This is a genomic window from Streptomyces sp. NPDC016562, from assembly GCF_043076955.1.
In the GTDB taxonomy this organism is placed as follows: Bacteria; Actinomycetota; Actinomycetes; order Streptomycetales; family Streptomycetaceae; genus Streptomyces.
Map to the genome: position 1 here is coordinate 723,525 of NZ_JBIBRZ010000002.1, position 228,000 is coordinate 951,524.

Genomic DNA, 228,000 nt, shown 5'->3' on the forward strand with positions numbered 1-228,000 from the left:
CGGCCAACGCCGTCCGCACGGCCCTGTCCTTCACCGCGGAGGCCGTCCGGGAGATCGGCCAGTCGCTGCGGGCGCGGATGCGCGGGGACCGGCCGCGGGTGGCGCGCGGCGGGCTGTACCCGCTGATCCGGGCCTTCGCGACCGTCGTCGAACGGGACGTGGTCGTGGCGGCGGTGATCGGCGACATGCTCGCCGGGCGCGCCGCCGTCTACGCCGACCTCGTCGCCTACGACGAGGTCGCACACCACTCGGGCCCGCGCGGCCGGGACACCGACCAGGTGCTGGAGCGCCTCGACCGGAGCCTCGCGCTGATCGCCCGGGTCGCCGAGCACGCGCCGCGCGCGTACCGCATCGTGCTGCTCTCCGACCACGGACAGAGCCCGGGGGAGACCTTCCTCGGCCGGTACGGGCTCACCCTGAAGGACCTGGTCCGGGCGGGCTGCGGCCTGCCGGTCTCCCGCCGGGCCGGGCGCACCCACAGCGGCGCCGAGGCCCGCGCCGCCGTCCTCGCGGCGCTGCACCGGCCGGTGGAGGAGGACGAGGAGGCCCACCCGGGGCCGGGCTCCGACCCCGTGGTGCTCGCCTCCGGCAACCTCGGGCTGATCTCCTTCCCGGACCTACCGGGCCGGGCCTCGCGCGCGTGGATCGAGCGGGCGCACCCGGCCCTGCTGGCGACCCTGGCGAACCACCCGGGCGTGGGCTTCCTGCTGGTGGACGGGGTCGTGATGGGCCCGGGCGGGAGGGTGGCGCGGCTGGACGTCCCGGGGGAGGCCGAGGAGTTGCTGGCGCCCTTCGGCCCCGGCGCGGCCGAGGCCGTCCGCCGCACCGACGGCTTCCCGCACGTGGCCGACGTCATGGTGAACTCGGCCTACGACCCGGCCACGGGCGCGGTGCACGCCTTCGAGGAGCAGATCGGCTCGCACGGCGGTCTGGGCGGGGAGCAGGGCCGGGCGTTCCTGATGTGGCCCGCGGAGCTGTCGGAACCGGAGGGCGAACTGGCCGGCGCGGAGGCGGTGCACCGGGTGCTGCGCCGCTGGCTGCGCGAGGCGAACGGGCCGCAGGTGCCGGTGGGGCGGCGGCCGGAACCGGAACCGGAACCGGAACCGGAACCGGAGCCGAAGCCGGAGCGGGCCGCGGGGCGGGCCGCAGTGCGGGCCTGGCAGTCGGGCGCCGGGCCGGTGAAGGTCGGACCGGTGCAGGATCCCCGGTCCGAGGTGGCCGGAGGCGCAATAGTTCCTGCCGCGGAGGCGCCCGCGCCGGACGAAATCCGCTGATTTGGTAGCGCTCGCACGGTGGCCGACCATATGTCGACCTGCCCAGCATGTGAGACGACCCGAGGCGCCCCCCCCCGATGACCAGCACCGTAGCCCCGCCCATCGAGACTTCCAGGCCGGCGGAGCCCCGGCCGCAGGGCGCCCGCTTCGGGCTGCCCGTCGCGACCTGCCTGGTCATGGGCAACATCGTCGGCGGCGGGATCTTCCTCCTCCCTGCCTCGGTGGCCCCCTTCGGCACCATCAGCCTCGTCGCCTTCGCGGTGCTCACCGTCGGCGCGATCGCCCTCGCCCTCGTCTTCGGCCGCCTCGCCCACCGGCACCCGCAGACCGGCGGCCCGTACGTCTACGCCCGCGCCGCCTTCGGCGACTTCGCCGGCTTCCTCGCGGCCTGGAGCTACTGGATCACCACCTGGGTCTCCAACGCGGCGCTCGCCGTCGCCGCCGTCGGCTACCTCTCGGTGTTCTTCCCGGCCATCGGCCGGCACACGTGGTCCACGTGCCTGGCCGCCCTGGCCGTGCAGTGGCTCCCGGCGCTCGCCAACCTGGCCGGGACCCGGTACGTGGGGGCCGTCCAACTGGTCTCCACCGTCCTGAAGTTCGCCCCGCTGCTGCTGGTCGCCGTCGGCGGGATCTTCTTCTTCGACCCGGCCAACCTCGGCCCCTTCCAGGCCACCGGCCAGAGCGGGGCCGGAGCCGTCTCCGCCTCCGCCGCGATCCTGCTCTTCAGCTACCTGGGCGTCGAGTCCGCCGCCGTCAGCGCGGGCGAGGTCCGCGACCCGGCCCGCAACGTCGGCCGGGCCACGATCCTGGGCACCGCGGGCGCCGCCACCGTCTACCTGCTCGGCACCCTCGCCGTCTTCGGCCTGGTCCCGCACGAGAAGCTGGTCTCCTCGCAGGCCCCCTTCTCCGATGCCGTCAACGCCATGTTCTCCACGGGGGGAGGGACCGGCGGCTCCTGGGGCGGCACGCTCGTCGCCTGCGCCGCCGTGATCTCGATGGTCGGCGCGCTCAACGGCTGGACCCTGCTCAGCGCCCAGACCCCGTACGCCGCGGCCCGGGACGGGCTCTTCCCGAAGGTCTTCGCGACGAAGCGGCGCGGTGTCCCGGTGGCCGGGGTGATCGTCACGGTGGTCCTGGCTTCGGCGCTGACCGTGTACAACTCGGCCTTTCCCGGTGAGGGCGGCGGCTCGCAGGGGCTCTTCGAGATCCTGGTCCTGGTCACCACCTTCACGGCGACCGTCCCCTACCTGCTCTCCACCGCCGCGCAGATCTACTTCCTCGCCTCGGGCCGCTCCGAGCGGGTCGACCGCGGCCGCCTGGTGCGCGACACCCTCCTCGCCTCCCTGGCCTTCGCCTTCTCGATGTGGCTGGTCGCCGGCTCCGGCTACGCGGCCGTCTACCAGGGCGTCCTCTTCCTCTTCGCGGGCGTCCTCGGATATGCCGTGATGGCCGGGAAGAAGCACCGCGCGGCCGCTCCGCCCGCGGCGTAGCGTGGAACGAGAGACCAGCCAGGGGGGCTCTAAGGGGTCGCCATGTCCGCGATCAGAAATTCCATCGACATCGACCGCAGGCCCGAGGACGTCTACTCCTACATCACGGACCCCACGCACCTGCCGGAGTGGCAGGACAGCGCCGTCTCCGCGGTTCCCATGGGCGACCTCCCCCTCCACATCGGCTCGCGGGTCATCGTCACCCGGCAGATCGGCAAGCGCAGGATTCCCTCGACCCTGGAGGTCACGGAGCTCGACCCGCCTCGGAGCTGGCACTTCCACGGCGTCGACGGTCCGGTCCGGCCCGACGTACGGGGCACCATCGAACCCCTCGACGGCGGCGCCCGCTCCCGCGTCACCCTGTCCGTCGACTTCGAGGGTCACGGCATGGGCCGGGCCCTGGTCCCCCTCGCCGTCAAGCCCATGGTCCGCAAGGAGATGCCCCGCAGCGAGGAGAAGCTGAAGCACCTCCTGGAGACCTGACCACGCTGTCGGCGTGTGCCCGCCCGCCGGAAAACCTGATGCCCCGGGTCGTGCGGTGCGCCCACACTGGGCGGCACCACACGACCCGATCATGAGGAACACACCACCCGTGCAGGCAGCCGTCACCGTCACCCCCGCCCAGATCCCCGAACTGCTCCTCGGCCTCGCCACCGTGCGGCCCGTGTTCCTCTGGGGGGCTCCCGGCATCGGCAAGTCCTCGCTCGTGCGGAAGTTCGCCGACTCCCTCGGCCTGGAGTGCGTCAGCCTCCTCGGCACCCAGCTGGCGCCCGAGGACCTGATCGGAGTCCCGCAGATCCGTGACGGCAAGTCCGTCTTCTGCCCGCCGCAGGCCATCGCCCGCGACGAGCCGTACTGCCTCTTCCTCGACGAGCTCAACGCGGCGAGCCCGGACGTCCAGAAGGCCTTCTACTCGCTGATCCTCGACCGCCGCATCGGCTCCTACGAGCTGCCCGCGGGCTCCATCGTCATCGGCGCGGGCAACCGTGCCACGGACAACGCGCTGGCCCGGCCCATCGCCTCGGCCCTGGTGAACCGCCTCACCCACGTGCACCTGACGGCCTCCGCGCAGGACTGGCTGGTCTGGGCCGGCGAACACGGCATCCACCCGTGGATCACCGACTACCTCACCGACCGCCCCGACCACCTCTGGTCGCAGCCGCCCAAAACGGAGGAGCCGTTCTCGACGCCGCGCTCCTGGCACATGCTCTCCGACGCCCTCCACTCCTTCGGCGCCGGAACCGGAACGGGAACCAGCAGCGGAGCCGGCAGCGGACTGGACGAGGAGACCCTCAAGGTCATCGCACACGGCACCCTGACCCCCGCGCACGCCGTTTCCTTCTGCGGCTACGCCAAGATCGTCCGGCACTCCTTCGGCATCGAGGCGATCATGAAGGGCGACGCGAACTGGCCGCGCCGCCCGCAGGACCGGGACCTGCTGTACTACCTGGCCGACGCCTTCCGGGGACGGCTGATCAAGGAACTGCCCGCCGACCGGGCCCACGTCTCCCCGGGGCTGCGCGAGACCGCGTACCGGGCCAAGGCCCTCCTCGTCCAGCTCGCCGAGATCTCCGTCGAGGTCGCCCAGACCGTCATCGCCGACGACGCCGACGGTCTGCCGGTCCTGCCCGCCTGGTTCCTGATCGAGGCCGCCCGCGACATGCCCCGCCTCGTCGAGGCCCGCCGATGAGCCGGACCTCACGGACCAAGGCCGCCAAGGCCGCCAAGGCCGCCAAGCCCGACCCGGCCGCCCAGGCCTTCGCCGAGGGCCTCGCCCTGGTCAAACGGAATCCGGCACTCGGCGCCGTGGACGCGAAGATCTGCCGCGAGACCGGATGCGCGGCCACACCCGCGGGAGGCCTGGTCGCCGTCACGTCCAACGGCACCCTCCACGTCCACCCCACCCGGCGGGCCGACCCCCGCACCTGGGCCTGGGCACTCGCCCACGCCCTGCTGCACCTCGGCTTCGGACACGTCCCGGCGGCCGAGAAGGAGGACCGCCCCCAGCCCGACCGGTTCGACCTCGCCGCCCGCTGCGCCGTCGTCAACCGCTTCCTGCTGACCTTCCCCGTCGGCCGGGCCCCGGACCACCTCCCGGCCGAGTACCCCGGCGGGGACGAGGACCTGCTCGCCGCCCGCTGGCGCCGCGACGGCATCCCGCCCGCCTACGAGCGCTGCGGCACCGCCGGGGACCACCCCGACCAGGTCCTGGTCGGCTGGCGGACGCCGACGAGCGCGGTCCCCGACTGGGAGACCGCCTTCGCGCACGCCCTCACCCGGGCCGTCTCCGCCACCATGGCCGTGGCCGGCGGCCACGAGGGCCGCACCCCGCGCCCGTGGGACCGTGCGCTCAACTGGTTCGTCTCCTCCTACCCGTTGCTCGGCGGACTCGCCGCCGGACTGGAGATCGTCGCCGACGCCGAGCTGGCCCGCGCCCAGAACATCTCCATCGCCGCCGTCAGCGCCACCGCGGGAGAGATCTACATCAACCCGCTGCGGACCTTCGACGACGAGGAATGGCGGTTCGTCCTGGCGCACGAGATGCTGCACGCCGCCCTGCGCCACGGCGAGCGCCGCGGCGCCCGGGACCCGTACCTGCACAACGTCGCCGCCGACTACGTCGTCAACGGCTGGCTCGTGGAGATGCGGGTCGGCAGCATGCCGGAGGGCCTGCTGTACGACGCTTCGCTCCAGGGCCTCTCGGTCGAGGAGGTCTACGACCGGATCGCCACCGACCTGCGCCGCATGCGCCGGCTCGCCACCCTGCGCGGCAAGGGCGCCGGGGACATCCTGGGCGAGCCGCTCGCGCACGGCGCGCAGCGCCCGTACACGGACCTCGACGAGTTCTACCGGCGCGGCCTGGTCCAGGGCTTCGACCTGCACGAGGCGGGGGAGCGCGGCCTGCTGCCCGCCGGGCTCGTCCAGGAGATCCGGGCCCTGGCCCACCCACCCGTGCCGTGGGACGCGGCGCTCGCCCGCTGGTTCGACGCGTACGTGCCGCGGCCGGTGGCCGTACGGTCCTACGCGCGCCCGGCCCGCCGCCAGGCCTCCACCCCGGACATCCCGCGCGCGGGCCGGTACTTCCCGCCCGAGGAGGTGGCCCGCTGCACCTTCGGCGTGGTCCTCGACACCTCGGGATCGATGAACGCCGCCCTGCTCGGCAAGGCGCTGGGCGCGATCGCCTCGTACGCGCAGGCCCGCGACGTACCGGCGGCGCGCGTCGTCTTCTGCGACGCGGCGCCGTACGACGCGGGCTACCTGCCGCCGACGGAGATCGCGGGCCGCGTCCGGGTCCGCGGCCGGGGCGGAACCGTCCTGCAACCGGGCATCGACCTGCTGCACCGCGCGGAGGACTTCCCGCCGGGTGCGCCGGTCCTGGTGATCACGGACGGTGGCTGCGACAGCCTGCGCATCCGGCGCGAACACGCCTACCTGCTCCCACAGGGCGCCTCCCTGCCGTTCACCCCCCGCGGCCCGGTCTTCCGGCTGGTGTGACCCACCTCATGACCGCTGCCTGGGCCCGACGCAGCACGCCCCCGGCCCGCGCGAGCGCAGGTCAGGGGCGTGCTGGAAGGGGTCGGCTCAGTCGAGGTAGTCGCGCAGCACCTGCGAACGCGACGGGTGGCGGAGCTTCGACATGGTCTTCGACTCGATCTGGCGGATGCGCTCACGGGTGACCCCGTACACGCGGCCGATCTCGTCGAGCGTCTTCGGCTGGCCGTCGTTGAGGCCGTACCGCATCGAGACCACGCCCGCCTCGCGCTCCGAGAGCGTGCCCAGGATGGACTGCAGCTGCTCCTGGAGGAAGGTGAAGGAGACCGCGTCGGCCGGCACGACCGCCTCGGAGTCCTCGATGAGGTCACCGAACTCGCTGTCGCCCTCCTCACCCAGGGGGGTGTGCAGGGAGATCGGCTCGCGGCCGTACTTCTGGACCTCGATGACCTTCTCCGGGGTCATGTCCAGTTCCTTGCCCAGCTCCTCCGGGGTGGGCTCGCGGCCCAGGTCCTGGAGCATCTGGCGCTGCACGCGGGCGAGCTTGTTGATGATCTCGACCATGTGCACGGGGATGCGGATGGTGCGCGACTGGTCGGCCATGGCGCGCGTGATCGCCTGGCGGATCCACCACGTCGCGTACGTGGAGAACTTGAAGCCCTTGGTGTAGTCGAACTTCTCCACGGCGCGGATCAGACCGACGTTGCCCTCCTGGATCAGGTCCAGGAAGAGCATGCCGCGGCCGGTGTAGCGCTTGGCGAGGGAGACCACGAGGCGGAGGTTGGCCTCCAGCAGGTGGTTCTTCGCGCGGCGGCCGTCCTCGACCAGGATCTCCAGCTCGCGCTTGAAGGCGGGCTTGTGGTCCTCCTCCTCTTCGAGCTTGTACTCGGAGAACAGGCCCGCCTCGATGCGCTTGGCGAGCTCGACCTCCTGCTCGGCGTTGAGGAGCGGCACCTTGCCGATGAGCTTGAGGTAGTCCTTGACGGGGTCGGCGGTGGCGCCGGCCACCATGACCGTCTGCGCCGGGGCGTCGTCCTCGTCGTCGTCGGACAGGACGAAGCCCTGGGTGCCGCCGGGCTTGGGGGTCTCCTCCTCGGCCTCGTCGACGAGGTCCTCGGCTGCCCAGTCCTCACCCTCGACGGCCGGGGTCTCGCCCTCGTCGGCGTCCTTGGCGCTGGTCTTCTTCGCCGCGGCGGTCTTCTTCACCGCGGTCTTCTTGGCCGCGGCCTTCTTGACCGTGCGCTTCTTCGGCTCGGCGGCGGCCTCCGCGGCAGCCTCGTCCCCGACGGCGGCGGCCGGCGCAGCGGATATCGCCGTGGCCGTGGCCGTGGCGGCCGAGGTCTTGCGCGCGCCGATGGGGCGCGGCGCGGCGGGAGCCTTCTTGGCCACGGTGCGGGCCGGGGCGGCGGCAGCCTTGCGGGGCTTCTTGGCGGCAGCCTTGGTGGCGGGGGCCGCGCTGACGTGAAGGGCGACACCCTCCTCGTCCAGGACCTGGTTCAGGCTGCGCAGGACCCGCTTCCACTGGTCCACCGGGATGCGGCCGGCCTCGAAGGCCTGGCGCACGTCGTCACCGTTGATGTGACCCTGCTCGCGGCCGCGCTCGACGAGCGCGACGAGGGCCTCCGATTCGGCGATCTCCGGAGGGAACGTACGGGACGGGCTGAGCGACACAAGGAGCCTCTCGTTGCGAACAGATAAGGGGTGGGCGGGACATCATCGCGCGAACTTGGGAAACAGACCCGAGGGGGGTCTGTATTCCGGGCCGCGCGAGGACGCCTGTCGGTTCATCGCATGCCCGAGTCGATTCGTTACGCGCTGAATTGAGTGACCTGCGCCACGCTGTGGCCGCGCAACCCGATCCGGCCCGGATCCGTCCGCCCTCCCCGTCACCCCTTTTTTGCGGGCTTCGATGAGGAAGCGGGCGGTGTGCGCGACGAACGGGCCTTCGCGTTCGATCCGTTCGTGGAGCTCCCGCAACCGGTCCCGGTACTGCCCGACCGTGAAGCCGGGCACCATCCAGATCACCTTCCGGAGAAAGTAGATCACGGCTCCGATGTCGTGGAACTCCGTCCGCAGTCGCTCGGAGCGCAGATCGACGACTTCGAGGCCCGCAGCGGTCGCGGCGGCGACCGCGTCGTCGGGGTGCCGGCCGCGCCGGACCTCCTCCGGCTGCGGGCCGAGGAAGTACTCGACGAGCTCGAAGACGCTCGCCGGCCCGACCTGCTGCGAGAGGTAGGTGCCGCCCGGCGTCAGCACCCGGGCGATCTCCTCCCACCAGATGGTCACCGGATGCCGGCTGGCGACCAGCTCGAAGGCCTCGTCGCCGAAGGGCAGCGGCGGCTCGTCGGAGTCCGCGACCACCACCGCGCCCAGCGGGTGCAGCAGCCGGGTCGCCCGGTCGACGTTGGGCGGCCAGGACTCGGTGGCCACCATCAGCCGCGGCAGGGGACCGGATCCGGCGAGGACCTCGCCGCCCCCCGTCTGGATGTCCAGCGCGGACCGGACCCGGGCCAGGCGCTCCGCCAGCAGCCGCTGGTAGCCCCACGACGGGCGCTGCTCGGTTGCCCGGCCGTCGAGCCAGGAGAAGTCCCAGCCGTCCACGGAGACGGACTCGGCCTCGGCGACAAGATGGTCGAAAGTGCGCGTCATGGATCGATCGTCCCAGGTCGGGCGCCGGGCAACCACCGGATTGGTCGACTACAGTGGTCGGCGGGCCGTGACTGGCGTTCGGGTGGATCACCACCGGGGAGCGGCCCGGCGTACTCCGGTACGCCGACTGCCGCGCGCCTGGGCGAACCGCGATCCGCAGCGACGTTCAGGAGACCCCGTGACGACTGCCCAGTCTGCCTCTGCCCCTGCCACCGCCACCGCCTCTGCCCGGCTGATGGACGGCACCGCCCTCGCCCGCCGCATCTCGGAGCAGACCGCCGCCTACGCGGCGAAGATCACCGAGCGCACCGGCACCGCACCCTGCCTGGCGACCGTGCTCGTCGGCGAGGACCCGGCCTCCGTGACCTACGTGCGCATGAAGCAGAATCGCTGCTCCAAGGCCGGGATCACCTCGCGCCACGTCGAGCTGCCGGCCGAGACCACCACGCAGGAGCTCGTGGCCACGCTGACCGCGCTGTCCGAGGACCCCGAGATCAGCGGCATCCTGCTCCAGCACCCCGTCCCGCACCACATCGACGAGCGCGCCGCCTTCGAGGCCATCGCGCCGGGCAAGGACGTCGACGGGGTCACCATGCACTCCTTCGCCGCCATGGGCTTCGGGCTGCCGGGCTTCGTCTCCTGCACCCCCGGCGGCATCATGCGCCTCCTGGCCGCCTACGACGTGGACCTGACCGGCAAGCACGCCGTCGTCGTCGGCCGCAGCGCGATCCTGGGCAAGCCGGCCGGGATGCTGCTGCTGGAGCAGAACGCCACCGTCACCTACTGCCACTCCCGCACCGTCGACCTGCCGTCGATCGTGCGCCAGGCGGACGTACTGGTGGCCGCCGTCGGCAAGGCCGAGTTCATCCGGGGCGAGGACATCAAGCCGGGCGCGGTGGTCCTGGACGCGGGCTACAACGAGGGCAACGTCGGCGACGTCCACTTCGAGTCGGCCGCCGCCCGCGCCTCCCTGATCACCCCGGTACCGGGCGGCGTCGGCCCGATGACCATCGCCGTCCTGCTGGAGCAGACCGTCCAGGCCGCCGCCGCGCAGGCCGGACTGGAGCTGGCCGACCTCGTCTGAGCGGCCGAAGCCGAGGACGCCCCGGAGCGAACGGTCCGGGGCGTTTCTCATGCCCGCCTCTCATAGCCGCCCTGCATGGCCTACGTCACAGGGCCCGGCCCACCGGGCTGGCCGGGCCCACCCCGTCGCCCTCCTGGTCCAGCCCGGCGATCCGGCGTTCGGCGGCGGTCAGCGGCGCCGCCTTGAGCGCGCCCCGGTCCGACGCGCGCAGCACGTGCCAGATCACCGACGGGCGCAGCCAGTGGGTGGGCGAGGCACTCATGGTGAGCACCTTGAAGAGGGCGGCGGTGAGCGCCTCCTCGGTGGTGGCGCCTGTCATCAGGCGGTTGACGTACGCGTTGAGCAGTCCCGCCCCGGCCCGCGGCTTCATGCCGGTGGCCCCGGGGTAGAGGATGTCCTGCGAGGTGGCGAGGTCCCAGGCGATGGACACCTGCGGGGCGATCGCGCGCTGCGCCTCCCGGCCGATCGCGGGGTGGGCCAGGCCCTTGGACCGCAGCAGGAGGCGCACGGCCAGCAGACCCTTGGCCGCGACGGTCATGCCCTGCCCGTACAGCGGGTTGAAGGTCGCGACCGAGTCGCCGACGGCGAAGAACCCGTCGGGCAGGTCGGCCTTCTCGAAGTAGACCCGCCGGTTGGCGGTGCCCTGGGTGACGGCGACGTCGGTGAGGGGCTTCTTGCCCTCCAGCAGCTCGCCGACGATCGGGTCGCGGACGCCCTTGGCGAACGGGATGAACAGGTCCGGGTCGCCCGTCGGCTGACCGCCGCGGGTGCCGGACAGGGTGGCCTGCCACTGGCCGTTCTCGATCGGCACGATGGTGGCCGTCTGCCCGGGCACGGGCACGCGCGGGTCGGACTGCACGTTGATGATGGGGAAGCCCGACGCGTGGGCGCCGGCCGGCGCCTCGAAGATGCGGGTGGCGTAGACGAGCCCGGAGTCGACCTGGGCCTGCCGGATGCCGGTCACCCCGAGCTCCTGGAGCCAGCCCCGGGCGCGGGAGCCGCGCCCGCTCGCGTCGACCACGAGGTCGGCGGTCACGAGTCTGTCCCGTTCCTCCGGGGTGTCGACGCGGACGCCGATGACCCGTGCCGCGTTGCCCTCCAGGCCCCGTACCCGGCTCCGCTGGAGGGTGGAGACGCCCTCCAGGGCCGTCACCCGGGCGCGGACCACCGAGTCGAGGAGGTCGCGGCTGCACGAGATGTTGAACTGCTTCTCCCCGCAGCGCGGGATCCAGCCCTGGGCGGTCTTGGTGACCAGGTCGGTGGGCAGACTGCGGCGGATGGCTCCGGCGGCCGTCCAGTCCTCGGTGATGCCCGGCAGTATCTGCTCGATGGCCCGTGCCCCGCCCGACCACAGCAGGTGCGTGTGCCGGGCCTGCGGAAGTCCACGCCGCGGCGCCGGGCCCTCGGGCAGCGGGTCCGCGTCGATGATCGTGACCGTCGTGTGCTCGGCGAGGACGGCGGCCGCCAGGAGGCCGGCCAGGCTGCCGCCGATGACGACGGCGTGGCGGGGCGGTGAAGACTGGGTCATCGTGTGGTGCTCTCTGTCAGGGCCGTGCGAAGGCATCGGCGGAGGAAGTGCGTCGGCGGGGTGGCGGGGGTCATGTGCGGTGACCCGACGCCTCCTGCCGAGCGAGGACTTGATGCGCTCGATCGCCTCGGAAACGGTTCTTCCCGGCGTGGAGCCGGATGCGGCCCGCGGGTGTGGTCCTCATGGGGCGTTCCCCTCGTCGGTCCCCGCCGGACGGCCCAGCTGGCCCTCCCGCGCGAGCAGGTCGTCCAGGTGGGCGGCGAGTGACTTCCAGCCCCGCGCGGAGAGTCGGCCGGCCCGCGTGACGATGCTCCGCACGTCGTGCGAACGCATCACGGCCAGCATCGGGTTCTCCTGCTCCCGCTCCGCCGACTCCAGTTCGCGGGCGATCCCGGTCAGGGCGGTGGCCAGCGCCTCGGTGTCGTCGGCCAGCAGGAAGCCGCTTTCGACGCCGTAGAAGCGCTGGATCCCGGCCGCGGCGGCGAGGTTCGGCAGGCCCTCGCCCTGGGCGAGGCGGGTCAGCGACTGCCCCGACGCGTCGAAGGACTTGGCGATGGCGGCCAGGGAGTGGGGCTGCCCGTCCTCCCGCGGGCGGGTGCGGCGCAGGTGCGCGAACCGCTGGCGCACCTGTTCCCTCAGCGGGAGGCGGGGCGGGGCGCCGTCGAGGGTGAGCCGGATGGCCTGCGGGGGGATGCCGGTGAGGTACGAGAGGTGCTCCAGGTCCTCCGTCCCGTGAGCGCCGCCCTCCGCGCCGAGAGCGCCCTGCGCGCTGTCCGAGGCGAGGACGAGGGCCCGTTCCACCGCGCTGCGGTGGTCGGCGAGGAGGAAACCGGCGTAGACGCCGAAGAACCGCTGGACGCCCGCCGCGTGGCCCAGCCTGGGCAGTCCGGCGCCCGCGTTGAGGGGGCCGAGGGAGGCGCCCGGTGCGTCGAAGTCGGAGGCGATGGCGGCGAGCGGCCACTCCCGGCCGTGCGCGTCGCGGCGGGTGGCGCGCAGCCGCAGGAAGCGTTCGTGCACGCGCCGCTCCAGCGGCAGTTCGGCCGCGGTGCCCGCCACCACCGCGGGGATGCGCAGGGGATCGACGCCGCACAGATGGCTCAGCCGCTCCGGCGCCAGTACCTCGGCCGGGTCCTGGCCGCGCCGCTCGGACAGCTCCTCCACGCGCCGCCAGATCGCGGCGAGGTCGGGTCGGGCGGCGGCTCGCACCGGCGGATTCTCCCGATTCTCCATGAGTCGACAAGACGTTCGAGTGGGCTGGGCTGCGTGAAGCGTAACCGCCCGCCCCCTGCCGAACCAGCGGTAACCCAACGTTTCCTGCCGTTCACCTCAAAGAACGTTGGCATGACCTCGGAGGTAATCGACCCCACCGCGGCCGCCCGGCAAGGTGGGGTCATCGGGTTCCGGAGCCGCGCACTCGGCTCCGGACCCCGTCTCCCACCAGCGCATTCGACCCTCGACGGAGGCTGATCCGCCATGTCCGCAACCCTGCTCGGCACCCTCGCCCGCACCACCGCGCCGCAGACCATGCTGCGCAGGTTCCTCGCCCTCGACTCCGTGGTCACCACCGGGAACGGACTCGCCTACGTCGCCTTCTCCGCCCCACTGGGGCGGCTGCTCGGGGTCGGCCAGGGCGTCCTGCTGGAACTGGGCCTGTTCCTGACCCTGTTCGGGGCGGGGGTCGGCTGGCTCGCCTCGCGCCGCCGGCCGCCCGTCCTCCCCGTGAAGTGCGTCATCGAGGCCAACTACGCCTGGGCCGCGCTCAGCCTGGTGTCCCTGCTGGTCTGGTTCAGCCCCACCACCGCCGGCCTGCTGTGGATCCCGATGCAGGCCGTCACCGTGGCCTCGTTCGCCCTGCTCCAGCAGCTCGCCCTGCGCTCAGTCGCGCAGTGAGCGCAGGTACTTCGCCGTCGCCGGGTCGGCCGGGAGGAAGGTCTCGATGGCCAGCTCGGCGACGGTCACGTCCATGGGCGTGTTGAAGGTCGCGATCGACGACACGAAGGACAGCAGACGGCCGTCGTGCTCGATGAGGAGCGGCAGCGCGATGTACGCGACGGGCTCGTCCGGTGCGCGGTCGCCCGGCCGTTCGGCGACCGGGTAGGCGCAGACCTCCTCGTACAGCGCGCGCAGCGGCTCGGAGCGGGCCAGCGCGATCTGCCGCTCCATCTGCGCCAGCAGGTGGCCCCGCCACTCCCTGAGGTTGTGGATCCTGGGAGCGAGGCCCTCGGGGTGCAGCGTGAGTCGCATGGCGTTCAGCGGCGGCGCCAGCAGGTGCTCCGGCACCCCCTCCAGCAGCATCGTGATGCCGGTGTTGGCGGCGACGACGTCGTACGTGGCGTCCACGACCAGCGCCGGGTAGGGCTCGTAGCCGGTCAGCAGCCGCTGGATGCCCTCGCGCAGCGTCCCCATCGACGGGTCGTCCAGCGCCGTCTGCGCGTAGCGGGGCGCGTAACCCGCCGAAAGCAGCAGGGCGTTGCGTTCGCGGACCGGTACGTCGAGACGGTCGGCGAGCCGCAGCACCATCTCCTCGCTCGGCCGGGAGCGCCCGGTCTCGATGAAGCTGATGTGCCGGGACGAGGAGTCGGCGCGGCCCGCCAGCTCCAGCTGGCTGATACCGCGCCGCTCCCGCCACGTACGGAGCAGGGAGCCGACCGTGGGCGTCGTGGTGGTCATGCTCCCGACGGTAGCCGAGCGTCCGCACCGGGTCAGCCCAGGTCGAAGACGTTCCGCAGGCCGAGGCGGTAGCGCCAGGCGTCGTGCCGTCTGGCGGACTCCACCTCCGGCGCCCGGTACATCGGCCGGACCGTGCACCGCGCGGCCGCGGAGGCGTCGCGGTCCAGCAGGCAGTTGACCGCGGCCCGCGCCGACGCGTTCGCGCCCTCCATCGTCGCCAGGTCGATGTCGACCGCCACGTAGTCCCCGCTGAGGTAGAAGTTCGGGATGCGGGTGCCCGCGGTGGGCCGGTTGTGCAGGGTGCCGACGGGGTGGATCAGCAACTCGTCCTGGTTGGTGGGATGCGGGGTGCCCAGACCGTCCACGCCCGGGTCCAGGAACCACGAATGCAGCTTGGAGTCGCTCAGCAGGGTCTTCCCGGTGTCGTTCAGGGAGGCCTTCAGCTGCGCCCACACCTCGCGCGCCACCTCCTCGCGCGTGCACTGCTTGGCGGTCTTCCCGTAGAGGATGCCGGGCTTGTCCCACTCCGAGATGTCCACCGACAGGCAGTCGACGGCCGTGCCGTCCCCGTAGTCGGCGGGGAAGTTCCGGGCCGGCCAGTGCTCGGCCTGCTGGATCGCCGTCAACGACCAGGGGGAGTCGATGCAGTTGAGGTGTCCGTGCACCAGCGGCGCCCGTTCGGTCAGATAGAACTGGATGCCCGTCATCCAGTCGGTCTGCAGCTTGTCGCAGCGCCCCAGCATCGGATCGGCGGCCCGCAGCGCCGTGCTCCAGGTCCGGCGGGCGTGCTCCACGGGCAGCGCGCTGACGTAGTGATCGGCGACGACGGTCTGCCGGGCCCCGTCCGGACCCTCGACGGCCACCCCGCTCACGCGCCCGCTCCCGTACTGCACCTCCCGTACGGTCCACCCGATCCTGAACTCCACTCCGAGCGACCGCAGATGGGCCTCCCACGGGTCGATCCACGCCTCGTTCGTCGGCAGGTTGAGGATCCGGTCCGGCGGGCCGTCCGCCCCGCGGCCCAGCAGGTTGAAGACGAAGGCCTCGCCGAGGGTGCCGACCGTACGGGTGGAGGCCTCCTCGGCCTTGGTCGCCACGATGTTGCGGGTGACACCGACGGCCAGGATGCGCTGGTACTCGTGCGACATCTGCTCCGCGCGCACGAAGTCCCACCAGGGGGTCCGCTCCCAGACCTCGTTCCGCCGCTCGTCGCAGCTCGTGAGGAAGACGAGCACGCGGTCCACGAAGTACGCCGTCTCGTGCGGCGGGAGCCGCAGCAGCGACTGCAGGATGCCGGTCAGGGCCCGCCGCAGCTCGTCGGGCGTGAGCTCGGCCGGCGCGTGCTCGGGCCAGGGGATGGGCCCGCGCAGGTCCTCGCGGCCGGCCGCCCGGGCGAACATCATCTCGCGCGGCGCGACGAGGTTGTCCCACACCCCGCGGGGGTTGCCGGGGAAGGGGATGCGCCGCATCGTGTCCGGCAGGTTGTGGTAGATGCCGGGGATGAAGCGGAAGCCGTGCTCGGCGGGGAGCGGCCTGCGGCCGCCGCGGGCGCTGCCCGGCACGTCCATGCTGCGCGCCTTGCCGCCGAGCGCCCGGCGCTCGTACACGGTGACGGCGTAGCCGCGCTCGGCGAGTTCGTGCGCCGCGGTCAGCCCGGCCACGCCGCCGCCGAGGACGGCGACGCGGCGGCCGTTCGGCGCCGGCGCCGTCGTGGTGGCGGCCGCCGCCGGGGTGCTCGCCACCACCGGTAACGCGCCGGCGGCAGCGGCCGCCGCGCCCGCGCCCGCGATGAACGTACGCCTGGAACTGCCTGTGCCGGTCATGCGCAAGCCCCCTCGTTACCGCTGGTAACAGTCACGTCCGGCGCAGGAGCATAAGGGGGGCGCGGTGGACGCGGAAGGACCCAGAAGTACCCGGGCGCACTATGGCGCGAAAGGGCCGTCCGGGTGTGCACTGTGGGAACCTTGACACCACGTCACGGGGAAAAGGAGCCGGTGCATGCCGAGTGAGCCGCTGTCACAGAAGGAGATCGAGGACCGGTTGCGGGAGCTTCCCGGCTGGGCCTTCGAAGACGACCGGATCGTGCGCACCTACCGGCTGGGCACGCACTTCGCCGCCAGCGCCCTGGTCGCCCACATCGCCACCGTCCAGGAGGAGTTGAACCACCACTCCGACCTGACGCTCGGCTACAACACGGTCCGCCTCTCCGTGAACAGCCACGACGCGGGCGGTGTGGTGACGGAGGACGACTTCGCCCTCGCCGAACGCGTCGAAGCCCTCGCCCCGGCGCACCACGCGCGCTGACGTCAGCGCGCGCGGTGCGCCGGGGCCGCCGGGGTTACGCCGGCTCCAGGCGCCACCACTGGGACGGGGAGTCGGTGTCCTCGCCCTGCCGGACGCGGCCCTCACCGTCCGCCTCCAGCGGCAGGCCGCTGATGCACGCGATCAGGGACACCACCCCGGGATCGTCGAGGTGTTCCTCGACGACCCACTCCTGCGCGCCGAACGCGTTGGCCCGCCACACCTGCACGCGGGCGCCGCTCTCCGTCGAGGCGTTCGCCACGTCGAGGCGCCGCTCGTTGTCCTCGCTCAGCACGTGGAAGACCCCGCCGCCGCTGTGCACCGGCGCGATGCGCCACCGGCGGGCGGCCTCCGGCGCGGGCGGGCCGTCGGGGCCGACCCGCACCCGGGACGCCCCCTCCAGCTGGAGCACCAGCCCGCTGTCCACGTTGCGGATCCTGTACAGACCCTCGGGAAGGTTCACCGGGCTCCCTCAGGCGTCGAAGTGGGCCGGGTCCGGCCCGATCCGGCGGCCCGCCGCGCCCGCGCCCAGAGCGTCCAGCGCGGCGACGTCGGCGGCGTCCAGCTCGAAGCCGAAGACGTCCAGGTTCTCCCGGATGCGCGCCGGGGTCACGGACTTCGGGATCACGATGTTCCCGAGCTGAAGGTGCCAGCGCAGCACCACCTGGGCGGCGCTGCGCCCGTGCTTGGCGGCGATCTCGGCCACGGCCGGCAGGGTGAGGAGCTCCTTGCCCTGGCCGAGGGGGGACCAGGCCTCGGTGGCGATCCCGCGCGCGGCGTGCTCGGCGCGCAGCTCGGCCTGTGGGTGCAGCGGGTGCAGCTCGACCTGGTTGACGGCCGGCACCAGGGAGCTCTCGGCGGCGATCCGGTCCAGGTCCTCGGTGCGGAAGTTCGACACGCCGACCGCCTTGGCGCGGCCGCTCGCCGCGATCTCCTCGAAGGTCTTCCAGATGGTGACGAAATCGTTGCGCATCGGGCGCGGCCAGTGGATCAGGTACAGGTCGACGTGGTCGAGCCCCAGCTTGGCCAGCGAGTCGTCGAAGGCGCGCAGCACCTGGTCGCGGCCCCAGCGCTGCTTCGGGCTGTTCCACAGCTTGGTGGTGACGAACAGGTCCTCGCGGGGCAGCCCGGAAGCGGCGACGGCCTTGCCGGTGCCGGTCTCGTTGCCGTAGATGGCGGCGGTGTCGATGCTGCGGTAGCCGGCCTCCAGCGCGGTCCCGACGGCACGCTCCGCCTCCGCGTCCGGAATCTGCCAGACGCCGTAGCCCAGCTGGGGCATGAGCGTGCCGTTGTTGAGCTTGATGGTGGGGACCTGGTTCACGTCTGGTCGTTCCCTCGCGTCGGTGCGTCGGCGGTACTGCGTCGTACGAGGGGCGACAACCGGGCCCTCCTACGACGTATTCCCGTCCCTACGCCGTACCGAGATACGCCTCCCGCACCAGCGGATCGGCCCGCACCTCGGCCGCCGTGCCCTCGGCCAGCACCGTCCCGAGGTCCAGTACGACCACCCTCGCGCACAGGTCCATCACGAAGGCCACATTGTGCTCGACCAGCAGCACCGCACAGCCCTCCTGCGCGGCCAGCCGCCGCACGACCGCCGCGAGCTGCTCCCGCTCCGGCGCCGACATCCCGGACGCGGGTTCGTCCAGCAGCAGGACCCGCGGCGGATCGGCCACCGCGCGCGCCAGCTCGACCATCCGGGCCCGGCCGACGGGCAGCCCGCCGGCGTACGAGGTCCCGAGCGCGGCGATCCCGCAGTCGGCCAGCACCGCCGCGCCCCGGGCCCGGCGCACCCGCTCCCGGGCCCGGCGGGCGGGGAGGGCGAGGAGGTCGGCGGCCAGCCCGCCACCGCCGCCCCGCCACTCCTGCGCCACCAGCACGTTGTCGGCCACGCTGAGCTGGCCGAACAGCTGCTGGCGCTGAAAGGTCCGGCGCATCCCGTGCCGGGCCCGCCACACGGGGGAGCGCCGGGTGATGTCCGCGCCGTCCAGCAGCACCCGCCCCTGGTCGGGCCGCCGGATGCCCGACAGGACGTCGAACAGAGTGGTCTTCCCGGCCCCGTTCGGCCCGATCAGCCCGCACACCTCACCCGCCCGGATCCCGAGGTCCACCCCGGTCAGCGCCCTGACCCCGCCGAAGCGCACGCCGATGCCGCGCGCCCGGAGCACGTACGCCTCGCTCATGAGCCCATCCCCGTCCCCATGCCCAGGTAGGCCTCGGTGAGCCGGTCCGCCTCCACCTCGGCGCGGGGGCCGCACCAGGAGACCTGGCCCTGGGAGAGGTACGCTACGGTGTCGGCGACCCCGAGGATCCCGGCGGCCTTCTCCTCCACCAGCAGCAGCGCGGTCCCCGCGTCGCGGAGCTCGGTGAGCAGCGCGTACACCTCCTCCACGACGCGCGGGGCGAGCCCGAGCGAGGGCTCGTCGGCGATCAGCACCTCGGGCGGCCGCTGCAACAGCGGGGCCAGGGCCAGCATCTGCTGCTCCCCGCCGGACAGCGCCCCGGCGGCCACCGCGCGCCGCTCCGCGAGCCGGGGAAACCGGGCGTACACGGCGGCCCGGGCGTCGGCGTCCTTGAGGTACAGGGCCAGGTTCTCCTCGATCGTGAGCGCGGGGAAGATCCCGCGCCCCTCGGGGGCGAGCAGCACCCCGGCCCGCGCCCGCCGCACGGCCCCCTCCCGCGTCAGGTCCCGCCCGTCGACGTACACCGACCCGCCCACGACGGGCAGCAGCCCGGCGGCGACCCGGCAGGCGGTGCTCTTCCCGGCGCCGTTGGGGCCGAGCACGGCGAGGATCTCCCCGCGCCGCACGACCAGATCGACCCCGTGCAGCACGAGCCCGCCGTCGTACCCGGCGCTGACGCCGCGCAGGGTCAGGGCCGGCGCCGCAGGGCTTTCAGCCGTACCCCCGGGAGCCGCCGCCTCAAGCCCCGCCCGCGATGGCTGCGCAGGATCCGCGGCCGAGCCCCGGGACGCGGCAGTGCGCCGCTTCGCCCACCGCACCGGCAGGGCCGCGCAGTACCCGTCCGGATCGTTGGCCAAGGCCAGCCCTGCCAGGCCGAAGAGGATCACCGGCAGGTGCGCGGACGAGGTCACGTAGTCGGCCAGCAGCCGCGGCGCCACCGCGAACACCAGCCCCGCCACCACCGCGTACTGCGGCCGCCGCACCCCCGCGGCCACCACCACCGCCAGCCACACCAGACCCGTCATCGCCGTGAAGTCCGTCGCGGTGATCCGGGTGTTGTACGACGCGTACATCACGCCCCCGAAGCCGGCCAGCCCGGCCGACAGGGTGAACAGCAGCAGCTTCGTCCGCAGCACCGACACCCCCGAGGCCACCGCCGCCGCGGGCGCCGACCGTACGGCCAGCATCGCCCGCCCCGACGGGGAGCCGCGCAGCGCGCTGAGCCCGGCGGCCACCAGGGCGACCAGCACCACCAGGGCCACCCCCAGCGCCCGGTCGTCGGACAGGTCCACCGGCCCGAACACCGGCCGCGGGACAGGCCATCCGGAATCGCCGTTGCGCAGCCACCTCAGCTGGAACAGCACCTGGTCGGCGAGGAACGCCAGCGCGAGCGTGGCCAGCGCCAGCGACCTGCCGCCCAGCCTCAGCGCGGGCAGTGCCACCAGCGCTCCGAGCAGGGCCGCCACGCACGTGCCCACCGCCAGCGCCGCCACGAACGGCCAGCCCCGGCTCATGAGCAGCCCGGCCACCAGAGCGGCCCCGGTCACGAAGGTGCCCTGCGCCAGCGACACCATCGCCCCGAGCCCGGTCACCACGGTGAAGGACATGAACACGAGCGCGATGGCCAGCCCCTGGGCCAGCAGCCCGCTCCAGAACGGCGTGGTCACCGTGTAGAACGCCACGCACAACAGCCCGGCGCCCGCTGCCCACACCCCCCACCGCCGCCCCCAGGACGCGCCCGCCAGATGGTCCACCGGCGGTGGGTCCACGGCCGAGACTCCCGCCGCGCGCGCCGTGCGGGTGAGGACCAGCAGTCCGCCGAACAGGATCAGGAATGGCACCGCCGTGCGGAAGCCGGTGATCCGCTCGGCGAAGGAGGCGTACCCGGCCACCAGGTTCTGCAGCACCCCGAGCCCCAGTCCGCCCGCGAAGGCGAGCGGTACGGACGCGAACCGCCCGATGACCGCCGCCGTCGCCGAGACGAAGAGGAACAGCGTGAAGTCGTGCGCCGACAGCCCCAGCAGGGGAGTCGCCAGCACACCCGCCAGCCCGGCCAGCGCCGACGCGATCATCCACGCCACCGACGACAGCCGGTCGGCGCTGATCCCGCGCAGTTCGGTCAGCGAGCGGTTGTCGACGGCGGCCCGCAGCAGCAGCCCCAGGCGGGTGCGCCGCATCAGCACCCACAGGGCCACCGCCACGAGCGCGGTCACCACCCAGGTGATCAGCTGGTCGGAGTCGACGCCGACGCCGTCCGCCAGCTGCCAGGACCTCGCGGGGCTGGGCCCCGCCCCTGGCAGCCCGAACTGGTTCTCGGCCGGCTTCACGGGCGCGCCCGCGTCGGCCAGGAGCTCCACCGCCCACAGTCCGCCGGCCGGCAGCGCCACCAGCAGCCCGATGGTCGCCACGATCTGCGCCGTCTCACCCACGCGCGCCAGACGCCGGAACATCAGCCGGTCCAGCCCCCAGCCGAGCCCGGGGGCCAGGACGCACACCACCAGCAGCGCCGCCGGGACGGCCGGCCAGCCCAGCCCCGAGTGCACCTCGTAGAAGGTGAGCGCGCACAGGTAGGCGGTGGCCCCGTGCGCGAAGTTGAACAGTCCGGACGCCGCATACGACAGCACCAGCCCGGTGGCGAGCAGTGCGTACAGGGCGCCGGAGACCAGACCGCTCAGCACGAATACGAGCAGATCTCCCATGCCGCGGCCCTACGTGAAGGGGATGGGTTCGTAGCACTTGAACGGGACGGAGACCTCGTACGCGCCGCCCTTCAGCTGTACGAGCGCCCCGCAGCCGAAGCTCTCCTTCTGCCCCTTGGGCTCCGCCCGGTCACCGACGAGCGTTCCGGTGTCGGAGAAGCCCTGCGCGGCGGCCTGGAAGGACGCGACGCTCAGGTCCCTGCCCGCCTTCCGCGCGATGGACACGAACAGGTCGGCCGACATGTACCCGGTGAGCATGTGCATGCTCAAGGGGACGTCCTGACCGCCCGCGGCCGCCTTGATGTCGGCCTTGAACTGCGCCATTTGCGGGTCCGCCGACTCGAAGGGCTGGAACTGCAGCAGCACGTGCACCCCGTCGAGCGCCTGCCGGGTGGCGTCCTTGGCGAGCAGCCCCGGGTCGTAGTCGGTCGGGTCGGAGAGCAGGCCCTTGTAGCCGCTGCGCTTGAGCGCGGTGAAGAGCCCGATGTTGTTGGGGGTCTGCATGACGGAGACGACGGCGTCCGGGGCCTTGCCCCCGTTGCTGGAGAGGATCTCCTTCACGTACGCGGACCAGTCGTTCGGCACGGCGGTGGCGGGCACGGAGGCCTTGGCGTAGGAGACCGCGAACCCGGCGCTGGCGAAGCCCTGTTGGAAGGTGCGGATGCCGAACTTTCCGGCGTCGCTGTCGTTGGCGATGATCGCGACGGACTTGCCGCGGGCGCCGCCGAGGAGCCGGCCGATGCCCTCGGGCCACGTCTGGTTGAGGGTGCCGCCGGGGCTGGGCACCAGGCAGCCGTTGAAGCCGTACATGTGGGCCGGCCCGCAGAAGGAGGGCAGGGTGCCCCAGCCGAAGGTGGGGACCTTCTCCTGCTCCAGGAAGTCGGCGCCGGAGAAGGTCACCGAGCTCATGGGGGCGACGGCGAAGACCTTGTCCTGCTGGACGAGCTTGCGCGCGGCCGCGAGGTTCTTCGCCGGGTCCTGGCCGTCGTCCTCCGCGCCGAGGTAGTCGATCTTGCGGCCGTGGACGCCACCCTCGGCGTTGGCGCGCAGGTAGCGCGCCTTGGCGCCGAGATCGGTGTCCTTCTTGCTGTAGCCGCTGGCGCTGGTCATCGACACGATGCCGCCGACCTTGATGGAGTCGGCGCTCACCCCGCGGGAGTTCCCGGACGCACCGCCGGCCCCGCCCCGGGCGGCGCCCTTGGTGTCGCCGTTCGTGTCACCGTTCGTGGAGGCGGAGTTGCAGGCGGAGACGAGCGCGAGGGCGGCCGCGGCGGCGGCCAGGGTGCGGATCGGACGCAACATGGCTGAGATCCCCTCCGGTCTGAATCCCCGCATTCTGTGCGTGACCTGACGGATCGTCAATAACAATGACGAGGTGAAGTGACGCCCCGTCAGATTCTCTTCGCCGCTCAGGACCGCGACTCGTAGAGGGCCGCCACCTCCGCCGCGTACGCCTTCTCGATCGCCCGGCGCTTGAGCTTCAGCGAGGGGGTCAGCAGCCCGCGCTCCTCCGAGAACTGGTCGGCCAGCACCCTGAAGGTGCGGATCGCCTCCGCCTGCGACACCAGGGTGTTGGCGGCCACCACCGCCCGGCGCACCTCGGCCGTCAGCTCGGGGTCGCTCACCAGGTCCGCCGCCGGCAGCTGCGGCCGGCCGCGCATCGACAGCCAGTGCGCTATCCCCTCCATGTCCAGGGTCAGCAGGGCCGCGATGTACGGCCGGTCGTTGCCCACCAGCACGCACTGCGACACCAGCGGATGCGAACGGACCCGCTCCTCCAGCGCGGCCGGCGCCACGCTCTTGCCGTTGGAGGTCACCAGGATGTCCTTCTTCCGCCCGGTGATGGTGAGGTAGCCGTCCTCGTCCAGCCGCCCCAGGTCCCCGGTCGCCAGCCAGCCGCCGTGCAGCACCGCCTCCGTGGCGCCCGGGTCGCCCAGGTACCCGGAGAAGATGTGGCCGCCCGACAGCCAGACCTCTCCGTCGTCCGCGATGTGCACCGTGCTGCCCGGGATCGGCCGGCCCACCGTCCCGTACTTCGTCGCCCCCGGCGGGTTCGCGGTCGCCGCCGCACACGACTCCGTCAGGCCGTAGCCCTCGAACACGGTGATCCCGGCGCCGTCGAAGAACAGCCCGAGGCGGCGCGACATCGCGGACCCGCCCGACATGGCGTGCCGCACGCGGCCGCCCATCGCCTCGCGGACCTTCCCGTAGACGAGCTTCTCGAAGAACTGGTGCTCCATCCGCAGGGCCGCCGAAGGCCCCGGCCCGAGCCCGAAGGCCTTCTGCTCGCGCGCCTCCGCGTACCGCACGGCCGTCTCCACCGCCCGGTCGAAGGGACCCGTGCGCCCCTCGGCCTCCGCCTTGCGGCGCGCGCTCGCGAAGACCTTCTCGAAGACGTACGGGACCCCCAGCACGAACGTCGGCCGGAACGCGGCCAGGTCCGGCAGCAACTCGGCCGCCGCCAGGACGGGCTGGTGCCCCAGCTTGACCCGTGCGCGGACGGCCGCCACCTCCACCATCCGCCCGAAGACGTGCGCCAGCGGCAGGAAGAGCAGGGTGGACGGCTGCTCACCCTGCCGCGTCCGGAACACGGACTCCCAGTGGGTCACGAGCGTGTCGGCCTCGTACATGAAGTTGCCGTGGGTGAGCACGCACCCCTTGGGGCGGCCGGTGGTGCCGGAGGTGTAGATGACGGTGGCGACCGCGTCGGGCGTCACGGCCCGGCGGTGGCGGTGCACGACGTCCTCGGCGACCCCGCGCCCGTCGGTGACGAGCGCGTCCACCGCGCCGGCGTCGAGCTGCCACAGCAGCCGCAGCGCGGGGAGGCGGTCGATGACCGAGCCCACCGTCATGGCCTGGTCCTCGTTCTCCACGAGGCAGGCCGTGCAGCCGGTGTCGTACAGGATCCAGTGCACCTGCTCGGCCGCGGACGTCGGATAGACGGGGACGGGCTGCGCGCCGATCGCCCACAGAGCGAAGTCGAAGAGGGTCCACTCGTACCGGGTACGGGACATGACGGCGACCCGGTCCCCGAAGCGCACCCCTTGGGCGAGCAGGCCCTTGGCGAGCGCGAGCACCTCGGCGGCCAGTTCCCCCGACGTCACGTCCTGCCAGACCCCGTCCGTCTTCCGGCCGAGCACCACCCGGTCCGGCTCCTGCCGGGCGTGCTGGAAGACGATGTCGGCCAGCCCGCCGACCGGCGCCGCCGTGACCACGGGTGGGACGCTGAACTCGTACGGCATCCCGCTCCTCTCCGTGCTGGGGCCGTGACGCTACCCCACGGGCCCCCGAGCCCGGCACCCTTGAGGAAACCTCCACAAGATCCCCTCGGCCCCCAAGGCCTGCACGGCCCGCCCGCTGGGCAGGGGGCGACGCGCGGCCCGTAGGCGGGCGCGGGTTCGGGTACGTCGGCTCGGCCGGTACGTCGGGCTCAGGCGCGGCGGCTCAGGCGGTCGCCGCCGGCGAGGACGGCGGCTGCCAGGGCCTCGGACGCCGGCGTCGGCCGACGGCCCTGGAGCAGGGCGAACTCCACCGGCCCCAGCTCGGGCAGCCCGCCCACGCGGACCAGGCCGGGCGGGATCAGCCCCCGGGTGTGCGCCATGACGCCCAGCCCGGCCCGGGCCGCCGCGATCAGGCCGCTCAGACTGCCGCTCGTACAGGCGATCCGCCACGCCCGGCCGTCCCGCTCCAGCACCTCCAGCGCCCGGGCCCGGGTGATCCCCGGCGGCGGGAAGACGATCAGCGGCACCGGGCGCTCGGGATCCACCCGCAGCCCCTCCGCGCCGATCCACACCATCCGGTCCCGCCACACCAGGCGCCCCCGTTCGTCCCCGGGCCCGCGCCGCTTCGCGAGCACCAGGTCGAGGCGGCCCGCGTCCAGCCGCTCGTGCAGCGTCCCGGAGAGCTCCACCGACAGCTCCAGGTCCACCTCGGGATGCTCGTGCCGGAAGCCTTCCAGGATCTCCGGCAGGCGCGTCAGCACGAAGTCCTCCGAGGCGCCGAACCGCAGCCGTCCCCGCAGCCGGGTCCTGGTGAAGAAGGCCGCCGCCCGCTCGTGCGCCTCCAGGATCGTCCGCGCGAAGCCGAGCAGCGCCTCGCCGTCCTCGGTCAGGTCCACGCTGTGCGTGTCCCGCACGAACAGCGGCCGCCCGGTCGCCTCCTCCAGCCGCCGCACGTGCTGGCTGACCGTGGACTGCCGCACCCCGAGCCGCCCCGCCGCCTGCGTGAAGCTCAGCGTCTGGGCCACCGTGAGGAACGTACGCAGCTGGACCGGGTCGTACACACCACCAGGCTAGCCCCGCCCATCGCGAACCGCGATGACAGTGAGCACGGCATACGGGTTTCCCGATGACCGCCAAACGGCGAGGATAAAAGGAGCCCAACGGCCACGCAGGCCCGCAGGGCCGGCAAGCCCGCGGACCCGCAAGCCCGTTGGCTACGGACCTCCAAGCCGGCAGCCCGCGGACCCGCAGCCCGGCAAGCCCGCTGGCGCGTGAGCCCACGGACCTACGAGCCCGCAGTCCACAGCCCCGTAGACCGGCTAGCCCGCTGGCCCGCGAGCCCACGGACCTACAAGCCGGCGAGCCCGCAAGCCCCGAGCGGGCGCCAACCCCACCCCCCACCAAGTGAGCACCGCACATGCGCCGCCCCCGCCCCCGCCTCCCCGCCCGGCTGCCCCTGGACCCGTACGTCCTGGCCCTGCTCGGGACCGTCGGCCTGGCCGCTCTGCTGCCCGCCCGTGGCTCCGCCGCGGCCCTCGTCGGCGGCGCCTCCACCGCGGCCGTGGCGCTGCTCTTCTTCCTCTACGGCGCCCGGCTCTCCACCCGCGAGGCCCTCGACGGTCTGCGCCACTGGCGGCTCCACCTCACCGTGCTCGCCTGCACCTTCCTCCTCTTCCCGCTCCTCGGCCTCGCCGCCCGCGGCCTCGTCCCCGACCTCCTCACCCCCTCCCTCTACCAGGGCCTCCTCTTCCTCTGCCTGGTCCCCTCGACCGTCCAGTCCTCCATCGCCTTCACCTCGATTGCCCGCGGCAACGTCCCGGCCGCCATCTGCGCCGGTTCCTTCTCCAGCCTGGCCGGCATCGTGATCACCCCCCTCCTCGCCGCCGCCCTGCTCGGCAACGGCTCCGGCGGCTTCTCCCCGGACTCGCTCCTCAAGATCGCCGTGTAGCTCCTGCTGCCGTTCCTCCTCGGACAGGCCCTGCGCCGCTGGATCGGCGGCTTCCTCCTCCGCCACCGCCAGGCACTCGGCCGCGTCGACCGCGGCTCGATCCTGCTCGTCGTCTACACCGCCTTCAGCGCGGGCATGGCCGCCGGCATCTGGCACCAGGTGAGCGTCCCGCGCCTGGCCGCCCTGCTGCTGGTGGAGGCCGTACTCCTCGCCGTCATGCTCCTCGCCACCTGGTACGGCGCCCAGCGCCTCGGCTTCGGGCGCGCGGACCGCATCGCCATCCAGTTCGCGGGGTCGAAGAAGAGCCTGGCCGCCGGACTCCCCATGGCGAGCGTGCTGTTCGGGGCGCAGGCCGGCCTCGCCGTCCTCCCGCTGATGCTCTTCCACCAGATGCAGCTGATGGTCTGCGCCGTCATCGCCCGCCGCCGCGCCCGCGACCCGGAGCCCGAACGCGCCGCCGGACGTGTGGCGGAGGTCTCGCCGCCGCCCCAACAGCCCATGCGCCAGGCCCGATAACGTGCGGTGGTGACCTGGATACGCCCCCTCGCCGCCCACGCCGAACGTCCCTGCACCCTGGTGGTCTGCCGCGGTTGCTGCTGCGGCGACCCCCGCAAGAACCCCGGCTCCGACCACGCCGGACAGCTCGCCCGGCTGCGCGAGGCCGCCGCCGCGTCCGGCGGCCGCCTGGCCGTGCGTACGAGCGACTGCCTCGGCCCGTGCGCCCAGGCCAACGTCATCGTGGTCCAGCCCACCACCGAAGCCCGCCGCCGCGGTGCCCGCGCGGCCTGGTTCGGCTGGGCCCTGGACGACACCGCCACCGACGAGATCATCGCCTGGGCCGAGTCCGGGGGCCCGGGCGCCACCCCGGTGCCGCCCACCCTGGACCTCCACCGCATCGACCCCCCGGCGCCGACGCCCAAGCCGGCCGGGAACACCTCGCGCCGCGGCCGCCGCGGGCGCTGACGCGACGCGGGGGCGCTACGCCGTGACGACCCGCTCCTCGCCCGCGTAGACGTTCATGTCCGGCCCCCTCAGGAAGCCGACCAGCGTCATGCCCGACTCCAGCGCCAGGTCCACGGCCAGCGAGGACGGCGCGGAGACGGCCGCCAGCACCGGGATGCCCGCCATCACGGCCTTCTGTACGAGCTCGAAGGAGGCCCGGCCCGACACCAGCAGGACCGTACCCGTCAGGGGGAGCCGGCCGGCCTGGAACGCCCGGCCGATGATCTTGTCCACCGCGTTGTGCCGGCCCACGTCCTCCCGCAGGTCGAGCAATTCGCCCGCGGCCGTGAACAGGCCCGCCGCGTGCAGCCCGCCCGTACGGTCGAAGACCTTCTGCGCCGCGCGCAGCCGGTCCGGGAGCGCGCTGAGGACCTCCACGGGGACCCGGACCGGATCGGCGGCGATCCCCGGGAAGCGGGTCGCCGTACGGACCGCGTCCAGGCTGGCCTTGCCGCACAGGCCGCAGGAGGAGGTGGTGTAGACGTTCCGTTCCAGCGTGATGTCCGGGACCGGCACTCCGGCGGCCAGCTGCACGTTGACCACGTTGTAGGTGTTCGAGCCGTCCTCGGTGGCGCCCTCGCAGTAGGTCACGGCCTGCACGTCGCCGGCCGAGCCCAGCACGCCCTCGCTCACCAGGAACCCCACCGCCAGCGCGAAATCGTCGCCCGGCGTGCGCATCGTGATGGCCAGCGGCTTGCCGTTCAGCCGGATCTCCAGCGGCTCCTCGGCCACCAGCGTGTCCGGGCGCACGCCCACCCCGCCGCTGCGGATCCGCACGACGCGACGGCGCTCGGTGACCCGTCCCATGGTGATCAGCCCATCCTTCATCTCGTCCGTCCCGCCCACATCCGACCTGCTCATTGTCCCGGTTGCCGCTCCGGCGGGGCTCCCGGCAGCCGGTCCCTCGGAAATCTCCAAATTCCGGACCCCGAATCCTGTCGGGTCACGCGCACACGTACCCACCGGTAGCAGGCAAAGCTGGGTGATCCTGACTTCCGTACGAGGGGGGACCCCGCCCATGACCGGTTCACGCGTGGTGGCGCTAGGGCACTACCAGCCCGCGAAAGTGCTCACCAACGAGGACCTCTCGGCCATGGTGGACACCACCGACGAGTGGATCCGGTCCCGCGTCGGCATCCGCACCCGCCACATCGCCGGCCCGGACGAGCCGGTGGACGAGCTGGCCTTCCAGGCGGCCGGCAAGGCACTGGCCGGCGCCGGCCTGACCCCGGACGACATCGACCTCGTCATCGTCGCCACGTCCACCGCGATCGACCGTTCGCCCAACATGGCCGCGCGCGTCGCCGCGAAGCTCGGCATGGGCAGCGGCCCCGCGGTCATGGACCTCAACGTCGTCTGCTCGGGCTTCACCCACGCCCTGGCCACCGCCGACCACGCGATCCGGGCCGGCTCCGCCACCCGCGCCCTGGTCATCGGCGCCGACAAGATGACCGAGATCACCGACTGGAGCGACCGCACCACCTGCGTGCTCACCGGCGACGGGGCCGGCGCGGCCGTCGTCGAGGCCAGCACGGAGCCGGGCATCGGCCCGGTGCTCTGGGGCTCGGTCCCTGAGATGGGCAACGCGGTCCGCATCGAGGGCTCGCCCCCGGTCTTCGCGCAGGAGGGCCAGTCCGTCTACCGCTGGACCACCAGCCAGCTCCCGCCGCTCGCCCGCAAGGTGTGCGAGAAGGCCGGGATCACCCCGGAGGACCTGGCGGCGGTCGTCCTCCACCAGGCCAACCTGCGGATCATCGAACCGCTGGCCGCCAAGATCGGCGCCGTCAACGCCGTCGTCGCCCGCGACGTCGTCGACTCGGGCAACACCTCGGCCGCCAGCATCCCGATGGCCCTGTCCAAGCTGATCGAGCGCGGCGAGATCCCCTCCGGCGCCCCGGTCCTCCTCTTCGGCTTCGGCGGCAACCTCTCCTACGCGGGCCAGGTCATCCGCTGCCCCTGAGCCCGCCGTCCGCCGTTCCCCCCCCCGCCACTCCGGCGGGGGCCGGCGGCCCGGGCCCCGTCCACCGACCACCCGGCGAGACATCCCGTCTCGCCAGGTCGCCCGGCACATGCGTGCAGGTCAGCCCGGCGTGGCGCCCGACCGCCGCCCGGATATGTGGTCGGACCCCCGCCGATCCTTTGCTATTGTTGTCCATGTCGCCGCGGGAAACCGGGGCCGACCACCTGGTCCGGGTGGCGGAATGGCAGACGCGCTAGCTTGAGGTGCTAGTGCCCTTTATCGGGCGTGGGGGTTCAAGTCCCCCCTCGGACACCAGCAGGAACCCCACCCCGGTGGGGTTCTTTTGCGTTTCCGGTCCGGGCAGTTGACGTCCGGACGGGGTCGGTGACCCGAGGCCCCGGGCCCCTGATGGGGGCCGGGGCCGGTTCGTCAGGTTTCCAGGACCACCAGGCCCGTCGGGGTGGTCAGGCTGCCCGGGGTGACCGACGTGAAGGTCTGGGGGAGGGACAGGCGGGGGTGGCCGGTGGCGGGGGCCGCTTCGAAGAGGTAGGCCGCTGCGGCTCTGGTGTCGCTGACCAGGTGGGGGCCGCCCGCCGCGGGGGTGGCGCCGGTGAGGGGCGTGCGGAAGAGGCGGCGCAGGTGGCGCAGGGTCTCCGGGGTCACCGGGGCCCGCATCGGCCGGGGCTGCGCGGCCGGCAGGGAGGGTTCGGCCGTGGTGGGGTCCGCCGGGGAGCCCGCGGCCGGCGCGTCCGGCGGGATCGCGCCGGACAGCAGCAGGGCGAGGAGCACCGGGACGGCCTTGCGGCGCAAGGTCTCCGTGGCCGCGCGCAGGCGGTGGGCGTGGTGCGCGGGCAGGGAGAGCGCGAGACTGCCGACGGCGCCGCCGGTGGCGATCGGCACCGCCGAGCAGACCACGCCGGGGGAGTATTCGAGCAGGTCGAAGACGGGTGCGCCCGGGGCCACCGCGTCCAGGGCGGTGAACAGCGCCCGGCTGTCGGTGATGGTCTGCGGGGTGAGCCGGGCGGGCCGGTGCCGGGCCACGTGGTCGGCGCGGCGGTCGTGGTCGAGCTGGGTCAGCAGGCACTTGCCGACCGCGCTGGCGTGGGCGGCGGCCCGGAAGTCGACCCACTCCCGTACCGGCGGGGTCGCGGGGCCGTCGGCCATCTGCGTGATCCGGACCTCGCCGTCGGCGTAGCGGCTCAGGTACACCGCCGCGCCCGCGCTGTCCCGGGCCAGCGCCAGGGTGCGCTGGAGCTGGCCCACCAGACCGTGGCCGCCCGGAGCGGCGAGCCGGTCCAGCGCGGGACCGCTCGCGTACACCCCGACGCCCGGGCGGTACGCGTACTCCTCCTCGCACAGCATCGACAGCAGCGGCCGCAGCTCCCCGTCGGCGAGGCCCGACTCCCGTGCGAGCTGGGTGGCCCGCACGCCCAGCGGGTGCCGCTCCAGGACCCGTACGACGGTCAGCGCGCGGCGGGCCTCCGCCAGGGCCTCGCCCGTCCCGTGCCGTACGACGCCCCCGCGCGCCGTCGCCGACGGCGCGGGGTGGCGCAGCGGCCCTGCGGCGACCGGGCAGCCGGACCCGGCGACCGGCGTCGGGACTGGGACTGAGCCCGAGCCGGCGGTCGGGCCGGCCGAGCTCGCGCCCGCGCCCCAGGCCGTGACGGGCGGCGGCAGGAACGCGGCCAGCACCGCCGAGAGCCCGGCCCGCGGCAGCGGTACCGGGCCCAGATCGGGGTCGTCCTGTTGGTCGACGTAGCGCAGCACGGCCGCCTGCGCGCACAGCCGGACCTCCCGCAGGTCCCGCCGCCCGCCCGGTCGGAAACCGCGGCGGCCGAGCTCGCGCGCCCAGTGCCGGGCGTCGTGGTGCTCGCCGCGCCGGGAGTGGTCGAGGAAGAGGCAGTAGGCGGCCGGCGCGGTGTGCGGGCTCCCGGAACCGGCGGCGAACTGCCACCAGAACCGGGCGCCTTCGCGCAGCCCGGCCAGGTACAGCAGGCAGCCGAAGACGACGGCTCCGCCCAGGTCGGTGTGCCCGCCCGCGAGGAACGCGTCGAGGTGCCCGGCGGCCTTCGGCGCGCACACGGAAGCCAGGCAGGTGGCCTTGAGGTCGCGCCGGGCCCGTTCGGCGTCGAGCGGGCAGTCCCGGGTGGGGTCGCTCCAGCCGTAGACCGACCGACGGCGGGCACGGTGGCCGGCGGCGGGGGCGTGCGGTGTGGCGCGCAGCAGGCGGGCCTCGGCCGCGCCGAGGTCGTAGTGCCGGTAGCGGTCGCGGACGCCGGCCCGGGCGAGGAACTCGGCCAGGGAACGGGGCGTCGCCTCGCCGTCCCGCTGCGGCCGGCGGTCGTGCCGGCTCATGACTCCGCCGATTCCGCCGAGTCGGCTGCCGCTGCCTCGGCTGCTTCAGCGGCTGTACGGGTGTCGGCTCCAGCCCCTTCGCCCCCTTCGCCGCCTCCACCCGCTTCGTCCGCTTCCGCCGACGTGTCCAGCAGACGGGCCAGCCGCCGGTGAGCCTGGCCGAGGTAGGAGCGGACCGTGGGCTCGTCGACGCCCATCACGGCGGCGGCCTCGCCGGGCGTGCACTGGAGTCCGTACCGCAGGAGCACGGCGTCCCGCTGCCGTTCGGCGAGCCGGGAGACGGCGGAGTAGAAGCGGATGGTGTCGGTCAGCACCTCGTACCGGTCGGCGTGCGCGTCCTTGAGGGCGGCCTCGAAGGCGCTGATGTCCATCGGCTCGGGCTGCTGCTCCCAGGGATGGCGCCGGTCCTGCCGCTCGGCCAGGCAGCGCTTGAGTATGGTCCACGCGTAGGCGTCCAGCCGGTCCATGGGCAGCATCCGCAGCCACTCGCCCATGATCGAGTCGAAGGTGGCGTCCACCGCTTCCTCCGCGGCGGGGTCGGAACCCAGCTGCAGGTACGCGAAGCGCATGTACGTGGGCCGCCGGTTGGCGTGGAAGGCCCAGTACGACAGGCGCGCCGCCGGATCCCACTGGCTCATGGGAGTCGGCCGGCGGCGCCGGCTCGGCAGTCCCACGGCCCCACCGGACTCCTCCGGTCCGCCATCGCTCACCGTTCCACCTCATCCCCTGTGCGCTGGAACAGGAAAGCAGCGCGGGCGCACTCGGGGGGCGCAGAGAGGAAACCTGGAGACAATCAGTCGGTGGTGATCGACTCGTGATCGATGTCGATCACCCGAGGACTCAGCCGGTACGTATGCATATGCCTGGTGCGGGTGCCCTCCGGCCGTCGTTCTGGAGCGCGGCCGTCCGGCTGTAGCATGGGCCCGATCGCGAGGGCCGTGACGGAGAGGTCACTGCCCTCGCTTTTGCGTTATCCACCCATGAACAAATGCGGCGCGTGGCCTTTCGGCGGTTCGATACGATGAACCGCATTCACAATCCGTCACGTCACGTCGCACCGCACAGAGGAAATGGAGCATCCGAGGATGGCTCGACACCTGATCACCAGCGCGCTTCCCTACATCAACGGGATCAAGCACCTGGGCAACATGGTCGGGTCGATGCTTCCGGCGGATGTGTACTCCCGGTACCTCCGCCAGCGCGGCCACGACGTCCTCTACATCTGCGCCACCGACGAGCACGGCACCCCCGCCGAGCTCGCCGCGAAGGAGGCCGGCCTGTCCGTCTCCGAGTTCTGCGCGCAGGCCCATGACGCCCAGAAGGCGGTCTACGACGGCTTCGAGCTGTCCTTCGACTACTTCGGTCGCAGCTCTTCCCAGCAGAACCGCGAGATCACCCAGCACTTCGCGCGCCAGCTCCAGAAGAACGGCTTCATCGAGGAGCGCGCGATCCGGCAGGTCTACTCGCCGGTCGACGAGCGCTTCCTGCCGGACCGCTACGTCGAGGGCACCTGCCCGCACTGCGGTTACGACAAGGCCCGCGGCGACCAGTGCGAGAACTGCACCCGCGTCCTGGACCCCACGGACCTGATCGAGCCCCGCTCGGCCATCTCCGGCTCCACCGACCTGGAGGTCCGCGAGACCAAGCACCTCTTCCTGCTGCAGTCCAAGCTCCAGCACGAGGTCGAGGCCTGGGTCAGCGAACACGAGGAGGAGTGGCCGCAGCTGGCGTCCTCCATCGCCCGCAAGTGGCTGACCGAGGGCCTGCACGACCGCGCCATCACCCGCGACCTCGACTGGGGCGTCCCGGTGCCGGCCGACACCTGGCCGGAGCTGGCCGCCGACGGCAAGGTCTTCTACGTCTGGTTCGACGCGCCGATCGAGTACATCGGGGCGACGAAGGAATGGTCCGACCTGGACCCGGAGAGCCGCGACTACAAGTCCTGGTGGTACGAGGCCGAGGACGTCCGCTACACGCAGTTCATGGCCAAGGACAACGTCCCGTTCCACACGGTGATGTTCCCCGCCACCGAACTGGCCACGCGCGAGCCGTGGAAGAAGGTCGACTACGTCAAGGCCTTCAACTGGCTGACGTACTACGGCGGCAAGTTCTCCACTTCGCAGAAGCGCGGCGTCTTCACCGACCAGGCGCTGGAGATCCTCCCGGCCGACTTCTGGCGCTACTTCCTCATCGCCAACGCGCCCGAGTCCGACGACTCGTCCTTCACGTGGGAGCACTTCGCGTCCACGGTCAACAAGGACCTCGGCGGCACCCTCGGCAACTTCGTCAACCGCGTGCTCACCTTCTCCCGCAAGAAGTTCGGCGACGAGGTCCCGGCGGGCAGCCCGGCGGGCGAGCCGGAGGCGAAGCTCGGAGAGCAGATCGCCGAGCTGCTGGCCGAGTACGAGGGCCACATGGAGACGCTCCAGTACCGCAAGGCCGCGGCCGCGCTGCGCGCCCTGTGGTCGGCGGGCAATGCCTACCTGGACGAGAAGGCCCCCTGGCTGGAGGTCAAGACCGACCTGGAGGCCGCCGCGCTCACGCTGCGCACCGCGATGAACCTCATCCACCTCTACTCGGTGGTCTCCGAGCCCTTCATCCCGGCCTCGGCGCGCGCCATGCGCTCCTCCTTCGCGCTGGCCGACGACACCGCGACCTGGATCTCCCCGGAGCAGGCCAAGGCCCTGGACGCCGTCCCGGCCGGAACCCCGTTCACGGTGCCGCCGGTGCTCTTCGCCCGGGTCACCGAGGAGGACCTGGAGTCCTACCGCGAGCGCTTCGGCGGTTCCCCGGAGGCCTGAGCCTTCGAGTGACGACGCGGTGAGGGGCGCGACCGATCGAGGTCGCGCCCCTTTCGCGTACCCGTGGACGGTTCGGGTTCGCGTGCCGCGGTCAGCCTTCGGTCCGTACGAAGGTCCGCACCGCTGTGTCGAAGTAGCCGCGGGCCTCCTCGGCGCGGCCCACCGGTGCGGACACCCACACGTCGTACAGCCGTCCGCCCTCCTCCCAGCACAGGTCCCGGGTCTGCCGGGGGCCTTCGGCCGCCGAGAAGCCGTCCCAGGTGAACCGCCAGAGGGCCGCCTGCCGGCCGTCGCGGGTGACGGGCACGACCTCGGCGTCGCGGTAACCGGGGTTGGTCGCAGGCCCGTTGGCGTGGGCGCGCTGGTGGACGGCGAGCGGGCCGCCGGACTCGGGGGCCGACACCTTGATGCCGATGCGGAAGGTCTCACCGGGCGACATGTAGAAGATCCGGGGACCGTCGAGCGTGCGCGTGAAACCGGTGGGGACGGCGAGCGAGAAGCCCGCCGGGTCGTTCACGATGCGGTAGCCGGCGGGCGCGGGCTTGTCGTCCGGGGAGGCGGCGGCCGCCGGCGTGACCGACGGGGACGCCGGCCCCGCCTTCTCCCGGGGCGCCGTGGCCGCCGGGGTGGGGGAGGAGCCGCTCCCGCCTGGGCCCCCGCCCCCGACCCCGGTCGCGGACGCCTTCGCCCCGCGCGCGTCGTCGTTCATGAGCAGCGTGGCGGCCGACAGACCGGCCCCGGCGAGCGCGGCCACCAGCAGGCCGGCGATCAGCGCGGCCCGCCGCCCGCGCTTCCCGGCCGCCGGCGCGGACGCGGGCGTGACGGTGGGCGCGGATGCGGGCGGGAGCGGCGCCGTGGGTGCGGGAGCGGCGGTCGCAGCCGCCTGCTGCTCGGTGGCCGGTTTCGTCAGGCTGCGCTGCGTCGGCGTGTAGGACGGCACGCCGTCCGCGTCGTCCAGGCAGGCCCGCAGCAGGGTCTCCGCCTGCGCCGCACCCAGCCGCTTGGCCGGATCGCGCTCCAGCAGGCCCCGCACCACGGGCAGCAGAGGACCGCACGCGGCGGGCGGCCGGACCTCGTCGAAGACCACCGCGTGCAGGATCCCGCCGAGGGAGTCCCGCCGGAAGGGCGACACCCCACTGACGGCCGCGCACAGCAGGGCGCCCAGCGACCACAGGTCGGACTCCGGACCCACCGGCGCCTCGGGGGACATCCGTTCGGGCGCGGTGTACTCGGGGGACCCGACGAACGCCCCGGTCGACGTCAGCGTGGTCGCCCCCGCCACCTGCGCGATGCCGAAGTCCGTGAGGACGGCCCGGCCTCCAGGGGACTCCAGCAGGACGTTCGCCGGCTTGAGGTCCCGGTGCAGCACCCCCGCCGCGTGCGCCGTGCGCAGGGCGCCGAGCAGCGCGATCCCGATCCGCGCGCCCTCGGCGGGGGTCATGGGCCCGGTGCGCGAGAGCCGGTCGGCGAGGGAGCCGCCCTCCACCAACTCCATGACGATGTAAGGGCGTTGGTGATCCTCGACGATGTCGTGCACCACGATGATGTGAGGGTGCTTGAGCTGCGCGGCCGCCCGTGCCTCCCGGAGCGTGCGCTCACGTTGGAGCCGGGCCTCGTCCCCGGACAGCGTCGGGTCGAGCGCCACTTCCTTGACGGCGACGCTGCGGCCGAGCAGCTGGTCGGTGGCCCGCCACACGATGCCCATGCCGCCGCGGCCGAGCCTGGCGTCCAGCCGATAGCGCCCGGCGATCAGACGGGCGTTCTCCCCCTCGGTCCCCATGGCGACATCATGCCGCATCTCCTCCCGCCCACCGCGTGTCGAAGACCCGCCTTGATCGTTTCTTCAGCGGTAGCCCTTACAACTGCTCCGGAGATGCGGGAGGACGCGCGGTGACCGCTTGGCAGTACTTCGCCGGTGCGGGTCTGGTGGCGGCGCTCTGCCCGCTGCACGGGCACGTGGCGGTGGCGGGCGACGGCCACGGCAACGGCCACGGGGCGCGCCTCGACCTGTGCGTACCCGGCGAGCAGCCGCAGCGGCCCGCCGTACGGCCCTCCGGGCGACCCTCGGTCCGGGCGGCCGTGCCCGGCGACGACCGGCCGACCGTGCACCACCCGGGGCGGTCCCCCGAACCGCCCGCCGCCCCGCCGCACCCCGGCCGGCCCGGGCCGTCGCAGCCCCCCGCGGAGCCGTCGGCGAAGGCCCGGGCCGGGCGGGCGGAGCCGCCGCCGGCCGCGCCGGGTCCCGGGGGCGAGGACGCTCCGGCCGCGGCCGAAGCGCCCGCTCCGCCCCCGCCCAGGGCCACCGCCGCACACGTGAGCGCCTTTCACGTGCGTCCGTACCGCTCCGTCGCCCTGCAGCGGCGCGGCCCGGACGGGATGTCCACCGTGATGCTCATGGTCGTCGTCACCACCCCGGCCGTACTGGCCGCAGCCGCCCTGCGCCCCCGTTCCAGCAGCCGCGGCCGCGGCCGCGGCTGACCGCAGCCCGCGCGTGCGCCCGTACGGCCCGCACGGGCAGGGGCGTACGCGGGCCCCGCACCGACCCATCCACCGATCCACCGAGTCACACCGGGAGAATCCACGTGTCCGAATGGCTGGTCCTGGCCATCGCCATGGCGCTCGTCTGCGCCGTCGTCCTCGCCATCACCACGATCCGGCACCGCCGGGCCGCCGATGACGAGGACACCAGCGAAACCCCCGACGTCATCGAGTACATGACGATGATGGTGGGCGTGGTCTACGCGATCGTGCTGGGTCTGGCCATCGCGGGCGTCTGGGAGGCGCGCGGCGCCGCCGAGGACAGCGTGCGCCGCGAGGCCCAGGCGCTGTACGAGGTCACCCAGCGCGCCGACGTCTACCCGGCCCCGGTCCGCGACCGGATCCGCGGCGAGGTGGACGCGTACGTGTCCCACACGGTCGCGGTGGACTGGCCGCGGCTGACCTCCGGGGAGACCCCCACGGCCGAGGGCGCCAAGCTGCTCGGCAAGCTGCGCACCGACGTCACCCACCAGAGCCCGGCCACCGAGCTCCAGGCGCAGGCCTACCAGCCGTTGCTGGACCACATCGCCGCCGCCGACGACGCCCGCCACTCGCGGACGCAGAGCTCCGAGTCCACGCTGCCGGCCGTGGTGTGGCTGGGGCTGGTCGTCGGCGGGGTGGTCACCGTCGGGCTGATCTTCACCCTGCAGATCCGCCGCTCCGGAAGGGAGCTGCTGCTGGCGGGGCTGTTCAGTGCGCTGATCGTGTTCCTGCTCTTCATGGTGTGGAGCTTCGACGCGCCGTACGGCAGGGCCGGGATCGACTCGGCGGGCCCGTTCCAGGACCTGTTCCCGGCGACGGCCATGGCCGCGGCGGGCTGAGCCCGGCCGGGCCGGGTCCAGCCCCGGCCTGGCCCGGCCCCGCGCCCCGGCGGGATGCGCCTTCGCGGCACGGTCCGGTCCGCTAGACGGTCCTACGTGACGCAGGTGTAACTGATCGTCCACTGGGAGCGTCGTCGGTGCCGACCGGGCCGCGGGGAAGTATCCGGTCCAGCCACTTCGGCAGCCACCAGTTGCTCCGGCCGAGGAGTGTCATGGTCGCCGGTACCAGCACCATGCGTACGACCGTGGCGTCGATGAAGATCGCGGTGGCCAGGCCGAGCCCGAACATTTTGGTGGAGGGGTCCTCGGCGACGGCGAAGGACAGGAAGACCGCCACCATGATGAGGGCGGCAGAGGTGATGATCCTGGCGGTGCGCGAGACGCCCTCGACGATCGCCGTGCCGTTGTCGCCGGTGCGCAGGTACTCCTCGCGGACGCGGGAGAGGAGGAACACCTCGTAGTCCATGGACAGGCCGAACAGGATGGCGAAGAGGAACATCGGGATGAACGACACGATCGGAACCGTCGCTTCCAGCCCGATGAGTGCGCCTCCCCAGCCCCACTGGAAGACCGCGACCATGATGCCGTAGGCCGCGCCGATGCTCAGCAGGTTCAGCAGTACCGCCTTGAGCGGTACGAGGACCGAGCGGAAGACCAGCATGAGCAGCAGGAACGACATCGCCAGCACGGCGGCGACCAGCACCGGCAGGCGCTGGCTGGTGCGTCGGCCCACGTCGGACAGGCTCGCGGCGGCGCCACCGACGTGGGCCCTGGCCGGGCCGGGCCCGATCGCCGTGGGCAGCACGTCGGCGCGCAGCCGGGCGATGGTGTCGGCCGTGGCCTTGTCCTGAGGGCTGGTCGTCGGGAACACGACGAGGGTCGCGATGCCGGTGGCCCGGTCGACGTGCGGCGGCGCGACGGACGCGATGCCCGGATCCGCCGCGACCGATGCGACGAGTCGCTCCAGCACGCCCGGATCACCGGTGGGGTCGGCGGCGATGACGAGGGGACCGTTGGTGCCCGGGCCGAACCCCTCGGCGACGAGGTCGTAGGCGCGGCGCTCGGTACGGCTCTGGGGCAGTGAGCCGTCGTCGGGCAGGCCGACGCGCAGGCCGAGCAGGGGCAGCGCCGCCGTCAGCAGCAGCCCCGCCGCGCCGATCGCGTACGGCACCGGGTGCCGGCTGACGTGCCCGATCCAGCGACGCCACCCGGCGGCGTGGGCGGCCCCTGCCTCCGCTTCCCGCCGCCGGGTGCGTCGGCCCGGCTTCCCGGTCCGCAGAGCCCGGCCGATCCGGCCGGGCCGGGCCAGGCGCGGGCCCGCCGCGCCGAGGAAGGCCGGCAGCAGCGTCACCGACGCGAGCACCATCGTCAGGACGACGATCGAGACGGCGACCCCGCCCACCGTCATGAACGGCACGTTCGCGACCGCCAGGCCGAGGATCGACACGACGACGGTGCCGCCGGCGAAGACCACCGGCCGCCCCGCCGTTGCCACCGCTCGTCCGGCCGCCTCCTGCGGACCGAGCCCGCGCGCCAGGTACTCCCGGTGCCTGGCGAGCACGAACAGCGCGTAGTCGATGCCCACTCCGAGCCCGACCATGCTGCCCAGGACGGGGGCGAAGGCCGGGACGTCCGTCACCCCCGCCAGTACCGTCATCGTGGCGACTCCGATGGTCAGCCCGAAGACCGCCATGCCGATCGGCAGCGCGGCGGCGACGAGCGAACCGAACGCCAGGAACAGGATCGCGGCCGCGGCGAGGAGGCCGATCAGCTCGCTCACGCCGCCGTCGGGGTCGGAGAAGGCGTAGAAGAGGTTCCCGCCCATCTCGATGCGCAGCGGCAGCTCCGCGCGCAACCGGTCGCCGAGATCGACGAGGGCGTCGAGGTCTTCGGCCGACAGCCGGCTCTGGTCGGGGTACTGCACCCGGACGACCGCGATCCGCCCGTCGGCCGAAACGAGGCCGCCGCGCACCGCGGTGTCCCCGCCCGTGTCGAGCGCCCCCGCCGGGTCGCTCGTGCCGAGCACGTGCGGCAGCCGCTTCACCTCGGCCCGCAGCCGCGTGAGAGCCGTGCGCGCGCCGTCGTCGTCGAAGAACGTCGCACCGTCGTCGAGGGGGGTGACGACCAGTTGGGCGGTCATCCCCTCCTGGCCGGTGCCGGCCCGCTCGATCAGTTCCGCGGCCCGCTGGGAGTCCAGTCCCGGAGCGGTCATCGAGTCCGCGGTACGCCCGCCGAAGGCGACGGCGGCGAGAACGGCGAGCGTGGCGGCGACCAGCCATGACGCGATCACCCGCCAGGGATGGCGCGCGGCGCCTGCGCCCAGGCGCAACAGGGCCTTTGAGAGCATCGGGTCCTCCAACCACCTCGTCGGCCGTCCTTGTACGGCCCCCGATGCCGAGGCTCGTCGCCACGGCGCTCCGCGGCATCGGCCCGCGGGCCGCGGATCCGTCGGCCCGGGGGTGGAGTGACGACCCGTCCTTTCGGCCGATGCGCGGCACGGCGCGGTGCCTAGGCTGAGAACCGTGCTACGAGACGACCTGCGAGCCCTGTGGACCGAACCCCGGCCGCCCGACGCGCCCGCCCGGGTGTGGCGGGACTGGGTGCTCCTCGCTGCGGGCCTGGCCGGGGTGGCGCTGGAGGCCACCCTGCGCGAGAACGTCGTGTGGCGGCCGGTGGCGGTGGTGTTCGCCGTATGGCTCTGCCTGCTGCTCCTGTGGCGCCGGACCCGCCCGCTGGCGACGGTGACGCTGGCGTTCGGCTCGGTGGGTCTGCTCCCGGTGGCCTCGCTCGTCACCGCACCGCGCGAGCCCGTCGGCCTGTACACCGGCGCGGTCGTGCTCGTGCTGGTGTACGCGCTGCTCCGGTGGGGTTCGGGACGCGAGATCGTGCTGGGCGGCGCGGTGATCCTCGCGGTCGGCGCGCTGTGTGTCGTCACCGACGAGACCCCGGTCGTCGAAAAGGCCGTGGGCTACGTCTTCCTGCTGCTGCCCGGTGTGGTCGGGGCCGCCGTGCGGTTCCGGGTGACCGCTCACGAGCGGCAGTTGGAGCAGGTGCGCTCCCGCGAGCGCGAGCAGCTCGCCCGGGAACTGCACGACACGGTGGCCCACCACGTGTCGGCCATGGTGATCATCGCCCAGGCGGGCCGGGTGCTCGCGGGCAGCGACCCGTCCGCCGCCGTCGAGGCGCTGGAGGGGGTCGAGGAGGAAGGGGCGCGCACGCTGGAGGAGATGCGCGCCATGGTCGCCGCGCTGCGCGACCGCGGGGTCGGCGCCGAGCTGGCGCCCCCTGCCGGAGTCGCGGATCTGGAGCGCCTGGTGCGCACGCCGGGTGGTCGCCTCAGGGTCGACCTGGGGCTCGACGGCGAACTGGCCGCGCTGCCCCCGGCTGTCGACGCGGCCGTCTACCGGATCGTGCAGGAGTCGGTGACCAACGCCCTGCGCCATGCGGTCGACGCGACCGAGCTCGTCGTCCGGGTCGCCGCGGAACGGCACACGGTACGGGTGAGCGTGCGCGACGACGGCCGGCGCACCGGCCGGGGTCGCGACGGATACGGACTTACCGGATTGCGCGAGCGCGCGACCCTGCTCGGCGGCACACTACGAGCCGGCCCGGGAAACGACCGGGGCTGGTACGTCGAAGCCGAACTGCCGAGAGCGAGGAGCCGGAGCGGTGTCCATTCGCGTCCTCGTCGCTGACGACCAGACGATCATCCGCACCGGGTTGCGGATCATGCTGAACGCCCAGCCCGGCATCGAGGTGGTCGGCGAGGCCGCCGACGGGCGGGAAGCGGTGCGACTGGCCCGCGAACTACGGCCAGACGTCTGCCTGTTCGACATCCGCATGCCCGTACTCGACGGGCTCGAGGCCACCCGGCTGGTCGCCGGCCCGGGCGTCGCCGACCCGCTGGCCGTGGTCGTCATCACCACGTTCGACCTCGACGAGTACGTCTACGGCTCACTGCGTGCAGGCGCCCGCGGATTCCTCCTCAAGGACACGGGACCGGACCTCCTGGCCCAGGCCGTACGGTCGGCGTCCGACGGTGAGGCGCTCATCGCGCCCAGCGTCACCGTCCGTCTGCTCCAGGCGTTCGCGGGCCTGCCCGCCGGCCGGCCCGTGGCCCAGCCGGTCTCGCCCGTCACCGCCCGCGAGGAGCAGGTGCTCCTCGCCGTCGCGCGCGGACTGACCAACACCGAGATCGCCGACGCCCTGCACATCAGCCTCAGCACGGTGAAGACGCATTTGGCCAGCCTGATGGCCAAACTCGGCGCCCGCAACCGGGTGGAGATCGCGATGTGGGCCTACGAAACGCGCCGTATCCTCCCCGGAACCTGACCTAGACGGCCACCCGCTGCCGGACGGCCTGCACCACCGGCGAATGCCGCAGGGCGTGGGAGATCCGCAGGAGATCGCGCGGTCCGTCGGCGGTGTCGAGCAGGGTCTCCACCTCGTCCCCGATGGTCTTGCCCTCGGGGTCGGCGGAGCGGGCCCGTACGGCGGCCGCGACCATGGCGGCGTCCGCGACCGCCCGCGCGGTCTCCGGGTCGGCCCCCTCGGCGACGGCGCTCTCGTAGGCGCCGTCGCGCAGGGCCTTGTCGAAGTACGGGCCCAGGTGCAGGAAGCCGTCGTGGATGTCCGACTCCCGCTGGATCACCCGCAGCTCTCCCGCCGTCCACCAGGCCATCTGTACGGAGGGCGTGCCGCTGGGCGCGGAGATCTGCACCTCCTGCCACAGGGTGCCGAGCCGGCGGTACGTCGCCCAGGTCTGCCAGTGGTCCGAGAGCCGCTGGCAGACGAGCGGGACCACGAAGCCCATCGCGCTGACCAGCGCGCCCACGGCGGCCAGCGGCGGGGCGACGTACGTGCTCAGGTCGTCGAGGTTGTGGCCGAACCAGCGGGCGGTGACCGCGGACATCTTCGTCGCGTCGTAGGCGAGGTTGAAGATGTACCCGGCGACGATGATCATCAGGCCGATCCGCAGCCAGCCGCGGACCTGCATGGACCAGCGCCAGCACAGGACGACCATCACCACGGCGGCCACGTGGTGCGCCAGCAGGTAGAGGGCGATCATCGCGCTGATGTACGGCGTGTTCGCGTAGTAGGTGTCGAAGTCGCGCAGCCGCTCGACCGGCGTCTCACCGAGCGCGAACAGCACGACCAGCGCCACGATCACCGCGAAGTAGCCGATGATCCAGCGCTGCGAGATGCGAAGGGTCCGCTCGGGCGGCCCGCCGCGCCAGTTGACCATGAGGACCAGGCAGGAGGCGCTGAAGGCCGTGAGCAGGCAGTACACCAGCGGGGCGGAGAAGTTGACGACCCCCGTCCAGCGGTTGACCGCCGCGATGGTCGGGGGAGCGGCGAAGGTGAACACCGCTCCCGCCAGGGTCAGCAGGGTCACGACCGATCGCAGGAGCGGGTCGCGCCAGTTGTGCCGGAGCGCCGGCAGCTTGAAGGCGAGCGAGATCGCCATCGCGGCCGCCGGAATGTAGTAGTCCTCGCCGTTCAACGGTCGTTCCTGTGCCCCCGGTAGCCCAGCGAGGCCTCGATGCGGCCTGCCAGTTGGTCGCGCTGGGCCGGAGGGCGATGGTTCGCCGATCCGGCCAGCCAGGTCCGGCACCGGCTGCCCAGCAGTAAGCCGAAGGTCTCTGCCTCGGTCTCCTCCTGGACGTCGGCGCGCGTGCGCGCGGCGACGCGGCGGACCGCCTCACCGATGTCGGCCTCGTCGGACAGCAGCCGCGCGGCGACGGCGGCGCCGTCGACGTGGTGGCTGCAGTGACCGGCCTTCATGTGCCACAGCTCGTGGCCCAGGATCACCAGTTGGTGGTCCGGCGCGGTGCGTTCCTCGATGACCACGAGATCGCGGTCCGCCATGTCGAGCCACAGCCCGCTCGCCGTACGCGGAGGGAACGAGGCCATCCGGAAATCCACCCGGCGGCCGCGGTGCCTGCTCATGCCCTCGCAGAGGGCAGCGTAGAGGTCCATGGGTTCCGCGGGTGCGGTCAGCCGGATGCCGGCCACCAACTCCCCGCACAACCGCCGCTGCTCTCTGCCTATGCTCACCGTTCTCCCCGTCGGCGCGGATCCGGATCAGGACTCAAGGATCAGACCCAGACTTTCGACTGGGTCAGGATTCATTCGGTTTGACGCTTTCGAGGAGCATGTCCAGCCATTCGGTCACCTTGTCACGGTGCTTGTCGCTGGGCAGTTGGGCGGCGCGCCAGGCGATGCCCCGTACGCCGTGGTTCTGGAGGAGTCTTGCCAGCGGATCGCCCGCCGATGCGGCCGAAGCCGGTACGGTTTCCCGCGCGCGGCCCGCGAAGTCCTGGAGCAGCTGTTGCTCGGTCCGCTGGAGCGCGTCGGTGAGGGCGTCGGCGTCATGGGCCGTCAGGAACCCGGCGTGTACCCCGAAGAAGCGCTGGATCGCGTCGCAGTGCTCCATCGTAGGGCGGCGGTCGCCGTTGATCAGGGCCCCGGCCTGCTGCCGGGACATTCCCGCTCCGTCGGCGATCTCCTGCTGGGTGTAGCGGCGGCCGTTGGGTTTGACGCGGGTGCGCCGCAGCAGGTCGAGCCGTTGGAGGAACCGGGTCTGCAGATCGGGCTCGCCGGCCGGCCTGCCCTCCAGCAGGGTCCTGACCACATCCGTGGGCACGCCCGAGGCCTCCGAGAGCCGCCGCAGGTCGAAGACCTGGTTCGGGTCGCGGCCCATCTTGCCCGCGAGTTCGGCGACACGCGTGATGGTGGCTGCCAGGGGTGCGTTGGCTACCGCGACGGGAGCCGGGAAGCCGTCTGTCACCAGTGGTTCTCCTAGATCGCGCGAAGTCGTTACGGCACATGGTCGGCTTCTGGAATCTAGCCGCTCTCGCCCGGAAGGGCTAGAACGTGCCACAGCTGTGGCGGGAATGAGCTGTCAAGAGGCTGGAATTGCCACAATAGTTGACACTCGAATGAAGTCGGTAGCAGGATCGCCACACGGAAATGAAGATCCAGACCGGAGGAGGGGGAGCTCTCGGTGCTACATCTCGCAGCGGTGGGCCCGTCCGATGGCCTCGCCCGAGCCGGTGAGGAGCGCCTGGCGGGCGAGGAGTCCGCACGCGGCGCCGTACGGTCGGAGCGACGCAAGGAGATTTTGCGCCAGCGCCGCGAGGAGCTGGGCCTGAGCCAGGAGGACCTTGCGGCACGCCTGCGCATCAGCGTGCGTGCGTACGGTAACTGGGAACGGGGCCTGGTCAAGGAGTGGACGGACCGCAAGCTGCTCGCCCTGGCCGAGGCCCTGGAGATGAGCGAGCGGCAGTGCTTCTGGCTCTTCCGCGTCATGGTCGACCGTGACCCGCCGCCCACGTGGCGGGCCGCGGAGGAGGCCCGGCTTCCCGAAGACCCCGCGCAGCGCGACTACTTGTGCGACTACGCGGCCTTCATGGAGGCCGTGCCCTACCCCAGCTTCCTGGTGGACCACCGCTGGGACGTCGCGCTCACCAACTCGTCCTTCGACCAGCTCTTCCAGTCGGTGCGGCCGCACCCGACGGCCTTGCCGGACGACAACTTCCTGCGCTTCGTGCTGTTCCACCCGGACGCCGCGGGCGTGCTGGAGGACCACGAACCGGGCTGGTGCGTACCGCTGCTGGCACAGTTCGCCACCGCGCTGGCCGCGGCCCCGGAGGACGAGGGGCTGCGCAGCATCCGCCAGGAGGTGGCCCGCGATCCGTTCATGGAGGCGGCCTACCGGTACGGGGTGCCGCACTGGCTGAGCATGCGCGGGACCGACGCCGCCGAGCAGGACGGCGCGGTGCGGGCCGTGCGCCACCCGGACCCGCAGTGGGGGCTGGTGCGCTGCCGGATGGTGGCCGAAAGCAGCCGGATGCTGGACGAGATGGGGCTGACCCGGATCACCCTGATCCTCTCCGCGCCGCTGGGCGGGCCGACCGGTCCCGTACCGGGTCGCGGCGGAACCGTGCACCAGCAGGGCGCCCGGCTGCGCGCCGTGCCGTCGCTCGGGGAGTGACCGGCCGGGAGTGACCGGACGGGGGAGACTGGTGCCGGCAGGCGCGTGCCGCCGGCCCCGTGTCACCGATCGTGGCATCGATCGTGGCACCGGGACCCCCTGCGGCACACGGCCCGCCAACCGAAAGGGGCACTGCCCCCGGGAACGGCACTGGCGAAGGGCGGTAAGGACGTGCGGCTGACGATCCTCGGCGGAGGCGGCTTCCGGGTACCGCTCGTCTACGGGGCCCTGCTCGGCGACCGGGCCGAGGGCCGCGTGTCCCACGTGACGCTGTACGACGAGGACCCGGCGCGGCTCGGCGCCATGGCCCGGGTGCTCCGGGACCAGGCCGCGGCCGCCCCGGCGGCGCACGCCCCGGCCGTCACGGCCACCGGGGACCTCGACGAAGCCCTGCGCGGGGCCGATTTCGTCTTCTCCGCCATCCGCGTCGGCGGACTCGACGGGCGCGCCGCGGACGAGCGGATCGCCTTGGCCGAAGGGGTGCTGGGCCAGGAGACGGTGGGTGCGGGCGGGATCGCGTACGGCCTGCGGACCGTGCCGGTGGCCCGCGAGATCGCGCGCAGGATCGCCCGGACCGCGCCCGAGGCGTGGGTCATCAACTTCACCAACCCGGCGGGCCTGGTCACCGAGGCGATGGCGGAAGAGCTCGGCGCGCGGGTGATCGGCATCTGCGATTCCCCCGTGGGCCTCGGCCGCCGCATCGCCCGGCTGCTGGGGGCCCGGCCGCAGGAGGCCTGGATCGACTACGTCGGCCTCAACCACCTGGGCTGGGTGCGCGGGCTGCGCATCGGCGGCCGGGACGAGCTGCCCCGGCTGCTGGCCGACACCGAGGCGCTGGAGTCCTTCGAGGAGGGCAGGCTCTTCGGGGCCGAGTGGCTGCGCTCGCTCGGCGCGATCCCCAACGAGTACCTGCACTACTACTACTTCAACCGTGACACCGTACGGGCCTACCAGGAGGCCCGGCAGACGCGCGGGGCCTTCCTGCGCGACCAGCAGCGCGGCTTCTACGCCGACGCGGGCCGGACGGGGCAGCCGGCCGGGGCGGCGCTGGCCGCCTGGGAGCGGGCCCGGGCCGAGCGCGAGGCCACGTACATGGCCGAGAACCGCGAGGCGGCGGGCGTCGGGGAGCGCGACGCGAGCGACCTGGAGTCCGGGGGCTACGAGAAGGTCGCGCTCGCGCTGATGCGGGCCATCGCGCGCGACGAGCGGGCCACGCTGATCCTGAACGTCCCCAACGGCTCGACGCTGTCCGTCCTCGACGCCGAGGCGGTCATCGAGGTGCCCTGCCTGGTCGACGCCAACGGCGCCCATCCGGTGGGCGTCGAGCCGCTGCCGCTGCACGCGGTGGGGCTGGTGACGGCGGTCAAGGCGGTGGAGCGGGAGGTGCTGGCGGCGGCCGCGAGCGGAGCACGGGCCGACGCGGTGAAGGCCTTCGCGCTGCACCCGCTGGTGGATTCGGTGGGGGTGGCCCGGCGGCTGCTGGACGGGTACGCGGCGGCGCATCCGGGGCTGGCCTACCTGCGCTGATCCGGCGGGCGGGCGGACCGTTCGCCTCCCCGCGGCCCCCGACCCGTTCGCCTCCCCGCTGCCCCGACCCGTTCGGCTCAACGTGGCATGCGGCCCGGCGGGGGCGCTGTGAGAGTGCGGGGTGTGACCACTGCCACCGTCATACCCGCGGCGCCCCCCGTGCTGGACCGGCGGCGGCGCAATGTCGTCTTCGGCACGATCATGCTGGGTGTGCTGCTGGCCGCCCTCGACCAGACCATCGTCGGCACCGCCCTGCCCACGATCGTGGCGGATCTCGGCGGGGCCGCCCACATGTCGTGGGTGGTGACCTCGTACCTGCTGGCGGAAACCGTCGCGACGGTGCTGGTGGGCAAGTTCGGTGACCTCTTCGGGCGGAAGCTGATCTTCCAGATCTCCGCGGTCGTCTTCATCACCGGCTCGTTCCTGTGCGGTCTCGCGGGCAACATGACCCTGCTCATCCTGTGGCGCGGCGTGCAGGGGATCGGCGCGGGCGGCCTCATGGTCACCTCCATGGCCCTGATCGCCGATGTGGTCCCGCTGCGCGAACGCGGCAAGTACCAGGGCGCGATCGGTGCGGTCTTCGGCGTCGCGACGGTGATCGGGCCGCTCCTCGGCGGGCTCTTCACCGACCACCTGAGCTGGCGCTGGGCCTTCTACGTCAACGTCCCGATCGCCGTCCTGGTGGTGGTGGCGGCCGCCCGGACCATCCCGTCCGTACGCGCCGCCGGCCGCCCGGTGATCGACTACCTGGGCATCGCGCTGGTCGCGATCGGATCGAGCGCGCTGATCCTGGCCACGAGCTGGGGCGGGAACGAGTACGCCTGGGGCTCGGCGGTGATCGTCGGGCTCTTCGCCGGCGGCGCCGTCGCCCTGGCCCTGTTCTGCGTGGTGGAGACGCGGGCGGCGCAACCGATGCTGCCGATGAGGCTGTTCCGCAATCCCGTCTTCACCGTCTGCTCGGTGCTCAGCTTCGTCGTCGGTTTCGCCATGCTCGGCGCGATGACGTTCCTGCCGTCGTACTTGCAGTACGTGGACGGGGATTCGGCCACGGTCTCCGGCGTCCGGACGCTGCCGCTGGTCATCGGCCTGCTGATCGCGTCCGTCTTCAGCGGCAACGTCACCAGCAAGACGGGCCGGTACCGGATCTTCCCCCTGGTGGGCTGCGCCGTGATGGGCGTCGGGCTCTACCTGCTGTCCCTCATGGGTCCGGGCACCGGCGCCTGGCTGGAATCGCTCTACATGTTCGTCCTCGGCGCCGGTATCGGCCTGTGCATGCAGGTGCTGACCATCGCCGTGCAGAACACCGTCGACTACGCCGACCTCGGCACCGCCACCTCGGGCGTCACCTTCTTCCGTACGCTCGGCAGCTCGTTCGGGACCGCGGTCTTCGGCACGATCTACGCCAACAGCCTGCGGTCCGAGCTGGCCGACGGCGTGGCGCGGGCGGCCCGGGCGACCGGGGCCGATCCCGCGGAGCTGGGCCGGGCCGCGCAGAGTCCGCAGGGGGTGCACGGGCTCGACCCGGCGGCGGCCGGCCCGGTCGTCGACGCGTACGCGCAGGCGCTGCAGACGGTGTTCCTGTGGACCGTCCCGGTGGCGGTGGCCGGCTTCGTCGTGGCGCTCTTCCTCAAGGAGGTGCGTCTGCGCGACACCGCCCGGGCCGCGTCCACCGACATGGGGGACGGCTTCGCCTCACCGGCCACGACCTCGGGGGATTCGGCCAAGCTGCTGGAGCTGGCGGTCGGCAAGCTCGTACGGACCATGGGCCCCGAGACGGCGCGCAGCATCGTCGAGGCCTCGGACACCCGGCTGGACATCGCGGGCGCGTGGGCGGTGATGCAGGTGGAGCTGATGACCCGGACGGTCGGCTACGCCAGCCTCGGCCTGATCGGCGGGCGCCGCTCACTGCCGCCGGAAGTCCTGCTCCCGGTCTTCGACCGGATGGAGGACGAGGGCTTCATCAGCCGCGAGGGCAGCTTCCTGGCCCTCACCCCGGCCGGGCAGCGGGAGGCCGAGGTCATCTCGCGGGCGTGGGCCGACTGGCTCGGCGACCAGCTGGAGAAGGACCGGGGCCGGCCGCGCAGCGCCGAACTGCGGGTGGCGGCGGACGCGATCGCGAAGCGGCTGCTGGCCGAGGATCTGAGCGAGGGCAATTTCGCGCCGCGGGTGGCGTTGCGGCGGTAGGAGCGTGGCGCGGACGGAACCTCCGACGGCCGCCCCGCGTCTTCGTGCGGGGGGAGACGAGGCGACGCGCGGCCGGCCGTACGGACGACGGGGGAACGCTCAATGGGGATCACCCTGGCCGAGGAGATCATGCTGCTGTGCCTGGACGAGGAGTCCGGGGTGCCGCGGCAGCGCCAGGCGGCGGGCTGGGCCGCCGCGGGCGGGATACTGCTCGAACTCGTCATGGCGGAGCGGGTGTCGGTGTCGGGCCTATACCTGGAGCTCGGGGACACCACGCCGACGGGAGACCCCTTGCTCGACAGCCGGATCGTGCTGATAGGGGCATGGCTGCGGGGCCGTAGCAAGGGCCGGGTGACGGACTGGCTGACGAAGGACCACGCGAAGGTGGTCGACGCCGCGCTGGAGGGCCTGACCGCGCGGGGGCTGGTGGTGGCGCAGGCGCGCCAGAGCCTCGGGTTGTTCCCGCAGCGCCGCTACGCGCAGGCCGACGGAGCCGTCGAGCGCGCCCTGCGGCAGCGGCTGAGCGCCGCCGTCCTCGGCGACGCCGAGCCGGACGAGCGGACGGCGGGGCTCATCGCCCTGCTCCACTCGGCCGGGCTGCACCAGCTGGCCTTCCCCGGGCGGGCGCCCGGGTCGGTCGCGCCGAGGATGGCGGAGACGGCCGCCGGGCAGTGGGCCGCGGAAGGGGTCCGGGCCGCCATCCGCGACGTCCAGGCCGCGATGGCCACGGTGGCGGCGGCGACGGCCCTGACCCTCGCCCCGCCGGCGGACTAGCCGTCCGACCCGGCGCGGGCCGTCAGGTGGTCTGGTTCGCCGTCGGGTAGTCGTACGAGGGGACGGGCGGCAGCATCGTGAGCCCAGGGCGCCAGGAGCGCAGGACGGCCGCCGACGGCGGATACAGGGCCGAGGGGATCTCCGCCGGATCGAACCACTGCCAGCGGGCGATCTTGTGCGGCTCGGTGACCTTCGGGACACCGCGCGCCGTGGTGGTGACGGCGGCCGCCGTCAGCCGGGTCAGGCCCGACTCCGCTTCGATCTGGACGGACAGGACCCGGATCCCGTCGGCGTCCGCCCGCAGATCCGTTTCCTCGGCGAGCTCCCGCGCGGCGGCCTGCTCGAAGCCCTCCCCGGGGTCGACCTTGCCGCCGGGCAGCTCCCAGCGGCCGTCGTGCGCCTGTCCGAGCAGCACCTGGCCGTCGGGGCCGACGACGACCAGCCCGACGCCGACGACGGCATTGGGCTGCGGCACCGCCCGCTCGGGGCGCTCGGGGCCCGCGGGGCCCTGGTCGGTGGTGGTCATGCTCGTCCTTCCGGTGCGGTGGCGGGGCGGGCGCGGACGTGGATCCGTTCGCCCTGGGGGCCGAAGAGGCTGAGGAACTCCGCGGGCTGCGGACCCGCGTTGAAGAAGGCGTGCGGGGTGCGCGTGTCGAACTCGGCGGCCTCTCCGGCGCCGAGGACGAGATCGTGCTCGCCGAGCAGCAGCCGGACCCGCCCGGAGAGCACGTACAGCCACTCGTAGCCCTCGTGGACGTTGAGTTCGGGCTCGGGCGGCGGACCGTCGAGGGGCGGGAGGATCTGCTTGAAGGCGCGGAGGCCGCCGAGGTTGCGGGTCAGCGGTACGTAGGTGTGGCCGTGCCGCACGAAGGGGCGCGGCCGGATCCGGGGATCCCCGGTCTCGGGGGCGCCGACCAGCTCGTCGAGCGCCACCCGGTGCGCCTTGGCGAGCGGGAGCAGCAGCTCCAGGGTCGGCTTGCGCTGTCCCGACTCCAGGCGGGACAGCGTGGAGAGCGAGATGCCGGTGGTCTCGCTGAGCTGGGCCAGCGTGGTGCCGCGCTGCCGGCGCAGCGCACGCAGCCGCGGACCCACGGCGGTGAGCACGCCGGCCAGTTCCTCGTCCTGTTCCTCAGGGGCCATGGGTCCATTTGCCGCTTCGGCAAGAAGTTTTGTCAAATGGGAACGGCCGGAGCGACGCTCGCAGGCATGGACGAGGACGCGATGGATGACATGTTCGACGTGGTGATCGTGGGCGGCGGCGCCGCCGGGCTCGCCGGGGCCCTCACCCTGGCCCGGGCCCGGCGCTCCGTGCTGGTGATCGACTCCGGCAGCCCCCGCAACGCCCCCGCGGCGCACATGCACGGATACCTCGGCCAGGACGGGGAGAGCCCGGCCGCCCTGCTGGCCAGGGGACGCGCGGAGGTGGCCCGCTACGGCGGCGCGATCCGCCCCGGCACGGCGATCGCGGCGGACCGGCTGCCCGACGGCGGGTTCCTGGTCCGCTGCGGGGACGGCTCGACGGTGCGGGCCGGGGCGCTGCTGGTCGCCACCGGTCTGGTGGACGAGCTGCCGGCCGTACCGGGCCTGGCCGCGCGCTGGGGGCGGGACGTGCTGCACTGCCCGTACTGCCACGGCTGGGAGGTCCGAGACCAGCCGATCGCGGTGCTGGCCGACGGTCCGGTCGCCGTGCACCAGGCCCAGCTGTGGCGGCAGTGGAGCGAGCGGACCACCCTGCTGGCCCACACCTGGCGGCTGACCGACGGGGACCGTGAACTGCTGGCCGCCCTGGGCGTGCGGGTCGTCGAGGGGGAGGTGACCGGCCTCGCGGTCCAGGACGACCGGCTGACCGGGGTGACCCTGGCCGACGGGGCCGTGGAGGGGTGCCGGGCCCTGGTGGTGGCCCCGCGGTTCACCGCCCGCTCGGGCGTGCTGAGCAGCCTCGGCCTGCCGACGGCCGCCCTGGAGCGGGACGGCCACGTGATCGGCACCTGCATCGCGTCCGACCCGGCCACCGGGGCCACCGCGCTCCCGGGCGTATGGGTGGCCGGCAACGTGACCGCTCCGCTGGAGAAGGTCGCGGGGGCGGCCGCCCAGGGAGTGCGTGCGGCCGTCGCCGCCAACACGTACCTCATCGAGGCGGAAGCGCGCCGGGCGGTGGACGCGTACCGGGCGGGCGGGGCGTAGGGCGACCTCCGGACATTTGTGCGGGTTTCGGCCGGCCTCCGCCCGTGCAGGCTGTGGGCGGTGTGATCGTCGTACGGCTCGTCAGTCGTCAGCCGTCGGCTCATCGGCTCATCGGCCCAAGGGGACGCGCAATGGCACATGTGCTGGTCATCGGCGGCGGCGTCGGAGGGCTGGCCACCGCGCTGCTCGCGGCGCGTCACGGGCACACCGCCGAGCTGTTCGAGCGTGATCCGCGCGCGCCGGGCACGGCGCTCGACCGCGACTTCTTCGGCTGGCGGCGGCCGGCCGTACCGCAGGCCTCGCAGCCGCACGTGTTGCTGGGGGCGGCCCGCACCGTGCTGCGGGAGGAACTGCCGGACGTCCACGCGGAGATGCTCCGGCTCGGCGCGCGCGAGCGGCACGAGCTGGACTGGTTCGACGTACGGCCGCCCGCCCTCCCCGGCGACGAGGACCTCGTCATGCTCCAGGCCCGGCGCATCGTGCTGGAGAGCGCGCTGGCCACGGCCCTGCGGGCCGAGCCCGGGGCCGTCGTGCGGTACGGGGAGACGGTCACCGCACTGACCACGGCTCCGGCACCGGCGAGCGGACCGGAAGCGTCACCGGGGATCCAGGTGACGGGAGTGACCACCGGGACGGGGAGCTACAGGGCGGACCTCGTGGTGGACGCCGGCGGGCGGCGCGGGGGCCTGGAGCGCCGGCTGGCCGCGGCGGGCTGCCGGCCGCCCGTCGTGGAACGGCACCGCACGGGGCTCGCGTACTTCTGCCGCTGGTACCGGCTTCCCGAGGGCATGGAGGAGGGGCCGCGCCGGCCCTGGGCGGTGACCGGCGGGTCCTTCGCCGGGTGCGCCGTCTTCCCGGCCGACAACCGGCTGTTCGCGGTGACGCTGTTCGTGCACACCGCCGACACCACGCGCTCGGCGCTGCGCGACCCCGCCGTCTTCGAGCGCGCGGTGCGCGCCTTCCCGCCCGCCGCGGCATGGCTGGGCCTGGGGGCCGAGCCGCAGTCGCAGGTGCTGGCCACCGCGAGCCTCGACAACCGGTGGAGCGCGCTGGTCGACGAGCGGGGGCCGGTGGTGAGCGGGCTGGTGCCGGTCGGGGATTCGATCACGCACACCAATCCGACCCTCGGGCAGGGCGCCTCGCTCGCCCTGTGGGCCGCGCGCCGGGTGGCCCTTACGGCGCACCGGGAGCCCGCATCGGCGCGGTTCGCCCTCGACCACCACGCCTGGGCGGTGGACACCCTGAAGCCGTGGTTCGACTTCCAGGTGGTCGCCGATGCGGCCATCGGGGAGCGCTTCGCGACGCGGGCCGGGCGTACGGGGACGGCGCGCGAGGTGGCCGCCCTGTTCGACTGCGCGCTGGAGGACCCGGAGGTGATGCGGGCGCGGGCGAGGGTGCGGCACCTGGTGGAACCGCCGGGGCGGGCGTACGCGGATCCGCGGATCCGGGCCCGCGTGGCGCGCTGGCTGGCCGCCCGGCCGCACTACGTGCCGAACGCGGCGGGGCCGGGCCGGGCGGAATGGGAGGAACTGACCGCGCCCGCCGGTGCGCGGCCCGCTCAGCCGCCGTCGGCGCCGCTGTCGCCGTCCGCCGCGGTTCCCGAACCCGCGTCGGCGGGCGGCCCGAGGACCTCGGCCAGGTCGTAGGTGACGACCTCCTCCAGCTGGGCGTACGTACAGCTCTCCGGTAGTCGGTCGGGGCGCCAGCGGCGGAACTGGGCGGTGTGCCGGAAGCGGTCGCCCTCCATGTGGTCGTAGGCGACCTCGACGACCCGTTCGGGCCGCAGCGGCACCCAGGACAGGTCCTTCTTGCCGGTCCACCTGCTCTGCGCGCCCGGCAGCCGCGCGCTCTCGTGCGCGGACTCCTCGGCCCAGGCGCCCCAGGGGTGAGCGGTCGTGTCCTCCATCCGCAGCGGTTCGAGCTCCTCGACCAGCTCGGCGCGGCGCTTCATGGGGAAGGCGGCGCACACGCCCACGTGCTGGAGGGCTCCGTGGGCGTCATACAGGCCCAGGAGGAGCGATCCGACAATCGGACCGCTCTTGTGGAAACGGAAACCCGCGACGACGACGTCGGCGGTACGTTCGTGCTTGATCTTGAACATGAGGCGGGCATCGGGCCGGTAGCGCAGATCGAGCGGTTTGGCGATCACGCCGTCGAGCCCGGCGCCCTCGAACTGCTCGAACCACTCCTGCGCGACCGCAGGATCGGTGGTCGCGGGCGCGAGATGGACGGGGGGCCGAGCAGTGGAGAGGGACCGGGTCAGAGCGGTACGGCGGTCGGCGAGCGGGGTGTCGAGGAGCGACTCGTCGCCGAGCGCGAGCAGGTCGAAGGCGACGAAGCTGGCGGGCGTCGTCTCGGCGAGCAGTTTCACGCGGGAGGCGGCGGGATGGATGCGCTCGGTCAGCCGGTCGAAGTCCAGACGCCCGCGCTGAACGATCACGATCTCGCCGTCCACGACGCAGCGGGCGGGCAGATTCGCCTTCAGGGCCGTCACCAGCTCGGGAAAGTACCGGGTCAGCGGCTTTCCCGTGCGGCTGCCGATCTCGATCTCGTCGCCGTCGCGGTGCACGATGGCCCGGAAGCCGTCCCACTTGGCCTCGTACTGCATGCCGGGCGGGATCTTCGTCACGGATTTGGCGAGCATCGGCTTGACGGGCGGCATCACGGGCAGATCCATGCCTTCGATTCTGCGGTCGTACGTCCGGCCCCGCCCGGTGTGCGCGTACGACCGGGCCCGCCTACCGTGGCCCCCATGGGTGCTGCCGGTAATGCGATCGAGCTGGAGGCGGGCGGACGGACGGTACGGCTGTCCAGCCCGGACAAGGTGTACTTCCCCGAGCGTGGACTCACCAAGCGCCACGTCGCCGAGTACTACCTGGCGGTCGCGGACGGCATCACGCGCGCCCTGCGCAACCGGCCGACCACCTTGGAGCGCTATCCGGAGGGGGTCGAGGGCGAGTCCTTCTTCCAGAAGAGGGCGCCGAAGAACCTGCCGGACTGGATCCCGACCGCCCACATCGCCTTCCCGAGCGGTCGCTCGGCCGACGAGATCTGCCCCACCGAGCCGGCCGCCGTGCTGTGGGCCGCCAACCTCGGCTGCCTCACCTTCCACCCGTGGCCCGTGCGCCGCGAGGACACCGACCGGCCCGACGAGCTGCGCATCGACCTGGACCCGCAGCCGGGCACCGACTACCACCACGCGGTGGCCGCCGCCCACGAGCTGCGCGCCCTGCTGGAGGAGCTGGGCCTGCGCGGCTGGCCCAAGACCTCCGGTGGCCGCGGCCTGCACGTCTTCGTGCCGATCAGACCGCAGTGGACCTTCACCGAGGTCCGCCGCTGCGCCATCGCGATCGGCCGGGAGCTGGAGCGCCGGATGCCGGGCAAGGTCACGACGGCCTGGTGGAAGGAGGAGCGCGGGGAGCGGATCTTCGTCGACTACAACCAGACGGCGCGCGACCGCACGATCGCCTCCGCCTACTCCGTCCGCCCGCGCCCGCACGCCCCGGTGTCCGCGCCGCTGCGCTGGGACGAGGTGGACGACGCCGAGCCGCGCGACTTCGACATCGTGACCATGCCGGCCCGCTTCGCCGAACTGGGCGACCTGCACGCGGACATGGACGACCACGCCTTCACCCTGGACGCCGTACTGGAACTGGCGGCCCGCGACGAGCACGACCACGGCCTGGGGGACATGCCCTACCCGCCGGACTACCCGAAGATGCCGGGCGAACCCAAACGCGTCCAGCCCAGCCGGGCCAAGCACGAGGACTGAGCCGGCTCCGGAGGGCCACTGTCAGTGGGGGGTGGCATGCTCGAAGAGGACAGCAGAGCGACGCCGCAGGAGGCCGGAAGGAGCGCGGACCATGCTCACGACGGACTACGAGGACGGCTCCCCGAACTGGGTGGACCTCGCCACCCCCGACGTCGACGGCGCCGCCGCGTTCTATGAGGGACTGTTCGGCTGGGACTTCCAGCCGGGCGGCGAGGAGGTCGGCGGATACGGCATGTTCCACCTCGGCGGCAAGACGGTCGCGGGCGCCATGACCGTGCCGCCGGAGCAGGGCCCGTCCGCCTGGCAGGTGTACTTCCAGACCTCCGACGCGGACGCGACGGCCGAGGCCGTGACCGGGGCGGGCGGCACGGTGCTGTTCGAGCCGATGGACGTCATGGACTTCGGCCGGATGGCGGTCTTCGCCGACCCGGCGGGAGTGGGCTTCGGCGTGTGGCAGCCGCGGAGGAACACGGGCCTGGGCGCGGTGACGGACGTGGGCACCCTGTGCTGGACGGAGCTCTACACCGGCGACGTGGCCGCGGCGGGCGCGTTCTACCGCACGGTCCTCGGCTGGGAGATCGGCGAGATGCCGTTCGAGGGAGGGACGTACACGACGGTCAAGCCGGCCGGGACCTCGGACGAAGCCGCCTTCGGCGGTCTGGTCCCGATCTCGATGGATCCGGTGGAGGATGCCGAACGGCCCTACTGGACGCCGTATTTCGAGGTCGCCGACTGCGATGTGACGGCGGCGAAGGCGGAGGAGTCGGGCGGCAAGGTCCGTCTCACCCCGGTGTTCATGGAAGGAGTCGGCCGTTTCGCCAAGCTGGCGGACCCCTTCGGTGCGCGGTTCGCGGTCATCGCCAGCGCGCCGGCGCCCGGGTCGTGACGGGCTGTTGATCAGGCGTTGATCGGACGTCCATCGGCGCCGGTCAGTATCTGCGGCATGTCGATGAACACCACCACCGCAGCCACTGACACCGCCTGGTACGACCTCGCCCTGTGCGCCCAGACGGGCCCGGGCTTCTTCTTCCCGGAGCCGGGCTCGTCGCTGCGCGACGCGAAGCGGCTGTGCGGGGCGTGCGAGGGACGGGTGGCGTGCCTGGAGTACGCCCTGGCCAACGACGAGCGCTTCGGCGTCTGGGGCGGCCTCTCGGAGGCCGAACGCCTCGCCCTGCGCACGCGCCGCTGATCACCTGCGCGTCCGCGTCCCCAGCGGGACGCGAAACCCTGGCAGAGCATGGCTCTGCCAGGGCGATCGCGTCGTGAGGTCAGCCCTTGCGGGCCGCGATGCGCGCCGCGCGGGCGGCCAGGCGCTCGTCGAACTTGCGGGCCTCGCCGTCCAGGCCGTTCATGAAGAGGCCGAGCTCCTCCTGGGCCTTCTGGCCCTCGGGGCCCAGGCCGTCCATGTCCATGATCTTCAGGAAGCGGATCACGGGGCTCAGCACGTCGTCGTGGTGGATCCGCAGGTTGTAGACCCCGCCGATCGCCATCTGCGCGGCCATCCGCTCGAAGCCGGGCATGCCGTGTCCGGGCATCCGGAAGTTGACCACGACGTCCCGTACGGCCTGCATGGTCAGGTCGGGGGCCAGCTCGAAGGCCGCGCCGAGCAGGTTGCGGTAGAAGACCATGTGCAGGTTCTCGTCCTGCGCGATGCGCGCCAGCATCCGGTCGCACACCGGGTCGCCGGACTGGTGGCCGGTGTTGCGGTGCGAGATGCGGGTGGCGAGCTCCTGGAAGGCCACGTACGCCACCGAGTGCAGCATGGAGTGGCGGTTGTCGGACTCGAAGCCCTCCGACATGTGCTGCATGCGGAACGCTTCGAGCTTGTCCGGGTCCACGGCGCGCGAGGCCAGCAGGTAGTCGCGCATCACGATGCCGTGGCGGCCCTCCTCGGCGGTCCAGCGGTGCACCCACGTGCCCCAGGCGCCGTTACGGCCGAAGAGCGTGGCGATCTCGTGGTGGTAGCTGGGGAGGTTGTCCTCGGTCAGCAGGTTCACGACCAGCGCGATCTTGCCGATCTCCGTGACCTTGGACTGCTCCGGGTCCCAGGCCTCGCCGTCCTCGAAGAAGCCCGGGAAGTTCCGGCCGTCGCTCCACGGGACGTACTCGTGGGGCATCCAGTCCTTGGTGACCTTCAAATGGCGGTTGAGCTCCTGCTCGACCACCTCTTCCAGCGCGTACAGCAGCTTGGCGTCGGTCCACGCCTCCGAGCTGCCGAGGTGGGGAGAGGTGATCGTCACGGGTACTCCTGGGTGCAAAGCGATGTACTTACGGTTCCGTAGCCTACGGAGTCGTAGGTTAAGCGCGACATCAAGGCGAGGCCAAGCCCCGCCTAGGTGTATGTCCGGTTACATCCAGTTATCTCTGCAGTGCAGACGGGGAACGAGCGGGAAGCGGAAGGCGAAAATCACGCCCGGAGGTGGTCCGCCGCCCCCGCCCGCCTTGACGGCCGGGAGCGGCGTGCGCAGGGGCGGACCGGGCTTCCCGGAGCACGCCTTCCCCCGGCATGGGGAGCCAAGCGGAACCGCACCAGGGCCCGCTAAGCGTGCCCCAGCGCCTCCCGGACCTCCTCCGCCGTCGTCGGCCTCAGCTCCCCGTCCAGCAGCAGCCAGCGGGTGACACCGAGGGACTCCAGGAACGGCACGTCATGGCTCGCCACCATGAGCGCGCCCTCGTACGCGTCCAGCGCACCGGTCAGCTGCCGCACGCTCGCCAGGTCCAGATTGTTCGTCGGCTCGTCCAGCATGAGCAGCTGGGGCGCGGGCTCCGCCAGCAGCAGCGCCGCCAGTGCCGCCCTGAACCGCTCCCCGCCCGACAGGGTCCCGGCCGGCCGGTCCGCCCGGGCGCCGCGGAAGAGGAAGTGCGCGAGCCGCGCCCGGATCACGTTGTTCGTGGCCTGCGGGGCGAACCGCGCCACGTTCTCCACGACCGAGCGGCTCTCGTCCAGCACGTCGAGCCGCTGCGGCAGGAACCGCGTGCTCACATGCGCGAGCGCCTCCCCGGACACCGGCGCGAGCTGCCCGGCGATCGTGCGCAGCAAGGTCGTCTTCCCCGACCCGTTGCGGCCCACCAGGGCGATCCGCTCCGGGCCCCGCAGTTCCCACTCGCCGCGTACCGCGGCCCCGTGCGCGAGGCGCAGATCGCTCAGGGTCAGGACGCGCCGCCCCGGCGGGACGCGGGTGGAGGGCAGCTCGATCCGGATCTCGTCGTCGTCGCGCACCGCCTCCACGGCCTGGTCCAGCCGGTCCTTGGCCTGCGCCAGCTTCTCGGTGTGCATGATCCGGTGCTTGCCGGCCGACTCCTGCGCGGCGCGCTTGCGCGCACCCATCACGATCTTCGGCTCGCGCTTGTTGTCGTTCATCTTCTGGCCGTACCGCTTGCGTCGCGCCAACTTCACTCGCGCATCGGCCAGTTCGCGCTTCTGCCGCTGTACGTCGGCCTCGGCGACCCGGACCATCCGCTCCGCCGCGTCCTGCTCGGCGGCGAGCATCTCCTCGTAGTCCGTGAAGTTGCCGCCGTACCAGCGGACTTCGCCGTCGCGCAGATCGGCGATCTGATCGACCCGCTCCAGCAGCTCCCGGTCGTGGCTGACCAGGAGCATCACCCCGGACCAGGACTCGACCGCCGCGTAGAGGCGGCCCCGGGCGCGCAGGTCCAGGTTGTTGGTGGGTTCGTCCAGCAGCAGGACGTCGGGTCGTGCGAGCAGCAGGGCGGCCAGCCGCAGCAGGACGGACTCGCCGCCGGACAGCTCCCCGACGGTGCGGTCCAGGCCGATCCGGGCCAGCCCGAGCGCGTCGAGCGTGGCCAGGGCCCGCTCCTCCACGTCCCAGTCGTCGCCGACCGCGGCGAAGTTCGCCTCGGTGGCCTCGCCCGCCTCGATGGCGTGCAGTGCGGCGCGCGCGGTGTGGATGCCGAGGGCCTCGTCCACGCGCAGTGCGGTGTCGAGGGTGATGTTCTGCGGGAGGTAGCCCACCGAGCCGGCGACGGTCGACTGGCCCGCGGTCGGGGTCAGTTCACCGGCGATCAGCTTCAACAGGGTCGATTTCCCTGAGCCGTTGAGGCCGATCAAGCCGGTACGGCCGGGGCCGACGGCGAGGTGGAACCCGTCGAAGACGGGAGTGCCGTCGGGCCAGTCGAAGGACAGGGCGGAGCAGGTGATGAAAGCAGGGGCGTGACTCATGGAGGCCTCCAGGTTGCGTGAATGGTGCGTGCAACGCGGGGAGACAGCCGACGCTCAGAAGGTCACGGCGAAGGTGACGGGGACGGCGATCGGTGTCTCGACCTCAGAAGAGCAATGTCCTGCTCCGTTTCGACGGCAGTGGGGCGTCTACGAAGCTACGGCCGGCCGCGACCGCCCGCAAACGAATAAACCGGGCGGGCGGGCGGCGGGTCAGCAGGTGTCGCGCAGCAGTTCGGCCAGGCTGTGGTCCATGTCGAGGTAGAGGTGTTCCAGGCCGGGCGGGACCACACCCGCCGCCCGCTCCAGGAACCGGTGCAGCTCGGCCGTGAGCATCAGCACGATCGCGACGCCCTCCGCCGCGTGGAACTCGATCGTGGTCCGGTCGACGTCGTACGGGCGCACGCGCACGTCGCCCTGGCCCGACGGGCGGTCCAGTCCGGACTCCAGCAGCTCGCGCGAGAAGGTCCAGGAGACCTCGACGCCCTCCAGCGTCGCCGGCGCGGGGAAGGCCATCCGCACGGCGAAGGGATCCGCGCGGTCGTAGCAGAGGGTGACGGGAACGGTCTCGACCTTCGGGGCGGTGGCGACCAGACGGGCCTGCGCGGCCTGCTCGATGACAGTGATCAAGGCTCACTCCCTTGCGGCGGATCTGCTGCCGGACCCTGGCGTGGAGCCCGGCAACCCGATAGACGCCGGAATCGGCACATCCGTGCATGGGCCTGCACGTGAGCTGTGTCACCGACTGGCTGGAACCCACCTGTGTGATCGCACGGAGTGACCGCCTGCGCGGAGACGTCCGAAGGAAGCTGGATGAGCCCGGCAGGCGCCGGAGGGCCGCAGAAGGGCTGGTAACCGATCACTCCACAGGCGCAAGGCGCGGCCCGGAGGCCCTCTGGACGCCCCCTCCGGCGTGCGTTAGCTTCCCGCGCCATGAGACTTCTGCAAGTGGGAACGGGCATGGGCGCGGCCGCTCTGCTGGTGGGGCTGCTGGCCGCCCCCGCCCAGGCCGGTGCGTCCGGCACCGAAGAGGCACAGGGCGTGGCGCAGACGGCGCAGGACTTACGAGGCGCCGGCTGGTCCTTGAAGGAGACGGGGAAGACGGTCCGCTTCCGCGGCCTGGCGGCGGTCAGCCGCAGCACGGCCTGGGTGGCCGGCTCCAAGGGGACCGTCCTGCGTACGGTCGACGGCGGCCGCAGCTGGCAGGACGTCTCGCCGCCCGGCGCCGTCGCCGAGGGGCTGGAACTGCGCGACGTCGAGGCCTTCGACGAGCGGCGCGCGGTGGCCCTGTCCATCGGGGAGGGCGAGGCCTCCAGGGTGCTGCGCACCGAGGACGGCGGCGCCACCTGGACCGAGACCTTCCGCAACCCCGACCCGCGGGCCTTCTACGACTGCCTCACCTTCTTCGACGCGCGCCGCGGCCTGGCGATGAGCGACCCGGTGGACGGGAAGTTCCGCATCCTGTCCACGGACGACGGCGGGCGCACCTGGCGGGTCCTGCCCAGCGACGGCATGCCCGAGGCGCTGCCCGGCGAGGCGGGCTTCGCCGCGAGCGGCCAGTGCCTGGTCAGCGCGGGTCCGCGCGACGTCTGGCTCGCCACGGGCGGCGGGGCGACCGCGCGCGTTCTGCATTCCACGGACCGGGGCCTGACCTGGCGCGTCGCCGAGTCCACCGTCCCGGCGGGCGACCCGGCGCGAGGCGTCTTCGCCCTGGCCTTCCGCGACCGTACGCAGGGGCTCGCGGTCGGCGGTGACTACCGCACCGGCCAGGCCTCCCCGCAGGCCGCGGCCCACTCCGCGGACGGCGGCCGCACCTGGAGCCAGGCGTCGACCCCGCCGTCGGCCTACCGCTCGGGCGCGGCCTGGTACCCCTACGGCCGGGGCACGGCCCTCGCGGTGGGACCGACGGGCACGGACGTGACCACGGACGGCGGCCACAGCTGGCGCCCCCTGGACACGGGCTCCTTCGACACGGTCGACTGCGCGCCGGCCAGCGGCTGTTGGGCGGCCGGGGAGAAGGGCCGGGTGGCGCGGCTGGAGCCGAGGTGAGCGTGCGGGCGCGCCGCCCTCAGGCTCGCGCGGCCGGGTTCTCGCGGACCGTCGCCAGGTCCGCCGAGGTCTTCGTCGCCATGAACTCCGTGATGCGGTAGGTGCAGACGCCCGCGACGGTGAAGGGGTCCTCGGCCGCGATCCTCTCGATCTCCGGCCGGGAGACCCCGCCGGCCAGGATCACGCCGCCGTCGCGCGGGACCTTGCGCCCGGACGCGAGGAAGACCCCCGAGGCGTAGTAGCCGTCCAGCCAGGCGATGTGCGCGTCCAGCAGGTCTTCGACGTCTTCGATGGGCGCGATGTAGGTGAGCTCCATGACGAACATGATCGCCAGGCTACTCTCGCTCCATCATGACCAGTGTGAAGACCCCCGCCGACGAGGCCGAGGCCCGGGCGATACAAGACGAACTGCGTGATTCCGTCGTCCTCGACGAGGTCGGCCCACCGCCCGGCCGCAGCCTGATCGCCGGGGTCGACGTCGCCTACGACGACGAGCGCGACCTCGTCGCCGCCGCGGCCGTGGTCCTCGACGCCGCCACCCTGGAGGTCGTCGAGGAGGCCACCGCCGTCGGGCACGTCAGTTTCCCCTACGTGCCCGGGCTGCTCGCCTTCCGCGAGCTGCCGACGGTACTGGCCGCCCTCGACGCCCTGACCACCGAGCCCGCCCTCGTCGTCTGCGACGGCTACGGCCTCGCCCACCCGCGTGGCTTCGGCCTCGCCTGCCACCTCGGCGTGGTCACCGGGCTCCCGGCCATCGGCGTCGCGAAGAACCCGTTCACCTTCACCTATGAGGAACCGGGCCCCCGGCGGGGCGACGCCGCGGCGCTGCTCGCCGCGGACGGGACCGAGGTCGGGCGGGCGCTGCGGACGCAGGACGGGATCAAGCCGGTCTACGTCTCCGTCGGCCACCGCGTCTCGCTGGACAACGCCTGCGCGCACGCCCTGGCGTTGAGCCCCCGCTTCCGGATCCCCGAGAGCACCCGGCACGCCGACTCCCTGTGCCGGAAGGCGCTGAGGGAGGCGACCGGAGTCTGAACGGCGCCGTCCAGCCAGTGCGACGCCGTCCCGTCAGCGGGCGTGCGCCACCCGGAAGGTGATCCCCGCCTTCCGGAGCCGGTCCAGCAGGGCGTCACCCATCGCCACCGCCGTCGTCAGCTGCCCGGCACGGTCCGGCAGGGCGTCGTGGGCCAGGCACAGGGCCGACTCCGCGAGCATCTTCGCGGTCTCCCCGTAGCCCGGGTCGCCGCCCGACACCTCGGTGAGCACGCGCCGGCCGCCGCCCTCGCCGACGAACCGTACGGTGAACCAGCTGCGTGCGCGGCGCTCCGCGTCCGGTCCCTGCCCCGGCTCCCAGCGGCTCATGAGCCACCGCCGGGCCGGCGGCACCTGGGCCAGCGCCGCGGCCGCGCCCAGCGTCGCCGTACCGCCCACGGCGACGGGCAGGTGCCGGACGGAGGCGTAGTGCCGGTAGCGGAAGTCCGGTCCGTACCGCTCCAGCGCGGCCGCCGACCGGGTCACGATCCGCGGGTCGAGCGAGGGCAGCGGCAGCGCCCAGGTGCCGGTCTCCCGGCTGAACCGCGGTACCCCCAGCGGGCCCCGGGCACGTCGCCCCAGCAGCCGGGGCTCGTGCAGCCGGCGGGCGTGCGCGGCGGCCAGGGTCTGGGGGCCGCGGCCCAGCGCGGTCAGGGCGGAGGCCAGGGTCCCGCCGGAGAAGAGGGCGTTGGAGCGCATGAAACCGTCGACCCGCAGCGGGACGCCCTGCGGCAGGTGGCCGACCGTGAAGTACGCGCCGAGGTCCGCCGGGATCGAATCGAAGCCGCAGGCGTGGACGATCCGCGCCCCGGTCTCCCGGGCCCGCGCGTCGTGCTCGACGTACATCCGGTCCACGAACTCCGGCTCGCCGGTGAGGTCCACGTAGTCCGTGCCCGCAGCGGCGCAGGCGGCCACGAGCTGCGATCCGTACCAGATGTACGGTCCCACGGTGGTGGCCAGCACCCGCGTGGACGCGGCCAGGGCGCGCACGGCGCCGGCGTCTCCGGCGTCGGCCCGCAGCAGCGGGAGGTCCGCGCACGCGGGATCGATCGTGGCCAGCCGCTCGCGCAGCCGTTCCAGCTTGGCGAGGTCGCGGCCCGCGAGGGCCCAGCGGCAGCCGGCCGGTGCGTGGGCGGCGAGGTACTCGGCGGTCAGCGCCCCCACGAACCCGGTGGCGCCGAACAGTACGACGTCGTAGGCCCGGTCCTGTCCGCGCTGCCGGTCCCGCCCGTCTTCCCGGATCTGTGCGTCGTTCATGAGGGTCCCCCCGAAGGGTTGCAGGGTGTGCGGGTGGCTGTAGGGGGCCGAGGCTAGCGCCCGGCCCGTGAGGAGAGAACAGCGCCCCGGGAACGGCCTGTCGGCCGCGCCCGGGGCGCTGTCCTGACCACCGGCAGGTGGCGGACCACCTGGGGGTGGGTCAGCCCTGCTGGTAGAGCCCGAAGAGGTCGACGACGAGGTCGATGTCGTCCCAGCCCTGGTTCCAGAAGTCGATGATGCCGTTCTTCCCGGTGCTCGCCTGCACCAGGTTCGGGACGGTGTCGCCCTTCGTCCAGTTCAGGTTCGACGAGTTCGGCGGCGTCGGCCGGACGGCGACGCCGTTGTCGTAGTCGTCCATCGTGTTCGTGTCCGGGGCGACCGTGAGGAACCCGTTGCCGTTCGTGTTCGTGACCGTCGAGTTCATCACGAAGCCCGTGATGCTGGGCTCGCCGTAGGAGAGCGGCATGTAGATGTAGTTGCGGCCGTCCAGCGGGCCCGAGTCCCAGGTCGCGGTGTCACGGGTGTCGAGCAGGCGCTCCGGCGTGAGCGGCAGGAAGGCGCTCTTGCTGTCGGTGCTGTAGTAGCCCACGACGTCGACGACGACGTCGGTGGCCGACCAGGCGCCGTTGAAGACGCTGATCTTGCCGTCGGCGCTGACGGGGACGATCACCGAGTTGGCGACGGTCTGACCGGCCGTGAAGTTCAGGTTCGACGCGGTCGGGATCGCGCCGCCACCCGGGAACACCGACAGGTGGCCGGCCTGCTTCGGGTTGGTGACCGTCACGTTCAGCGCCACGGCCTTGATGCCCTGGGGCACGCCGCGCAGGCCGCTGATCTGGGTGGAGAAGGTGCCGCGCCCGGGCAGCTGGCCCTGGGCGGTGCCCAGACCCTCACGGGTGTCGACGAAGCGCGCCGGGGTGATCGGGGTGTAGCCGCTGGACGCGGTGTGGCTGAAGTAGCCCGTGACGTCCGCGATCAGGTCGACCGACTGCGAGCCGCGGTTGGCCAGCTCGACGTACCCGTTCTTGCCGACGGGCACGATGACCAGGTTCGGGACGGTCTGGCCGGCCTTGAAGTTCACGTTCGACGTGGACGGACGCTCGGTGCCCTCGGGGAAGGCCGTGATGTGCCCGCCGCTGGTCGTGTTGGTGACCGTGATGTTGAGGGCGACGGCGGTGACCCCGGCCGGGATCCCGCCGTTGCCGCCGACCTTCACGCGGGTCGAGCTGTACGGGGCGACCTTGCCCTGCACCGCGCCGGTGCCGTCCCGGGTGTCCAGGAGGCGGGTGGGGGTGTACGGGGTGAAGTCCGAGCCCGGCGTGACGACCGCGAGCTCGTTGACGGCCGAGGCGCTGTTCGCGGCGTCCGTCACGGTGACCTTGACCGTGTAGGCACCGACCTCGGCGTAGGTGTGCGCCGTGGTCAGGGTGGTGGAGCCGAAGGCGTCGACCACGTCGGTCTGGCCGTCGCCCCAGGCGATCGTGACCTTGAGAGCGGTGTCCGCGCTCGTCGTGGTCGTGTCCAGCTCGATGCCGTGGGCCGAGGTGCCGTAGCCCTCCAGGGCGACGGCGAGGTCCGGGTTGCCGGCGACGGACTGCACCGACGGGGCGGCGGAGGCGCCCGTCTTGGCGGTGGGCAGGGTCGTGCGGACCGAGCGCTCGGCCGGGCTGGTGAAGGTGTTGCCCTTGGACTTGGCGTCCTTGCCCAGGCCCAGGTCCAGGTCCGGGACGGTCGCACCGTGCCCGTCCGACTGGGCCGGCGCGGCCTGCGCCACACCCGGGATGAGACCCACGCCGGCCGCGAGGGCAGCCACGGAAATTACAAGTCGGCGACGGTTGCGCACCGGCCCCCCATTATCTGTTGAATGCTTGATCGGCATCGAAAGCGTGTTCAGGGTACAGAGTCCCGAAGCCCCCGATGACGGGGGTGGCACTACGGTCCGGGCGCGCTGTCGCAGACCCGGACACTCCGGCGCCGGCCGATCCCGCGCGACCCGCGCCCGGGGGCTTGTGCTGGGTGGAACACGTTCCTAGCATCACTGGTGTTACATCGGTTGTGTCACACAGTCGCACACGATGCACAGCAGAGACGCTGGGGGCTCGATGGCAGTGACAGGGAACGGCGCAGACGGCGACGCCGAGGGCGGCAGGAGCGGCAGCGGCGCCGGCGACGGCCTCGGGACGGCGGGCGCGAGCGCCGGCCGCAGCGGCCCGCTCGCCGGAGTCCGCGTGGTCGAACTGGCCGGCATCGGCCCGGGGCCGTTCGCCGCCATGCTCCTCGCCGACCTGGGCGCGGACGTCGTACGGGTCGACCGGCCCGGCGGCGGCGGGCTCGCGGTCGACCCCGCCTACGACGTCACCAACCGCAACAAGCGGTCCGTCCTGGTCGACCTCAAGTCCGCCGACGGCCCCGCCCGCGTCCTCGATCTGGCCGAGCGCGCCGACGTCCTCCTGGAGGGCTTCCGCCCCGGGGTCGCCGAGCGGCTCGGGGTCGGCCCCGCCGACTGCCACGCCCGCAACCCGCGCCTGGTCTACGGGCGGATGACCGGCTGGGGCCAGGAGGGGCCGCTCGCGCAGAGCGCCGGGCACGACATCGCGTACATCGCCGTCACCGGCGCCCTCGGCATGATCGGTGACCCGGACGGGCCCCCGGCCGTCCCCGCCAACCTCGTCGGGGACTACGCGGGCGGCTCGCTCTACCTGGTGATCGGGGTCCTCGCCGCGCTCCAGCACGCCCGCACCACCGGGACCGGCCAGGTCGTGGACGCGGCCATCGTCGACGGCACCGCGCACCTCACCGCCATGATCCACGGAATGATGGCGGCGGGCGGCTGGCAGGACCGCCGCGGGGCCAACCTCCTCGACGGCGGCTGCCCCTTCTACGGCACCTACGAGACCTCCGACGGCCAGTACATGGCCGTCGGCGCCCTGGAGCAGCAGTTCTACGACACCTTCGTGGAGCTCCTCGGCATCGGGGGCCAGGCCCCGGCCCGCAAGGACGTCGCCCGCTGGGGCGAGCTGCGCGACGCGGTCGCCGCACGCTTCAAGACCCGTACGCGGGCCCAGTGGACGGCGCTCTTCGAGGGCACCGACGCCTGCGTGGCGCCCGTACTGTCCCTGCGCGAGGCCCCCGATCACCCGCACCTGGCCGCCCGGGGGACCTTCACCGACTTCGGCGGGATCGTGCAGCCCGCCCCCGCCCCGCGGTTCTCGGCGACGCCGGTCGCCGTCGGCAGCGGCCCGGCCCGGCCGGGTGCGCACGTCCGGTCGGTGGCCGCGGACTGGGACGTACCGTCCCTCCTGAAGGAGGAGGGCTGATGGAACTGTCCATGATGCTCGACTACGCCGGGGATCCGCGCCGGGCGGCCGACGAGGCGGCGGCTCTGGAGGCGGCGGGGCTCGACGCCGTGTGGGTGGCCGAGGCGTGGGGCTTCGACGCCCCGACGATCATGGGCTACCTCGCCGCGCGCACCGAGCGGCTCAAGATCGGCTCCGCGATCCTCAACGTCTACTCACGCACCCCCGGCCTCATCGCCCAGACCGCCGCCGGGCTGGACGCGCTCTCGGGCGGCCGGGCGCTGCTCGGCCTCGGCGCCTCCGGCCCGCAGGTCGTCGAGGGCTGGCACGGCAAGCCGTACGACAAGCCGCTCGGCCGGACCCGCGAGACGGTCGAGCTGTGCCGCCGCATCTGGCGCCGCGAGACGATCGACCACCACGGCCTCACCGACATGCCGTTGCCGCCGGAGAAGGGCGGCCGGCACGGCAAGCCGCTGAAGATCCTCACCCGGCCCGTCCGCCCCCGGATCCCCGTCTACATCGCCGCGCTCGGTCCGGCCAACGTGCGCATGACCGCCGAGATCGCGGACGGCTGGCTCCCCACCCTCTTCATCCCCGAGAAGGCCGCCGCGGTGTGGGGCGACCCCCTCGCCGAGGGCGCGGCGAAGAGGCCGCCGGAGCTGGGCCCGCTCCAGACCGTCGCGGGCGGCCTGCTCGCCATCGGCGAGGACGCGGCCGCCGTACGGGATCTGGCGCGCCCGCAGATCGCGCTGTACGTCGGCGGCATGGGCGCGGTCGGCAAGAACTTCTACAACGACCTGGCCGTGGCCTACGGCTACGGGGAAGAGGCCCGCAGGATCCAGGAGCTCTACCTGGCGGGCCGCAAGCGGGACGCGGCGGCCGCCGTCCCGGACGAGTTCTGCGAGCTGATGACCCTGTGCGGGCCCGCGGGCTACGTGCGCGAGCGGATCGAGGCCTTCCGCGAGGCGGGCGTCACGATGCTCAACGTCACCCCCGTGGGCGAGGACCCCGCCCGCCTGATCGAAACCGTCAAGAACTGGCTGTAGGGGGCGTCGTGTGGACCACCGACGTCCCCGGACACCGCGCTCACCGATCCGGCCCGACCGGCAAGACACCCCCCTTGGGAGCCCCCGATGCAACGCCAGATCTTCGACGCCGACCACGAGGCGTTCCGCGAGACCGTACGCACCTTCCTCACCAAGGAGGTGCTGCCGCACTACGAGCAGTGGGAGAAGGACGGCATCGTCAGCCGTGAGGCCTGGCGGGCCGCGGGCCGGCAGGGGCTGCTGGGCCTGGCCGTCCCGGAGGAGTACGGCGGCGGCGGGAACCCGGACTTCCGCTACGCCGCCGTGATCGCCGAGGAGTTCACGCGCGCGGGCGCCCCCGGCCTGGCCATCGGCCTGCACAACGACATCATCGGGCCCTACCTGACCTCGCTGGCCACCGAGGAGCAGAAGCGCCGCTGGCTGCCCGGCTTCTGCTCGGGGGAGACCATCACCGCCATCGCGATGACCGAGCCCGGCGCGGGCTCGGACCTCCAGGGCATCCGGACGACCGCCGAGGACCGCGGCGACCACTGGGTGCTCAACGGCTCCAAGACCTTCATCTCCAACGGCATCCTCGCGGACCTGGTGATCGTCGTCGCCAGGACCACACCGGAGGGCGGGGCCCACGGCCTGTCGCTGCTGGTCGTCGAGCGCGGCGCGGAGGGCTTCGAGCGCGGCCGCAACCTCGACAAGATCGGCCAGAAGGCGCAGGACACCGCCGAGCTGTTCTTCCACGACGTACGCGTCCCGAAGGAGAACCTGCTCGGCGAACTGAACGGCGCCTTCGTCCACCTGATGACCAATCTCGCGCAGGAGCGGATGGGCATCGCGATGGCCGGCATCGCCGCCGCCGAGTACCTCCTGGAGATCACCATCCAGTACGTGAAGGAGCGCGAGGCCTTCGGGCGTCCGCTCTCCAAGCTCCAGCACATCCGCTTCGAGATCGCGGAGATGGCCACCGAGGTCGCCGTCACCCGGACCTTCCTCGACCGGTGCATCACCGACCACGCGAACGGCGCACTGGACCACGTACACGCCTCCATGGCCAAGTGGTGGGCCACCGAACTGCAAAAGCGCGTCGCCGACCGCTGCCTGCAACTGCACGGCGGATACGGATACATGACCGAATACCGGGTCGCCCGGGCCTTCACCGACGGCCGCATCCAGACCATCTACGGCGGCACGACCGAGATCATGAAGGAGATCATCGGCCGTTCCCTGCTCGGCTGATCCCCCCCCGCCGACCCCTCCCTTGACCCCTCCCCCTCGAACACCTCCGAAAGGCTTGACCAGTGAGCACCGAAGCTTACGTATACGACGCGATCCGCACCCCGCGCGGCCGAGGCAAGGCCAGTGGCGCCCTGCACGGCACCAAGCCGATCGACCTGGTCGTCGGACTCATCCACGCCCTGCGCGAGCGCAACCCCGGCCTGGACCCCGCCGCCATCGACGACATCGTGCTCGGCGTCGTCGGCCCGGTCGGCGACCAGGGCTCCGACATCGCCCGTATCGCGGCCATCGCCGCGGGGCTCCCGGACACGGTGGCCGGCGTACAGGAGAACCGCTTCTGCGCCTCCGGCCTGGAAGCCGTCAACCTCGCCGCCGCCAAGGTCCGTTCCGGCTGGGAGGACCTGGTCCTGGCGGGTGGCGTGGAGTCCATGTCCCGCGTCCCGATGGCCTCCGACGGCGGTGCCTGGTTCAACGACCCGATGACGAACTGGGACGTCAACTTCGTCCCGCAGGGCATCGGCGCCGACCTGATCGCCACCATCGGCGGATTCTCCCGGCGCGACGTGGACGAGTACGCCGCCCTCTCCCAGGAGCGCGCCGCCGCGGCCATCAAGGAGGGCCGCTTCGCCAAGTCGGTCGTCCCCGTGACCGACCGCAACGGCCTGGTCGTCCTGGACCACGACGAGTTCGTCCGCCCGGGCACCACCGCCGACACCCTCGCCAAGCTCAAGCCGTCCTTCGCGGACATCGGCGACCTCGGCGGCTTCGACGCCGTCGCGCTGCAGAAGTACCACTGGGTCGAGAAGATCGACCACGTCCACCACGCGGGCAACTCCTCCGGCATCGTCGACGGCGCCTCCCTCGTCGCCATCGGCTCCCGCGAGGCGGGCGAGCGGGCCGGACTGACCCCGCGCGCCCGCATCGTCTCGGCGGCCGTCTCCGGCTCCGAGCCGACCATCATGCTCACCGGCCCCGCCCCCGCCACCCGCAAGGCCCTCGCCAAGGCCGGGCTGACCATCGACGACATCGACCTCGTCGAGATCAACGAGGCCTTCGCCGGCGTCGTCCTGCGCTTCGTCGCGGACATGGGCCTGTCCCTGGACAAGGTCAACGTCAACGGCGGCGCCATCGCGCTCGGCCACCCGCTCGGCGCCACCGGCGCGATGATCCTCGGCACCGTGATCGACGAGCTGGAGCGCCAGGACAAGCGCTACGGGCTCGTCACCCTCTGCGTCGGCGGCGGCATGGGCGTCGCCACCGTCGTCGAGCGGCTCTGAACCGTCCTGTATCCCCGGCCACCGGCCCCCGACCCCTCCGACACGGAAGTAGCGAACATGAGCGAGTCCACCACGATCCGCTGGGAACAGGACGAGACCGGCGTCGTCACCCTGACCCTCGACGACCCGGGCCAGTCCGCCAACACGATGAACCAGGCCTTCAAGGACTCCATCGCCGCGGTCGCCGACCGCGCCGAGGCCGAGAAGGACTCCATCCGCGGCATCATCTACACCTCCGCGAAGAAGACCTTCTTCGCGGGCGGCGACCTCAAGGACATGATCCGGCTGCGCCCCGAGCACGCGCGGCTCGCCTTCGACACCGGCACCGAGATCAAGCGGTCCCTGCGCCGCATCGAGACCCTCGGCAAGCCCGTCGTCGCCGCCATCAACGGCGCTGCCCTGGGCGGCGGTTACGAGATCTGCCTGGCCTCCCACCACCGCGTCGCCCTCGACGCGCCCGGCTCCAAGATCGGCCTGCCCGAGGTCACCCTCGGCCTGCTCCCGGCCGGCGGCGGCGTCACGCGCACCGTGCGCCTGATGGGCATCGCCGACGCCCTGCTCAAGGTCCTGCTCCAGGGGACCCAGTACAGCCCCCAGCGCGCCCTGGACAACGGCCTGGTCCACGAACTGGCCGCGACCCCCGAGGAGATGCTCGCCAAGGCCCGCGCCTTCATCGACGCGAACCCGGAGTCTAAGCAGCCCTGGGACGTACCGGGCTACAAGATCCCGGGCGGTACGCCGTCCAACCCGCGGTTCGCCGCCAACCTCCCGGCCTTCCCGGCCAACCTGAAGAAGCAGCTGAACGGGGCCCCGTACCCCGCGCCGCGCAACATCCTGGCCTGCGCCGTCGAGGGCGCCCAGGTGGACTTCGAGACCGCTCTGACCATCGAGGCCCGCTACTTCACCGAGCTGGTCACCGGACAGACCGCCAAGAACATGATCCAGGCGTTCTTCTTCGACCTCCAGGCCGTCAACGCGGGCCGCAGCCGCCCCCAGGGCGTGGAGCCGCGCCCGGTCCGCAAGGTCGCCGTCCTCGGCGCCGGCATGATGGGCGCGGGCATCGCCTACTCCTGCGCCCGCGCGGGCATCGAGGTGGTGCTCAAGGACGTCACCGCCGAGGCCGCCGCCAAGGGCAAGGCGTACTCCGAGAAACTGCTCGACAAGGCCCTGACCCGCGGCCGCACCACCGAGGCCCAGCGCGCCGAGCTGCTCGCCCGGATCACCCCGACCGCCGAGGCGGCCGACCTGGCGGGCTGCGACGCCGTCATCGAGGCCGTCTTCGAGGACACCGCCCTCAAGCACAAGGTGTTCCAGGAGATCCAGGACGTCATCGAGCCGGACGCGCTGCTGTGCTCCAACACCTCCACGCTGCCCATCACGGGCCTGGCGGAAGGGGTTTCGCGGCCCGCCGACTTCATCGGCCTGCACTTCTTCTCGCCGGTGGACAAGATGCCGCTGGTGGAGATCATCAAGGGGGAGCAGACCGGCGACGAGGCCATCGCCCGCGCCTTCGACCTGGTCCGCCAGATCAACAAGACCCCGATCGTGGTCAACGACTCGCGCGGCTTCTTCACCTCGCGCGTCATCGGCCAGTTCATCAACGAGGGCGTGGCGATGGTCGGCGAGGGCATCGAGCCCGCGTCGATCGAGCAGGCCGCCGCCCAGGCCGGCTACCCGGCCAAGGTGCTCTCGCTGATGGACGAGCTCACCCTCACCCTGCCGCGCAAGATCCGCAACGAGACCCGCAAGGCCTTCGAGGCCGAGGGCCGGACGTGGGCCGAGCACCCCGCCGACACCGTCATCGACCGCATGGTCGACGAGTTCGGCCGCCCCGGCCGCAGCGGTGGGGCCGGCTTCTACGAGTACGACGAGGCGGGCAAGCGTTCCCGCATCTGGCCGGGCCTGCGCGAGCACTTCGCCAAGCCGGACGCCGAGATCCCCTTCGAGGACATGAAGGAGCGCATGCTCTTCTCCGAGGCCCTGGACACCGTCCGCTGCCTCGACGAGGGCGTGCTCACCTCCATCGCCGACGCCAACATCGGCTCCATCATGGGCATCGGCTTCCCGGCCTGGACCGGCGGCGTGATCCAGTACATCAACGGCTACGAGGGCGGCCCGTCCGGCTTCGTCGCCCGCGCCCGCGAGCTCGCCGAGAAGTACGGCGAGCGCTTCACCCCGCCCGCCTCCCTGGTGGCGAAGGCCGAGCGGGGCGAGACGTACACGGACTGACACCCGGTCCGCGACGTGGAACGCGGGGGCCGCCCCGGGGACTTCCCCGGGGCGGCCCCCGCCGCAGGCGCAGGCTCCGAGATGCGCCGCCGCCGGATGCGGCGCACGATGGACAAGGTCTGTGGCCCCCTCTGGGGGCGTGGCGCGGGGAGCGCCCGTTCACGGCCCCGGGGGATCACCCGTCCACGTGCGCAGAACGGGGCAACCATGAAGAAATCCCTGGTCGCCGCAGTCGCCACCTCCGCCCTGGCGGTCTTGCTGGCCGCTCCGGCGACGCCCGCGACCGCAGCTTCGCAGTACTGCAACGACACCACCCCGAACACCTCGATCCTGTTCTACAACAAGGACACGGGCGCGGCGGGGACCGCCACCTTGTCGGCGGGGAGCTACCACTACACCGGTGCGCTCACCCTGCCCACCCACTACACGCACGCCGCCGCCAGCCGCGACTCCCTGCTGCTCTACAACGCGGACACCGGGGCCGGCGAGACCGGCACGTTCACGGCGGGGCGCTACACCCGGGTCGAGAGCTTCAACGACTTCTCGACGAAGTGGAGCCTGGTCGAGGCGTCGGGCGACTCGGTGCTGTTCTACAACTCCGGCACCGGCCGCGGCGTCACCGGCACGCTGAAGAACGGCAGGTACCAGGAGGTGCGCCGGTACGACAACTTCAGCACGGGCTGGGCCTTCATCGCGGCCTCGTGCGACACGGCGGTCGCCACGACGGCCAGGAGGGGATCGGTCGAGTTCCCCGAGAGCAACCTCGGGTTCGGGACCCTCACGGGCGGCGTCTACACCAACGTGGGCAACCGCGACCGGGAGGTCTTCCTGGGCACGCTCGTCGCGACCAAGGACTCGGTGCTGGCGCTGTCGAGGAACGGTTCCGAACTGCGGTACCGGCTGGCCTCGGCGACGAACGGCAAGGTCGGCGAGTTCCGTGAGACCGGCACCTCGGGCGTGTGGGACGTCGTGGGCCGCACCGCGGACAGCCTGTTCTTCTACAAGAATGACGGGACCTCCTGGATCTCGAAGCTCAGCGGCGGCGACTACGCCAACGTGGGCCCGCTCAAGGACGTCTCCTCGGGCTGGTCGATCATCGAAGGCGGCGTCTGAGCCCGGCGGCGCCGGCTTGAGAGCCACCGCGCCAGCAACCACCGCACCGGCAACCACCGCACCGGCAACCACCGCACCCGCGGGCGGCGTTCACCCGGACTCCGAGGTGAACGCCGCCCGCAGTTCCTCCCTCAGTGACCGCTGGAAGGCCGTCACCAGCGCCTGCACCACCATCGGCTGCATGTGCGCCGACAGTGCCTTCATCGACTCCACCCGCTCCGGATCGCTCTCGTCGCGCGTGAACGGCCCCCACACCTCGTCCCGGAAGAGCGCCGTCAGCTCGTGCGCCGCCGACCTGGTGTGCTCCAGCAGCACGGTCCGCGCCGCGAGGATCGTCTCGTGCGCGATCGGTACGTCGAGCAGCGCGACCCCCAGCCGCAGCAGCCCCACGTCGACGCGGTAGCCGTCGCCCGAGGCCGTGAGCACGTTCATCGCCGCCAGCCGCCGCACGTCGGTGTCCGACAGGCTCCGGCCCGCCCGCTTGTCCAGGTCCTCGCGGGAGAACTCCTGCGCCGCGTCCGGGGCCCAGGAGGCCACCATCGCCCGGTGGATCGCCAGATCGTGCGCGCTCAGGTCGTCGGGCAGCGCGTCCAGATAGCGCTCGATCGCGGACAAGGTCATGCCCTGGTGCTGCAACTCCTCGATCAGGGCCAGCCGGGACAGGTGCTCCGGCCCGTAGTGGCCCACCCGACGCGGGCCGATCACGGGGGGAGGCAAAAGCCCGCGCGTGCTGTAGAACCGTACGGTGCGCACGGTGACGCCCGCCCTCGTCGCCAGCTCATCGACGGTGAGCATCGGCTCGGGTGCCTGGTCGGCCATCGTCTGCGCCTCGCTCTCTGCTCCACAGCTTGGGTTCAACAGTATTGCTGTCGCACCAACGATGTGAAACGGCCAGGAGCTGCCCATGACCACGAACCTGCGACTGCCCGGACGACCCGAGGAGATCACGCTCCCCGCCCTGCTGGCCCGCAACGCCGCCGAGCACGGGGACCTCCCCGCCCTCTCCTGGCGGGCCGGCCCCCATGCGGCCGAATGGACGACCCTGACCTGGAGCGAGGTCCGCCGCCAGGTCGCCGTCCTCGCCTCCGGTTACACCGCCCTCGGCGTCGAGCGCGGCGAGCACGTCCTGATGATGATGGGCAACCGGCCCGAACACTGGCTCAGCGACCTCGCCCTCGTCCACCTCGGCGCCGTCCCCGTCACCGTGTACGGGACCTCCGCGCCCGAGCAGATCGCCCACATAGCCCGCCACAGCCGGGCCAGGGTCGCCGTCATCGAGGGCGCCCGCGAACTCGCCCGGTGGGAACCGCTGCTGGCCGACGCCGACGTGTCCCTGGAGCGCCTCGTCGTGGCCGAGGCCGCCGACGCGGGCGCGCACCGCACGTACGGCTCCCTGTACGCGAGCGGCGCCCGCACCCACCGTGCCGACGCCTTCGAGAAGGCCTGGCAGGAGACGCGGCCGGAGGACCCGCTGACCGTCGTCTACACCTCCGGCACCACCGGCGACCCCAAGGGCGTCCGGCTCACCCACCGCAACCTGATGCTCCAGGCGGTCCGGCTCGACCGGCACGTGGACCTGCCCGAGCACGCCGAGCACATCTGCTACCTGCCCTTCGCGCACATCGCCGAGCGGGTCCTCGGCATCTACCTGCCGCTGCTGCGGGCCGCGCACGTGCGGCTGTGCGCCGACCCCACCGCCGTGTCCGGGGCGGTCCGCGAACTGCACCCCGTGCAGTTCTTCGGCGTGCCCCGGGTGTGGGAGAAGCTTGCCGCCACGGTACGCGCGGTCCTCGCGCAGCTCCCCGAGGCGCAGCGCGCGGCCATCGAGGCCGCCAACGACCTGGCCCGCGCCCGGGCCGGGCACCGCGAGCGCGGAGAGGAGGTGCCGGCCGCGCTCGAAGCCTCGTACGCGACGGCGAAGGAGCAGGCGCTCGACCCGCTGCTGAGGCTGGCGGGACTGGACCGCCTGGCCTGGACGGCCAGCGCCACCGCGCCGATGCCGATCGACGTGGTCCGTTTCTGGGCGGGCTGGGGCATCACCATCATGGACGCCTGGGGGCTCACCGAGACCGCCGGTGTGTGCACGGTCAACAGCCCCGACGCCTTCCGGCTCGGCTCGGTGGGGCGCCCCATCGAGGGAGTGGAGCTGAGGCTCGCCGAGGACGGGGAGATCCTCACCCGCGGGGAGACCGTCTTCGCGGGCTATCTGCGCCCCGACGGCTCGGTGGAGAACGCGTCCGACGCGCAGGGCTGGTTCCCGACGGGGGACATCGGCCGGCTCGACGAGGACGGGTTCCTCTGGCTGACCGACCGCAAGAAGGAACTGATCATCACCTCGAACGGCAAGAACGTCTCCCCGGCGCTGGTGGAGAACACCGTCAAGGAGCACCCCCTGATCGGCCAGGCCATGGTCCACGGCGACGGCCGTTCCTACCTCGTCGCCCTGCTGGTCCTGGACGCCGAGCTGGCCCCCGCCTGGGCCGCCGCCCGCGGCATCGAGGCCCCCACCCTCGCCGCGCTCGCCGAACACCCCACCGTCCGGGAGGAGCTGGCCCGCGCGGTCGAGGCGGCCAACGCCCGCCTCAACCGGACCGAGCAGATCAAGCGCTACCGCGTGCTGACCGAGGAATGGGGCCCCGAAACCGGCGAGCTCACCCCCTCACTGAAACTCCGCCGCCGCGTGATCCACGCCAAGTACGCCACCCTGCTCGACGCCCTCTACGACACCCCGTAACCCGCCTGCGCCCGGTGCGACCCGGCCCCCACGGCCGGGCCGCACGGCGCCGCCGGCTAGCGCCCGATCAGCGGGTAGTGGTCGGAGAGGTTGGTGTACGTGTAGGAGGTGCCCCAGCTGGAGACCGTCCACGGGGCCGACTGCTCCAGGACCACGTTGTTCTCCCAGCCCGCCGGGCGGGCGTTGCCCTTGCGGTACAGGACGTAGTCCAGATCCTCGCGCGGGTCGGTCGGGTAGCGGTACTTCGCGATCGAGTTCAGCGCGGTGTCGAAGGAGTACGTGTGACCCGTGCGGGTGTCGGAGTCCGCCAGGTCGGCGTTGGCGAGCATGGAGGCCAGCTCCGGTGTGCGCGAGTCGACGTTCAAGTCGCCCGCCACGATGACCTGTTCGCTCGCCGGGATGTTCTTCCCGTCCAGGAACGCGTCTATGGAGCGGAACTGGCGGGCGCGCATCTCCGCGGCCTCGCCCGCGGCGCAGCCCGAGTCGGTGGACTGGGCGTGCGTGCCGACCACGTGGACCTTGGTGCCGTTGACGTCCAGCACCACATACGCGAAGCCCTTGTTGGACCACCAGTCCGCGCCGCACGCGTCCTTGTAGACGACCTGCTCCTTGCGCACGATCGGCCACTTGCTGAGGATCGTGACGCCGCCGTCCTCCGGGGTGGTGGAGGAGTAGGCGCCGCCCGTGGCGTCCCAGCCGGTCTTACCGCGGCCGACGACCGGGGTCTGGTACGGGTACTGCGCGGCCGAGTTGGCCTTGAGCGCGTCCGAGGCGGCGTTGTCGAAGGCCTCCTGGAGCACGACCACGTCGTGGCCCTGGTAGAAGGAGGCCTTGGGGATCTGCGCCGCCCGGTGGTCCTGGCCCCAGTTCGGGTAGAGGTTCTTGCTCATCAGGAACACGTTGTACGACAGCACGCTGAGCCGCGGGGCGCTGGCGGCGGCCTCGGCGGAGGGGGCGGCACTGGCCGTGGGCGCCGTGGTGGCGACCAGCGCGCCGGCGGCGAGCGCCGCGAGGGCCGCGGCGGCGGCGCGGTGACGGCGGGGGGAGGCGTGGGTCATGGGGGTCTCCAGCATTCCTGCGGGGAAGATCGGCTCCGCCATCCAAGCAGCCACGGTTACCTCTGGGTAACACCCGTGCAGCGACTTTCTGTCCGGCTCGGGGCCATCCGGCGCTCGCATACTTGTCCTATGGAGAAAACGGCAGACCACGCATCCGGATCCCGCCGCCAGCGGCCTCGCACCGACCCCGAGCCGCCGCCGCCCGGTGGGGTCCTGTGGACCACCGCGGGGGACATCCGCTCCCTGCTGTCGCTGCCCGCCGCCTTCACCCTTCAGGTCGCCCACCCCGCCGTCGGGGCCGGCGTCGACCAGTACTCGGTCTTCCGCACCGACCCCTGGGGCCGCGGCGAGCGCTCCCTGCGCTCCGTGCAGCTGTGGGTGTACGGCGGGGAGGCCGCGGCCGAGGAGGGCCGCCGGGTCCGCCGCGTGCACAAGGAGATCCGGGGCACCGACACCCGCGGGCGGCGCTACCACTCCCTGGATCCGGCCTGCTACGCCTGGGTGCACGCCACCGGCTTCCCGATCGCGCTGTACTCGGGCCGCTACCTCTTCCGCCGCCTCACCCCCGCCCAGGAACGCCAGCTCTACCGCGAGTGGCTCCAGGTGGGCCGGATCCTCGGGCTCCACGACCGGGACATGCCCCAGACCATCGAGGAGTACTGGGTCTACTGGCGCCGGATGCTGGCCGAGGAGATCGAGCCCACCCGGGTCGCCCGCGAGCTGGTCGCCACCGACACGCCCCTGCCCCGGCCCGAGACCGGCTCCCTCCCCGTGCGGCTGCTGCTGCGGCTCACCTGGCCGCTGCTGCGCACGGCGTTCCTGCGCCTGCGGGCCTTCGTGACCGTCGGGTACATGCCGCCCGAGGCGCGCGCCGTGCTCGGGCTGGAGTGGAGCCCGGCCCAGGAGCGCAGGCTCCGGTGGTTCAGCACGGCCCTGCGGCTCCTCGTACCGCTGCTGCCGGAGCGGCTGCGCTATCTGCCCATCGCGCGGGCGGCGCGCGCCCGATGGCGCGCCGCCGCCCGCTGAAAGGGTGCCTCAGGCTCAGTGCCCGCCGTGCTCCCCGTGCTCGTGGATCGTGTTCGTCTCCGCGATCTTCTTCCAGGACTTCGGCTCGGTCCGCGTCGCCGGGGCCGCCTGCAGTGAGCGGGCCGCGGGGCTCGACGCCGCCGGGTTGAGCGCCGAGGCGTCCGGCTTGCCGGGGGTGTACAGCCAGGTCTGGAAGAGCGGGGCCAGGGGCCGGCCGGAGACCTTCTCCGCGTACGAGACGAAGTCCGCGACCTTGGCGTTGCCGTAGGCGCGCTCGGTCGGCCAGCCCTTGAGGATCTCGAAGAACTTCTCGTCGCCGATGTGGTTGCGCAGCGCCTGCAGGGCGATGCCGCCGCGGTCGTAGACGGCCCCGTGGAACTGGTTCTCCGGACCGGGGTCACCCGGCTTGACCTGCCAGAACGGGTCCTCGGCCGGGCGCGTGGAGTACGCCCAGTCGGCGAGCTCCTGCGCCGTGCCCTCGCCCTCCTTCTCCGACCACAGCCACTGGCTGTAGCGGGCGAAGCCCTCGTTGATCCAGATGTCCTTCCAGCCGTCGACGGACACGCTGTCGCCGTACCACTGGTGGGCCAGCTCGTGCACGACCACCGAGACGTTGGCGCCGTTCTGGAACTGCCGGGGCCCGTAGAACGGCCGCGTCTGGGTCTCCAGCGCGTAGCCGGCGCTCACGTTCGGCACGTAACCACCCAGGGCGTTGAAGGGGTACGGCCCGAAGACCCCCTCCAGCCACTGCGCGACCTCACCGGTCCGCTCCACGCTCGCGCGCGCCGCCCCCGCGTTGTCCCCGAGGTCCTTGCTGTACGCGTTGAGGATCGGCAGCCCGCTCGCCGTCTTGTCGGTGGTGATGTCGAACTTGCCGACGGCCAGCGTGGCCAGGTAGGTGGCCTGCGGCTTGTTGGAGCGCCAGTTGTACCGGGTCCAGCCGAGCCGCGAAGTCTGCGACTGGAGCACGCCGTTGCTGATGGCCTGGGTGCCGTCGGGAACGTTCACGGAGATGTCGAAGGTGGCCTTGTCCAGCGGGTGGTCGTTGCTGGGGAACCACCAGACCGCCGAGTCGGGCTCCTGCGCCGCCACCCCGCCGTCGGGCGTGCGCTGCCAGGCCGACCAGCCGTCCACCTTCAGCTCGGAGGGCTTCCCGGCGTACTTGACGACCACGGTCAGCGGGGTGTTGCGGGCGAGGGGCTTGGCCGGGGTGACCTCCAGCTCCTGCGTGCCGGACGTGGCGTACTTCGCCTTGACCCCGTTGACCCTGATCTCGCTGACCTGGAGGCCGAAGTCGAGGTTGAAGCGGGACAGGTCCTGCGTGGCGGTGGCGAGGAGGGTGGCGGTGCCTTCGAGCAGGTCGGTCTGCGGCTGGTACTTCAGGCGCAGGTCGTAGTGCGACACGTCGTATCCGCCGTTGCCGCTGGCCGGGTAGTAGGGATCGCCGATACCCGGGGCGCCCGGACCGGCACTCGCCGCCGACGCCGGGATCACCAGCAGCAGGGAGGCGGCGAGCACGCTCGGGGCGATGACTTTGCGGTGCACGAATGGCTCCAAGTGGTAGGGGAGACAGATCGGTTCGGGCCTTGTCGCTCGACCGTATTCACCCCTGGGGCCTCACGTCATGTCCATGGCCTTTGCTGTCACACGATCGCCATTCGGCCGTCACGCACGGAGGGGCGCCGATCCGGCGGCGCCGGGCGTGCGGGGTCGTGACCTGCAAGGACGGTGCGCGCCCAAGGGCGCCGGGAGGGGCGCTGGGGGCGAGAAATCCGGCCCGGCGGATGGCTGAATCGAGCGAGGTGCCGAGCCGCCGGTTTCGGCGGAGCCGGCCCGCGTCGAAGCCAGTCCCCGCCGCCGTGAGACCCGCACCACCCACCCCACCCCTACCCGCCATACCAAGCAGTCGGTAACCTGCGGCGCATGACGCTTCCCCCGCTCGCCGCACGGCACTGCTGGCACGCAGCGATCAACCCGCTGCACTCCACCGTCTACTTCTCGCCGGACACCGCCAAGGAGTTCGCCGCCCTCGGGATCACCGACCCCGTCGCGGTCAACCTCGCGCACCGGTCCGCCGCCATGGGCGCCGTCGGAGCGGGAGTGGTGACGGCCGCCTTCTACAACTACCGCCACGACCTCGTCGCCCGGCACCTGCCCGCCGTATGGGACACCGCCACCCCCGAGCAGGCGCTCGCCGCCCGCCTGCGGACCGCCGACAGCACCCTGCGCCGCCTCCTCGGCGACGAGACCATCGCCTCGCCCGAGCTCGCCGAGGCCGCCGACCTGGCGATGCGCGCCACCGAGGCCTGCACCCGGCACGCCCGCCCGCTCTACGCCGCCCACGCGGACCTCCCCGTACCCGAGGAGCCGCACCTGCGCCTCTGGCACGCCACCACCCTGCTGCGCGAGCACCGCGGGGACGGACACCTCGCCGCCCTGCTCCTCGCGGACCTGGACCCGCTGGAGGCCCTGGTCAGCCACACGGCCACCGGCAAGGGCATGACCCCGAAGTGGCTCAAGGCCATCCGCGGCTGGGAGCAGTCCGACCTGGACGCCGCCGCCGAGCGGCTGCGCGAGCGCGGGATCCTGGACGCGGACGGGGAGCTCACCGAGGAGGGCAAGGCCGTCCGCGGGCGCTTGGAGGCCGACACCGACCGGCTCGACGCGGCCCCGTACGAGCACCTCGGCGAGCAGGACCTGGCCCGGCTGCACGAACTGGGCGGCGGCCTCGTGATGAAGGCGTTCGCCGCCGGGGCCTTCCCGCAGGACCTCCTCGGCAAGCGCTGACACCGCCGCGCAGCGGGCCCTGACGGGCGGCGACGGACAGGTCTCCCGGCGTCCGTCACCGCCACCTGCCACAATTGGCAGCCTTCCAGTGCAAACGAAGGCAGGCGGGACCCGATCGTGACGATGTCCATCGAAGGCAGGATCGCCGAGGAGCTCGGCGTACGGGAGCGGCAGGTCAAGGCCGCCGTCGAGCTGCTCGACGGCGGCTCCACCGTGCCGTTCATCGCGCGCTACCGCAAGGAAGCGACCGAGATGCTCGACGACGCCCAGCTGCGCACCCTCGAGGAGCGGCTGCGGTATCTGCGCGAGCTGGAGGACCGGCGCGCGGCGATCCTGGACTCCGTACGGGAGCAGGGCAAGCTCGACGCCGAGCTGGAGGCGCGGATCAACGCGGCCGACACCAAGGCCCGGCTGGAGGACATCTACCTGCCCTTCAAGCCCAAGCGGCGCACCAAGGCGCAGATCGCCCGCGAAGCCGGCCTGGCGCCGCTCGCCGAGCGCCTGCTCGCCGACCCGTCGGTGGAACCGGCCGCCGCGGCGGCCGCGTTCGTCGACGCCGACCGGGGCGTCGCCGACCCGGCCGCCGCCCTGGAGGGCGCCCGCGCCATCCTCACCGAGACGTTCGCCGAGGACGCCGACCTGATCGGCGAACTGCGCGAGCGCATGTGGGGCCGCGGCCGGCTCGCCGCCAAGGTCCGCGAGGGCAAGGAGGAGGCGGGCGCCAAGTTCGCCGACTACTTCGACTTCACCGAGCCGTTCACCGCGCTGCCCTCCCACCGCGTCCTGGCGATGCTGCGCGGCGAGAAGGAGGACGTGCTCACGCTGGAGCTGGAGCCGGAGGAGCCGAGCGAGACCCCAGGGCCGTCCACGTACGAGGGCATGATCGCCCGCCGCTTCGGGGTGAACGACCGGGGCCGCCCGGGCGACAAGTGGCTGGCGGACACGGTCCGCTGGGCCTGGCGCACGAAGATCCAGGTGCACCTCGGCATCGACCTGCGGACCAGGCTGCGCGCCGCCGCCGAGGACGAGGCCGTACGGGTCTTCGCCTCGAACCTGCGCGATCTGCTGCTCGCGGCGCCCGCGGGCACCCGCGCGACGCTCGGCCTGGACCCGGGTTTCCGTACGGGTGTGAAGGTCGCCGTCGTCGACGCGACGGGCAAGGTCGTGGCCACGGACGTGATCTACCCGCACGTGCCCGCCAACAAGTGGGACGAGTCCCTCGCCAAGCTCGCCCGCCTCGCGAAGGAGCACGCCGTCGAGCTGGTCGCCATCGGCAACGGCACCGCCTCCCGCGAGACCGACAAGCTCGCCGGGGACCTCATCGCGCGCCACCCCGAGCTGAACCTCACCAAGGTGATGGTCTCCGAGGCGGGCGCGTCCGTGTACTCGGCCTCCGCCTTCGCCTCGCAGGAACTGCCCGGCATGGACGTGTCGTTGCGCGGCGCGGTCTCCATCGCCCGCCGTCTGCAGGACCCGCTCGCCGAGCTCGTCAAGATCGACCCGAAGTCGATCGGCGTCGGCCAGTACCAGCACGACCTGTCCGAGGCGAAGCTCTCCCGCTCGCTCGACGCGGTCGTCGAGGACTGTGTGAACGGCGTCGGGGTCGACGTCAACACCGCCTCCGCGCCGCTGCTCTCCCGGGTCTCGGGCATCAGCGGCACGCTCGCCGAGAACATCGTGTCCCACCGCGACGCCAACGGCCCCTTCCGCAGCCGCAAGGGGCTCAAGGACGTGGCCCGCCTCGGCCCGAAGGCGTACGAACAGTGCGCGGGCTTCCTGCGGATCCGCGGCGGGGACGACCCGCTGGACTCCTCGGCCGTGCACCCCGAGGCCTACCCGGTCGTACGGGCCATGGGCAAGACGGCGGGCGGCGAGGTCGCGTCCCTGATCGGCAACACCTCGGTCCTGCGCTCCCTGCGGCCGGAGCAGTTCGTCACCGAGGCCTTCGGCCTGCCCACGGTCACCGACATCCTGCGGGAGCTGGAGAAGCCGGGGCGCGACCCGCGCCCCGCCTTCAAGACGGCGACGTTCAAGGAGGGCGTGGAGAAGATCGGCGACCTGGCTCCCGGGATGATCCTGGAGGGCGTGGTCACCAACGTGGCGGCCTTCGGCGCCTTCATCGACATCGGCGTCCACCAGGACGGCCTGGCGCACGTCTCGGCGCTGTCGAAGAACTTCGTGAAGGACCCCCGGGACGTGGTCAAGCCGGGCGACATCGTCCGCGTGAAGGTCATGGACGTGGACATCCCGCGCAAGCGGATCTCGCTGACCCTGCGGCTGGAGGACGAGGCGGGGGCGGAGCGCGGCGCGGGGGCGCCCGGGCAGCGCGAGGACCGGCGGGGCGGCGGCGGCCGTCCGCCGCAGCAGCGCGGCCAGGGCCAGCGGGGCCAGGGCGGTCAGGGAAGCCAGGGTCAGGGCGAGCGCGGTCAGGGCCGGCGGCAGGGCGGCGGCGGCGCCTCCGCGCCCGCCCCGGCGAACAGCGCGATGGCGGACGCCCTGCGCCGGGCCGGCCTCACCAGCCCCGAGGGGCGCCGCAAGGGGTAACAGCGCAGGTCAATCCGGCCGGCGCGGTACAGCCGGCCGGCGTGTGAAGATCTTCGTACGCAATGGCCGAATAGGTTCCCCACCTGGGGACTTTCCTTGCCAACTCCCGTACAAGATCTGTAGGCATGGTGGAACGCCCGTTCGTCACCCGGCGGACGGGCTTCCGCGTTTCCACCCTCAGGACCGCATTCCCGGGGCCGCCTCGAAGGCACAGGACGTCATGCCCATGCCAGTACACGCCTACCAACGCTGTCCCGGAAAGGGTCCGAAGAGGGATCACATGCCTCAGCGGCAACTCAGCATTCGCAAACGGTGCGAGAACATTCTCGGCCATCTGGATCTGCCCCACCCCTTCTCCCTCGACGAGCTGTGCCACCGGATCGCCGAGCGGCGCGGCCGTCCCATCCGGCTCCACCCCCTCCCCAAGGAGGCCGCGGAGTCGGGGGTGTGCGGACTGTGGGTCGGCACGACCAGCGTCGACTACGTCTTCTACGAGGCGCAGACCACCCCGCTGCACCGGGAGCACATCGTGCTCCACGAGCTCGGCCACATCCTCTTCGGCCACCACGCGCTGGAGGGCGAGGAGACCGACGGGAACGCCCCCACCGTGCTCGGGCGCACCAACTACACCACCCGTCAGGAACAAGAGGCGGAGATGCTCGCCAGCATGATCCGCATCCGCACGGCGAACCCCGGCCCCCGCTCGGCCAGGCCGGCCCGCGGCGGCACCCTGGCACGCCTGGAGTCCGCCATGGGATACGAGCGGGGCAACGATGGCAGCTGACCTCACCGCCTTCGGCAACGCGCTCGCCGTCCCCAGCGTGGTGTGCCTGTGGATCGCGGTCCTGCTCCGCGCCCCCGGCGCCCTGCGCTCCCCGCAGCAGCGCGGACTGTGGCTGGCCGTGGCCACCGCGGCCGCCGCGATGACCCTGAACCTGCCCGACGTGGTCGCGTACGCGCTGCGCCGCGGCCCCGGCTACGCCCACGCCATCGGGCTCTCCCGCAACCTCATCGGCGTGCTGTCGGCGGGCGCCGTGCTCTACTTCGTGGCCGCCACCACCCGGGGCCGCAGGCTCCAACTCGCCGCCTGCGGCGCCACCGTGGCGTGGCTCGCCGCCCTCCTGACCCTGGACGCGGCCGCCCCCGCGCACGGCGGCCACACCATGCCGCCGGTCGGCGACCCGGTGCCCTCCCTGCCGTACTGGCTCGTGCTGATCTCGGCGCACGTGATCGCCAACATCGTGTGCGTGTCCCTGTGCTGGCGCTACAGCCGCCGCACCGAGAGCCGCGGACTGGCCGCCGGGCTGCGGCTGTTCGGCCTCGGCACCGCGCTCGCCGGGGTGTTCTGGCTGGCGTACCTGGGCAAGGCCCTGTTCGCCAGCACCTGGGCGATGCCCGCCCTGCCGCTGCTGATGAACCTGCACGGCCTGCTGCGCGCCGCCGCGATCCTCGTACCGACCCTGTTCACCCTGCGCCGCACCCTCGCCGACCTCGCCACCGCCTGGCGGCTGTGGCCGCTGTGGCGCGACCTGGTCCAGGCGGTCCCGCACGTCGCCCTCAACAAGCCGCGCGCCGGGCGGGTGGTGGAGCTGCTCTGGCCGCCGGTCCCGCGCAACCTGCTGGTGTACCGCAAGGTCATCGAGACGCGCGACGCGATCCTGATCCTGGGGGAGTACGTGGCCCCGGGCGCCCTGGAGCGCGCCCGCGGCGCCGCCGCCGCGCACGGGGTCCCCGAACAGCGGCGCACCGCGGCCGCGCTGGCCCGCGTACTGAAGGAGGCGCGGCAGGCGAAGCTCGACGGGCTGCCCGGGCAGCCGGGCGAGGCCGCCGCCCTGGAACTGCCCGCCGCGATCCACACCTCGCAGGAGGGCGGGGACCTGGCCGACGAGGCCCGGTTCCTCGTCGACGTCGCCCGGGCGTACGCCGTGCCGGGCACCACAAGGAAGTGAAGCCGTCTTGACGACCGTACTGATCACAGGGGCCAGCGCCGGACTGGGCGCGGCCTTCGCCCGGGGCTTCGCGGCCAAGGGCTGCGACCTGGTCCTCGTCGCCCGCGACAAGGACCGCCTCGACGCCGTCGCCGCAGGGCTGGCCCGGGAGTACGGCGCCGCCTGCGAGGTGCTGCCCGCCGACCTGCTGGACGCGCAGGCGTGCGCGGCGGTCGCCGAGCGGCTCGCCGACCGGACCCGGCCCGTGGACATCCTGGTCAACAACGCGGGCTTCGGACTGCCCGCGCCCTTCCCCTACAGCCCGGTCGAGGACGAGGAGCGGATGCTCGACCTGCTGGTCAAGGTCCCGCTCCGGCTCACCCACGCCCTGCTGCCGGGCCTGCGCGAACGCCGCCGGGGTGCGGTGCTCAACGTGTCCTCGGTGGCCGGGCTCCTGCCGACCGGCACGTACGGCGCCGCCAAGGCCTGGGTCACCGCCTTCAGCGAGTCGCTGCGGGTGGACATGGAGCCGTACGGGGTGCGCGTCCTGGCCGTGGTCCCCGGTTTCACCCGCACCGAGTTCCAGGAGCGCGCCGGCATGGACGTCAGCGCGCTGCGCGACGCGGTCTGGCTGGAACCGGAGGCCGTGGTCGCCCAGGCCCTGAAGGACCTCGCCCTGCGCCGCCCGGTCAGCATCACGGGCCGCCGCTACCGCGCGTACGCCCTCGCCGCCCGCCACCTGCCGCGCGGCTTCGTGGCCCGCAGGATGGCGCGCACGCGGCGCGCTCCGGCCGAGCGGCCCGAGGAGCGCTGAGAGCCGCTGCGGCAGGCGCTACGGCAGACCGATGCGCGGCCCGGTGACGGGTCCGCGCAGGGCCTGCTGGGCGGAGTGCGGCTCAGTGGCCGTGCCCGTGCCCGTGGCCGTAGCCGCCGTGGCCATGGCCGTGACGGTGGCCTCCCCAGCCGTTGTCGTCGTCGTCATCGTGGTCCCAGCCGCCGTGCCGCCAGCCGCTGTAGTGGCCGCGGTAGTCGTCGTCATCGTCGTCGTCGCATCCGCCGCCGTTGACGTAACTGACCGGCTGGGCCGGTACCGCCGCCGAGGCGGTGCCCGCCGTGCCGAGCGCGGCTCCGCCGGCCATCAGGAGACCGGCAGCGGAGGCCACGAAGAGGCGCTTCGCTCGCTGTGCATGCATGGGTATTCCCTTCCTTCCACCCGCTCGCACCTCTGCGAGGCACGAAGGGGGCGGAACCGCGGCCGCCGGAAAAGGTGGGCGGCGCGGATCGGATACAGGGCCGCGGGAAGTGCGGAGGCGCGTGTCCGGCCACGAGGGGCTCCGGCGCCACACGCCCGCCGGCGCGATGTTCCGGCCAGGACGGCGTGCTCCGCAGATGCGGCTCTCACCCATAAAGGCTAGTCGGGTACGAACCGTTCGGCACATCGAGATCCAGGACGGAGCCCGCACGGCGGCGCCGAACGACGCCCCGCCTAGAGCTCGACCACCTTGCCGCCCGAGACCTCCAGGCGGCGGGTCACGTGGACGGCGTCCAGCATGCGGCGGTCGTGCGTGACCAGCAGGAGGGTGCCCTCGTAAGCGTCGAGGGCCGCCTCCAGCTGCTCGATCGCCGGGAGGTCCAGGTGGTTGGTCGGCTCGTCCAGCACCAGGAGGTTCACCCCGCGGCCCTGGAGCAGGGCCAGGGCCGCGCGGGTGCGCTCGCCCGGGGACAGGGTGGCGGCCGGGCGCATCACGTGGGCCGCCTTCAGGCCGAACTTGGCCAGCAGGGTGCGCACTTCGGCCGGCTCCGTCTCCGGGACCGCCGCGCAGAAGGCCTCCAGCAACGGCTCGTCGCCGAGGAACAGGCCGCGGGCCTGGTCCACTTCACCGACCAGGACGCCGGAACCGAGGGTGGCGGAGCCGGAGTCGGGCGCCAGCCGGCCCAGCAGCACGGCGAGGAGGGTGGACTTGCCGGCGCCGTTGGTCCCCGTGATCGCGACCCGGTCCGCCCAGTCGATCTGGAGGCTGGCCGGGCCGAAGTCGAAGTCCCCGCGCCGCACGGCCGCCTCGCGCAGGGTGGCCACCACCGAGCCGGAGCGGGGGGCCGCCGCGATCTCCATGCGCAGCTCCCACTCCTTGCGGGGCTCCTCGACGACCTCCAGCCGCTCGATCGCCCGCTGCGTCTGGCGGGCCTTGGCGGCCTGCTTCTCGCTGGACTCGCCGCGCAGGTTCTTGCCGATCTTGTCGTTGTCGCTCGCCTTGCGGCGGGCGTTGCGCACGCCCTTGTCCATCCAGTTGCGCTGCATCTGCGCCCGGCCTTCGAGCGCGGAGCGCTTGCCCGCGTACTCCTCGAACTCCTCGCGCGCGTGGCTGCGGGCCCGCTCCCGCTCCTCCAGGTAGGACTCGTACCCGCCGCCGTAGAGGTTGATCTGCTGCTGCGCCAGGTCCAGTTCGAGGACCTTGGTGACGGTCCGCGCGAGGAATTCGCGGTCGTGGCTGATCACCACCGTGCCCGCGCGCAGCCCCTTGACGAAGCGCTCCAGCCGTTCCAGACCGTCCAGGTCCAGGTCGTTCGTGGGCTCGTCGAGCAGGAACACGTCGTAACGGGAGAGGAGCAGCGAGGCGAGGCCCGCGCGGGCCGCCTGGCCGCCGGAGAGCGCCGTCATGGGCAGGTCCAGGCCCACCGTGAGGCCGAGGTCGGCGGCGACCTCCTCGGCCCGCTCGTCGAGGTCGGCGCCGCCGAGGTCCAGCCACCGGTCCAGCGCGGTCGCGTACGCGTCGTCCGCGCCCGGCGTCCCGTCCACCAGGCCCTGCGTGGCCGCGTCGAGCTCCGCCTGGGCGGCGGCCACGCCCGTACGGCGGGCCAGGAACTCCCGCACCGACTCCTGCGGCCTGCGCTCCGGCTCCTGCGGGAGGTGGCCGACGGCCGCGGTGGGCGGGGAGAGCCGCAGCTCGCCCGTCTCGGGGGTGTCCAGCCCGGCGAGCAGCCGCAGCAGGGTGGACTTCCCGGCGCCGTTCACGCCGACGAGGCCGATGACGTCACCGGGGGCGACGACGAGGTCGAGATCGGCGAAGAGCGTGCGCTCACCGTGCGCGGCGGTGAGCTTCTTGGCGACGAGGGTTGCAGTCATGATGTGCCGATCCTATCGGCCGGGGCGGGGGCGCCTCGGCCTGGCAGGATAGGTGGGAAGCGCGTCATTGCGGCCGTCCCGGGCGACGGACCACCATGAGGCCATGTCGTCGTCGCCGCGCAACGTGCTGGTCGTCCTCTACGAGGGGGTGCAGAGCCTGGACGTGACCGGGCCCGTGGAGGTGTTCGCCGGGGCCGGGCGCTTTCCGGGGCGGGAGGGCTATGCGATCCGGACGGTGTCGCCGGGAGGCGGGCCCGTCCGCACGAGCAGCGGCCTCACGCTGGTGCCGGACGGGGACCTGGAGAGTGCCCGGCCGGGGGCGGGTACCACGCTGCTGGTGCCCGGGGGCCGGTACACGGCCGACTTCGAGCCGCGGCTCACCGACTGGCTCCGCGCCCACGGGGGTGGGGCGGAGCGGCTGGTGTCCGTGTGCACGGGCGGCCTGCTGCTGGCCGAGGCCGGCCTGCTGGAGGGGCGGCGCGCGACGACGCACTGGTACGTGTGCGAGCGGATGGCGCGGGACTACCCGGCCGTCACGGTGGAGCCGGACCCGATCTACGTACGGGACGGGCCCGTGGCCACCTCGGCCGGGGTGACGGCCGGGATCGACCTCGCGCTCGCGCTGGTGGAGGAGGACCACGGGCGGGACGTCGCGCTGGAGATCGCCCGGCACCTGGTGGTGTTCCTGCGCCGACCGGGCAACCAGGCGCAGTTCAGCGCGCAGCTGGCGGCCCAGACCGCTCAGCGGGAGCCGCTGAGGGAGGTGCAGCAGTGGATCACCGAGCACCCGGGCTCGGACCTGAGCGTCGAGGCCCTCGCGGCCCGCGCCCGGCTCTCGCCGCGGCACTTCGCCCGTGCGTTCCAGGCGGAGACGGGGGTGACGCCGGGGCGCTACGTGGAACGGGTCCGGGTGGAACACGCCCGCCGCCTGCTGGAGGAGAGCGGGGAGGGGATCGCGCAGATATCCCGCGCCTGCGGCTACGGCACGCCCGAGGCCCTGCGCCGAGCCTTCCTCAAAACCCTGGGCCAGCCCCCGACCGAATACCGCCGCCGCTTCGGCCCCCCATCCCACCCCGGCCCCACCCCGACGGGGGCATAGCCAAACCCCGCGGCCTCGCCCCACCCAGACCCAGGTGCGGGTCAGGCCTGTGATTCGTCTACCGCTCCGGAGGAGCCATGCAGATCGCCGTACTGCTCTACGACCGCTTCACCGCCCTCGATGCCATCGGGCCCTTCGACACCCTCGGCCGGCTGGACGGGGCCGAGGTCGTGTTCGTCTCCGAGCGGCCCGGGCCGGTGCGGACCGACAACGGGTCGCTGGCCCTCGTCGCCGACAAGGGGCTCGACGAGGTGACCCGGCCCGACATCGTCATCGTGCCCGGTGCGCCGCACCCCGAGGTGCAGATGGAGAACCCGGCCGTGACGCAGTGGCTGCGTGCGGTCGACGCCACGACCACCTGGACCACCTCCGTGTGCACCGGCTCGATGCTGCTGGCCGCCGCCGGCCTGCTCGACGGGCGGCGGGCCACCTGCCACTGGATGTTCCTCGACCGGCTCTCGGCGTACGGCGCCGCGCCCACCGGCGAGCGGGTGGTGTTCGACGGGAAGTACGTCACCGCCGCCGGGGTGTCCGCCGGCATCGACATGGGGCTCACCCTCCTCGGCAAGATCGCCGGTGACGAGTACGCCCAGGCCGTCCAGCTCATGACCGAGTACGACCCGCAGCCGCCCTACGACGCAGGTTCCCCGGCCAAGGCCCCGGCCGCGCTCGTGGCCCGCCTGCGGGCGACCGACCCCCTGCGGTAGCTCACGGAGTCCACGTGAAGGAGGGGGCCCGGCGCTCCAGGAACGCGGCGACACCCTCGGCGGTGTCGTCGCTTCCGGCCGCCTGGTCCTCCCAGTACGCGTCCCGGTCCGTCCGGCCGTCCGCGAACTCCTTGGCCGCCGCCTGCGTCAGCTGCGAGCGCGAGGCCAGCACCCGGGTGAACTCGACGACCCGCTTGTCCAGTTGGCCCGCCGGCAGCAGCTCGTTCAGGAACCCGGCGCGCAGCGCCTGATCGGCGTCGATCAACTCGGCGGAGAAGAGCAGGTACTTGGCCCACGCCGGGCCCACCAGCGCCGCCAGCCGCCGGGTGGAGGACGCCGGGTAGACGATGCCCAGCTTCGCCGGGGTCACCCCGAACGAGGCCCCCTCCTGAGCGAACCGCAGGTCACACGCCGCCGCCAGCTGGCTGCCGCCACCGACGCAGAATCCCCGGATCGCCGCCAGCGTGGGCTTGGGGAAGGCGGCCAGCGCCTCCTCCGCCGTCACGGCCAGCGCCCGCAGGTCCTCGCTCCCGGTCAGCGAGGAGATGTCCGCGCCCGCGCAGAAGGTCGCTCCGTCCCCGGTCAGCACGAGCACCCGTACGGCCGGGTCGTCCGCCAGCCCCGCCAGCAGCTCCGGCACCGCGCGCCACATCGGGGCGGTCATGGCATTGCGCTTGGCGGGGTGGGAGATGACGACGGTGGCGACCCCGTCGGCGACCGTGTGCAGAAGGGTTCCGTCGGAGGCTGCGTCCATGCCCCGGATGCTATCCCGGGCCCACAAACCTATGATCGGGGAAGTCCGGCCGGGGGTCCGAGGAGGTAGCACGTCCATGGGCACAGACCGTGCGGAGACGACCGAACCCCAACGGGAGAAGAGGAAGCTCAACCGCAGTTTCGGGCTGCTGGCCCTGCTCGGGGTGATCCTCGTGCTGGCCGGTCTGGTCGGCCTGGTGTACACCGGCGTGGCCACGCTCACCTCGATGTTCCTCTTCGGCTGGCTGCTGCTGGTCGGCGGGGTGGTGGGCCTGCTGCATGCCGTGCAGTCGCGCAAGAGCAGCTACTTCTGGCTCGCCGTCATCGTGGCCGCGATCAACCTCGCGGCGGGTTTCGTGGTCCTGCGCCGCCCCGAGGCGAGCGCGGAGGCGCTGACGATGTTCGCCGCCCTGCTCTTCCTCACGGGCGGCGTCTTCCGGCTGGCCGGAGCCCTGGTGGTGCGGGGCGCCAACTTCGGGCTCGCCCTCGTCCAGGGCGCCTTCGGCGTCCTGCTCGGCATCCTGATCCTCGCCGAGTGGCCCGGCAGCAGTCTGTACGTGATCGGAACCTTCTTCTCCCTCGCCCTGCTGTTCGACGGCCTCAGCCTGGTGGGCCTGGGCATGGGGGCCCGGCGCATCCTGGGGTTGGTCAGGGAAGACGAAGCGCCGGCGGGGGCGGACGTCGCGGACGGGACACGCGCGACGGCCGAGAAGCGTCCCGTAGAAGATCAGGAACAGTCGCACAACTGACTCTGTCATACGCCCGCGGTCAGAAAGCGTCCTTTTGGCGCTGACTTCTGGTCAGCGCTCCGGTCCGAACCGACCCGTTCACCACTCTGGACGCGTGGAGACGATCGAGCGTGAAGACGGGGGACGGAAGATGGATGTCAGCGGGAGCGTCCCGCCAGCCAGGGAGGGGGAGCCGCAGGCTCCGGCCGACCCCCTCGCGTACGAGGGAGTGTGGAGGTTCACCGCGCCCGCCGTAGAAGAATCCGTTCCTCAAGCCCGTCGCGCGGTGCGCGAGCTGCTCGGGCGCCAGGGGGTGCCGGCCCCTCAGGACCTCGTGTACTCGCTGCTCCTGATCGTCTCCGAACTGGTGACGAACTCGGTCCGGCACGCCGCCCTGCTCTCGCCGGAGGTGGCGGTCGAGGTGGCGATCGGCCGCGAGTGGGTGCGGGTGGCCGTCGAGGACAACCACCCGTACCGGCCCAAGGCGCTGGAGGCCGATTTCGGCCAGACCGGCGGCCGGGGCCTGCTCCTGGTACGGGAGATCACCCGCGAGGCAGGCGGCGTCTGCGACGTCGAGCACACCTCGACCGGCGGAAAGGTCATCTGGGCGGCCCTGCCGCTCGCCGCCCCGGCCGCACCGGCCCCGAGCTCACCGGCCCCCGTGGGCTGACCGGTCCGGGAGCGAGCCCGGACCGGGTCGGGGGAAGCTACCAGCCCGCTTCCTCGCCGGTCAGCTCACGGATCGCGGGCCGGGCCGCGTCCAGGACGGTCATGAACCAGGCGGAGAACGGTACTTCGGCGTGCCGCTTCGCCAATTCCTCGGCCGTGACGAAGGCGGTGTCCTCGACCTCCTCCGGATCGGGCCGTACCGCCGCCTGCGCGAGTCCCACGAACAGGTGATTGAACTCCTGCTCCACCAGACCCGACGCGGGGTCGGGGTGGTTGTAGCGCACCGTCCCCGCCTGCGCGAGGAGCGAGGGCGACAGGCCCAGCTCCTCGTGGGTCCGCCGGGCCGCCGCCGCGAACGGCGACTCCCCGGGGTAGGGGTGACCGCAACAGGTGTTCGACCAGACGCCGGGGGAGTGGTACTTCCCGAGGGCCCGCTGCTGGAGCAGCAGGCGGCCGCGCTCGTCGAAGAGGAACACCGAGAAGGCGCGGTGCAGCTGACCGGGCGCCTGGTGGGCGGAGAGCTTCTCCGCCGTGCCGATGGTGTTGCCGGACTCGTCGACCAGTTCGAGCATGATCGGTTCTTGAGTACCGGTGCCGTGGGACGCGGTGTTCGCGGCGGTGGCTGGTGTGGTCGGCATACCCATCCTTCGCTTCGGACTTCGGCCTTCAGTCTGCCGTACAAAGGAGGCTTGTCCCCACTTCGCGGATCCGCGCATGTCCGGCCCTCGTCCGTGCTAAGCCGTCTCCGGGCTCTCCGGGCTCTCCGGGCTCTCCGGGCTCTCCGGGCTCTCCGGGCTCTCCGGACGCAGGACGTAGCCGGTGTACCCGTACTCGTGCCCGTGGCGCACCCGTACGTCGATCTCCTCGCGGACGGCGGCCAGTGCCCGGGCCATCGCGGGGCCGTCGCTCGCGGAGCCGGTGCGCACCCGCTCCGCGAGCGGGCCGTAGTACTCGGCCCAGTCGGAGTCCGGCAGGTGGTGCACGCCCAGCACCCGGTACCCGGCGGTCCGGGCGGCGGCGAGGTTGTCGGCGGTGGAGCGCAGGGGGCACTGCGGGTCCCAGAAGGCGCGCGCGCCGGCGGAGGGCTCCCCGACCGTCCACTCGCACTCGGTCAGCACGAGCGTGCCGCCCGGGGCGAGCAGGCGCTTCCACCGGGCGAGCGCGGTGTCGAAGCCGAGGATGTAGGCGGACCCCTCCGCCCACACGAGGTCGAAGGAGCCGTCGGCGAAGGCGTCCGGGTCGCCCGTGCGGGCCTCGCGCGGGAGCTCGCCCATGTCCGCCCTGACGGCGTGGACGCGGTCGGCGAGCCCGCGGGCCGCCGCAGCCGTACGGAGCTCGTCGAGGAAGGGGTCGTGCAGGTCGACGGCGATCACCTCGGCGCCACCCCCGCCCCCGCCCGCGCCCGGCCCGCCCGCCTCGGCGGCGAGCAGCAGCGCGCTGCGGCCCGGACCGCAGCCCAGATCCAGCACGCGCGGCCGCTCGGGCAGCGCACCGCACAGGGACAGCAGGTGGCGGGTGCTCGCGTCGGAGCCGGGGGCCTGCCGGGGCAGGCCGTGGTGCAGGGTGAAGAAGGCCTGCATGAAGTCATCGGAAGCGGTGTCGGTCATCGACCCACCTCTTTCCGCTCGACGCCTTCACTCGACACCTTCAGGGGCGTGTCCACCGTAACAGCCAGGCCGTTTGTGGTATCGCGCCGTGATCATCGATGATGATCGCGCCCGGGCCCGGGCCGGGGACATTTCGGCCTGTCAGGGCGCAAACGGGTGGTGAACCCCTGCTTCCGTCCATCCGATAGCCTCTGCCGACGTGCCGCCCCCCTCGGGCGCCCGTTCGCCATCCGTTACAAGGAGTGAGTTCGTCTGCCGACCGTCATCCTCACCGGCCTGCCGGTCCCCGGATCACCGCTCGCGGACGAGCTGCGCTCCCTCGGCTTCGACGTCCGCCCCGCCACCGGCCGCGAGGACGCCGCGACCGCACTGGCCGGCGTACCCGCCGACCAGCGGGTGGCCGTCGTGGACAGCGGCTTCGTCGGACACGTGCACGCACTGCGGCTCGCGCTGACCGACCCGCGCTTCGACGCCTGCGCCGTCACCGGCGCCCTCGCCGTCCAGCCGGGCGCCCGCGCGGCCCTGGACCGGGCCGTGGCCACCGCGACCGACGGCGCCGGCCCGTACGCCGACCGGCTCGCCACCGCGGTCGAGGCCGCCGGGACCGCCGTCCAGCGCCCCGAGCTGGGCACGCTCGTCGCCGCCGTCCCCGCCACCACGGCGGAGCGGGACGCGGCGAGCGCCGCCGTCGCCGCCGTGGACGACGAGGCCGTGCGCCTGCGGACGGCCGTGAAGTCCCGCGACGGGTTCTTCACCACCTTCTTCATCAGCCCGTACTCGCGCTACATCGCCCGCTGGTGCGCCCGCCGCGGCCTGACCCCGAACCAGGTCACCACCGCCTCGCTGATCACCGCGCTGGTCGCGGCCGGCTGCGCCGCCACGGGGGAGCGCTGGGGCTACGTGGCGGCCGGGGTGCTGCTCCTCGTCTCCTTCGTCCTGGACTGCACCGACGGGCAGCTCGCCCGCTACTCGCTGCAGTACTCGACGATGGGCGCCTGGCTCGACGCGACCTTCGACCGCGCGAAGGAGTACTCCTTCTACGCGGGGCTCGCCCTCGGAGCCGCCCGCAACGGCGACGACGTCTGGGCCCTGGCCGTGGGCGCCATGGTCCTCATGACCTGTCGGCACGTGGTGGACTTCTCCTTCAACGAGGCCAACCACGACGCCACCGCGAACACGAGCCCCACGGCCGCCCTCTCCGACAAGCTCGACAGCGTCGGCTGGACCGTCTGGGTCCGCCGGATGATCATCCTGCCGATCGGCGAGCGCTGGGCCATGATCGCGGTGCTGACGGCCGCGACCACCCCGCGGATCGTCTTCTACGCCCTGCTCGTCGGCTGCGCCTTCGGGGCCCTCTACACCACCGCCGGGCGGGTCCTGCGCTCCCTGACCCGCAAGGCGAAGCGAACCGACCGGGCTGCCCAGGCCCTGGCGGACCTCACCGACTCCGGACCGCTGGCCGAGCTCCAGGCCCGGCTGCTGCGCGGCCGCGCCGGGACCTTCGGGTCCGTGTACGTCGCCGCCCTCGGCACGCTCCTGCTGGTGGGGGCCGCCCTGTACCTGCCGTTCGGCGACCGGCGGCTGATCGCCGTCGCGGTGATCTACGCCATGACCGCCGGCCTCGCCGTCGCCGCCCCCCTCAAGGGCGCCCTCGACTGGCTGATCCCCCCGCTGTTCCGCGCCGCCGAATACACCACCGTGCTCGTCCTCGCCGTCAAGGCGGACGTCCCCGGAGCCCTTCCGGCGGCATTCGGCCTGATCGCGGCGGTCGCCTACCATCACTACGACACGGTGTACCGCATCCGCGGTGGCACCGGCGCGCCCCCGCACTGGCTGGTGCGGACGATCGGCGGCCACGAAGGCCGGGTCCTGCTGACCACGGTCCTCGCCGCCGTCCTGGTGGGGCGCGAAACGGACTTCCCCGTCGCGCTCGCGGTCCTGGCCGTGTTCGTGGCACTCGTGGTGCTCGTGGAGAGCATCCGCTTCTGGGTCTCCTCCGGGGCACCCGCCGTACATGACGAAGGAGAACCAGCATGATCGGCCTTGTACTCGCTGCCGGTGCCGGACGCCGCCTGCGTCCCTACACCGACACCCTGCCCAAGGCCCTCGTGCCCGTCGGTCCCGAGGGTGACGAGGAGAGCCTCACGGTTCTCGACCTGACCCTTGGCAACTTCGCCGAGGTCGGCCTGACCGAGGTCGCCGTCGTCGTCGGCTACCGCAAGGAAGCCGTCTACGAGCGCCGCGAGGCCCTGGAGGCCAAGTACGGCGTCAAGATCACGCTGATCGACAACGACAAGGCCGAGGAGTGGAACAACGCCTACTCCCTGTGGTGCGCGCGTGAGGTCCTCAAGCAGGGTGTGATCCTCGCCAACGGCGACACCGTCCACCCGGTCTCCGTCGAGAAGACCCTGCTCGCCGCCCGCGGCAACGGCCAGAAGATCATCCTCGCCCTCGACACGGTCAAGAACCTGGCCGACGAGGAGATGAAGGTCGTCGTCGACGGCGACCGGGGCGTCCAGAAGATCACCAAGCTGATGGACCCGGCCGAGGCCACCGGAGAGTACATCGGTGTGACCCTCATCGAGCCCGAGGCCGCCGAGCAGCTGGCCGAGGCGCTGAAGACCACCTTCGAGCGCGACCCCGACCTCTACTACGAGGACGGCTACCAGCAGCTCGTCAACGACGGCTTCACGATCGACGTGGCCCCCATCGGCGACGTCAAGTGGGTCGAGATCGACAACCACGACGACCTCGCCAAGGGCCGGACGATCGCATGCCAGTACTGACGAGGCTCATCCCCTCGCCCGTCGTCGTCGACATCAGCCGCGGTGCGATGGACGACCTGGCCGGCCTCCTGGCCGACCAGCGGATCTCCGCCTCCGGCAAGCTGGCCATCGCGATCAGCGGCGGCTCCGGCGTGGCGCTGCGCGCCAAGCTGGAGCCCGTCCTGCCGCACGCCGACTGGTACGCGGTGGTCGACGGCACCATCGACTCCGCGGTCAAGCTGGCCGACGACATAAAGGGCCGCCGCTACGACGCCGTCGTGGGCCTGGGCGGCGGCAAGATCATCGACGTCGCGAAGTACGCCGCGGCGCGGGTCGGGCTGCCCATGGTGGCCGTCGCCACCAACCTCTCGCACGACGGCATCTGCTCGCCGGTGTCCATCCTGGACAACGACAACGGCCGCGGTTCCTACGGCGTCCCCACCCCGATCGCCATGGTCATCGACCTCGATGTGATCAAGGACGCCCCGGTGCGGTTCATCCGCGCCGGCATCGGCGACGTGATCTCCAACATCTCGGCGATCGCCGACTGGGAGCTCTCCCACAAGATCACGGCCGAGCCCGTCGACGGCCTGGCCGCCGCCATGGCCCGTACCGCCGGCGAGTCCGTACTGCGCCACCCCGGGGGCTGCGGCGACGACGAGTTCCTCACCGTGCTCTCCGAGGCCCTGGTCCTGTCCGGGATCGCCATGTCGATCAGCGGGGACAGCCGCCCGTCCTCCGGCGCCTGCCACGAGATCAGCCACGCCTTCGACCTCCTCTACCCGGGGCGCTCCGCGCTCCACGGCGAGCAGGTCGGCATCGGCGCCGCCTTCGCGATGCACCTGCGCGGGGCCGTCGGGCAGGCCGGGCTCTTCGCCGAGGTGCTGCGCCGCCACGGCCTGCCGGTGGCGCCCGAGGAGATCGGCTTCAGCGTCGACGAGTTCGTCGCGGCCGTCGAGTACGCCCCCCAGACCCGCCCGGGACGTTTCACGATCCTGGAGCACCTCAACCTGTCCGCAGCCGAGATCAGGGACGCTTACGCCGACTATGCCAAGACCATCCGTAGCTGAACTCCGGCCCGTCGTTCACCCGGCGGGCGTCAAGGACCGGGTCAGCGGCGAGCACTGGGGCGGGCGCCTCTACATGCGCGAGATCTCCCTGCGCATCACCCGCCTCCTGGTCACCACCAAGGTCACGCCCAACCAGCTGACCTACGTGATGACCCTCGCCGGTGTCCTCGCCGCCCCCGCCCTGCTGCTGCCGGGCGTCTGGGGCGCGGTCCTCGGCGTCGTCATGGTCCAGCTGTACCTGCTGCTCGACTGCGTCGACGGCGAAGTCGCCCGCTGGAAGAAGCAGTTCTCGCTCTCCGGCGTGTACCTGGACCGGGTCGGCGCCTACCTGTGCGACGCGGCGGTGCTGGTCGGCTTCGGCCTGCGCGCCGCCGACCTGTGGGGCACCGGCCGCATCGACTGGCTGTGGGCGTTCCTGGGCACCCTCGCGGCGCTCGGCGCGATCCTGATCAAGGCCGAGACCGACCTGGTCGGCGTCGCCCGCCACCAGGCCGGCAAGCCCGTGGTCAAGGACGCGGCGGCCGAGCCGCGCTCGTCGGGCATGGCGCTCGCCCGCCGGGCCGCCGCCGCGCTGAAGTTCCACCGGCTCGTCCTCGGCATCGAGGCGTCCCTGCTCATCCTGGTGCTGGCCGTCGCGGACCAGGTCCGCGGCGACCTGTTCTACTCCCGGGTCGGCGTCGCCGTCCTCGCCGGCATCGCGCTGCTGCAGAGCGTGCTGCACCTGGTGTCGATCCTGGCCTCCAGCAGGCTCAAGTGACGGCCCCCCTGCGGCTGGGCGCCGTCATCATCACCATGGGCAACCGGCCCGACGAGCTCAAGGCGCTCCTCGACTCGGTGGCCCGCCAGGAGGGCGACCCGGTGGAGGTCGTCGTCGTGGGCCAGGGCGTACGGGTCACCGGCCTGCCCGAGGGCGTCCGTACGATCGACCTCCCCGAGAACCTGGGCATCCCCGGCGGGCGCAACGTCGGCATCGAGGCCTTCGGTCCCGGCGGCCGTGACGTGGACGTGCTGCTCTTCCTCGACGACGACGGCCTGCTGGAGCGCACCGACACCGCCGAGCTGTGCCGGCGGGCCTTCGCCGAGGACCCGGAGCTCGGCATCATCAGCTTCCGCATCGCCGACCCCGAGACCGGCGTCACCCAGCGCCGCCACGTGCCGCGGCTGCGGGCCTCGGACCCGATGCGCTCCTCGCGCGTGACCACCTTCCTGGGCGGCGCCAACGCCGTCCGCACGACGGTGTTCGAGCAGGTGGGAGCCCTGCCGGCCGAGTTCTTCTACGCGCACGAGGAGACCGACCTGGCCTGGCGGGCGCTCGACGCCGGGTGGCTGATCGACTACCGGGCGGACATGGTGCTGCTGCACCCGACCACGGCCCCCTCCCGGCACGCCGTCTACCACCGTATGGTGGCTCGTAACCGGGTGTGGCTCGCCCGCCGCAACCTGCCCGCCCCGCTGGTCCCGGCCTACCTGGGCGTCTGGCTCCTGCTGACGCTCCTGCGCAGGCCCTCGGTCCCCGCGCTCAAGGCCTGGTTCGGCGGTTTCCGGGAAGGGTGGACCACTCCCTGCGGACCGCGCCGCCCCATGAGGTGGCGTACGGTCTGGCGGTTGACCCGGCTGGGCCGACCACCTGTCATCTGACGAGCCCGCGTCTGGGAACATGGCGCGATCACGGGCCTCGCGCCACCAGCCTGATGCCCACCTGGCCGCATCTTGAAGACGAAAGTTTCAACTTGTGAGTGACACAACCCACGACGGCGCCCTCGCCACGAGCAAGCCGCCGTCCGAAGACGCGGGGCTGAGCCCCGCGGAGCTCGCCAGGAAGTACGGCCTGTCCGTCAGCGGTGCCCGGCCCGGCCTGGCCGAGTACGTGCGCCAGCTCTGGGGCCGGCGCCACTTCGTCATGGCCTTCTCGCGGGCCAAGCTGGTCGCGCAGTACAGCCAGGCGAAGCTCGGCCAGGTCTGGCAGGTGGCGACCCCACTGCTGAACGCGGCCGTCTACTGGCTGATCTTCGGCCTGATCCTCGGCGCGGGCCGGGAGATGCCCTCGGGCGTCTACGTCCCGTTCCTGATGATGGGCATCTTCGTCTTCACCTTCACCCAGAGCTCGGTGATGGCGGGTGTCCGGGCGATCTCCGGGAACCTCGGGCTGGTCCGGGCGCTGCACTTCCCGCGGGCCGCCCTGCCGGTGTCCTTCTCGCTCCAGCAGCTCCAGCAGCTGCTGTACTCGATGATCGTCGTCTTCGTGATCGCCGTCAGCTTCGGCAACTACCCGCGGCTGTCGTGGCTGCTGGTCGTCCCGACGCTGGCGCTGCAGTTCGTCTTCAACACCGGCCTCGCCATGATCTTCGCGCGGATGGGCTCCAAGACCCCCGACCTGGCGCAGCTGATGCCGTTCGTGATGCGTACGTGGATGTACGCGTCCGGGGTGATGTTCCCGATCGGGATCTACCTCAAGGACCAGCCGCAGTGGATCAGCGACGTCCTGCTGTGGAACCCGGTGGCGATCTACATGGACCTCATCCGGTTCGCGCTGATCGACGACTACGGCAGCAGCAACCTGCCCCCCCACGTCTGGCTCTTCGCCGTGGGCTGGGCCGCCGTGATCGGCCTCGGCGGCTTCGTGTACTTCTGGAAGTCTGAGGAGCGTTACGGCCGTGGCTGACAACACCCAGGGGCGCGTCCCCACCGTGATCGCGGACGACGTCCACATCGTCTACCGGGTCAACACCGGCAGTTCCGGCAAGGGCGCGGCCACCGCCGCCCTCAGCAAGATCCTGCGCCGGGGCAAGGGCGAGTCCGCGGGCGTCCGCAGGGTCCACGCCGTGCGCGGGGTCTCCTTCACGGCGTACCGCGGCGAGGCGATCGGCCTCATCGGCTCCAACGGCTCCGGCAAGTCGACCCTGCTGCGCGCCATCGCGGGGCTGCTGCCCTGTGAGGCGGGCAAGGTCTACACCGACGGCCAGCCCTCGCTGCTCGGCGTCAACGCGGCGCTGATGAACGACCTGACCGGTGAGCGCAACATCGTCCTCGGCGGTCTCGCGATGGGCATGAGCCGCGAGCAGATCAAGGAGCGCTACCAGGACATCGTCGACTTCTCGGGCATCAACGAGAAGGGCGACTTCATCTCGCTGCCGATGCGCACCTACTCCTCCGGCATGGCGGCGCGCCTGCGCTTCTCCATCGCGGCGGCGAAGGACCACGACGTCCTGATGATCGACGAGGCCCTGGCCACGGGTGACCGCAGCTTCCAGGTGCGTTCGGAGAACCGCATCCGCGAACTGCGGGAGAAGGCCGGTACGGTCTTCCTCGTCAGCCACAACAACAAGTCCATCCGCGACACCTGTGACCGGGTGCTGTGGCTGGAAAAGGGCGAGCTCCTGATGGACGGGCCGACCGAGGAGGTCGTCTCGGCCTACGAGAAGGCCTCCAACGGCTGACCTCCGGGTCGCGCGGCGCCCTCGGGCGCCTCTTCCGCAGGCCCCTGCCGCTCCAGAGCGGCGGGGGCCTGAAGCGTGCGCGGTGGTGACGCGGCGACATTCGCTCGCGCACCGAATACCCCAGCGGCCCCGGCGGCGTTGTACAGCGTAAGCTGAAGCGGTCCTTAATCGCGCCAAGAGGGGACGATTCCCCGCAGGTGAACGGCCCTGGGACAGCTTATGAAAAACCAGGGCGGCGTGTCCGAAATGGGATGTATTGGGTCGGCAGTGTAGAACGGGAGATGTGACGGCAATGGCTACGGGAATTCTCCGGCCCCCAGGCACGACGGCCGTCCCCGCCCCGGGCGGCGGGCGGTGACCCCGGGGCGCGGCATCCCACCCCTGTCCGACACCGTCCCCGCGGCCGGCCCCGGTCCCGGGGGCGACTCCGTGCATGGCGCCGACCCCCACCGCGCGGCCGACTCCGTCCACGTGCGCGCCACCCTCGGCAAGGCCGCCGCCGAGAACTTCCCCGTCGCCCCCGCCTTCCTGCCCCGCGCCTGGCGCGACGGGCTCATGGCCGTCTACGGGTACGCCCGCCTCGTCGACGACATCGGCGACGGCGACCTCGCCCCCGGCGGACGCGACGCCGTGCTCCTCGGGCTGGACCCGGCCGCCGTCGACGACCGGCTCGCCCTGCTCGACGCCTTCGAGGCCGACCTGCACCGGGTGTTCGGCGGGACCGACGGTCCCCCGCGCCACCCGCTGCTGCTCGCCCTGCGGCCCGTGGTCCGCGCCCACGGCCTCACCCCGGAGCCGTTCCTCGGGCTCATCGAGGCCAACCGGCAGGACCAGCGGGTCGCCCGCTACGAGACCTACGGCGACCTGCTCGCCTACTGCGAGCTCTCCGCGAACCCGGTCGGCCGCCTGGTGCTCGCCCTCACCGGCACCAGCACCCCCGAACGGATCCGCCGCTCCGACGCCGTCTGCACCGCCCTGCAGATCGCCGAGCACCTCCAGGACGTCGCCGAGGACCTCGGCCGCGACCGGATCTACCTGCCCGCCGAGGACATGCGGCGCTTCCACGTGGCCGAGGCCGACCTGGCCGCCCCCTCCGCCGGCGCGTCCGTACGCTCCCTGATCGCGTTCGAGACCGAGCGCGCACGCGAGCTCCTGAACGAAGGCACCCCGCTCGTGGGCAGCGTGAGCGGCAGGCTCCGGCTGCTGCTCGCCGGCTTCGTGGGAGGGGGACGTGCGGCCCTGCGCGCCGTCACCGCCGCCGGTTTCGACGTACTGCCCGGCCCGCCCAAGCCCACCAAGAGCGGCCTGCTCCGCGAGGTGGCCGCCGTCCTGCGCACAGCGCCGAGAAAGGGGTGAGCCCGACCGTGGAGGGCCCCACACACGCGTCCGCACCCGTCCTTGCGGCGTACAGCTACTGCGAGGCCGTCACCGGTTCGCAGGCGCGCAACTTCGCGTACGGAATCCGGCTGCTGCCCACCGACAAGCGGCAGGCGATGTCCGCGCTGTACGCCTTCTCCCGGCGCGTCGACGACATCGGCGACGGCACGCTGCCCCCCGAGGCGAAGCTGGTCCGGCTGGAGGAGACCCGCGCCGTGCTCGGCCGGATCCGGGCCGGGGAGATCGACGAGGACGACACCGACCCGGTCGCCGTCGCACTCGCCCACGCCGCCCGCCGCTTCCCGATCCCGCTCGGCGGGCTCGACGAGCTCATCGACGGCGTCCTGATGGACGTCCGCGGCGAGACCTACGAGACCTGGGACGACCTCAAGACCTACTGCCGCTGCGTCGCCGGAGCCATCGGGCGGCTCTCGCTGGGCGTGTTCGGCACGGTCAACGCCGGGGGTCTGGGCGCGCCCGAGGCCGCACGCGCCGGGGAGTACGCCGACACCCTCGGCCTCGCCCTGCAACTGACCAACATCCTGCGGGACGTTCGCGAGGACGCGGCCAACGGCCGCACCTACCTGCCCGCCGAGGACCTCGCCAAGTTCGGCTGCTCGGAAGGCTTCCACGGCGACCGCGCCCCCGCCGGCGCCGACTTCGCCGGTCTCGTGCACCACGAAGTGCGCCGCGCCCGCGCCCTGTTCGCCGAGGGCTACCGGCTGCTGCCCCTGCTCGACCGGCGCAGCGGCGCCTGCGTGGCCGCCATGGCGGGCATCTACCGGCGCCTCCTCGACCGCATCGAGCGGGAGCCCGAGGCGGTGCTGCGCGGCCGCGTCTCGCTGCCGCCGCACGAGAAGGCGTACGTCGCCGTGCGCGGCCTCTCCGGCCTGGACGCGCGGACCATCTCCCGCCAGAGCACCCGGAGGCGAAGCTGATGCCCCCGACCCGCCGCGAGCACCGGGGCCGCACCCGGGCAACCACCGCGCGGGCGGCCGCGTCTCCCCCCGGGGGCCTCGCCGCACGCACCGCACGCGCCGGGGCCGGCCCGGACGGCGGCCGCATCACGGGGGAGGGCGCATGACCGGCAGCGACCAGCACGCCGTCGTCGTGGGCGGCGGCCTCGCCGGAGTCACCACCGCCCTCGAACTCGCCGACGCGGGGCTGCGCGTCACCCTGCTGGAGGGCCGCCCCCGGCTCGGCGGGCTCGCCTTCTCCTTCAAGCGCGGCGACCTCACCGTCGACAACGGCCAGCACGTCTACCTGCGGTGCTGCACCGCCTACCGGTGGTTCCTCGACCGCGTCGACGGCGCCGCCCTCGCCCCGCTCCAGGACCGGCTCGACGTACCCGTGCTCGACGTCGCCCACCCCGGCGGCCCGCGCCTGGGCCGGCTGCGGCGCAGCGCTCTGCCCGTGCCCCTGCACCTGGCCGGGTCGCTGGCCCGCTACCCGCACCTCTCCCTCGCCGAGCGCGCGAGCGTCGGCCGCGCCGCCCTCGCGCTGCGCCGCCTGGACCCCGCCGACCCGGCGCTGGACGGCGTGGACTTCGCGACCTGGCTCGGCCGCTACGGCCAGTCCGCCCGTACCATCGAGGCCCTGTGGGACCTCGTCGGCGTCGCCACCCTCAACGCCACCGCCGAGCAGTCCTCGCTGGGCCTGGCCGCCATGGTCTTCAAGACCGGGCTGCTCTCCGAGAACGGCGCCGCCGACATCGGCTGGGCCCGCGTCCCGCTGGGCGACCTGCACGACACCCTCGCCCGCAAGGCCCTCGACGCGGCCGGCGTGCGCACCGAACTGCGCACCCGCGTCACGTCCCTGACCCGCACCCCCGAAGGCGCCTGGCGGGTGGACACCGAGGACGAGAGCCTGGAGGCGGGCACCGTCGTCCTCGCCGTGCCGCAGCGCGAGGCGCACGGACTGCTGCCGGCCGGGGCGCTGGCCGACCCCGACAAGCTCCTCGACATCGGCACCGCGCCGATCCTCAACGTCCACGTCGTCTACGACCGCAAGGTGCTCAAGCAGCCCTTCTTCGCCGCCCTCGGCTCCCCGGTGCAATGGGTGTTCGACCGCACCGACTCCTCCGGACTGCCCGACGGCGGCCAGTACCTGGCGCTGTCCCAGTCCGTCGCCCAGGACGACATCGACGAGCCCGTCTCGGTCCTGCGCGCCAAGTACCTGCCCGAGCTGGAGCGGCTGCTGCCCGCGGCGCGCGGCGCCAAGGCACGGGACTTCTTCGTCACCCGGGAGCGGACGGCCACCTTCGCCCCCACCCCCGGCGTCGGCCGGCTGCGCCCCGGCGCGCGGACCGACACGCCGGGGCTCTACTTGGCCGGTGCGTGGACTGCCACCGGTTGGCCCGCGACCATGGAGAGCGCCGTCCGGAGCGGACTGAGCGCGGCGCACGCCGCACTCGCCGCGCTCGGCCGCCCCCGCGTCCACCCTCTGCAGGAGGCGGCATGACGACCATCAGCACGACCGCAGCACGTACAGGAACAAGAGGAGAGCCAGTGAACCCGGGGAATCCGGCTGTCGAGAACTCGGATGCCGGTGTGGGCACCGCCGGAGCGGGCGTGGAGAAGGCGGACACGATCGCCCTCCTGGAACGCGGCCGCACGCTGTCGACCCCCGCCCTGCGCGCCGCTGTCGACCGCCTCGCCTCGCCCATGGACACCGTCGCCGCCTACCACTTCGGCTGGATCGACGCCCAGGGCAACATCGCCGACGGCGACGGCGGCAAGGCCGTGCGCCCCGCCCTCGCGCTGCTCTCCGCCGAAGCCGCCGGCGCCGCCGCCGAGGTCGGCATCCCGGGCGCCGTCGCGGTCGAGCTCGTCCACAACTTCTCGCTGCTCCACGACGACCTGATGGACGGCGACGAGCAGCGCCGCCACCGCGACACGGTGTGGAAGGTGCACGGACCGGCCCTCGCGATCCTCGTCGGCGACGCCCTCTTCGCCCTCGCCAACGAGGTCCTGCTGGAGCTCGGCACCGTGGAGGCCGGACGCGCGACGCGCCGGCTGACCACGGCCAGCCGCAAGCTCATCGACGGACAGGCCCAGGACATCTCCTACGAGCACCGCGAGCGCGTCAGCGTCGAGGAGTGCCTGGAGATGGAGGGCAACAAGACGGGCGCGCTGCTCGCCTGCGCGGTCTCCATCGGCGCGGTGCTCGGCGGCGCGGACGACCGTACGGCCGACAAGCTGGAGGAGTACGGCTACCACCTCGGCCTCGCCTTCCAGGCCGTCGACGACCTGCTCGGCATCTGGGGCGACCCGGAGGCCACCGGCAAGCAGACCTGGAGCGACCTGCGCCAGCGCAAGAAGTCACTGCCGGTCGTCGCCGCGCTCGCGGCCGGCGGGGAGGCCTCCGAGCAGCTCGGAGAGCTCCTCGCGGCCGACGCCAAGAGCAGCGACTTCGAGAACTTCTCGGAGGAGGAGTTCGCCGCCCGGGCGGCGCTCATCGAGGCGGCCGGCGGCCGCCAGTGGACCGCCGACGAGGCACGGCGCCAGCACGCGATCGCGATCAGGGCCCTGGACGGCGTCGACATGCCGCAGCGCGTGCGCGACCAGCTCGTGGCCCTCGCCGACTTCGTCGTCGTGCGCAAGAGGTGACCGCCACCCGACAGCGGATATGACTCGCGAGTCGCCGGCCGGCGCCGCCGCCTGAGAGCGGCGCGCACCGGCCGACGGCAGACCCCAGCACAGCACAGGCCACTGTTCTAAGGGGAAGCCATGACAGCGACGACCGACGGCAGCGCGGATGGCGCTGGCGCTGGCAGCGAATCCACCCCGGGCGTTCCGCCGCCCGGTCCCTCACGCCGCGGTGCCCACCCGGGCCCGGCCCCGGCGGTGGGCTCCGGCCCCGGCTTCGCGGCCCGGCAGGCCCCGGTGGCCGAGTACGGCCTCGCGGCCCCGCCCGGCGGCGCGGCAGCGGCGCGGGCGGCCCGTCCGGCGGCCGACCTGACCGCGGAGCCGGGATCCCCGGCCTCGCCCGCCCCTGCCGGGACCGGCAGGGCCGAGCCCCCGGCGGGACGACTCCGGCACGACGGACGCCCCGGACCCGTCCGGGAGTCCGGCCCGCCCGACGAGCGCGGACCCGGCGCGGAGCGGGCCACCGCGGACCTGCCCGGAGCCCCGCGCGGCCACGGGCCGGACCGGGTCCAGGAGGCCGCCGCGCGCGCCACGCGGCACCTGCTGGAGCGCCAGGACCCCGAGGGCTGGTGGAAGGGCACCCTGGAGACCAACGTCACCATGGACGCCGAGGACCTGCTGCTGCGGCAGTTCCTCGGCATCCGGGACGAGGCCACCACCCGCGCCGCCGCCCTCTTCATCCGCGGCGAACAGCGCGAGGACGGCACCTGGGCCACCTTCCACGGCGGGCCGCCCGAACTGTCCGCCACCATCGAGGCGTACGTGGCGCTGCGCCTCGCGGGCGACCGCCCCGACGCCCCGCACATGTCCCGCGCCTCGGCCTGGATCCGCGCCCACGGCGGCATCGCCGCCGCCCGCGTCTTCACCCGGATCTGGCTGGCCCTCTTCGGCTGGTGGAGCTGGGACCACCTGCCCGAGATCCCGCCCGAGCTGGTGTTCCTGCCGCCCTGGGTGCCCCTGAACATCTACGACTTCGGCTGCTGGGCCCGCCAGACCATCGTCCCGCTCACCGTCGTGTCCGCCCTGCGCCCCGTCCGCCCCGCCCCCTTCGCCCTGGACGAGCTGCACGCCGACGCGCGCACGCCGTACCCGGCCCGGCGGCCGGCCCCGCTGACCACCTGGGACGGGGCCTTCCAGCGGATGGACAAGGCCCTCCACGTCTACCGGCGGTTCGCCCCGCGCCGGCTGCGCAAGGCGGCGATGGCCACCGCCGCCCGCTGGATCGTCGAACGCCAGGAGAACGACGGCTGCTGGGGCGGGATCCAGCCGCCCGCCGTGTACTCCATCATCGCCCTGCACCTGCTCGGCTACGACCTGCGGCACCCGGTGATGCGCGCCGGACTGGAGTCCCTGGACCGGTTCGCGGTGTGGCGCGAGGACGGCGCCCGGATGATCGAGGCCTGCCAGTCCCCGGTCTGGGACACCTGCCTGGCCGCCATCGCCCTGGCCGACGCGGGCCTGCGCCCCGACCACCCGGCGCTGGTCAAGGCCGCCGACTGGATGCTCGGCGAGGAGATCCAGCGCAGCGGGGACTGGGCGGTGCGCCGGCCCGGGCTCGCCCCCGGCGGGTGGGCGTTCGAGTTCCACAACGACACCTACCCCGACATCGACGACACGGCCGAGGTCGTCCTCGCCCTGCGCCGGATCAGGCACCCCGACCCGGTCCGCGTGGAGGCGGCCATCGCCCGCGGGGTGTCCTGGAACCTCGGCATGCAGTCGAAGAACGGGGCCTGGGGCGCCTTCGACGCCGACAACACCAGCCCCCTGCCGAACAAGCTGCCCTTCTGCGACTTCGGCGAGGTCATCGACCCGCCCTCCGCCGACGTCACCGCCCACGTGGTGGAGATGCTCGCCTTCGAGGGCCGGGCGGGCGACGCCCGCACCCGGCGCGGAATCGCCTGGCTGCTCGCCGAACAGGAGCCGTGCGGCGCCTGGTTCGGGCGCTGGGGCACCAACTACGTCTACGGCACCGGGTCGGTGGTACCGGCGCTCACCGCCGCCGGCCTGGCCCCCGGGCATCCCGCGATCCGGCGTGCCGTGCGCTGGCTGGAATCCGTACAGAACGAGGACGGCGGCTGGGGCGAGGACCAGCGCTCCTACAAGGACCCGTCCTGGGCGGGGAAGGGCGCCTCCACCGCCTCGCAGACCGCGTGGGCGCTGATGGCCCTGCTGTCAGCCGGGGAGCGGGAGGGAGCGGCCGTCGAGCGGGGCATCGCGTATCTGGTGGAAACGCAGCAGGAGGACGGTTCCTGGGACGAGCCGTACTTCACGGGCACCGGGTTCCCCTGGGACTTCTCCATCAACTACCACCTGTACCGGCAGGTGTTCCCGCTGACCGCGCTCGGCCGCTACCTGTACGGGGAACCGTTCACCGCCGCCGGGGGAGCGTGATGTCCGCCGCCAGGGGGGACCGGGCCCGGGCGGCGCCGGAACAGAACCCCGACCCGTTACTGGTCGCCTGCGCCCTGCGGATCGAGCGCCTCGCGCTGCGCGGCGCCGGACGGGGCGCCCCGCAGGCGTACGCCCTGCTGCGGACCGGGATGGGCCCGCGCGCGGCCGAGCGGGCCGTCGGCCGCGCGCTGGAGGCGCCGGGCATGGAACGGGCCGCCGTCCTCGCCACCGGATTCTGCGCCGGGCTGGTCCCCGGCATGCACCCCGGCGACCTGGTCGTCGCCGAGGAGGCCCGCGACCGGGAGGGGGCCGTCGGCTGCACCGGAACCGCCCTGCTCGCCGAGGCACTGGCCCGGGCCGCACCCGGCCGGACCGTGCACCGCGGCGCCCTGACCGGATCCGACCACGTCGTCCGCGGCCAGGAGCGCGCGCAGCTGCGCGCCACCGGAGCCATCGCGGTCGACATGGAGTCCGTGGCCACCCTGCGGACCGCGACGCGGGGCGGCAGCCGTCCGGTTGCGGCCGTCCGGGTGATCGTGGACGCTCCGGAGCACGAGCTCGTCCGTATCGGCACGGTGCGCGGGGGAATATCGGCCTTCCGTGTCCTGCGTGCCGTACTGCCCGCGTTTTATGACTGGCACCGTTCTTTGCTGCTCCCCAGGAGGTGAGCCAGATGGCCATGCCGCTGCGCCAGACCATCAGGGTCGGGACGTATCTTCTCGAACAAAAGCTCCGCAAGCGCGAGAAGTTCCCGCTGATCGTCGAGCTGGAACCGCTCTACGCGTGCAACCTGGCCTGTGAGGGGTGCGGGAAGATCCAGCACCCGGCCGGGGTGCTCAAGCAGCGCATGCCGGTCGCCCAGGCGGTCGGTGCCGTACTGGAGTCCGGTGCGCCCATGGTGTCCATCGCGGGCGGCGAGCCCCTGATGCACCCGCAGATCCACGAGATCGTCCGGCAGCTGGTGGCGAAGCGGAAGTACGTCTTCCTGTGCACCAACGCGATGCTGCTGCGCAAGAAGATCGAGAAGTTCACCCCTTCCCCCTATTTCGCCTTCGCCGTGCACATCGACGGCCTGCGCGAACGGCACGACGAGTCGGTCGCCAAGGAAGGCGTCTTCGACGAGGCGGTCGCGGCCATCAAGGAGGCGAAGCGGCGCGGATTCCGGGTGACCACGAACTCCACCTTCTTCAACACCGACACCCCGCAGACGATCATCGAGGTGCTCAACTACCTCAATGACGACCTCCAGGTGGACGAGATGATGATCTCGCCGGCCTACGCCTACGAAAAGGCACCCGACCAGGAACACTTCCTGGGCGTCGAACAGACCCGTGATCTTTTCAGGAAGGCCTTCGCGGGCGGCAATCGGCGCCGGTGGCGGCTCAACCACTCCCCGCTCTTCCTGGACTTCCTGGAAGGCAAGGCCGATTTCCCCTGCACGGCCTGGGCCATTCCGAATTACTCCCTCTTCGGCTGGCAGCGCCCCTGCTACCTGATGAGCGACGGCTACGTGCCGACGTACCGGGAACTGATCAACGACACCGACTGGAGCAAGTACGGCCGCGGAAAGGACCCGCGCTGCGCCAACTGCATGGCGCACTGCGGCTACGAGCCCACCGCCGTCCTCGCCACCATGGGCTCCCTCAAGGAATCCCTGCGGGCGGCCCGGGAGACGATCGGCGGCAACCGGGAAAAGAAGGCATGACAGCCGCGCCGGGAGGGGGCAAGGGCTTCGACCTGGCCGCGCTGCTCGCCGAGCGCGGCGCGGAACGGTACGAGCTGCACGCGCGGCACCTCAACCACCAACTGCCCCGGATGCTCCACACGATCGGCTTCGACAAGGTCTACGAGCGGGCCCAGGGCGCCCACTTCTGGGACGCAGAGGGCAACGACTACCTCGACATGCTCGCCGGCTTCGGCGTGATGGGCCTGGGCCGCCACCACCCGGTCGTCCGCCGGGCCCTGCACGACGTCCTGGACGCCCAGCTCGCCGACCTCACCCGCTTCGACTGCCAGCCGCTGCCCGGGCTGCTGGCCGAGAAGCTGCTCTCGTACAGCCCGCACCTGGACCGGGTCTTCTTCGGCAACAGCGGCACCGAGGCGGTGGAGACGGCCCTGAAGTTCGCCCGGTACGCCACCGGCCGGCCACGGATCCTCTACTGCGACCACGCCTTCCACGGGCTCACCACCGGCTCGCTCTCGGTCAACGGCGAGGGCGGGTTCCGGGACGGCTTCGCGCCGCTGCTCCCCGACACCGGGATCGCGCTGGGCGATCTGGCCGCCCTGGAACGGGAGCTGAAGCGGGGGGACGTGGCCGCCCTGATCGTCGAGCCCGTCCAGGGCAAGGGCGTCCTCGCGGCCCCGCCCGGATTCCTGCTCGCCGCGCAGGAGCTGCTGCACCGGCACAAGGCACTGCTGATCGCGGACGAGGTGCAGACCGGCCTCGGACGTACCGGCGACTTCTACGCCTACCAGCACGAGCCGGGCGTGGAGCCGGACCTGGTCTGCGTCGCCAAGGCGCTGTCGGGCGGCTACGTGCCCGTCGGTGCGACCCTGGGCAAGGACTGGATCTTCAAGAAGGTCTACTCGTCCATGGACCGGGTGCTCGTGCACTCCGCGAGCTTCGGCTCCAACGCGCAGGCGATGGCGGCCGGGCTGGCCGTGCTGTCGGTCATGGAGGACGAGGAGATCGTCGCCCACTCCAGGGCCATGGGCGACCTCCTGCGCGGGCGGCTGGCGGCGCTCGTGGACGAGTACGAGCTGCTGCACGAGGTGCGCGGACGCGGCCTGATGATCGGCATCGAATTCGGCCGGCCGTCCTCGCTGGGGCTCCGCAGCCGCTGGACGATGCTCCAAGCGGCACGCAAGGGGCTGTTCGCGCAGATGGTCGTCGTGCCGCTGCTCCAGAAGCACCGCATCCTCACCCAGGTCTCCGGGGACCAGTTGGAGGTGATCAAGCTGATTCCGCCCCTGATCGTGGACGAGCAGGACGTCGACCGGTTCGTCGGCGCCTTCCGTGAGGTGATGGACGAGGCGCACGGCGGGTCCGGGCTGATGTGGGACTTCGGCAGGACGCTCGTGAAGCAGGCGGTCGCCAACCGCTGACCGCCTGCTTGAGCGCAGATCATCAGATCAGTCGAGCAGCTGCTCGCGGAGGCGGTCCAGGGTCTCGGGCGTGAGCCCGAGGCCCTGCGACAGGTAGCGGTCCACACCGCCCCAGGCCTCGTCGATGGTCTCGAAGGCCGCGAGCAGGTACTCGGCGCGGGCGTCGAAGAGCGGGGCCAGCAGCTCCATCACCTCGGGGGAGCGGGACCCGGAGGACCCGTCGCCGCGCCGGACCCGGTAGCGGCGGTGCGGGGCGTTCGACTCCAGGTAGTCCGCGACGATCGCCTCGCGCTCGACGCGCAGTGCGAGCAGGGTGACGGCGATCGACAGGCCCGCCCGGTCCTTGCCGGCGGCGCAGTGCATGAGGGCCGGGACGCTGTCCTCGGCGAGGGCGTGCAGGACGCGGCTGTGCTCGGCGGTCCGGTGCTTGATCATCACGCGGTACGACTGGGTCATCCGCGCCGCGGCCTGCCCGTCGCCGAGGACCGCGCGGAGCTGGTCGAGGTCGCCGTCGCGGACCATCTTCCAGAACTCGCGGCCGTCGGCCGGATCCGAGAGCGGGATGTTGACGTTCCGCACCCCCGGCAGGTCCACGTCCGGGCCCTCCAGCGCGTGGTCGGCGTTGTTGCGGAAGTCGAAGACGGTGTGGAGTCCGAGCGAGCCGAGGAATTCTGTATCGGTTTCCGTGGCATGGGCGAGATGTCCACTTCGGAACAGTCGCCCCGCCTTGACCCTTCGCCCGTCGGAGGTCGGCAATCCGCCCACATCGCGGAAATTGCGCACTCCGGACAACTCCGGCTCCTGTATCTGCTGGGTCAAGGGAACTCCTCCGCTTCGTCGCGCCGACTGGATGCTCGCCGGCTGGGGTGCTCTGTCCGAATTACACTACTTGGCGATAACTTGCCATCAGCGGAGGCGAGATCGGCCGCGTCCCCGTGAGCCAGATCATACGGTGACCGTGAGTGCCTGATCGCTAAAGCCGAATGACCGCGTCGGAGCGGTTGTTGGCGGGGCGGAATGGACGGAGGGTGACCGGAATTCCGGCGGTCCCTCATCCCTGTTATTCCGTCAGGGAATTCATGGCTTGTTCCGCGTGGCCCTTTGGGATTACGTTCGCGACCGATCCGGGTGGATCGCCGAATCCTGCCGCCGCCCGGAAACCGCACCCGACTATTCACGCGCGGCAGGAGCGGGGGAACCAGGTAAGCCGCTGTCCCGGATCTTCGGACCCGGGACGGCTTGGGGTGAAGCCGTACATGGTCCGTTCATGTGCGGCCGGACATCTCCAGTCCGAACCCGACAGCTCACCTCGCAGGCACCGGAGAGGAAATGCGCCATGCCTGCAAAGGGTAAGCACCGCCGTCCCAAGTCCCTCTCGATATCGCGCGGTTTCGCCGTCGCCGGCACCGGTGGCGCGGCTCTCGCGCTGCCGCTGATGGGCGCCGCCGGTGCTCAGGCCGCCGGCGCTCCGGCCGCCGCCACGACGACCGCCGTCACCGCCGTGACCGCAGGGGCGCCCGTCGCGGCACCGCAGGTTCCGGTCTCGCCGCAGGCCGCGGCCGCCGCGCCGGGCGTGTACACGGTCGTCCCGGGCGACTGCCTCTCCGTGATCGCCGCCGAGCGCCACCTGCCGGGCGGCTGGGAGCAGCTCTACGCCGACAACCGTGAGGCGGTCGGCAGCGACCCGTCGCTGATCCACCCGGGCCTGAAGCTTCACCTCGGCGGTGCGGGCGACGCGGCCGCGGCCGCCCCCGCCCCGAAGGCCCCCGCGAAGCCCGCGTCGAAGCCGGCCACCAAGCCGGTGTCGAAGCCCGCTCCCGAGCGGGCCGCCAAGCCCGCCCCGGCGCAGCAGGAGACCGCCCCCGAGGCGCCGGCCGCGCAGCCGCAGTCCGCCTCCTCCTTCGTGGCGCCGGTGAGCGGCGGGATCTCCACCCAGTACAAGGTCGCGGGCAGCATGTGGTCCTCCGGCTACCACACCGGCGTGGACTTCATCGCGAGCTCCGGCACCACCGTCAAGGCGGTCGGCGCGGGCACCGTGGTCTCCGCGGGCTGGGCCGGCGCGTACGGCAACGAGGTCATCATCCGCCACGCCGACGGCAACTACTCCCAGTACGGCCACCTTTCCCAGCTCTCCGTCACGGCCGGCCAGAGCGTCACGGCGGGCCAGAGCATCGGCCTCTCGGGCTCCACCGGCAATTCGACCGGCCCCCACCTCCACTTCGAGATCCGTACGGGCCCCTCCTACGGCTCCGACATCGACCCCATCGCCTACCTCCGCTCGAAGGGCGCCAGCCTCTGACGGCAGCCGCCACCGCGGCACGGACGCACAGGAGGCCGGGACCCGAGGGGGGTCCCGGCCTCGTGTGTACCTATTCCTTAACCCCCGGGTGGTATAGATCACGGCCCGTCAACCCCTCATTACGTTGGCGTAGGTTGGTAGCGGGAGTGAAGGATGGACCCGTGGCAGCGACGACGACGAAACTCAAGACCATCGGCTCGTACGCGGCGATCGGGGACAGCTTCACCGAGGGCGTGGGGGACCCGGGACCCGGGGATTCATTTCTCGGCTGGGCGGACCGGCTCGCCGTGCTCCTGGCCGACCAGCGCGAAGAGCACGACTTCCGGTATGCGAATCTCGCGGTGCGCGGAAAGCTCCTCGACCAGATCGTGGCCGACCAGGTCCCGAGGGCCAAGGCCCTGGCGCCCGATCTGGTCACCTTCTGCGCGGGCGGCAACGACATCATCCGGCCCGGCAGCGACCCGGACGACGTGGCGGAGCGGTTCGAGGCGGCCGTGGCCGACCTCGCGGGGGCCGTCGGCCAGGTCATGATCACCACTGGCTTCGACACCCGCGGGGTGCCGGTGCTCAAGCACCTCCGCGGCAAGGTGGCGACGTACAGCGCCCACGTGCGGGCCATCGCCGACCGCTACGACTGCCCGGTCCTGGACCTCTGGTCGCTGAGGTCCGTACAGGACCGGCGGGCCTGGGACACCGACCGGCTGCACCTGTCGCCCGAGGGGCACACACGGGTCGCACTGCGGGCCGGGCAGGTGCTCGGGCTGGACGTGCCGACCGACCCGGACCAGCCGTGGCCGCCGCAGCGGCCGCGCGGCTCGGTGGACGTGACGCGGGACAACATCCAGTGGGCGCGGGACCACCTCGTGCCGTGGATCGGGCGACGGCTGCGCGGGGAGTCCTCCGGGGACCACGTGGCGGCGAAGCGTCCGGACCTGCTGCCGCTGTAAGCGACGACGGCCTGGCGAGGGGGCCGGGCCGGCAAGGGGGACGGGCGGGGAAGGGGGAGGGCGGGGGCCACAAGCGGAATCCTTCGGGGCCGGTGTGCGTTGGGATGGTCGTAGAGCGACGACCACCTCGACCCACCCCTCCCAGGAGGCGCTTTGACCGGCTCCCGTCCCCTGCGTCCGCGGCTGCGCGCCCTGCGGCCCGAAGCCTTCGGCGCGGACCCGTCCGGCGCCCGGCTCGAGCGGATCCGTCGTTCGCCGAACTTCGCCGACGGCGTCTTCCAGAACCCGCTCGGCGCCCGGAACAGACCCTCGGGGTCGATGACCGAGTTCGCCAAGAACTACTTCCACCGGGAGCAGCGGGCGCTGCGCGGACCCGCCGCGCCGATCCCCGTGTACCCGACGACCCTCGCGGAGCTGGCCAAGCCGCCCGCCGGCGGTCTGCGGCTGACCTGGATGGGGCACTCCAGCGTCCTCGCCGAGATCGACGGGCGCCGGGTGCTGTTCGACCCGGTGTGGGGAGAGCGGTGCTCCCCCTTCCCCTTCGCCGGACCCAAGCGGCTGCACCCGGTACCGGTCCCGCTGGCCTCGCTGGGGAAGGTCGACGTCGTCGTCATCTCGCACGACCACTACGACCACCTCGACCTGCCCACGATCAAGGACCTGGCCGGTACGGACACGGTCTTCGCCGTCCCGCTGGGAGTCGGCGCGCACCTGGAGCGCTGGGGCGTCCCGGCCGACCGGCTGCGCGAGCTGGACTGGAACGAGAGCACCGAGATCGCCGGGCTCACGCTCACGGCGACCCCCGCCCGGCACTTCTGCGGACGCGGCCTGCGCAACCAGCAGCACACCCTGTGGGCCTCCTGGGTCGTCGCGGGCGACGAGCACCGGATCTACCACAGCGGTGACACCGGCTACTTCCCCGGCTTCAAGGAGATCGGCGCCGAGCACGGGCCCTTCGACGCCACGATGATCCAGATCGGCGCGTACTCGGAGTACTGGCCCGACATCCACATGACCCCCGAGGAGGGCATGCGCGCCCACCTCGACCTCCAGGGCGGCGCCCCGCACGGCACGATGCTGCCGATCCACTGGGGCACCTTCAACCTGGCCCTGCACCCGTGGGAGGAACCGGGCGAGGGAACGCTGGCCGCTGCGCAGGGCGCGGGCGCGGCCGTCGCACTGCCGATCCCGGGCCAGCCGTTCGAGCCGGGCGCGGCCGACGCCCCGGCGAGCCCCTGGTGGCGCCCCTTCGCGGCGGCCGGCCTGCCGCTGCCCGCCGAGCCGCCCGCCCGCGCGGTCGTGGCGGACGCGGCGGATCCGGTGGTCCGCGAGGAGCCGGAGGCCGTGGGCTCCTAGTTTTCGGCGCGCGAGCCGGGGCCGGTCCCGTAGCCCTGCGGGCCGGTCCCGGCTTGCGCGGGGAGCGGACCGGCGCATTTCGGGCGGCTGTACGAGCGCTCCACCGGGAGCGGGAAGCACCCCCGCGAAGTTCCCCAACTGGCGGCATCGGGCGGGAGATCGGGGTCTAGCGTGGGTATCCGGTGATCAACACCGGGCCCCGGGAACGCTGGGGGCCGGGCCCCACGTACCGAGGACGCCGATGTCCGGACTCCGCGCCGCCCGCCACGCCCCGTCGAGACACGCAGTCACCGGTCCGGGCCGGCAGATACGGCCTCAGTTGGTGCGCGCGGCCGTACTGCCCACGCTCGCCGCCGCGCTCAGCGGCGCGGCCGCGGTGATCTTCACGCTCCAGCTCGGCGGCGGAGCCGGCGACCGCGACGCCCGGCTGTGGCCGGTGCTGACCGGCTGCGCCCTGCTCGTGGCCGGCGCGCTCGCGGCCGCCCTGCTCGGAGCCCAGCGCTCCGCCAAGGCCGTCCGGGACCGGTGCGAGGCGCTGCGCCGCTCCAGCGTGCGCGGCCGCCAGGAGCTGCGTACCGCCGCCGACCGGCTGGAACGCGGCGAGGCCGCGCCGCGTCCGGTGCGCGGCGGGCCGACCGGGCCCGCGGTGGGCGGCGATCCGGCCGGGGTGGACGAGTTCTGGCTGCTCTCCCAGGAGTTGCGCGGAGCCCGGGAGCAGGCCCACGAGACCCTCGTGCGGCTGGCCGGACCGCCCGCGCCGTCCGACAGCGAGCGCAAGGTCGAGGTCTTCGTCAACCTCGCGCGGCGGTTGCAGTCCCTCGTGCACCGCGAGATCTCGCTGCTGGACGAGTTGGAGGACACGGTCGAGGACCCGGACCTGCTCAAGGAGCTCTTCCACGTCGACCACCTCGCCACCCGCATCCGCCGCCACGCCGAGAACCTGGCCGTGCTGGGCGGCGCCGCCTCCCGCCGCCAGTGGACCCGGCCGATCGACCTGAGCGAGGTGCTCCGCTCCTCGGTCGCGGAGGTCGAGCAGTACACGCGCGTCAAGGTCGTCCCGCCGGCCGGGGGCAGCGTGCGCGGGCACGCGGTCGCCGACGTGGTGCACCTCCTCGCCGAACTGGTCGAGAACGCCACGGTGTTCTCCGCTCCCGACACCGATGTGGTGCTGCGCGCCGAGCGGGTCACCGCGGGCATCGCGGTCGAGGTGGAGGACCGGGGGCTGGGCATGCCGGCCGAGGAGCAGCACCGGATGAACGCCCTGCTCCGCGACCCCGACCAGGTCAGCGTCCGCCAACTGCTCGCGGACGGGCGGATCGGCCTGTACGTGGTGTCGGCGCTGGCCCGCCGGCACGGGATCGCCGTCGAGCTGAAGTCCAACATCTACGGCGGCGTGCTCGCGGTGCTGGTGCTGCCGCAGGAGCTGCTGGGCGCGCAGGCGCCGAGCGCGGCCGACGCGGCGGGAGGCTCGCGGGCCACGTCCTGGGGGACGGGGCAGGCCGCGGCGCCGCCGCTGGAGCCCGTACGAGTACCCGCGCCCGCGCCCGTACCGGATCCGGGCCGCCCTGCGGGAGCCCCGCCACGGGCCGGGGAGACCACTCCGGCCGGGGCCAGGGCCGGGGCCAGGGCCGGGGCCAGGGCCGGGGCCAGGGCCGGGGCTACGGCCCCCGGCACGGGCCCGGCTTCCGCCTCGGCTCGGGAGCAGGCTCCGGGCACGGCCTCGGTCTCGGCTTGGGCCCCGGACACGGGCCCGGCTTCGGCTTCGGCACGGGAGCAGGCTCCGGACAGGGCCTCGGTCTCGGCTTGGGCCCCGGAGACGGGGCCGGCTTCGGCCCCGGCCCTGCCTTCGGCCCCGGCGGCTCCCGAAATGGCCCCAGCCCCGGCTTCGGCTGCGTCCGCAGCGGGGGCCCGTTCCGCGGCCACGTCCTGGCCGGCGTCCGAGCAGCCGGAGCGGGCGGAGCAGCCGAGGCCCGGGGCCGTGGTGCCGACGGGGCTCGGCGTCGCGCCCGCCGGACGGGTGCCCGGTGGGGCGGCCTGGGCGGTGCCCGCGCCCCGGGCCGGGGAGTCGGCCCCGCCCACCGCCGGGCCCGCGGCGGCGGAACCGCACGTGCCCGCCGCTCGCACCGCGGGCGACCGGCCGACCTTGCCGCGGCGACAGGCCCAGCAGCACCTGGCGCCCCAGCTGCGCGAGGCCCCCGCCCCGCCGCGGGTGGCCGATCACGGCGAGCAGCCCGTACACGACCCCGGCCTCATGGCCGCCTTCCAGCGCGGCTTCGGCCTCGCCCAGTCGGAGGACCAGGCATGACCCCGACCCCTCACCCCAGCAAGGAGCACACCCCCATGGGCGGCGAAGTGGCGACGAAGACCGGCGGCCGGCTATCGGACCTCGACTGGCTGCTCAGCGGCCTGGTGCAGCGCGTGCCGTACACGCGCAGCGCCGTACTGCTCACCGCCGACGGGCTCGTGACCTGCGTCCACGGCCTCGACCCCGACAGCGCCGACCACCTGGCGGCCCTCGCGTCCGGCCTGTACTCGCTGGGCCGCAGCGCGGGCTCCCGCTTCGGGCAGGGCGCGGGGGTGAGGCAGGTCGTGGTCGAGCTCGACACCGCCCTCGTCTTCGTCTCCGCGGCCGGCGTCGGGACCTGCCTCGCCGTCCTCGCCGACCGCGAGGCCGACGCCGGGGTGCTCGGCTACGAGATGGCGATGCTGGTCAAGAGCGTGCGTCCGTACCTCGCGGCCCCGCCGCGGCGGCCCGTCGCCGACGGGGAGCAATGAGGGCCCGCGCGAGGGGGGCGTACGCGAAGGGGCGGGACACGCCGTGGCTCGACGCCTCGGCGGGGCGGGTGATGCGCCCGTACACCGCCAGCGGCGGGCGGACCCGGCCGGGCGTCGCGCTCGACCTGCTCTCGCTGGTGACCGCCACCGGGGTGCGGCCGCGAGCCCCGCTCGGGGCCGAGCACACCCTCGCCCTGCGGCTGTGCGCGGGCGCCGCGGCGGTCACCGTCGCCGAGGTGGCCGGGCAGTTGCGGCTGCCGGCTGCCGTGGTGAAGGTGCTGCTGGCCGATCTGATGGAACACGGGGCCGTCACGGCTCAGGCGCCCCGGTTCCCCGCCGTCGGTGGTGACGCGTATGCCGCCGCCGACCACGACCTGCTCCGGGCGGTGCTCGATGGCCTGCACAAACGACTGTGAAGCCCCCGCCCCCGTCTCCGTCCCCGCGACCCTGAAGATCCTGGTCGCGGGCGGGTTCGGGGCCGGCAAGACCACCTTCGTGGGGGCGGTGAGCGAGATCGAGCCGCTGAGCACGGAGGAGCTGCTCAGCGATCTCGGCGCGAGCGACGACCCGCTGCACGGCGTCGAGGCGAAGTCCACGACGACCGTCGCGCTGGACTTCGGCCGGCTGACCCTGGACGAGAGGCACGTGCTCTACCTCTTCGGTACGCCGGGCCAGCACCGCTTCTGGTTCCTGTGGGAGGAGCTGTGCGCGGGCGCGCTCGGGGCGGTGGTGATCGCCGACACCCGCCGGCTCGCCGACTGCTTCCCCGCCGTGGACTTCTTCGAGCGGCGGGGGATCGGGTTCATCGTGGCCGTCAACGAGTTCGACGACGGTCACCGGTACGAGCCCGAGGAGGTCCGCGAGGCGGTGGGGCTCGGGCCGCAGGTGCCGGTCGTACGGTGCGACGCGCGCCTGACCAGCTCCGGGACCGGGGCGCTCGCCGCCCTGGTCCGCCATCTGCTCTGCACCGTCAGTTCTTCGTCCAGTTAGTCGTCCAGTTGTTGGTCTTCGGAGTCGGGGGAACCGTCATGACGCATTACGAATCGACCGGACACCTGCTGCTCACGCCGGTGGACCGGGAGGCGCCGGCGCGCGCCGTCCGGTTGCGCGAGCTGGGCCTGGGGGAGCGTACGGACGCCGCCCTGGACGCCTTCGCACGGCGGGTCGCGGACACCTTCGCCGCGCCGTACGCGGGGGTCAACTTCGTCGGCGAGGAACGCCAGTTCTTCGCAGGGCTGCACCACGCGCCCGGAGCCCCGGCCAGCGGCTACCCGGCGCGGGTCCTGGCCCGCGACCACGGCTACTGCCCGCACGTGGTGGTGCGGGGGCGCGCGCTGGTCCTCCAGGACGTACGGGACTTCGCCCGCTTCGCGGGCAACGCGGTGGTGGACGGGAGCGGGGTCCGCTCGTACCTGGGCGCGCCGGTGACGGACCGGCGCGGGTTCGTCCTGGGCACGGTGTGCGCGGTGGACGTGGTGCCGCGGCGCTGGGGGACGGAGGGGCTGGCCACGGTGAAGGGACTGGCGGCCGAGCTGGGAGCGCTCGTGCGCGAGCGCGAGGACCGGCAGGAGACCTGAGACACCGCCGCGGAGCAGCAGCCCGGACCGAGAAGGTCACGGTTTGAGGAAGGGCTTCGAGGGTGGTCCGCTTTGTCGTATTTCCCGATCCGCGGCACGGGGGCGGTTCGGCTAGCCTCCCGAAGTGAAACTGAACCATCGCTTGTCGGCCCGGCGTGTCGTGCGAGGCGCGGCCGAGGGTGACACCCCTCCCACCGCGTCGCGGCTCGGCTGGCTGGACGGCCTCCGCGGCATCGCGGCGCTCTCCGTCGCCGTGTACCACCTGGCGCTGCCGTTCTACTGGGTGCCCCACGGCACCCGGGTGCCGTACTACCTCGACCCGGGCATCTTCGGCGTCCTGCTGTTCTTCCTGGTGAGCGGCTACATCATCCCCGCCTCGCTGGAGCGGCGCGGGGACATCCGGGCGTTCTGGGTGGGCCGGGCCTTCCGGATCTATCCGGTGGTCATCCTGACCGTGGTCGCCTCGCTGCTGATCCTGCCCCGCGCGCACACGGTGATCGCGGGCTGGGGCTTCGAGCACGCCCTGCTCTCGCTGGTGGGCAACGGGCTGATGATCCAGGACGTGATGGGCGTCACGAACGTGCTCGGGGTGATGTGGACCCTCACCTACGAGATGGTCTTCTACTACTTCGTCACGGCCCTCTTCGCGCTCGGCTGGCACCGCAAGAGCGCGCCCATCGCCGTCGGCTTCGCCGCCGTGGCCCTGCTGCTCGGCGGCTGGGCCTCTGTCGGCATGCTGTCCGTGAACCTGACGTCGACCCGGCACCTGGTCGTGGCCTGCGCCACCGTCGTACTGATGGCGCTGGCGTGCATCATGACCGGCAAGCCCGCCCTGACCAGGACCGGAGCACTGCTCCTCGGCGGCCTCGGGCTGCTCCTGATCACCATGAACGGCCGCGCCACGTTCTTCGAGACCATGATGATCTTCGCGACCATGTTCTCGGGCACCGTCCTCTACCGCCTGGAGCACGGCCAGATCGGCCGCGCCCAGGCCTTCCTGTCCTGCGGCTTCGTCGTCGCCTGCGGCTTCCTCGTCGGCTACATGTACAACCACGGTCAGGCCCTGTGGCGGACCTGGAGCGGGTCGTGGATGGCCTGGTCCTTCGCGTACGTGGCCGCGTGGGCGGTCTTCGTCGCCGGCATGCTGCTGCGCAAGCGCCGCTTCCCCCGCTGGCTGAGCTGGCTCGGGGCCATCAGCTACTCGCTGTACCTCCTGCACAACCCCGTCATCCACGCGATGAACTGGCTGCTGGAGGGCCGCGCTCCGATCGAGAGCTGGACGGGCCGAGCGGTGCAGTTCAGCGCCTTCATGGCCGTCCTGCTGGTGCTCAGCTACCTCAGCTACCGGCTGGTGGAGCTGCCCTTCCAGAACCTGGGCCGCCGCGTACTGAAGGCCGCGACGCGCCCGCGTCGGCGGGAGCCGGTGCGTCCGGTGGAGGCGGCGGATGCGCTCGCCGAGGCCGGCGTCGGGCCCGTAGCGGAAAAGGTGCGCGCGACCACCCCGTGAAATGCGGTATCGTTCTCATGCGCGTTCGGCCAGGGGAAACCCCAGGTCAGCGGGCATCGGGACGTGGCGCAGCTTGGTAGCGCACTTGACTGGGGGTCAAGGGGTCGCAGGTTCAAATCCTGTCGTCCCGACTGTGCGGAAACGCAGGTCGGAGGCCGTTCTCTCATCCGTGAGAGGACGGCCTTTCGTGCGTTCGGAGCCCGTGGTGGGTGCCCTGGTCGCGGGCGCTACACCTTTCGGAAGAGGACCTTGTGCCTGCCGACGAAGGACGGGTCGGCGCGCTTGAGTTCGGCGTTGACGCCCTCGCCCAGATCGAGCTCCGTAGCGGACGTGATCTTGGCCAGGACGGCGGGCTCGGCCAGGTATGCCGTGCCGTCCTTCGGGCTGCCGAGCTCACAGTCGGTGTTGATGACCGTGACGTGGAAGACCTCGCCCACGCGGTTCTTCAGCACCGCGGCCTCCGCCAGGTCCACCGAGTCCCGCTCGGCCACCTTGCCCTTGCCCCGCTCCATGTCGCAGGGCAGGCAGTACAGGGCCTCCAGGACCCAGGGCGGCGGGGCCTTCCCGGCGCACGCGGCCACGCACAGTTCACCGGTGTACCGGTCGACCAGGCGCCGGAGCGGAGCCGTGCAGTGCGCGTAAGGGGCCGCGATGGACGCGTGTTTCGGGTCGTCCGGGATCTGGTGGTCGCGGAAGACGACGTACTCGGCCCTGAGCAGCATCGCCGTGGCTTCGCTGAGGAAGGCCATGTGCTGGGGGATCGACGGATCGAGCGTGCGCACCAGCTGGGCGTACGTGACCTCGGGCTGCCAGTCGATGCCCAGGGACGCGGCGATGCCGTGCACGCGCCGGATCACCTTCTGATCGGACGTCTGCTTCTGCGTGCGCAGGATCCCGGTACCGCTGTCCAGCATGATCTGGGCAGCCGCCATCCCCGTCATGAGGGAGATCTGCTCGTTCCATCCCTCCACGGGCAGCGTGGTCACGTAACCGAGCTGGAACTTTCCGTCCACGAGGGTGACCTCCTGGTCCGGCAGGAGCATCGAGATCCCGCCGCGGTCGGCCTCGACGGCCTCCCGCAGCTCGCCGATCTCGCGCAGCAGCTTGACGGAGTCCTGGGCCGTTCCGGCGTAGATGTCGTGCTGCACGCCCTCGTAGGTGAGCTTCGCCTGGCTACAGACCTTGGCGCGGGCCACGGAGGAGGCGGTGACCTTGCCGTAGGCGTCGAGGTCGTGCTGCCACAGCAGGGCCGGGACGACCTGGCCCGGCAGCAGGCTCGCCGGTCCCTCGGAGATGACCGGCGGGTACAGGGGGACCTTGAGGTCGGGGAAGTACAGGGTCTCGATCCGGTCGTGGGCCTCGGCGTCCAGCGGCTTGCCGGCCTCGACGAAGGCGGCCACGTCGGCGATGGCGTAGTACACGCGGTAACCGCCGCCGGGCCGCCGCTCCAGGTGCATGGCCTGGTCGAGGTCCCTGGACGTCGCCGGGTCGATCGTGAACAGCGGCAGGTCGGTGCGGTCCTCGGCGGGCGGCCGGTCCGCGGTCAGGGCTTGGTCCGCCGCCGCGAGCACGCGCTTGGGGAAGGTGGCGGGAACCTTCAGTTCCGTACGGAGTTCCTTCAGCGCGGAGAGCAGGGCGGCCTGGGCCTCGTCGGACATGTGCATCTGGCGGCGTCGCATGCCCCGAGCGTAGGTCCGGGGCCACGGGCGGGCGCGGTGAGCATGTCCGGTCGGGGGAGGCCGTGTGCCCGGGGTGACGCCCGCGCGGGCTGCCTCCCGCTGCGCCGACGTCAGCGGGTCAGGAGTGGTGCCAGGAGGTCGCGGGCGAAGTCGGCGACGGGCCGGGGGCCGTGCCCGGTCAGCCGGCGCACGGAGTCGGTGGTGTCGGCGTTGACGCCTTCCCGGAGCTGCTGGAAGACGCCCACCACTCCCTCGGCGATCCATTGCGGAATGCCCGCCCCGACCATCCCGCCCAGGGCCGCCTCGTGGGGTACGGGGACGTACTCCACCGGCCGTCCGAGGGCGGTGGAGAGCTGGCGGGCGACCTCGGTGAAGGTGAGGGCCTCCGGTCCGGTGACCACGTGGGTCTCTCCGTCCCCGCCCTGCCCGCAGAGCACCGCGACCGCGCAGGCGGCCACGTCACGGGGGTCGATCATGGCCACCCGGGCGTCGTCCGCGGGCAGGAACATCCGCCCGGCCTGGCCGATCGTCGGCAGTGAACCGAGGAGGTTCGACATCAGGAAGCCGGACCGAAGCGTCACCGAAGGGATCCCCGCCGAGCGCAGGCGCTGCTCGATGCGGCCGTGCTGATCGGCGAACGTCTTCGCGGCGCCGGCCTCGGCTCCTACCGTGGACAGCAGGACGATCCGCCGGACACCGGCCGTGGCCGCGGCCTCGATCGTGTTCGCCGCGTTCTCGACCTGCCGCGGGTCGTTGGCGCAGCTCAGGCACACCTGGTCGGCGCCCGCGAAGGCGGCACGCAGCGAGTCCGGATCGGCGAAGTCCCCCTGCGCGAGGTCGGGGCCGGGGCCGAGTACGGCAGCGGCTCGTCCCGGGTCGCGGGTGAGCGCGCGGTGGGGGATTCCCCGCCGGTCCAGCTCGCCCACCACGTGCCGTCCGACGTTCCCGGTCGCGCCGGTCACCACTACGGTCGTCATGTCGTCATGTCGTCGCGTCCTCACGCCGATACCGGGACTTTTCGCCCACGGTGCGCGGCACGACCGGCGTGAGCCGGTCAGGACACGCTCGGGTTCCCCGTGAGGCGCCGGACGGGCTACCCGCCGGACCGGGAGCCCGACGGCAGGGAGGCCGGGGACGGGGACGGTTCGCGCATCGCTGATCGCGGGATTGTGTGCTGAGCTGGAAATGTCCTCGGGCAACGGCGCCGCTGGGAGGCCGCCATGCCACACGTTCATCTCGCCGCACCCGCGCCGACCCGGCCCGGAGTCCTTCTGCCCCGCAGGGACCTGGCGGTCGGCTGGGCGCTGATGGTGCTGATCGCCGTCCTCGCGTGGGTGCTCACGATCGGCCAGGCCCGTCACATGGGGATGGAGCCCGGGACCATGGGCCTGGCGCTGCCGCTCTTCCTGCTGCTGTGGGTGGTCATGATGGCGGCGATGATGCTGCCCTCGGTGGCGCCGGTCGCCCTCACCTGGGTGCGGGGGATCAGCCGCCGCGCGGCGGGCCCGGCCCGCGCCCTGCACGTCGTCGAGTTCGTCTGCGGGTACCTGCTGGCCTGGACCGGGTTCGGGCTGCTCGCCTACGGCGCCCTGGCGCTGACCGGGCACCTGGTGGAGGGCGATCCGGACGTCGGCCGCTGGATCGGGGCCGGGGCCTTCCTCCTCGCGGGGCTGCACCAGTTCGGACCGCTGAAGCGGGTCTGCCTGCGGCACTGCCGCAATCCGATGTTCCAGCTGCTGCGGTACTCGCGGTTCCGGCCGTGGGCGAAGGACCTGCGGGTCGGCGCGCACCACGGGATGTACTGCGTCGGCTGCTGCTGGGGGCTGATGATCGTCCTGATCCCGCTCGGCGTGATGAACGTGGCGGCCATGGCGGCCGTGGCCGTGGTCATCTTCCTGGAGAAGCTGTGGTGGCGGGGGCCCTGGCTCACCTGGGCCGTCGGCATCGCCTTCCTGGTCCTGGCGGCCCTCGCCCCCTTCCAGGACTGGCTGCTGCCGGGGCTGGAGAGCACTCACCCGATGGAGGAGATGGGCGAGATGGCGGGTCCGTTCTGATGAGATGCATGACGGGCCCGTCCGACGACATGGCGGGCCCGTGCGGAGCGGAGGCCTCGTCGGCGCGCCCCAGGGCGCATCAGCCGCGCCCTATCGGCGCGCCCTCCGCCTGCTCGCTGGAGAAGGTGTACTGGGACTCCTCCCCGTACACCGGCTCGAAGGACAGGCCGAAGGCACTCGACGTGCCGGTCGTACGTCCCAGGGTGAACTCGGGGGCGAATCCGAACATCGCGTTCTTCAGCGTCGTGGATCCGCCGTCGGGGCCGCGAAGGGGCTCGAACGCGAGCTCGGTCCTGCCGCCGACGCTGAGCCGGGGGGTCTCGCCGTCCGTCAGGGAGACGCTCGCCCGCTCTACCCCCAGGAACTCTCCGTAGAACTGCGACAGCTCGCCGAACGCACCGCCCTCGCGGCCGGACAGGATGCGCTCCAGCGCATCGACCTGCTCGTCGCTGGCGCCCTCGTCGACGACGATGCCGACCTTCCAGTTCCCGGCCGTCAGGTGGGAGGGGAAGTGGTTGTAGAAGGCGAACGTCACTCCGGACAGGTCGATGTCGTCCAGGCGCCCGTCCGCCACGTGGAAGGCGGCGCAGCCGAGGCATTCCTCGCGTCCTTGCGGATCGTGCGGCATGGCGTCGACGGCGCATCCGCAGACCATCGCGCATGAGCAACCAGCCAGGTAGTTGCCCGAGATGCTCCAAGTCATGACTGCTCCCGTTCGCTGGATGGGTTCCGCCGTCCGGTGGTGCGGACGGCGCCGGCGTCGGGAGCGGCGGGCGGGGAGCGTGCGGAGCGCGCGGACCACAGAGCGGGCAGGGGCACGGGCATGGGTGCGGGCACTGGCGGACCAGCGGCGGCGCGCGCCCCGCTGCCCGGGTCGGGGACCGCGTCCGGTGCGTCCGGCGCGATGGCAGCGTACATATCCGACTCGCTCCCGCGGACGCTTGCGGTCCGAGGAGGCGACCCTTCCCTTTCAAGGCTAGGCGCGCCCGCCAGGGCTGTACAGGGTCCCTCTCCACTCCCGGATGCCCGGCCCCCGGGCCCCCGGGTGCGGATCCTGTGAAGGTTGTTTGGCGGAGATTTGGAGAAGCTATGGCGGCCCTCCGCAGGATGGAACTCGTCCAACCCCACCCGTGAAGGAGGTGCAGAGAGATGAAGAAGATCCAGATCCGTAAGGCCGGCCCCGTCCGCCTCACGTCTTCCGCCTGTCAGGTCTACCCGAACCCCGCCTGATCGCGCATCGGGTGAGTTCGTCCATGGGCACCCCCGGCCTCGGCCGGGGGTGCCCACGGGACCCGGGCGCCGACACGAGACGGAGCACCCTCCATGGCGGACCAAGGCATCCGCGGTTTTGACGACACCCCCTTGGCGCTCCACCCGCTGGTCTACGTGGAGGACGGCGGCGAGGTCACCATCGGCCGACGGGACACCGACTCCTACGCGATCTTCCCCCCGGACGGCGCCGAGCTGGTGCGCCGCCTCCAGGAGGGCGCGACCCCCGCGCAGGCCGCCGACTGGTACGAGCAGGCCTACGGCGAGCGCGCCGACGTGGCGGACGTCGTCGAGGCCCTGCGCGAGCTCGGCTTCGTACGGGACGCGGACGACGAGCCGGCCGGACCACCGGAGCCGGTGCGCTGGCAGCGGCTCGGCCGGGCGGTGTTCTCTCCCGCCGCATGGGTCTGCTACGCCGCGATCACGGCCTGGGCCGTGGCGCTCGTGGTGCGGACCCCCGACCTCGTTCCGGTACCGGGCGACCTGTTGTTCAGCGACTACTACTCCCTGATCAACCTGGTCCTGCTGGTCGTCGCCGTGCCCCTCATCGCGATCCACGAGATCTTCCACGCGCTGGCCGGCCGCCGCCTCGGCATCCGCTCGCGCACGAGGATGTCGTACCGCTTCTACTTCCTGGTGGTGGAGACCTCCCTGGACGGGCTGGTCGCGGTGGAGCGCCGCAAGCGCTACCTGCCGATCATGGCCGGCATGGTCGCCGACGTGGTCCTGATCAGCCTGGTGATCATCCTCGCCTCCCTCACGGGAGGTCCCGGCGGATCGAGCACCCTCGTCGGCCGGGTGTGCCTGGCCGTGGCCTTCGCCGCCCTGATCCGGCTGCTGTGGCAGTTCTTCCTCTATCTGCGCACGGACGTCTACGTCCTGGTCAACACCGTGCTGGGCTGCGTCGACCTGCACACCACCTCCGTCCGTCTGCTGCGCAACCGGTTCAACAGGCTGCTGCGGCGTCCCGGCCGGCTGGTCGACGAGTCGCTGATGCACCCGGTCGACCTGCGGGTGGGGCGCTGGTACTCCTGGCTGATCCTGGTGGGCTACACCCTCAGCCTGAGCACCTTCCTGCTCGGCCTGGGCCCGGTGTTCCTGCAGATGATCAGGTCCTCGCTGGACCGGTTCGGCGACGGCCACGACGCGAGCCTGCTCCAGCTCCTGGACGCCGTCCTCTTCCTCGCGCTGACCTTCACGCAGGTCGGCCTCGCCCTCGGGCTCGCCGTCAGGGAGCGCGTCCGCGACCGGCGCTCCCGGCTCCATCACGTCATCGCCTGACGGGAAACCCCCGACGGCCTTCCTGTGAAAGGCAGGTCCATGAGCGGCCACTACTGGATCTCCGCGCCGCACCGCAGCGAGCGCGACCGGCTACGGGCCGGCCTCGAACTGCCTCCCCTGCTCGCGTCCGTGGACGCGCACCGCCGGCTGCGCGGCCCCTACACCGCCGCCGGCACGCTGCTGCGGCTCGTCGCCCCGGACGCGCTGCGCGCCGACCCGGCGCTCGCGCGGCGGCACTACATCGAACTGCAGCAGAGCACACCGGAGCTGGCCCCCCTTGTACCGCCGATCGTGCGACGGCTGGAGCAGCAGTCCGCGGTCGGGGAGGTCAGCCGCTATCCGGCTCGGCTGCACTCGCTGCGGGTCGCGCACGGCCTCGTGGACTTCCTGCTCTCCGCGCTGCCCGGCACCGACGGCGGCGGACCGCGGACCCTGGTCGTGGAGAACGTCCAGCACGCCGACGTCACCGACCAGGAGTTCCTCGCGGCCGCCCTGCGCCGCATACCCCCCGAGCTGCTCACGCTCGTCGTGTGCTCCGCGACGGGCGAACTGCTCGACCCGCCGGGCACGCCCTCCGTCTCCCTCCCCGCCGCCCTGGCCGCGCACGCGACCAGGCTCACCGGCCGGCCTGAGCCGGAATCGGCCGCCGACGCGGCGCAGCCGCACGCGCAGGATTCCGCCGGTCTCCTGCGGGCGGCCCGCGGCTTCGTGGACGGCGACGGAGTCGACGACGACCCGCGCACGGTCGCCGCGTACGAGGGGCTCACGCCCGCCGAGCGGGCCGCCCTGCACGACCGGCGGGCCGCGGAGCTGGCCGAGCGGGCCGAGGAGCGCGAACCGTCCTTGCGGCTGGGTGCACTGCCGTACCACCTGATGCGCGGCAGCGACCGCGACGGGGCCGGTGTGGAGGCGCTGCGCGAGGCCCTGCTGCGCTGCAAGTACCTGGGCTTCTACCACGCCGCGGTCGAACTGGGCGACGAGGGCCGCCGGTCGGTGGATCCGGCGCGGCGCCCCGAACTGTGGTGGATCTTCATCCGCGAGACGGGCGTGTGCCTGGCGGCGGCCGGCCGGCCCGACGAGTCGGCGGTCCTCCAGCAGGAGGCCCGGACGGCCTCGCTGGATCCGGCGCACCACATGAAACTGGCCTACGAGATCGGGATGCTGTACGCCCGGCACTACCCGGAGGAGCGCCGCGACCCCGTGCTGGCCCGCGCCTGGGTGAACACGGCCATCGCGATCGCGGACCTGCTGCCCGACCCCAAGGAGCGGAGCTTCTACTCCGTGTTCAACCGCAACGGGCTCGCCCTCGTGGAGGTGCGCGACGGCCGGCCCGAGGAGGCGCTGCGGCTGCTCGACGAGGGCATCGAACGGCTGGACCGCGAACTGGGCCTGGGCGAGCGGACCTGGCACCGGGTGGGGCTGCGCTACAACCGCGCCCAGGTCAACGCGATGAGCGGGCGGCTGGAGGACGCCCTGGAGGACTACGCCGAGATCATGGACGCGGACGACGACTTCGCCGACCACTTCTTCAACCGGGGCAACATCCTGCGCAAGCTGGGCCGCCTCGAAGAGGCCATCACCGACTACGAGCGGGCGCTCGGCCTGGAACCGCCGTTCCCCGAGGCGTACTACAACCGGGGCGACGCCCGGCTGGAACTCGGCGACGCCCAGGGCGCCCTGGCCGACTTCGACCGGACCCTGGAGCTCGAACCGGCGCACCTGGAGGCGCTGGTGAACCGCGGCGGCCTGCTGGCCGACCTCGGTGAGACCGAGGCCGCCCTGGCGGACGCCGCGGCCGGTCTGGCGCTCGCCCCCGACCACGCCCACCTCCTGTGCCTGCGCGGACGGCTGCTGGCCGAGGACGGTCGCGCCGAGGAGGCCGCGGCGGCCCTCGCGGCGGCGCTGCGCAGCGATCCGAAGTTGGCGGAAGCCTGGGCCGTCAAGGGCGAACTAGCCTATCTGAACGGGGACTTGAGCGCGGCTGCGGCTGATTTCGACCGGGCGGTGGAGCTGTCCGACCGGGCCGAGTTCCGCTTCAACCGCGCCATGGTGCACGAGGCGGCGGGCCGCTTCCGGCAGGCCGCCGCGGACTTCGACGCGGTGCTCGTGGCCACGGGGGACCCCGATGCGCTGAGCCACCGCGACTCCTGCCGGACCGCGGCCGACCGCGCCGGCGCCTAGGCGGTCCGATGGCCCTGCGGCAGCAGCAGACGGAGTCGGCCGGGCAGTTCACCGAGGCCATGGCCCGCTTGGTGTCGGGGGTTGCGGTGGTGTCCGCACGGCGCGCCGACGGGCGCCCGTGCGGACTGCTGGTGTCGTCGGTCTGCTCGTACAGCGTGGATCCGCCGTCCGTCCTGGTGGCGCTGGCGCGCAGCTCGCGGACCTACCGCAGCATGGACGCCCGGGCGGGCACGGCCTTCGGGGTGCACCTGCTGGGTGCCTCGGACGGCCCGCTCGCCCAGGTGTTCGCGGGCGGCGCGGCGGACAAGTTCGCCGACGTGCTGTGGGACTGGGACGCGGGGGTGCCCCGGCTGTCCGGGGTCCCGGTCTACCTCAGTTGCCGGGTCGCCGCGTCGTTCCCGCACGGGGATCACGTGATCATGGTGGGCGAGGTGTCGCACTGCGCCATCGCCGAGGGCGAGCCGATGGTGTACTTCCGCCGCGACCTCGGCTGGCGTCTTACCTAGACCCGGACGCGTGGACGGGCCCCGCCGGAGGCGTGGGGGCGCTGTCGGTGCGACATCGCTCGTGGCCCGCCTGGGCGGGGCGGGTTCCGGCGAACAGCGCCCGCTGCGCGGCCTGGAGGGCCGGGCCCGGCTCGATGCCGGTGTTCTCGACGACGGTACGGCGGGCCCGCGTGTACGCGTCCAGGGCCTCGGCCCGCCGGCCGGTGTCGGCCAGGGCCGTCATCAACTGCGCGTGGAACTCCTCGCGCAGCGGATGCCGGGCGCACAGCTCCTCCAGCTCACCGGTCACCTCGCGGGCCCGCCCCCCGCAGATGTCCGCGCCGATGCGGTCGTGGACGAGGGCGAGGCGCTCCTCCTCCAGCCGTACGCCGTAGTACGCGGGCAGGCAGGCCTGGTCCAGATCCCCCAGCGGCCTGCCCCGCCACAGCGCCAGCGCGGACCGGAAGACCTCACCCGCCGCGGCGCAGTCCCCGGCGGACAGCAGCCGGCGGCCGAACGCGGCCTCCAGCCGGAAGCAGTCCAGGTCCAGCTCACCGGGCCCCACGTGCAGCAGGTACCCCGATCCCGCGGTGCGCAGCACCGGATGACGGCGGGCGTCGCCCCCGTCGCGGCTGTGGCCCGGGTCGAGGATCCGGCGCAGCCCGGACACGTACATCTGCAGCGTCGCCACCGCGGATCTGGGCGGGTGCCCGTCCCACAGCTCCTCGACCAGCATGTCCACGGAGGACGGCCGGTTGGCGTGCAGCAGCAGAAGTGCGAGCAGGGCCCGGCGCTTGAGCGCCGTCGGTGTGCGCGGCAGGCCGCCCCGGCGTATCTCCACCGGGCCGAGGATCAGATACGTCGGGCCGTCGGCCGGCTCGCCGCCGCGGACGGCGCCGCCCGCCCAGGTTCTCGCTCGTTGTGCCAGCAATGCCCTGCCACCCCCCATAGGGGCGCCGCCCCGGCGCCCGGTCCGTCTCATGCCACGCGCATAGGTTCGGGCCTCCCCGGCGTCCTGTCATGGGGGCCGAATCAGCCATCGCCCGTCCTCGGGCCCGAGGACGGGCCCCGGCGCGGGCCCGGGGCTAACCTGAGGGGGAGCGCCGCTGGAGGTGCGATGCCGTGACGCAGGCCGACTGGCTCCTGGTACCGGGCGAACGCGGCAACCCCGCGACCCGCCTGGACGAACGACGCCCGGACGGACGGGCCTGGTCCGAGGGCAACCAGGTGTCGTATCTCGTCCACGGCGCCGCCTACTTCAAGGAGCTCCTGGCGGCCGTCCGCGCGATGCGCGCGGGCGACCTGCTCCTGTTCACCGACTGGCGCGGAGACCCCGACGAGCGGCTCGACGGCCCCGGCACGGAGATCGGCGCCGTCCTGTGCGCGGCGGCGGAGCGCGGCGTCCGCGTCAAGGGGCTGCTGTGGCGCTCCCACCTGGACCGCTTCAACTTCAGTCTGCGGGAGAACCTCCGCTTCGAGGAGGAGATCGCCGCGGCCGGCGGGGAGTGCCTCCTGGACATGCGGGTGCGGCCCGGCGGCTCCCACCACCAGAAACTGGTGGTGCTGCGTCATGACGGGCGGCCCGAACGGGACGTCGCCTACGTCGGCGGAATTGACCTCTGCCACAACCGCAACGACGACGCCGCGCACCGCGGCGACCGCCAGTCGCTGCCGCTGGCCCCCGGCTACGGGCCGAACCCGCCGTGGCACGACGTCCAGCTCGCCCTGCGCGGGCCCGTCGTCGGCGACATCGAGGCCGTCTTCCGCGAGCGGTGGGAGGACCCGGCGCCCCTGAGCCGCAGCCCGCTCACCCGGCTGCGGGAGCTGCTCGACCGCGAGGACGTCCACGCGGACGGCCTGCCCGCGCAGAGCGCCGATCCGGCGCCCCGCGGGACGCACACCGTGCAGGTGCTGCGGACGTATCCGAACCGTTTGCTGTCCGGCTACCCCTTCGCCCCCGACGGCGAGCGCAGCATCGCCCGCGGGTACCTCAAGGCGCTGCGGCGGGCCCGGGTGCTGATCTACCTGGAGGACCAGTACCTGTGGTCGCCGCGCGTGGTGGAGTGCTTCGCCCGGGCGCTGCGCACGCACGAGCGGCTGCGGCTGATCGGCGTCATCCCCTCGGTCCCGGAGCAGGACGGCCGGCTGACCCGGCCCATGAACCTGATCGGGCGCATCACGGCCCTGGACGCGCTGCGCCGGGCGGGCGGCGACCGGGTCGCGGTGTACGGCCTGGAGAACCGCGCCGGAACCCCCGTGTACGTGCACGCCAAGGTGTGCGTGATCGACGACGTGTGGGCCACGGTGGGGTCCGACAACATCAACCTCCGCTCGTGGACGCACGATTCGGAGCTGAGCTGCGTGGTGTACGACGAGAATCCGGACCCCCGGCGGCCGGCCGACCCGGGAGGTCTCGGCGACGGCGCGCGCGCCTTCGCCCGGCAGCTGCGCCTGGACCTCATGCGGGAGCACCTCGATGCCGATGCCGGAGCCGAGACCGGGGCTGCGGCGGGGGAGCCGGCGCAGGACGCGCTGTGCGATCCCGAGGCCGCCTTCGACGCCTTCGCGGAGGCCGCCGCCGCACTGGACGCCTGGTACGCGGGCGGCTGCCGCGGGCCGCGGCCGCCGGGCCGGCTGCGTCGCTACGAGCCACCGGACCTGCCGGTGACCCAGCGCCTGCTCGCGACCCCACTGCACCGGGTCCTGGTCGATCCGGACGGCCGCCCGCTGAGGCTGCGCCGCCGCAATGCGTTCTGAACCGGTACATATGAGCACCCCCCGTCTCGTGTGGCGGTACCGCCTCAGGGGTCGCAGGAGGGGCGGGTTAGCATATGAGCACCGCCTAGCTCGAAAGATAATCCTGTGACTGTCAATGAGGACTCGTTCACCAGCTGGAAGCACCGCGAGGAGATCGCGGAGTCGATGATCCCGATCATCGGGAAGCTGCACCGGGAGCAGGACGTCACCGTCCTCCTCCACAGCCGCTCCCTGGTGAACAAGTCGGTGGTCAGCATCCTCAAGACCCACCGATTCGCACGGCAGATCGACGGTGAGGAGCTCTCGGTCACCGAGACGCTGCCGTTCCTGCAGGCTCTCACCACCCTCGATCTCGGCCCGTCCCAGATCGACATCGGCATGCTCGCCGCGACGTACAAGAACGACGACCGCGGCCTGTCGGTGGCGGAGTTCACCGCCGGCGCCGTCGCCGGCGCCACCGGTGCCAACAAGGCCGAGCGCCGCGACGGCCGCGACGTCGTCCTCTACGGCTTCGGCCGCATCGGCCGCCTCGTCGCCCGCCTGCTCATCGAGAAGGCCGGCTCCGGCAACGGTCTGCGCCTGCGCGCCATCGTGGTCCGCCAGGGCGGCGACCAGGACATCGTCAAGCGCGCCTCGCTGCTGCGCCGCGACTCGATCCACGGCCAGTTCCAGGGCACCATCACCGTGGACGAGGCGACGAACACGATCGTCGCCAACGGCAACGCGATCAAGGTGATCTACGCGAACGACCCCTCCGAGGTCGACTACACCGCGTACGGCATCAAGGACGCCATCCTCATCGACAACACGGGCAAGTGGCGCGACCGCGAGGGCCTCTCCAAGCACCTGCGCCCCGGGATCGACAAGGTCGTCCTGACCGCCCCGGGCAAGGGCGACGTCCCGAACATCGTCCACGGCGTCAACCACGACACCATCAAGCCGGACGAGCAGATCCTCTCCTGCGCGTCCTGCACCACCAACGCGATCGTCCCGCCGCTGAAGGCGATGGACGACGAGTACGGTGTGCTGCGCGGTCACGTGGAGACCGTCCACTCGTTCACGAACGACCAGAACCTGCTGGACAACTACCACAAGGCCGACCGTCGCGGCCGCTCCGCGCCGCTCAACATGGTCATCACCGAGACCGGCGCCGCCTCCGCGGTCGCCAAGGCGCTGCCCGACCTCAAGGCGCCCATCACCGGCAGCTCGATCCGCGTCCCGGTGCCGGACGTCTCGATCGCGATCCTCAGCCTGCGGCTCGGCCGCGAGACCACCCGCGAAGAGGTCCTGGACTACCTCCGCAACGTGTCGCTGAACTCGCCGCTGAAGCGCCAGATCGACTTCACCACCGCCCCCGACGCCGTCTCGATGGACTTCGTCGGCTCGCGCCACGCGTCGATCGTCGACGCCGGAGCCACCAAGGTCGACGGCGACAACGCCATCCTCTACCTGTGGTACGACAACGAGTTCGGCTACTCCTGCCAGGTCATCCGTGTCGTCCAGCACGTGTCCGGCGTCGAGTACCCGACCTACCCGGTTCCGGCGGTCTGATCCCCGCGGACCGCATGACGGTGACGGCCGCCCCGCCCCCGAGCCACGCGCTCCGGGGCGGGGCGCCGTCGTTCCCGGCTCAGGCGCCGGCCCGTACCGGCCGCCGCAGCAGATAGCCCGCCGCGGTCAGGACCAGGACCGCCATACAGGCGATGAACACCAGCCCCGCGCCCTCCAGGCCGATCGGGTCCGCCAGCAGGCCCACGCCGATCACGGGCACCGAGATGCCCGCGTACGCCACCACGAAGAGCGTCGAGATCACCGCCGCGCGCCGGTCCGGGGGAGACGCCCCGGCCACCGCGGACAGGGCTCCGCGAAACGCCAGTCCCTGTCCGGCCCCGCCGACGAGCGCGCTCGCCACCACCAGCGGCAGCAGGTCCCACCGCAGCGCGCCCGCGAGCAGCGCCAGCCCGGCCAGCAGCCCGAAGCAGCCCAGCGGCAGCGAGCGGCCCACCCCGATCCGGCCGACCGCCAGCTGCCCCGCGGTGGAGGCGAAGAAGGCCAGCGCGACGACCAGCCCGCTCACGGCGCGGTTGTGCACGTCCAGGGACTGCGCGAGGAACGACGGGCTGACCGACGTGAACACCCCGAACAGGGCGAAGCCGACGAACGAGGCGATCGCGGCGGGCCCGAACACCGACCGCACCTGCGGCGGCAGACCGGGCCGCTGCGGACGCACGGTGCTCAGCGGCCGCCGCCGCTCCACGGTCTCGGGTAGCCCCAGCAGGATGGCCGTGGATCCGGCGACCAGGGCGAGGTGCACGAAGAAGGTCAGGTAGAGGGGCCAGGCGGCGTACTGCGCGAGGACCCCGGCCAGCAGCGGACCGCAGCCCAGCCCGCCCATGTTGGCGGCCGTCGCCACGAACGTGGCCCGGGAGGAACCGCCGGGCGGCGCCAGCTCCATCACGTACGCCGTGGCGGCGCCGGTCAGCAGCCCGGCGGACAGCCCCGACAGCAACCGCCCGGCGTACAGCCAGCCCAGCCCGGTGGCGCACAGGAAGCAGACGGCGCTCGCCGCGGCGAAGCCCAGGCCGGCCAGCACCACCGGGCGCCTGCCCACGGCGTCCGAGGCGTTGCCCGCGAGCAGCAGGACGCCGATCACCCCGAAGGCGTAGACCGCGTAGACGACGGTGACCACCAGCTCGGAGAACCCGAACTTCTCCTGGTAGAGGCCGTAGAGGGGGGTCGGGAGGGTGGTGCCGGCCATGCAGACGGCGAACACCGTCCCGCCGAGCAAGCACTGGCGCCACCTTCGGCGATCACCGTCCATGCCGCGACGTTAACCCCGGCCCGCGTGGAGTTCCACCGGGCCGCCGCCCGTCGCGCGGACGGTGAGGCAGGCGGTGATCTGGCGCCGCAGCGCGGGTTTGACCAGGGCCGGGAGCTCCTCCGGGGCGACGGTGCGCCATTGGAGGAGCTCGGTGCGGTCCAGCCGGATCCGGGCGAGCGTGGCGGCGTCGAGGACGCCGCCGTCGTACAGGAAGCGGATGCGGGCCGGCCGGCCCGGCTTGTGGGACCAGTTCACGGCGAGCAGGCGGCCCGGGGCGAGGTCCAGGCCCAGCTCCTCGTGGACCTCCCGCCGGGCGGCGGCGCGCGGGGTCTCGCCGAGGTCGCTGTCGATGCCACCGCCGGGCAGGTGCCAGCGGTCGGTCCTGCCGTACGCGGGCTGCACCAGCAGGATCCGGCCGTCGGCGGCGGTGAACACCACGCTCGCGGCCGTCACGGCCTTGGGGCGGTTGGCCCGGTGGCTGGCCGCGTCGAGGGCGCCCGCGTGTTCCAGCGCGGAGCGCCGGGCCGGGTCCAGGCCGGCGGGGGACCCGGGGTGGGGCACCCCGTCGACGAGGTGGGCGAAGGAGCCGGTGTGCAGGGCGGCCAGCGCGGCGCGCAGCCGGGGTGCGACCCGCGCGGGCAGGACCGCGCAGGCCTCGTCCGGCCGCAGCCAGCGCGCCTCGGTGATCTCGCCGTCGGGGAAGGAGATCGCGGCGGCCTCCTGCGGCGACAGCGGGCCGACGAGGTGGACGTGCACGACCAGGGAGCGGCCGAGCGGGCCGGGCGGCCGGGAGTCCACCGCGAGCAGCCGCCCGACCGGCAGCCGCAGGTCGAGCTCCTCCGCCAGCTCGCGGGCCAGGCCCTCCTCGGGGGTCTCGGTGGCTTCGACCGTGCCGCCCGCGGCCCGGCAGCTCCAGGTCCGCCTTGTACGAGGTGGTCAGTACGAGGACCCGTCCCCGGGTGTCCAGGACGATCCCGGTGGCGGCCACCAGCGGGGCCGGCTGAGCGGCGTAGTACGCGCGCACCTCGTCGGGGGAGGGGCGGTGGGGCACGGAGGTCTCCTGGGGTCGGGGCGCCGGCACGGGCACCGTGCCGGGCTGCCGACGCTACTGGCGCGCGCGGCCCCCGGACCTCAGGCGCGGGCCACGAGGAGCCGCGCGCGGCCCGGGACCTCAGGCGTGGGCCACGAGGAGCCCGCCCATGGTGACCATCGTCGCCGCGACGAGCCCGTCCAGGACCCGCCAGGCCGAGGGGCGGGCCAGCAGGCCGCTCAGCGCCCGGGCCCCGTAGCCCAGGGCGCCGAACCAGGCCAGGCTGGCCAGCCCGGCCCCGACGCCGAAGGCCCAGCGCAGGTCGCCGCGGTCGGCCGCGAGGGAGCCGACGAGCAGGACGGTGTCCAGGTAGACGTGCGGGTTGAGCCAGGTCATGGCCAGGCACGTCAGCACGGCCCGGCGGGCGGAGCCGGGGGCGGCGCCCTCGGTGGTGAGGGCGGCGGCCGGGTCGGGCCGCAGCACCCGGCGGGCCGCGAGGACGCCGTAGCCGATCAGGAAACCGCCCCCGGCCAGGGCCACCAGGGTCAGGGCGGCGGGCCACGCGGTGACGAAGGCGCCCACCCCCGCCACCCCCAGCGCGATCAGCACCGCGTCGGAGACCGCGCAGATCGCCACCACGGCGAGGACGGCGTGGCGACGCGCTCCCTGCCGCAGCACGAAGGCGTTCTGCGCGCCGATGGCGACGATGAGGGAGAGTCCGGTGCCGAAGCCGGCGAGGGCCGCCGCGATGATGCCGTGTGTCATGCCACCGACCGTAGGCAGCGATCAGCAGTTCAGTACAGCTAAAGGTTTTTACGTACCATTAGCCCTCGTGATGGACGAGCTTCCCCTGGACCAGGTACGGACCCTGCTGGCGGTGGTCGACGAGGGCACCTTCGACGCGGCCGCCGCGGCCCTGCACGTGACCCCCTCCGCCGTCAGCCAGCGGGTCAAGGCACTGGAGCAGCGCACCGGGCGGGTGCTGCTGATGCGGACGAAGCCGGTGCGGGCGACGGAGTCGGGGGAGGTCGTGGTCCGGTTCGCCCGACAGCTGGCCCGGCTGGAGCGGGACGCGCGGGCCGAGCTGGGGATGGCCGAGGGGACGGGGCCGGTCCGGCTGCCGATCGCCGTGAACGCGGACTCCCTGGCCACCTGGTTCCTGCCGGCGCTGACCCGGGTGCCGCAGGACCCGCCCGTCTGCATCGAGCTGCACCGCGAGGACGAGTCGCACACCACGGCGCTGCTGCGGGAGGGGCAGGTGATGGCGGCGGTGACCTCCTCGCCGGACCCGGTGGCGGGGTGCAGCGTACGGATGCTGGGGCTGGCCCGGTACCTGCCCACGGCGAGCCCTGCTTTCGCCGCCCGCTACCTGACGGGGGAGCTGGAGCGGGACCTGCGCGCGGCGCCGACGATCGTCTTCGACCGCAAGGACCACCTCCAGGACGCGTTCGTACGGTCGCTGGCGCGGGACGCGGCGGGCGGTGGGCAGGGCGCTGCGGTCGGGGCGGGGCCGGTGCGGCACTACGTACCGACCTCGGAGGGGTTCCGCGACGCGGTGGTCGCCGGGCTGGGGTGGGGAGTGGTGCCCGAGCAGCAGGCGGAGCCGCTGGTGCGCTCGGGGGAGCTGGTGCTGCTGGCGCCCCGGCGCCCGCTGGACGTACCCCTGTACTGGCAGCAGTGGAAGCTGGACTCGCCGGCCCTTTCGACGGTGGCGCGCGTGGTCGCGGCGGCGGCCGCGGAGGCACTGCGGGCCCCTGCGCCCGGTGGTCTCGCGGGGGTCGCCCCGCGATGAGGGGGACGCCCCGGGGCGCCCCCTAAGCTGCGGGTCATGGAGTCCTACACGATCGGCCAGGCGGCGCGGCTGCTCGGCGTCAGCGTCGACACCGCCCGCCGCTGGGCCGACGCCGAACGGTTCCCCACCCGCCGGGAAGGCGCGCGGCGGATGGTGGACGGGCCCGACCTCGCCGCGTTCTGCGTCGAGGTCGCGCAGGAGGGTGCCGAGGGCGAGGAGGCCCCGTACACCTCGGCGCGCAACGCCTTCCCCGGGATCGTCACCGGGGTCAAACTGGGCACGGTCGACGCGCAGGTGGACATCCAGGCGGGGCCGCACCGCATCGTGTCCCTGCTCACGCGGGAGGCGGTGGAGGAGCTCGGTCTGGTGGTGGGCGCGCGGGCCACGGCGCGGGTGAAGTCGACGAGCGTGTTCATCGACCGGGCGTGAGCCGGGGCTGAGCCGGGCCCGATCCGGCCCGCTCCGGTCATGAGCCGGTCGTGAGCCGGTTCGGGGGCGGCCCGGCGGCGATGGCAGACTGACCGGCGATCCACCGAAAGGGAATACGCCGTTGTCCATGTTCAGCAGCCTTCGCCGGGCCGTGCGCCGCGGCTACCGGCGCGCCGTCGACCTCAGCCACCCGGCCCGTTCCCCCCTCGGCAGCGCGGTGGTCAACTGTGTGGTCTACCGGGAGGGCGTACGGCAGGCCGACTGCGCGGAGGTCGAGGACGCGCTGCGGCGGGTCCGCAAGGCGGGCGACGGTTTCGTCTGGATCGGCCTCCACGAGCCGGACGCCTCCGAGCTCGCCGGGCTCGCCGCCCTGTTCGACCTGCACCCGCTCGCCGTCGAGGACGCCGTGCACGCGCACCAGCGTCCCAAGGTGGAGCGGTACGACGACACGCTGTTCTCCGTCTTCAAGACCGTGCGCTACGTGGAGCACGAGGAGCTGACCGCGACCAGCGAGGTGGTGGAGACCGGCGAGCTGATGGTCTTCACCGGCGAGGACTTCGTCCTCACCATCCGGCACGGCGGCCGCGGTACCCTCGGCCCCGTCCGCGAGGAGCTGGAAGCCGCCCCGGACCAACTGGCCAAGGGACCCGGGGCGGTTCTGCACGCCATCGCCGACCACGTGGTCGACGACTACACGGCCGTGACGGACGCCGTGCAGAACGACATCGACGCCGTCGAGACCGCGGTGTTCAGCGAGGCGGGCGGCCGCGGCGACGCCGGCCGGATCTACCAGCTCAAGCGTGAACTCCTGGAACTGCGCCGGGCGGTGGCCCCGCTGAGCCGCCCGCTGCAGCAGCTGGCCACACAGCCGATACCGGTCATCCCGCCGGAGATCCGCGCGTACTTCCGGGACGTGGCCGACCACCTGACGCGGGCCACCGACCAGATAGGCGCCTACGACAACCTCCTGGACTCCATCCTCCAGGCCCATCTCGCGCAGGTGACCGTCGCGCAGAACGAGGACATGCGCAAGATCACGGCCTGGGCGGCGATCGTCGCCGTACCGACCATGGTCTGCGGGGTCTACGGCATGAACTTCGACCACATGCCCGAACTGCACTGGACGTACGGCTATCCGCTCGTCCTCGGGATCATGGCGGTGGCCTGCTTCGTCATCCACCGCGGCTTCCGGCGCAACGGCTGGCTCTGACCCGGCGACCAACCACCTGACAGCCACCCACACTTGACGCCCCCATTCCGTGCGGGCGCGGGTCTTGAGCTGCCGTGAACTCTGGTAGTAAAGTTTCCTAACGACATCGGGACGCCTCAACTACCCCACGGAGGCCTTGTGTTCGCCCCCCACCGCACGATGCTGTCGATCGGCGGCGCCCTGCTCGGCAGCGCGCTCCTCGCCGTGCCCGTCACCGCCCACGCCACCGCCGCCGACCCCGGCTCCGCCCCCGCCGCGCAGACGGCGACGGCGACGGTGGCGGCGGCGGCCGTCGGGCTCGACGATCCGGCGAAGAAGGAGATCGCCATGAAGATCGTCTCCAGCGCGGAGAACTCCTCGCTGGACTGGAAGGCCCAGTACAAGTACATCGAGGACATAGACGACGGCCGCGGCTACACGGCCGGCATCATCGGCTTCTGTTCCGGCACCGGTGACATGCTCGACCTCGTCGAGTACTACACGCAGGTCAAGCCCGGCAACGTCCTCGCCAAGTACCTCCCGGCCCTGCGCAAGGTCGACGGCACCGACTCGCACGCCGGCCTCGACCCGAACTTCACCAGGGACTGGGCGAAGGCGGCCCAGGACGCGGAGTTCAGGAAGGCCCAGGACCACGAGCGCGACCGGGTCTACTTCAACCCGGCGGTCAAGCAGGGCAAGGCCGATGGGATCGGCGTGCTCGGCCAGTTCATGTACTACGACGCCATCGTCATGCACGGCGACGGCACCGACTCCACGAGCTTCCGCAACATCCGCAAGCGCGCCCTGTCCAAGGCCAAGCCCCCGTCCCAGGGCGGCAACGAGACCGCCTACCTCCACGCCTTCCTCGACGCCCGGGTCTGGGCGATGAAGCAGGAGGAGGCGCACAGCGACACCAGCCGCGTGGACACCGCCCAGCGGGTCTTCCTCAAGAAGGGCAACCTGAACCTCAACACGCCGCTCGACTGGAAGGTGTACGGGGACTCGTTCCACATCGGCTGACGGCCGATCGGCTCGCGACCGCGCGGCTGACGGCCGATCGGCTCACGACCGCGCGGCGGCCCGGGACGGGATCCTTTCCGTCCCGGGCCGACTGCTGGTGCGGCGCCCGCGCGTCGCGGTGCGGTAACGATATGAGCGGCCGTCGAACGCGACTCGGGCGGTCGTGCGTGCGAATGCGGCGTGGACGATACGGACTTCCGGGGACACTGCGCCGTTTCCGCGACCCCGGGTAAGGATCCCGTCACAGGTTCGCCACGGGTGGCCATTTCCCGGCCCCGCGAAGTGGCTTGACCCCGGCATAAGGGGGGCATAAGTTCTGCCCCGGCCCGTTCCAGAAGGCCGGACCCACGTACGTTCCCTGGGGGGACACATGCACTACTACACCGACGTTCTCAAGAAGTACGCCGACTTCTCCGGCCGCGCGCGCCGCCAGGAGTACTGGATGTTCTTCCTGTTCAACCTGGCCGCGCTGATCATCGTCGCGATCCTGGACAACGTGATCGGCACCTACCCGGTGCTCTACCTGATCTACGCCGTGGCCGTCTTCCTCCCGGGCCTGGCGGTCGGCGTCCGCCGCCTGCACGACACCGGCAAGTCCGGCTGGTGGATGCTCATCAGCTTCGTGCCCCTGATCGGTGGCATCTGGCTCATCGTCCTGATGGCGACCGAGGGTCACGCGCAGCCGAACCAGTACGGCCCGAACCCCAAGGCCCTCCAGGCCTGACGCGCCACGCGCACGCGCACGCCTGGGCGCCGCCACCGACGGGACACGTCGGCGGCGGCGCCCTCGCCGTTCCGGGGCCCGGGGCCCGCGTGACGCGCATCTCCCCGGCCTCGCGCCAGGGGGCTGTCCAGACCAGCCCGATCACGAGATATCTTGATGTCGAGCAATGTTGCAGACGAGAGACGCAGACTGTGGAGCGGAGCATCCGGTGACTGACTCGACCATCATCTACACGCACACTGACGAGGCCCCGGCCCTCGCGACGTATTCGTTCCTGCCTGTCATCCAGGCATACGCGTCGACGGCCGGTGTGAATGTCGAGACCCGTGACATCTCCCTGGCCGGTCGGATCATCGCCAGCTTCCCGGAGTACCTCCAGGAGAGCCAGCGGATCGCCGACGCGCTGGCCGAGCTCGGCCAGCTGGCGAAGACGCCGGAAGCCAACATCATCAAGCTGCCCAACGTCTCGGCCTCGATCCCGCAGCTCAAGGCCGCGGTCGCCGAGCTCCAGGGCCAGGGCTACGCCCTCCCGGACTACCCGGACGACCCGAAGTCCGACGAGGAGCGCGACATCCGCGCCCGCTACGACAAGATCAAGGGCAGCGCCGTCAACCCGGTCCTGCGCGAGGGCAACTCCGACCGCCGCGCCCCCGCCTCGGTCAAGAACTACGCGAAGACGCACCCCCACCGCATGGGCGCCTGGACCCCCGAGTCCAAGACGAACGTCGCCACCATGGGTGAGAACGACTTCCGCTCCACCGAGAAGTCCACCGTGATCGCCGAGGCCGGCACCCTGCGCATCGAGCACGTGGCCGCCGACGGCGCCACCACCGTGCTGCGCGAGTCCGTACCGGTCCTGGCCGGTGAGGTCGTGGACGCGTCCGTCATGCACGTCGACGCGCTGCGCACCTTCCTGAACGACCAGATCCAGCGTGCCAAGGCCGAGGACGTCCTGTTCTCCGTGCACCTCAAGGCCACGATGATGAAGGTCTCCGACCCGATCATCTTCGGCCACGTGGTCCGCGCCTTCCTCCCGAAGACCTTCGCCCGCTACGGCGAGACCCTCGCCGCCGCCGGCCTGTCGCCCAACGACGGCCTCGGCGGCATCCTGAACGGTCTGGGCGCGCTGCCCGAGGGCGACGCGATCAAGGCATCCATCGACGCCGAGATCGCCGAGGGCCCGGCCCTCGCGATGGTCGACTCCGACAAGGGCATCACCAACCTGCACGTGCCGTCCGACGTCATCGTCGACGCGTCCATGCCGGCCATGATCCGCACCTCCGGCCACATGTGGGGCCCCGACGGCAACGAGGCCGACACCCTCGCCGTCCTCCCGGACAGCAGCTACGCCGGTGTCTACCAGGTCGTCGTCGACGACTGCCGCGCGCACGGCGCCTTCGACCCGTCCACGATGGGCTCGGTGCCGAACGTCGGCCTCATGGCCCAGAAGGCCGAGGAGTACGGCAGCCACGACAAGACCTTCGAGATCGCCGCCGCGGGCACCGTCCGCATCGTCGACGCCGAGGGCAACACGGTCCTGGAGCAGGAGGTCGCCAAGGGCGACATCTTCCGCGCCTGCCAGACCAAGGACCTGCCGATCCAGGACTGGGTCAAGCTCGCCGTCACCCGCGCCCGCGCGACCGGCAACCCGGCCGTCTTCTGGCTGGACGAGGGCCGCGCGCACGACGCGCAGCTGATCGCCAAGGTCAAGACGTACCTGGCCGACCACGACACGGAGGGCCTGGACATCAAGATCCTCTCCCCGGTCGAGGCCACCGCCTTCTCCCTGGAGCGCATCCGCCGCGGCGAGGACACCATCTCGGTGACCGGCAACGTGCTGCGTGACTACCTGACCGACCTGTTCCCGATCCTGGAGCTCGGCACCAGCGCCAAGATGCTGTCGGTCGTCCCGCTGATGAACGGCGGCGGCCTCTTCGAGACGGGCGCCGGCGGCTCCGCCCCGAAGCACGTCCAGCAGCTGGTCAAGGAGAACTACCTGCGCTGGGACTCGCTCGGCGAGTTCTTCGCGCTCGCGGCCTCCTTCGAGCACCTCGCGACCACCACCGGCAACGCCCGCGCCCAGGTGCTGGCCGACACCCTGGACCGCGCGACCGGCACCTTCCTGAACGAGGACAAGTCGCCGAGCCGCAAGCTGGGCGGCATCGACAACCGCGGCAGCCACTTCTACCTCGCCCTGTACTGGGCGCAGGAGCTGTCCCGGCAGATCGACGACCCGAAGCTGGCCGCGGCCTTCGACCCGCTCGCCAAGACCCTCGCCGAGCAGGAGCAGACCATCGTCTCCGAGCTCATCGCGGTGCAGGGCTCCCCGGTCGACATCGGCGGCTACTACCAGCCCGACCCGGCCAAGGCCGCGGCGGTCATGCGCCCGTCCGCGACCTTCAACCAGGCGCTCGCGACCCTCGGCTGATCTCCGTAGCCGTACGCGCGCCCCGCTGACGTGCTCCGCCCCGGCCGGCTTCGTGCCCGCCGGGGCGGACCCGTATCCGGGGGCGCGTGGCGCGTCTCGTCCAGGGCGTGGACGGCGTAGGCGCAGGGGGCGTCGTATCAGAGCCGGTGGATCAGCTCCTGCTCGAACGCCAGGGGGGTCCGACCGGAGGCCAGGATCCGCAGGCCCGGGGCGACCGCCAGCAGTCTGCGCAGCCAGGCCAGGGCGTCCGGGCCGAGTTGCTCGGCGCCGTCGAGGACGAGCAGCATGTCCCGTTCGGCCAGCCAGGAGGCGGCGTTCGCCGTGCCGCAGGGTGTGCGGGGCGCGGACGGTAAGGAGTCCAGCTCGGCCGTCAGTTCGCGGACGCCGTAGCCGCCGTGCAGCGGGTGCATGGCGACGACGGCCACCCCGTCGTAGAAGTTGGACGCGAGCCGTCGTGCGATCTCCCGCACCAGCAGGCTCCGCGGCTCCCGGAGGCCCCCCGCCACGGTCAGGACCCGCCCGCGCCGGACGGCGGTGAGCAGGCAGGACATCTCGGCGGACGTCGCCGGCAGTGTCGCGGTGGACCCGTGTTCCCCCATCGGCACGATGCCCCCCATTGCATGCGTGACCACGTGCGGCAAGAGGGTTCATTCCGCCGCGTGTCGACGATTATGCGCCACCTGCGCCACGAGACCAGGGGAATGTCGCATTCCGGTGCGCCGGGCGCGGATTTTCACCACAGCGGCCGGACCGCACCCCAGGGTGTCACACCGGAGAACGGTTGTCCGCAGGCCGCACATGGGCTCTACTGCTGTGCAGCCCCCACTCGGGGCGCGGGCAGGGGAGGGGCCAGGATGAGAGCGGACCGCAGGGCGGGGCGAGGCGCGAGACGGGGGGAGCCGCGGCGCGAGCGGGCCGCCCGGCCCGCGTCGCACCGGCGACGGCCCCGCTTCCGCGGCCGCAGGCCACTGCTGGCCCTGCTGATCTCCGGCTTCCTCCTCGTCGGGGTCTGCGCCGCCACCGGAATCGCCTGGGACCCCCGCAACGGAGCGCCCGCGCAGGGCGCTTCGGCCCCCGGCGCCGACCTGCCCCCGTCCACCGGCCCCGACGCGGCGCCCGGCTCCACCGCTCCGGCCGCTCCCTCACCCCAGAACAGTGCTTCGCCCACCAAGGGCGCCGCCGCCAAGGGCAATCCCAGGGGCGCGGTGGACAGCGGGGCCGAACGCCCCGCCGGAGCCCTGCCCTTCGACATGCCCCCGTCGGCCGCCCTGCGTTCCGGCGCGGCGGGTAAGAAGCTGGTCTTCGCCCACTACTTCACCCCGTACCCGCTCTCCCTCGACAACGCGAGCGCGGACGCCGACTACTACACCCGCAACTACCTGAGCCCCGACGGCGAGAACGGCAAACACGGGCGATACGGCGGCCTGCTGCGCGACCGGCCGCTGCCGGTCGCACCGAAGAGCGGCGACTGGGAGTACGCCAACCTCCAGCAGGAGGTGCGCACGGCCCGCGCGGCGGGCATCGACGGCTTCACCCTCGACCTGCTGTCCCTCTCCGGGCGCAACTGGGACCGCTCGAACCTCCTGATGGCGGCGGCCCGTTCGGTGGACCCGGCATTCAAGATCATGCTGATGCCGGACATGACCTCGCTGAAGACCGACGACCCCGGGGTGCTCGCCGACGCGATCGCCACACTCGGCGGCGCCTCCGCCGCCCACCGGCTCCCCGACGGCCGGCTGGTCGTGTCCCCCTTCAAGGCCGAGGAGAAGAGCGCGGCCTGGTGGAGCGAGGTCATCGGCCTCCTCCAGTCCCGGCACGGCGTCCGCACCGCCTTCGTCCCGCTCTTCCTCGACTTCGGCGCCCACAGCGGCGCGTTCGCCCCGATCAGCTACGGGTTCTCCGAATGGGGCAGCCGCAGCTACGTCGGCCAGGAGAGCTCCACGCGCGACGTCCGGCGGGCCCACGCCATGGGGAAGGTCTGGATGCAGCCCGTGTCCGTCCAGGACGCCCGCCCCAACCAGGGCGTCTACGACGAGGCGGGCAACACCGCGACGCTGCGCGCCACCTGGACGCACGCCATCGAGGACGGCGCCGACTGGGTGCAGCTCACCACCTGGAACGACTACTCGGAGGGCAGCCAGTTCGCGCCCTCCCTGCACAACGGACACGCCTACCTGGACCTGACCTCGTACTACCTCACCAAGTTCAAGACGGGCAGCTGGCCGGAAATCGTCCGGGACACCCTCTACCTGTCCGCGCGCACGCAGTTCGCGGCCGCCGATCCGACGGGCGAGCAGTCCCTGCTGATGTCGCTGCGCAAGGGGAGCGCTCCGCCCCGCGACCGGGTGGAGGTGCTCAGCTTCCTCACCGGGCCCGGGGTCGTCCGTACGGCCGTCGGCTCCGCCAAGGGCAGCCACGAGGCCCCCGCCGGGCTCCACTCCGAGCTGCTGCCGCTGAAGCCGGGCACCAGTTCGGCGCACGTCGTACGGGACGGGCGGGCCGCGGCGAAGGTGGAGCTGGCCTACCGGGTGGACCACGAGGTGGAGGTCCAGGACCTCCAGTACTACGCGGCGACCAGTGGACGGGAGCCGTAGAGGGGTGTGACGGCCGGGAGTTGGGCGCTCTTCCGGCATCGCCGGAGCCGGGAGATGATCCGGGGGACAACCGCGCCGCACCCACGGAGAGTCCTGTGACCGAGCCGACCCCCACCCCGGGGCCCACCCGGGGTCTGCCCGCCGCGTCCCGCGCCGAGGCGCCCGCCGAATTCCCCGGCGGGCCCGCACTGTTCTGCCTGGACCCCGCCGTCGCCCACCTCAACCACGGCTCCTTCGGGGCGGTGCCCCTGCCCGTCCAGGAACGCCAGGCCGCACTCCGCGCCGAGGCCCACGCCGACCCGGACGCCTTCTTCGACGCCGTCCCGGACCGCCTGGCCGAGGCCCGCGCCCGGATCGCCGTCCACCTCGCCGCCGACCCCGACGGGATCGCCTTCATCTCCAACGCCACCGAGGGGGCCAACCTCGCCCTCGACGCCATGGCGTTCGCCGACGGCGACGAGATCCTGGTCACCGACCACGGCTACGGCACCGTCGTCGCGGCCGCCGCCCGCCGCGCCCCCGTCACCACCGTCGCCCTGGACCCCCACCTGCCCGACGAGGACGCCGTGCGCGAGCGCGTGCTGGCCGCGCTGACCCCCCGTACGAGGGTGGCCCTGCTCGACCACGTCAGTTCGCCCACTGCCCGGCTCATCGCCTCGCCCCGGCTCCTCGCCGAGCTCCGCGCCCGCGGGATCACCACCGTCGTCGACGGCGCCCACGCCCCCGGCATGCTCGCCGACCCGCTCGCCGGCGGCCCCGACTTCTGGTTCGGGAACCTCCACAAATGGGGCTACGCGCCCTCCGGCAGCGCGATCCTCGCCGTCGCCCCGCAGCACCGGGGCCGTATCAGGGCCCTCGTACCGTCCTGGGAGGACCAGGAGGGATTCCCGCGCTCCGTCGAGAACCGCGCCACCGCCGACTACACCGGCTGGCTCGCGGCCCCCGACGGACTGGACCTCCTCGCCCGCCTCGACGCGGGCAAGGTCAGGGCGCACAACAGCGCCCTCGCCGCCCACGGGGCCGCGCTGCTCGCCGAGATCCCCGGGCTCGTGCCCCTCCCGCACACCGACGGCCTCGCCATGCGCGCCCTGCGCCTGCCGCCCGGCGTCGCCGAGACCCCGCAGGACGCCCGCGCGCTGCGCGAGGAGATCGCGGCGCGGCTGCGCATCCGGGTGCTGGTCTGGCCCTGGCCGGGCGGCGGCGGCATCCGGGTCTGCGGGCAGATCTACAACAGGGCCGCGGAGTACGAACGCCTCGCCGCGGCCCTTCCCGACCACCTCGCCGGGTAGGACCGCGGCCCTTCCCGACCACCTCGCCGGGTAGGTCAGCCGCGCCTGAGCAGGTAGGTGTCCATGATCCAGCCCTTGCGGGCGCGAGCCTCGGTGCGCAGCTCCTCGATCCGCCCCGCGACCTCCGCCAGCTTCCCCGAGACCAGGATCTCGTCGGGGGTGCCCACGTAGGCCCCCCAGTAGATGAAGAGGTCCTGGTCAAGGTGGGCGGTGAAGGCGTGCCGCGCGTCCAGCATCACCACCACGTCGTCCACGTCCTGCGGCCAGCCCTCGGCGAGCCGGCGCCCGGTGGTGATCTGGACCGGGCGCCCGACCCGGTTCAGATTGGTCCGGTGCCGGGCGAGCAGCGCCGAGACGCTGCTGATGCCGGGCACGACCTCGTGCTCGAAGGCCACCCGGCCGCGCTCCAGGACCTCGTCGAGGATCGCGAGGGTGGAGTCGTAGAGCGAGGGGTCGCCCCACACCAGGAACGCCCCGGTCTCGCCCTCCGCGAGGTCCTCCGCGATGAACCGCTCGAAGAGCTCCGCCCGCGCGCTGCGCCAGCCGTCCACGGTGGGGGTGTAGTCGGCGGGGGTCCGGTCCCGGTCCGGGTCGCGGCCCTCCACCAGCCGGTGTCCCGGGCGGGCGTGCGCGTCGAGCATCGCCCGCCGCAGCCCGGTCAGATCCGCCTTCTCCTCGCCCTTCTCCAGAATGAGGAATGCGTCCGCCGCGCCGATCGCCTTGACCGCCTGGAGGGTCAGGTGGTCCGGGTCGCCCGCGCCTATGCCGATCACTGAGAACTTCTTCACCCCGCCATTCTGCTTCACCCCGCTATTCTGCCCGTCATGCGTGCCGCCCTGTTCGTCACCTGCGTCAACGACGCGCTCTACCCCCGGACCGGCATCGCCGTCGTACGCCTCCTGGAGCGGCTCGGCGTCGGCGTGGACTTCCCGGCGGGCCAGAGCTGCTGCGGCCAGCCGCAGTACAACACCGGCTACCGCCGCGAGAGCGAACCGCTGATGCGGCGCACGGCGGAGGCCTTCGCGGGCCACGCGTACGTCGTCACCCCCTCCGGGTCCTGCGCCGCCATGATCCGCGAGCACTACCCCCGCATCGGCCGCAAAGCGGCGCAGGAGGGGCGCGGCAGCGCACTGGCCGAGGCGGCCGACTCCCTCGCGCCGCGCGTGTACGAGCTGACCGAGTTCCTCGTCGACGTGCTCGGGGTGACCGACGTCGGCGCGTACTTCCCGCACACCGTCACCTACCACCCCTCCTGCCACGGCCTGCGGAGCCTGCGCCTGGGCGACAGGCCGCGGCGGCTGCTCGCCGCCGTCAAGGGCCTGGAGCTGGTCGAGCTGCCCGGCGCCGAGGAGTGCTGCGGCTTCGGCGGCACCTTCGCCGTCAAGAATCCGGACGTGTCCGCCGCGATGGGCACCGACAAGACCGACCGGGCCCGCGCCACCGGCGCCGAGGTGCTGTGCGGCGCCGACAACTCCTGCCTCGCCCACCTTGACGGACTGCTGCGCCGCGCGGGCGCCCCGATGCGGGCCGTGCACCTCGCGGAGATCCTGGCCGCCACCGAGGAGGAACCGCTGCCGTGACCGGTACGCATCTGGGCATGCCCGCCTTCCCCGCCTTCCCCTCGGCGGCGCGGGAGGCCGTACGGGACGAGGTGCTGCGCGCCAACCTGCGCCACGCCACGCACACCATCCGCGACAAGCGGGCCCGGGCCGTGGCCGAACTGGAGGACTGGGACCGCCTCCGGGCCGCCGGAAAGGCGATCAAGGACCACACGCTGCGCCACCTCGACCACTACCTCCTCCAGCTGGAGGAGGCGGTGACGGCCGCCGGCGGGACCGTGCACTGGGCCGTCGACGCGGACGAGGCCAACCGCATCGTCACCGACCTCGTCCGCGCCACCGGAGCGCGCGAAGTCGTCAAGGTCAAGTCCATGGCCACCCAGGAGATCGGGCTCAACGAAGCCCTGGAGGCCGCGGGCATCGCCGCGTACGAGACCGACCTCGCCGAGCTCATCGTCCAGCTCGGCCACGACCGGCCCTCGCACCTCCTGGTCCCGGCCATCCACCGCAACCGGGCCGAAATCCGCGACATCTTCCGCAGTGAGATGGGCCGTTGGGGCCGCCCCGCCCCCGAGCCGCTCGGCGACGACCCCCGCGAGCTCGCCGAGGCGGCCCGCCTCCACCTGCGCGAGAAGTTCCTGCGCGCCGAAGTCGCCGTGTCCGGAGCCAACTTCATGGTCGCAGAGACGGGCACGATGGTCGTCTTCGAGTCCGAGGGGAACGGCCGGATGTGCCTGACCCTGCCCGAGACCCTGATCTCCGTCGTGGGCATCGAGAAGGTGGTCCCGACCTTCCGTGACCTCGAAGTCTTCCTCCAGACGCTGCCGCGCTCCTCGACGGCCGAGCGGATGAACCCGTACACGACCATGTGGACCGGGCTGGGTCCATCGAAGGGGGCGGACGGCGACGGGCCCGGCGCCTTCCACCTCGTCCTCCTCGACAACGGCCGCACCGACACCCTCGCCGACGAGACCGGCCGCCAGGCCCTGCGCTGCATCCGCTGCTCCGCCTGCCTCAACGTCTGCCCGGTCTACGAACGCGCCGGCGGCCACGCCTACGGATCGGTCTACCCCGGCCCCATCGGCGCCATCCTCAGTCCCCAACTGCGCGGCACCGGCAGCGAGATCGACGCCTCCCTGCCCTACGCCTCCACCCTGTGCGGGGCCTGCTACGAGGTGTGCCCGGTCGCCATCGACATCCCCGAGGTGCTCGTCCATCTCCGCGAACGGGTGGCCCAGGGCGGCCCCGTGACCCGGGAGGGCGTCCGCGTGACCCTCCGCCCCGCGCACGGCCACACCGCCGAACGGGCCGCCATGCGCGCCACCCGGCTGCTCCTGGACCGGCCCGGGGCCGTGCGTGCGTCGGAACGCCTGCTGGCCCGGGCTCGCCGACTCGCGCCCCGCAGGCTCCCGGGCGCCGGGAGGGCCTGGACCGACACGCGCGAACTGCCGTCCGTCCCGGCGGAATCCTTCCGCGCGTGGTGGGCGCGGGAACGGGGGGCCGGCAGTGAGCGGAAGGGACGGCCGATGACCAGCAGCAGGGACGGCCAGTGAGCAGCAAGGACCGGATCCTGGGCCGTATCCGCCGGGCCGTCGGCGGCCCCTTGCCCTCGGACACCGGGATCCCCCGGGACTACCTCCGGGTCCACGGCGTCCGCACCCCGGCCGAGAGCGCCGACCTGCTCGCCGCCCACCTCGCGGAGTACCGGGCGAAGGTTCACCGCACCGACGAGGACGGCCTCCCCGCCCTGCTGGCGCGGCTCCTGGCCGCACACGGCTCCCGGACGGTCCTCGTACCGCCCGGCCTGCCCCCGCACTGGCTCGCGGCGGCCGGCCCCACCCGCGTCCACGACCGGGCCGGCTCCACCCCGGCCGATCTGGACCGGACCGACAGCGTGGTCACCGGCTGCGCCCTGGCCATCGCCGAGACGGGCACCGTCGTCCTCGACGGCGGCCCCGAGCAGGGGCGCCGGCGCATCACCCTGGTCCCCGACCACCACATCTGCGTGGTCCGCGTCCCGGAACAGCTCGTGGACTCCGTCCCGCAGGCACTCGAACGCCTCGATCCGACCCGCCCGCTGACCTGGATCTCCGGCCCGTCCGCCACCAGCGACATCGAACTCGACCGGGTGGAGGGCGTTCACGGCCCCCGGACCCTGGAAGTGATCCTCCTCGGCGCACAATAAGGGCATGCCATCCCACATCGCCCTCACCGCCCTCGTGGTCCGCGACTACGACGAGGCCATCGACTTCTACACCCGCGCCCTCGGCTTCGACCTCGCCGAGGACACCGCCCGCCCGGACGGCTCCCGGTGGGTCGTGGTCCGCCCGCCGGGAGCCACCGAATCCGCCCTCCTGCTGGCCCGAGCCAAGGACGAGGCCCAGCGCGCCCGGGTCGGCGACCAGACCGGCGGCCGCGTCGGCTTCTTCCTGTACACCGACGACTTCGCGCGCGACCACGCCCGGATGACCGCGCAGGGCGTCCACTTCCTGGAGGAGCCGCGCCACGAGGCGTACGGCTCCGTCGCGGTCTTCGAAGACCTGTACGGCAACCGCTGGGACCTGCTCCAGCCGGCGGCGTAGGCCGGGGCGGGCGCTCAGGGCCTAGCCCGGGCCGGGGGCTCAGCGTTGGGGCCGGGCGGGGGACTCAGGCGGGGGGCCCAGCCTTGGGACCGGGCGGGGGACTCAGGCAGGGCGCTTCGCCGGCGGCGTCGATCGGCTCCCCGGCCTCCACCCGGCCCGCCAGTTCCCGGGCCCACCCGACCAGCCCGGCCAGGTCGATCCCGTACGCACCACGGCCCTCCTGCGCCCCGCCCCGCCGCACCTCTTCGATCCCGGCGGCCCCGCGCAGCAGCAGCCGCGCCCCGCCGACCGCGTTGCCGCGCGCGGCGTGGGTCAACCCGACGGCCAGCTGCGCGAGGCCCCGCCACAGCGGCGCCTCGGCCTCGGGCCCGGACTTCCAGGCGTCCTCGAACACTTCGTGCGCGTGGAACGGCATCCCGGCGTCCAGCAACCGCTGCGCCTCCCGCACCGTCTCCCCGGGCGAGCGCACCACCCCCTCGGGCTGCCGCTCCACCCCCGGCGCCCCGTAGGGCAACGGCCGCCCCAGCCCATCCCTCGGCCGCGCGCTCCGCGCCCGCCCCTCGACATCCCGATCCCGTGCGTCCACGACACCATCCTCCACCCACGCCGATCACCCGTGCATGCGCACCCCTCGGCGTGGGGTAATGTTCTGCATGTGCCAGCGAGCACGGGGAAACCCGCAGGTCGAAGGCACAACGGGACGTGGCGCAGCTTGGTAGCGCACTTGACTGGGGGTCAAGGGGTCGCAGGTTCAAATCCTGTCGTCCCGACTCGAAAGAGTCGCAGATCAGGGGCCGTTTTGGAGCAATCCAAAACGGCCCCTTGGTCGTTTTCGGGGACCAGATGCAACTTCGACTACCTCCGCGGTCCCACCGGCATGGGAGTCGAGCACTACTTCAGCCGGGGCGTGTTCCATCTTCTCAAGCTTGTGAATTGAGTGAAATGGTCCGAAAGTTCAAGTATCGGCTCAGGAGCCCGCTTGGCGGACTGGCGGCGGACCTCTCGGCCCGGACCGTGCCACCGGGCGAAGCGTCGGCTCCTTCCGTGGGGATCTACCGAGGAGTCCGCCTCCTGCTTCCCGGGTCGGGCATGTACTGGGAGGACCTGGCCTGGCTCTCCTTCGTCGTCGCGCTTCGTGCCGAGGAGCTGTGCGCCAAATATCCGGAGGGCGTGTACCTCGAGATCATGTCTCTCGACTTCCCGTTGACCGACTACCGGCCGGAGGTTGCCGCCCTCGCCATGGACGGGTGGCTGCGAGAGGAGTTCGACCTCCCCGATGCCGGGATTGCCTGCGCGTACTCGGGCGGCGCGGACCCTTATGCCTTCTCGTGGGGTGGGGCGGAGCCGCCGCTGCGGAGGCCGCGGCTCTAGGCCGTGTTTTAGGAAGCGCGGGAGGCCAGCCATGTGGAGGTCGCCCGCGATCCGGTCGATGCTGGTCTCGTCGTTGACGACGTGCACACGACGGCTGGTGTCACGTCGGACAACCTCATAGCCGCCCTCGTGATGCGTGGCCGGCTTCGCCAGTTGCTGGATGTGGCGGACCTACTGGGTCTGTCCCTGGGGAATCGTCCCGGCCCGGGCTCGCCTCTTGGTCCACCGGGGAGGCGGCTTCTCGATCTCCGATGACGCAGGGTCGAGGTCTAGGGATACCGCGGGGCGGAGACGGTCCCTGATCAAGGGCCGGTTGGCGTGTTCCGGAAGTCGTTCGAGCGTTCTCTGGCCCTTGGCGGTCTACGGACAGGCTGCCCGAGACCTGATTAAGTCCACATTGGCGATGGCCTGACGACTGGAGGGCCCAGCCTGCTGGCCTACCGCCAGGGTGCCTGGGTGGGCTGAGCCTGTCGTTGTGCAGAGATGGCGTCTGCGCGGGACATGGCCAGGAGGTGGGGGAGCGTCACAGGTGAGGTGCGGCCAGCCCGCTTTGAGGGGTCGGTCCTGGGGTTCGGTCAGGCGTGTGCGACGCACGCCAAATTCGGGGCGGCGATGCCCGGCGGGCACCCGCGAGGCGCCTCGGCGCGACGGCTGGACGGGGACTAGGGCAGTGACCAGCGCGGGCGCATGCTTCGGCATCGGCTGCGTCGCGGCGGCAGTGGCACGCCAACTGTCCCTCGGCGTACGAGTACTGACCTACCGCCTGGAACGCGTCCGTACGCTCGCCGGCAGCGGCCCGTCCTGCGGGTGGCGGGCGGCGGCGGGCGGGGGCAGGGCTCAGGGGCGCCGCGCCTTCGGGGGCGGTGGGGAGGCGGGCCGGAGGCGGACGCAGCAGTGGCCGGGGCTGGGCTCCAGGTGCGCCTGGAGGCTGTTTTCGGTGAGTCCCTCCAGCACGCCGCGCAGCAGGTGGAGGTTCATTCCGCACACGGTCTGCGTGTGGTCGCGGGCGAGGGCGTGGAAGGGGCAGTTGCCCAGCACGAGGGCGTCTCCGTCGGGGCGGGGTTCGAAGCCGTTGCGTTCCAGCAGGTCGAAGACGCCCACCTGCCCCTCTCCGGCGAGCTGTCGGCCCAGCTCGTGTGCCTTTCGGTGCAGGACGGCCCGTACCGGTTCGCCGGTGGCCTCGGATTCCTCCAGGGCCTGGGCGAGGAGCCGGCCGGCGAGTTCGTAGTGCCGCTCCGGCAGGTTGACGGTGACCTGCTTGCCGGAGCGCTTGTACAGCTTGGCCGGCCGGCCGGCTCCCGGGCCGGTGCGTCCGCTGCGCCGCTCGTAGACGACGTCGAGCAGTGATTCCTCGGCCAGGCGGTCCAGGTGGAAGGCCGCGGTCGGCCGGCCGAGGCCCAGGGCTTCGGCCGCTTCGTCGCGGCTGACCGGTCCCGGCTGGCGGACGACGTGCTCGTACAGCCTCCTGCGGGTCGGCTCGTCGAGCGCGGCCACGGCGGAGACGTCGGTCCTGGTTGCTTCCTTCGGGTCGTCCACGAACACCAGTGTAAAACAGACAGCCATTGACTAAAGAAGATGCGCGTACTTCTATTGCTAGTAAGATTTCTCGATAGAAGGAAGGGCGTCATGTCGTTCCCCACCTCAACCGCCCCGTCCGTCACCCCACGGCGGGCCGCCCTCACCGACCCCGGCTCCCAGGCGTTCGTCATCCTGCGCACCGGGTTCGCCGTCGCGCCGATCCTGTTCGGCCTGGACAAGTTCACCAACCTGCTCGTGGACTGGCCCCGCTACCTCGCACCGTGGATCGACGACATCGTCCCCGGCAGCGCCCAAGCGGCCATGTACGCCGTCGGTGTCATCGAGATCGTGGCCGGCCTGGTCGTCGCCACCGTCCCGCGGTTCGGCGGCTGGCTGGTCGCCGGATGGCTCGCCGGCATCATCGTCAACCTGCTGAGCATCCCCGGCTACTACGACATCGCGCTGCGCGACTTCGGCCTGCTGCTCGGCGCGGTGGCCCTGGCCCGGCTCGCCCAGCGCTACCACCGCAAGCGGTCCTCGCACTGACGGCAGCCGTCGCAGAAGGCGCGGAGGCGGGTGGGCGCCGTACCGGCCCACCCGCACGGCCTGCCGTGGCAGCCGCGCCCCCTCCCCGGGCGGAGGGCGGCATCGGCCGGAAAGGAGCCGGAAAGGAGAAGGCCATGAGTGAGAACCTGGACCGGCTGGCCGCCGAAGGCGTAGCGGTCTGGCTGGACGATCTGAGCCGGGAGCGGCTCGCCGGTGGACGGCTGGCCGACCTGGTGGGTGAGCTGCGGGTGGTGGGCATCACCAGCAACCCGACGATCTTCGCCAAGGCGATCCGCTCGGGGGACCGCTACGACGACCAGGTCGGTGAGCTGGCACGGCGCGGTGTGTGCGCCGAGGAAGCCGTCCGGCTGCTGACCGCGTACGACGTGCGCTGGGCCTGCGACATCCTGCGCCCGGTGTACGAGGCCAGCGACGGCGTCGACGGCCGGGTGTCGCTGGAGGTGGACCCGCGCGTCGCCCACGACACGGCGGCCACGGTCGCCGAGGCGCGGGCCCTGTGGTGGCTGGTGGACCGGCCGAACCTGTTCGTGAAGATCCCCGCGACGCAGGAGGGCCTGGAGGCGATCAGCACCGCGCTCGCCGAGGGCATCAGCATCAACGTGACGCTGATCTTTTCCCTGGACCGCTACGACCAGGTGCTTCGCGCGTTCCTGAACGGCATGGGCCGGGCCCACGCGGCGGGACGCGACCTGGCGTCCATCGCGTCGGTGGCCTCCTTCTTCGTCAGCCGAGTGGATACCGAGGTCGACGGCCGACTCGACAAGATCGGCGCCCCCGAGGCGCAGGAGCTGCGGGGCCAGGCCGCGGTCGCCAACGCACGGCTGGCCTACCAGCGCTTCGAGCGGGCCCGGGCATCGGACCGATGGCGGGCCCTGGAGGCGGCCGGGATGCGTCCGCAACGCCCCCTGTGGGCCTCCACCGGGGTCAAGAACCCCGCCTACGCCGACACCCGCTACGTCGACGACCTCGTGGCACCCGGCGTGGTCAACACCATGCCGGAGCACACCCTGCGCGCGGTCGCGGACCACGGCCGCATCCGGGGAGACACCATCCACGGCACATACGTGCAGGCCCGGCAGGTCCTGGACGACCTGGAGGCGCTCGGCGTGTCCTATGACGACGTGGTCCGTGTCCTGGAGGACGAGGGCATCGCCACGTTCACGGCCTCCGGCAACGAGCTGTTCGAGCAGCTGGACACCGAACTGCGCAGCAGGCGCGCCGCTGCCTGAAGCAGTCGTGACGCCGACCGGACCAGGCGGGTGAGCAGCGCACGGGCGATGGTGGTGTCATGGGAAGCATCAGCGGTCGGGAGGGAACAGGAACGGTCCCAGGGCCGTCGACCGGGGGCTTGCGCTGCGGCGGTTACGCTCCGCTGCGGGACTACGCGGTGATCGGTGACGGTCGCACTGCCGCTCTGGTCGCCAGGGACGGGTCGGTGGACTGGCTGGGTTTGCCGGACCTGGACTCGCCCGCCGTATTCGGCGCCGTGCTGGACGCCGCTCGCGGGGGCCGGTTCACGCTCGCACCATCAGTCCCGTACCGGAGCGAGCGCCGCTACCTGCCCAGCACCAACGTCCTGGAGACCACCTTCCGCACCGACACGGGAACGGTGCGGGTCACCGACGCACTCACGCTCCACGACGACGCGACGCTCACGCCGATGCGGGAGCTGCTGCGACGCGTCGACGGACTGTCCGGGTCCGTGCCCGTGCACTGGAGCGTGCAGCCCCGATTCGGTTACGGCGCCCGCCACACCCGAGTCACCCGACGTGCAGGTGTCCCGGTGGCGACAGCGGGAAGCGATGCGCTCGCGGTCTGCGCCTGGGACGCCGGCGAGCCCGCATGGGAAGGGGACACCCTCAGTGGGCACTTCGAACTCGTCAGCGGCCGGCACGCACTGCTCGCGATGCCGTTCGCCCATCAGGAACCGCTCGTCCTGCCGGCCCGCTCCGAGTGCGAGGCGCGCTTGGAGGCCACGTGCGCGGCGTGGCGGAGCTGGGCGCACGACCGCCTGTACACCGGGCGGTGGCACCAGGCGGTGATGCGCAGCCTGCTGGCGTTGAAGCTGCTGGTCTACGCCCCGTCCGGTGCGGTCGCGGCTGCGGTGACGACGTCGCTGCCGGAGGAGATCGGCGGCGAGCGCAACTGGGATTACCGTTTCTCCTGGGTCCGCGACTCCGCCTTCACCCTGGCCGCGTTCCTGCGGCTGGGATGTCCGGCGGAGGCACGTGCCTACTTCTGGTGGCTCATGCACGCCTCGCAGCTCACCCACCCCGAGCTGAACGTGCTGTACCGCCTGGACGGCGGGCACCGCACCCCGGAGTTGGTCCTGTCGTGGGAGGGCTACCGGGGCTCGGGGCCGGTCCGTACCGGCAACGCCGCCGTGGGCCAGGTCCAGCTGGATACGTACGGCGAGCTGATGCAGACGGCCTGGCAGTACGCGCTGGCGACCGGTCGTCTCGACGCCGACGTCGCACGCCGTCTCGCCGAGCTGGCCGACTTCGTCTGTGTGACCTGGCGTGAGCCGGACGCGGGCATCTGGGAGGTTCGCAGTCCGCCGCGGCACTTCACCCACTCGAAGATGATGTGCTGGGTGGCGCTGGACCGCGCCGCCGACCTTGCCGCACGCGGCCTGATCCCCGGTGGGCAGGTGGACCGCTGGCACGCCGGTCGCGACGCGATCGCCGGCTTCATCGAGAACCGCTGCTTCTCGCCCGACCGCGACGGCTACGTTCGCGCCGTCGGCAGCGAGGACCTGGACGCCGCCGTCCTGCTGGGTCACCTCTACGGATACGGCGGCGACGGTCACCGCATGGAGGCGACGATCACCACCCTGAACCGCCTTCTGCGGCACGGGCCTTACGTCGACAGGTACTCGGGGGAGGACGGCCTTGTCGGCGGGGAGGGTGCGTTCCTCGCCTGTTCCTTCTGGCTCGCGGAATCCCTCGCCCGCACCGGCCGACTCCCGCAGGCCGTCGAGCTGATGGAGGAGCTGGTGGGTCTGGCCAACGACGTCGGCCTCTACAGCGAGGAGATCGACCCCGCCACCGGCGAGTTCTTGGGCAACCTGCCCCAGGGCCTCAGCCACCTGGCGCTGATCAGCGCCGCCTGCGCCATCAACGACGCGAGCAGAGACACGGCACGATGAACGCCTGGGGAACCGCCGCCGGGGCCTTCGTCGGCACCCTTGCACTGACGACGGCGCTGCGCGCCGCCGGCGAGCTGAGGCTGACCCGCATGGACCTGCCGTTCCTCCTCGGTACGGCGGTGACCGTGAACCGCACCCGCGCGAAGGCCATCGGCTACGCGATGCACTTCCTCAACGGGCAGATCTTCGCGTTCGTCTACTTCGCCGTCTTCGTGGCCATCGACCGGGCGGGCTGGTGGCTGGGGGCCCTGTTCGGGCTCGCCCACGGCCTGTTCGCGGGCACCGCACTGGTCAACATCCTGCTGCCACTCGTCCACCCGCGTATGGGCAGCCCGCTGACCAGCGCCCCACGGACGGCACTGCTCGAACCGCCCGGCTTTCTGATGCTCAACTACGGCCCGGGCACCCCTGTGGTCACCGTCTGCGCCCACATCGGCTACGGAGCGATCGTCGGAGGCTTCACATCCTTATGAGCGGGTTTGTCGCGGGTTTGTCGGCCCCTGGGGACGGAGTGAGGTGACGGCCGCGACCGGCAGCGAACGCGACTCGGTTGGACGACCGCGTGTGACCCTCGTACGGGTGATGATCTCCGTGTGGTGCGCTTCGGGTACCGTCACGCAGCCGATACTGCCGGGTTGTGAACACTTCATCGACACCTTTGGGCCGGCGCCAGATGATCCGCCAGGCGGCCGCTGCCGCCCTTGCGGGCACGGGACTGCTGCTGGCCAGCGGGCCGCAGGCCCACGCAGGGCGACGCCGGGCCGCCGGACTGCTGCCGGCCATCGGGCAGACCTTCACCATGGACATGAAGGCCTTCGGCACCAGTTTGGTGGTGCCTTTGCCTCCGCCCCTTCCTCGCTTGGACTTCAGGGGCAGGATCTCGGTCAAGGTCCTTGCCGGTGGCGCGGACTTCGTGCATCTGCAGACCCTGGACTTCACCATGGTGGCCGTTCACCCGCTGCTGGGAGAGGTCAGGCTGCAGCTACCCGCCATCAACGTCTCGCCCGCGAGCACCTTGCAGGAGGGTGTGGGCGGGTTGGTGGAGACGTGGCTCCAGGCGATGGACATGACCTTTGAGCGGTTCGGTGACCTGCCGGGGCCGTTCACCCTGGAGACGACGCAGCCTGCGAAGGCGAGCGGCACTCTGCCTCAGTTCCCGCCCCCGTCCACGGGCGAGAACCCCGACGGATCGCCCACCGGCGGAGCGTTCCTGACCGCGGCAGGACCCATTCGATTCACGGGCGGTTCGTCTGCCGACTCGCCTATCGATCTCTCTGCCGTCCAACTGCAATGGGACGGCGTCTACCAAGGCCAACCCGTCTAGCGTCCGCTGCCTCAAACGGCGGTCGCAGGCGGCCGAGTATTCCCCGAAATCCTCGCCCGAACCCCCTGACCGGTCCACATGATGCGACAAGATCTGGGAACGAGTTCTAGCGGATACCACCCTTCCCCCCATCGGCAATCTGGCCGAGGATCATGGGCGGTCCGGAAGCATTTCATCCGCTTCTATGGCCAGGCGCCGCTACCCGATGAGGACTCATGCTCTCCCGACACGACATCGCCCCTCCCACCCCGAGACGGAGATCCGTCCGGACAAGGACCGGGGGAGCGCTCGTCCCTTGAGATTCCGGATCGGCCGCCCCAGCAATCCGCCCGCTCGCCAGCCCACGGAAGAACCGGCGCACCATCGCCCCCCCGCCCCTGCAACTGCGCCGCCCCCGGCTTCCATAGCTCCCTTGTCGGAGCACGAGATACACCTGGTCAAGGCTTCGGCGTCGGTGGTCGCCCCCGTGGCCGAAGAGATGACGGTCTACTTCTACGCCATCCTGTTCGCCCGCTACCCGGAAGTACGTCCACTGTTCCCGCCCGGGATGGACGCCCAGCGCGGTCGCCTCCTGCGCGCGCTCCTGCACATCGTGGACGTGGTCGACGACCCGGCGAAACTCGTCCGCTTCTGCGGGCACCTCGGCCGCGACCACCGCAAGTTCGGCACCCTTGCTGCCCACTTCCCGGCGGTCGGCGAGTGCCTCCTGGCCTCTCTCGCGCGCTACGCCGGCCCGGCCTGGACGCAGGACATGGCCGACGCGTGGACGAAGGCGTACGGCGTGGTCTCCCAGGTCATGATCAGCGCCGCCGAGGAGGACGAGGCTGTGCGGCCCGCCGTCTGGCCCGCCACGGTGGTGCACCACCTCCCTCGCGGACACGGCATCGCCGAGATCACCGTGCGCCCCCACCTGCCCTACGCGTACCAGGCCGGGCAGTACGTGAGCATGGAGACGCCGTGGTGGCCGAAGCTGTGGCGCTACTATTCCCCCGCCAACGCGCCCCGCGCCGACGGCACCCTGACCTTCCACGTCCGCGCGGTGCCCGGCGGCTCGGTCAGCGAGGCGCTGGTACACCGGGCGGCGGTGGGCGACGTGCTGCGACTGGGCCCTCCGATGGGCGACATGGTCCTGGACGCGGCCGTACACAAGGACCTGCTCTGCGTCGCCGGCGGCACGGGGCTCGCCCCGATGCGCGCCCTCATCGAGGAGGTCGCCCGTCGCGGGGGACGCCACCAGGTGGACCTGTTCCTCGGCGCCCGCACCGGCGACGAACTGTACGGGGTGGACGACATGCTGCGGATGGTCCAGCGGCACCACTGGCTGACCCTGCGGGGCGCGGTCTCCCACGAACACGTCCCCGGCATCCGGGGATCACTGCCGACGGTGCTGGCCGAGTACGGGCCGTGGTACCAGCACGACGTGTTCCTCAGCGGACCGGCGGCCATGGTCGCATCCGCCAGCGAAACGCTGACCCGCCACGGTACGTTGCCCGACCGCATCCATCACGACCCGTTCGAGACCCCCGTCCTGTCCACCCGCTGAGCCGGATCCCCGTTCACTCTCCCAGGAGCAGCCCCCGTGATCTTCCCTCCACCGTCGTCCGGTTCGGCCGGTGAGCGCCGGTTGCAGCAGCAGCTGGGTACGGCCGAGCGCGCCGCCCGCTTCTACGACCAGCAGGTGCGCTCCCATCTGACGGACGAAATGCGGGAGTTCATCGGCTGCCAGAGCATGGTGTTCCTTGCGACCGCCGACTCCCACGGCGAGTGCGACGCCAGTTTCCGCGCCGGGCCGCCGGGATTCGTCCACGTCATCGACTACCGGACGCTCGCCTACCCCGAGTTCCGCGGGAACGGTGTGCTCGCCAGCGCCGGCAACATGACCGAGAACCCGCACCTGGGCATGCTCTTCGTGGACTTCACCCACCACCGCGTAGGGCTGCACGTCAACGGCGTCGCCCGGCTCTACGACGACGCGGAGCTGCGCGGTGTCCATCCCGGCCTGCCGACCGACGTCGCGCCGGGGCGGGGGCCCCAGCTGTGGGTCCACCTCACGGTCCAGGAGGCGTACATCCACTGCTCGAAGTACATACCCCACCTGGAACCGGTTTCCCCTTCTCCGCGCCACGACCCGGCCCGGCCCAAGGACGCGGACTACTTCACCAAGCGCCGTACCGCGGTGTGGTCGGGACTCTCCTGACGCGTCGCGCACGGGCGCGAGGGGCACGGGCGTGAGGAACACGAGCGCGCTGTGACATGCGGTGCCCGAGCCGCATCGCTCGTCCGGTCCGCCGGGGAAATGCCGTTGCCCGCACCGCCGGTCTCCGTGCATCCTGACCGGATGTCCAGAGTGCCCTACCCCAGAGGACTGTCCTGGGGCGATGTTGATCCCGCCAGCCATCCCTTCGACCCCGATGCGGTGGCGCATGTGGTCCACTCCCTGGGGCCGGCGAGGCGGGTGCCCTCCCGGACGGATCCGGACATCGACCTGACCAGGGTCAACTGGGCTCACGAGGTGGCACTGCCCTGGTCCGATGCCATGACGCACGCGCTGGTCGAGCACTACGGCCAGTGGGCGGCAGGATGGCGCTGGTCGCACGGCGAAGGGGACATCGACGGAGGGCCGGTCGGGAGCTGGTGTTGCGGCTCGCACTCGATCACCACCTCGCAGCAGACCCTCGACCGGGTCGTGGTGGCGCTGTGCGAGTGGCGGGACTGGCTGGAGCGTCTTGTGGAGTGGTTCGAGGCCTACCCTCTGAACCCCAAGACCCTGGCGGCCGACCGCATCCTGTGGGAGAACGCCGCCCGCAACGTGATCCTGCATGTGGCCGACTGGACAGGTGCCGAAAGCGGCTGGTACGGGCACTGCCAGCAGGTCCTGGGGTGGTTCCTCACCTACTGGGGTGTCGCCCCGGAGACGGCCGAGAACCTGGTACGCCAGGCCGTCGGGGGCCGGTTCAAGAGCTGGACCGCCCCGGACACCGTCCTGGCGGCGGACATCGCGGAGCGGCTCGTCGGCCCCCTGCGACCTAAGGACACCCGCTGGTTCCCCGAGGCCGGGGAGCTCCCGGACCACCTGGAGTGCTGGCTCGCGGTGCGCGAGAGCGTGCCGTGGCCGGAACACGAGGACACCGCGGACAACGGACCGGTGGCGCCCGCCCGCGACGGCGCGGTCGAGGAATTCCGCTTCTTCGACGCAGCCGTGGACGCTGCTCGCGCAGCTGGCCTGCTCGCCGCACTCGAACGGGTACGGGCCGACGCCGCACGCGGTGCCACACTCGACTTCGAGCTGCTACGCGGATGGCAGCAGCACGTACTGGGCACCCCCGAGCCGCCGCCGTTGCGCACCCACCCCGCCTTCGCCAAAGGTGGCGCCGAGCGCTACGGGATCGGCCCCGACACCCGCGCCCGCCTCGACGCCTGCTTGGCGCAAGCCACCGACGGCCGGCTCTCGCTCGCCGCCAGGGCGGCCCGCGCCCATCTGGACGTGTGCTTCTTCCACCCGTTCGACGACGGCAACGCCCGCGCTGCCCTGCTCGCCCTGTTGTTCGTGCTGGCCCGCGAAGGCGTCACCCTCGACTCGGTGCTGCTCATCCGTCGGTTCAGCCACCGGGCCGACGACCCGAACGACGCCCTGGGTCTGTGCGGTTCCGTGAAGTTCCACATCGAGCAGAGCCGTGCCGCCACCGCTCAGCTCGTCAATTGACCCCGGGGGTCACCCCGTTGGCACGGCGCTCGGACATCGTTCAGTGTTCCTCGTCCGGGTAGCCCCAGTCGATGACGCCCTTCGCCGTCGGGGCGGCCTCCGTCACGGCGAACGCGAACGAGCCCTCGAACGCCGGCTGCCAGCGGCCGAAGCCGCTGATGCTGAGCGGGAACTGGGTCTCACCCGACACGTAGTGGACACCGGCGTCGCAGACCGCGCCGTAGCTGATCTGGTTCTCGATGCCCTCGTCGCGCAGCAGTTCGCCGATCGATTCGGCGACCGCCTCGGCCTGGGCCGCGTCCGTGAGCTGCGAGACGGTGAAGTGGAGATTGATGTTGACCGACATGGCCGCAGGCTATCGGCCGTCGTCGCCCGGGTGTTCCTCGCCCCTCCCCTCCTCGACTCCTCGACCGGGGTGCCTTACTGATCGTTTCAGAATGGACTCCGGTGGGCACCAGGCCGTTGCCTCCTTGAAGCCCGATACTGGTGGGGTGAACGTCTCGCACATCAAGCCTCACCTGCGGTGCCTGTCCACCAGCGGGTCCGATCTCGCCCATGCGGTGGTGGAGCGGGCGGTGGAGCGTGCTGCGGGGGTCTCGGACGTGGTGCCGTTGCCGGTCGGCCCGTCGGTGCACGTGCTCGTGGTCCATACCGGCCGGTCGGCAAATCTGCGCTGGTCGGCAGACGGGACGGCACGTCGGGAGCGTTTCCATGCCGGACAGGCACTGATCAACCCGGCCGGATGGGCGTCGCGGCCCCGCTGGCAGGACGAGGTGGAGCTGTTGCTGCTCGGCATCGATCCGGTGTGGCTGGAGAAGCTGGCGGCAGAGGGCGGGGCCACGGGCCACGTCGAGATCGTCCCGCAGTTCCACTTCACGGATCCGCTGCTTGGGATGCTGCTGGAGCGGCTGGTGGCGCAGTACGCGGGTCCCGGCCCCGCGGACGCGCTGTATGCGCAGTCGCTGGTGCAGGCCGCTGCGGCGGTGATGCTGCGCAACGCGGGCGAAGGCGGCGTGACGCCGGCCCGTGAGGGTGGGCTGGCGCCCCGCCGGCTGGCCCAGGTGGTGGACTTCATCCACGCCAATCTGTCCCAGCGGGTCACGCTGGCGGATCTGGCCACCGTGGCGGGGGTGAGCGAGTCCCACTTCACCCGTGTCTTCAAGGTCTCGACCGGGAAGTCCCCGCACCAGTACGTGATGCAGAAGCGCCTCGAACATGCCCGGCGCGAACTCATTCACACCGGCAGGCCGATCGCGGAGATCGCGGCGGAGGCGGGGTTCGCCGACCAGAGCCATCTGACGCGGTTGATGCGGCGCCACGAGGGTGCCACGCCGCAGATACTGCGGGACGGAGACGGCGGGCGCTGAGGGGTCCGCGGGATGTCGTGAGCGGTTTGTTCCACCGCTGATCGGATCGTTCAAGATGCACGCGTCTCGCTGCGGTGATCCTATGTGGCACGTGGCCTGGCCCTCGGCGTCCGCCGGGGCCGCGCCTTCCCCGTTCGGTACACCGCAGGAGGCCGTCATGGTCAGGACCCCGGACAAGACGCTCAACGGCAAGGTCGCCTTCGTCGGCGGCGCGTCCCGCAACCTCGGCGGGCTCATCAGCACCACGCTCGGTGCGGAGGGCGCCTGGGTCGCGGTGCACTACAACAGCGACTCCTCCCGGGCCAAGGCCGAGGATGTCGTCGCGCAGATCAACAACGGCCCGGGCAAGGCGGTCGCGATCCAGGGTGACCTGACGAAGGTCGCCGAGGTGGAGCGGGTCTTCGACGAGGTCCTGAACACGTTCGGGAAGCTCGACTACAGCGTCAACACCGCAGGCATGGTGCTGAAGAAGCCGCTGACCGAGATCACGGAGGAGGAGTACGACCGCATGTTCGCGGTCAACTCCAAGGCCGCGTTCTTCGTGATGCGGGAAGCGGCCCGCCGGATCGAGGACGGCGGGAAGATCGTCACGATCGTCACGTCCCTCCTCGCCGCCTACACCGGCCTGTACTCCTCCTACGCGGGCAGCAAGGCCCCGGTCGAGCACTTCACCCGCGCGCTGTCGAAGGAACTGTTCGGCCGGAACATCGCGGTCAACAACATCGCTCCCGGACCGATGGACACCTCGTTCTTCTACCCCGCGGAGGACGACGACTCCGTCGCCTACCACAAGTCCTCCGCGATGAACGGCGACCTAACCAAGATCGAGGACATCGTTCCGTGGGTGCGCCACCTGCTGACCGACGGCTGGTGGGCCAACGGCCAGACCCTCTTCCTCAACGGCGGCTACACCACCCGCTGACCAGCCCCGGCCCGGCGGACGCACCGCGTCATCGGCCATCCGCCGGGCCGCCCGCGCCCTGGGCACACCCATCCACGCGGAGGCAACCTCATGACCGCTCAGCTCACCGACCCTGCCGTGGCCGCTTTCGTCGCCGCCGTCAACACCGGCGACAAGGACGCCTTCTTCGCCGCCCTCACCCCAGACGCCACGATGTCCGACGACGGCACCGACCGCGAACTGTCCTCCTGGGCCGAGAAGGAGATCTTCTCCTCGAACGGCCGCATGGACGTGGAGAGCGTCTCCGCCGACGGCCGCACCCTCACCGTGACCTACACCAACTCCGCCTGGGGAAGCATGCGCACCCGGTGGACCTTCACCGTCACCGGCGGCAAGGTCAGCCGCTTCGAAACCGGACAAGCCTGAACCAGGGCACTGCACCGGCATGGGACGCCCCTTTCAGGGACCGCAGAAACACCACACGCTCATGAGCCCGTCATCCTCCACGTCAGCGCGTGGCACCGGCCGATGATCGCCCGCCTCCCCGACGAGAAGCAGCGCACCACCGGATTCTTCGCCGCGATAACGCGGCCCATCTGGGCATTGGGAGACGACCTGTCAGTGGGCTGCGGGGAACCGGTCGCGGCGGGGGACCGAGTCCAAGAGGAGGCGGGTGTACGGGTGTTGTGGAGCCTCCAGGACCCTGGAGGTCGGGCCCGTCTCCACGACCTGACCGGACTTGAGCACGAGGACCTCGTCGGCGATGTGCCGGACCACCGCCAAGTCGTGCGTGACGAAGAGGTAGCCGATCCCCGAGGCGCTGCGGATCTGGGCGAGGAGTTCGAGTATCTGGGCCTGGATCGACACGTCGAGTGCGGCGACGGCCTCGTCGAGGACGAGGACGCGGGGCTCCACGGCGAGGGCGCGGGCGATCGCCACGCGCTGCCGCTGGCCGCCGGAGAGGTCGCGGGGGAGGGCGGCGGCCTCGCGCGTGCCGAGGCCGACTTGGTCCAGGAGTTGGGCGACCCGCGCGCCGCGGCCCGGCGCGTCGAGAGCCGTGTGCAGGCGCAGCACCTCGTCCAGGCATCCGGAGACGGTCACCCGGGGATCGAGCGAGAGGTACGGATCCTGGAAGACCATCTGGATCTCCCGGGCCCTGGCCAGCCGTTCCGCCCGCCGCCGCGGCCGCGTGGAGCGGTCCCGCCCGTCCAGGCGGACGGTCCCGCCGTCCGGGCGCTCCAGGCCGACGAGCATCCGCACCGTGGTGGTCTTGCCGCTGCCCGACTCGCCGACGATCGCGAGGCAGGCCCCGGGCGCCAGGGAGAACGACACGTCGTCCACCGCCGTGTGGTCGCCGTACTGTTTCCGCAGACCCTCGACGACCAGTCCCTCGGCTGCCGGTTCCGCGTGCACTGAGGCCGTCACAGCGTGATCCCTTCGTCGGCGCGGTGGCAGGCGGCGAGTCCGTCGCCGTGCCGGGTGAGTACGGGCTTCTCCTCGGAGCAGCGCGGCAGCGCGTGGGCGCAGCGCGCGGTGAAGGCGCAGCCCGGCGGGGCCTCGGCCAGGGAGACGGGTCGCCCGGGGATGGGGCGGGGAGCGGGCGCGCCCGCTTCGATGCTCGGCGTGCAGGCGAGCAGCCCCGCGGTGTACGGGTGCCGCGGGCGGTCGAACAGCTCGTCGGTACCGCGCGTCTCCACGATCCGGCCCGCGTACATCACGTACACCCGGTCGCAGACGGTGGCGGCCAGTTCGAGGTCGTGGGTGACGAAGAGCAGGCCGGTGCCGCGCTCGGCGCGCAGCCGGGTGAGGAGGTCGACGATCTCCGCCTGGGTCGTGACGTCCAGGGCGGTGGTCGGCTCGTCGGCGACGATCAGCGCGGGTTCGGCCGCGAGCGCGGCGGCGATGACGACCCGTTGGAGCATCCCACCGGAGAACTCGTGCGGGCGGCGGCGCAGGGCGCCGCGCGGGTCGCGGATACCGACCGCGTCGAGGAGTTCGAGGGCCCGCGCGGTCGCCGTGGCGGGCGGGGTTCCGGCCGCGCGCAGCCCTTCCGTGAGGAAGTCGCCGACGCGGCGCAGCGGGTTCACGGAGGCGCGCGGGTCCTGGTAGACCATGGCGACCTCCCGGGCCCGGAGCCCGGTCAGCTCGGCGCGGTTCATGGTGAGGACGTCCCGGCCTGCGACCCGGACCTCCCCGCTGGTGCGTGCGCCGGCGGGCAGCAGCCCGAGGACGCTGCGGCAGGCCACCGATTTGCCGGAGCCCGATTCGCCGACGAGGCCGACGCTCTCTCCCGCGCGTACCCGCAGGCTGACTCCGTCCAGGATCGGGCGCGCGGCCCGGTCGCCGGTCAGGCTGACCCCGAGCCCTTCGATCTCCAGGACCGCAGACACGCCCCCGTCGGCCGGGATCCCCGTCGCGTCCACCTGGGCCATCTGGGCCCGGCGTTCCCGTTGTTCCCGTTGTTCCCGTTGTTCCTTCACGCGGTTCACCGCTTCCGCCTCGCGATCCGGTCGGCGAGGCCCTCGCCGACGATGCCGAACGCCACCACCGCGAGCACGATGCACGCCGAGGGCGCGAGGGCGGGCAGCATCGCCCCCTGCTGGACGGCCGACTGGCCCTCGTTGATCATCGCGCCCCAGTCGGCGGTCGGCGGCTGCACGCCGAAGCCCAGGTAGGAGAGCGCCGCCAGGTCCATCAGCGCGTACCCGAAGTTCATCGCGGACTGGGCGAAGACGGTGGGGGCGATGTTGGGCAGCAGGTGGCGCAGGCAGACGGTCCAGCCGGACCAGCCCTGCACCCGGTAGGACTCGATGTACGGGCGGGCCTTCTCCTGGCGTGCGATGCCGCGGACCAGGCGGCCCACGTACGGGGTGTAGGCCACCGCCATCGCGATTACGGGCGCGGTCATGCCCGAGCCGACGACGGAGACGAGCAGGATGGCGAGCAGGAGGCCGGGGATCGCGAAGGCGATGTCCATCGAGCGGGACAGGAACGAGTCCGCCCAGCCGCCGCGCCAGGCCGCCACCACGCCGAGCAGGGTGCCGGCCAGGGTGGAGACGCCGACGACGAGCAGCGGGCCGAGCAGTCCGGTGAGGGCCCCGTGCATCAGGCGCGACAGGATGTCCCGCCCGGACTGGTCGGTGCCGAGGAGGTGTTCGCCGGTGGTCCCGGCCAGGCTCGCCGCGAGGTCGACGGCCTCGGGGTCGTACGGCGCCAGGACGGGCGCGAGCACGGCGGTCAGGACGAGGACGGCGAGCACCGCGACCGAGGCGGTGAACAACGGCCCCTGTGCGAAGAGGCGCAGGGGGCGCAGCCCGGGCCTGCGGCGCAGGACGGCGGGCTCCGCGGGTGCGGTGGTGGTCATGAGGGGCCTTCCCCGTGGAGCGACAGCCGGGGGTCGATGAGGGGTGCGAGCAGGTCGACCGCGAGGTTGACGAGGACGAAGGCGCCCACACTGAGGAGGGTGATCGCCTGCACGACGGCGAAGTCCTTGGCGGTGACCGACTGGACGAGCAGGGAGCCGAGGCCGGGCACGTCGAAGGCGGTCTCGACGATCGAGGTGCTGATGAGGAGTCCGGCGAGCATCGTGCCGCCGACGGTGACGACCGGGCCGAGCGCGTTGCGCAGGACGTGGCGGCGGACCACGGTCCGCCCCGGGACGCCGCGGGCGCGTGCCACCTCGACGTGTTCCCGGCCGAGTTCGTCGAGCATCGCCGACCGGGTGACCCGGGCGAGCAGCCCCGCGAAGGTCAGCGCCAGGGCGATGGCCGGCAGCGTCAGGTGGTACAGCCGCTCGGGGAGGCCTACGGGTGTGCCGCCGGGGCCGGGGAACCAGCCCAGCTGGACGGAGAACAGCGACACGAGCGCGATCGCGGTCACGAAGGACGGGGTGGCCGTGGCGAGGCCGCTGCCGAGGAGCACCGCGCGGTCCAGCGGCCCGGGCCGCAGCGCGGCGAGGACGCCCGCCGCCATGCCGAGGACGGCGACGAGCAGCGCCGCGTACCCCACGAGCAGGGCGGTGCCGGGCAGCCGGGAGCCGATGAGCGCGGAGACGTCCTGGTGGAACTGGGCGGAACTGCCGAAGTCGCCCTGCAGGACGCCGCCGAGCCACTGGGCGTACTGCACGGTCAGCGGGTCGTCCAGGTGGTACTGGGCCCGCAGCGCCGCCACGGCCTCGGGGGTCGCGGGGCGCCCGTGGAGCAGGAAGGACACCGGGTCGCCGGGGGCCAGGTGGATGCTGCCGAAGACCACGAGGGAGGTCACGAACAGCACGGCCACCAGCCCGAGGACGCGTCCGGCGAGGTAGCGCGTCATTTCGCCGCGGCCCCGATCGTGGCGGCCCACGGGTAGTACAGCTGGGCGATCCCGGTCGGGGCGCCGGTCACGCGCTTGCCGAGGAAGACCACGTAGGGCGCCTCGTAGACGGGGATGACCGGCAGCTCGCGCATCGCGATCCTCTGGAGTTCGGCCGTCAGCTCCGCGCGCCGGCCCGCGTCGGGTTCGGCGTTGGCCCGGTCGAAGGCGGCGTCGAACTCGGCGTTCGACCAGTTGCCGTAGTTCCCGAAGTCGCCGGTGCGCAGGTACTGGTAGAACTCCAGCGGGTCCGGAGTGTTGTCGTAGCCGTTGGTGATGACCAGGTCCAGGCCGGCGCGTGCGGCGGGGTCGACGAAGATGCTGCTGTACGCCTCCGGGGGCACCGACTTCAGCTCGACGTCGAGGCCGATGTCCCGGCCGGCGGCCTGCACGGCGGTGGCGACGACGCTGATCTCGGGGGCGAGCGTGCTGGTGACCAGGGTGATCTTGCGGCCGGCGGCGCCGGACTCCTGGACGAGCTTCTTCGCGGCGTCGAGGTCGTAACGGGGATCGGGCTGGGTGTCGTAGAGCGCGGCGGTCTTCTCCGGGGCCAGCGCCCACGCGCCGCGCGCGGCGGGGGCCTTGGCGGGGACGCCGACGCCGCCGGCCGCGGCCTTGATGATGTTCTTCCGGTCGAGCGCCAGGGAGAGGGCCTCGCGCACCTTCACGTCGCCGAGCGGCCCTGTGAAGTCGAGCACGGCCAGGTTCGACGCGGCGGTGTTGGGGCCGAAGAGGACGCTGCCCTTGCCGCTGGAGCGCAGCTGGCCGAGCGTCGCGGGGGCCACCATGTACCCGCCGTCGGCGCTGCCGGAGAGGAAGGCGTTGGTGCGGGCCGCCGGGTCCTCGATGAAGGTGAACTTCACGGCGGCGGTCCGGGGGGCGAGCTGGGGGTCCCAGTAGGCGTCGTGCTTCTTCAGGGTGATCTCGCTGCCCTGGGTCCACGTGTCGAGGGCGTACGGGCCGGTGCAGTTGACCTTGCCCGCGGGGGTGCCGTAGTCCTTGCCCGCCTGGGCGAGGGTGGCGGCGCTCTCGACGGTGCCGGGGGAGGCGGCCATCAGCTCGTGGAGCAGGACGTCGGGCTTGCTGAGCCGGAGCGTCACCTCCAGCGGTCCGGTCTTCTCCACGGCGCGGACGTTCTTGAACGCCGACGCCCAGGGGGAGCCGGTTTCCGGGGCCATCTGGCGCTGGAGCGAGGCGACCACGTCGTCGGCCGTCATGGTCGCGCCGTCGTGGAACTTCACGCCGGGGCGCAGGGTGTAGACCAGCGTGAGCGGGTCGGGGCGGTCGTACTTCACCGCGAGGCCCGGCTCGATCCTCATGTCGGGCGTGACCCGCATGAGCTGCTCGCACACGTTGGCGAGCACGGTGTTCGGCGGATAGTCGTACGCGAGGGCGTAGTCGAGCGTGTACGGCTCGGCGTACAGGGACCAGGTGAAGGAGTCCAGCGGGCCCTGGGCGGCCGGGGAGAGCGGAGCGACCTTGTAGTCGGCGCCGCCGGCGGACCGGGGCGTGGTGGCGCCGGAACAGGCACCGGTGGTGGCCGCGAGGGCGGCGGCGCAGAGGAGAAACGCCATGCTTCGGGACATGCGCATGCAGACCCACCCCTTTACGGGTGTAGTGACGGGCGCTGTGGGATGGAGCGAGTATTGATGCGGGAACGTTCCCGCACAAGGCCGTGCGGGAACGGTTTTGCAAAGGTCGCGAGGGTGGCAGCATCGGTCGCATGACCGAAGCCTCCCCGCACGGCGGGCAGCCCTCGCCGCCCCTCCCACGCGTGCGCCTCGTCGACGTGGCCCGCGAGGCGGGCCTGTCCAAGACGACCGTCTCGGCGGCACTGAACGGCACCGGAAGGCTCTCTCCCGAAGTCCGGGAGAGGGCCCGCGAGACCGCGCGCAGAATGGGCTACCGGCCCAACGCCACCGCGCGCCGGCTGCGCGCGGGACGGGCCAGACTGATCGGGTACGTGGTCGGGGAGTTCGCCGACGCCCCTTGGACCTTCCTGGAGTCGCCGTACTTCGCCCGGCTGACCGCGGCCACCGCGGCGACGTCGCTGCGACGCGGCTACGCCATGGTGCTGCTGCCCGCCGGGTCCCTGCAGAGCGAGTGGGCCGATCTGGCCCTCGACGCGGTGGTCGTCGCCGACCCCGTCGCCGACGACCCGGTCGTCGAGGACCTCCTCGCCGCCCGCATCCCCGTGTTCAGCGACCGCTCCGTCGAGGGACGGCCAGGCGCGTACTGGGTGGACGTGGACGCGGGCGGCGCCGTGCGCGGAGCCCTCGACCACCTGCGGGAGCAGGGGGCCCGACGGCCCGTCCTCGTGGTGCCGGACAGCACCACCCGGTTCCACACCGAGGTGTTCGCCGCGCACCGGGAGTGGTGCGCCGCCCACGGCCTGCCGGAACGGGTGGTACGCGCCCCGGCGCCGGGCAACGGGCCCGTCGTACGGGCCGTCGAGACCGCCCTCGCGGGTGATCCGGCGGCCGGTTCGGCGCGGCCCGACGCCCTCCTCGTCGTGGCCGAGGCGAGCCCGCCGCTCGTCCTGGACGCGGCACGCCGCCTCGGCTACGAGGTCCCCGGCGACCTGCTCCTCGTCTGTGTGAGCGAGGACGTCACCGCCGAGCACACCGCGCCGCCCGTGACCACCCTGAGCCTGCGGCCCGAGGCGATCGCGGAGGCGGGGATCGAAAGGCTCGTGGCGGTCCTGGAACACGGCGACCGGGGGACGGCGGGGGTGCTCGTCCCGACCCGTCTCGACGTTCGGGCGTCATCGGTGCGGCCGGCTCAGCCCGCGTAGACGAGACGGCCGCCGACATAGGTCCGCTCCACCCGGGCCTGCGCGATCTCCTCCGCGGGCGCCGTCAGGATGTCGCGGTCCAGGACGACGAGGTCGGCGAGATTGCCGGCCCGCAGGCTGCCCGCGTCGTCGTGGCCGTTCACATGGGCGGCCCCGGCGGTGTAGGCGGCCAGCGCGGTCGGCAGGTCGAGCCGCTGCTCGGGGTAGAAGACCCGGTCGTGGCCGGCCTCGGGCTCCCGGCGGTTCACGGCCACGTGCAGGCCCGCCAGCGGATCGGGGCTGCTCACCGGCCAGTCGCTGCCCGCGACGAGGGTCGCGCCCGCGCGCACCAGGTCGCCGAACGGGTACTGCCAGGCGGCGCGCTCCGGACCCAGGAACGGGATGGTCAGATCGTCCATCTGGGGCTCGTGGGCCGCCCACAGGGGCTGGATGTTGGCCAGGGCGCCGAGCCGGGCGAAGCGGGAGAGGTCCTCGGGGTGGACGACCTGGAGGTGCGCGAGGTGGTGCCGGTTGCCGCGGTGTCCGTTGGCCGCCACCGCCGACTCGATCGCGTCCAGGGCCTCGCGTACGGCCCGGTCGCCGAGGGCGTGGAAGTGCACCTGGAAGCCGAGCGCGTCGAGCTCCGTCACGTATCCGCGCAGCGCGCCGGGCTCGACGAAACTCAGGCCGCTGTTGCCGGTGGCGCAGCCGCAGCCGTCCAGATAGGGGGAGGTCATGGCGGCGGTGAAGTTCTCCGCGACACCGTCCTGCATGATCTTCACCGAGGTGGCGCGGAACCGTCCGGCCCGCAGCTTCTCGCGGCGGGCCACCAGTTCGGGGATCTGCTCGGCGCCCCGTGCCCGGTCCCACCAGAGCGCCCCGGTCACGCGGGCGGTGAGCGAGCCGTCGGCCGCGGCGCTCATGTACGCGTCCGAGGGGTCGGGCCGGCCGTTGAGGTCGCCGAGCATGGCGTCCTGCCAGCCCGTGACGCCGAGGGAGTGCAGCAGCTCCTGGGCCCGGAGCAGCCCGGCGAGGAGTTCCGCGGGCGTGCTCGTCGGCAGCAGCCGGCCGACCAGCGAGGTGGCGCCCTCCTGGAGCATCCCGCTGGGAGTGCCGTCCGGCTCGCGTTCGATCCGGCCGTCGGCGGGATCGGGGGTGGCGGCCGTGAGCCCGGCGAGTTCCAGGGCCCGGGTGTTGGCCCAGGCGCCGTGGTGGTCCCGGTTGGACAGCAGGACCGGGCGGTCCGGGACGACGGAGTCGAGCAGGTGCCGGGTCGGCAGTCCGCCCTCGAAGCTCTCCATCGACCAGCCGCCGCCGGTGATCCACTCGCGGTCGGGGTGCGCGTCCGCGTACGCGCGGACCAGGGCGAGGTAGTCCTCCACGCCGACGGTCTCGGTCAGATCGCACTCGGCCAGTTCCGCCCCGGCGAAGACCGGGTGCATGTGGGCGTCCTGGAAGCCGGGGAGCAGCAGCTTCCCCGTCAGGTCGACCACCTCGGTGCCGGGCCCCACGAGGTCCCGTACCTCGTCGTGGCCGACGGCCGCGATCCGGTCGCCGATGACGGCGAGCGAGGTCGCCCGGGTGCGGGCCGGGTCCACCGTGTAGACGGGGCCGCGGGTGAAGACCAGATCGGCTTCGGCCATTCGAAAGCTCCAGAGCGTGAGGCGACGGGGGGTGGGCGCCATGGAAGCGGCAAGGCCCTTTACACGTCAATGGTGTTGACGTAACGTCCCGGCCATGTCCGAACGTGTCATCCCCGAAGGCGGACGCCGGCGCCGCAGACCCACCAAGCAGGGGGCCGTCCTCTCGGAGCAGCTCATCGTCGAGACGGCGCTGCGTCTGGTGGCCCAGCACGGCGCCGAAGCGCTCTCCGTACGGAGGCTGGGCGCCGCGCTCGGCGCCGACCCGAGCGCGCTCTACCGCTACTTCCGCAACACCGACGCCCTGCTCCTCGCCCTCGCGGACGAACTGATCGGCAGGGCCCAGGAGGGCTGGGAGGCGACCGGGGACTGGCGGGAGGACCTGCGGTCGATGGGCCTGCGGATCCACGCCTGCTACCTGTCCCACCCGCAGGCCGCCGTCCTCGGCGCCTACCGGACCACGGGACGCCTCCACGAGACCCGGGCCGTCGAGCGGATCGTCGGCATCCTGCGCTCGGCGGGCTTCCCCGACCCGCTCGCCGTCCGCGCCTACCACGCGTTCGTCGACCAGGCGCTGGCGTTCGCCGCCCAGGACGCCGCCGCGCTCGCGCTGCCGAAGGCCGCGCGGGAGGCGGACGAGGCGGTCTGGAACGCGGTCTACGGCAGGCTGTCGGCCGACACGCATCCGCACATCGCCGCGGTGTTCCCGCTGCTCGCCGCCGACATGCGAGGCAGCGGCTACCCGTTCGCCCTGGAGCTGACGCTGAGCGCGCTGGCGGCGATGCGGCCGGCGGCGGCCGAGGGCTGAGACCGGTCCGCCCCGGGCGGGGGCTCGTCGCGTACGGGTACGAGGAGTTGCCGGCCGGCGCCCCGGCCGGCGTCACGGACGAGGCCCTGGACGTGGCCCTGGACGTGGCGGTGCGCCCCGAGGACCCGTGCGTGATCATGTACACCTCCAGGACCACCGGCCGCCCCAAGGGAGCCGTCCTCTCCCACGGCAACATCGTCTGGAACAGCGTCAACGTCCTCGTCGACACCGATCTCACCGCCGAGGAGGTCACCCTGGTGGTGGCCCCGCTGTTCCACACCGGCGCCCTCAACATGACCTGCCTGCCCACCCTCCTCAAGGGACCTCGGCCGCACCGAGTGGCTGGAGGTCACCCAGGACCGGGTGAACACCTTCGCCGACGCCACCGACGACCACCAGCGGATCCACACCGACCCGCAGAAGGCCGCGGACGGGCCCTTCGGCGGCCCCATCGCCCACGGCTACCTCACCCTCTCCCTGATCATCCCGCTCTTCGGCGAGCTGCTCGGCATCACCGGCACGAAGTTGAGCGTCAACTACGGCCTGGACAAGGTCCGCTTCCCCGCCCCCGTCCGCGTCGGCGCGAGGATCCGTCTCCACGGCGTCGTCGGCACGGTCGAGGCGGTCAAGGGCAACGGCGTGCAGATGCCGGTCACCTTCACCGTCGAGATCGAGGGCGGTGACAAGCCGGCCTGCGTCGCCGAGGCGCTCTACCGCCACTACGCCTGACCCGCCCCACGACAGAAGGGGCTCACCCCGCCGGCCTGCGCGATGAGCCCCTTCTGTCGTGTCCCCGCCGCGCCTACGCGCCCGGGGCCGCGGCGAGCTGTGCCTCCAGGGCCGCCAGCGTCCGGTAGCAGGGCATGACCTGGGCGAGGGAGGAGTTCGGCTCGCGGCCCTCGCGGACGGCGGCGATGAACTCGCGGTCCTGGAGCTCGATGCCGTCCATCGACACGTCGACGCCGCTGACGTCGATCGGCTCGTCCTTGCCGGTGGTGAGGTCGTCGTAGCGGGCGAGGTAGGTGCCGGTGTCGCCGATGTAGCGGAAGAACGTACCGAGCGGACCGTCGTTGTTGAACGACAGCGACAGGGTGCAGATGGCGCCGTTCGCCGCGCGCAGCTGGACCGACATGTCCATCGCGATGCCCAACTCGGGGTGGAGCGGGCCTTGTACGGCGTTGGCCTGCACGATCGGCGAGCCGGTCTGGTAGGCGAAGAGGTCGACGGTGTGCGCGGCGTGGTGCCACAGCAGGTGGTCGGTCCAGGAGCGCGGCTCGCCCAGCGCGTTGAGGTTCTTCCGGCGGAAGAAGTACGTCTGCACGTCCATCTGCTGGACGGCGAACTCGCCCGCCTCGATCCGCCGGTGTACCCACTGGTGGCTGGGGTTGAAGCGGCGGGTGTGGCCCGCCATCGCGACGAGCCCCGTGCGCTGCTGCGCCTCCAGGCACGCCTCGGCGTCCGCGAGCGAGTCGGCGAGCGGGATCTCGACCTGGACGTGCTTGCCCGCTTCGAGGCAGGCCAGCGTCTGCGCGGCGTGCAGCTGCGTGGGGGTAGCGAGGATGACGGCGTCGACGTCGTCCATCGCCAGCACCTCGTCGAGGGAGGCGACGGCGCGCCCCACGCCCTGCTCCGCGGCGAACTTCTGCGCGCGGTCGAGACTGCTGCTCACGACGGCGGCCACCTCCACGCCCTCGATGCGCCGGAGCGCGGCCGCGTGCTTGGCACCGAAGGCGCCGCCTCCGGCCAGGGCGATCCTGAGGGTTCGGTCGTCGGCCATGTCAGTTCACTCCTTCGGCGGGCTCCTGGGCCCGCGGGTGGTTCTCGAGGATCAGATGGCCGACGGCCGTGTTGGACGCCGGCACGTGGTAGAAGCGGTGTGCGACCTCGACCCGCCCGGAGCCGTCCACGTCGCTCATCGCCCCGCGGGCGATCAGCCACATCACCAGCTCGATGCCCTCCGAGCCGGCTTCCTCGACGTACTCCAGGTGCGGGACCTGCGCCAGGCCGGCCGGGTCGGCGATCAGCCGGTCGAGGAAGGCGTTGTCCCACTCCCGGTTGATCAGACCGGCGCGCGGTCCCTGGAGCTGGTGGCTCATGCCGCCGGTGCCCCACACCTGGACCTTCAGCGGCCTGTCGTACGACTCGATCGCCTTGCGCAGCGCCTGACCGAGCCGGAAGCACCGGGCGCCCGAGGGCACCGGGTACTGCACCACGTTGACGTGGAAGGGGATGACCTTGCACGGCCACCTCTCGACGTCCCCGAACAGCAGCGACAACGGCACGGTCAGGCCGTGGTCGACGCTCATCTCGTTGGCGAGCGTGAGGTCGAAGTCGTCCCTGATGAGCGAGTGCGCGATGTGCGCGGCCAGGTCGGGGTCGCCCTCGATGCCGGGGACGGGGCGGGGCCCGTACCCCTCGTCGGCGGTGGCGTAGGCCGCGCCGGTGCCGAGGACGAACGTCGGGATCAACTTCAGGTCGAAGGCGGACGCGTGGTCGTTGTAGACCAGGAAGATCACATCGGGCAGGTTGTCCCGCTCCCACTCCTTGGAGAACGCGTACCCGTCGAAGACGGGCCTCCAGTACGGCTCTTCGGTCTTGCCGTGGTCCATCGCGGCGCCGATGGCCGGGACGTGGGAGGTGAAGACCGCGCCGGTGACGGTGGCGTGCTCGGCGGGCGGCGCCTGGCGGGCGTGCGCGGCCTCCAGGACGGCGTGGTCGATGCGGTTGCCGTCGACGGAGCGGCCGCCGCCGACCATCATGGCGCGGTACTCCGCCTCGGTCATCCCGGTCATCGAGCCCGCCATCTGCTGGAACGAAAGGCCCAGCGTGGCACCCCACTTGGCGAGGAAGTAGATGTTCCCGCCCTCGTCCATGGCGGCGTTGAGGTCGCGGTCGAGCAGCGCCCGCTTCTGTTCCTCCCGCAGCGGCCACGCGTCCAGGTAGGCGCGCTCGTCGGCGAGGTACAGCGCGCGGTTCTCCGCCGTCATCAGCGACATGCAGAACTGGTTGAGGTGGTAGCCCTTGGCGGACTGTTCGGTGTCGAAGATCGTGGTGCCCGGCACCAGCTTGTAGGTCTTGTCCAGTGACATGGTGGCCTCCGGCCGTGGGCGGGTCAGCCGGCGTCCGGCCAGTACAGGCGCATGGGGTTCGCGACGAGGAGCCTGTGTTGCAGGTCCGGCGACGGTGCGATGTGCGGGATGAAGTCGACGAGCAGACCGTCGTCGGGCATGTGGGAGACCAGGTTCGGGTGCGGCCAGTCCGTGCCCCACAGCACCCGGTCGGGGAACTCCCCGACCACGCGCCGGGCGAACGGGACGACGTCGCGGTACGCCGCCCGCTCGCCGTCGAGGGCCGGCGGGCCGCTCACCGTCAGCCGCTCCGGGCAGGTGACCTTGCACCAGACGTCGGGCCGGGCCCGCATGAAGTCGAGGAACGCCTCGAACTCGGGGCCGTCCGGGTCCTCGGAGGTGTCCGGCCGGCCCATGTGGTCGACGACCAGCGGCGCCGGTACGGACAGGAGGAACTCCCGCAGGCCGGGCAGGTCGGCGGCCTCGAAGTAGACGACGACGTGCCAGCCGTACGGGGCGATCCGCCCGACGACGTCCAAGAGGTCCTGCCGCGGCGCCGCGTCGACGAGCCGCTTGACGAAGTTGAACCGCACGCCGCGCACCCCCGCCTCGTGCAGCTCGCGCAGCTCCTCGTCGGAGACGTCGGGCCGTACCGTCGCCACGCCCCGGGCCCTGCCCCCCGAAGCCCGCAGGGCGTCGAGCATCGCGCGGTTGTCGGCGCCGTGGCAGGTCGCCTGGACCACGATGTTCCGGGCGAAGCCCAGGTGGTCGCGCAGCGCGAAGAGCTGGTCCTTCGACGCGTCGCAGGGGGTGTACTTCCGCTCCGGCGCGTACGGGAACGCGGCGCCCGGCCCGAAGACGTGGCAGTGCGCGTCGACGGCGCCCTCGGGCAGCCGGAAGCGGGGGCGGCTCGGACCGGCGTACCAGTCCAGCCAGCCGGGGGTCTTCTCGAAACGCGGCGTCACCGTCATCGTCCTCAGTCCTCGTAGCGCAGGCCGAGCGCGGCCAGCGGCGCGCGCATGCCGTACAGGTCCAGTCCGAGCTCGCCGTCGCGGAACCGGGCGCGCTTGCCCTCCTCGGCGGCCTCGCGCCGCGCCGCCGCGGCGGCGACCTCGGCGGCCCGCTCGCGGGGCACCACCACGACGCCGTCGCGGTCCGCCGCGACGACGTCGCCGGGCCGGACGAGGGCGTTGGCGCAGACGACCGGGACGTTGACGGAGCCGAGGGTGGCCTTGACCGTGCCCTTGGCGTTGACCGCCCGGGAGAAGACGGGGAAGTCCATCTCCTCCAGCTCGGCCACGTCGCGCACGCCGCCGTCGATGACCAGGCCCCGGCAGCCGCGTGCGCGGAAGGAGGTGGCGAGCAGTTCACCGAAGAAGCCGTCCTCGCTCTCCGTCGTGCAGGCCGCGACCACCACGTCGCCCTCCTGGATCTGCTCGGCGGCGACGTGCAGCATCCAGTTGTCGCCGGGCTGGAGCAGCACGGTCACCGCCGTGCCGCAGAGCCGGGCCCGGGTGTGGACGGGGCGCAGGTAGGGGCGCATCAGGCCGGCCCGGCCCATCGCCTCGTGGAGGGTCGCGACGCCGAACGCCGACAGGGCGGCGACGTCCTGCGGGTCGGCGCGGGTGATCGCGGTGTGGACGACACCGAGCCGGGTGTGTTCCATGTGTCCTTCTCCTGGGTGGGTGAGGCAGTGGTTCGGTGGGGCAGTGGTTCGGTGGGTCAGCGGCGGCCGGCCGCGGCGAGGCGGGCCGCGAGGCGGGGGTAGACCCGCAGGGCGTTGCCCGCGTAGACGGCGGCGCGCTCCGCGTCCGTCAGGTGCGCGGTGGCGTCCACGTACCGCTTCGTGTCGTCGAAGTGGTGACCGGTGCACGGGTCGACGTCGCGGACCGCGCCGATCATCTCGCTGGCGAAGAGGACGGACCGGCTGGGGATCACCCGGGTCAGCAGGTCGATGCCGGGCTGGTGGTAGACGCAGGTGTCGAAGAAGACGTTGTCGAGCAGCGCTTCCGGGTCCGGCCTGCCGAGCGCCATCGCCAGGCCGCGGAACCGTCCCCAGTGGTACGGGACGGCGCCGCCGCCGTGCGGGATGACGAACCGGAGGGTCGGGAAGTCGGCGAACAGGTCGCCCTGGACCAGCTGCATGAACGCCGTGGTGTCCGCGTTGAGGTAGTGCGCGCCGGTGGTGTGGAAGGCGGGGTTGCAGGAGGTGCTGACGTGGATCATCGCGGGGATGTCGTACGCGGCCATCGCCTCGTAGAGCGGGTACCAGCTGCGGTCCGTCAGAGGCGGCGCGGTCCATCTGCCGCCCGACGGATCCGGGTTGAGGTTGACGCTCACCGCCCCCAGCTCCTCGACCGCGCGGCGCAGTTCCGGCAGGCAGGTCCCCGGGTCGGCGCCGGGGGACTGGGGCAGCATCGCACCCATCGCGAACCGGTCGGGGTAGAGGCTGCTCACGCGGTGGACGAGGTCGTTGCAGATCCGCGCCCACGTCGAGGAGACCCGGAGGTCGCCGACGTGGTGGGCCATGAAGCTGGCCCGCGGGGAGAAGACCGTGAGGTCGCTGCCGCGTTCGTCCATGAGCCGCAGCTGGTTGCCCTCGACCGCCTGCCGCAGCTCGTCGTCCGTGATGACCAGGTCGTCGGGGTCGGGTGCGTCCGCGGGGGAGCCGACGGCCGCGACCTGCCGGTCCCGCCAGCGCGCCAGCTGGGGCGGAGCCGTGGTGAAGTGACCGTGACAGTCGATGATCATGAGGTCTCCTGGGAGTCGTCCGGGTCAGCCCTGGGAACCGACGGGCCAGCCGGTGTACTGCTCCGCGAGATAGGTGCGCCCGGCGCGGGTGCCCACCACGTTGTCCAGCTCGCCGAGCTGGAGCCGCAGGTCGAAGGCAGAGCCGCCCGGCGCGGTGTGCAGCAGCTGCGTCATCCAGTGGGAGAAGCTCTGCGCGCGCCACACCCGTTGCAGGGCGCGCGGCTGGTAGTGGTCGAGCGCGGCCGCGCCCGCCGGTCCGAGCGCCCGCAGGAGTACCTCGGTCAGCACCTTCACGTCGTGCAGCGCGAGGTTGAGCCCGCGGGCGCCGGTCGGCGGCACGGTGTGGGCGGCGTCGCCGGCGAGCGCCATCGCACCCCAGCGCATCGGCTCCTGCACGAACGAGCGGAACCGCAGCACCGTCTTCTCCAGGACCGGACCCTCCGTGAGCCGGAAGCCGTCCTCGCCGGCCACCCGCGCCTGGAGCGTCTCCCAGATGCGGTCGTCGGGCCAGGCGTCGGCGGATTCGCCGGGGGAGCATTGGAAGTACATCCGCTGCACGGTCTCGGTCCGCTGGCTGATGAGCGCGAACCCGTGTGCGGAGTGGGCGTAGACGAGCTCCGGCGCGCTCGCCGGCGCCTCGGTCATGATGCCGAACCAGGCGAAGGGGTACTCCTTGCCGTACCGCGTGCGCCGGTCCTCGGGCACGAGGTCGCGGCACATGCTGCGCGATCCGTCCGCGCCGACCACGTACCGCGCGCGGATCTCGTGCCGCGAGCCGTCGGCGGCGGTGTACCGGACGCGCGGAGCGGTGGTCGTGACGTCGAGGACCTCGGTGTCGCGGACACCGAAGTGGACGGCGCCGCCGTCGCGTTCGCGCGCGTCGGCCAGGTCGACGAACACCTCGGTCTGCGGGTAGAGCCAGACGGACGCTCCGACCAGGTCCTCGAAGTCGATGCGGTGCGACCGGCCGCCGAACCGCAGCTCGACGCCCTCGTGTTCGTGGCCCTCGCGCAGGATCCGGTCGCTGACGCCGGTCTCGACGAGGTCCCGGGCCGCATCGGCCTCCAGGATCCCGGCCCGCTGGGTCGTCTCGATCTCCCGGCGGGTACGGGTGTCGAGCACGATCGTGTCGACTCCGGCGCGGCCCAGTCGGTGCGCCAGCATCAGGCCCGCCGGGCCGGCGCCGATGACTGCGACGGGAACCGAGGCAACGGTGTCGACGACGGCGTCGGCCATGGGATCTCCTGAGCAACGGTGAACGTTCCGGGACACGTCGAACGGTGACACCCACGGCACCGGCCGGTCTCGGGCGTTTCCGCCAGGCGGAAGCCCGGGGCGCCGGCGAGGAGATCAGGCGGAGGGGCGGGTACGCCGGCCGAGCTCGTCGGAGATCCCGTACGCCGCCCTCAGCAGCGGTTCGCGCAGCCCGCGCACACGGCCCGCACCGCGCGCCGTGATCACGATCCCCAGCGTGGCGCTGACCGGCCCGTTGCGGCCGATCCGTACTGGGGCGGCCACCGCGACCGTGCTCTCGGAGAGCTGCCGGTCGCTGACGAAGACCTGTTCGCGGCGGATCCGGTCCAGCTGCGCCCGCAGCGTCTTCGGGTCGGTGACCGTGTGCGGGGTCCAGGCCCGCAGAGGGGAGGCGAGGACCTCCTCCTGGATGTCGGCCGGCGCGTGGGCCAGCAGGACACGCCCCATCCCGGTGGAGCCGATCGGGAAACGGGTCCCCACCGTGGTCAGCAGCTCCACCGACCGGTGCCCGGCGATCCGCTCGACGAACACGAGCTCCGTGCCTTCGCGCACCGCGAGTTGGACGTTCTCGTGCGTCGCCTCGTAGAGGTCCTGCATGAACGGCAGCGCCACGTCACGCAGGATCTGGGTGCGCGGGCATCCCGAGGCGATCTCCCAGAGCCGCAGCCCGACGTGCCACGACCCGTCCTCGCCGCGCTCCAGCGCACCCCATCCCGCCAGCTCGGTGACCACCCGGTGCGTCGTGCTCAGGGCCAGGCCGGTGCGCTGGGCGATCTCCGACAGGGTCTGCGAGGGGTGCTCGCGGTCGAAGGCCGCGAGGACCTCCAGGACCTTTCCTGCTGCTGTGCTCCGGGTTTCGCTCACGCGGGCAGTCTCGCAAACCGGCGTTGAGCGGCCCCCACCGAGCGCCGTACCCTCTGCCGGACACCAAGGAGGCGACATGAACAGGGTGATCTCCGGCCTGTCCTCGATGGCGACACGACCGCTGCTGGCCGAGCTGTCCGAGCAGATCCGGCTGGAGCACGGACTCACCGTGCGGTTCGAGGCCGCCGGCGGCGTCGAGATCGCGCGGCGCGTGCGCGAGGGCGCCCGGGCCGATCTGCTCGTGCTCGCGGAGGGAGCGCTGGCCGCGCTGGAGAAGGAGGGACACCTGCTGGCGGGCACGGCCCGAGCGCTGTGGACCTCCCAGGTCGTCGCCGCCGTACCCGAGGGCTCACCGGTTCCGGTGCTCGACTCGGAATCCGACCTGCGGGCCCTGCTGCGGTCCGCGAAGAGCATCGCCTACTCCACGGGTCCCAGCGGGACGGCCCTGCTGGACCTGATCGGCCGCCTGGGCCTCGCCGACGCGCTCGCCGGCCGGCTCGTCCAGGCACCGCCGGGCGTGCCGGCCGGAAGCCTGCTGTTCTCGGGCCGGGCCGATGTGGCGTTCCAGCAGCACAGCGAGCTGATGGACCTGCCGGGCGTGGTCATCGCCGGACCGCTGCCGGGGGACAGCGCCCTACACTCGACCTTCGGCGGCGGCGTACTGGCCGGCGCCTCCCAGCCGGGCCCCGCCCTTGAGGTCCTCGATCTCCTCGGCTCCGACCTGGGCTCCAGGGCCGCGCGTGCCAGGGGCATGCGGGCTCCGGGGGTTTGAAGGGCCCAGGGGCTCAGGGGCAACTCGACGGGGACCTCGCACCACCGACCCCCCCAGGCTGACAGGTGGGACGGCTGAGGGGCGGCTCCCGTGGATCCGGGGCCGCCCCTGCTTCGCCTGCCCGTTCCGCCGGGCTCACCGCGTGACGGTCAGCGCGTGACCTGGCGGTTGAAGACGGCGCGCGAGCGCAGGTACCCGACCAGGGCGAGCCCGGTGCACCAGGCGAGGGCGAGCCAGCCGTCGTGGCCGATCGGCGTGCCGAGCAGCAGGCCGCGCAGGGTCTCGTTGATCGGCGTGAAGGGCTGGTACTCGGCGAACCAGCGCAGGACCGTCGGCATGGACTCCGGGGTGACGACCGCGCTGCCGAGGAAGGGCAGGAAGGTCAGCGGCATCGGGGCGTTGGACGCGGCCTCGATGGTCTTGGCGCCCAGGCCCATCGCGGCGGTCATCCAGCTCAGGCCGAAGGAGAGGAAGAGGAGCAGGCCGATGGCGGCGATCCACTCGACGGGCGAGGCGTCGGGGCGGAAGCCCACCGCGAAGGAGGCGCCGATGATCAGGAGGAGGATCGCCGCGGCCTGGATGACGCTCGCGAACACGTGGCCGGTGAGGATGGATCCGCGCGAGATCGACATCGTACGGAAGCGGTTGACGATGCCTTCCGTCATGTCGGTGCAGACCGAGATGGCGGTCGTGATGGCGCCGGAGGTCACGGCCATCAGGATGATGCCGGGCACCACGTAGTTGGTGTAGTCGCCGCGGCTGGGGCCCGCTCCGATGCCGGTGCCGAGCGCGCCGCCGAAGACGTACACGAAGAGCAGCAGCATCACGATCGGCATCATGACGATCATGACCGTCATCGACGGGTAGCGCAGCATGTGCTTGAGGTTGCGGCGCAGCATCGTCATGGAGTCGCGCAGCGCGTACGAGCGGCTCGGCTTGCGGGACGCGGCGGGGGCGGGGGCGAGGGTGACGGTGCTCATCGGTTCGACTCCTTCTGGGCGGTCGCGGAGGTGGTGGTGGCGGAGGCGTGGGCTGCGGCGGCAGATGTGTTCTGACGGCCCGTGAGGGTGAGGAAGACGTCGTCGAGGTCGGGCGTGTGCACCGTGAGCGACTCGGCCTGCACCCCGGTGGTGTCGAGGACGTCGAGGACGGCGCGGAGACTGGCGACGGAGCCGTCGCTGGGGATCCGCAGGGTGAGCGACTCGTCGTCGCGGGTGGCGACGCCGAAGACGCCGGCCGCCGTGTCGAAGTGGGCCTCGTCGGCGAACCGGAGGCGGACGTGGCCTCCGGGGATCCTGCGCTTCAACTCGTCGGCGGTGCCTTCGGCGACCAGCTTGCCGTGGTCCAGCACCGCGATGCGGTCGGCGAGTTGGTCGGCCTCCTCCAGGTACTGCGTGGTGAGGAAGATGGTCACGCCCTGTTCCGCGACCAGGTCCCGGATGAGCTCCCACATCACGCGGCGGCTGCGCGGGTCGAGGCCGGTGGTCGGCTCGTCGAGGAAGATGATCCGCGGCCGGCCGACCAGGGTCATCGCCAGGTCGAGCTTGCGGCGCATGCCTCCGGAGAAGGTGGCGACGTTCTTACGGGCGGCCTCGGTCAGCTCGAACCGTTCCAGGAGGTCGGCGGCCCGACGGCGGCCCTCGCGCTTGCTCAGGTGGTGCAGGTCGGCCATGAGGAGCAGGTTCTCCTCGGCGGTGAGCAGTCCGTCGACGGCGGCGAACTGTCCGGTGACGCCGATCTGGTGGCGTACGGCCTCGGCGTCGGTGGCCAGGTCGTGGCCCGCGATCCGCGCCTCGCCGCCGTCGGCGGTGATCAGCGTGGAGAGGATCTCCACGGTGGTGGTCTTGCCGGCGCCGTTGGGGCCGAGCAGGGCGAAGACCGTGCCTTCGGGGATCCGGAGGTCGATCCCGTCCAGCACGACCTTGTCGCCGTACGACTTGCGCAGGCCGGTCGCGGAGATCGCGGCTGCTCGCGTGGGGGTGGACACCTGGGTCGCGGTGTTCATGGTGGGCGGGCCCTTCTGATCGGGGAGTCCGGGGCGGAGGGGAGCGGAGGCCGGTGGGCCGGGCAGAGCCGGCCATGGCGGGACTGGCGCAGCTTTGGCGCCATGCTCGGGGCCAGTGCCGTGCTCGTGTCTCCATGATGGCACATCAATGGCGCCATGGCGAGCAAAAATGGCGCCACTCTTGTGTGGGGTGCTGCGCTGTCCCGCCTGACCTGCGGCATGGCCGCCCACGCGAAGGCGCCCCCGTGCCGGTGGGAACCGGTACGGGGGCGCCATGGTGGTGCCATGTGGGGGCTTGCTCGGACGGGTGCGGGGAGGGGCGCTCCCCGGGACTGCCGGATCAGGCGCGGCGGATCACGATGTCGCCGGCGCTGGTGCGGCCGCGCACCTCGACCGTCTCCTCGGACCCCTCGGGGCCCTGCGCCGCCCCGAGCTCATTGCGGACGCGCCCGGCCGTGGACCGTACGTCCAGCCAGGCCGCGGACCCCTCGGCGATGCCGATCTCCAGCCCTCCGGCCGCCGTCTCCAGGGTGATCCGCCCGCGGACCACCGAGGCGAGCCGGATGGAGCCGCTCGCGGACTTGGCCGTGACGGAGGAGTCCGCGTGCAGGACGCTGATCGGCCCGTTGGACGAGCGGACCGTCAGGTCTCCGCGGATCTCCCCGATCGCGGTCTCGCCGTTGAGGTTCTTGATGGTGGCCGTGCCGTCGGCCCGGCCGACCCGCACCCGCCCCGACCCGTGGATCTCGACCTCACCCGTCGCGCGGTCCACGAGGACGTCCCCGTGCGTGGTCTTCAGTCGTACGGCCGCGGCCTCCTCCAACTGGATGTCGCCGGTGGCCGTCGTCACGTCGCAGTTGCCGAAGCGTCCCTCACCGATGAAGTCGCCGAGGCCGGTGGCGCCCTTCAGGTCCGAGCCCGCGGGCAGTTCGACGGTCACGTCGACCGAGCCGATCTTGCCGAAGGGCGAGCGCTTCTTGGGGCCTTTGAGGACGAGGACCCCGCCCGCGCAGGTGACCTTGGTGTCCTCGGCGGCCAGTACGTCCTGCTTGTTGCCGGGGTCGCTCGGCGTCACCTCGACCACGGTGTCGGTGCGCTTGCTCGCGACGAGCCGGAACCGCCCGAAATCGAACTCGAGGGTGGCGGAGAGGGGCTCGGGGGTGGCGAAGGTGGGCATGGCTGAGCCGTCCTTTGGCTGAGGGCTGAGGGCTATGGATGCGGTCGCTGTGGGCGCTGTGGCGGGGGGTACGGAGGCAGTGCGGGTGGGTGGACTACCGCACCCAGCCGGTGAACCCCTGCCCGGCCGCGGGCGTACGGCCGGTGGAGCCCTGTCCGGCCGCGGACGCGCGGCCCGTGCCGCCCGTCCCGCGGTCCGCCGTGGGCTCCAGGGCGGCGGCGACGGCGCGGACGAGCCAGGCGTTGACGGAGAGCCCCTCGCGGCCGGCGGCCTCTTCGACCCGGACCTTGAGCTGGGCGGGCGGGCGGAAGTTGATGCGGGAGGTGGCGCCACCGTCCTCGAAGTCCACCGACGCCGGCGGCGGGGGCGTGGGCGTGGGCGCCGGCGGCGGCGCCGGGGCGTCGAAGGTCTCCGCTGCGGGCGGGGCCGTGACCACGAACTCCGGGTCGAGCCCCCGCAGTCGTACGTGGACCGACCCTGGCGCCAGGTCGCGGGTGACCTCGTCCATCGCGTCGGACAGGGCGTTCAGCAGGGTGAGCCGGGCGGCCGATTCCAGCTGGGCGGTGAGCCGCTCGGCCAGGGCGAGTGCCTCGCTGCCGCCTGCTTCGGCGGCCACGCCGAGTTCGTGCCGCAGGTTGTCAACGTAGGGAGTGAGGTCCATAGCGCAAGCATGGCACCATCGTGGCGCCATGGCAAGTCGCATGGCGCCACAAGGGTGGCGGGCGACCGCTGTGGCGGCCGCCCGGAGTCGGGGAGCACGATGGAGAGGTCCGGACGACCCGCCCCGCTGGAGAAAGTCGTGGTGCTCATGACTGACCACGCCCACCCACTCGGCAGACGGCCCCTGGCCCGGGCGGCGGCCGCAGCCGCACTGGCGGTCGGCGCCCTCCTCCCCGTCCCCGGCTTCGCCCCGGCCCCGGGCCCGGCCCAGGCGCAGACCCGGACGGTCGCCGCCCCGGCCCAGAGCCGGTACGACCGGATCACCCTTCAGGCGCTCGACGACATCGTGAACGGCACCTACACCGCGGCCACGGCCCACTTCGACCCGAGGCTGGCCAAGCTGCTGCCCCCGGACGCCCTCGCCGAGGCCTGGGAGACCTACCAGGACGAGTTCGGCCGCTACCGGTCACACGGGGACCCCCAGGACGTCGCCTTCGGCGAGTTCACCGTCGTCAACGTGCCCCTGCGCATGGAACGCGGGCCCGGCGAGTTCCGCGTGACCTTCCATCCGGACGGAAGCATCGCCGGCCTGCTGTTCCTCAAGCCGGGCGTGCCGATCTCGTAGCCGCCCGTTCCGGCGCTGACCGTCCGGTGTCCGGGCTCACCGCTCTTCGTCCGCAGGAACCGGCATCTCCTCATGGCTCGGGGTGATGAATTCGGGCAGTCGGTACCCGAGCTCCTTCAGCCGAAGGGTGATGGCATGGGGGGACGCCTTCGTGGCATGAGCGGCTTTCAGGATGTGAGCGGGGTGGACCGGAACGGCATGGTGGAGCCAGGGGGCTACCGCGTCCAGATCGCGGCTGAGGATCCGGAGGTCGTCCGGCTCGGGAAGAGGCAGGAGCAGGGGGTGTGTGCGCAGGCCGAACTGCGTCAGCCGGTCGATGATGTGGTCGACGGTGCGACCGGTCGTGGAGGCGGCCTGCACGAGGTGAGCGGGATCGACCTCTTGGGTGACGTCCAGCCAGGGTGTTCGTCCCGTGCTCGTCAAGCTGAGGAAGAGCAGGTCGTCGGGTTGGTGTGGTGGCATCGGATGCGAGGGTGTGCGGTAGCCGAGCTCGGTCAGGCGGCTGATGATGTGCTGGGTGGTGTGTCTGGTCGTGGTCGCCGCTTGGATGATGTGAGCGGGGTGCACCGGTAGGCCGGGGTCGAGCCAGGGGCCCTCACCTGTGAGGTTCTCGCTGACGATGCGCAGGTCGCCCGGTTCGAGCTGCGGAAGGGGTGAGGCGTGCGTGGGGATGCCGAACTTCTCCAGCCGGGCGGTGACTTCGCCGGTGGTCATGGCCGCCGCGTCGGCGGCCCGGACGATGTGAGGGGCACTGACGGTGTGCTCGGGGTTGAGCCAGGGGCCCTCCCCGTCCAGGTCACGGCTGAGGATCAGCAGGTCGCCCGGTTGGTGTGGTGGCATGGGACGGGCGGGCGTGCGATAGCCGAGCTCCGTCAGCCGGTTGGCGACGCTGTCGGTGGTGCGCCCCGTCTTGATCGCCGCTTGGATGATGTGAGCGGGGTGCACCGGTTGGCCCGGGTCGAGCCAGGGGGCGCCTCCCGTGGCGTTCTCGCTGATGAGACGGCGGTCATCAGCCTCAAGTCGCGGCAGGGGTGAGTCGGGGGTCGAGAAGCCGAGGTGGTTCAGGCGGGCGGTGACCTCCTCGAGGGTCCGTCCGGTCCTGGCGGCGGCCTCCGCGATCAGCCCGATGCTCACCTGGGAGTCATGGAAGAACACTGACCCGATCCAGTACCGATTCGGCCTCGCGGTCTCCCACGTCGGGATCAGAAGGAAGATGTCGGACGGTACCGGGAGAACCGGGGTGGGGGGCCTTGGGGCAGCGAACCCAGGGAAGAGACCCGCGCTGGTCAGGGCCTGCACCCTGAAGTTGTCGACCCGCGGGTTCCTGCCGCGAAGTGACCAGACGTCCTCCTCCTCGGAGGCCGGATGCATGGAGGCGTCCTCCGGGAAGTATCCGCATGCGGTGATGTCCACCTCCCGACCCGCGATGCGCCACGGGGTGAAGCGGACCCGCACCGCTTCCGCGAAGATCTCGTCGGCGAGCCCCGGGCTTTCGTCGAGGACGCGGCCGAGCCAGCCGTGCCGGAACACGGAATCCTTCGCGTCGAGCAGAGCGGGAATCTCTTGCCGCAGCAGCCGCTCGATCTCAGCGGTGTCCGGGTCGATGATCCGCCGCCGGTCCACGGTCAGCCGGGGCGTATGCTCCCCCGACAGGTTGACCACTGCCCCGAAGCGGCGTTCGCCGGCCCACAAGCCGTCGGCCAGGACCGCCCCGGAGGTACTGCACCACCACACCGCGGGTGTCGAGCAGGCCACGGTCACCACCCCGTCCTTGCGCACGGCGTCCGGGTGGTGGGGATCGAACGCCCCCAGCGGAGCCGCGTAGGACAGGACGTTCGCCTCCCAGCGCTGGTCGTCGCCCCGGTCGTCCTCCGCCGTGACCTCGAACTCGGACAGCCACAGGATGCGGCGCAGGACGTCGACGCAGGACACGACCTCCGACGACCGGAGCCTGAGCCGTACGCTGGTGTAGGCGTCGGAGCAGCGCTCCAGACGCTGGATGCGGAACAGGGAGCCGGGCCCGGCGATCTCGACCCGCAGGTGCTCGTCGGGCAATCCGTCGGGGGTCAGGCGGCAGGTGGTGACGGTGATGTCGTCCGCCAGCATGAAATAGCTGAGCACACCCACGCCGAACTGGCTGTTGGGGTACATGAAGATGCCGTGGTCCTCCCACCGCGCATGCTCCTCGATGTACTCCGGAAGGTCCGCGAAGCGCATGCCGGCGTGGGAGAAGACCTCTCGGAGCTCGACCTCTCCCATGCCGATGCCGTTGTCACGGCACTCCAGGTACGGGCCCGCCTCGTCGACGCCCTGACGGAAGGTGATCCTGCCGCGGTACGGCGCCGGCTGGGAGCCGGTGGCCCGCAGGTACTTCGTCCGGGCTTCGCGGTAGCGGCACGCGTCCAGGGCGTTTTGGTAGAGCTCCCGGATGGCGAGGGCGGGATCCCCGTACAGCTCCTCGCCCATCAGTAGTTCCTGGATGCGGTCGTCGGCCAGCCGGAAACGCAGTTCGGTCGATTCGTAGGCGCAGCGGCCGTTCGCCTCGGCCGCCGGGGTGACCTGCTCGGCGGTGACGTGGCGCGGCAGGTTGCGCAGCAGGGTCGGCTGCTTCTCGTCCCCGGTGCGCATGTCGATCCGGGCGAGGAGGGCGTCGAGCGCGGCGGCGTGCTGGCGCAGGCCGAGATCGACGGCGAGGTGGCTGCAGGTGGCGCTCAGCACCCGGGTGCGGCCGCTCGATTCCCAGCGGAAGCCGTCCAGGGTGCGGTGCAGACCCGGCAGGTCCACCGCGTAGCCGATGCCGATGTGGTCCACCAGCATCTCGGGCAGGGCGATCGGGTCGATGGCGAAGCGGTGGGCGATGCGCAGCAGTTCCGCCAGCTCGTGGGCCCGGACCCGCTGCGCCGTCTGCGCCACTCCCATGTTCCGGGGCCTGGCCGCGGCCTCCTCGGGCAGCCCCGGGAGCCGGGGTGCACGCAGGAGCTGGGCCAGCAGCCGGGGCTCCAGCACGTCCTCCACGAGCCGCCGCTCCCTCGGAGGGCACTTGCCCAAGGGGACCGCCAGCCGGTCCAGCAGCGCCTCCACGGAGGTGGGGTCGTACAGCCGTGCCTGCCGGACGAGCCACCGGTGGAAGAACCACCAGCCGATCGCGTCGGACGCGTCGCGGTCCTTGCTCCGCAGTGCCTGGCGCACCAGCCGGGGCTGGCGCCGCAGGAACAGCTCGTAGCTGCGCCGGGCCGGGGAGGTGTTCTCGGCGTCGGCGAGGTTGGTGGGGTCGATCGCCCCGTAGCGGCTGGAGTTGTGCTTCCAGAACGCGGCGTGCAGGTACGGGTGCGTGACGAGGAGGAACACCTCCGCGGCGGAGAGCTCCAGCTCCGACGGGCGCAGACTGCTGTCGAGGAGCAGGCTGTCGGTCCACTCGGCCAGCCGGTCGGTGAAGGACAGCGACTGCCACGGATCACCGGTGAGCGCGGCACCGTCCCGCTCCGTCGTGAAGGCGGCCCGCGCGGTTAGGGCGGTGGCGGTGTCGCGCAGCAGGGACAGCCCCCGCTCGTCGGCGACGAAGTTCCACAAAGGGTGGTCCCGTGCCGCCGTCACCCACTCGTGCTCCTCGGACGCGCAGGCGCCCGCGTACCCGAAACCGCCGTCCGGGCCACCCGTGTAGGCGCGGTTGCGGGCGAGCACGATCTGGTGGCCGAGGTCGCGGGTGCTCATCCTGGGCTGGGGGACCCGCAGGCCCTCGACCGTCCTGCCCTGCAGTCGCGTGTGCAGGGCGTTGAAGACGTCGGTCATGGTGAGGTCGGGAAGGTGCTCGCCGCGGCGCCCGCCGGTCAGCTCGCCGCTGAGCCCCTCGCGTAACAGCCCGATCAGTTCCATGGTGAAGACGCTGCCGTCCGGTAGGCACAGGGAGCGCTCCGTCTCCGCGGCCGAGGTCAGGACGCAGGCGCCGGTGATCTCCATGTCCAGCTGCGTCGGCGTCTGTTCGTCCGACATGGACAGGGCCCGGCCGCTGAAGCAGCAGTCGATGATGACCACTTTGCGCCGCGCGGCTGACCCCGAGACGACCTCGCGGATCTCGTTGTACTTCACCGAGTGATAGGGGCGTTGGGCGCTGGAGTCCCGCGTCGCGAGGAGGAACGAGCGGTGGCGGCCGCCGAAGTGCCCGTGGCCCGCGTAGTAGACCAGCAGGAGATCGGTGGCCTCCGTCGCGGCGTCGTACAGGGCGTCCAGCAGCTGCTGTTGCGTCCCGTCGGGCGGTACGACGGTGCAGTCCTCCTCCGTCAGGGCGCTGACCCCGTCGCCGGTGAGCAGCCGGCAGAGGGCCGGCACGTTGTGCCGGACGCCGTCGAGGGGGGACAGCTCGCGGAACTCGTGGACGCCGAACAGGACGGCTCGCGAGCGGCCGGCTTCGGAGGTCACTCGTCCGTTCCCGTGGGCCAGTCGTCGTTCAGGCGCCGCAGCAGGTCGGTCAGTTCCTCCGACGACAGGTGGCCGATGTCCACCGTGCTGTCGCCGTGTACGAGAGTCTGTCCGCCGCCGGCCTCGTCGTCGGCGCCGGGACCCTGCTCGTCACCCTTCACGGAACGCCAGGTCGCGTACGCCACGGCGAAGTTGGCCATCTCGACACCGTTGCCGAGGATGACGTCAAGTGTCTCCAGCACGCCCATCGTGGGGCCGTCTCCCGCGGACGCGGACACCGGCAGCCGGGCCGTACCAGGGTCCCTGGCGAGCCACGACTGAAGGTCGACGAGTGCTTCCTCGTCGCCGTCCGCCAGAATGCGAATCTTCATTCCCCACCGTCCCGGATGGCCGAAAGCTGCAACGTGGCAGCGAGCTTAGCCAGGGCGGCGCCGCACGCCACGGGATCCGTCCATTCCAGTCCGGCGAACCGGCTCGTGCTCCGCCGAACGCTGCCGTGCGCCCCGCGTGCGCCCGGCGCGCACCCCGACGGAACGAGCGGGGGAGGCGGGCCGGACGACGCGGGCCGGACCGCCTCCCGTCCCGGGCTCAGAGCAGCGACGAGGCGGACGGGACGACGATCCCGTACAGGTCGGCGATCGTCGCGAGTGCGCCGTGGTGGAGCTGGTCGGCGGAGAGTTCGGCGACCTCCGTCCGCAGGGGGCGGGTCGCGCAGGCGTTGGCGACCACCGTGGGCTGGTTGCCGCGCAGGAACGCGCCCTCCGCCGTGAAGGCCACGCACATGTGGGTCATGAAGCCGGCGAGGATGAGGTTCTTGTGCCCCGCCGCGTCGACGTGGGCGCCCAGGTCCGTGTCGACGAACCCGTTGGGGACGCTCTTGACGACGACCGGCTCGCCCTCCACGGGCGCCACGCTGGGGTGGATCCGGCCGATCTCCGCCCGGATGTCGTACGGGGTGCCCTCGCCGCCGTCGTTCATCACGTGGATGACCTTCGTACCGGCGCTCCGGGCCCTGGCCAGCAGCGCGGCCGCGGAATCGAGGGCGGAGCGCCACCCCGTCAGCTCCATCACGCCCCGGGTGTAGGTGTTCTGGTAGTCGATCAGGACCAGCGTCGCGTCGGTGAGGGACGCCGGGGTCGCGTCGAAGCCGTTGAGCTCACGCAGGGTCGTCGTAGCCATGGAGGTGCCCTTTTCAGGAGTCGTTCGAAAGGTGAGGGCCGCCGCGCGGTGGGTGTACCCAGAACGCTACGATCGGCCGGTCGTGTCGGCAATGTCATCCAACTTGCAGATACCGACATCGCCCGAGTGAGCGGAGACCCCTTGAGCCCCGTCCGACGCTTCATCGTCGTCGTCCTCTTCGAGGGCGTGGACCTCCTGGACGTCACGGGACCCCCGGAGGTCTTCTCCCTGTTGCAGCGCGAGATGGGTCGCGAGACGGGTGATGACGCGACGGGTTACCGGGTCGTACTGGCCGCCCGGTCCATGGACCCCGTGACCACCGCCGCCGGGGTCCGCATCCTTCCCGACGTCACCTTCGAGGAGGTGTCGGGAAGCAGCATCGACACCCTCCTGGTTCCCGGCGCGGTCACCTGCGACAGCCGGGGCCGCGTGCGCGCGGTCACCGACCCCGACGTGGTCGGCTGGGTGAAGAGACTCGCAGGCACGACGCGGCGCGTCGCCTCCGTCTGCGTCGGCGCGCACATCCTCGCCGAGGCCGGACTGCTGGACGGCAGGCGCGCCACGACCCACTGGTCGACCGCGCGGCAACTGGCCGCCGAGCACCCGGCGATCGAGGTCGACGCCGATCCGATCTTCATCCGCGACGGCCACGTGTGGACGGGCGCCGGCATCAGCGCCTGCCTCGACCTGTCACTGGCCCTCGTCGCCGACGACTTCGGTGAGGCCCTCGCGCTGCGCGTCGCCCGGCAGCTCGTGATGTACCTGAAACGGCCGAGCGGGCAGAGCCAGTTCAGCGTCCCGCTGGAGCCGCTGTCGACCACGCGGCGCATGGACGAACTGCGGCACTACGTCACGCGCAACCTCGCGGAGCCCCTCACCGTCGCCGATCTCGCCGCGGAGGTGCACGTGAGCGAGCGGCAGCTCACCCGGATCTTCAAGACCGAACTGGGCATGACCCCGGCCGCCTACATCGAGGCGGCCCGCGTCGAAGTGGCGCGCAACCAGCTGGAGTCCACGGACGCGACCCTCGAACGCATCGCCTCCACCTGCGGGTTCAACACCACCGACACCCTGATCCGGGCGTTCCGGCGCACCCTCGACACGACCCCGACCGCCTACCGGAACCGGTTCAGGTCCGCCGTCCCCGGCGGGGGTCAGGAGCCGCGTCGAACGTCCGCGTAGCGTCAGACGATGTCGGTGCGGCGCCCGCCCATCGGGATGACCAGCGGGGTGCCGGCGACCGGGCACTCGATGACCGCCGCCCGGAGGCCGAAGACCTCGTGGACCAGGTCCGGGGTGACGATCTCGGACGGCGGGCCGGCCGCGATCACCCGGCCGTCGCGCATGGCGATGAGGTGCCCGGCGTAGCGGCAGGCCAGGTTGAGCTCGTGCAGCACCATGATGACCGTGCGGCCCTCGGTGCGGTTGAGGTCCGCGACGAGTTCGAGCACGTCGACCTGGTGGGCCAGGTCCAGGTACGTCGTCGGCTCGTCCAGCAGCAGCGCCGGCGTGTGCTGCGCCAGCGCCATCGCGATCCAGACGCGCTGGCGCTGACCGCCCGACAGCTCGTCGATGGACCGGCTCGCCAGCTCCGCCGAACCCGTCGCCGCCAGGGCGGCGTCCACCGCCGCCTCGTCGGAGGAGGACCACTGGCGCCACCACCGCTGGTGCGGGGTGCGGCCGCGGGCCACCAGGTCGCGTACGGAGATCCCGTCCGGCGCGCTGGGGGTCTGCGGCAGCAGGGCGAGCCGCAGGGCGAACTCCCGCGCGGACAGGCCGGCGATGTCCTCGCCGTCCAGGTGGACGGCGCCGCCGGCCGGCTTGAGCAGCCGGGCCAGCGCCCGCAGCGCGGTGGACTTGCCGCAGGCGTTCGGCCCGACCAGCGCGGTCACCTTGCCGGCCGGGATGTCGAGGTCGAGGTCCTCGGAGACGATCCGGTCGCCATAGCCCAGGCGCAGCCCGTCCGCCCGCAGGGCGGTGGACGACAGGCCGGCGGGCGGGGTCTCGGTCAGCGGGGCGGTCATGTCAGCCTCCCTTTCCGGCCCGGTTGGTACGGGCGAGGAGTAGCAGCAGGTACGGGGCCCCCACGACGCCGGTGAGGACGCCGACGGGCAGTTCGGTCGGGGCGAGGACGAGTCGGGATCCCAGGTCGGCGAGGATGAGCAGCACCGCTCCGGTCAGCGCACTGGTCACGAGCGGGATGCCAGCGGTACCCGTGAGGCGCCGGGCGATCTGCGGGGCGCCCAGGGCGATGAAGGAGATCGGCCCGGCCGCCGACGTGGCCAGCGCGGTGAGGCACGTGGCGAGGATCAGCAGCGCGATCCGTGCGTGCCGCAGCGGGATGCCGAGGCTGCGCGCGGTGTCGTCGTCGTACTGGAGCAGCTGGTACGGGCGCGCGAGCGCGAGGGTCAGCGGCAGGAGCACCGCCAGCGCCAGCCCGGCCCACTGGACGTGTTCGTAGCCGCGGCCGTTGAGGCTGCCGGTCAGCCACACCATGGCGCGGGAGGCCTGGTCGATGTCGGCGCGGGCCAGCATCCAGCGGGTCAGGGCGATCAGGGCGCCGTTCGCGGCGAGGCCGACGAGGACGAAGCGGTAGCCGGTGATGGTGCCGTCCCGGTACGCCAGCAGGTAGATGACGACGGAGGTCAGCAGCGCGCCGGCGAGGGCCCCGAACGGGACCGCCCCGAAGGTGCCGGCGCCCGCCGCGGTGACCCCGCCGATCAGGATGGCGCCGACCGCGCCCGCCCCGGCGCCGGCCGCGATGCCGATCAGGTCCGGGCTGGCGAGCGGATTGCGGGTGACGGCCTGGAACACCGCGCCGGCCAGCCCGAACGCGGCCCCCACCAGCAGCGCCGTCAGGGCGCGCGGCAGCCGCAGCTGATGGACGATCAGGTCGGCGGCGCCGGAGCCGGTCCCCAGCACGGAGCCCAGTACGTCGGCGACGGGGATGGCGAAGGTGCCCAGCGAGACCGAGGCGATCAGCCCGGCGAACCCGGTCAGGACGAGGGCGAGCACGATGAACGCGACCCGGGGCGGCACGGCCACGCCGACGGGGCCGGCTTCGAACCGCAGGCGCCGCGCGGTCTTCACACGGCTCATCGGGTGTGCTCCTTGAGCTTGCCGCGCTTGACGAGCAGCGCGAGGAACGGTGCGCCGAGCAGCGCGGTCACCACGCCCGCCTCCAGCTCTCCGGGCCGGGCGACCATCCGGCCCACCACGTCGGCGGCGAGCATCAGCGAGGCCCCGCCCAGCGCCGAACAGGGCACCAGCCAGCGGGCGTCGGGCCCGGTGAAGGCCCGTACGACATGCGGGACGACCAGGCCGATGAAGGTCACGGGACCGGCCGCGGCGACGGCCGCACCGGTCAGCAGGACCACCGCCAGGGCGCCGAGGGCGCGGGTGGACTTGACAGGGGTGCCGAGCGAGCTGGCCACGTCGTCGCCGAGCGCGAGCGCGTTGAGCCGGCCGCTCAGCCCGATGGCGAGGGCGAGTCCGACGACGACGAACGGGAGCAGTTCCGAGCCCAGTTGCGCGTCTCGGCCGGCCAGGGAGCCCACCGCCCAGAACCGGTACTGGTCCAGGGTGCGTACGTCGAGCAGCACCAGGGTGTTGGTGCCCGCGTCGAGCAGTACGGTCACCGCCGCGCCGGCCAGGGCCAGTTTGGCCGGCGTGGCGCCGCCGTAGCCGGTGCCGCCGACGGCGTAGGCGACGAGGCCGGCCAGCGCACCGCCGAGGAAGGCGAACCAGATGTACTGGTACGAACTGGTCAGCCCCAGCATGCCGATGCTCGCGGCGACCGCGAACGAGCCGCCCGCGCTGATGCCGATCAGGCCGGGGTCGCCGAGCGGATTGCGGGTGATGTCCTGGGCCACCGCGCCCGCGGCACCCAGCGCGAGGCCGACGAGCAGCCCCAGGAAGGTGCGGGGCATGCGCAGTTCACGGACCACCACGGCGTCGCCGGCGTCACTGCCGGTTATCGCGGCCAGGACGTCGGAGAGCGGCACGGACTTGGTGCCGATCGCCAGGGAGGCGCAGACCATGACGGCCACGGTCGCGAACAGCGCCGTGAGCACCAGGGTTCGGGAGAGGACTCGGGGAGGTGGTGGAACGGCTGGGGCGTGGACCGCGGCGGCGCCGGCGGTGACGGGCTTCAGAGACACTCACACAAGGTAAGGGATGCCTAACCGAAATTCCCCCGCACCCCCCGTCTGGATTTGGCCACGAAGAGCGGCTACTCTTCACAACGCGTTTACTCAGGCAAGCCTTACCTAAGAACAACTGTTCCCTCTGGAGAACTGAGAACTGATGAACACCTTCACTCAGCGACGCCGCTCGGGTCGGTTCGCGTCTGCCGTCCTCACGGCAGCCCTGGCCCTCTCGCTGGCCGCCTGCGGTGGCAGCAGCGATGACAAGAAGTCGGCCGCCGAGTCGTCGAAGCCGTCCGCCGCCGAGTCGGCCGGCTTCCCGCGCACCGTCACCCACGACAAGGGCAAGACCGAGATCAAGGCGAAGCCCAAGCGCGTGGTGGCGCTGGACAACAGCCTGGTCGAGGCGGTCGTCGCGCTGGACGCGCCGCTGGTCGGCGGTATCGGATCGTACCGTGACCAGAAGGGCTTCCCGGCCTACCTCGGTGACGCGGTGAAGGACACCAAGGACGTCGGCCCGCTCGACAGCCCCAACCTTGAAGCCATCGCGGCCCTCAAGCCCGACCTCATCGTTTCGGCCACCGTGCGCCACGCCGACTTCTACGACCGGCTGAGCCAGATCGCGCCGACCGTGTTCGTCAAGACCACCGGCCCGATCTGGAAGGAGAACATCACCTTCCTCGGTGAGGCCCTGGGCCAGGAGGAGAAGGCCGCGGCCAAGCTGACGGCCTACCAGACCCGCGCCAAGAAGATCGGTGACGCGATCAACGCCAAGGGTGGCGGCGCCAACGGCAAGCCGACCTTCTCGGTCGTCCGCTTCGTCGACGGTCCGACGCGCATCTACCTGCCCAAGACCTTCAGCGGCATCATCCTGAACGACATGGGTCTGACGCGTCCGGAGAACCAGCGCGACGAGTCGAAGTTCAACATCGAGATCAGCGAAGAGCAGATCCAGCAGGCCGATGGTGACCACATCTTCATGACCACCTTCTCGGGCGGCGACGAGCGCAAGAAGAAGTTCCTCGCCAACCCGCTGTGGCAGCGTCTGAACGCGGTCCAGAAGAACCAGGTGCACGAGGTCGACGACTCCATCTGGATGACCTCGGTCTCCCTCCAGGGCGCCGACGTGGTCCTCGACGACCTGGCGAAGGCCTTCCAGGTGGACCCCGCCAAGTAGGCGGCGCTCCCACCCCAACGGACCGGCCCCGGTCGCGTACTTCACGAGTACGCGACCGGGGCCGGTCGTGTGATGTGGGGGATTTGATGCGGGGGGAAGAGGCGGGGCGTGAGGCGCGGGCTCGCTCAGGCCTCGCCCTCGATCCGGCGCAGCCGCTCCGCGTCGCAGGTCCGCGGGCAGGTCGCGCAGGCCCGGGCGGAGTCGAGGGTGTAGTACATGCAGCAGCCGAGCCGGGTGCGGGTCGGGTGCGGGTTGCCCCGGCGGTCGGCGAGGCGCCGGAAGTCGGCGCCGCCCGGGAAGGGCGCGATGGCGGTCGGGAGCAACTCGGTCGCCTCCCGCACCCCGTGCTCCTCCTGCCCCAGGGTGCGCCCGAGGTACCAGACGCCGGAGATGAGGTCGTCGGTGACCATGCCCCACAGGGCGTGGTCCCGGCGCCGGACCCGCGGCCCGAACGCGGCCAGCAGCGGCCGTACGTGGTCGGCGACGGCCGCGCGCAACTCTGCGCGCAGCGCCTCCTCGTCGGCCACCACCCGGACGCCCGGCAGGTGCGCCGCCGGGTCGCCGGGCAGGCAGGCGAACCCGGCCCCCGGGATGATTTCGTACGTGCCGGTCGACAGGTCCGCGCGCACCTCGCGCGGGCGGACGCGCGGGACGCGCCGCTCCAGGTACCAGGCGCCGCTCATCAGGAGGCTGACGGACCAGAGGTAGTCGTGCAGGGCGCGCGAGGCGGCGACGTCGGGGCGCGGATCGTGCCCGTGGCCCGCCCGGATGCGGGCGGCCTCGGCGGCGATGAAGGCGTCCAGGGCGCGCTGGTCCGTGGCCGGATCCGCCAACTCCGCGCCGTTGACCCAGCGTCCGGGGCGCACGTCCGCGGTCGCCACCCGTACGTCCAGCACGTCGCAGATCGCCGTGAGATGGGCGTACGTGCGTGCGAGCACGGCGGTGGCGTCCTGAGCGGGCCGTTCGGGCGACGCGACGCGCTGACGTGCGGTCATCGGTTCTCGATCATCTGCGGCACGAAAACTCCGGTACGGGAGAGTAGGTAAGCCTTACCTTAACCCAATGATCTATGATCATGGTGCACGCCGGGCCTCGTGTGTGAGGCCAGTTGAGGCTAAGGGTTGGCTAACCTAAGCTGGCGTGGCCGGCGGGTATCGGAATCCGTCGGCGCTGAGGCGTGCCGGAAAACATTCGCGCCACCCACCCCCACTGCCCAGGACTCGGAAGGGGCTCAGCCCATGCGGTTGTACCTGCTCGCACTCAACCCCACCGATTCGGTCACCGAGGGGTTCCTCCCCGCCGCGGCCCGGCTCGGCCTCGACGTCACCGTCCTCACCGACCAGCCCGAGGCGCACCGCCGCGTCGCCGGCTCGGACATCGAGGTCCTGGAGTGCGACGTCCGCGACTTCCGCGCCGTCATCAGCCGTATATCCACCCACCACACGCCCGACGCGGTGTTCACCAACAGCGATCACCTCCAGACCCAGGCGGCCCTGGCCGCCGACTACTTCGGCCTGCCCGCCAAGGACTGGCGGACCGCGCTGCGCGTCAAGGACAAGGCCCAGATGCGCCGCCACCTCGCCGCGAGCGGACTCGACACGGTGTGGTCCACGGAGCTGGCCGCCGGCCAGGACCCGGCCGGCCTCACCGCCCTCGACGTTCCCTACCCCTGCGTGGTCAAGCCCCGCGAGGGCGTCGCCAGCGAGGACGTGGTGCTGGTCGACGGACCCGAGGAACTCATCCTGCGCTGCAAGGAGATCCAGACCCGGCGGCCCCACACGCCCCTGGTCATCGAGGAGTACCTGGCCGGCGAGCTGTACACCCTGGAGACCCTCGGCGACGGACACGTCCGCCACGTCCTGAGCGGCTTCCACACCCTGCTGTCCGCACCCCCGTACTTCATCGAGGAGCGGCTGGTCTACACGCCGAACCACCCGGAACCGGTGGTGGAGCAGGTCCTCGCCCAGCTCGACGCCCTCGGCGTGGGATTCGGCGTCTGCCACACCGAATTCGTCGTCCACGAAGGACGCGCCCGCATCATCGAGGTCAACTACCGCGCCATCGGCGACCAGATGGACCTGCTCCTGACCCGGCTGCTGGACATCCCGCTCTTCGAGCACGTCCTGCGCACCCACCTGGGACAGCCGCTCCCCGCCGACCTGGGCGCGCGCACGGACGGCGCCGCCGTCGTCGACTACCCCTGCGCCCAGAGCGCCGGCACGCTCACGGCCGCGCCCGAGGCCGCCGACCTCACCGTGGACGGCGTGGAGCTGACGTACCGGCCGCTGCGCGAGGTGGGGGAGCGGCACGAGCTCTACCACACCAACCGCGACTACATCGGAGTGCTGCGGGCGATCGGCCCGGACCAGGAGACCGTGGAGCGGGTCGCCGCCGAGTACCTCGCGGCCCAGCGGTGGGAGTTCACCCCGTGACCACGACCGCCCCGGCCACCGCCACCCCGCAGGTCGTCGCGCAGGCCGTCCCGCAGGCCGCGCCGCACCGCGCCACGCCCGCCGACACCACCGAAGCGCAACTGCTGCTCCGCCTCCTCGGCGCGCTCCTGCGCGAGGACGTCGTCGGCCTGCGCACCCGCACCACCACCGTCGACCGCCCGGACGGCCGCTGGCTGCGGCTGCCCGCCGACGACGGCGACGCGCTGCTCCTCCCGGTCGTCGAGGACGGCTACCAGAGCGAGTACGCCGCCCGGCTGCCGCTGCTCGCCCGGGAGTCCGACGGGCGCGAACTGACCACCCACGACGAGGTCCTGGGCGCCCTGAGCGCGCTCGCCGACCCCGTCGACCGGGGCGGCTTCGACGCCTTCGCCGAGGAGTGCCGCCAGACCCTCGCCACCATGCGGCTGCACGCCGACACCGCGGACGAGGTCGCCGCCGCCCTGACCGCCGGCACCCTCGCCGCCACGCGCGGCGCCGACCCCGCCGACTGGACCGGTCTCGCGGGCGGACTCGCCTACGACACCCTGGCCGCGCGCCTGGACCACCCGGTGTACCCCACCGCACGCGGCCGCTCCGGCCTCGACGAAAGCCAACTGCGCGCCTACGCGCCCGAGTTCCACCCCCGCTTCGCGCTGCGCTGGATCGCCGTGCCGCAGCAGGACCTCACCGTGGCCGGCGGTCCGGCCGCGCTGCCCGCCGCCTGGCCCACCCCGGCCGCGCTCGGCCTGCCCGAGCTCGACCACAGCCACCTCGCGCTGCCCGTCCACCCGCTCACCGTCGGCGCGCCCCTGCGCGAGGCCCTGAGCGCGGCGGGCCTGGCCGGCCGGGCCGTCCTCGCCGAGCGCCCGTACCTCGACGTCGTCCCCACGCTGTCCATGCGTACGGTCGCCGTCACCGCCGATCCCACCCTGCACATCAAGGTCCCCATGGCCACCGCCACCCTGGGACTGCGCAACCGCCGGATCATCCGGCCCGGCTTCCTCGCCGACGGGGCCGCGGGCCAGCGCCTGCTGGAAACCGTCATCGCACGCGAACCGCGGTTCCAGGGCGTGATCCTGCACGCCGACGAGAGCGTCTACGCCCACGCCGGACACGAGCTCCTCGCCGCGCTCTGCCGCCGCTACCCGGCCGGTCTCGACGACGCCGTCGTCACCCCGCTGGCGGCCCTGCTCGCCGAAGCCCCCGGCGGCCGGCTGCTGATCGACCACCTCGCCGACCGGTTCTACGGCGGCGACCCGATCGCCCTGCTCGACGCCTACCTGCGGCTGCTCCTCGACTGGCAGACCACCCTGTTCGGCTACGGCATCGCCCTGGAGTCGCACCAGCAGAACATCTCCCTCGTGCTCGACCGCGGTCCGGCCGGGGACACCCGCGTACGGCTGCTGTTCAAGGACGACGACAGCCCGCGGGTCAACGCCGCCCGGGTCCGCGCGACGCTCGGCGCCGACGCCCCGCTCGGCTTCGACGACGTCCGCGCCCTGTGCGACGACGACCGCCCGCTCACCGACATGTTCACCACGATCACCCTGCACCTGTGCGCCGGCTCGTACGCCTTCGGGCTGGCGCGCCACGGCCGCGCCGAGGCTGCGGCGCTGCTGGAACTCGTACGCGACCGGCTGACCGAGGCCGTCGAACGGCTCGGCACCGGACCCGGCGAGCCCGGCGCCACGCTGCGCGCCCAGGTCCTGGACGCCGCGCAGCTCCCCGTCAAGGCGATGGTCAGCGCCGGAAGCCTGCTCAGCAAGGAGCGCTCGGGCGCCGCCGACATCAACAAGCACTACACGACCGGCCCCAACTACCTGCGCAGAGTGGAGGGTTCCCCATGAGCGCGAGCGCACCCCCGGACCGGCGCCACGGGACGGCCTCCCCGATGGCCGCTCCGGTGGCTCCGGTAGCTCCGGCGGCTCCGGCCGCGACAGTAACGCCGGCCGCGACAACAGCTCCGGCCGCCCCGGCAGCCCAGGTCGTTTCGCCCGCGCCCGAGAGCGCCACGGCCGTGCCCGAGAGCGCCACGGCCACGCCCGAGAGCGGCCCGGCCGTGCCCGAGACCCGGCCTGCCCTCGGCCGCAAGCAGGTGCACGCGGTCGCCGGATGCTACTTCGTGGCCTCCTTCGCCGCGCTCGGCCTGCCGCCCTTCCTCACCGAGATCCTCCCGGGACTCGGCGACCGCGACGCCAGCTGGGCCGGCGTGCTCTACATCGTCCCGACCGTCTTCGCGGCCGTCGGCGCCCCCCTGTGGGGCCGCCTCGCCGACCGCTTCGGCCGCAAGCGGCTGCTGCTGCGCGCCCAGTTGGGCCTGGCCGCCTCCTTCCTGCTGGCCGGCTGGGCCGACTCGATCGCCACCTTCACCCTGGCCCTGGTCCTCCAGGGCATCCTCGGCGGCACCTTCGCCGCCTCCAACGGCTACCTGGGCGCCGGTCTGGAGGGCCCGGACCTGTCCCGCGCCCTGACCCTGATGCAGGGCGCGGCCCGCGCCGCCCTCGTCTTCGCCCCGATCGTGGTGGGCGGCCTGTCGCCCTGGCTGTCCCCGCACCGCCAGTACGCCCTGCTCGCCGTCCTGCCGCTGACGGCCGCGCTGTTGATCGCCGCGCTGCCCGAGTCACGCGGCGTGAAGGCGCAGCCCCGTACCCCCGCAGCCGGCGAACCGTCCGACGGCGGCGCGGCGGCGGCGCCTCAGGCCGAGGACGCCCGCACCGAGCGCGTCATCTCGCTGCGCGGTCTGTACGCCCTGGAGTTCGCCTTCGTCTTCTCCACGGTCATCTCCTTCCCGTACCTGATCTCCCTCATCGAGGAGCGGCTCCCCGGAACCTCCCCGGTGGTCTCCGGCGTCCTCTTCGCCCTGCCCCACCTGTGCTACCTCGCCGCCGCCATGTGGGTGCACTCGGCCTTCCACCGGCGCCCCCGCGCGGGCGTGGCGATCGGTTTCGCCTGCATAGCCCTCGGGCTGGCCGGACACGGGCTGGCCCACTCGCTCGCCACCCTGGTGGCCGTCCGGATCCTGCTGGGCGCGGGCCTGACCCTCGGTCTCGTCTGCCTCTCCGTGATGGCCTCCGACTGCGCCAAGGGCCGCGCCCCCGGCGGGCTGTTCGGCTCGATCGAGTTCTTCTCCAAGGCCGGTGCGGTCGTCGCCGGTCTGGCCGCCGCCGCGGGCAACAGCCTGTACGGGCCCACCGCGCCCGTGCTGACCGGTACCGCGGTGGCGCTGGCCACGGTCTGCGCGGCCGCCCTGCCGGCCGCCGGGCACCGCTCCGCCCGCACCCTTCGCTCCCCCCGCTCTCTCCGCACCCGCTGGAGCCGTTGATGTCTCTGACCGATGCCCTCGGTACCGCCTCCGCCGCGTCCTGCGCCGCCGTCGCCCCCCGCGCCGCCGCGGCCGGGCTGCCCACGGCCGACGAGGTGGTCGCCCACACCCTCCTGAACTGCCTGCTGCGTGAGCTGTCCGGTCCGGAACACCAGACCGCCGTCGCGGACGGACACCTGCTGCTGTGGCTGCCGCGCCGCGGGGTGCTGCTGCGCGCGGCCCTGCGCCGCACCTCGCTGCTGGGCGCGCACCGGTTCACGGGACCGGTGCGGGAGCAGCGGGACGGCGGCTGGGCCGAGCTGGACTGGCGCCGCCTCGCCGAGTACGTCCAGGACGAGCTGGCCCTGCGCACCGACGTGCGCAACGAGGAGTTCCTGGAGCAGGTCGCCTCCAGCCACCAGGCCGTCTCGGCCGCGCTCACCGTACGCGCCGGCCGGCCGGCCTCGGACACCGTGGTCGGGGACGGCGACGGACTCTCCGCCTACCTGGAGTCCGAGCAGTCCCTCGTCTTCGGTCACCGCTTCCACCCCACCCCCAAGGCCCGCACCGGCGACACCGCCTCGTGGCTCGCGTACGCGCCCGAGACCGGCGCCTCCTTCCGGCTGCGCCACCTCGCCGTCCGCGAGCACCTGATCGCGCAGGAGACCGCCGCCGAGGGAGCCGTCGAGGCGCTCGACCGGCTCCGCGCCGACGTGCCCGAGGGCTACCGGCTGCTGCCCGCGCACCCGTGGCAGTACGAGATGCTGAGCGAACACCCCGAGCTGCGCGCGGCGTTCGACCGCGGCGACATCCTGGACCTGGGTGTCGGCGGCAAGCCCTTCGCCGCCACCGCCTCGGTCCGCACGCTGTACGACGGGGACACCTTCCTCAAGTTCAGCCTCAACATCCGCATCACCAACTGCCTGCGCAAGAACGCCAGTTACGAACTGTCCGGCGCGGTCGCCCTGACCCGCCTGCTCGCCCCGGTCCTCGCCGACCTGGAGACCCGCTTCCCCGGCACGGCCATGCTGCGCGAGCCCGGCTACCGCAGCATCGCCCTGCCCGGCCCCGACGGCTTCCCGGACCGCTCGCTCCTCGAAGGCTTCGGCGTGATCGTCCGGGAGGGCCTGCTCGCCCGGCTCATGCCCGGCACCACCCCGCTGCTCGCCGCGGCCGTCGCCGACGAGTACCCCACCGGACCGGCTCACATCTCCCGCCTCCTCGGCGCCTCCGGCGGATCGGCGCAGGCCGCCCTCGACTGGTGGGCGGCGTACCTGAAGCTGCTCGTACCGCCCGTCCTGGCCGCGTACTTCGACCACGGGCTCGTCCTCGAACCGCACCTGCAGAACGTCGTGGTCTGCGTCGACGAGGACGGCATGCCGGCCCAGGTCCTCTTCCGCGACCTGGAAGGCACCAAGCTGGTCCCCGAGCAGCACGCGGACCTCCTCGCGTCCCTGCCGGCCGAGGTCGCGGGGCCGATGACCTACGACGCCCAGCGCGGCTGGGACCGGGTCGTCTACTGCCTGTTCGTCAACCACATCGCCGAGGTGCTCGCCGCCCTCGCCGACCTGCACCCGCAGTCCGAGGCCGCCCTGTGGGCCCAGGTCCGCGCCACCCTCCAGGCGTACGCCGACCGGCACGGCTGCCCGCCGCGCCTGGCCGCCCTGCTCGCCGGGGTGCCGCTGCCCGCCAAGGCCAACCTGCTCACCCGCTGGGAGCGCAAGGCCGACCGCGACGCCGGCTACGTCCGGCTCGCCTCCCCGCTCGCCGAGGACGTGCTCTCCCAGGTGCTGGAGCAGCAGGCCGACGGCGACCACGACCACCACCACACCCGGAGCGCCCGATGACCACCCCGACGCCCGCGGTGCGCGAGCGCCTGCTCTCCCTCGGCCAGACCGAGCTGCCCGCCTACCTCTACGACCTGACGGCGCTGCGCGAGCACGCCGCCGCCGTACGGGCCGCCCTCCCGGAGCGGGTCGAGCTGTACTACGCCGCCAAGGCCAACCCGGAGGCCGAGATCCTGGCCGCCCTCGGCCCGTACGTCGACGGCTACGAGGTCTCCTCCGGCGGCGAACTCGCCCACGTGGCCAAGGCGATGCCGGGCCGCCCGCTGGCCTTCAGCGGTCCCGGCAAGACCCCCGCCGAGCTCACGACCGCCCTCGAACTGGGCGTGGAGCGCTTCCACGTCGAAAGCCTGCACGAGCTGCGGATGCTGGCCGCCCTCGCCGCCCGCACCGTCCCCGCCGCGTCCGCCCGCCCGTACCGCCCCGGAGTGCTGCTGCGCTTCAACCTGCCGCTGGCGGCCGCCTCCCTCGAAGGCAGCTCGCTGACCATGGGAGGCCGTGCGACGCCCTTCGGGCTCGACCCGGCGGAGGCCGACACGGCCGTGCGCCTGCTCACCGACGGCACCTACCCGCAGCTCGAACTGCTGGGCGTGCACGCCCACCTGGCCAGCGGCCTCGACGCGCAGCAGCAGCTCGCGGTCGCCGGGTCCGTCGTGACCTGGGCGGCCGACCTCGGTGCCCGCCACCGGATCCGGATCGCCGAGGTCAACGTGGGCGGCGGCATGAGCGTCGACTACGCGGCCCCGGAGCGCCGCTTCGACTGGGAGGCGTACGGGGCCGGCCTCGGCCGGCTCGCGGACGCGCATCCGGACCTCACCCTGCGGATCGAGCCGGGGCGCGCGGTGACCGCGTACTGCGGCTGGTACGCCACGGAGGTGCTGGACGTGAAGCACAGCCACGGCGAGGAGTTCGCCGTGGTCCGCGGCGGCACCCACCACATGCGCACGCCGGCCACCAAGGGCCACGACCAGCCCTGCAGTGTCGTTCCCGTGGACGAGTGGCCGCACCCCTGGCCCCGGCCGGCCGCCGGTGCGGAGCGGGTCACCCTGACCGGGCAGCTGTGCACCCCGAAGGACCTGCTGGCCCGCGACGTGCCCGCGCCGGGCCTGCGGGCCGGAGACCGGGTGGCCTTCGGGCTCGCCGGCGCCTACGCGTGGAACATCTCGCACCACGACTTCCTGATGCACCCGCACCCCGGCTTCCACTTCCTCACGCCGGAGGCTCCCACGTCCTGACGCGCGGGCGGGAGGGGCGGGCGAACCCCAGTTCGTCAGCGGCGGGCGGGCCCCGCCGCACGTCCGGGTGATTGTTCGGCGCCCAGGCACCTTTCGGCGTCCAAGGACCTTGGCGGCAGCGAAAGTTGCCCCATGATCATCGACTCTGACCCGATGCCCGGCGCCGCGCCCGACCCCTCCGACGAGCCCACCCCGGAGCCCGCCCGCCGCCCGTCGCGCCGCACCGTCCTCGCCGGCGCGGGCGTCGCCGCGGTGGCGGGCGCCGGTGCGCTCACCGTCGCCGCCGCGTCCGCCGGGACCGTGCAGGCCCCCGCGGGCGCCGCGGGCGCCGACTGGGAGACCTGCCTCGGCATCGCCCGGGCCGTCCTCGTACGGGACGACGAGGACCAGCCCCTGGTGCCGCGCTACGCGGACGTCCTCCTGAAGAACGGCCTGCCGCGCTCCCGCCGCCCCGCCAAGAAGGTGCTGATCGTCGGCGCCGGGCCCGCCGGGCTCACCGCCGCCCACCTGCTGCGCGAGGCCGGGCACAAGGTCACCGTCATCGAGGCCAACGCGAACCGCGTGGGCGGCCGGATCAAGACCTTCCGCACCGGCGGGCACGAGCGGTCCCCCGCCCCCTTCGCCGACCCCAAGCAGTACGCCGAGGCCGGCGCGATGCGCATCCCCGACAGCCACCCGCTGGTCACCGGTCTGATCGACGGCCTCGGGCTGAAGCGCAGGCGCTTCCACCTCGTCGACGTCGACGGGGCCGGCCACCCCGCGTACCGCACCTGGATCCACGTCAACGGCGTCCGCGTCCGCCGCGCCGACTACGCGAGCAACCCGCAGACCCTCAACCGCTCCTTCGGGGTCCCGGCCGCCTACGAGTCCCTGACCGCCGCGCAGATCGTGCGCAACGCCTTCGCCCCCGTCCGCAAGGAGATCGAGGGGAAGAAGGACCGGGAGCTCGTCGAGGGCTGGGCGCGCGTCATCCAGCGCTACGGCCACATGTCGATGTTCCGCTACCTGACCGAGGAGGCCAAGCTCGACGAGCGCACGATCGACCTGATCGGCACCGTCGAGAACCTCACCTCCCGGCTGCACCTCGCCTTCGTGCACAGCTTCATCGGCGCCTCGCTGATCAGCCCCGACACGGCCTTCTTCGAACTGCCCGGCGGCACCGCCACCCTGGTCGACGCGCTCTACGCGCGCGTCGACGACCTCGTACGGCTCGACCGCCGCGCGACCCGCATCACGCACGGCGAGGGCAAGGTCAGCGTCGAGACCGTCTCCGAGGGCCGCGACGGCCCCGTGGAGCGCGAGACCTTCACCGGTGACACCGCGATCATCACCGTGCCGTTCTCCGGGCTGCGCCACATCCCGGTCGCGCCCGCCCTCTCGTACGGCAAGCGGCGCGCGATCACCGAAATGCACTACGACGCGGCCACCAAGGTGCTGCTGGAGTTCAGCCGCCGCTGGTGGGAGTTCGACGAGGCCGACTGGAAGCGCGAACTGGAGGCGGTCAAGCCCGGCCTGCACCGCAGCTACCAGACCGCGCGGACCCCGGAGGACGGGAGCCTGCTGGGCGCCCACCCCTCCGTGCCCAAGGGCCACATCTCACCGGCCCAGCGCGCCCACTACGCCGCCTGTCGCCCCGTCACCCGCGACCAGCCCGAGGCGGCCCGGGTGATCGGCGGCGGCTCGGCGACCGACAACCCCAACCGCTTCATGTTCCAGCCCTCCTACCCCGTCGAGGGCAGCAGCGGTGGCGTGGTGCTCGCCTCCTACAGCTGGTCGGACGACGCCCTGAAGTGGGACTCCCTGGACGACGCGGAGCGCTACCCGCGCGCGCTCGCCGGGATGCAGGCGGTGTTCGGGCAGCGGATCGAGGTGTTCTACACCGGCGTCGGACGCACCCAGTCCTGGATGCGTGACCCGTACGCCTACGGCGAGGCCTCCGTACTGCTGCCCGGCCAGCACACCGAGCTCTTCCCCCACGTCCGCAAGGCCGAGGGCAGCCTGCACTTCGCCGGGTGCCACACCTCCATCAAGCCGGCGTGGATCGAAGGCGCCCTGGAATCCGCGGTACGGACCGCCCTGGAGGTCCACTCGGCGTCGTGAGCGCCGCCGCGCCGCCGCCGGCCGTGACCCGCGGGGGAACGGCCGGCCCGGCCCGGCTCAGCTCTCGGCCAGCACGATCAGCCAGTCCCCGTCGGTGAAGCGGAGCCGCTGCCGCTTGTCGGGGTTGATCCGTACGCCGTAGGCGGGGCCGGTGGCGGCCTGCGCGCGCAGCCGGTAGCCGACCGCGCACTCCCGGCGGCGCCGGGCCGACTCCACGAGCGTGGCGAAGGTGACCTCGCGATCGGTCCGTACGTAGTCCGTCACGGGCCTCAAATACAGTTCGTTGCCCTCGGCCCTGAACAACTCCTCGAAGACGCACGCCAGATGGCGGCTCTCCGAGATCTGGGTCATGAGGAGGCTGATCAGCCGGCCGCTGACGATGAAGTCGGCGCCCTCCCGTACGGGCGCGAGCAGCCGGTTGGCGTCGTCGGCCATCTCGGTGGTGAGCGCCAGCTCCCGGTGTACGGCCTCCCCGATGGCCCGCAGGTGCAGCAGCGTGACCAGCGTCCTGTCGTCCGTCCCGGAGCCGGTGGACGCGTCCGGCGCCGCGGTGGGGGAGACCGTGGGCGTCCGGTCCGTCTCCCCGACGACGATCACGCTGTCGTACGAGGGCACGTCCAGCTTGTCCAGCACCGCGGGATCGGTGATGTCCCCGCTGCGGAAGGTCACTTTGAGCCGGGTGCGGGCGGCCGCCAGCCCGCGGGCGCCGTACAGGGTCGTGTCGTCGCCGCGGGCGACGACGTCCAGGGTGGTGCCGGGGCCCACGTACTCGTCGAGCTGCTGCACCATCAGCGGGGCGCGGCGGTTCCAGCCGAGCAGGAGCAGGCGCTGGGCGAGCGGGGCCCTGGGCAGGGCGGTGACGATCGCCTCCTCGTCGACACAGGACGCCGCGTCCGCCTGGACGGCCGTGTCGTCGTCCTGCGAGATCAGGAGGATCCGCTCGGTCGGGTCGATCGTCGTGCCGGGGTCCGGGTTGAGCGCGACGGTGCCGTCAAGGCGCAGCAGGCCGACCACCGAGGAGGTGGTGAACGACAGCAGGGCTTCGCCGAAGGTGCGCCCCGCGAGGCCGCCGACGTCGGCGGTGTAGAACTCGTCGCCGGCGAAGTCCAGCAACTCCTGGTACACCAGGGACAGTCCGGGCTGCAGGGCGGTCTGGACGAGGAGCCGGGCGACGATGTCGTCCACGCACAGGACGTGCCCGCCGGGCCCCGCGGCCAGCCGGGCGGTGACGTGGTTGCGGGTGTCACGGACGGCGGCGACCACCACCGCGTCACCGGGTCGGGGGAGTGCCGCGCCGAGGGCGAGCAGCGTCTTCACCACGTGGGCGTCGCCCTCCTCCCCGTCGGGCGGCAGGACGAGCACGGCCTTCGCGGTCTGCGGACTCACCCTGGCCAGGACGACCGGGTCGGTGGTCGTCCCGTTGCGGCAGATGATCCTCGTCCTGCCGGTGTCGGGGACACTAGTCGCGATCTCCTCCTCCATCTCGACCTTGTCCTTGGGCGCCAGGACGGCGATGGCGGACCGGCGCTGGTTGGCGTTGGCCGCCACCAGTTCCCCGACCACGGCGAAGACCTGGTAGGACCATCCCAGGACGACCGTGTGCCCGGCCTCCAGGACGGTGGAGTGACCGCGACGCAGCTGCAGGACGCGCTCGTTGATGCCGGTGGTGATCAGGCTGACCAGCGTGGACACGAACAGCAGGGCGACCAGGGCGAGCGTTACCGAGGCGAGCACGTAGAGGGGGGAGCCGACCGCGCCCCCGATCTTGAGCGTCTGGCCGACGCTCACCCACACCGCGGTGAGCCGGCCCGCGAGGGTCGCCGGGGAGGACCGGTCGGCCCAGACGAGGACCGTGCTCGCCGGGACCACGACGGCCAGGCAGGCCAGCGCGAACCAGCCGATGAGCGCGGTGGTTCCCCCGGCCACCAGGTTGTCGAACCGGTACCGGAGGCGTGGCCGGAGGGGCCTCGTGTCCTGCTGCACCATCGGAACCCCCTCAGAGCGACCGCTTGTTAACCCCTCCCGGCTCCGATCGGTTACGGGTGACGGCCGCAAAACAATCCGGGCGGTCTCCAGACGGCGGACTCGGGCGGCGGGCTCAGGCGGCCGGCTTCGCCGCGGCCGCGGTCCGCGGTGCGGGCTGCGCCGCGGGTTCCGGCAGGCGCCGGGCCAGCGCCCAGGCGAGCACGGGCAGGACGGCCAGGGGGAGCAGCGCGGTGCGCAGCGAGGCGGCGTCCGCGACGGCGCCGATGAGCGGGCTCGCCAGACCGCCGACGCTGACGGTGAGGCCCAGGGTGACCCCGCTGGCCGTGCCGATGCGGGTGGGGAGGTAGTCCTGGCTCAGGGTGACCTGGAGGGAGAAGGGCACGTACAGCGCGACCGCGGCGAGCGCCGCACAGAGGTACACCAGGGGGAGCGGCAGGAAGAGGATCCCGGCCACGGCGGGCACGGCGGCCGCGTAGGCCCGGCGGACGGTGGTGGTCCGCCCCCAGCGCCCGGCCAGCCGGCCGCCGAGCAGGGTGCCCCCGGCGCTGCCCGCGAAGAGCGCGAACAGGGCCACGGCGCCCGCTGCCCCACCGCCGCCGCGCTCGCCCGCGTACAGGGCGACGAAGGTACTGAGGCCGGTGAAGACGACGGACCGGACGATCACGATCAGGGACAGCCGCAGGAAGGCCGGCCGGTTCTCCTCCGGGGCGCCCGGGGGCGGTCCTTGCGGCTGGTCCGCGCGGGCGGCGGCCGCTCCCGTCCGGGCGGGCGGCCGGCTCAGCAGCACGCCGAGGGCGGCGGGCAGGGCCAGGAGCCACCAGCCGGCCGGTCCGGGGACCGCCAGTGCTCCGGCGACCAGCAGGGGAGCGCAGGCGAAGCCGACGTTGCCGCCCAGGGCGAACCAGCTCATCGCGGTGTGCCCGCCCCCGTCCGCCGTGGCGCGGACCATCCGGGCGGCCGCCGGGTGGTAGGCCGCGACGCCCAGCCCGGACAGGGCCACGGCCGCCACCGTCGCCGCGTAGCCGGCGTCCAGGCCGACAAGCGCGATACCGGTCCCGGCGGCGGCCGTGGCCAGCGGTATCAGCCAGGGCATCGGGTGCCGGTCGGTCAGCATCCCGAAGAGCGGCTGGACCACGGAGGAGAGCAGCGAGGCGGCGAGCACGATGCCGGAGGCGGCGGCGTACCCGTACGCGCGCTCCGCCACGAGGAAGGGCACGAGCGCGGCGACGGCGCCCTGGTAGACGTCCACACAGGAGTGGCCGGCGGAGAAGGCGGCGGTGCGGCGCCGCAGCCGGGTGGTTCGCATGACTGGTTTCACCGATCGAGGATCACCCGCGGCGCCGGAGTGCCGCTTCCGATAAATTGCCGAGTGATGCAGATAATCCGCCAGCCCGATCACCCCCGCGAGGGCGTCCGTCACACCCCGCGGGCCGCGACCAGCATCCACGAGCTGGACACCGACGTCGGGATCGATCCGCACCACCACGACGACCACCAGATCGCCTACGCCGGCTCCGGGGTGCTCTCCATCACCACCGACGCGGGCACCTGGGTGGCCCCCGCGACACGGGCCCTGTGGATCCCGGCCGGCACGGTGCACGCGCACCGCGGCTTCGGCCGCGCCGACCTGCACTCCGTGGGACTGCCGACCCGGCTCAACCCGCTGTCCCTGAACGCCCCGGCCGTCATCGCCGTCGGCCCGCTGCTGCGCGAGCTGATCCTCGCCTACACGCGGGCACCCCAGGACGACAGCCCCGAGCGGCGCAGGCTGCTCGGCGTGCTCCTCGACCAGTTGCGGGTCTCACCGCTCCAGCCCCTGCACCTGCCGGCACCGGCCGACCCCCGCCTCGCCGCGGTCTGCGCGCTGCTGCACGCCGATCCGGCCGACCCGAGGGGCCTGGCGGCGCTCGCCGCGGCTTCGGGGGCCGGGGCCGGCGAGCGGACGCTGAGCCGGCTGTTCCGCGCCGAGCTCGGCATGACCTTCCCGCAGTGGCGCACCCAGCTGCGGCTGCACCGGGCGCTGCGCCTGCTGGCCGAGGGCGCCGCGGTGACCGCCGTCGCGCACCGCTGCGGCTGGTCGTCCGCGAGCGCGTTCATCGACGTCTTCCGCAGGGCCTTCGGCCAGACACCCGGAGCCTACGGGCGGCCGTAGCGCGCCGCTCGGGGTCACCGCGTCCTGCAAGCCGGGAAGGTGAGATGATCCCCGTCCAGGGGGCAGCCGAACAGGATCGGGGGATCCGGTGAGCGCGACGGGGCGGCAGGGAGCCGAGGGGCAGCCGGGCCCCGGGGAGCGCATCGGTCCCTACGTGATCGAGCGCCGGCTCGGCGAGGGCGGTATGGGGACCGTGTACCTGGCCCGCTCGCGCGGGGGACGCGCGGTCGCGGTCAAGGTCGCGCGGCCCGAGCTCGCCGCCGATGTCCACTTCCGTGCCCGGTTCCGTGCGGAGGTGACCGCGGCGCGGGCCGTCGGCGGCTTCCACACGGCGCCCGTCGTCGACGCGGACCCGGACGCGGACCCTCCCTGGCTGGCCACCGCGTATGTGCCGGGACCGACCCTCGCTGAACGCATCCGGTCTCAAGGCCCCATGAAAGCAGAGGAGTTAGGGGCGCTGGGTGCAGCACTCGCCGAGGCTCTGGCGTCGATCCACGCCTGTGGCCTGGTCCACCGGGACGTGAAGCCCGGCAACATCATCATGGCTGAGGACGGACCCCGTGTCCTCGACTTCGGGATCGCGCGGGCGGTGGAGTCCACGCGTCTGACGGCGACGGGCCACGCCATCGGAACGCCGGGGTTCCTCGCACCCGAGCAGGCGATGGGCGCCGACGTCACGGGCGCGGCCGACGTGTTCGCGCTGGGCGCGGTCCTGGTCGCCGCGGCGGGCGGCAGCGCATTCGGCGGGGGAACACCGATGGGGCTGATGTACCGCACCGTGCACGAGGCACCCGATGTGAGCGCCGTCCCGCCCGCGCTGCGGCCCTTGGTGGCGTCCTGCCTGGCGAAGCAGCCCGATGACCGGCCGGAGCCGTCCCAACTGCTCGACAGGTTCGCGGAGTTGCCAGAGGAGGCGACGTCGTACCGACTCGCGCCCCCACACGTACCCACGCCCCCGTACGTGCCCACCGCCTCCCAGGCGGCGGCGGACCGGGGCTCCGGACAGGTGCCCGTCCCGCAGGACGAGGCGTTCATCGCGGCGGACACGTACTCCAGCCTCGTGGTCGATGCCGACGGGGTACTCCTGACACTCCACGGTCAGGGGCTGCCACTGGACCGGATCGAGACCGACGAGGACCTCGACCGGGAAGGCACGGAGACCGAGTTGCCCTGGTCGCAGATCGCCGATGTCACCCATCACATCGTCCCCAGGTCCCGGCTGCACGTCACCGTCACGCTGCACGACGGCTCGACCTTCGAGGGCGAGGTCAACGCCCGCCGGAGCTCCCGCGCTCAGCAGTGGCACCACGACCTGTCGACGGCGGTCCTGCGGTACCTGATCCGCTGACGCCCCCGCCCCCGCCACCACGGCACGGCGAGACCGCGGGACGCCGCGGCCATAATGATCGCTGTGAATGCCGAAGACGACACCGCCGCGCACACCGTCCTGTTCCACATCGAGGGCCGGACCAGGGTGGTCACCCTCAACCGCCCCAAGGCCCTCAACGCGCTCACGCACCCCATGGTGCTGCGGATCGACGAGGCCCTCGCCGCCTGGGCGGCGGACCCCGCCGTCCACCAGGTCCTGATCCGGGGAGCCGGCGAGCGCGGCCTGTGCGCGGGCGGTGACATCCGGGCCATCCACGACGACGCCAAGGCCGGGAACACCGCCTCGGCGGACTTCTGGCGCGACGAGTACCGGCTCAACGCCCGGATCGCCCGCTACCCCAAGCCGTACGCCGCCCTCATGGACGGCATCGTCATGGGCGGCGGCGTCGGCCTCTCGGCCCACGGCAGCGTCCGCATCGTCACCGAGCGCTCCCGCGTCGCCATGCCCGAGACCGGCATCGGCTTCGTCCCCGACGTCGGCGGTACCTGGCTGCTCGCCCGCGCGCCCGGCCTGCTCGGCACCCACCTCGCCCTCACCGGCACCGCGGTCGGCGCCGCCGACGCGCTGCTGTGCGGGCTCGCCGACCACTTCGTACCGGCCCGTCTGCTCCCGGAGCTGACCGCCGAACTCGCCACGGCTCCCGTCCACGAGGTCGTGGCGCGGTACGCCGCCACGCCCGAGCCCGGTCACCTCTCCGACCGGCGGCCCTGGATCGACCACTGCTACGCGGCGCACACCGTCGAGGAGATCGTGGACCGGCTGCTCGACCACGGCGAGCCCGCGGCCAAGGAGGCCGCCGAGACCATCCTGGCCAAGTCCCCGACCGCGCTCAAGGTCACCCTCGCCGCCGTGCGGCGAGCCGCGGCGCTCGGCACGCTGGAGGACGCCCTGGCCCAGGAGTACCGGGTCTCCTGCAACGCGCTGAGCTCGCCCGACCTCGTGGAGGGCATCCGTGCCCAGGTCGTCGACAAGGACCGCGACCCGCACTGGACCCCGCCGACCCTGGCCGAGGTGACCGGCGCCGACGTGGAGCGGTTCTTCGCCCCGCTCGGCGAGGACCGCGAACTGCGCCTGCCGCAGGCTCAGCGGTAGCCGGTGGTGTCGGCCGGCAGGTCCGGGTCCTGGACCTCGACCATGTACCGCCAGGCGTCCGGCCGGCTGCCGTCCAGGTCCGTGAAGCCGTAGACCCGCGCGAGCTGCCCGCTGGAGAGGGACCGGCCGTTCCAGCGCGCCACGTCCGGGTCCGCGGCGAGCGCCGCGACCGCCCGGCCCACGTACGCCGGGGTCTCGGAGATCGCGAAGTGCGGAACCTCGGCCAGGGCGTCGCGCCAGTTCGCCTCCGTCACACCGAAGGTGTCGAGCATCATCTCCGAGCGCAGCCACCCCGGGGTCAGCGCCACCGCCGTGGCCCCGCGCGGCCCCAGTTCGTGCCCGAGTGCGAAGGCCATCCGCAGCACGGAGGACTTGGCGATGTCGTAGAAGAAGGAGACCCGGTAGCGGTCGGCGTTGTACTCGGCGGTGCCGTCCGTCATCTCCACCACCAGCCCGCCCGGCTCGCGCAGCAGCAGCGGCGCCGCGAAATGGCTGGTGATGGCGTGCGTCTCCACGGCCAGCCGCATCAGCCGCAGGCCCTTGTCCAGGTCGTGCTCCCAGACCGTGCTCTCCCACTCGAAGAGCAGCTCACCACCCCAGATGTCGTTGACCAGGACGTCCAGGCGACCCTGTTCGGTGTCGATCCGCCGCACCAGCGACTCCACCTCGCCCGGCACCAGGTGGTCGGCGACCACGGCGATCCCCCGGCCGCCCGCCGCGGTGACCAGCTCCGCGGTCTCCTCGATCGTCTCGGGCCGGTCGTACTCCGAGCGTCGGCCCCGGGTGCTGCGCCCCGACACGTACACGGTCGCGCCCTGCGCGCCCAGTTGGACCGCGATGCCGCGGCCCGCACCGCGCGTCGCCCCGGCCACGAGGGCCACCTTGCCTTCGAGAGTCCGCTGTGTTTCCGGCATGCCCCGACCCTACGACGCCCCGCCCGCACGAGGGCCCCTCATCCCGCCGGACACGGCGACCGCCGCCAGGGACAGCAGCAGCCCGCCCGAGGCGAGGCCCAGCGCGGTGCCCGGCCCCCACAGGGTCCAGGCCGCCCCGAAGAGCAGGGACCCCCCGAAGCGGGCCAGCGCCTGCGCCGTCTGCAGCACCGCGAGCCCGGTGGTGCGCAGCTCGGCCGGGAGCAGGGGCCCGGCCGCGGCCATCAGCACCCCGTCGGTGGCCGCGTAGAACAGGCCGAGCAGTGCGAGTACGGCGACGACCAGCGCCGCCCCGGCCGGCACCGGGGCCAGGAGCAGCAGGCAGCCGCCGAGGAGCAGGACGTGCCCGCCGAGGAAGACCCGGCGCCGGCCCAGCCGGTCGGCGAGCCGGCCGACGGGCACCGCGGCCAGCAGGAACACGGCGGCCGTGCCGACGGGCAGCAGCGGAAAGTACCCCGCCGGCAGGTCGAGCCGGCGCTGGAGCAGCAGGTAGAGGAAGGCGTCGCCGACGGTGAACAGGCCGAGCACCGCGGCGGTCAGGCACAGCCGCCGCAGGCCCGGGAGCCGCAGGAGCGTGACGAGGGGCGGCAGCGGCGCCCGCGCGGCGGCCGGCGCCGCGCCAGGTGCCCCGGCGGGTGCCTCCCGTACGAAGAGCGCGAGCAGCACGACTCCCAGGACGGCGATGCAGCAGCTCACGGTGAACACGGCCTCGTACCCGTCCACCGCCACCCACAGCACCCCGAACGCGGCCAGCGGTCCCAGCAGGGCGCCCGCCGTGTCGAGCGCGCGGTGCACCCCGAAGGCGCGGCCCTGTAGCCGCGGCGGACAGGACAGCGAGATCAGCGCATCGCGCGGGGCGGTGCGCAGGCCCTTGCCGGTCCGGTCGGCGGCGAGCACCGCCGCCACCGACCAGGGGGTGGTCGCGGCGAGCAGGGCCGCCTTGCAGGCGGCGGAGAGCGCGTAGCCGGCGCCCGCGACGAGCTTGCGGCGGCGGGTGCGGTCCGCGATCCGGCCGCCGGCGATCCGCAGCAGCGCGGTGGCGCCCTGGTGAAGACCGTCCAGGGCGCCGAACGCGAGCGGGGTCATACCGAGTCCGGCCATCAGGTACAGCGGCAGGACGGCGGTGACCATCTCCGCGGACACGTCCGTGACCAGGCTGACCAGCCCGAGCGCGAACACCGTTCCGGGGACGGCCCGCAGGGGGCCCTTCGGAGCCGGGGTGTCCCCGGCGATGTCCGCGGCGCGGCTGGTCGACAGGTACACGGACGTCTCCCTCAGAACCAGTTGACGGTGAGCGGGAACGCGGCGGTCACCGTCGTGCCCGAGGAGTCGGTGGCGGTCGCGGTGATCTGGAAGGTGCCGGCGCCCCACGGCTTGCCGGAGATCCGTCCGGTGCCGGCGTCGACGGTCAGGCCCCAGGGCAGGCCGGTGGCCGCGTAGCGGTAGGCGGGCCTGCCGCCGGTGGCCGTGAGCTGGATCGTGCAGGACTGGTTGAACTTGCACGCCTGCGGGCCGGGGTTGGCGAGCTTCAGGTCACCGGTGGTCGGGGTGGGGGTCGGCGTGGGTGTCGGGGTGGGCGTCGGGGTCGGGGTCGGGGTCGGGGTGGAGGTGGGGGTCGGTGTGGGCGTGGGCGTGGGGTCCGTCGAGGTGTCGAACACCTCGCTGATCGGCTGGACGTTGGCCGCGTTGCCCGCGTGCGTCGCCGTAGCGAAGAGGTCCTCGAAGGTCCGCAGGAGGTGGTGGTGGTTGAAGGCCGTCGCGTACGTGCCCTTCTTGACCTTCGCGCCGTAGAAGACGGTGGCGATCTGGTTCGAGCCGAGGTAGTTGTCCTCGTCCCACGTGAGCACCAGCAGACTGTTGTTGGCCTTGGCCCACTGGGCGTAGGCGTCGATGTTGTTCTTCGTCCAGGTGTCCCCGGTGCCGACCGAGCACGAGTGCATGTCGTTGCACTGGTTGGGGACGACGAAGGACAGGTCCGGCAGGGCCGCGAAATCGTTCTGCGGGAACTGCGTCCAGGTCTTCCCCGTGTTCAGCGGCACGTTCTTGAAGGCGAACCAGGGGTTGTGCTTCTGCGCGTACTGGCCGTTCGTGCAGGCCGTGGACCCCTCGCTCGGCAGGTCCTCGTTGTACGTCGCGAAGGTCCTGCCCGCCGCGATCAGCTCCTGGCCGAGGTTCGGAGCCGTCATCGACTGCGGCGTGTAGCAGCCGTCGCCGGTGATGCCCTGCGTCGCGCCGGAGAAGAGGTTGAAGTAGTTCGGCTGGCTGGGGTGGGTCAGCGCCTTCATGCCGGTCAGGCTCGCGCCGCCGGTCGCCAGCTGGTTGATGTACGGGGCGTTCGCGCTGCCGATGATCTCCCCGTACTGCTTGTTCTCGTACACGACGACCACGACGTGGTCGTAGGCCGGCAGCGCGGCCGCGGTGGCGGACGCGTCCCCGGCCCTCGCGGCGGCGGTACTTCCGTCCGCCGCCTGCGAGTTGGCCACGGTGAAGGCGGCCAGCAGGCCGATCGCGCCGAGTCCGGCCACGAGCGCCGACCAGCGGCCCCGGCGTCTGAGCTCGGCCCTGGGTGAGGGGATGGGCATGGGTGGTTCCTCCTTGGTGTGGGTCCTGCGGCCCGGTGTCATTCCTCGCGACGCGCCGCACCGGCCACGGCGATGTTCAGGAAGCGCGGTACGGGCCGCCCCCGGCCGCGGAAGTCCTCCGCGACCGCGGCCCGCACCGCCGTCAGTCGTGCCCCGGGCAGCAGCACCAGCGCACTGCGCCCGGCCTGCGGCCCCGGAGACCACGCGCACTGCGCCCCGGCCCGCCGGGCCCCGTCCAGGGCGCGCTCCAGCTCCCCGGGCCGGTCGGCGGCCTCGCCGCGCACGGCCACCAGGACCAGCCGCGCTCCACCGGCGGCCGGGTCGAAGGTGACGTACCGTCGCCGCCGCCGGGGCCCGGCGCCCAGCAGCAGGGCCCTGCCGGGCCGGGCGAAGAACACCGCCCGGCGCAGCCCGTCGTCCCCGTCGGGCAGCGCCTCGGCCAGCAGCCGGGCCAGCAGGGCGCGGTCCGGCCCCGCACGGTCAGGCCGCCGCCCGCCCGGCCCCCGGTGGACGTCTGCGACGGCCAGGGCGAGCGCGCACTCGGCGGGTTCCGCCGTGGCGAGCCCCGCGGCCCGCGTGAGCGAGCCCTGCACGTGCAGGTCCGTCCCGCCCCGGCCGTACCCGGCCCGGGCCAGGGCCCGCAGCACGGCGTACGGCCGCACGGCCCAGTCGGGCGCGTCGGGCGGCGGGCCGGACGGCGTCAGCGGCAGATCGCAGCTGTCCGCGGGGTGGGCCAGCGAACTGAGCCGCACCAGCCCGTCGGTGCGCGGGGCCGCGGCGACGGCCGTGGGCCAGCCCGCCGCCGCTACCAGCCCGGGGGAACCCAGGTGGAAGGCGTACGGGGCGCTCCACACGGCCGCCGGGGGCCGCCCGTGCGCGGCCTCCAGCGCGTAGGCGACGAGCCGGAACAGCGGATCGGCGGTGGCCCGTCGCGCCAGGCCGCCCACCGCCGGGCCGCCTCCCGCCGGGCCGGCCGGTCGCGCCGCGCCCGGGCCGGTGACGGGCGGGGCCGTCACCGGGCGTCCTTGCGGGCCAGCATCCGGTAGGCGTTCCCGCCGTCCGTGCGCCGGGCCGCCACCGTGCGCAGCGCGTCGAGCACCGCCGCGCCCGCGAAGGCCGGCAGCGCGGCCAGCCGTACGGCGCCGGCGCGGGCCCGGGCGCCGGGCGTCGCCGGGGGACCCCACGGCCGGTCCGGGTCCGGGGCCAGCCGCGTCGCCGTGAGGGCCACCGCGCCGAAGAAGTCGTTGCCCTGGTGGGCGGGGCCGTGTTCCTCGGCGAGGACGGTGAACCCCCGGTCGGCCAGCGCCTCCCGCAGGTTCGCGGCCGGCACCAGGTGCTGGTGCTGGGGCTGGAACCAGGGCAGCCACGCCGGGCCGAGGAGCCGCGCCATCCGCGACTCCGGATCGGGCAGCTCGATGGTCAGGTACCCGCCGGGGGCGAGCACGGCCGTCGCCGCGTCGAGCTCGGCCAGCGGATCCCGGGTGTGCTCCAGATAGTGGTACATGGAGACCACCTCGTACTGGCCCGCCAGCTTGGAGGCGAACTCGGGGAACTGGCCCTGGTATCCGGTCTCCACCCAGCCGCGGCGCTCGGCCTCCCGGACCCCGTCGCCCATGTCGAGCCCGTCGAAGCGGGTGCGGGGCCAGACGGCCCGCGCCGCGTTGCAGAAGTGGCCGTGCCCGGTGCCCACGTCGAGCCAGGACGCCGGGTCGCCGTACGGGAGGAGCATCTCGGCGCGCCCCCGGTAGGCGGCGCCGAGCCGGCCGAAGACCGTGCCCGCGCCCTCGCCGCCGCGCCCGTCGTAGAAGTCGCGGTAGTAGAACTCCAGCCCCGCCGGGCTGAGTCGAGGGTTCTGGAAGACGTGCCCGCAGGCCTCGCACTGCTCCAGGGTGAACCGGCCGGGCTTGCCCTGGAGGAGGTCGGGCACGCGGACCCGGACGGTGAGGCGGCCGGAGCCGCACCAGGGGCAGTCCGGACGGCGGGGCTCCAGGAACCGCTGGGTCCCCGCGGCCAGTTCCTCGCGGTAGGCGGCGGCCCGCGCGGCGTCTTCGGCGGCCTCCGCTGCGGCGTCCCCGTCGGCCGGAGCCCGCCCGGCGGCCGCTGCCGTACGCAGGGCGGCGCCGAGGGAGCGCGCCGGCCGGGCGGCGGTGGCCCGGGCCAGATCGGCGGGGCGCAGCGGGGACCCCGGCCCGCCGAGGGCCAGGTACGGCTGGAGCCAGTACAGCCCGGCCGCCGCCGCGCCCCACCGGCCCTGGCGTACGGCGACCCCCGCCAGCAGTGCGAGCCCGCCGAGCTGCGCCGCGGCCAGCGCTCCCGGGGGCAGTCCCTGGGCCCGCAGCTCGGCGGCCCGGGCCGGTCCCGAAAGCCCCTCGGGCCCTCCACAGCTCAGGCCGGGGGCGATGGCCAGGCCCGTCGCGTCGGCGGCGTACTCCTTCAAACGGCGGGTCAGCGCCAGCAGTTCGGCCGGAGCGGGCCGGGGGCCGCCCGCGGCCACCCCGGCCCGTGCCAGCACCTCCTCGGTGACGAGCACGGCGAAGCCGGCCCCGCGCCCCTCGCCGAGCCGGTCCTGCCGGTAGCGGGCCGGGTCGACCAGGCGCAGCAGGCCCAGGGCCCGCTCGGTGGCCAGGTCCGCGGGGATCAGGTCCAGGACCCGCAGGCCCTCCCGTTCGGCGTGCGCGCAGGCGGCGAGGAAGGTGGCCGCGTCGGGTTCGACGCCTCGGGCGGTGAGCAGCCGCCACCCGGCGGCGCGCGGCACCCCGGCCGTCGTGGCGGCCGGGCTCACCGGAAGCACGAGGATCGCCCGCAGCCGGCGTCCGGCGCGTACGGTGCCCGCGCCGAGCGCGGCCAGGACCACCGCGGAGGTCCAGCGGACCCGGGAGAGCGGGGGTGGCGTCATGAGAGTTTCTCCAACCGGTCGGCCGCGGCGGCGGCCCCGCCCGCCGCGGCGAAGGAGGCCTGGATCCGCCGGGCGGCCCGGCGCGGGCCGGGGTCGTCCAGCACGGCCGTGAGCGCGTCACGCAGTTCCTCGGCCCCCGTCCTCGCGAACCGGACCCGGACCCCGGCCCCGGCCCGCGTCACCTGCTGGGCCACGATCGGCTGGTCGTCCCGGATCGGGGCGACGACGAGCGGCAGCCCGTACGCGAGGGCCTCGCAGACGGTGTTGTGCCCGCCGTGGCAGACCACCGCGTCCAGGTGCGGCAGGAGGTCGAGCTGCGGGACCCGCTCCTGGAGCAGGACGTGCCCCGGCACGGGCCCGACCAGCGCGGAGGGAGCCGCCAGCACCAACTGGACGTCCTGGGCCAGCCGTTCGGCGGCGCCCAGCACCGCGCGGTAGAACCGGCCGCCGGCCTCCTGGTTGAGGGTGCCCAGGGACACCAACACCCGCCGCCGCGCCGGGTCGAGGCGCTGCCAGGGGAATCCGGGCTGGTCCGGCCGGGCCCCGAAGGCCGGGCCGACGTAGGCGTGGTGCGGCGGCGGATCCCCGGCCGTGCCCACCAGTTCGGGGGTGGAGAAGACCAGCACCAGCCGTTCGGAGAACCGCGGGTCCCAGTCCGTGTCCCCGGCCGCCCCGTACTGCGCGAGCAGGCCGGAGATCTGCCCCGCCACCCACTCCCCGACCTTCGGGAAGTCGGCGAAGGGCCGGGTGAGTTCGGCCGAGGTGCTGGCGGAGGTCACCCACGGGACGCCGAGCCGCCGGGCCACCAGCGGTCCGGCCAGGGCCTGCTGGTCGGCGACCACCACGTCCGGCGTGAAGGCGCGCACGGCCCGGGTCACCCCCGGCACCATGGCCCGGGCCAGCGGCACCAGCGCCTCCTCCCACAGGAACCGCAGGGCGCCGACCCCGCGCAGATCCCGCCAGCGTGCGTGCAGCGCCGGATAGCCCTGGCGGCCCACCTCCTCGCCGGCCGGCAGGATCCGAGCCCGCGCGGGCAGCAGTCCCGCCAGGGGCGCGGCCGGTCCCGTCCAGGCGACCTCGTGGCCCCGGGCGGCCAGTTCGGCCCCGACAGCCACGGTCGGATTGACGTGCCCCGCCAGCGGCGGCACGGTGA

At 72.7% G+C, this 228,000-nt stretch carries 192 protein-coding genes, 3 tRNA genes, 7 pseudogenes and 2 riboswitches (2 of these 204 running past the window's edge); of the genes and pseudogenes, 118 read left to right on the forward strand and 84 right to left on the reverse strand.

The window, feature by feature from the left end:
• The 5 genes from ACF059_RS11085 to ACF059_RS11105 form a co-directional block, all read left to right on the forward strand.
• Nucleotides 1-1,274 carry the 3' portion of a phage holin family protein gene (locus ACF059_RS11085; RefSeq protein ID WP_392054522.1) on the forward strand. Its footprint begins 970 nt before the window's first position, so only the last 1,274 of its 2,244 coding nucleotides appear in the window; the start codon falls outside the window, past its left edge; its stop codon occupies nt 1,272-1,274.
• A gap of 77 nt (nt 1,275-1,351) precedes the next feature.
• Nucleotides 1,352-2,764: an amino acid permease gene (locus ACF059_RS11090; protein WP_392054525.1), complete on the forward strand. Its 1,413-nt coding sequence runs from the start codon at nt 1,352-1,354 to the stop codon at nt 2,762-2,764.
• A 42-nt stretch (nt 2,765-2,806) separates the two neighbouring features.
• On the forward strand, nt 2,807-3,247 hold the full coding sequence (locus ACF059_RS11095; RefSeq protein ID WP_392054528.1) for an SRPBCC family protein: 441 nt from the start codon (nt 2,807-2,809) through the stop codon (nt 3,245-3,247).
• 109 nt (nt 3,248-3,356) lie between these two features.
• Nucleotides 3,357-4,454 carry an ATP-binding protein gene (locus tag ACF059_RS11100; protein ID WP_392056601.1) on the forward strand — a complete coding sequence of 366 codons (1,098 nt, stop codon included), beginning with the start codon at nt 3,357-3,359 and terminating at the stop codon, nt 4,452-4,454.
• Nucleotides 4,451-6,259 carry a hypothetical protein gene (locus ACF059_RS11105; RefSeq protein WP_392054531.1) on the forward strand — a complete coding sequence of 603 codons (1,809 nt, stop codon included), beginning with the start codon at nt 4,451-4,453 and terminating at the stop codon, nt 6,257-6,259. The genes ACF059_RS11100 and ACF059_RS11105 overlap by 4 nt, the downstream gene beginning before the upstream one ends.
• 87 nt (nt 6,260-6,346) lie before the next feature.
• Here ACF059_RS11105 and ACF059_RS11110 read toward each other — a convergent pair whose 3' ends face one another.
• A complete protein-coding gene (locus tag ACF059_RS11110) occupies nt 6,347-7,927 on the reverse strand; it encodes an RNA polymerase sigma factor (RefSeq protein ID WP_392054534.1) in 1,581 nt (526 codons plus the stop codon).
• A gap of 225 nt (nt 7,928-8,152) precedes the next feature.
• Nucleotides 8,153-8,905, reverse strand: a pseudogene (locus tag ACF059_RS11115) (class I SAM-dependent methyltransferase); the annotation flags it as partial.
• Nucleotides 8,906-8,962: 57 nt separating this feature from the next.
• A riboswitch (ZMP/ZTP riboswitch) is annotated at nt 8,963-9,056 on the forward strand.
• A gap of 84 nt (nt 9,057-9,140) precedes the next feature.
• Here ACF059_RS11115 and ACF059_RS11120 point away from each other — a divergent pair.
• Nucleotides 9,141-9,989 (forward strand): bifunctional 5,10-methylenetetrahydrofolate dehydrogenase/5,10-methenyltetrahydrofolate cyclohydrolase, encoded by an 849-nt coding sequence (locus ACF059_RS11120; RefSeq protein WP_392056603.1) that lies wholly within the window; start codon nt 9,141-9,143, stop codon nt 9,987-9,989.
• Between the two features lie 85 nt (nt 9,990-10,074).
• On the opposite strand, the gene ACF059_RS11125 is transcribed toward ACF059_RS11120, so the two are convergent.
• Complete coding sequence (locus tag ACF059_RS11125) at nt 10,075-11,517, reverse strand: NAD(P)/FAD-dependent oxidoreductase (protein ID WP_392054538.1); 1,443 nt, start codon at nt 11,515-11,517, stop codon at nt 10,075-10,077.
• Between the two features lie 180 nt (nt 11,518-11,697).
• Complete coding sequence (locus ACF059_RS11130) at nt 11,698-12,723, reverse strand: hypothetical protein (RefSeq protein ID WP_392054541.1); 1,026 nt, start codon at nt 12,721-12,723, stop codon at nt 11,698-11,700.
• Between the two features lie 267 nt (nt 12,724-12,990).
• On the opposite strand from ACF059_RS11130, the gene ACF059_RS11135 reads away from it, so the two are divergent.
• Nucleotides 12,991-13,407 (forward strand): hypothetical protein, encoded by a 417-nt coding sequence (locus ACF059_RS11135; protein WP_392054544.1) that lies wholly within the window; start codon nt 12,991-12,993, stop codon nt 13,405-13,407.
• Here the strand turns inward: ACF059_RS11135 and ACF059_RS11140 are convergent.
• Together ACF059_RS11140 and ACF059_RS11145 are read right to left on the reverse strand one after the other, a co-directional pair.
• The gene (locus ACF059_RS11140) at nt 13,393-14,187 is read right to left on the reverse strand and encodes a helix-turn-helix domain-containing protein (protein WP_392054547.1); all 795 of its coding nucleotides are present in this window, start codon (nt 14,185-14,187) and stop codon (nt 13,393-13,395) included. The two genes, ACF059_RS11135 and ACF059_RS11140, sit on opposite strands and share 15 nt — an antisense overlap.
• 32 nt (nt 14,188-14,219) lie before the next feature.
• Complete coding sequence (locus tag ACF059_RS11145) at nt 14,220-16,010, reverse strand: FAD-dependent oxidoreductase (protein WP_392054550.1); 1,791 nt, start codon at nt 16,008-16,010, stop codon at nt 14,220-14,222.
• Between the two features lie 175 nt (nt 16,011-16,185).
• Between ACF059_RS11145 and ACF059_RS11150 the strand changes: the two genes are divergently transcribed.
• Nucleotides 16,186-16,491, forward strand: coding sequence for a 4a-hydroxytetrahydrobiopterin dehydratase (locus ACF059_RS11150; protein WP_392054553.1), 306 nt, complete (start codon nt 16,186-16,188; stop codon nt 16,489-16,491).
• Between the two features lie 34 nt (nt 16,492-16,525).
• Here ACF059_RS11150 and ACF059_RS11155 read toward each other — a convergent pair whose 3' ends face one another.
• From ACF059_RS11155 to ACF059_RS11185, 7 genes are all read right to left on the reverse strand, one after another.
• Nucleotides 16,526-16,951, reverse strand: coding sequence for an RICIN domain-containing protein (locus ACF059_RS11155; RefSeq protein WP_392054556.1), 426 nt, complete (start codon nt 16,949-16,951; stop codon nt 16,526-16,528).
• Between the two features lie 9 nt (nt 16,952-16,960).
• The gene (locus ACF059_RS11160; protein ID WP_392054559.1) at nt 16,961-17,809 is read right to left on the reverse strand and encodes an aldo/keto reductase; all 849 of its coding nucleotides are present in this window, start codon (nt 17,807-17,809) and stop codon (nt 16,961-16,963) included.
• A gap of 88 nt (nt 17,810-17,897) precedes the next feature.
• Nucleotides 17,898-18,671, reverse strand: coding sequence for an ABC transporter ATP-binding protein (locus tag ACF059_RS11165; RefSeq protein WP_392054562.1), 774 nt, complete (start codon nt 18,669-18,671; stop codon nt 17,898-17,900).
• Nucleotides 18,668-21,370, reverse strand: a complete 2,703-nt coding sequence (locus tag ACF059_RS11170; RefSeq protein WP_392054565.1) for an ATP-binding cassette domain-containing protein — start codon at nt 21,368-21,370, stop codon at nt 18,668-18,670. The genes ACF059_RS11165 and ACF059_RS11170 overlap by 4 nt, the downstream gene beginning before the upstream one ends.
• A gap of 9 nt (nt 21,371-21,379) precedes the next feature.
• Nucleotides 21,380-22,672 (reverse strand): ABC transporter substrate-binding protein, encoded by a 1,293-nt coding sequence (locus tag ACF059_RS11175; protein ID WP_392054567.1) that lies wholly within the window; start codon nt 22,670-22,672, stop codon nt 21,380-21,382.
• 107 nt (nt 22,673-22,779) lie between these two features.
• Nucleotides 22,780-24,612 carry an AMP-dependent synthetase/ligase gene (locus ACF059_RS11180; protein WP_392054570.1) on the reverse strand — a complete coding sequence of 611 codons (1,833 nt, stop codon included), beginning with the start codon at nt 24,610-24,612 and terminating at the stop codon, nt 22,780-22,782.
• A 188-nt stretch (nt 24,613-24,800) separates the two neighbouring features.
• Entirely contained in the window at nt 24,801-25,652 is an 852-nt protein-coding gene (locus ACF059_RS11185; protein WP_392054573.1) for a LysR substrate-binding domain-containing protein, read from the reverse strand.
• Nucleotides 25,653-26,008: 356 nt separating this feature from the next.
• Between ACF059_RS11185 and ACF059_RS11190 the strand changes: the two are divergent.
• A pseudogene (locus tag ACF059_RS11190) lies at nt 26,009-27,055 on the forward strand (bile acid:sodium symporter family protein).
• A 9-nt stretch (nt 27,056-27,064) separates the two neighbouring features.
• The gene (locus ACF059_RS11195) at nt 27,065-27,502 is read left to right on the forward strand and encodes a (2Fe-2S) ferredoxin domain-containing protein (protein WP_392054576.1); all 438 of its coding nucleotides are present in this window, start codon (nt 27,065-27,067) and stop codon (nt 27,500-27,502) included.
• A 15-nt stretch (nt 27,503-27,517) separates the two neighbouring features.
• Here ACF059_RS11195 and fdhD read toward each other — a convergent pair whose 3' ends face one another.
• The gene (gene fdhD / locus ACF059_RS11200; protein ID WP_392056606.1) at nt 27,518-28,348 is read right to left on the reverse strand and encodes a formate dehydrogenase accessory sulfurtransferase FdhD; all 831 of its coding nucleotides are present in this window, start codon (nt 28,346-28,348) and stop codon (nt 27,518-27,520) included.
• A gap of 211 nt (nt 28,349-28,559) precedes the next feature.
• Here fdhD and ACF059_RS11205 point away from each other — a divergent pair, with 211 nt between their 5' ends.
• The gene (locus ACF059_RS11205; protein WP_392054579.1) at nt 28,560-29,501 is read left to right on the forward strand and encodes a beta-ketoacyl-ACP synthase III; all 942 of its coding nucleotides are present in this window, start codon (nt 28,560-28,562) and stop codon (nt 29,499-29,501) included.
• Nucleotides 29,502-29,728: 227 nt separating this feature from the next.
• Nucleotides 29,729-29,816: transfer RNA gene (locus ACF059_RS11210), tRNA-Leu, on the forward strand.
• A 453-nt stretch (nt 29,817-30,269) separates the two neighbouring features.
• On the opposite strand, the pseudogene ACF059_RS11215 reads toward ACF059_RS11210, so the two are convergent.
• Together ACF059_RS11215 and ACF059_RS11220 are read right to left on the reverse strand one after the other, a co-directional pair.
• A pseudogene (locus tag ACF059_RS11215) lies at nt 30,270-30,989 on the reverse strand (IclR family transcriptional regulator); the annotation flags it as partial.
• An 863-nt stretch (nt 30,990-31,852) separates the two neighbouring features.
• Complete coding sequence (locus tag ACF059_RS11220) at nt 31,853-32,566, reverse strand: RNA polymerase sigma factor (RefSeq protein ID WP_392054582.1); 714 nt, start codon at nt 32,564-32,566, stop codon at nt 31,853-31,855.
• A gap of 375 nt (nt 32,567-32,941) precedes the next feature.
• On the opposite strand from ACF059_RS11220, the gene metG reads away from it, so the two are divergent.
• Entirely contained in the window at nt 32,942-34,657 is a 1,716-nt protein-coding gene (metG, locus tag ACF059_RS11225; RefSeq protein WP_392054585.1) for a methionine--tRNA ligase, read from the forward strand.
• Between the two features lie 91 nt (nt 34,658-34,748).
• Here the strand turns inward: metG and ACF059_RS11230 are convergent, their stop codons facing one another.
• Complete coding sequence (locus ACF059_RS11230) at nt 34,749-36,437, reverse strand: serine/threonine-protein kinase (protein WP_392054587.1); 1,689 nt, start codon at nt 36,435-36,437, stop codon at nt 34,749-34,751.
• A 110-nt stretch (nt 36,438-36,547) separates the two neighbouring features.
• Between ACF059_RS11230 and ACF059_RS11235 the strand changes: the two genes are divergently transcribed.
• Nucleotides 36,548-37,135 (forward strand): hypothetical protein, encoded by a 588-nt coding sequence (locus tag ACF059_RS11235; protein WP_392054590.1) that lies wholly within the window; start codon nt 36,548-36,550, stop codon nt 37,133-37,135.
• 104 nt (nt 37,136-37,239) lie between these two features.
• Nucleotides 37,240-38,016: a hypothetical protein gene (locus tag ACF059_RS11240; protein WP_392054593.1), complete on the forward strand. Its 777-nt coding sequence runs from the start codon at nt 37,240-37,242 to the stop codon at nt 38,014-38,016.
• Nucleotides 38,017-38,098: 82 nt separating this feature from the next.
• On the opposite strand, the gene ACF059_RS11245 is transcribed toward ACF059_RS11240, so the two are convergent.
• Nucleotides 38,099-40,363, reverse strand: a complete 2,265-nt coding sequence (locus ACF059_RS11245) for an MMPL family transporter (RefSeq protein ID WP_392054596.1) — start codon at nt 40,361-40,363, stop codon at nt 38,099-38,101.
• A gap of 175 nt (nt 40,364-40,538) precedes the next feature.
• On the opposite strand from ACF059_RS11245, the gene ACF059_RS11250 reads away from it, so the two are divergent.
• Nucleotides 40,539-41,711 (forward strand): sensor histidine kinase, encoded by a 1,173-nt coding sequence (locus ACF059_RS11250; RefSeq protein ID WP_392054599.1) that lies wholly within the window; start codon nt 40,539-40,541, stop codon nt 41,709-41,711.
• Nucleotides 41,686-42,348 (forward strand): response regulator transcription factor, encoded by a 663-nt coding sequence (locus ACF059_RS11255; RefSeq protein ID WP_366864019.1) that lies wholly within the window; start codon nt 41,686-41,688, stop codon nt 42,346-42,348. The genes ACF059_RS11250 and ACF059_RS11255 overlap by 26 nt, the downstream gene beginning before the upstream one ends.
• A 1-nt stretch (nt 42,349) precedes the next feature.
• Here ACF059_RS11255 and ACF059_RS11260 read toward each other — a convergent pair whose 3' ends face one another.
• From ACF059_RS11260 to ACF059_RS11270, 3 genes are all read right to left on the reverse strand, one after another.
• Nucleotides 42,350-43,519 (reverse strand): MAB_1171c family putative transporter, encoded by a 1,170-nt coding sequence (locus tag ACF059_RS11260; protein ID WP_392054603.1) that lies wholly within the window; start codon nt 43,517-43,519, stop codon nt 42,350-42,352.
• The gene (locus ACF059_RS11265; RefSeq protein WP_392056609.1) at nt 43,516-43,995 is read right to left on the reverse strand and encodes a toxin-antitoxin system, toxin component; all 480 of its coding nucleotides are present in this window, start codon (nt 43,993-43,995) and stop codon (nt 43,516-43,518) included. The genes ACF059_RS11260 and ACF059_RS11265 overlap by 4 nt, the downstream gene beginning before the upstream one ends.
• A gap of 142 nt (nt 43,996-44,137) precedes the next feature.
• A complete protein-coding gene (locus tag ACF059_RS11270; protein ID WP_360889083.1) occupies nt 44,138-44,806 on the reverse strand; it encodes a helix-turn-helix transcriptional regulator in 669 nt (222 codons plus the stop codon).
• A gap of 216 nt (nt 44,807-45,022) precedes the next feature.
• On the opposite strand from ACF059_RS11270, the gene ACF059_RS11275 reads away from it, so the two are divergent.
• The 4 genes from ACF059_RS11275 to ACF059_RS11290 all read left to right on the forward strand — a co-directional run bounded on the left by ACF059_RS11275 (nt 45,023) and on the right by ACF059_RS11290 (nt 50,497).
• A complete protein-coding gene (locus ACF059_RS11275; RefSeq protein WP_392054606.1) occupies nt 45,023-46,012 on the forward strand; it encodes a helix-turn-helix domain-containing protein in 990 nt (329 codons plus the stop codon).
• 171 nt (nt 46,013-46,183) lie between these two features.
• Nucleotides 46,184-47,539, forward strand: coding sequence for a 6-phospho-beta-glucosidase (locus ACF059_RS11280; RefSeq protein WP_392054609.1), 1,356 nt, complete (start codon nt 46,184-46,186; stop codon nt 47,537-47,539).
• Nucleotides 47,540-47,626: 87 nt separating this feature from the next.
• On the forward strand, nt 47,627-49,723 hold the full coding sequence (locus ACF059_RS11285; protein ID WP_392054612.1) for an MDR family MFS transporter: 2,097 nt from the start codon (nt 47,627-47,629) through the stop codon (nt 49,721-49,723).
• Nucleotides 49,724-49,825: 102 nt separating this feature from the next.
• Nucleotides 49,826-50,497 carry a GPP34 family phosphoprotein gene (locus tag ACF059_RS11290; RefSeq protein WP_392054615.1) on the forward strand — a complete coding sequence of 224 codons (672 nt, stop codon included), beginning with the start codon at nt 49,826-49,828 and terminating at the stop codon, nt 50,495-50,497.
• Nucleotides 50,498-50,519: 22 nt separating this feature from the next.
• On the opposite strand, the gene ACF059_RS11295 is transcribed toward ACF059_RS11290, so the two are convergent.
• Both ACF059_RS11295 and ACF059_RS11300 read right to left on the reverse strand, forming a co-directional pair.
• Entirely contained in the window at nt 50,520-51,023 is a 504-nt protein-coding gene (locus ACF059_RS11295) for an NUDIX hydrolase (protein ID WP_392054618.1), read from the reverse strand.
• Nucleotides 51,020-51,637, reverse strand: a complete 618-nt coding sequence (locus tag ACF059_RS11300) for an XRE family transcriptional regulator (RefSeq protein ID WP_366864013.1) — start codon at nt 51,635-51,637, stop codon at nt 51,020-51,022. The genes ACF059_RS11295 and ACF059_RS11300 overlap by 4 nt, the downstream gene beginning before the upstream one ends.
• A gap of 66 nt (nt 51,638-51,703) precedes the next feature.
• Here ACF059_RS11300 and ACF059_RS11305 point away from each other — a divergent pair, with 66 nt between their 5' ends.
• On the forward strand, nt 51,704-52,681 hold the full coding sequence (locus tag ACF059_RS11305) for an NAD(P)/FAD-dependent oxidoreductase (protein WP_392054621.1): 978 nt from the start codon (nt 51,704-51,706) through the stop codon (nt 52,679-52,681).
• A 131-nt stretch (nt 52,682-52,812) separates the two neighbouring features.
• The gene (locus ACF059_RS11310) at nt 52,813-54,327 is read left to right on the forward strand and encodes an NAD(P)-binding protein (RefSeq protein ID WP_392054624.1); all 1,515 of its coding nucleotides are present in this window, start codon (nt 52,813-52,815) and stop codon (nt 54,325-54,327) included.
• On the opposite strand, the gene ACF059_RS11315 is transcribed toward ACF059_RS11310, so the two are convergent.
• Nucleotides 54,240-55,358, reverse strand: coding sequence for an ATP-dependent DNA ligase (locus tag ACF059_RS11315; RefSeq protein WP_392054627.1), 1,119 nt, complete (start codon nt 55,356-55,358; stop codon nt 54,240-54,242). The genes ACF059_RS11310 and ACF059_RS11315 overlap by 88 nt on opposite strands.
• A gap of 75 nt (nt 55,359-55,433) precedes the next feature.
• On the opposite strand from ACF059_RS11315, the gene ligD reads away from it, so the two are divergent.
• From ligD to ACF059_RS11330, 3 genes are all read left to right on the forward strand, one after another.
• The gene (gene ligD, locus ACF059_RS11320) at nt 55,434-56,453 is read left to right on the forward strand and encodes a non-homologous end-joining DNA ligase (RefSeq protein WP_392054630.1); all 1,020 of its coding nucleotides are present in this window, start codon (nt 55,434-55,436) and stop codon (nt 56,451-56,453) included.
• Nucleotides 56,454-56,544: 91 nt separating this feature from the next.
• A complete protein-coding gene (locus ACF059_RS11325; RefSeq protein WP_392054633.1) occupies nt 56,545-57,339 on the forward strand; it encodes a VOC family protein in 795 nt (264 codons plus the stop codon).
• A gap of 57 nt (nt 57,340-57,396) precedes the next feature.
• Nucleotides 57,397-57,642: a WhiB family transcriptional regulator gene (locus ACF059_RS11330; protein ID WP_392054636.1), complete on the forward strand. Its 246-nt coding sequence runs from the start codon at nt 57,397-57,399 to the stop codon at nt 57,640-57,642.
• A 79-nt stretch (nt 57,643-57,721) separates the two neighbouring features.
• Here ACF059_RS11330 and ACF059_RS11335 read toward each other — a convergent pair whose 3' ends face one another.
• The 3 genes from ACF059_RS11335 to ACF059_RS11345 form a co-directional block, all read right to left on the reverse strand.
• Nucleotides 57,722-58,693, reverse strand: coding sequence for an acyl-ACP desaturase (locus ACF059_RS11335; protein WP_361951247.1), 972 nt, complete (start codon nt 58,691-58,693; stop codon nt 57,722-57,724).
• A gap of 299 nt (nt 58,694-58,992) precedes the next feature.
• Nucleotides 58,993-60,633 carry an ABC-F family ATP-binding cassette domain-containing protein gene (locus ACF059_RS11340; protein WP_392054639.1) on the reverse strand — a complete coding sequence of 547 codons (1,641 nt, stop codon included), beginning with the start codon at nt 60,631-60,633 and terminating at the stop codon, nt 58,993-58,995.
• Nucleotides 60,634-60,843: 210 nt separating this feature from the next.
• Nucleotides 60,844-61,260 (reverse strand): SsgA family sporulation/cell division regulator, encoded by a 417-nt coding sequence (locus tag ACF059_RS11345; RefSeq protein WP_366864005.1) that lies wholly within the window; start codon nt 61,258-61,260, stop codon nt 60,844-60,846.
• A gap of 303 nt (nt 61,261-61,563) precedes the next feature.
• Between ACF059_RS11345 and ACF059_RS11350 the strand changes: the two genes are divergently transcribed.
• Nucleotides 61,564-62,679 carry a WD40/YVTN/BNR-like repeat-containing protein gene (locus ACF059_RS11350; protein ID WP_392054642.1) on the forward strand — a complete coding sequence of 372 codons (1,116 nt, stop codon included), beginning with the start codon at nt 61,564-61,566 and terminating at the stop codon, nt 62,677-62,679.
• Between the two features lie 19 nt (nt 62,680-62,698).
• Here ACF059_RS11350 and ACF059_RS11355 read toward each other — a convergent pair whose 3' ends face one another.
• Nucleotides 62,699-63,004 carry a YciI family protein gene (locus tag ACF059_RS11355; protein ID WP_392054644.1) on the reverse strand — a complete coding sequence of 102 codons (306 nt, stop codon included), beginning with the start codon at nt 63,002-63,004 and terminating at the stop codon, nt 62,699-62,701.
• Between the two features lie 26 nt (nt 63,005-63,030).
• On the opposite strand from ACF059_RS11355, the gene ACF059_RS11360 reads away from it, so the two are divergent.
• Nucleotides 63,031-63,714, forward strand: a complete 684-nt coding sequence (locus ACF059_RS11360) for an endonuclease V (RefSeq protein ID WP_392054646.1) — start codon at nt 63,031-63,033, stop codon at nt 63,712-63,714.
• Between the two features lie 33 nt (nt 63,715-63,747).
• Here ACF059_RS11360 and ACF059_RS11365 read toward each other — a convergent pair whose 3' ends face one another.
• Both ACF059_RS11365 and ACF059_RS11370 read right to left on the reverse strand, forming a co-directional pair.
• A complete protein-coding gene (locus ACF059_RS11365; protein WP_392054649.1) occupies nt 63,748-64,968 on the reverse strand; it encodes a saccharopine dehydrogenase family protein in 1,221 nt (406 codons plus the stop codon).
• Between the two features lie 160 nt (nt 64,969-65,128).
• Nucleotides 65,129-66,781 carry a PKD domain-containing protein gene (locus ACF059_RS11370; RefSeq protein WP_392054652.1) on the reverse strand — a complete coding sequence of 551 codons (1,653 nt, stop codon included), beginning with the start codon at nt 66,779-66,781 and terminating at the stop codon, nt 65,129-65,131.
• 289 nt (nt 66,782-67,070) lie between these two features.
• Here ACF059_RS11370 and ACF059_RS11375 point away from each other — a divergent pair, with 289 nt between their 5' ends.
• The 6 genes from ACF059_RS11375 (at nt 67,071) to ACF059_RS11400 (ending at nt 75,159) form a co-directional block, all read left to right on the forward strand.
• The gene (locus ACF059_RS11375; RefSeq protein WP_392054655.1) at nt 67,071-68,285 is read left to right on the forward strand and encodes a CaiB/BaiF CoA transferase family protein; all 1,215 of its coding nucleotides are present in this window, start codon (nt 67,071-67,073) and stop codon (nt 68,283-68,285) included.
• Entirely contained in the window at nt 68,285-69,310 is a 1,026-nt protein-coding gene (locus ACF059_RS11380; RefSeq protein ID WP_366863999.1) for an LLM class F420-dependent oxidoreductase, read from the forward strand. The genes ACF059_RS11375 and ACF059_RS11380 overlap by 1 nt, the downstream gene beginning before the upstream one ends.
• An 87-nt stretch (nt 69,311-69,397) precedes the next feature.
• Nucleotides 69,398-70,540 (forward strand): acyl-CoA dehydrogenase family protein, encoded by a 1,143-nt coding sequence (locus ACF059_RS11385; RefSeq protein ID WP_392054658.1) that lies wholly within the window; start codon nt 69,398-69,400, stop codon nt 70,538-70,540.
• A 62-nt stretch (nt 70,541-70,602) separates the two neighbouring features.
• The gene (locus ACF059_RS11390; protein ID WP_366863997.1) at nt 70,603-71,817 is read left to right on the forward strand and encodes an acetyl-CoA C-acetyltransferase; all 1,215 of its coding nucleotides are present in this window, start codon (nt 70,603-70,605) and stop codon (nt 71,815-71,817) included.
• Between the two features lie 57 nt (nt 71,818-71,874).
• The gene (locus ACF059_RS11395) at nt 71,875-74,046 is read left to right on the forward strand and encodes a 3-hydroxyacyl-CoA dehydrogenase NAD-binding domain-containing protein (RefSeq protein WP_392054662.1); all 2,172 of its coding nucleotides are present in this window, start codon (nt 71,875-71,877) and stop codon (nt 74,044-74,046) included.
• 207 nt (nt 74,047-74,253) lie between these two features.
• Nucleotides 74,254-75,159 carry a hypothetical protein gene (locus ACF059_RS11400; RefSeq protein WP_392054665.1) on the forward strand — a complete coding sequence of 302 codons (906 nt, stop codon included), beginning with the start codon at nt 74,254-74,256 and terminating at the stop codon, nt 75,157-75,159.
• A 90-nt stretch (nt 75,160-75,249) separates the two neighbouring features.
• On the opposite strand, the gene ACF059_RS11405 is transcribed toward ACF059_RS11400, so the two are convergent.
• A complete protein-coding gene (locus ACF059_RS11405; protein WP_392054668.1) occupies nt 75,250-75,978 on the reverse strand; it encodes a MerR family transcriptional regulator in 729 nt (242 codons plus the stop codon).
• A gap of 85 nt (nt 75,979-76,063) precedes the next feature.
• Between ACF059_RS11405 and ACF059_RS11410 the strand changes: the two genes are divergently transcribed.
• Entirely contained in the window at nt 76,064-77,893 is a 1,830-nt protein-coding gene (locus ACF059_RS11410; protein WP_392054671.1) for an AMP-dependent synthetase/ligase, read from the forward strand.
• A 56-nt stretch (nt 77,894-77,949) separates the two neighbouring features.
• On the opposite strand, the gene sph is transcribed toward ACF059_RS11410, so the two are convergent.
• A complete protein-coding gene (gene sph / locus ACF059_RS11415) occupies nt 77,950-78,951 on the reverse strand; it encodes a sphingomyelin phosphodiesterase (protein ID WP_392056611.1) in 1,002 nt (333 codons plus the stop codon).
• Nucleotides 78,952-79,080: 129 nt separating this feature from the next.
• Here sph and ACF059_RS11420 point away from each other — a divergent pair, with 129 nt between their 5' ends.
• A complete protein-coding gene (locus ACF059_RS11420; protein WP_392054674.1) occupies nt 79,081-79,977 on the forward strand; it encodes an oxygenase MpaB family protein in 897 nt (298 codons plus the stop codon).
• Nucleotides 79,978-79,992: 15 nt separating this feature from the next.
• Here ACF059_RS11420 and ACF059_RS11425 read toward each other — a convergent pair whose 3' ends face one another.
• The gene (locus tag ACF059_RS11425) at nt 79,993-81,522 is read right to left on the reverse strand and encodes a M1 family metallopeptidase (protein WP_392054677.1); all 1,530 of its coding nucleotides are present in this window, start codon (nt 81,520-81,522) and stop codon (nt 79,993-79,995) included.
• Nucleotides 81,523-81,900: 378 nt separating this feature from the next.
• Here ACF059_RS11425 and ACF059_RS11430 point away from each other — a divergent pair, with 378 nt between their 5' ends.
• From ACF059_RS11430 to ACF059_RS11450, 5 genes are all read left to right on the forward strand, one after another.
• Nucleotides 81,901-82,764: a hypothetical protein gene (locus tag ACF059_RS11430; protein ID WP_392054680.1), complete on the forward strand. Its 864-nt coding sequence runs from the start codon at nt 81,901-81,903 to the stop codon at nt 82,762-82,764.
• A 117-nt stretch (nt 82,765-82,881) separates the two neighbouring features.
• Nucleotides 82,882-85,308, forward strand: a complete 2,427-nt coding sequence (locus ACF059_RS11435; RefSeq protein WP_392054683.1) for a Tex family protein — start codon at nt 82,882-82,884, stop codon at nt 85,306-85,308.
• Nucleotides 85,309-85,588: 280 nt separating this feature from the next.
• Nucleotides 85,589-86,092 carry a hypothetical protein gene (locus ACF059_RS11440; protein WP_392054686.1) on the forward strand — a complete coding sequence of 168 codons (504 nt, stop codon included), beginning with the start codon at nt 85,589-85,591 and terminating at the stop codon, nt 86,090-86,092.
• The gene (locus ACF059_RS11445; protein WP_392054688.1) at nt 86,082-87,257 is read left to right on the forward strand and encodes an MAB_1171c family putative transporter; all 1,176 of its coding nucleotides are present in this window, start codon (nt 86,082-86,084) and stop codon (nt 87,255-87,257) included. Before ACF059_RS11440 ends, ACF059_RS11445 begins: the two co-directional genes overlap by 11 nt.
• A 7-nt stretch (nt 87,258-87,264) precedes the next feature.
• A complete protein-coding gene (locus ACF059_RS11450; protein WP_392054690.1) occupies nt 87,265-88,050 on the forward strand; it encodes an SDR family NAD(P)-dependent oxidoreductase in 786 nt (261 codons plus the stop codon).
• 82 nt (nt 88,051-88,132) lie between these two features.
• Here the strand turns inward: ACF059_RS11450 and ACF059_RS11455 are convergent, their stop codons facing one another.
• Nucleotides 88,133-88,429, reverse strand: a complete 297-nt coding sequence (locus tag ACF059_RS11455) for a hypothetical protein (protein WP_392054693.1) — start codon at nt 88,427-88,429, stop codon at nt 88,133-88,135.
• A gap of 293 nt (nt 88,430-88,722) precedes the next feature.
• Entirely contained in the window at nt 88,723-90,360 is a 1,638-nt protein-coding gene (locus ACF059_RS11460; RefSeq protein WP_366863981.1) for an ABC-F family ATP-binding cassette domain-containing protein, read from the reverse strand.
• 103 nt (nt 90,361-90,463) lie between these two features.
• Here ACF059_RS11460 and ACF059_RS11465 point away from each other — a divergent pair, with 103 nt between their 5' ends.
• On the forward strand, nt 90,464-91,459 hold the full coding sequence (locus ACF059_RS11465) for a GlxA family transcriptional regulator (RefSeq protein ID WP_392054697.1): 996 nt from the start codon (nt 90,464-90,466) through the stop codon (nt 91,457-91,459).
• Nucleotides 91,460-91,536: 77 nt separating this feature from the next.
• The gene (locus tag ACF059_RS11470) at nt 91,537-92,166 is read left to right on the forward strand and encodes a DJ-1/PfpI family protein (RefSeq protein ID WP_392054700.1); all 630 of its coding nucleotides are present in this window, start codon (nt 91,537-91,539) and stop codon (nt 92,164-92,166) included.
• A 1-nt stretch (nt 92,167) separates the two neighbouring features.
• On the opposite strand, the gene ACF059_RS11475 is transcribed toward ACF059_RS11470, so the two are convergent.
• Nucleotides 92,168-92,920, reverse strand: a complete 753-nt coding sequence (locus ACF059_RS11475) for an enoyl-CoA hydratase/isomerase family protein (RefSeq protein ID WP_392054703.1) — start codon at nt 92,918-92,920, stop codon at nt 92,168-92,170.
• Between the two features lie 76 nt (nt 92,921-92,996).
• Between ACF059_RS11475 and ACF059_RS11480 the strand changes: the two genes are divergently transcribed.
• Nucleotides 92,997-93,668 (forward strand): HdeD family acid-resistance protein, encoded by a 672-nt coding sequence (locus ACF059_RS11480; RefSeq protein ID WP_392054706.1) that lies wholly within the window; start codon nt 92,997-92,999, stop codon nt 93,666-93,668.
• A gap of 130 nt (nt 93,669-93,798) precedes the next feature.
• Entirely contained in the window at nt 93,799-94,317 is a 519-nt protein-coding gene (locus ACF059_RS11485; protein WP_392056614.1) for an ATP-binding protein, read from the forward strand.
• Between the two features lie 37 nt (nt 94,318-94,354).
• On the opposite strand, the gene idi is transcribed toward ACF059_RS11485, so the two are convergent.
• Both idi and ACF059_RS11495 read right to left on the reverse strand, forming a co-directional pair.
• On the reverse strand, nt 94,355-94,954 hold the full coding sequence (idi, locus tag ACF059_RS11490) for an isopentenyl-diphosphate Delta-isomerase (protein ID WP_392054709.1): 600 nt from the start codon (nt 94,952-94,954) through the stop codon (nt 94,355-94,357).
• 129 nt (nt 94,955-95,083) lie between these two features.
• Nucleotides 95,084-95,923, reverse strand: a pseudogene (locus ACF059_RS11495) (SAM-dependent methyltransferase); the annotation flags it as partial.
• A 252-nt stretch (nt 95,924-96,175) separates the two neighbouring features.
• Here ACF059_RS11495 and ACF059_RS11500 point away from each other — a divergent pair.
• From ACF059_RS11500 to ACF059_RS11570, 15 genes are all read left to right on the forward strand, one after another.
• Entirely contained in the window at nt 96,176-97,960 is a 1,785-nt protein-coding gene (locus tag ACF059_RS11500) for a DUF5941 domain-containing protein (protein ID WP_392056617.1), read from the forward strand.
• Complete coding sequence (locus tag ACF059_RS11505) at nt 97,957-98,709, forward strand: sugar phosphate nucleotidyltransferase (protein WP_392054712.1); 753 nt, start codon at nt 97,957-97,959, stop codon at nt 98,707-98,709. The genes ACF059_RS11500 and ACF059_RS11505 overlap by 4 nt, the downstream gene beginning before the upstream one ends.
• The gene (locus tag ACF059_RS11510; RefSeq protein ID WP_392054715.1) at nt 98,697-99,758 is read left to right on the forward strand and encodes an iron-containing alcohol dehydrogenase family protein; all 1,062 of its coding nucleotides are present in this window, start codon (nt 98,697-98,699) and stop codon (nt 99,756-99,758) included. Before ACF059_RS11505 ends, ACF059_RS11510 begins: the two co-directional genes overlap by 13 nt.
• Nucleotides 99,736-100,515 carry a CDP-alcohol phosphatidyltransferase family protein gene (locus tag ACF059_RS11515; RefSeq protein WP_361950477.1) on the forward strand — a complete coding sequence of 260 codons (780 nt, stop codon included), beginning with the start codon at nt 99,736-99,738 and terminating at the stop codon, nt 100,513-100,515. The genes ACF059_RS11510 and ACF059_RS11515 overlap by 23 nt, the downstream gene beginning before the upstream one ends.
• Before the next feature lie 35 nt (nt 100,516-100,550).
• Nucleotides 100,551-101,396: a glycosyltransferase family 2 protein gene (locus tag ACF059_RS11520; protein ID WP_392056620.1), complete on the forward strand. Its 846-nt coding sequence runs from the start codon at nt 100,551-100,553 to the stop codon at nt 101,394-101,396.
• 94 nt (nt 101,397-101,490) lie between these two features.
• Nucleotides 101,491-102,420 carry an ABC transporter permease gene (locus tag ACF059_RS11525; RefSeq protein WP_366863969.1) on the forward strand — a complete coding sequence of 310 codons (930 nt, stop codon included), beginning with the start codon at nt 101,491-101,493 and terminating at the stop codon, nt 102,418-102,420.
• Nucleotides 102,413-103,195 (forward strand): ABC transporter ATP-binding protein, encoded by a 783-nt coding sequence (locus ACF059_RS11530; protein ID WP_360888944.1) that lies wholly within the window; start codon nt 102,413-102,415, stop codon nt 103,193-103,195. The genes ACF059_RS11525 and ACF059_RS11530 overlap by 8 nt, the downstream gene beginning before the upstream one ends.
• Nucleotides 103,196-103,624: 429 nt before the next feature.
• A complete protein-coding gene (hpnC, locus tag ACF059_RS11535) occupies nt 103,625-104,551 on the forward strand; it encodes a squalene synthase HpnC (protein WP_392054718.1) in 927 nt (308 codons plus the stop codon).
• Nucleotides 104,548-105,510, forward strand: a complete 963-nt coding sequence (hpnD, locus tag ACF059_RS11540) for a presqualene diphosphate synthase HpnD (protein ID WP_392054721.1) — start codon at nt 104,548-104,550, stop codon at nt 105,508-105,510. The genes hpnC and hpnD overlap by 4 nt, the downstream gene beginning before the upstream one ends.
• A gap of 142 nt (nt 105,511-105,652) precedes the next feature.
• Nucleotides 105,653-107,032 carry a hydroxysqualene dehydroxylase HpnE gene (gene hpnE, locus ACF059_RS11545; RefSeq protein WP_392054724.1) on the forward strand — a complete coding sequence of 460 codons (1,380 nt, stop codon included), beginning with the start codon at nt 105,653-105,655 and terminating at the stop codon, nt 107,030-107,032.
• On the forward strand, nt 107,029-108,180 hold the full coding sequence (locus ACF059_RS11550) for a polyprenyl synthetase family protein (RefSeq protein WP_366863967.1): 1,152 nt from the start codon (nt 107,029-107,031) through the stop codon (nt 108,178-108,180). The genes hpnE and ACF059_RS11550 overlap by 4 nt, the downstream gene beginning before the upstream one ends.
• 348 nt (nt 108,181-108,528) lie before the next feature.
• Nucleotides 108,529-110,610, forward strand: a complete 2,082-nt coding sequence (shc, locus tag ACF059_RS11555; protein ID WP_392056622.1) for a squalene--hopene cyclase — start codon at nt 108,529-108,531, stop codon at nt 110,608-110,610.
• Complete coding sequence (locus tag ACF059_RS11560) at nt 110,610-111,278, forward strand: 1-hydroxy-2-methyl-2-butenyl 4-diphosphate reductase (RefSeq protein ID WP_392054727.1); 669 nt, start codon at nt 110,610-110,612, stop codon at nt 111,276-111,278. Before shc ends, ACF059_RS11560 begins: the two co-directional genes overlap by 1 nt.
• Before the next feature lie 5 nt (nt 111,279-111,283).
• Nucleotides 111,284-112,315, forward strand: a complete 1,032-nt coding sequence (gene hpnH, locus ACF059_RS11565) for an adenosyl-hopene transferase HpnH (RefSeq protein ID WP_366863965.1) — start codon at nt 111,284-111,286, stop codon at nt 112,313-112,315.
• Nucleotides 112,312-113,715: an aspartate aminotransferase family protein gene (locus ACF059_RS11570; protein ID WP_392054730.1), complete on the forward strand. Its 1,404-nt coding sequence runs from the start codon at nt 112,312-112,314 to the stop codon at nt 113,713-113,715. The genes hpnH and ACF059_RS11570 overlap by 4 nt, the downstream gene beginning before the upstream one ends.
• Before the next feature lie 27 nt (nt 113,716-113,742).
• Here ACF059_RS11570 and ACF059_RS11575 read toward each other — a convergent pair whose 3' ends face one another.
• Entirely contained in the window at nt 113,743-114,534 is a 792-nt protein-coding gene (locus ACF059_RS11575; protein WP_392054733.1) for a tyrosine-protein phosphatase, read from the reverse strand.
• A gap of 305 nt (nt 114,535-114,839) precedes the next feature.
• A riboswitch (cyclic di-AMP (ydaO/yuaA leader) is annotated at nt 114,840-115,046 on the forward strand.
• Nucleotides 115,047-115,051: 5 nt separating this feature from the next.
• On the opposite strand from ACF059_RS11575, the gene ACF059_RS11580 reads away from it, so the two are divergent.
• The 10 genes from ACF059_RS11580 (at nt 115,052) to ACF059_RS11625 (ending at nt 124,307) form a co-directional block, all read left to right on the forward strand.
• Nucleotides 115,052-116,014, forward strand: coding sequence for a peptidoglycan DD-metalloendopeptidase family protein (locus tag ACF059_RS11580; RefSeq protein WP_392054736.1), 963 nt, complete (start codon nt 115,052-115,054; stop codon nt 116,012-116,014).
• A gap of 161 nt (nt 116,015-116,175) precedes the next feature.
• The gene (locus tag ACF059_RS11585) at nt 116,176-116,961 is read left to right on the forward strand and encodes an SGNH/GDSL hydrolase family protein (protein WP_392054739.1); all 786 of its coding nucleotides are present in this window, start codon (nt 116,176-116,178) and stop codon (nt 116,959-116,961) included.
• A gap of 153 nt (nt 116,962-117,114) precedes the next feature.
• Entirely contained in the window at nt 117,115-118,317 is a 1,203-nt protein-coding gene (locus ACF059_RS11590) for an MBL fold metallo-hydrolase (protein ID WP_392054742.1), read from the forward strand.
• Nucleotides 118,318-118,639: 322 nt separating this feature from the next.
• Nucleotides 118,640-120,622, forward strand: coding sequence for an ATP-binding protein (locus ACF059_RS11595; RefSeq protein ID WP_392054745.1), 1,983 nt, complete (start codon nt 118,640-118,642; stop codon nt 120,620-120,622).
• A gap of 35 nt (nt 120,623-120,657) precedes the next feature.
• Nucleotides 120,658-121,092 (forward strand): roadblock/LC7 domain-containing protein, encoded by a 435-nt coding sequence (locus tag ACF059_RS11600; protein WP_360889528.1) that lies wholly within the window; start codon nt 120,658-120,660, stop codon nt 121,090-121,092.
• Nucleotides 121,089-121,508 carry a DUF742 domain-containing protein gene (locus ACF059_RS11605; protein ID WP_392054748.1) on the forward strand — a complete coding sequence of 140 codons (420 nt, stop codon included), beginning with the start codon at nt 121,089-121,091 and terminating at the stop codon, nt 121,506-121,508. Before ACF059_RS11600 ends, ACF059_RS11605 begins: the two co-directional genes overlap by 4 nt.
• Complete coding sequence (locus tag ACF059_RS11610) at nt 121,486-122,082, forward strand: ATP/GTP-binding protein (protein WP_392054751.1); 597 nt, start codon at nt 121,486-121,488, stop codon at nt 122,080-122,082. The genes ACF059_RS11605 and ACF059_RS11610 overlap by 23 nt, the downstream gene beginning before the upstream one ends.
• Nucleotides 122,083-122,120: 38 nt before the next feature.
• Nucleotides 122,121-122,669, forward strand: a complete 549-nt coding sequence (locus ACF059_RS11615; protein ID WP_392054754.1) for a GAF domain-containing protein — start codon at nt 122,121-122,123, stop codon at nt 122,667-122,669.
• 124 nt (nt 122,670-122,793) lie between these two features.
• Nucleotides 122,794-124,176: an acyltransferase family protein gene (locus tag ACF059_RS11620; protein ID WP_392054757.1), complete on the forward strand. Its 1,383-nt coding sequence runs from the start codon at nt 122,794-122,796 to the stop codon at nt 124,174-124,176.
• 57 nt (nt 124,177-124,233) lie between these two features.
• Nucleotides 124,234-124,307, forward strand: a tRNA-Pro gene (locus ACF059_RS11625).
• A 96-nt stretch (nt 124,308-124,403) separates the two neighbouring features.
• Here ACF059_RS11625 and ACF059_RS11630 read toward each other — a convergent pair.
• Together ACF059_RS11630 and ACF059_RS11635 are read right to left on the reverse strand one after the other, a co-directional pair.
• Nucleotides 124,404-125,855 (reverse strand): RNB domain-containing ribonuclease, encoded by a 1,452-nt coding sequence (locus ACF059_RS11630; RefSeq protein ID WP_392054760.1) that lies wholly within the window; start codon nt 125,853-125,855, stop codon nt 124,404-124,406.
• Nucleotides 125,856-125,965: 110 nt separating this feature from the next.
• A complete protein-coding gene (locus ACF059_RS11635) occupies nt 125,966-126,832 on the reverse strand; it encodes an SDR family oxidoreductase (protein WP_392054763.1) in 867 nt (288 codons plus the stop codon).
• A 243-nt stretch (nt 126,833-127,075) separates the two neighbouring features.
• On the opposite strand from ACF059_RS11635, the gene ACF059_RS11640 reads away from it, so the two are divergent.
• A complete protein-coding gene (locus ACF059_RS11640; protein ID WP_392054766.1) occupies nt 127,076-127,909 on the forward strand; it encodes a DUF2182 domain-containing protein in 834 nt (277 codons plus the stop codon).
• A gap of 79 nt (nt 127,910-127,988) precedes the next feature.
• Here the strand turns inward: ACF059_RS11640 and ACF059_RS11645 are convergent, their stop codons facing one another.
• Nucleotides 127,989-128,612, reverse strand: a complete 624-nt coding sequence (locus ACF059_RS11645; RefSeq protein ID WP_392054769.1) for a DUF1326 domain-containing protein — start codon at nt 128,610-128,612, stop codon at nt 127,989-127,991.
• 620 nt (nt 128,613-129,232) lie between these two features.
• Here ACF059_RS11645 and ACF059_RS11650 point away from each other — a divergent pair.
• From ACF059_RS11650 to ACF059_RS11660, 3 genes are read left to right on the forward strand one after another with little or no spacing between them, the layout of a single operon-like run.
• The gene (locus ACF059_RS11650; RefSeq protein WP_392054772.1) at nt 129,233-130,459 is read left to right on the forward strand and encodes a hypothetical protein; all 1,227 of its coding nucleotides are present in this window, start codon (nt 129,233-129,235) and stop codon (nt 130,457-130,459) included.
• A 39-nt stretch (nt 130,460-130,498) separates the two neighbouring features.
• A complete protein-coding gene (locus tag ACF059_RS11655; protein WP_392054775.1) occupies nt 130,499-132,640 on the forward strand; it encodes a tetratricopeptide repeat protein in 2,142 nt (713 codons plus the stop codon).
• Nucleotides 132,641-132,648: 8 nt separating this feature from the next.
• Nucleotides 132,649-133,146: a flavin reductase family protein gene (locus ACF059_RS11660; RefSeq protein ID WP_360888862.1), complete on the forward strand. Its 498-nt coding sequence runs from the start codon at nt 132,649-132,651 to the stop codon at nt 133,144-133,146.
• Here the strand turns inward: ACF059_RS11660 and ACF059_RS11665 are convergent.
• Nucleotides 133,139-134,056 (reverse strand): BTAD domain-containing putative transcriptional regulator, encoded by a 918-nt coding sequence (locus ACF059_RS11665; protein WP_392054779.1) that lies wholly within the window; start codon nt 134,054-134,056, stop codon nt 133,139-133,141. The genes ACF059_RS11660 and ACF059_RS11665 overlap by 8 nt on opposite strands.
• Nucleotides 134,057-134,247: 191 nt before the next feature.
• Between ACF059_RS11665 and ACF059_RS11670 the strand changes: the two genes are divergently transcribed.
• Nucleotides 134,248-135,882 carry a phospholipase D family protein gene (locus ACF059_RS11670; RefSeq protein ID WP_392054782.1) on the forward strand — a complete coding sequence of 545 codons (1,635 nt, stop codon included), beginning with the start codon at nt 134,248-134,250 and terminating at the stop codon, nt 135,880-135,882.
• A gap of 105 nt (nt 135,883-135,987) precedes the next feature.
• Nucleotides 135,988-137,433, forward strand: a complete 1,446-nt coding sequence (locus tag ACF059_RS11675; RefSeq protein ID WP_361950666.1) for a glyceraldehyde-3-phosphate dehydrogenase — start codon at nt 135,988-135,990, stop codon at nt 137,431-137,433.
• Nucleotides 137,434-137,512: 79 nt separating this feature from the next.
• On the opposite strand, the gene ACF059_RS11680 is transcribed toward ACF059_RS11675, so the two are convergent.
• From ACF059_RS11680 to ACF059_RS11695, 4 genes and pseudogenes are all read right to left on the reverse strand, one after another.
• A complete protein-coding gene (locus tag ACF059_RS11680) occupies nt 137,513-138,703 on the reverse strand; it encodes an MFS transporter (RefSeq protein WP_392054785.1) in 1,191 nt (396 codons plus the stop codon).
• 9 nt (nt 138,704-138,712) lie between these two features.
• Nucleotides 138,713-139,264 carry an NUDIX domain-containing protein gene (locus tag ACF059_RS11685; RefSeq protein WP_392056625.1) on the reverse strand — a complete coding sequence of 184 codons (552 nt, stop codon included), beginning with the start codon at nt 139,262-139,264 and terminating at the stop codon, nt 138,713-138,715.
• Between the two features lie 54 nt (nt 139,265-139,318).
• Nucleotides 139,319-139,609: pseudogene (locus ACF059_RS11690) on the reverse strand (NUDIX domain-containing protein); the annotation flags it as partial.
• Nucleotides 139,610-139,874: 265 nt separating this feature from the next.
• Nucleotides 139,875-140,498 (reverse strand): LysE/ArgO family amino acid transporter, encoded by a 624-nt coding sequence (locus ACF059_RS11695; protein WP_392054788.1) that lies wholly within the window; start codon nt 140,496-140,498, stop codon nt 139,875-139,877.
• A 70-nt stretch (nt 140,499-140,568) separates the two neighbouring features.
• On the opposite strand from ACF059_RS11695, the gene ACF059_RS11700 reads away from it, so the two are divergent.
• The 6 genes from ACF059_RS11700 (at nt 140,569) to ACF059_RS11725 (ending at nt 147,315) form a co-directional block, all read left to right on the forward strand.
• Nucleotides 140,569-141,525 (forward strand): LysR family transcriptional regulator ArgP, encoded by a 957-nt coding sequence (locus tag ACF059_RS11700; RefSeq protein WP_392056628.1) that lies wholly within the window; start codon nt 140,569-140,571, stop codon nt 141,523-141,525.
• 36 nt (nt 141,526-141,561) lie between these two features.
• On the forward strand, nt 141,562-141,954 hold the full coding sequence (locus ACF059_RS11705) for a TOBE domain-containing protein (protein WP_360888840.1): 393 nt from the start codon (nt 141,562-141,564) through the stop codon (nt 141,952-141,954).
• 127 nt (nt 141,955-142,081) lie between these two features.
• Complete coding sequence (corA, locus tag ACF059_RS11710; protein WP_366868763.1) at nt 142,082-143,164, forward strand: magnesium/cobalt transporter CorA; 1,083 nt, start codon at nt 142,082-142,084, stop codon at nt 143,162-143,164.
• Between the two features lie 159 nt (nt 143,165-143,323).
• Nucleotides 143,324-144,163: a chitosanase gene (locus tag ACF059_RS11715; RefSeq protein WP_366868822.1), complete on the forward strand. Its 840-nt coding sequence runs from the start codon at nt 143,324-143,326 to the stop codon at nt 144,161-144,163.
• 370 nt (nt 144,164-144,533) lie between these two features.
• Nucleotides 144,534-144,887 (forward strand): DUF805 domain-containing protein, encoded by a 354-nt coding sequence (locus tag ACF059_RS11720; protein ID WP_366868764.1) that lies wholly within the window; start codon nt 144,534-144,536, stop codon nt 144,885-144,887.
• A gap of 208 nt (nt 144,888-145,095) precedes the next feature.
• Nucleotides 145,096-147,315: an NADP-dependent isocitrate dehydrogenase gene (locus tag ACF059_RS11725; protein ID WP_392054791.1), complete on the forward strand. Its 2,220-nt coding sequence runs from the start codon at nt 145,096-145,098 to the stop codon at nt 147,313-147,315.
• Between the two features lie 137 nt (nt 147,316-147,452).
• On the opposite strand, the gene ACF059_RS11730 is transcribed toward ACF059_RS11725, so the two are convergent.
• A complete protein-coding gene (locus ACF059_RS11730) occupies nt 147,453-147,920 on the reverse strand; it encodes a hypothetical protein (RefSeq protein ID WP_392054794.1) in 468 nt (155 codons plus the stop codon).
• 249 nt (nt 147,921-148,169) lie between these two features.
• Here ACF059_RS11730 and ACF059_RS11735 point away from each other — a divergent pair, with 249 nt between their 5' ends.
• Together ACF059_RS11735 and ACF059_RS11740 are read left to right on the forward strand one after the other, a co-directional pair.
• Nucleotides 148,170-149,909 carry an endo-1,3-alpha-glucanase family glycosylhydrolase gene (locus ACF059_RS11735; protein ID WP_392054797.1) on the forward strand — a complete coding sequence of 580 codons (1,740 nt, stop codon included), beginning with the start codon at nt 148,170-148,172 and terminating at the stop codon, nt 149,907-149,909.
• Nucleotides 149,910-150,004: 95 nt separating this feature from the next.
• Nucleotides 150,005-151,198, forward strand: a complete 1,194-nt coding sequence (locus ACF059_RS11740; RefSeq protein WP_392054800.1) for an aminotransferase class V-fold PLP-dependent enzyme — start codon at nt 150,005-150,007, stop codon at nt 151,196-151,198.
• Between the two features lie 35 nt (nt 151,199-151,233).
• On the opposite strand, the gene cobF is transcribed toward ACF059_RS11740, so the two are convergent.
• On the reverse strand, nt 151,234-151,986 hold the full coding sequence (gene cobF / locus ACF059_RS11745) for a precorrin-6A synthase (deacetylating) (RefSeq protein ID WP_361950699.1): 753 nt from the start codon (nt 151,984-151,986) through the stop codon (nt 151,234-151,236).
• A gap of 36 nt (nt 151,987-152,022) precedes the next feature.
• Here cobF and ACF059_RS11750 point away from each other — a divergent pair, with 36 nt between their 5' ends.
• Genes ACF059_RS11750 through ACF059_RS11765 form a run of 4 tightly spaced genes read left to right on the forward strand, consistent with a single transcriptional unit; the run spans nt 152,023 to nt 155,339 of the window.
• Nucleotides 152,023-152,778, forward strand: coding sequence for a (Fe-S)-binding protein (locus tag ACF059_RS11750; protein WP_392054803.1), 756 nt, complete (start codon nt 152,023-152,025; stop codon nt 152,776-152,778).
• Nucleotides 152,775-154,310 (forward strand): lactate utilization protein B, encoded by a 1,536-nt coding sequence (locus ACF059_RS11755; RefSeq protein WP_392054807.1) that lies wholly within the window; start codon nt 152,775-152,777, stop codon nt 154,308-154,310. Before ACF059_RS11750 ends, ACF059_RS11755 begins: the two co-directional genes overlap by 4 nt.
• Nucleotides 154,307-154,942, forward strand: coding sequence for a lactate utilization protein C (locus tag ACF059_RS11760; RefSeq protein WP_392054810.1), 636 nt, complete (start codon nt 154,307-154,309; stop codon nt 154,940-154,942). Before ACF059_RS11755 ends, ACF059_RS11760 begins: the two co-directional genes overlap by 4 nt.
• Nucleotides 154,943-154,946: 4 nt before the next feature.
• Nucleotides 154,947-155,339, forward strand: coding sequence for a VOC family protein (locus ACF059_RS11765; protein WP_392054813.1), 393 nt, complete (start codon nt 154,947-154,949; stop codon nt 155,337-155,339).
• A 64-nt stretch (nt 155,340-155,403) separates the two neighbouring features.
• Here the strand turns inward: ACF059_RS11765 and ACF059_RS11770 are convergent, their stop codons facing one another.
• Entirely contained in the window at nt 155,404-155,925 is a 522-nt protein-coding gene (locus ACF059_RS11770; RefSeq protein ID WP_392054816.1) for a DUF309 domain-containing protein, read from the reverse strand.
• 110 nt (nt 155,926-156,035) lie between these two features.
• Between ACF059_RS11770 and ACF059_RS11775 the strand changes: the two genes are divergently transcribed.
• Nucleotides 156,036-156,109, forward strand: a tRNA-Pro gene (locus ACF059_RS11775).
• Nucleotides 156,110-156,383: 274 nt separating this feature from the next.
• Complete coding sequence (locus tag ACF059_RS11780) at nt 156,384-156,710, forward strand: hypothetical protein (protein ID WP_392054819.1); 327 nt, start codon at nt 156,384-156,386, stop codon at nt 156,708-156,710.
• 837 nt (nt 156,711-157,547) lie between these two features.
• On the opposite strand, the gene ACF059_RS11785 is transcribed toward ACF059_RS11780, so the two are convergent.
• Nucleotides 157,548-158,252 (reverse strand): helix-turn-helix transcriptional regulator, encoded by a 705-nt coding sequence (locus ACF059_RS11785; RefSeq protein WP_392056631.1) that lies wholly within the window; start codon nt 158,250-158,252, stop codon nt 157,548-157,550.
• An 84-nt stretch (nt 158,253-158,336) separates the two neighbouring features.
• Between ACF059_RS11785 and ACF059_RS11790 the strand changes: the two genes are divergently transcribed.
• From ACF059_RS11790 to ACF059_RS11825, 8 genes are all read left to right on the forward strand, one after another.
• Entirely contained in the window at nt 158,337-158,774 is a 438-nt protein-coding gene (locus ACF059_RS11790) for a hypothetical protein (protein ID WP_392054822.1), read from the forward strand.
• 134 nt (nt 158,775-158,908) lie between these two features.
• Nucleotides 158,909-160,024: a transaldolase gene (gene tal, locus ACF059_RS11795; RefSeq protein ID WP_392054825.1), complete on the forward strand. Its 1,116-nt coding sequence runs from the start codon at nt 158,909-158,911 to the stop codon at nt 160,022-160,024.
• A 59-nt stretch (nt 160,025-160,083) separates the two neighbouring features.
• Nucleotides 160,084-161,943, forward strand: a complete 1,860-nt coding sequence (locus ACF059_RS11800) for a glycoside hydrolase family 15 protein (protein WP_392054828.1) — start codon at nt 160,084-160,086, stop codon at nt 161,941-161,943.
• Nucleotides 161,940-162,416: a hypothetical protein gene (locus tag ACF059_RS11805; protein ID WP_392054831.1), complete on the forward strand. Its 477-nt coding sequence runs from the start codon at nt 161,940-161,942 to the stop codon at nt 162,414-162,416. Before ACF059_RS11800 ends, ACF059_RS11805 begins: the two co-directional genes overlap by 4 nt.
• 164 nt (nt 162,417-162,580) lie before the next feature.
• Nucleotides 162,581-163,267, forward strand: coding sequence for a hypothetical protein (locus ACF059_RS11810; RefSeq protein ID WP_392054834.1), 687 nt, complete (start codon nt 162,581-162,583; stop codon nt 163,265-163,267).
• A 412-nt stretch (nt 163,268-163,679) separates the two neighbouring features.
• Entirely contained in the window at nt 163,680-164,810 is a 1,131-nt protein-coding gene (locus tag ACF059_RS11815) for a globin domain-containing protein (protein WP_392054837.1), read from the forward strand.
• A gap of 36 nt (nt 164,811-164,846) precedes the next feature.
• Nucleotides 164,847-165,464 (forward strand): pyridoxamine 5'-phosphate oxidase family protein, encoded by a 618-nt coding sequence (locus ACF059_RS11820; RefSeq protein ID WP_392054840.1) that lies wholly within the window; start codon nt 164,847-164,849, stop codon nt 165,462-165,464.
• A 141-nt stretch (nt 165,465-165,605) separates the two neighbouring features.
• Nucleotides 165,606-166,970, forward strand: coding sequence for a Fic family protein (locus tag ACF059_RS11825; RefSeq protein WP_392054843.1), 1,365 nt, complete (start codon nt 165,606-165,608; stop codon nt 166,968-166,970).
• Between the two features lie 40 nt (nt 166,971-167,010).
• Here the strand turns inward: ACF059_RS11825 and ACF059_RS11830 are convergent, their stop codons facing one another.
• On the reverse strand, nt 167,011-167,316 hold the full coding sequence (locus ACF059_RS11830; RefSeq protein ID WP_392054846.1) for a hypothetical protein: 306 nt from the start codon (nt 167,314-167,316) through the stop codon (nt 167,011-167,013).
• A 145-nt stretch (nt 167,317-167,461) separates the two neighbouring features.
• On the opposite strand from ACF059_RS11830, the gene ACF059_RS11835 reads away from it, so the two are divergent.
• From ACF059_RS11835 to ACF059_RS11845, 3 genes are all read left to right on the forward strand, one after another.
• Nucleotides 167,462-168,337, forward strand: coding sequence for a helix-turn-helix domain-containing protein (locus tag ACF059_RS11835; protein ID WP_392054849.1), 876 nt, complete (start codon nt 167,462-167,464; stop codon nt 168,335-168,337).
• Between the two features lie 157 nt (nt 168,338-168,494).
• The gene (locus ACF059_RS11840) at nt 168,495-169,259 is read left to right on the forward strand and encodes an SDR family oxidoreductase (protein WP_392054851.1); all 765 of its coding nucleotides are present in this window, start codon (nt 168,495-168,497) and stop codon (nt 169,257-169,259) included.
• Between the two features lie 90 nt (nt 169,260-169,349).
• On the forward strand, nt 169,350-169,664 hold the full coding sequence (locus ACF059_RS11845; RefSeq protein WP_392054853.1) for a nuclear transport factor 2 family protein: 315 nt from the start codon (nt 169,350-169,352) through the stop codon (nt 169,662-169,664).
• A 192-nt stretch (nt 169,665-169,856) separates the two neighbouring features.
• Here the strand turns inward: ACF059_RS11845 and ACF059_RS11850 are convergent, their stop codons facing one another.
• Genes ACF059_RS11850 through ACF059_RS11870 form a run of 5 tightly spaced genes read right to left on the reverse strand, consistent with a single transcriptional unit; the run spans nt 169,857 to nt 175,183 of the window.
• On the reverse strand, nt 169,857-170,663 hold the full coding sequence (locus tag ACF059_RS11850) for an ABC transporter ATP-binding protein (protein ID WP_392054856.1): 807 nt from the start codon (nt 170,661-170,663) through the stop codon (nt 169,857-169,859).
• A complete protein-coding gene (locus ACF059_RS11855; RefSeq protein WP_392056634.1) occupies nt 170,660-171,670 on the reverse strand; it encodes an ABC transporter ATP-binding protein in 1,011 nt (336 codons plus the stop codon). Before ACF059_RS11855 ends, ACF059_RS11850 begins: the two co-directional genes overlap by 4 nt.
• Nucleotides 171,671-171,723: 53 nt before the next feature.
• Nucleotides 171,724-172,602, reverse strand: a complete 879-nt coding sequence (locus ACF059_RS11860) for an ABC transporter permease (protein WP_392054859.1) — start codon at nt 172,600-172,602, stop codon at nt 171,724-171,726.
• A complete protein-coding gene (locus ACF059_RS11865; protein ID WP_392054862.1) occupies nt 172,599-173,552 on the reverse strand; it encodes an ABC transporter permease in 954 nt (317 codons plus the stop codon). Before ACF059_RS11865 ends, ACF059_RS11860 begins: the two co-directional genes overlap by 4 nt.
• The gene (locus ACF059_RS11870; protein WP_392054865.1) at nt 173,549-175,183 is read right to left on the reverse strand and encodes an ABC transporter substrate-binding protein; all 1,635 of its coding nucleotides are present in this window, start codon (nt 175,181-175,183) and stop codon (nt 173,549-173,551) included. The genes ACF059_RS11865 and ACF059_RS11870 overlap by 4 nt, the downstream gene beginning before the upstream one ends.
• Nucleotides 175,184-175,314: 131 nt before the next feature.
• Here ACF059_RS11870 and ACF059_RS11875 point away from each other — a divergent pair, with 131 nt between their 5' ends.
• A complete protein-coding gene (locus ACF059_RS11875) occupies nt 175,315-176,385 on the forward strand; it encodes a LacI family DNA-binding transcriptional regulator (RefSeq protein ID WP_392054868.1) in 1,071 nt (356 codons plus the stop codon).
• Here ACF059_RS11875 and ACF059_RS11880 read toward each other — a convergent pair.
• Nucleotides 176,373-178,007, reverse strand: a complete 1,635-nt coding sequence (locus tag ACF059_RS11880) for an amidohydrolase (RefSeq protein ID WP_392054872.1) — start codon at nt 178,005-178,007, stop codon at nt 176,373-176,375. The two genes, ACF059_RS11875 and ACF059_RS11880, sit on opposite strands and share 13 nt — an antisense overlap.
• Before the next feature lie 94 nt (nt 178,008-178,101).
• Between ACF059_RS11880 and ACF059_RS11885 the strand changes: the two genes are divergently transcribed.
• The 3 genes and pseudogenes from ACF059_RS11885 to ACF059_RS11895 all read left to right on the forward strand — a co-directional run.
• Nucleotides 178,102-178,812, forward strand: a complete 711-nt coding sequence (locus ACF059_RS11885) for a TetR/AcrR family transcriptional regulator (protein WP_392054875.1) — start codon at nt 178,102-178,104, stop codon at nt 178,810-178,812.
• Between the two features lie 137 nt (nt 178,813-178,949).
• Nucleotides 178,950-179,078, forward strand: a pseudogene (locus tag ACF059_RS11890) (AMP-binding protein); the annotation flags it as partial.
• 55 nt (nt 179,079-179,133) lie between these two features.
• Nucleotides 179,134-179,541 (forward strand): annotated as a pseudogene (locus ACF059_RS11895) (MaoC family dehydratase); the annotation flags it as partial.
• Nucleotides 179,542-179,614: 73 nt separating this feature from the next.
• Here the strand turns inward: ACF059_RS11895 and ACF059_RS11900 are convergent.
• From ACF059_RS11900 to ACF059_RS11930, 7 genes are all read right to left on the reverse strand, one after another.
• Nucleotides 179,615-180,589: a Gfo/Idh/MocA family oxidoreductase gene (locus ACF059_RS11900; RefSeq protein ID WP_392054878.1), complete on the reverse strand. Its 975-nt coding sequence runs from the start codon at nt 180,587-180,589 to the stop codon at nt 179,615-179,617.
• A 1-nt stretch (nt 180,590) separates the two neighbouring features.
• A complete protein-coding gene (ligA, locus tag ACF059_RS11905) occupies nt 180,591-181,901 on the reverse strand; it encodes a protocatechuate 4,5-dioxygenase subunit alpha (RefSeq protein WP_392054881.1) in 1,311 nt (436 codons plus the stop codon).
• 23 nt (nt 181,902-181,924) lie between these two features.
• Nucleotides 181,925-182,851, reverse strand: coding sequence for an amidohydrolase family protein (locus ACF059_RS11910; RefSeq protein WP_392054884.1), 927 nt, complete (start codon nt 182,849-182,851; stop codon nt 181,925-181,927).
• Nucleotides 182,852-182,856: 5 nt separating this feature from the next.
• Nucleotides 182,857-183,546 (reverse strand): 4-carboxy-4-hydroxy-2-oxoadipate aldolase/oxaloacetate decarboxylase, encoded by a 690-nt coding sequence (gene ligK, locus ACF059_RS11915; RefSeq protein ID WP_392054887.1) that lies wholly within the window; start codon nt 183,544-183,546, stop codon nt 182,857-182,859.
• Between the two features lie 56 nt (nt 183,547-183,602).
• On the reverse strand, nt 183,603-184,631 hold the full coding sequence (locus ACF059_RS11920) for an amidohydrolase family protein (protein WP_392054889.1): 1,029 nt from the start codon (nt 184,629-184,631) through the stop codon (nt 183,603-183,605).
• A gap of 24 nt (nt 184,632-184,655) precedes the next feature.
• Nucleotides 184,656-185,867, reverse strand: coding sequence for a 4-hydroxybenzoate 3-monooxygenase (locus ACF059_RS11925; RefSeq protein WP_392054892.1), 1,212 nt, complete (start codon nt 185,865-185,867; stop codon nt 184,656-184,658).
• Between the two features lie 114 nt (nt 185,868-185,981).
• The gene (locus ACF059_RS11930) at nt 185,982-186,749 is read right to left on the reverse strand and encodes an IclR family transcriptional regulator (protein ID WP_392054895.1); all 768 of its coding nucleotides are present in this window, start codon (nt 186,747-186,749) and stop codon (nt 185,982-185,984) included.
• Nucleotides 186,750-186,825: 76 nt separating this feature from the next.
• On the opposite strand from ACF059_RS11930, the gene ACF059_RS11935 reads away from it, so the two are divergent.
• Nucleotides 186,826-187,521, forward strand: coding sequence for a substrate-binding domain-containing protein (locus tag ACF059_RS11935; protein WP_392054898.1), 696 nt, complete (start codon nt 186,826-186,828; stop codon nt 187,519-187,521).
• A gap of 149 nt (nt 187,522-187,670) precedes the next feature.
• Here the strand turns inward: ACF059_RS11935 and ACF059_RS11940 are convergent, their stop codons facing one another.
• From ACF059_RS11940 to ACF059_RS11955, 4 genes are all read right to left on the reverse strand, one after another.
• The gene (locus ACF059_RS11940; protein WP_392054901.1) at nt 187,671-188,501 is read right to left on the reverse strand and encodes an ABC transporter permease; all 831 of its coding nucleotides are present in this window, start codon (nt 188,499-188,501) and stop codon (nt 187,671-187,673) included.
• Entirely contained in the window at nt 188,498-189,526 is a 1,029-nt protein-coding gene (locus ACF059_RS11945) for an ATP-binding cassette domain-containing protein (RefSeq protein ID WP_392054904.1), read from the reverse strand. Before ACF059_RS11945 ends, ACF059_RS11940 begins: the two co-directional genes overlap by 4 nt.
• Before the next feature lie 340 nt (nt 189,527-189,866).
• The gene (locus ACF059_RS11950) at nt 189,867-190,703 is read right to left on the reverse strand and encodes a DUF4097 domain-containing protein (RefSeq protein WP_392054907.1); all 837 of its coding nucleotides are present in this window, start codon (nt 190,701-190,703) and stop codon (nt 189,867-189,869) included.
• A gap of 94 nt (nt 190,704-190,797) precedes the next feature.
• Nucleotides 190,798-191,364 (reverse strand): hypothetical protein, encoded by a 567-nt coding sequence (locus ACF059_RS11955; RefSeq protein ID WP_392054910.1) that lies wholly within the window; start codon nt 191,362-191,364, stop codon nt 190,798-190,800.
• A gap of 147 nt (nt 191,365-191,511) precedes the next feature.
• On the opposite strand from ACF059_RS11955, the gene ACF059_RS11960 reads away from it, so the two are divergent.
• Nucleotides 191,512-191,988, forward strand: coding sequence for a DUF3887 domain-containing protein (locus tag ACF059_RS11960; protein WP_392056637.1), 477 nt, complete (start codon nt 191,512-191,514; stop codon nt 191,986-191,988).
• Between the two features lie 36 nt (nt 191,989-192,024).
• Here the strand turns inward: ACF059_RS11960 and ACF059_RS11965 are convergent, their stop codons facing one another.
• The 3 genes from ACF059_RS11965 to ACF059_RS11975 all read right to left on the reverse strand — a co-directional run bounded on the left by ACF059_RS11965 (nt 192,025) and on the right by ACF059_RS11975 (nt 197,583).
• A complete protein-coding gene (locus tag ACF059_RS11965) occupies nt 192,025-196,404 on the reverse strand; it encodes a caspase family protein (RefSeq protein ID WP_392054913.1) in 4,380 nt (1,459 codons plus the stop codon).
• Complete coding sequence (locus tag ACF059_RS11970) at nt 196,401-196,775, reverse strand: hypothetical protein (RefSeq protein ID WP_392054916.1); 375 nt, start codon at nt 196,773-196,775, stop codon at nt 196,401-196,403. Before ACF059_RS11970 ends, ACF059_RS11965 begins: the two co-directional genes overlap by 4 nt.
• 217 nt (nt 196,776-196,992) lie before the next feature.
• Nucleotides 196,993-197,583 (reverse strand): isochorismatase family protein, encoded by a 591-nt coding sequence (locus tag ACF059_RS11975; protein WP_392054919.1) that lies wholly within the window; start codon nt 197,581-197,583, stop codon nt 196,993-196,995.
• Nucleotides 197,584-197,724: 141 nt separating this feature from the next.
• Between ACF059_RS11975 and ACF059_RS11980 the strand changes: the two genes are divergently transcribed.
• Entirely contained in the window at nt 197,725-198,765 is a 1,041-nt protein-coding gene (locus ACF059_RS11980) for a GlxA family transcriptional regulator (RefSeq protein ID WP_392054921.1), read from the forward strand.
• Between the two features lie 2 nt (nt 198,766-198,767).
• On the opposite strand, the gene ACF059_RS11985 is transcribed toward ACF059_RS11980, so the two are convergent.
• Genes ACF059_RS11985 through ACF059_RS11995 form a run of 3 tightly spaced genes read right to left on the reverse strand, consistent with a single transcriptional unit; the run spans nt 198,768 to nt 201,743 of the window.
• A complete protein-coding gene (locus ACF059_RS11985) occupies nt 198,768-199,607 on the reverse strand; it encodes an ABC transporter ATP-binding protein (RefSeq protein ID WP_361952571.1) in 840 nt (279 codons plus the stop codon).
• Between the two features lies 1 nt (nt 199,608).
• Entirely contained in the window at nt 199,609-200,682 is a 1,074-nt protein-coding gene (locus ACF059_RS11990) for a FecCD family ABC transporter permease (RefSeq protein ID WP_392054924.1), read from the reverse strand.
• Nucleotides 200,679-201,743 (reverse strand): FecCD family ABC transporter permease, encoded by a 1,065-nt coding sequence (locus tag ACF059_RS11995; protein ID WP_392054927.1) that lies wholly within the window; start codon nt 201,741-201,743, stop codon nt 200,679-200,681. The genes ACF059_RS11990 and ACF059_RS11995 overlap by 4 nt, the downstream gene beginning before the upstream one ends.
• A 145-nt stretch (nt 201,744-201,888) precedes the next feature.
• Between ACF059_RS11995 and ACF059_RS12000 the strand changes: the two genes are divergently transcribed.
• On the forward strand, nt 201,889-202,905 hold the full coding sequence (locus ACF059_RS12000) for an iron-siderophore ABC transporter substrate-binding protein (RefSeq protein ID WP_366868801.1): 1,017 nt from the start codon (nt 201,889-201,891) through the stop codon (nt 202,903-202,905).
• Nucleotides 202,906-203,030: 125 nt separating this feature from the next.
• On the opposite strand, the gene ACF059_RS12005 is transcribed toward ACF059_RS12000, so the two are convergent.
• Nucleotides 203,031-203,900, reverse strand: a complete 870-nt coding sequence (locus tag ACF059_RS12005) for a (2Fe-2S)-binding protein (RefSeq protein WP_392054930.1) — start codon at nt 203,898-203,900, stop codon at nt 203,031-203,033.
• Nucleotides 203,901-204,143: 243 nt separating this feature from the next.
• Here ACF059_RS12005 and ACF059_RS12010 point away from each other — a divergent pair, with 243 nt between their 5' ends.
• From ACF059_RS12010 to ACF059_RS12035, 6 genes are all read left to right on the forward strand, one after another.
• Nucleotides 204,144-205,337, forward strand: coding sequence for an acetyl-CoA carboxylase biotin carboxylase subunit family protein (locus ACF059_RS12010; RefSeq protein WP_392054933.1), 1,194 nt, complete (start codon nt 204,144-204,146; stop codon nt 205,335-205,337).
• Nucleotides 205,334-207,184, forward strand: coding sequence for an IucA/IucC family protein (locus tag ACF059_RS12015; protein WP_392054936.1), 1,851 nt, complete (start codon nt 205,334-205,336; stop codon nt 207,182-207,184). The genes ACF059_RS12010 and ACF059_RS12015 overlap by 4 nt, the downstream gene beginning before the upstream one ends.
• Nucleotides 207,181-208,659 (forward strand): MFS transporter, encoded by a 1,479-nt coding sequence (locus ACF059_RS12020; protein WP_392054939.1) that lies wholly within the window; start codon nt 207,181-207,183, stop codon nt 208,657-208,659. The genes ACF059_RS12015 and ACF059_RS12020 overlap by 4 nt, the downstream gene beginning before the upstream one ends.
• Entirely contained in the window at nt 208,656-210,485 is a 1,830-nt protein-coding gene (locus ACF059_RS12025; protein ID WP_392054942.1) for an IucA/IucC family protein, read from the forward strand. Before ACF059_RS12020 ends, ACF059_RS12025 begins: the two co-directional genes overlap by 4 nt.
• The gene (locus ACF059_RS12030) at nt 210,482-211,717 is read left to right on the forward strand and encodes a type III PLP-dependent enzyme (protein ID WP_392054944.1); all 1,236 of its coding nucleotides are present in this window, start codon (nt 210,482-210,484) and stop codon (nt 211,715-211,717) included. The genes ACF059_RS12025 and ACF059_RS12030 overlap by 4 nt, the downstream gene beginning before the upstream one ends.
• A 153-nt stretch (nt 211,718-211,870) precedes the next feature.
• Nucleotides 211,871-213,817, forward strand: coding sequence for a flavin monoamine oxidase family protein (locus ACF059_RS12035; RefSeq protein WP_392056640.1), 1,947 nt, complete (start codon nt 211,871-211,873; stop codon nt 213,815-213,817).
• 57 nt (nt 213,818-213,874) lie between these two features.
• Here ACF059_RS12035 and ACF059_RS12040 read toward each other — a convergent pair whose 3' ends face one another.
• Both ACF059_RS12040 and ACF059_RS12045 read right to left on the reverse strand, forming a co-directional pair.
• Nucleotides 213,875-215,803, reverse strand: a complete 1,929-nt coding sequence (locus ACF059_RS12040) for an NAD-binding lipoprotein (protein ID WP_392054947.1) — start codon at nt 215,801-215,803, stop codon at nt 213,875-213,877.
• 112 nt (nt 215,804-215,915) lie between these two features.
• Nucleotides 215,916-217,109, reverse strand: a complete 1,194-nt coding sequence (locus tag ACF059_RS12045; RefSeq protein WP_392054950.1) for an MFS transporter — start codon at nt 217,107-217,109, stop codon at nt 215,916-215,918.
• Nucleotides 217,110-217,175: 66 nt separating this feature from the next.
• Here ACF059_RS12045 and ACF059_RS12050 point away from each other — a divergent pair, with 66 nt between their 5' ends.
• The 3 genes from ACF059_RS12050 (at nt 217,176) to ACF059_RS12060 (ending at nt 220,437) form a co-directional block, all read left to right on the forward strand.
• Nucleotides 217,176-217,955, forward strand: coding sequence for a helix-turn-helix transcriptional regulator (locus tag ACF059_RS12050; RefSeq protein ID WP_361952766.1), 780 nt, complete (start codon nt 217,176-217,178; stop codon nt 217,953-217,955).
• 88 nt (nt 217,956-218,043) lie between these two features.
• On the forward strand, nt 218,044-219,303 hold the full coding sequence (locus tag ACF059_RS12055; RefSeq protein WP_392054953.1) for a serine/threonine-protein kinase: 1,260 nt from the start codon (nt 218,044-218,046) through the stop codon (nt 219,301-219,303).
• Between the two features lie 54 nt (nt 219,304-219,357).
• Nucleotides 219,358-220,437 carry an enoyl-CoA hydratase/isomerase family protein gene (locus tag ACF059_RS12060; RefSeq protein WP_392054956.1) on the forward strand — a complete coding sequence of 360 codons (1,080 nt, stop codon included), beginning with the start codon at nt 219,358-219,360 and terminating at the stop codon, nt 220,435-220,437.
• On the opposite strand, the gene ACF059_RS12065 is transcribed toward ACF059_RS12060, so the two are convergent.
• The 6 genes in view from ACF059_RS12065 to ACF059_RS12090 are tightly spaced (at most 38 nt apart) and all read right to left on the reverse strand, a layout consistent with a single transcriptional unit that may run on beyond the window.
• On the reverse strand, nt 220,428-221,351 hold the full coding sequence (locus ACF059_RS12065; protein WP_366868812.1) for an SDR family oxidoreductase: 924 nt from the start codon (nt 221,349-221,351) through the stop codon (nt 220,428-220,430). The two genes, ACF059_RS12060 and ACF059_RS12065, sit on opposite strands and share 10 nt — an antisense overlap.
• Nucleotides 221,352-221,360: 9 nt before the next feature.
• Complete coding sequence (locus tag ACF059_RS12070; RefSeq protein WP_392054959.1) at nt 221,361-222,632, reverse strand: MFS transporter; 1,272 nt, start codon at nt 222,630-222,632, stop codon at nt 221,361-221,363.
• 11 nt (nt 222,633-222,643) lie between these two features.
• A complete protein-coding gene (locus tag ACF059_RS12075) occupies nt 222,644-223,951 on the reverse strand; it encodes an alkaline phosphatase family protein (RefSeq protein WP_392054962.1) in 1,308 nt (435 codons plus the stop codon).
• Between the two features lie 38 nt (nt 223,952-223,989).
• Nucleotides 223,990-224,967 (reverse strand): galactokinase, encoded by a 978-nt coding sequence (locus tag ACF059_RS12080; RefSeq protein ID WP_392054964.1) that lies wholly within the window; start codon nt 224,965-224,967, stop codon nt 223,990-223,992.
• Nucleotides 224,964-226,847 carry a class I SAM-dependent methyltransferase gene (locus ACF059_RS12085; protein WP_392054967.1) on the reverse strand — a complete coding sequence of 628 codons (1,884 nt, stop codon included), beginning with the start codon at nt 226,845-226,847 and terminating at the stop codon, nt 224,964-224,966. Before ACF059_RS12085 ends, ACF059_RS12080 begins: the two co-directional genes overlap by 4 nt.
• A protein-coding gene (locus ACF059_RS12090; protein ID WP_392054970.1) for a glycosyltransferase crosses the window boundary here: on the reverse strand, nt 226,844-228,000 show its 3' portion. It continues 13 nt past the right edge of the window; only the last 1,157 of its 1,170 coding nucleotides appear in the window; the start codon falls outside the window, past its right edge; it ends in the stop codon at nt 226,844-226,846. Before ACF059_RS12090 ends, ACF059_RS12085 begins: the two co-directional genes overlap by 4 nt.

What these genes read in the sequence shown, in the direction of transcription:
- ACF059_RS11090 (WP_392054525.1), top strand. Translation starts at nt 1,352, where the DNA reads ATGACCAGCACCGTAGCCCCGCCCATCGAGACTTCCAGGCCGGCGGAG.
- ACF059_RS11095 (WP_392054528.1), top strand. Translation starts at nt 2,807, where the DNA reads ATGTCCGCGATCAGAAATTCCATCGACATCGACCGCAGGCCCGAGGAC.
- ACF059_RS11105 (WP_392054531.1), top strand. Translation starts at nt 4,451, where the DNA reads ATGAGCCGGACCTCACGGACCAAGGCCGCCAAGGCCGCCAAGGCCGCC.
- ACF059_RS11120 (WP_392056603.1), top strand. Translation starts at nt 9,141, where the DNA reads ATGGACGGCACCGCCCTCGCCCGCCGCATCTCGGAGCAGACCGCCGCC.
- ACF059_RS11125 (WP_392054538.1), bottom strand. Translation starts at nt 11,517, where the DNA reads ATGACCCAGTCTTCACCGCCCCGCCACGCCGTCGTCATCGGCGGCAGC.
- ACF059_RS11135 (WP_392054544.1), top strand. Translation starts at nt 12,991, where the DNA reads ATGTCCGCAACCCTGCTCGGCACCCTCGCCCGCACCACCGCGCCGCAG.
- ACF059_RS11140 (WP_392054547.1), bottom strand. Translation starts at nt 14,187, where the DNA reads ATGACCACCACGACGCCCACGGTCGGCTCCCTGCTCCGTACGTGGCGG.
- ACF059_RS11145 (WP_392054550.1), bottom strand. Translation starts at nt 16,010, where the DNA reads ATGACCGGCACAGGCAGTTCCAGGCGTACGTTCATCGCGGGCGCGGGC.
- ACF059_RS11150 (WP_392054553.1), top strand. Translation starts at nt 16,186, where the DNA reads ATGCCGAGTGAGCCGCTGTCACAGAAGGAGATCGAGGACCGGTTGCGG.
- ACF059_RS11165 (WP_392054562.1), bottom strand. Translation starts at nt 18,671, where the DNA reads ATGAGCGAGGCGTACGTGCTCCGGGCGCGCGGCATCGGCGTGCGCTTC.
- ACF059_RS11170 (WP_392054565.1), bottom strand. Translation starts at nt 21,370, where the DNA reads ATGGGAGATCTGCTCGTATTCGTGCTGAGCGGTCTGGTCTCCGGCGCC.
- ACF059_RS11175 (WP_392054567.1), bottom strand. Translation starts at nt 22,672, where the DNA reads ATGTTGCGTCCGATCCGCACCCTGGCCGCCGCCGCGGCCGCCCTCGCG.
- ACF059_RS11180 (WP_392054570.1), bottom strand. Translation starts at nt 24,612, where the DNA reads ATGCCGTACGAGTTCAGCGTCCCACCCGTGGTCACGGCGGCGCCGGTC.
- fdhD (WP_392056606.1), bottom strand. Translation starts at nt 28,348, where the DNA reads ATGGGACGGGTCACCGAGCGCCGTCGCGTCGTGCGGATCCGCAGCGGC.
- ACF059_RS11205 (WP_392054579.1), top strand. Translation starts at nt 28,560, where the DNA reads ATGACCGGTTCACGCGTGGTGGCGCTAGGGCACTACCAGCCCGCGAAA.
- metG (WP_392054585.1), top strand. Translation starts at nt 32,942, where the DNA reads ATGGCTCGACACCTGATCACCAGCGCGCTTCCCTACATCAACGGGATC.
- ACF059_RS11230 (WP_392054587.1), bottom strand. Translation starts at nt 36,437, where the DNA reads ATGGGGACCGAGGGGGAGAACGCCCGTCTGATCGCCGGGCGCTATCGG.
- ACF059_RS11245 (WP_392054596.1), bottom strand. Translation starts at nt 40,363, where the DNA reads ATGCTCTCAAAGGCCCTGTTGCGCCTGGGCGCAGGCGCCGCGCGCCAT.
- ACF059_RS11265 (WP_392056609.1), bottom strand. Translation starts at nt 43,995, where the DNA reads ATGGACCTCTACGCTGCCCTCTGCGAGGGCATGAGCAGGCACCGCGGC.
- ACF059_RS11285 (WP_392054612.1), top strand. Translation starts at nt 47,627, where the DNA reads ATGCGGCCCGGCGGGGGCGCTGTGAGAGTGCGGGGTGTGACCACTGCC.
- ACF059_RS11290 (WP_392054615.1), top strand. Translation starts at nt 49,826, where the DNA reads ATGGGGATCACCCTGGCCGAGGAGATCATGCTGCTGTGCCTGGACGAG.
- ACF059_RS11295 (WP_392054618.1), bottom strand. Translation starts at nt 51,023, where the DNA reads ATGACCACCACCGACCAGGGCCCCGCGGGCCCCGAGCGCCCCGAGCGG.
- ACF059_RS11300 (WP_366864013.1), bottom strand. Translation starts at nt 51,637, where the DNA reads ATGGCCCCTGAGGAACAGGACGAGGAACTGGCCGGCGTGCTCACCGCC.
- ACF059_RS11305 (WP_392054621.1), top strand. Translation starts at nt 51,704, where the DNA reads ATGGACGAGGACGCGATGGATGACATGTTCGACGTGGTGATCGTGGGC.
- ACF059_RS11310 (WP_392054624.1), top strand. Translation starts at nt 52,813, where the DNA reads ATGGCACATGTGCTGGTCATCGGCGGCGGCGTCGGAGGGCTGGCCACC.
- ACF059_RS11315 (WP_392054627.1), bottom strand. Translation starts at nt 55,358, where the DNA reads ATGGATCTGCCCGTGATGCCGCCCGTCAAGCCGATGCTCGCCAAATCC.
- ligD (WP_392054630.1), top strand. Translation starts at nt 55,434, where the DNA reads ATGGGTGCTGCCGGTAATGCGATCGAGCTGGAGGCGGGCGGACGGACG.
- ACF059_RS11325 (WP_392054633.1), top strand. Translation starts at nt 56,545, where the DNA reads ATGCTCACGACGGACTACGAGGACGGCTCCCCGAACTGGGTGGACCTC.
- ACF059_RS11330 (WP_392054636.1), top strand. Translation starts at nt 57,397, where the DNA reads ATGTCGATGAACACCACCACCGCAGCCACTGACACCGCCTGGTACGAC.
- ACF059_RS11340 (WP_392054639.1), bottom strand. Translation starts at nt 60,633, where the DNA reads ATGAGTCACGCCCCTGCTTTCATCACCTGCTCCGCCCTGTCCTTCGAC.
- ACF059_RS11350 (WP_392054642.1), top strand. Translation starts at nt 61,564, where the DNA reads ATGAGACTTCTGCAAGTGGGAACGGGCATGGGCGCGGCCGCTCTGCTG.
- ACF059_RS11355 (WP_392054644.1), bottom strand. Translation starts at nt 63,004, where the DNA reads ATGTTCGTCATGGAGCTCACCTACATCGCGCCCATCGAAGACGTCGAA.
- ACF059_RS11360 (WP_392054646.1), top strand. Translation starts at nt 63,031, where the DNA reads ATGACCAGTGTGAAGACCCCCGCCGACGAGGCCGAGGCCCGGGCGATA.
- ACF059_RS11365 (WP_392054649.1), bottom strand. Translation starts at nt 64,968, where the DNA reads ATGAACGACGCACAGATCCGGGAAGACGGGCGGGACCGGCAGCGCGGA.
- ACF059_RS11375 (WP_392054655.1), top strand. Translation starts at nt 67,071, where the DNA reads ATGGCAGTGACAGGGAACGGCGCAGACGGCGACGCCGAGGGCGGCAGG.
- ACF059_RS11380 (WP_366863999.1), top strand. Translation starts at nt 68,285, where the DNA reads ATGGAACTGTCCATGATGCTCGACTACGCCGGGGATCCGCGCCGGGCG.
- ACF059_RS11385 (WP_392054658.1), top strand. Translation starts at nt 69,398, where the DNA reads ATGCAACGCCAGATCTTCGACGCCGACCACGAGGCGTTCCGCGAGACC.
- ACF059_RS11395 (WP_392054662.1), top strand. Translation starts at nt 71,875, where the DNA reads ATGAGCGAGTCCACCACGATCCGCTGGGAACAGGACGAGACCGGCGTC.
- ACF059_RS11400 (WP_392054665.1), top strand. Translation starts at nt 74,254, where the DNA reads ATGAAGAAATCCCTGGTCGCCGCAGTCGCCACCTCCGCCCTGGCGGTC.
- ACF059_RS11405 (WP_392054668.1), bottom strand. Translation starts at nt 75,978, where the DNA reads ATGGCCGACCAGGCACCCGAGCCGATGCTCACCGTCGATGAGCTGGCG.
- ACF059_RS11410 (WP_392054671.1), top strand. Translation starts at nt 76,064, where the DNA reads ATGACCACGAACCTGCGACTGCCCGGACGACCCGAGGAGATCACGCTC.
- sph (WP_392056611.1), bottom strand. Translation starts at nt 78,951, where the DNA reads ATGACCCACGCCTCCCCCCGCCGTCACCGCGCCGCCGCCGCGGCCCTC.
- ACF059_RS11420 (WP_392054674.1), top strand. Translation starts at nt 79,081, where the DNA reads ATGGAGAAAACGGCAGACCACGCATCCGGATCCCGCCGCCAGCGGCCT.
- ACF059_RS11430 (WP_392054680.1), top strand. Translation starts at nt 81,901, where the DNA reads ATGACGCTTCCCCCGCTCGCCGCACGGCACTGCTGGCACGCAGCGATC.
- ACF059_RS11440 (WP_392054686.1), top strand. Translation starts at nt 85,589, where the DNA reads ATGCCTCAGCGGCAACTCAGCATTCGCAAACGGTGCGAGAACATTCTC.
- ACF059_RS11445 (WP_392054688.1), top strand. Translation starts at nt 86,082, where the DNA reads ATGGCAGCTGACCTCACCGCCTTCGGCAACGCGCTCGCCGTCCCCAGC.
- ACF059_RS11455 (WP_392054693.1), bottom strand. Translation starts at nt 88,429, where the DNA reads ATGCATGCACAGCGAGCGAAGCGCCTCTTCGTGGCCTCCGCTGCCGGT.
- ACF059_RS11460 (WP_366863981.1), bottom strand. Translation starts at nt 90,360, where the DNA reads ATGACTGCAACCCTCGTCGCCAAGAAGCTCACCGCCGCGCACGGTGAG.
- ACF059_RS11465 (WP_392054697.1), top strand. Translation starts at nt 90,464, where the DNA reads ATGTCGTCGTCGCCGCGCAACGTGCTGGTCGTCCTCTACGAGGGGGTG.
- ACF059_RS11470 (WP_392054700.1), top strand. Translation starts at nt 91,537, where the DNA reads ATGCAGATCGCCGTACTGCTCTACGACCGCTTCACCGCCCTCGATGCC.
- ACF059_RS11475 (WP_392054703.1), bottom strand. Translation starts at nt 92,920, where the DNA reads ATGGACGCAGCCTCCGACGGAACCCTTCTGCACACGGTCGCCGACGGG.
- ACF059_RS11480 (WP_392054706.1), top strand. Translation starts at nt 92,997, where the DNA reads ATGGGCACAGACCGTGCGGAGACGACCGAACCCCAACGGGAGAAGAGG.
- ACF059_RS11485 (WP_392056614.1), top strand. Translation starts at nt 93,799, where the DNA reads ATGGATGTCAGCGGGAGCGTCCCGCCAGCCAGGGAGGGGGAGCCGCAG.
- idi (WP_392054709.1), bottom strand. Translation starts at nt 94,954, where the DNA reads ATGCCGACCACACCAGCCACCGCCGCGAACACCGCGTCCCACGGCACC.
- ACF059_RS11505 (WP_392054712.1), top strand. Translation starts at nt 97,957, where the DNA reads ATGATCGGCCTTGTACTCGCTGCCGGTGCCGGACGCCGCCTGCGTCCC.
- ACF059_RS11510 (WP_392054715.1), top strand. Translation starts at nt 98,697, where the DNA reads ATGCCAGTACTGACGAGGCTCATCCCCTCGCCCGTCGTCGTCGACATC.
- ACF059_RS11515 (WP_361950477.1), top strand. Translation starts at nt 99,736, where the DNA reads ATGCCAAGACCATCCGTAGCTGAACTCCGGCCCGTCGTTCACCCGGCG.
- ACF059_RS11520 (WP_392056620.1), top strand. Translation starts at nt 100,551, where the DNA reads ATGGGCAACCGGCCCGACGAGCTCAAGGCGCTCCTCGACTCGGTGGCC.
- hpnE (WP_392054724.1), top strand. Translation starts at nt 105,653, where the DNA reads ATGACCGGCAGCGACCAGCACGCCGTCGTCGTGGGCGGCGGCCTCGCC.
- ACF059_RS11550 (WP_366863967.1), top strand. Translation starts at nt 107,029, where the DNA reads ATGACGACCATCAGCACGACCGCAGCACGTACAGGAACAAGAGGAGAG.
- ACF059_RS11560 (WP_392054727.1), top strand. Translation starts at nt 110,610, where the DNA reads ATGTCCGCCGCCAGGGGGGACCGGGCCCGGGCGGCGCCGGAACAGAAC.
- hpnH (WP_366863965.1), top strand. Translation starts at nt 111,284, where the DNA reads ATGGCCATGCCGCTGCGCCAGACCATCAGGGTCGGGACGTATCTTCTC.
- ACF059_RS11570 (WP_392054730.1), top strand. Translation starts at nt 112,312, where the DNA reads ATGACAGCCGCGCCGGGAGGGGGCAAGGGCTTCGACCTGGCCGCGCTG.
- ACF059_RS11580 (WP_392054736.1), top strand. Translation starts at nt 115,052, where the DNA reads ATGCCTGCAAAGGGTAAGCACCGCCGTCCCAAGTCCCTCTCGATATCG.
- ACF059_RS11600 (WP_360889528.1), top strand. Translation starts at nt 120,658, where the DNA reads ATGGGCGGCGAAGTGGCGACGAAGACCGGCGGCCGGCTATCGGACCTC.
- ACF059_RS11605 (WP_392054748.1), top strand. Translation starts at nt 121,089, where the DNA reads ATGAGGGCCCGCGCGAGGGGGGCGTACGCGAAGGGGCGGGACACGCCG.
- ACF059_RS11610 (WP_392054751.1), top strand. Translation starts at nt 121,486, where the DNA reads ATGGCCTGCACAAACGACTGTGAAGCCCCCGCCCCCGTCTCCGTCCCC.
- ACF059_RS11615 (WP_392054754.1), top strand. Translation starts at nt 122,121, where the DNA reads ATGACGCATTACGAATCGACCGGACACCTGCTGCTCACGCCGGTGGAC.
- ACF059_RS11630 (WP_392054760.1), bottom strand. Translation starts at nt 125,855, where the DNA reads ATGCGACGCCGCCAGATGCACATGTCCGACGAGGCCCAGGCCGCCCTG.
- ACF059_RS11635 (WP_392054763.1), bottom strand. Translation starts at nt 126,832, where the DNA reads ATGACGACCGTAGTGGTGACCGGCGCGACCGGGAACGTCGGACGGCAC.
- ACF059_RS11640 (WP_392054766.1), top strand. Translation starts at nt 127,076, where the DNA reads ATGCCACACGTTCATCTCGCCGCACCCGCGCCGACCCGGCCCGGAGTC.
- ACF059_RS11645 (WP_392054769.1), bottom strand. Translation starts at nt 128,612, where the DNA reads ATGACTTGGAGCATCTCGGGCAACTACCTGGCTGGTTGCTCATGCGCG.
- ACF059_RS11650 (WP_392054772.1), top strand. Translation starts at nt 129,233, where the DNA reads ATGGCGGACCAAGGCATCCGCGGTTTTGACGACACCCCCTTGGCGCTC.
- ACF059_RS11655 (WP_392054775.1), top strand. Translation starts at nt 130,499, where the DNA reads ATGAGCGGCCACTACTGGATCTCCGCGCCGCACCGCAGCGAGCGCGAC.
- ACF059_RS11660 (WP_360888862.1), top strand. Translation starts at nt 132,649, where the DNA reads ATGGCCCTGCGGCAGCAGCAGACGGAGTCGGCCGGGCAGTTCACCGAG.
- ACF059_RS11680 (WP_392054785.1), bottom strand. Translation starts at nt 138,703, where the DNA reads ATGGACGGTGATCGCCGAAGGTGGCGCCAGTGCTTGCTCGGCGGGACG.
- ACF059_RS11695 (WP_392054788.1), bottom strand. Translation starts at nt 140,498, where the DNA reads ATGACACACGGCATCATCGCGGCGGCCCTCGCCGGCTTCGGCACCGGA.
- ACF059_RS11700 (WP_392056628.1), top strand. Translation starts at nt 140,569, where the DNA reads ATGGACGAGCTTCCCCTGGACCAGGTACGGACCCTGCTGGCGGTGGTC.
- ACF059_RS11705 (WP_360888840.1), top strand. Translation starts at nt 141,562, where the DNA reads ATGGAGTCCTACACGATCGGCCAGGCGGCGCGGCTGCTCGGCGTCAGC.
- corA (WP_366868763.1), top strand. Translation starts at nt 142,082, where the DNA reads ATGTTCAGCAGCCTTCGCCGGGCCGTGCGCCGCGGCTACCGGCGCGCC.
- ACF059_RS11715 (WP_366868822.1), top strand. Translation starts at nt 143,324, where the DNA reads ATGCTGTCGATCGGCGGCGCCCTGCTCGGCAGCGCGCTCCTCGCCGTG.
- ACF059_RS11720 (WP_366868764.1), top strand. Translation starts at nt 144,534, where the DNA reads ATGCACTACTACACCGACGTTCTCAAGAAGTACGCCGACTTCTCCGGC.
- ACF059_RS11735 (WP_392054797.1), top strand. Translation starts at nt 148,170, where the DNA reads ATGAGAGCGGACCGCAGGGCGGGGCGAGGCGCGAGACGGGGGGAGCCG.
- ACF059_RS11750 (WP_392054803.1), top strand. Translation starts at nt 152,023, where the DNA reads ATGCGTGCCGCCCTGTTCGTCACCTGCGTCAACGACGCGCTCTACCCC.
- ACF059_RS11765 (WP_392054813.1), top strand. Translation starts at nt 154,947, where the DNA reads ATGCCATCCCACATCGCCCTCACCGCCCTCGTGGTCCGCGACTACGAC.
- ACF059_RS11790 (WP_392054822.1), top strand. Translation starts at nt 158,337, where the DNA reads ATGTCGTTCCCCACCTCAACCGCCCCGTCCGTCACCCCACGGCGGGCC.
- tal (WP_392054825.1), top strand. Translation starts at nt 158,909, where the DNA reads ATGAGTGAGAACCTGGACCGGCTGGCCGCCGAAGGCGTAGCGGTCTGG.
- ACF059_RS11800 (WP_392054828.1), top strand. Translation starts at nt 160,084, where the DNA reads ATGGGAAGCATCAGCGGTCGGGAGGGAACAGGAACGGTCCCAGGGCCG.
- ACF059_RS11805 (WP_392054831.1), top strand. Translation starts at nt 161,940, where the DNA reads ATGAACGCCTGGGGAACCGCCGCCGGGGCCTTCGTCGGCACCCTTGCA.
- ACF059_RS11825 (WP_392054843.1), top strand. Translation starts at nt 165,606, where the DNA reads ATGTCCAGAGTGCCCTACCCCAGAGGACTGTCCTGGGGCGATGTTGAT.
- ACF059_RS11830 (WP_392054846.1), bottom strand. Translation starts at nt 167,316, where the DNA reads ATGTCGGTCAACATCAATCTCCACTTCACCGTCTCGCAGCTCACGGAC.
- ACF059_RS11840 (WP_392054851.1), top strand. Translation starts at nt 168,495, where the DNA reads ATGGTCAGGACCCCGGACAAGACGCTCAACGGCAAGGTCGCCTTCGTC.
- ACF059_RS11845 (WP_392054853.1), top strand. Translation starts at nt 169,350, where the DNA reads ATGACCGCTCAGCTCACCGACCCTGCCGTGGCCGCTTTCGTCGCCGCC.
- ACF059_RS11855 (WP_392056634.1), bottom strand. Translation starts at nt 171,670, where the DNA reads ATGGCCCAGGTGGACGCGACGGGGATCCCGGCCGACGGGGGCGTGTCT.
- ACF059_RS11860 (WP_392054859.1), bottom strand. Translation starts at nt 172,602, where the DNA reads ATGACCACCACCGCACCCGCGGAGCCCGCCGTCCTGCGCCGCAGGCCC.
- ACF059_RS11865 (WP_392054862.1), bottom strand. Translation starts at nt 173,552, where the DNA reads ATGACGCGCTACCTCGCCGGACGCGTCCTCGGGCTGGTGGCCGTGCTG.
- ACF059_RS11870 (WP_392054865.1), bottom strand. Translation starts at nt 175,183, where the DNA reads ATGCGCATGTCCCGAAGCATGGCGTTTCTCCTCTGCGCCGCCGCCCTC.
- ACF059_RS11875 (WP_392054868.1), top strand. Translation starts at nt 175,315, where the DNA reads ATGACCGAAGCCTCCCCGCACGGCGGGCAGCCCTCGCCGCCCCTCCCA.
- ACF059_RS11880 (WP_392054872.1), bottom strand. Translation starts at nt 178,007, where the DNA reads ATGGCCGAAGCCGATCTGGTCTTCACCCGCGGCCCCGTCTACACGGTG.
- ACF059_RS11885 (WP_392054875.1), top strand. Translation starts at nt 178,102, where the DNA reads ATGTCCGAACGTGTCATCCCCGAAGGCGGACGCCGGCGCCGCAGACCC.
- ACF059_RS11900 (WP_392054878.1), bottom strand. Translation starts at nt 180,589, where the DNA reads ATGGCCGACGACCGAACCCTCAGGATCGCCCTGGCCGGAGGCGGCGCC.
- ligA (WP_392054881.1), bottom strand. Translation starts at nt 181,901, where the DNA reads ATGTCACTGGACAAGACCTACAAGCTGGTGCCGGGCACCACGATCTTC.
- ACF059_RS11910 (WP_392054884.1), bottom strand. Translation starts at nt 182,851, where the DNA reads ATGACGGTGACGCCGCGTTTCGAGAAGACCCCCGGCTGGCTGGACTGG.
- ligK (WP_392054887.1), bottom strand. Translation starts at nt 183,546, where the DNA reads ATGGAACACACCCGGCTCGGTGTCGTCCACACCGCGATCACCCGCGCC.
- ACF059_RS11920 (WP_392054889.1), bottom strand. Translation starts at nt 184,631, where the DNA reads ATGATCATCGACTGTCACGGTCACTTCACCACGGCTCCGCCCCAGCTG.
- ACF059_RS11925 (WP_392054892.1), bottom strand. Translation starts at nt 185,867, where the DNA reads ATGGCCGACGCCGTCGTCGACACCGTTGCCTCGGTTCCCGTCGCAGTC.
- ACF059_RS11935 (WP_392054898.1), top strand. Translation starts at nt 186,826, where the DNA reads ATGAACAGGGTGATCTCCGGCCTGTCCTCGATGGCGACACGACCGCTG.
- ACF059_RS11940 (WP_392054901.1), bottom strand. Translation starts at nt 188,501, where the DNA reads ATGAGCACCGTCACCCTCGCCCCCGCCCCCGCCGCGTCCCGCAAGCCG.
- ACF059_RS11945 (WP_392054904.1), bottom strand. Translation starts at nt 189,526, where the DNA reads ATGAACACCGCGACCCAGGTGTCCACCCCCACGCGAGCAGCCGCGATC.
- ACF059_RS11950 (WP_392054907.1), bottom strand. Translation starts at nt 190,703, where the DNA reads ATGCCCACCTTCGCCACCCCCGAGCCCCTCTCCGCCACCCTCGAGTTC.
- ACF059_RS11955 (WP_392054910.1), bottom strand. Translation starts at nt 191,364, where the DNA reads ATGGACCTCACTCCCTACGTTGACAACCTGCGGCACGAACTCGGCGTG.
- ACF059_RS11960 (WP_392056637.1), top strand. Translation starts at nt 191,512, where the DNA reads ATGACTGACCACGCCCACCCACTCGGCAGACGGCCCCTGGCCCGGGCG.
- ACF059_RS11970 (WP_392054916.1), bottom strand. Translation starts at nt 196,775, where the DNA reads ATGAAGATTCGCATTCTGGCGGACGGCGACGAGGAAGCACTCGTCGAC.
- ACF059_RS11975 (WP_392054919.1), bottom strand. Translation starts at nt 197,583, where the DNA reads ATGGCTACGACGACCCTGCGTGAGCTCAACGGCTTCGACGCGACCCCG.
- ACF059_RS11985 (WP_361952571.1), bottom strand. Translation starts at nt 199,607, where the DNA reads ATGACCGCCCCGCTGACCGAGACCCCGCCCGCCGGCCTGTCGTCCACC.
- ACF059_RS11990 (WP_392054924.1), bottom strand. Translation starts at nt 200,682, where the DNA reads ATGAGCCGTGTGAAGACCGCGCGGCGCCTGCGGTTCGAAGCCGGCCCC.
- ACF059_RS12000 (WP_366868801.1), top strand. Translation starts at nt 201,889, where the DNA reads ATGAACACCTTCACTCAGCGACGCCGCTCGGGTCGGTTCGCGTCTGCC.
- ACF059_RS12005 (WP_392054930.1), bottom strand. Translation starts at nt 203,900, where the DNA reads ATGACCGCACGTCAGCGCGTCGCGTCGCCCGAACGGCCCGCTCAGGAC.
- ACF059_RS12010 (WP_392054933.1), top strand. Translation starts at nt 204,144, where the DNA reads ATGCGGTTGTACCTGCTCGCACTCAACCCCACCGATTCGGTCACCGAG.
- ACF059_RS12020 (WP_392054939.1), top strand. Translation starts at nt 207,181, where the DNA reads ATGAGCGCGAGCGCACCCCCGGACCGGCGCCACGGGACGGCCTCCCCG.
- ACF059_RS12030 (WP_392054944.1), top strand. Translation starts at nt 210,482, where the DNA reads ATGACCACCCCGACGCCCGCGGTGCGCGAGCGCCTGCTCTCCCTCGGC.
- ACF059_RS12035 (WP_392056640.1), top strand. Translation starts at nt 211,871, where the DNA reads ATGCCCGGCGCCGCGCCCGACCCCTCCGACGAGCCCACCCCGGAGCCC.
- ACF059_RS12040 (WP_392054947.1), bottom strand. Translation starts at nt 215,803, where the DNA reads ATGGTGCAGCAGGACACGAGGCCCCTCCGGCCACGCCTCCGGTACCGG.
- ACF059_RS12045 (WP_392054950.1), bottom strand. Translation starts at nt 217,109, where the DNA reads ATGCGAACCACCCGGCTGCGGCGCCGCACCGCCGCCTTCTCCGCCGGC.
- ACF059_RS12050 (WP_361952766.1), top strand. Translation starts at nt 217,176, where the DNA reads ATGCAGATAATCCGCCAGCCCGATCACCCCCGCGAGGGCGTCCGTCAC.
- ACF059_RS12060 (WP_392054956.1), top strand. Translation starts at nt 219,358, where the DNA reads ATGATCGCTGTGAATGCCGAAGACGACACCGCCGCGCACACCGTCCTG.
- ACF059_RS12065 (WP_366868812.1), bottom strand. Translation starts at nt 221,351, where the DNA reads ATGCCGGAAACACAGCGGACTCTCGAAGGCAAGGTGGCCCTCGTGGCC.
- ACF059_RS12075 (WP_392054962.1), bottom strand. Translation starts at nt 223,951, where the DNA reads ATGCCCATCCCCTCACCCAGGGCCGAGCTCAGACGCCGGGGCCGCTGG.
- ACF059_RS12085 (WP_392054967.1), bottom strand. Translation starts at nt 226,847, where the DNA reads ATGACGCCACCCCCGCTCTCCCGGGTCCGCTGGACCTCCGCGGTGGTC.